Source organism: Leucobacter aridicollis (assembly GCF_013409595.1).
GTDB classification, from domain to species: domain Bacteria; phylum Actinomycetota; class Actinomycetes; order Actinomycetales; family Microbacteriaceae; genus Leucobacter; species Leucobacter aridicollis.
Map to the genome: position 1 here is coordinate 2,672,628 of NZ_JACCBD010000001.1, position 229,935 is coordinate 2,902,562.

205 protein-coding genes, 6 tRNA genes and 1 pseudogene (2 of these 212 running past the window's edge) are annotated in these 229,935 nt (G+C 65.9%); 109 read left to right on the plus strand and 103 right to left on the minus strand.

What is annotated here, in order from left to right; translation table 11 throughout:
* Positions 1–271: the 3' end of an FtsX-like permease family protein gene (locus BJ960_RS12405; protein ID WP_185987510.1), read on the plus strand. 1,073 nt of this gene lie to the left of the window's left edge; only the last 271 of its 1,344 coding nucleotides appear in the window; the start codon falls outside the window, past its left edge; the stop codon is at positions 269–271.
* On the opposite strand, the gene BJ960_RS12410 is transcribed toward BJ960_RS12405, so the two are convergent.
* Positions 234–761, minus strand: coding sequence for a glycosyltransferase (locus BJ960_RS12410; protein ID WP_185987511.1), 528 nt, complete (start codon positions 759–761; stop codon positions 234–236). The genes BJ960_RS12405 and BJ960_RS12410 overlap by 38 nt on opposite strands.
* 392 nt (positions 762–1,153) lie before the next feature.
* The gene (locus BJ960_RS17035) at positions 1,154–1,906 is read right to left on the minus strand and encodes a GNAT family N-acetyltransferase (RefSeq protein WP_185987512.1); all 753 of its coding nucleotides are present in this window, start codon (positions 1,904–1,906) and stop codon (positions 1,154–1,156) included.
* 115 nt (positions 1,907–2,021) lie between these two features.
* Here BJ960_RS17035 and BJ960_RS12420 point away from each other — a divergent pair, with 115 nt between their 5' ends.
* Together BJ960_RS12420 and BJ960_RS12425 are read left to right on the plus strand one after the other, a co-directional pair.
* The gene (locus BJ960_RS12420) at positions 2,022–2,819 is read left to right on the plus strand and encodes a glycosyltransferase family 2 protein (protein ID WP_185987513.1); all 798 of its coding nucleotides are present in this window, start codon (positions 2,022–2,024) and stop codon (positions 2,817–2,819) included.
* Positions 2,816–3,856, plus strand: coding sequence for a lysylphosphatidylglycerol synthase transmembrane domain-containing protein (locus BJ960_RS12425; protein ID WP_185987514.1), 1,041 nt, complete (start codon positions 2,816–2,818; stop codon positions 3,854–3,856). Before BJ960_RS12420 ends, BJ960_RS12425 begins: the two co-directional genes overlap by 4 nt.
* 25 nt (positions 3,857–3,881) lie before the next feature.
* Here BJ960_RS12425 and BJ960_RS12430 read toward each other — a convergent pair whose 3' ends face one another.
* The 10 genes from BJ960_RS12430 to BJ960_RS12475 form a co-directional block, all read right to left on the minus strand.
* Positions 3,882–5,351: a flavin monoamine oxidase family protein gene (locus BJ960_RS12430; RefSeq protein WP_185987515.1), complete on the minus strand. Its 1,470-nt coding sequence runs from the start codon at positions 5,349–5,351 to the stop codon at positions 3,882–3,884.
* Between the two features lie 65 nt (positions 5,352–5,416).
* Positions 5,417–6,655, minus strand: a complete 1,239-nt coding sequence (locus tag BJ960_RS12435) for an MFS transporter (protein ID WP_185987516.1) — start codon at positions 6,653–6,655, stop codon at positions 5,417–5,419.
* 251 nt (positions 6,656–6,906) lie between these two features.
* Positions 6,907–6,983 (minus strand) — tRNA-Asp (locus tag BJ960_RS12440).
* Positions 6,984–7,121: 138 nt separating this feature from the next.
* Positions 7,122–7,194: transfer RNA gene (locus BJ960_RS12445), tRNA-Phe, on the minus strand.
* An 85-nt stretch (positions 7,195–7,279) separates the two neighbouring features.
* A tRNA-Asp gene (locus BJ960_RS12450) sits at positions 7,280–7,353 on the minus strand.
* A 27-nt stretch (positions 7,354–7,380) separates the two neighbouring features.
* A tRNA-Glu gene (locus BJ960_RS12455) sits at positions 7,381–7,453 on the minus strand.
* Between the two features lie 131 nt (positions 7,454–7,584).
* Positions 7,585–7,869 carry a hypothetical protein gene (locus tag BJ960_RS12460; RefSeq protein ID WP_121077899.1) on the minus strand — a complete coding sequence of 95 codons (285 nt, stop codon included), beginning with the start codon at positions 7,867–7,869 and terminating at the stop codon, positions 7,585–7,587.
* Positions 7,870–7,965: 96 nt separating this feature from the next.
* Entirely contained in the window at positions 7,966–9,321 is a 1,356-nt protein-coding gene (locus BJ960_RS12465) for a M18 family aminopeptidase (RefSeq protein ID WP_185987517.1), read from the minus strand.
* Positions 9,322–9,325: 4 nt separating this feature from the next.
* On the minus strand, positions 9,326–10,879 hold the full coding sequence (locus tag BJ960_RS12470; protein WP_185987518.1) for a leucyl aminopeptidase family protein: 1,554 nt from the start codon (positions 10,877–10,879) through the stop codon (positions 9,326–9,328).
* A 10-nt stretch (positions 10,880–10,889) separates the two neighbouring features.
* Positions 10,890–11,816, minus strand: a complete 927-nt coding sequence (locus BJ960_RS12475; RefSeq protein ID WP_183075372.1) for a LysR family transcriptional regulator — start codon at positions 11,814–11,816, stop codon at positions 10,890–10,892.
* Between the two features lie 113 nt (positions 11,817–11,929).
* Between BJ960_RS12475 and BJ960_RS12480 the strand changes: the two genes are divergently transcribed.
* Both BJ960_RS12480 and BJ960_RS12485 read left to right on the plus strand, forming a co-directional pair.
* On the plus strand, positions 11,930–13,249 hold the full coding sequence (locus tag BJ960_RS12480; RefSeq protein WP_185987519.1) for an MFS transporter: 1,320 nt from the start codon (positions 11,930–11,932) through the stop codon (positions 13,247–13,249).
* Positions 13,250–13,377: 128 nt separating this feature from the next.
* Positions 13,378–15,030: an amidohydrolase gene (locus BJ960_RS12485; RefSeq protein ID WP_185987520.1), complete on the plus strand. Its 1,653-nt coding sequence runs from the start codon at positions 13,378–13,380 to the stop codon at positions 15,028–15,030.
* A 131-nt stretch (positions 15,031–15,161) separates the two neighbouring features.
* Here BJ960_RS12485 and BJ960_RS12490 read toward each other — a convergent pair whose 3' ends face one another.
* The 3 genes from BJ960_RS12490 to BJ960_RS12500 all read right to left on the minus strand — a co-directional run bounded on the left by BJ960_RS12490 (position 15,162) and on the right by BJ960_RS12500 (position 18,918).
* Positions 15,162–16,562 (minus strand): ABC transporter permease, encoded by a 1,401-nt coding sequence (locus BJ960_RS12490; protein ID WP_185987521.1) that lies wholly within the window; start codon positions 16,560–16,562, stop codon positions 15,162–15,164.
* On the minus strand, positions 16,559–17,323 hold the full coding sequence (locus BJ960_RS12495) for an ABC transporter ATP-binding protein (protein WP_185987522.1): 765 nt from the start codon (positions 17,321–17,323) through the stop codon (positions 16,559–16,561). The genes BJ960_RS12490 and BJ960_RS12495 overlap by 4 nt, the downstream gene beginning before the upstream one ends.
* Before the next feature lie 134 nt (positions 17,324–17,457).
* Positions 17,458–18,918: a DHA2 family efflux MFS transporter permease subunit gene (locus BJ960_RS12500; protein ID WP_307814576.1), complete on the minus strand. Its 1,461-nt coding sequence runs from the start codon at positions 18,916–18,918 to the stop codon at positions 17,458–17,460.
* Positions 18,919–18,997: 79 nt separating this feature from the next.
* On the opposite strand from BJ960_RS12500, the gene BJ960_RS12505 reads away from it, so the two are divergent.
* Positions 18,998–19,651, plus strand: a complete 654-nt coding sequence (locus tag BJ960_RS12505) for a TetR/AcrR family transcriptional regulator (RefSeq protein ID WP_185987524.1) — start codon at positions 18,998–19,000, stop codon at positions 19,649–19,651.
* Here BJ960_RS12505 and BJ960_RS12510 read toward each other — a convergent pair.
* Entirely contained in the window at positions 19,643–20,467 is an 825-nt protein-coding gene (locus BJ960_RS12510; RefSeq protein WP_185987525.1) for an AraC family transcriptional regulator, read from the minus strand. The two genes, BJ960_RS12505 and BJ960_RS12510, sit on opposite strands and share 9 nt — an antisense overlap.
* Positions 20,468–20,549: 82 nt before the next feature.
* Between BJ960_RS12510 and BJ960_RS12515 the strand changes: the two genes are divergently transcribed.
* From BJ960_RS12515 to BJ960_RS12530, 4 genes are all read left to right on the plus strand, one after another.
* A complete protein-coding gene (locus BJ960_RS12515; RefSeq protein ID WP_202229123.1) occupies positions 20,550–21,368 on the plus strand; it encodes a TSUP family transporter in 819 nt (272 codons plus the stop codon).
* Positions 21,369–21,434: 66 nt separating this feature from the next.
* Positions 21,435–22,496: an LLM class flavin-dependent oxidoreductase gene (locus BJ960_RS12520; protein WP_185987526.1), complete on the plus strand. Its 1,062-nt coding sequence runs from the start codon at positions 21,435–21,437 to the stop codon at positions 22,494–22,496.
* 128 nt (positions 22,497–22,624) lie between these two features.
* Positions 22,625–23,116: a Rossmann-fold NAD(P)-binding domain-containing protein gene (locus BJ960_RS12525; RefSeq protein WP_185987527.1), complete on the plus strand. Its 492-nt coding sequence runs from the start codon at positions 22,625–22,627 to the stop codon at positions 23,114–23,116.
* 157 nt (positions 23,117–23,273) lie between these two features.
* Positions 23,274–23,462, plus strand: a complete 189-nt coding sequence (locus BJ960_RS12530) for a hypothetical protein (protein ID WP_185987528.1) — start codon at positions 23,274–23,276, stop codon at positions 23,460–23,462.
* 4 nt (positions 23,463–23,466) lie between these two features.
* On the opposite strand, the gene BJ960_RS12535 is transcribed toward BJ960_RS12530, so the two are convergent.
* The gene (locus tag BJ960_RS12535) at positions 23,467–23,859 is read right to left on the minus strand and encodes a hypothetical protein (protein ID WP_185987529.1); all 393 of its coding nucleotides are present in this window, start codon (positions 23,857–23,859) and stop codon (positions 23,467–23,469) included.
* A 138-nt stretch (positions 23,860–23,997) separates the two neighbouring features.
* The gene (locus tag BJ960_RS12540; protein WP_185987530.1) at positions 23,998–24,381 is read right to left on the minus strand and encodes a hypothetical protein; all 384 of its coding nucleotides are present in this window, start codon (positions 24,379–24,381) and stop codon (positions 23,998–24,000) included.
* A gap of 224 nt (positions 24,382–24,605) precedes the next feature.
* Here BJ960_RS12540 and BJ960_RS12545 point away from each other — a divergent pair, with 224 nt between their 5' ends.
* From BJ960_RS12545 to BJ960_RS12575, 7 genes are all read left to right on the plus strand, one after another.
* On the plus strand, positions 24,606–25,118 hold the full coding sequence (locus BJ960_RS12545) for a GNAT family N-acetyltransferase (RefSeq protein WP_185987531.1): 513 nt from the start codon (positions 24,606–24,608) through the stop codon (positions 25,116–25,118).
* Positions 25,119–25,127: 9 nt separating this feature from the next.
* Positions 25,128–26,045: an NAD(P)/FAD-dependent oxidoreductase gene (locus BJ960_RS12550; RefSeq protein WP_202229122.1), complete on the plus strand. Its 918-nt coding sequence runs from the start codon at positions 25,128–25,130 to the stop codon at positions 26,043–26,045.
* A 123-nt stretch (positions 26,046–26,168) separates the two neighbouring features.
* Positions 26,169–26,489, plus strand: a complete 321-nt coding sequence (locus BJ960_RS12555; RefSeq protein ID WP_185987532.1) for a hypothetical protein — start codon at positions 26,169–26,171, stop codon at positions 26,487–26,489.
* Positions 26,490–26,546: 57 nt separating this feature from the next.
* Complete coding sequence (locus tag BJ960_RS12560) at positions 26,547–27,050, plus strand: GNAT family N-acetyltransferase (protein ID WP_237463450.1); 504 nt, start codon at positions 26,547–26,549, stop codon at positions 27,048–27,050.
* A 63-nt stretch (positions 27,051–27,113) separates the two neighbouring features.
* Positions 27,114–27,971 carry an alpha/beta fold hydrolase gene (locus BJ960_RS12565; protein ID WP_185987534.1) on the plus strand — a complete coding sequence of 286 codons (858 nt, stop codon included), beginning with the start codon at positions 27,114–27,116 and terminating at the stop codon, positions 27,969–27,971.
* Between the two features lie 83 nt (positions 27,972–28,054).
* Positions 28,055–28,843: an alpha/beta fold hydrolase gene (locus BJ960_RS12570; RefSeq protein ID WP_185987535.1), complete on the plus strand. Its 789-nt coding sequence runs from the start codon at positions 28,055–28,057 to the stop codon at positions 28,841–28,843.
* 132 nt (positions 28,844–28,975) lie between these two features.
* The gene (locus tag BJ960_RS12575) at positions 28,976–30,046 is read left to right on the plus strand and encodes an LppP/LprE family lipoprotein (protein ID WP_185987536.1); all 1,071 of its coding nucleotides are present in this window, start codon (positions 28,976–28,978) and stop codon (positions 30,044–30,046) included.
* 73 nt (positions 30,047–30,119) lie between these two features.
* Here BJ960_RS12575 and BJ960_RS12580 read toward each other — a convergent pair whose 3' ends face one another.
* From BJ960_RS12580 to BJ960_RS12590, 3 genes are read right to left on the minus strand one after another with little or no spacing between them, the layout of a single operon-like run.
* Entirely contained in the window at positions 30,120–30,581 is a 462-nt protein-coding gene (locus BJ960_RS12580) for an ASCH domain-containing protein (protein WP_185987537.1), read from the minus strand.
* Positions 30,582–30,602: 21 nt separating this feature from the next.
* The gene (locus BJ960_RS12585; protein ID WP_185987538.1) at positions 30,603–31,340 is read right to left on the minus strand and encodes a DUF3027 domain-containing protein; all 738 of its coding nucleotides are present in this window, start codon (positions 31,338–31,340) and stop codon (positions 30,603–30,605) included.
* Entirely contained in the window at positions 31,333–31,710 is a 378-nt protein-coding gene (locus BJ960_RS12590; RefSeq protein ID WP_185987539.1) for a cold-shock protein, read from the minus strand. The genes BJ960_RS12585 and BJ960_RS12590 overlap by 8 nt, the downstream gene beginning before the upstream one ends.
* 171 nt (positions 31,711–31,881) lie before the next feature.
* Here BJ960_RS12590 and BJ960_RS12595 point away from each other — a divergent pair, with 171 nt between their 5' ends.
* From BJ960_RS12595 to BJ960_RS12605, 3 genes are all read left to right on the plus strand, one after another.
* On the plus strand, positions 31,882–32,148 hold the full coding sequence (locus tag BJ960_RS12595) for a hypothetical protein (protein WP_121077948.1): 267 nt from the start codon (positions 31,882–31,884) through the stop codon (positions 32,146–32,148).
* Positions 32,149–32,161: 13 nt separating this feature from the next.
* Complete coding sequence (locus tag BJ960_RS12600) at positions 32,162–34,009, plus strand: helicase-associated domain-containing protein (RefSeq protein WP_185987540.1); 1,848 nt, start codon at positions 32,162–32,164, stop codon at positions 34,007–34,009.
* A gap of 94 nt (positions 34,010–34,103) precedes the next feature.
* Entirely contained in the window at positions 34,104–35,819 is a 1,716-nt protein-coding gene (locus BJ960_RS12605; protein WP_185987541.1) for a sunset domain-containing protein, read from the plus strand.
* Between the two features lie 58 nt (positions 35,820–35,877).
* On the opposite strand, the gene BJ960_RS12610 is transcribed toward BJ960_RS12605, so the two are convergent.
* The 8 genes from BJ960_RS12610 to BJ960_RS12645 are packed head-to-tail and all read right to left on the minus strand — an operon-like array spanning position 35,878 to position 46,501.
* Positions 35,878–37,800, minus strand: coding sequence for an SDR family NAD(P)-dependent oxidoreductase (locus tag BJ960_RS12610; protein WP_202229121.1), 1,923 nt, complete (start codon positions 37,798–37,800; stop codon positions 35,878–35,880).
* Positions 37,797–39,287, minus strand: a complete 1,491-nt coding sequence (locus BJ960_RS12615) for an FGGY-family carbohydrate kinase (RefSeq protein WP_185987542.1) — start codon at positions 39,285–39,287, stop codon at positions 37,797–37,799. Before BJ960_RS12615 ends, BJ960_RS12610 begins: the two co-directional genes overlap by 4 nt.
* Positions 39,284–40,933 carry a glycerol-3-phosphate dehydrogenase/oxidase gene (locus tag BJ960_RS12620; RefSeq protein WP_202229120.1) on the minus strand — a complete coding sequence of 550 codons (1,650 nt, stop codon included), beginning with the start codon at positions 40,931–40,933 and terminating at the stop codon, positions 39,284–39,286. Before BJ960_RS12620 ends, BJ960_RS12615 begins: the two co-directional genes overlap by 4 nt.
* Positions 40,934–40,987: 54 nt before the next feature.
* Positions 40,988–41,860 carry a 3-hydroxy-5-phosphonooxypentane-2,4-dione thiolase gene (gene lsrF / locus BJ960_RS12625; RefSeq protein ID WP_185987543.1) on the minus strand — a complete coding sequence of 291 codons (873 nt, stop codon included), beginning with the start codon at positions 41,858–41,860 and terminating at the stop codon, positions 40,988–40,990.
* Positions 41,853–42,917, minus strand: coding sequence for an ABC transporter permease (locus tag BJ960_RS12630; protein ID WP_185987544.1), 1,065 nt, complete (start codon positions 42,915–42,917; stop codon positions 41,853–41,855). The genes lsrF and BJ960_RS12630 overlap by 8 nt, the downstream gene beginning before the upstream one ends.
* Positions 42,914–43,885: an ABC transporter permease gene (locus tag BJ960_RS12635; RefSeq protein WP_185987545.1), complete on the minus strand. Its 972-nt coding sequence runs from the start codon at positions 43,883–43,885 to the stop codon at positions 42,914–42,916. The genes BJ960_RS12630 and BJ960_RS12635 overlap by 4 nt, the downstream gene beginning before the upstream one ends.
* Positions 43,885–45,381, minus strand: coding sequence for a sugar ABC transporter ATP-binding protein (locus BJ960_RS12640; RefSeq protein ID WP_185987546.1), 1,497 nt, complete (start codon positions 45,379–45,381; stop codon positions 43,885–43,887). The genes BJ960_RS12635 and BJ960_RS12640 overlap by 1 nt, the downstream gene beginning before the upstream one ends.
* A 31-nt stretch (positions 45,382–45,412) precedes the next feature.
* On the minus strand, positions 45,413–46,501 hold the full coding sequence (locus BJ960_RS12645) for a substrate-binding domain-containing protein (RefSeq protein ID WP_185987547.1): 1,089 nt from the start codon (positions 46,499–46,501) through the stop codon (positions 45,413–45,415).
* 205 nt (positions 46,502–46,706) lie between these two features.
* On the opposite strand from BJ960_RS12645, the gene BJ960_RS12650 reads away from it, so the two are divergent.
* The 4 genes from BJ960_RS12650 (at position 46,707) to BJ960_RS12665 (ending at position 51,590) form a co-directional block, all read left to right on the plus strand.
* A complete protein-coding gene (locus tag BJ960_RS12650) occupies positions 46,707–47,456 on the plus strand; it encodes a GntR family transcriptional regulator (RefSeq protein ID WP_121077968.1) in 750 nt (249 codons plus the stop codon).
* 50 nt (positions 47,457–47,506) lie between these two features.
* The gene (locus tag BJ960_RS12655; protein ID WP_185987548.1) at positions 47,507–49,153 is read left to right on the plus strand and encodes a DNA repair helicase XPB; all 1,647 of its coding nucleotides are present in this window, start codon (positions 47,507–47,509) and stop codon (positions 49,151–49,153) included.
* A gap of 116 nt (positions 49,154–49,269) precedes the next feature.
* Positions 49,270–49,971: a response regulator transcription factor gene (locus BJ960_RS12660; RefSeq protein ID WP_119284897.1), complete on the plus strand. Its 702-nt coding sequence runs from the start codon at positions 49,270–49,272 to the stop codon at positions 49,969–49,971.
* The gene (locus BJ960_RS12665; protein ID WP_372430575.1) at positions 49,971–51,590 is read left to right on the plus strand and encodes a sensor histidine kinase; all 1,620 of its coding nucleotides are present in this window, start codon (positions 49,971–49,973) and stop codon (positions 51,588–51,590) included. The genes BJ960_RS12660 and BJ960_RS12665 overlap by 1 nt, the downstream gene beginning before the upstream one ends.
* A gap of 60 nt (positions 51,591–51,650) precedes the next feature.
* Here the strand turns inward: BJ960_RS12665 and BJ960_RS12670 are convergent, their stop codons facing one another.
* From BJ960_RS12670 to galU, 3 genes are all read right to left on the minus strand, one after another.
* Entirely contained in the window at positions 51,651–52,676 is a 1,026-nt protein-coding gene (locus BJ960_RS12670; protein WP_185987549.1) for an AAA family ATPase, read from the minus strand.
* A gap of 69 nt (positions 52,677–52,745) precedes the next feature.
* Positions 52,746–53,357 (minus strand): GNAT family N-acetyltransferase, encoded by a 612-nt coding sequence (locus BJ960_RS12675; protein ID WP_121077975.1) that lies wholly within the window; start codon positions 53,355–53,357, stop codon positions 52,746–52,748.
* A 14-nt stretch (positions 53,358–53,371) separates the two neighbouring features.
* Complete coding sequence (gene galU / locus BJ960_RS12680; RefSeq protein ID WP_185987550.1) at positions 53,372–54,277, minus strand: UTP--glucose-1-phosphate uridylyltransferase GalU; 906 nt, start codon at positions 54,275–54,277, stop codon at positions 53,372–53,374.
* A 79-nt stretch (positions 54,278–54,356) separates the two neighbouring features.
* On the opposite strand from galU, the gene BJ960_RS12685 reads away from it, so the two are divergent.
* Together BJ960_RS12685 and BJ960_RS12690 are read left to right on the plus strand one after the other, a co-directional pair.
* Positions 54,357–54,950 carry a 5-formyltetrahydrofolate cyclo-ligase gene (locus BJ960_RS12685; RefSeq protein ID WP_185987551.1) on the plus strand — a complete coding sequence of 198 codons (594 nt, stop codon included), beginning with the start codon at positions 54,357–54,359 and terminating at the stop codon, positions 54,948–54,950.
* Positions 54,951–54,961: 11 nt separating this feature from the next.
* Positions 54,962–55,186 carry an FmdB family zinc ribbon protein gene (locus BJ960_RS12690; protein ID WP_185987552.1) on the plus strand — a complete coding sequence of 75 codons (225 nt, stop codon included), beginning with the start codon at positions 54,962–54,964 and terminating at the stop codon, positions 55,184–55,186.
* Positions 55,187–55,447: 261 nt separating this feature from the next.
* Here the strand turns inward: BJ960_RS12690 and BJ960_RS12695 are convergent, their stop codons facing one another.
* The 3 genes from BJ960_RS12695 to BJ960_RS12705 form a co-directional block, all read right to left on the minus strand.
* A complete protein-coding gene (locus BJ960_RS12695) occupies positions 55,448–59,107 on the minus strand; it encodes an AAA family ATPase (protein WP_237463527.1) in 3,660 nt (1,219 codons plus the stop codon).
* 232 nt (positions 59,108–59,339) lie between these two features.
* Positions 59,340–60,689 carry a uracil-xanthine permease family protein gene (locus tag BJ960_RS12700; protein WP_121077985.1) on the minus strand — a complete coding sequence of 450 codons (1,350 nt, stop codon included), beginning with the start codon at positions 60,687–60,689 and terminating at the stop codon, positions 59,340–59,342.
* Positions 60,690–60,802: 113 nt separating this feature from the next.
* A complete protein-coding gene (locus BJ960_RS12705; protein ID WP_185987553.1) occupies positions 60,803–62,224 on the minus strand; it encodes an NAD(P)/FAD-dependent oxidoreductase in 1,422 nt (473 codons plus the stop codon).
* Between the two features lie 130 nt (positions 62,225–62,354).
* Between BJ960_RS12705 and BJ960_RS12710 the strand changes: the two genes are divergently transcribed.
* Complete coding sequence (locus tag BJ960_RS12710; RefSeq protein WP_185987554.1) at positions 62,355–63,008, plus strand: helix-turn-helix domain-containing protein; 654 nt, start codon at positions 62,355–62,357, stop codon at positions 63,006–63,008.
* 30 nt (positions 63,009–63,038) lie between these two features.
* Here BJ960_RS12710 and BJ960_RS12715 read toward each other — a convergent pair whose 3' ends face one another.
* The 3 genes from BJ960_RS12715 to BJ960_RS12725 form a co-directional block, all read right to left on the minus strand.
* Entirely contained in the window at positions 63,039–64,283 is a 1,245-nt protein-coding gene (locus tag BJ960_RS12715; protein ID WP_307814572.1) for a globin domain-containing protein, read from the minus strand.
* Positions 64,284–64,358: 75 nt separating this feature from the next.
* Entirely contained in the window at positions 64,359–64,571 is a 213-nt protein-coding gene (locus tag BJ960_RS12720) for an HPP family protein (RefSeq protein WP_119284913.1), read from the minus strand.
* Positions 64,568–66,148 carry an EamA family transporter gene (locus BJ960_RS12725; RefSeq protein ID WP_202229119.1) on the minus strand — a complete coding sequence of 527 codons (1,581 nt, stop codon included), beginning with the start codon at positions 66,146–66,148 and terminating at the stop codon, positions 64,568–64,570. The genes BJ960_RS12720 and BJ960_RS12725 overlap by 4 nt, the downstream gene beginning before the upstream one ends.
* 42 nt (positions 66,149–66,190) lie before the next feature.
* Between BJ960_RS12725 and BJ960_RS12730 the strand changes: the two genes are divergently transcribed.
* Positions 66,191–66,730 (plus strand): hypothetical protein, encoded by a 540-nt coding sequence (locus BJ960_RS12730; RefSeq protein WP_185987555.1) that lies wholly within the window; start codon positions 66,191–66,193, stop codon positions 66,728–66,730.
* Between the two features lie 117 nt (positions 66,731–66,847).
* On the opposite strand, the gene BJ960_RS12735 is transcribed toward BJ960_RS12730, so the two are convergent.
* The 5 genes from BJ960_RS12735 to BJ960_RS12755 all read right to left on the minus strand — a co-directional run bounded on the left by BJ960_RS12735 (position 66,848) and on the right by BJ960_RS12755 (position 72,371).
* Positions 66,848–67,351, minus strand: coding sequence for a DUF4259 domain-containing protein (locus tag BJ960_RS12735; RefSeq protein ID WP_342354340.1), 504 nt, complete (start codon positions 67,349–67,351; stop codon positions 66,848–66,850).
* A 97-nt stretch (positions 67,352–67,448) separates the two neighbouring features.
* Positions 67,449–68,519 (minus strand): asparaginase, encoded by a 1,071-nt coding sequence (locus BJ960_RS12740; protein WP_185987557.1) that lies wholly within the window; start codon positions 68,517–68,519, stop codon positions 67,449–67,451.
* On the minus strand, positions 68,519–69,886 hold the full coding sequence (locus BJ960_RS12745) for an MmgE/PrpD family protein (protein ID WP_185987558.1): 1,368 nt from the start codon (positions 69,884–69,886) through the stop codon (positions 68,519–68,521). Before BJ960_RS12745 ends, BJ960_RS12740 begins: the two co-directional genes overlap by 1 nt.
* Positions 69,883–71,085, minus strand: coding sequence for a M20 metallopeptidase family protein (locus BJ960_RS12750; protein WP_185987559.1), 1,203 nt, complete (start codon positions 71,083–71,085; stop codon positions 69,883–69,885). The genes BJ960_RS12745 and BJ960_RS12750 overlap by 4 nt, the downstream gene beginning before the upstream one ends.
* On the minus strand, positions 71,082–72,371 hold the full coding sequence (locus tag BJ960_RS12755; RefSeq protein WP_185987560.1) for an MFS transporter: 1,290 nt from the start codon (positions 72,369–72,371) through the stop codon (positions 71,082–71,084). Before BJ960_RS12755 ends, BJ960_RS12750 begins: the two co-directional genes overlap by 4 nt.
* Before the next feature lie 113 nt (positions 72,372–72,484).
* Between BJ960_RS12755 and BJ960_RS12760 the strand changes: the two genes are divergently transcribed.
* Positions 72,485–73,510, plus strand: coding sequence for an Lrp/AsnC family transcriptional regulator (locus tag BJ960_RS12760; protein ID WP_185987561.1), 1,026 nt, complete (start codon positions 72,485–72,487; stop codon positions 73,508–73,510).
* A 61-nt stretch (positions 73,511–73,571) separates the two neighbouring features.
* Here BJ960_RS12760 and BJ960_RS12765 read toward each other — a convergent pair whose 3' ends face one another.
* Positions 73,572–75,098 carry a hypothetical protein gene (locus BJ960_RS12765; protein WP_185987562.1) on the minus strand — a complete coding sequence of 509 codons (1,527 nt, stop codon included), beginning with the start codon at positions 75,096–75,098 and terminating at the stop codon, positions 73,572–73,574.
* Positions 75,099–75,340: 242 nt separating this feature from the next.
* On the opposite strand from BJ960_RS12765, the gene BJ960_RS12770 reads away from it, so the two are divergent.
* The 11 genes from BJ960_RS12770 to BJ960_RS12820 all read left to right on the plus strand — a co-directional run bounded on the left by BJ960_RS12770 (position 75,341) and on the right by BJ960_RS12820 (position 84,904).
* Complete coding sequence (locus tag BJ960_RS12770) at positions 75,341–75,910, plus strand: helix-turn-helix domain-containing protein (protein ID WP_185987563.1); 570 nt, start codon at positions 75,341–75,343, stop codon at positions 75,908–75,910.
* Positions 75,911–76,039: 129 nt separating this feature from the next.
* Positions 76,040–76,831 (plus strand): ATP-binding cassette domain-containing protein, encoded by a 792-nt coding sequence (locus BJ960_RS12775; protein ID WP_185987564.1) that lies wholly within the window; start codon positions 76,040–76,042, stop codon positions 76,829–76,831.
* Positions 76,828–77,907, plus strand: coding sequence for an ABC transporter permease (locus BJ960_RS12780; protein ID WP_185987565.1), 1,080 nt, complete (start codon positions 76,828–76,830; stop codon positions 77,905–77,907). The genes BJ960_RS12775 and BJ960_RS12780 overlap by 4 nt, the downstream gene beginning before the upstream one ends.
* A gap of 115 nt (positions 77,908–78,022) precedes the next feature.
* Complete coding sequence (locus BJ960_RS12785) at positions 78,023–79,030, plus strand: substrate-binding domain-containing protein (protein ID WP_185987566.1); 1,008 nt, start codon at positions 78,023–78,025, stop codon at positions 79,028–79,030.
* A gap of 70 nt (positions 79,031–79,100) precedes the next feature.
* Complete coding sequence (locus tag BJ960_RS12790) at positions 79,101–80,141, plus strand: Gfo/Idh/MocA family protein (RefSeq protein ID WP_185987567.1); 1,041 nt, start codon at positions 79,101–79,103, stop codon at positions 80,139–80,141.
* On the plus strand, positions 80,141–80,968 hold the full coding sequence (locus BJ960_RS12795) for an amidohydrolase family protein (RefSeq protein ID WP_185987568.1): 828 nt from the start codon (positions 80,141–80,143) through the stop codon (positions 80,966–80,968). Before BJ960_RS12790 ends, BJ960_RS12795 begins: the two co-directional genes overlap by 1 nt.
* Positions 80,965–81,306 (plus strand): L-rhamnose mutarotase, encoded by a 342-nt coding sequence (locus BJ960_RS12800; protein ID WP_185987569.1) that lies wholly within the window; start codon positions 80,965–80,967, stop codon positions 81,304–81,306. The genes BJ960_RS12795 and BJ960_RS12800 overlap by 4 nt, the downstream gene beginning before the upstream one ends.
* Positions 81,307–81,332: 26 nt before the next feature.
* Positions 81,333–82,514 carry an aminotransferase class V-fold PLP-dependent enzyme gene (locus BJ960_RS12805; RefSeq protein WP_185987570.1) on the plus strand — a complete coding sequence of 394 codons (1,182 nt, stop codon included), beginning with the start codon at positions 81,333–81,335 and terminating at the stop codon, positions 82,512–82,514.
* Positions 82,515–82,519: 5 nt separating this feature from the next.
* Positions 82,520–83,794: a M20 family metallopeptidase gene (locus BJ960_RS12810; RefSeq protein ID WP_185987571.1), complete on the plus strand. Its 1,275-nt coding sequence runs from the start codon at positions 82,520–82,522 to the stop codon at positions 83,792–83,794.
* 81 nt (positions 83,795–83,875) lie between these two features.
* Positions 83,876–84,259, plus strand: a complete 384-nt coding sequence (locus tag BJ960_RS12815) for a RidA family protein (protein ID WP_185987572.1) — start codon at positions 83,876–83,878, stop codon at positions 84,257–84,259.
* Positions 84,260–84,403: 144 nt separating this feature from the next.
* A complete protein-coding gene (locus BJ960_RS12820; protein ID WP_185987573.1) occupies positions 84,404–84,904 on the plus strand; it encodes a hypothetical protein in 501 nt (166 codons plus the stop codon).
* Between the two features lie 477 nt (positions 84,905–85,381).
* Here BJ960_RS12820 and BJ960_RS12825 read toward each other — a convergent pair.
* The 4 genes from BJ960_RS12825 to BJ960_RS12840 all read right to left on the minus strand — a co-directional run bounded on the left by BJ960_RS12825 (position 85,382) and on the right by BJ960_RS12840 (position 88,586).
* Positions 85,382–85,454: transfer RNA gene (locus BJ960_RS12825), tRNA-Arg, on the minus strand.
* A 110-nt stretch (positions 85,455–85,564) separates the two neighbouring features.
* A complete protein-coding gene (locus tag BJ960_RS12830; RefSeq protein WP_185987574.1) occupies positions 85,565–86,206 on the minus strand; it encodes an NlpC/P60 family protein in 642 nt (213 codons plus the stop codon).
* Positions 86,207–86,444: 238 nt separating this feature from the next.
* On the minus strand, positions 86,445–87,797 hold the full coding sequence (gene gdhA, locus BJ960_RS12835) for an NADP-specific glutamate dehydrogenase (protein WP_185987575.1): 1,353 nt from the start codon (positions 87,795–87,797) through the stop codon (positions 86,445–86,447).
* Between the two features lie 99 nt (positions 87,798–87,896).
* A complete protein-coding gene (locus tag BJ960_RS12840) occupies positions 87,897–88,586 on the minus strand; it encodes an iron-dependent transcriptional repressor DtxR (RefSeq protein WP_121078012.1) in 690 nt (229 codons plus the stop codon).
* Positions 88,587–88,747: 161 nt separating this feature from the next.
* Between BJ960_RS12840 and serC the strand changes: the two genes are divergently transcribed.
* Entirely contained in the window at positions 88,748–89,872 is a 1,125-nt protein-coding gene (gene serC / locus BJ960_RS12845; protein ID WP_185987576.1) for a phosphoserine transaminase, read from the plus strand.
* Between the two features lie 111 nt (positions 89,873–89,983).
* On the opposite strand, the gene rlmB is transcribed toward serC, so the two are convergent.
* From rlmB to phoU, 3 genes are read right to left on the minus strand one after another with little or no spacing between them, the layout of a single operon-like run.
* Entirely contained in the window at positions 89,984–90,991 is a 1,008-nt protein-coding gene (rlmB, locus tag BJ960_RS12850; RefSeq protein ID WP_185987577.1) for a 23S rRNA (guanosine(2251)-2'-O)-methyltransferase RlmB, read from the minus strand.
* On the minus strand, positions 90,988–92,472 hold the full coding sequence (gene cysS / locus BJ960_RS12855; protein ID WP_185987578.1) for a cysteine--tRNA ligase: 1,485 nt from the start codon (positions 92,470–92,472) through the stop codon (positions 90,988–90,990). Before cysS ends, rlmB begins: the two co-directional genes overlap by 4 nt.
* A gap of 58 nt (positions 92,473–92,530) precedes the next feature.
* Positions 92,531–93,184 carry a phosphate signaling complex protein PhoU gene (gene phoU, locus BJ960_RS12860; protein ID WP_121078020.1) on the minus strand — a complete coding sequence of 218 codons (654 nt, stop codon included), beginning with the start codon at positions 93,182–93,184 and terminating at the stop codon, positions 92,531–92,533.
* Positions 93,185–93,321: 137 nt separating this feature from the next.
* Here phoU and BJ960_RS12865 point away from each other — a divergent pair, with 137 nt between their 5' ends.
* Complete coding sequence (locus BJ960_RS12865) at positions 93,322–94,434, plus strand: sensor histidine kinase (protein WP_185987579.1); 1,113 nt, start codon at positions 93,322–93,324, stop codon at positions 94,432–94,434.
* On the plus strand, positions 94,434–95,126 hold the full coding sequence (locus tag BJ960_RS12870) for a response regulator transcription factor (protein WP_121078024.1): 693 nt from the start codon (positions 94,434–94,436) through the stop codon (positions 95,124–95,126). Before BJ960_RS12865 ends, BJ960_RS12870 begins: the two co-directional genes overlap by 1 nt.
* Before the next feature lie 88 nt (positions 95,127–95,214).
* Here BJ960_RS12870 and BJ960_RS12875 read toward each other — a convergent pair whose 3' ends face one another.
* Complete coding sequence (locus BJ960_RS12875) at positions 95,215–95,850, minus strand: DNA modification methylase (protein ID WP_185987580.1); 636 nt, start codon at positions 95,848–95,850, stop codon at positions 95,215–95,217.
* Between the two features lie 181 nt (positions 95,851–96,031).
* On the opposite strand from BJ960_RS12875, the gene BJ960_RS12880 reads away from it, so the two are divergent.
* Positions 96,032–96,517: a CarD family transcriptional regulator gene (locus BJ960_RS12880; RefSeq protein WP_042544077.1), complete on the plus strand. Its 486-nt coding sequence runs from the start codon at positions 96,032–96,034 to the stop codon at positions 96,515–96,517.
* Between the two features lie 94 nt (positions 96,518–96,611).
* On the opposite strand, the gene BJ960_RS12885 is transcribed toward BJ960_RS12880, so the two are convergent.
* Both BJ960_RS12885 and BJ960_RS12890 read right to left on the minus strand, forming a co-directional pair.
* Positions 96,612–97,523, minus strand: a complete 912-nt coding sequence (locus BJ960_RS12885) for an alpha/beta hydrolase family protein (protein WP_185987581.1) — start codon at positions 97,521–97,523, stop codon at positions 96,612–96,614.
* Between the two features lie 296 nt (positions 97,524–97,819).
* Entirely contained in the window at positions 97,820–99,583 is a 1,764-nt protein-coding gene (locus BJ960_RS12890) for a proline--tRNA ligase (RefSeq protein WP_185987582.1), read from the minus strand.
* Positions 99,584–99,611: 28 nt separating this feature from the next.
* Between BJ960_RS12890 and BJ960_RS12895 the strand changes: the two genes are divergently transcribed.
* Positions 99,612–101,129, plus strand: a complete 1,518-nt coding sequence (locus BJ960_RS12895; RefSeq protein ID WP_221936309.1) for a phospholipid carrier-dependent glycosyltransferase — start codon at positions 99,612–99,614, stop codon at positions 101,127–101,129.
* Positions 101,130–101,133: 4 nt separating this feature from the next.
* On the opposite strand, the gene BJ960_RS12900 is transcribed toward BJ960_RS12895, so the two are convergent.
* Entirely contained in the window at positions 101,134–102,054 is a 921-nt protein-coding gene (locus BJ960_RS12900; protein ID WP_185987583.1) for an NAD(P)-dependent oxidoreductase, read from the minus strand.
* A 117-nt stretch (positions 102,055–102,171) separates the two neighbouring features.
* On the opposite strand from BJ960_RS12900, the gene BJ960_RS12905 reads away from it, so the two are divergent.
* Positions 102,172–103,083, plus strand: coding sequence for a LysR family transcriptional regulator (locus BJ960_RS12905; RefSeq protein ID WP_237463448.1), 912 nt, complete (start codon positions 102,172–102,174; stop codon positions 103,081–103,083).
* Here BJ960_RS12905 and BJ960_RS12910 read toward each other — a convergent pair whose 3' ends face one another.
* Positions 103,084–104,433 carry an MFS transporter gene (locus tag BJ960_RS12910; RefSeq protein ID WP_185987584.1) on the minus strand — a complete coding sequence of 450 codons (1,350 nt, stop codon included), beginning with the start codon at positions 104,431–104,433 and terminating at the stop codon, positions 103,084–103,086.
* Positions 104,434–104,615: 182 nt separating this feature from the next.
* Here BJ960_RS12910 and BJ960_RS12915 point away from each other — a divergent pair, with 182 nt between their 5' ends.
* Positions 104,616–105,209, plus strand: coding sequence for a TetR/AcrR family transcriptional regulator (locus BJ960_RS12915; protein WP_185987585.1), 594 nt, complete (start codon positions 104,616–104,618; stop codon positions 105,207–105,209).
* Between the two features lie 128 nt (positions 105,210–105,337).
* Here the strand turns inward: BJ960_RS12915 and BJ960_RS12920 are convergent, their stop codons facing one another.
* The 5 genes from BJ960_RS12920 to BJ960_RS12940 form a co-directional block, all read right to left on the minus strand.
* Entirely contained in the window at positions 105,338–106,414 is a 1,077-nt protein-coding gene (locus BJ960_RS12920) for a phosphotransferase family protein (RefSeq protein ID WP_185987586.1), read from the minus strand.
* The gene (locus BJ960_RS12925) at positions 106,411–107,661 is read right to left on the minus strand and encodes an acyl-CoA dehydrogenase family protein (RefSeq protein ID WP_185987587.1); all 1,251 of its coding nucleotides are present in this window, start codon (positions 107,659–107,661) and stop codon (positions 106,411–106,413) included. Before BJ960_RS12925 ends, BJ960_RS12920 begins: the two co-directional genes overlap by 4 nt.
* Entirely contained in the window at positions 107,658–108,434 is a 777-nt protein-coding gene (locus BJ960_RS12930) for an SDR family oxidoreductase (RefSeq protein WP_185987588.1), read from the minus strand. The genes BJ960_RS12925 and BJ960_RS12930 overlap by 4 nt, the downstream gene beginning before the upstream one ends.
* Before the next feature lie 154 nt (positions 108,435–108,588).
* On the minus strand, positions 108,589–109,263 hold the full coding sequence (locus tag BJ960_RS12935; protein WP_183075378.1) for a response regulator: 675 nt from the start codon (positions 109,261–109,263) through the stop codon (positions 108,589–108,591).
* Positions 109,260–110,711, minus strand: coding sequence for an ATP-binding protein (locus BJ960_RS12940; protein WP_185987589.1), 1,452 nt, complete (start codon positions 110,709–110,711; stop codon positions 109,260–109,262). Before BJ960_RS12940 ends, BJ960_RS12935 begins: the two co-directional genes overlap by 4 nt.
* Before the next feature lie 114 nt (positions 110,712–110,825).
* Between BJ960_RS12940 and BJ960_RS12945 the strand changes: the two genes are divergently transcribed.
* Both BJ960_RS12945 and BJ960_RS12950 read left to right on the plus strand, forming a co-directional pair.
* Positions 110,826–112,547, plus strand: coding sequence for a PspC domain-containing protein (locus BJ960_RS12945; RefSeq protein WP_185987590.1), 1,722 nt, complete (start codon positions 110,826–110,828; stop codon positions 112,545–112,547).
* Positions 112,544–113,125, plus strand: a complete 582-nt coding sequence (locus BJ960_RS12950; RefSeq protein ID WP_185987591.1) for a hypothetical protein — start codon at positions 112,544–112,546, stop codon at positions 113,123–113,125. The genes BJ960_RS12945 and BJ960_RS12950 overlap by 4 nt, the downstream gene beginning before the upstream one ends.
* 23 nt (positions 113,126–113,148) lie before the next feature.
* Here the strand turns inward: BJ960_RS12950 and BJ960_RS12955 are convergent, their stop codons facing one another.
* Positions 113,149–114,657: a sensor histidine kinase gene (locus BJ960_RS12955; RefSeq protein ID WP_121078049.1), complete on the minus strand. Its 1,509-nt coding sequence runs from the start codon at positions 114,655–114,657 to the stop codon at positions 113,149–113,151.
* 208 nt (positions 114,658–114,865) lie between these two features.
* Here BJ960_RS12955 and BJ960_RS12960 point away from each other — a divergent pair, with 208 nt between their 5' ends.
* From BJ960_RS12960 to BJ960_RS12975, 4 genes are all read left to right on the plus strand, one after another.
* Positions 114,866–115,333, plus strand: a complete 468-nt coding sequence (locus tag BJ960_RS12960; protein WP_185987592.1) for an Rv3235 family protein — start codon at positions 114,866–114,868, stop codon at positions 115,331–115,333.
* A 163-nt stretch (positions 115,334–115,496) separates the two neighbouring features.
* Positions 115,497–116,228: a VIT1/CCC1 transporter family protein gene (locus tag BJ960_RS12965; protein WP_307814568.1), complete on the plus strand. Its 732-nt coding sequence runs from the start codon at positions 115,497–115,499 to the stop codon at positions 116,226–116,228.
* 53 nt (positions 116,229–116,281) lie between these two features.
* Complete coding sequence (locus BJ960_RS17040) at positions 116,282–116,620, plus strand: MGMT family protein (protein ID WP_185987593.1); 339 nt, start codon at positions 116,282–116,284, stop codon at positions 116,618–116,620.
* Positions 116,617–117,486: a substrate-binding domain-containing protein gene (locus BJ960_RS12975; RefSeq protein WP_185987594.1), complete on the plus strand. Its 870-nt coding sequence runs from the start codon at positions 116,617–116,619 to the stop codon at positions 117,484–117,486. Before BJ960_RS17040 ends, BJ960_RS12975 begins: the two co-directional genes overlap by 4 nt.
* Positions 117,487–117,544: 58 nt before the next feature.
* Here the strand turns inward: BJ960_RS12975 and BJ960_RS12980 are convergent, their stop codons facing one another.
* Positions 117,545–118,453, minus strand: a complete 909-nt coding sequence (locus BJ960_RS12980; RefSeq protein ID WP_185987595.1) for a DMT family transporter — start codon at positions 118,451–118,453, stop codon at positions 117,545–117,547.
* Between the two features lie 111 nt (positions 118,454–118,564).
* Between BJ960_RS12980 and BJ960_RS12985 the strand changes: the two genes are divergently transcribed.
* Entirely contained in the window at positions 118,565–119,164 is a 600-nt protein-coding gene (locus BJ960_RS12985) for a TetR/AcrR family transcriptional regulator (RefSeq protein ID WP_185988297.1), read from the plus strand.
* A gap of 175 nt (positions 119,165–119,339) precedes the next feature.
* On the opposite strand, the gene BJ960_RS12990 is transcribed toward BJ960_RS12985, so the two are convergent.
* Both BJ960_RS12990 and tdh read right to left on the minus strand, forming a co-directional pair.
* Positions 119,340–120,524 (minus strand): glycine C-acetyltransferase, encoded by a 1,185-nt coding sequence (locus BJ960_RS12990; protein WP_121078061.1) that lies wholly within the window; start codon positions 120,522–120,524, stop codon positions 119,340–119,342.
* Positions 120,524–121,567 (minus strand): L-threonine 3-dehydrogenase, encoded by a 1,044-nt coding sequence (tdh, locus tag BJ960_RS12995; RefSeq protein WP_185987596.1) that lies wholly within the window; start codon positions 121,565–121,567, stop codon positions 120,524–120,526. Before tdh ends, BJ960_RS12990 begins: the two co-directional genes overlap by 1 nt.
* An 85-nt stretch (positions 121,568–121,652) precedes the next feature.
* On the opposite strand from tdh, the gene BJ960_RS13000 reads away from it, so the two are divergent.
* Positions 121,653–122,576, plus strand: a complete 924-nt coding sequence (locus BJ960_RS13000; RefSeq protein ID WP_185987597.1) for a LysR family transcriptional regulator — start codon at positions 121,653–121,655, stop codon at positions 122,574–122,576.
* On the opposite strand, the gene ypfJ is transcribed toward BJ960_RS13000, so the two are convergent.
* Positions 122,573–123,466, minus strand: a complete 894-nt coding sequence (gene ypfJ, locus BJ960_RS13005) for a KPN_02809 family neutral zinc metallopeptidase (protein ID WP_185987598.1) — start codon at positions 123,464–123,466, stop codon at positions 122,573–122,575. The two genes, BJ960_RS13000 and ypfJ, sit on opposite strands and share 4 nt — an antisense overlap.
* Before the next feature lie 17 nt (positions 123,467–123,483).
* Positions 123,484–125,175, minus strand: a complete 1,692-nt coding sequence (locus tag BJ960_RS13010; RefSeq protein WP_185987599.1) for a DUF885 domain-containing protein — start codon at positions 125,173–125,175, stop codon at positions 123,484–123,486.
* Between the two features lie 64 nt (positions 125,176–125,239).
* On the opposite strand from BJ960_RS13010, the gene BJ960_RS13015 reads away from it, so the two are divergent.
* Entirely contained in the window at positions 125,240–125,833 is a 594-nt protein-coding gene (locus BJ960_RS13015; protein ID WP_185987600.1) for a helix-turn-helix domain-containing protein, read from the plus strand.
* A 14-nt stretch (positions 125,834–125,847) separates the two neighbouring features.
* On the opposite strand, the gene BJ960_RS13020 is transcribed toward BJ960_RS13015, so the two are convergent.
* Positions 125,848–126,579: a DUF1028 domain-containing protein gene (locus BJ960_RS13020; protein WP_185987601.1), complete on the minus strand. Its 732-nt coding sequence runs from the start codon at positions 126,577–126,579 to the stop codon at positions 125,848–125,850.
* 113 nt (positions 126,580–126,692) lie between these two features.
* Here BJ960_RS13020 and BJ960_RS13025 point away from each other — a divergent pair, with 113 nt between their 5' ends.
* The 4 genes from BJ960_RS13025 to BJ960_RS13040 are packed head-to-tail and all read left to right on the plus strand — an operon-like array spanning position 126,693 to position 131,735.
* On the plus strand, positions 126,693–128,231 hold the full coding sequence (locus BJ960_RS13025) for an ABC transporter substrate-binding protein (protein ID WP_185987602.1): 1,539 nt from the start codon (positions 126,693–126,695) through the stop codon (positions 128,229–128,231).
* Positions 128,228–129,211 (plus strand): ABC transporter permease, encoded by a 984-nt coding sequence (locus BJ960_RS13030; RefSeq protein WP_121078076.1) that lies wholly within the window; start codon positions 128,228–128,230, stop codon positions 129,209–129,211. The genes BJ960_RS13025 and BJ960_RS13030 overlap by 4 nt, the downstream gene beginning before the upstream one ends.
* Positions 129,208–130,122 (plus strand): ABC transporter permease, encoded by a 915-nt coding sequence (locus BJ960_RS13035; RefSeq protein ID WP_183075379.1) that lies wholly within the window; start codon positions 129,208–129,210, stop codon positions 130,120–130,122. Before BJ960_RS13030 ends, BJ960_RS13035 begins: the two co-directional genes overlap by 4 nt.
* Entirely contained in the window at positions 130,119–131,735 is a 1,617-nt protein-coding gene (locus BJ960_RS13040; protein WP_185987603.1) for a dipeptide ABC transporter ATP-binding protein, read from the plus strand. The genes BJ960_RS13035 and BJ960_RS13040 overlap by 4 nt, the downstream gene beginning before the upstream one ends.
* Here the strand turns inward: BJ960_RS13040 and BJ960_RS13045 are convergent.
* The gene (locus BJ960_RS13045) at positions 131,732–132,649 is read right to left on the minus strand and encodes a glutaminase (RefSeq protein ID WP_185987604.1); all 918 of its coding nucleotides are present in this window, start codon (positions 132,647–132,649) and stop codon (positions 131,732–131,734) included. The two genes, BJ960_RS13040 and BJ960_RS13045, sit on opposite strands and share 4 nt — an antisense overlap.
* 30 nt (positions 132,650–132,679) lie before the next feature.
* Entirely contained in the window at positions 132,680–133,657 is a 978-nt protein-coding gene (gene pip / locus BJ960_RS13050; protein ID WP_202229118.1) for a prolyl aminopeptidase, read from the minus strand.
* A gap of 115 nt (positions 133,658–133,772) precedes the next feature.
* On the opposite strand from pip, the gene BJ960_RS13055 reads away from it, so the two are divergent.
* The 4 genes from BJ960_RS13055 to BJ960_RS13070 are packed head-to-tail and all read left to right on the plus strand — an operon-like array spanning position 133,773 to position 136,079.
* Entirely contained in the window at positions 133,773–134,099 is a 327-nt protein-coding gene (locus BJ960_RS13055) for a PadR family transcriptional regulator (protein ID WP_185987605.1), read from the plus strand.
* A 47-nt stretch (positions 134,100–134,146) separates the two neighbouring features.
* Positions 134,147–134,527, plus strand: coding sequence for a DUF1048 domain-containing protein (locus BJ960_RS13060; RefSeq protein WP_185987606.1), 381 nt, complete (start codon positions 134,147–134,149; stop codon positions 134,525–134,527).
* A complete protein-coding gene (locus BJ960_RS13065) occupies positions 134,524–135,318 on the plus strand; it encodes an ABC transporter ATP-binding protein (protein WP_185987607.1) in 795 nt (264 codons plus the stop codon). The genes BJ960_RS13060 and BJ960_RS13065 overlap by 4 nt, the downstream gene beginning before the upstream one ends.
* Positions 135,315–136,079: an ABC transporter permease gene (locus BJ960_RS13070; RefSeq protein WP_121078087.1), complete on the plus strand. Its 765-nt coding sequence runs from the start codon at positions 135,315–135,317 to the stop codon at positions 136,077–136,079. The genes BJ960_RS13065 and BJ960_RS13070 overlap by 4 nt, the downstream gene beginning before the upstream one ends.
* 64 nt (positions 136,080–136,143) lie before the next feature.
* Here the strand turns inward: BJ960_RS13070 and BJ960_RS13075 are convergent, their stop codons facing one another.
* The 3 genes from BJ960_RS13075 to BJ960_RS13085 form a co-directional block, all read right to left on the minus strand.
* Positions 136,144–138,222 (minus strand): acyl-CoA dehydrogenase family protein, encoded by a 2,079-nt coding sequence (locus BJ960_RS13075; RefSeq protein ID WP_185987608.1) that lies wholly within the window; start codon positions 138,220–138,222, stop codon positions 136,144–136,146.
* A 216-nt stretch (positions 138,223–138,438) separates the two neighbouring features.
* Entirely contained in the window at positions 138,439–140,076 is a 1,638-nt protein-coding gene (locus tag BJ960_RS13080) for a DEAD/DEAH box helicase (RefSeq protein ID WP_185987609.1), read from the minus strand.
* Positions 140,077–140,079: 3 nt separating this feature from the next.
* Entirely contained in the window at positions 140,080–143,622 is a 3,543-nt protein-coding gene (locus BJ960_RS13085; RefSeq protein ID WP_185987610.1) for an efflux RND transporter permease subunit, read from the minus strand.
* A gap of 74 nt (positions 143,623–143,696) precedes the next feature.
* Between BJ960_RS13085 and BJ960_RS13090 the strand changes: the two genes are divergently transcribed.
* The 6 genes from BJ960_RS13090 (at position 143,697) to BJ960_RS13115 (ending at position 150,556) form a co-directional block, all read left to right on the plus strand.
* A complete protein-coding gene (locus tag BJ960_RS13090; protein WP_307814566.1) occupies positions 143,697–144,983 on the plus strand; it encodes a DUF445 domain-containing protein in 1,287 nt (428 codons plus the stop codon).
* A gap of 112 nt (positions 144,984–145,095) precedes the next feature.
* Entirely contained in the window at positions 145,096–145,428 is a 333-nt protein-coding gene (locus BJ960_RS13095; protein ID WP_185987611.1) for a hypothetical protein, read from the plus strand.
* Complete coding sequence (locus BJ960_RS13100; RefSeq protein WP_202229117.1) at positions 145,421–147,046, plus strand: sensor histidine kinase; 1,626 nt, start codon at positions 145,421–145,423, stop codon at positions 147,044–147,046. Before BJ960_RS13095 ends, BJ960_RS13100 begins: the two co-directional genes overlap by 8 nt.
* A gap of 1 nt (position 147,047) precedes the next feature.
* Complete coding sequence (locus BJ960_RS13105) at positions 147,048–147,707, plus strand: response regulator transcription factor (protein WP_185987612.1); 660 nt, start codon at positions 147,048–147,050, stop codon at positions 147,705–147,707.
* Positions 147,704–149,278, plus strand: a complete 1,575-nt coding sequence (locus BJ960_RS13110; protein WP_185987613.1) for an SLC13 family permease — start codon at positions 147,704–147,706, stop codon at positions 149,276–149,278. The genes BJ960_RS13105 and BJ960_RS13110 overlap by 4 nt, the downstream gene beginning before the upstream one ends.
* A 63-nt stretch (positions 149,279–149,341) precedes the next feature.
* The gene (locus BJ960_RS13115) at positions 149,342–150,556 is read left to right on the plus strand and encodes a glycerate kinase family protein (protein ID WP_185987614.1); all 1,215 of its coding nucleotides are present in this window, start codon (positions 149,342–149,344) and stop codon (positions 150,554–150,556) included.
* A 44-nt stretch (positions 150,557–150,600) separates the two neighbouring features.
* On the opposite strand, the gene BJ960_RS13120 is transcribed toward BJ960_RS13115, so the two are convergent.
* Positions 150,601–151,245 carry a hypothetical protein gene (locus tag BJ960_RS13120; protein ID WP_185987615.1) on the minus strand — a complete coding sequence of 215 codons (645 nt, stop codon included), beginning with the start codon at positions 151,243–151,245 and terminating at the stop codon, positions 150,601–150,603.
* Between the two features lie 128 nt (positions 151,246–151,373).
* Here BJ960_RS13120 and BJ960_RS13125 point away from each other — a divergent pair, with 128 nt between their 5' ends.
* Positions 151,374–151,565, plus strand: coding sequence for a DUF3073 domain-containing protein (locus BJ960_RS13125; protein WP_121078095.1), 192 nt, complete (start codon positions 151,374–151,376; stop codon positions 151,563–151,565).
* A 75-nt stretch (positions 151,566–151,640) separates the two neighbouring features.
* Here BJ960_RS13125 and BJ960_RS13130 read toward each other — a convergent pair whose 3' ends face one another.
* The 3 genes from BJ960_RS13130 to BJ960_RS13140 all read right to left on the minus strand — a co-directional run bounded on the left by BJ960_RS13130 (position 151,641) and on the right by BJ960_RS13140 (position 153,996).
* Positions 151,641–152,381 (minus strand): phosphoglyceromutase, encoded by a 741-nt coding sequence (locus BJ960_RS13130; RefSeq protein ID WP_121078097.1) that lies wholly within the window; start codon positions 152,379–152,381, stop codon positions 151,641–151,643.
* 62 nt (positions 152,382–152,443) lie between these two features.
* On the minus strand, positions 152,444–153,556 hold the full coding sequence (gene ygfZ / locus BJ960_RS13135; RefSeq protein ID WP_185987616.1) for a CAF17-like 4Fe-4S cluster assembly/insertion protein YgfZ: 1,113 nt from the start codon (positions 153,554–153,556) through the stop codon (positions 152,444–152,446).
* Between the two features lie 152 nt (positions 153,557–153,708).
* Positions 153,709–153,996 (minus strand): hypothetical protein, encoded by a 288-nt coding sequence (locus tag BJ960_RS13140; RefSeq protein WP_121078101.1) that lies wholly within the window; start codon positions 153,994–153,996, stop codon positions 153,709–153,711.
* Positions 153,997–154,072: 76 nt separating this feature from the next.
* On the opposite strand from BJ960_RS13140, the gene BJ960_RS13145 reads away from it, so the two are divergent.
* The 9 genes from BJ960_RS13145 (at position 154,073) to pstB (ending at position 164,002) form a co-directional block, all read left to right on the plus strand.
* Positions 154,073–154,816, plus strand: coding sequence for a winged helix-turn-helix domain-containing protein (locus BJ960_RS13145; RefSeq protein WP_185987617.1), 744 nt, complete (start codon positions 154,073–154,075; stop codon positions 154,814–154,816).
* A 19-nt stretch (positions 154,817–154,835) separates the two neighbouring features.
* A complete protein-coding gene (gene mshD, locus BJ960_RS13150; protein WP_185987618.1) occupies positions 154,836–155,795 on the plus strand; it encodes a mycothiol synthase in 960 nt (319 codons plus the stop codon).
* Positions 155,796–155,799: 4 nt separating this feature from the next.
* Entirely contained in the window at positions 155,800–157,923 is a 2,124-nt protein-coding gene (locus BJ960_RS13155) for an RNA degradosome polyphosphate kinase (protein WP_185987619.1), read from the plus strand.
* Positions 157,924–157,927: 4 nt separating this feature from the next.
* Positions 157,928–158,881, plus strand: a complete 954-nt coding sequence (locus BJ960_RS13160; RefSeq protein WP_185987620.1) for an NUDIX hydrolase — start codon at positions 157,928–157,930, stop codon at positions 158,879–158,881.
* 13 nt (positions 158,882–158,894) lie between these two features.
* On the plus strand, positions 158,895–159,791 hold the full coding sequence (locus BJ960_RS13165; RefSeq protein WP_185987621.1) for a diacylglycerol/lipid kinase family protein: 897 nt from the start codon (positions 158,895–158,897) through the stop codon (positions 159,789–159,791).
* 376 nt (positions 159,792–160,167) lie between these two features.
* Complete coding sequence (pstS, locus tag BJ960_RS13170; RefSeq protein ID WP_372430589.1) at positions 160,168–161,271, plus strand: phosphate ABC transporter substrate-binding protein PstS; 1,104 nt, start codon at positions 160,168–160,170, stop codon at positions 161,269–161,271.
* Between the two features lie 99 nt (positions 161,272–161,370).
* Positions 161,371–162,306 (plus strand): phosphate ABC transporter permease subunit PstC, encoded by a 936-nt coding sequence (gene pstC / locus BJ960_RS13175; protein ID WP_119285002.1) that lies wholly within the window; start codon positions 161,371–161,373, stop codon positions 162,304–162,306.
* Positions 162,307–162,308: 2 nt separating this feature from the next.
* Complete coding sequence (gene pstA, locus BJ960_RS13180) at positions 162,309–163,193, plus strand: phosphate ABC transporter permease PstA (protein WP_121078112.1); 885 nt, start codon at positions 162,309–162,311, stop codon at positions 163,191–163,193.
* Positions 163,194–163,222: 29 nt separating this feature from the next.
* Positions 163,223–164,002: a phosphate ABC transporter ATP-binding protein PstB gene (gene pstB / locus BJ960_RS13185; protein ID WP_121078114.1), complete on the plus strand. Its 780-nt coding sequence runs from the start codon at positions 163,223–163,225 to the stop codon at positions 164,000–164,002.
* 441 nt (positions 164,003–164,443) lie between these two features.
* Here pstB and BJ960_RS13190 read toward each other — a convergent pair whose 3' ends face one another.
* Together BJ960_RS13190 and BJ960_RS13195 are read right to left on the minus strand one after the other, a co-directional pair.
* Positions 164,444–165,073 carry a hypothetical protein gene (locus BJ960_RS13190; RefSeq protein WP_121078116.1) on the minus strand — a complete coding sequence of 210 codons (630 nt, stop codon included), beginning with the start codon at positions 165,071–165,073 and terminating at the stop codon, positions 164,444–164,446.
* Between the two features lie 13 nt (positions 165,074–165,086).
* Positions 165,087–165,638, minus strand: a complete 552-nt coding sequence (locus tag BJ960_RS13195; protein ID WP_185987622.1) for a DUF308 domain-containing protein — start codon at positions 165,636–165,638, stop codon at positions 165,087–165,089.
* A gap of 209 nt (positions 165,639–165,847) precedes the next feature.
* Here BJ960_RS13195 and BJ960_RS13200 point away from each other — a divergent pair, with 209 nt between their 5' ends.
* On the plus strand, positions 165,848–166,111 hold the full coding sequence (locus BJ960_RS13200; RefSeq protein ID WP_121078120.1) for a GlsB/YeaQ/YmgE family stress response membrane protein: 264 nt from the start codon (positions 165,848–165,850) through the stop codon (positions 166,109–166,111).
* 67 nt (positions 166,112–166,178) lie between these two features.
* Here the strand turns inward: BJ960_RS13200 and BJ960_RS13205 are convergent.
* Positions 166,179–166,250: transfer RNA gene (locus BJ960_RS13205), tRNA-Lys, on the minus strand.
* A gap of 6 nt (positions 166,251–166,256) precedes the next feature.
* Positions 166,257–166,523 (minus strand): annotated as a pseudogene (locus BJ960_RS17375) (helix-turn-helix domain-containing protein); the annotation flags it as partial.
* Positions 166,524–166,873: 350 nt separating this feature from the next.
* On the opposite strand from BJ960_RS17375, the gene BJ960_RS13215 reads away from it, so the two are divergent.
* From BJ960_RS13215 to BJ960_RS13255, 9 genes are all read left to right on the plus strand, one after another.
* Positions 166,874–167,266, plus strand: a complete 393-nt coding sequence (locus tag BJ960_RS13215; protein ID WP_185987623.1) for a hypothetical protein — start codon at positions 166,874–166,876, stop codon at positions 167,264–167,266.
* Positions 167,267–167,276: 10 nt separating this feature from the next.
* A complete protein-coding gene (locus BJ960_RS13220) occupies positions 167,277–168,287 on the plus strand; it encodes a helix-turn-helix domain-containing protein (RefSeq protein WP_185987624.1) in 1,011 nt (336 codons plus the stop codon).
* A complete protein-coding gene (locus BJ960_RS13225; protein WP_185987625.1) occupies positions 168,287–168,628 on the plus strand; it encodes a hypothetical protein in 342 nt (113 codons plus the stop codon). The genes BJ960_RS13220 and BJ960_RS13225 overlap by 1 nt, the downstream gene beginning before the upstream one ends.
* A complete protein-coding gene (locus BJ960_RS13230) occupies positions 168,625–169,617 on the plus strand; it encodes a ParB N-terminal domain-containing protein (protein WP_185987626.1) in 993 nt (330 codons plus the stop codon). Before BJ960_RS13225 ends, BJ960_RS13230 begins: the two co-directional genes overlap by 4 nt.
* 1 nt (position 169,618) lies before the next feature.
* On the plus strand, positions 169,619–170,389 hold the full coding sequence (locus tag BJ960_RS13235) for a hypothetical protein (protein ID WP_185987627.1): 771 nt from the start codon (positions 169,619–169,621) through the stop codon (positions 170,387–170,389).
* Positions 170,386–171,174 carry a hypothetical protein gene (locus tag BJ960_RS13240; protein WP_185987628.1) on the plus strand — a complete coding sequence of 263 codons (789 nt, stop codon included), beginning with the start codon at positions 170,386–170,388 and terminating at the stop codon, positions 171,172–171,174. Before BJ960_RS13235 ends, BJ960_RS13240 begins: the two co-directional genes overlap by 4 nt.
* A 464-nt stretch (positions 171,175–171,638) precedes the next feature.
* Positions 171,639–171,926: a hypothetical protein gene (locus tag BJ960_RS13245; RefSeq protein WP_185987629.1), complete on the plus strand. Its 288-nt coding sequence runs from the start codon at positions 171,639–171,641 to the stop codon at positions 171,924–171,926.
* Positions 171,927–172,002: 76 nt separating this feature from the next.
* Entirely contained in the window at positions 172,003–173,373 is a 1,371-nt protein-coding gene (locus BJ960_RS13250; RefSeq protein ID WP_221936310.1) for a hypothetical protein, read from the plus strand.
* Positions 173,374–173,566: 193 nt separating this feature from the next.
* Entirely contained in the window at positions 173,567–176,764 is a 3,198-nt protein-coding gene (locus BJ960_RS13255) for a hypothetical protein (protein ID WP_185987631.1), read from the plus strand.
* A 637-nt stretch (positions 176,765–177,401) separates the two neighbouring features.
* Here the strand turns inward: BJ960_RS13255 and BJ960_RS13260 are convergent.
* Positions 177,402–177,668, minus strand: coding sequence for a hypothetical protein (locus tag BJ960_RS13260; protein ID WP_185987632.1), 267 nt, complete (start codon positions 177,666–177,668; stop codon positions 177,402–177,404).
* A 138-nt stretch (positions 177,669–177,806) separates the two neighbouring features.
* Complete coding sequence (locus BJ960_RS13265) at positions 177,807–178,070, minus strand: GlsB/YeaQ/YmgE family stress response membrane protein (RefSeq protein WP_121078140.1); 264 nt, start codon at positions 178,068–178,070, stop codon at positions 177,807–177,809.
* Between the two features lie 376 nt (positions 178,071–178,446).
* Here BJ960_RS13265 and BJ960_RS13270 point away from each other — a divergent pair, with 376 nt between their 5' ends.
* Positions 178,447–178,749 carry an RNA polymerase sigma factor gene (locus BJ960_RS13270; protein ID WP_202229115.1) on the plus strand — a complete coding sequence of 101 codons (303 nt, stop codon included), beginning with the start codon at positions 178,447–178,449 and terminating at the stop codon, positions 178,747–178,749.
* 125 nt (positions 178,750–178,874) lie between these two features.
* Here the strand turns inward: BJ960_RS13270 and BJ960_RS13275 are convergent, their stop codons facing one another.
* Entirely contained in the window at positions 178,875–179,309 is a 435-nt protein-coding gene (locus tag BJ960_RS13275) for an Hsp20/alpha crystallin family protein (protein ID WP_121078145.1), read from the minus strand.
* A 271-nt stretch (positions 179,310–179,580) separates the two neighbouring features.
* Here BJ960_RS13275 and BJ960_RS13280 point away from each other — a divergent pair, with 271 nt between their 5' ends.
* The 10 genes from BJ960_RS13280 (at position 179,581) to BJ960_RS13325 (ending at position 189,654) form a co-directional block, all read left to right on the plus strand.
* Positions 179,581–179,748, plus strand: coding sequence for a hypothetical protein (locus BJ960_RS13280; RefSeq protein WP_185987634.1), 168 nt, complete (start codon positions 179,581–179,583; stop codon positions 179,746–179,748).
* An 881-nt stretch (positions 179,749–180,629) separates the two neighbouring features.
* Complete coding sequence (locus BJ960_RS13285; protein ID WP_185987635.1) at positions 180,630–181,181, plus strand: hypothetical protein; 552 nt, start codon at positions 180,630–180,632, stop codon at positions 181,179–181,181.
* A gap of 2 nt (positions 181,182–181,183) precedes the next feature.
* Complete coding sequence (locus BJ960_RS13290; protein WP_185987636.1) at positions 181,184–182,068, plus strand: hypothetical protein; 885 nt, start codon at positions 181,184–181,186, stop codon at positions 182,066–182,068.
* Positions 182,050–182,655 (plus strand): M23 family metallopeptidase, encoded by a 606-nt coding sequence (locus tag BJ960_RS17045; RefSeq protein ID WP_185987637.1) that lies wholly within the window; start codon positions 182,050–182,052, stop codon positions 182,653–182,655. The genes BJ960_RS13290 and BJ960_RS17045 overlap by 19 nt, the downstream gene beginning before the upstream one ends.
* A gap of 101 nt (positions 182,656–182,756) precedes the next feature.
* Entirely contained in the window at positions 182,757–183,068 is a 312-nt protein-coding gene (locus BJ960_RS13300) for a hypothetical protein (RefSeq protein WP_185987638.1), read from the plus strand.
* A gap of 21 nt (positions 183,069–183,089) precedes the next feature.
* The gene (locus BJ960_RS13305) at positions 183,090–184,313 is read left to right on the plus strand and encodes a hypothetical protein (RefSeq protein ID WP_185987639.1); all 1,224 of its coding nucleotides are present in this window, start codon (positions 183,090–183,092) and stop codon (positions 184,311–184,313) included.
* Positions 184,310–185,800, plus strand: a complete 1,491-nt coding sequence (locus tag BJ960_RS13310; RefSeq protein ID WP_185987640.1) for an SCO6880 family protein — start codon at positions 184,310–184,312, stop codon at positions 185,798–185,800. Before BJ960_RS13305 ends, BJ960_RS13310 begins: the two co-directional genes overlap by 4 nt.
* Positions 185,801–186,129: 329 nt before the next feature.
* Positions 186,130–187,299 carry a hypothetical protein gene (locus BJ960_RS13315; protein WP_185987641.1) on the plus strand — a complete coding sequence of 390 codons (1,170 nt, stop codon included), beginning with the start codon at positions 186,130–186,132 and terminating at the stop codon, positions 187,297–187,299.
* Positions 187,296–187,796 carry a hypothetical protein gene (locus tag BJ960_RS13320; protein ID WP_185987642.1) on the plus strand — a complete coding sequence of 167 codons (501 nt, stop codon included), beginning with the start codon at positions 187,296–187,298 and terminating at the stop codon, positions 187,794–187,796. The genes BJ960_RS13315 and BJ960_RS13320 overlap by 4 nt, the downstream gene beginning before the upstream one ends.
* A gap of 13 nt (positions 187,797–187,809) precedes the next feature.
* Positions 187,810–189,654 (plus strand): type IV secretory system conjugative DNA transfer family protein, encoded by a 1,845-nt coding sequence (locus BJ960_RS13325; protein WP_185987643.1) that lies wholly within the window; start codon positions 187,810–187,812, stop codon positions 189,652–189,654.
* A 1,200-nt stretch (positions 189,655–190,854) separates the two neighbouring features.
* Here the strand turns inward: BJ960_RS13325 and BJ960_RS17380 are convergent.
* The 5 genes from BJ960_RS17380 to BJ960_RS13350 all read right to left on the minus strand — a co-directional run bounded on the left by BJ960_RS17380 (position 190,855) and on the right by BJ960_RS13350 (position 195,919).
* A complete protein-coding gene (locus BJ960_RS17380; RefSeq protein ID WP_185987644.1) occupies positions 190,855–191,844 on the minus strand; it encodes an N-acetylglucosamine kinase in 990 nt (329 codons plus the stop codon).
* Complete coding sequence (locus tag BJ960_RS17240; RefSeq protein WP_255808705.1) at positions 191,841–192,758, minus strand: carbohydrate ABC transporter permease; 918 nt, start codon at positions 192,756–192,758, stop codon at positions 191,841–191,843. The genes BJ960_RS17380 and BJ960_RS17240 overlap by 4 nt, the downstream gene beginning before the upstream one ends.
* On the minus strand, positions 192,755–193,639 hold the full coding sequence (locus BJ960_RS13340) for a carbohydrate ABC transporter permease (protein ID WP_185987645.1): 885 nt from the start codon (positions 193,637–193,639) through the stop codon (positions 192,755–192,757). The genes BJ960_RS17240 and BJ960_RS13340 overlap by 4 nt, the downstream gene beginning before the upstream one ends.
* Before the next feature lie 80 nt (positions 193,640–193,719).
* On the minus strand, positions 193,720–195,129 hold the full coding sequence (gene ngcE, locus BJ960_RS13345) for an N-acetylglucosamine/diacetylchitobiose ABC transporter substrate-binding protein (protein ID WP_237463446.1): 1,410 nt from the start codon (positions 195,127–195,129) through the stop codon (positions 193,720–193,722).
* 37 nt (positions 195,130–195,166) lie between these two features.
* On the minus strand, positions 195,167–195,919 hold the full coding sequence (locus BJ960_RS13350) for a sugar isomerase domain-containing protein (protein WP_185987646.1): 753 nt from the start codon (positions 195,917–195,919) through the stop codon (positions 195,167–195,169).
* Between the two features lie 169 nt (positions 195,920–196,088).
* Here BJ960_RS13350 and BJ960_RS13355 point away from each other — a divergent pair, with 169 nt between their 5' ends.
* Both BJ960_RS13355 and BJ960_RS13360 read left to right on the plus strand, forming a co-directional pair.
* Entirely contained in the window at positions 196,089–197,021 is a 933-nt protein-coding gene (locus BJ960_RS13355; RefSeq protein ID WP_185987647.1) for a MurR/RpiR family transcriptional regulator, read from the plus strand.
* A complete protein-coding gene (locus BJ960_RS13360) occupies positions 197,018–197,764 on the plus strand; it encodes a glycerophosphodiester phosphodiesterase (protein WP_185987648.1) in 747 nt (248 codons plus the stop codon). Before BJ960_RS13355 ends, BJ960_RS13360 begins: the two co-directional genes overlap by 4 nt.
* 796 nt (positions 197,765–198,560) lie before the next feature.
* Here the strand turns inward: BJ960_RS13360 and BJ960_RS13365 are convergent.
* From BJ960_RS13365 to BJ960_RS13380, 4 genes are all read right to left on the minus strand, one after another.
* The gene (locus BJ960_RS13365; RefSeq protein WP_185987649.1) at positions 198,561–200,300 is read right to left on the minus strand and encodes a sigma-70 family RNA polymerase sigma factor; all 1,740 of its coding nucleotides are present in this window, start codon (positions 200,298–200,300) and stop codon (positions 198,561–198,563) included.
* A 383-nt stretch (positions 200,301–200,683) separates the two neighbouring features.
* On the minus strand, positions 200,684–204,079 hold the full coding sequence (locus tag BJ960_RS13370; RefSeq protein WP_185987650.1) for a SpaA isopeptide-forming pilin-related protein: 3,396 nt from the start codon (positions 204,077–204,079) through the stop codon (positions 200,684–200,686).
* Between the two features lie 341 nt (positions 204,080–204,420).
* Entirely contained in the window at positions 204,421–205,938 is a 1,518-nt protein-coding gene (locus BJ960_RS13375) for a SpaH/EbpB family LPXTG-anchored major pilin (protein WP_185987651.1), read from the minus strand.
* Between the two features lie 238 nt (positions 205,939–206,176).
* Positions 206,177–207,067, minus strand: coding sequence for a class C sortase (locus BJ960_RS13380; protein ID WP_307814562.1), 891 nt, complete (start codon positions 207,065–207,067; stop codon positions 206,177–206,179).
* Between the two features lie 475 nt (positions 207,068–207,542).
* Between BJ960_RS13380 and BJ960_RS13385 the strand changes: the two genes are divergently transcribed.
* From BJ960_RS13385 to BJ960_RS17245, 3 genes are all read left to right on the plus strand, one after another.
* Complete coding sequence (locus BJ960_RS13385; protein WP_185987652.1) at positions 207,543–207,929, plus strand: hypothetical protein; 387 nt, start codon at positions 207,543–207,545, stop codon at positions 207,927–207,929.
* A gap of 205 nt (positions 207,930–208,134) precedes the next feature.
* Entirely contained in the window at positions 208,135–208,737 is a 603-nt protein-coding gene (locus tag BJ960_RS13390) for a hypothetical protein (RefSeq protein WP_185987653.1), read from the plus strand.
* Positions 208,677–213,593, plus strand: a complete 4,917-nt coding sequence (locus BJ960_RS17245) for a helicase-related protein (protein WP_185987654.1) — start codon at positions 208,677–208,679, stop codon at positions 213,591–213,593. Before BJ960_RS13390 ends, BJ960_RS17245 begins: the two co-directional genes overlap by 61 nt.
* Before the next feature lie 582 nt (positions 213,594–214,175).
* On the opposite strand, the gene BJ960_RS13400 is transcribed toward BJ960_RS17245, so the two are convergent.
* From BJ960_RS13400 to BJ960_RS13420, 5 genes are all read right to left on the minus strand, one after another.
* The gene (locus BJ960_RS13400; RefSeq protein ID WP_185987655.1) at positions 214,176–214,853 is read right to left on the minus strand and encodes a hypothetical protein; all 678 of its coding nucleotides are present in this window, start codon (positions 214,851–214,853) and stop codon (positions 214,176–214,178) included.
* A 262-nt stretch (positions 214,854–215,115) separates the two neighbouring features.
* Complete coding sequence (mobF, locus tag BJ960_RS13405) at positions 215,116–218,964, minus strand: MobF family relaxase (RefSeq protein WP_185987656.1); 3,849 nt, start codon at positions 218,962–218,964, stop codon at positions 215,116–215,118.
* A gap of 544 nt (positions 218,965–219,508) precedes the next feature.
* Entirely contained in the window at positions 219,509–219,688 is a 180-nt protein-coding gene (locus BJ960_RS13410; RefSeq protein WP_185987657.1) for a hypothetical protein, read from the minus strand.
* Between the two features lie 6 nt (positions 219,689–219,694).
* On the minus strand, positions 219,695–219,976 hold the full coding sequence (locus tag BJ960_RS13415) for a hypothetical protein (protein ID WP_185987658.1): 282 nt from the start codon (positions 219,974–219,976) through the stop codon (positions 219,695–219,697).
* 389 nt (positions 219,977–220,365) lie between these two features.
* Complete coding sequence (locus tag BJ960_RS13420; RefSeq protein WP_185987659.1) at positions 220,366–220,824, minus strand: hypothetical protein; 459 nt, start codon at positions 220,822–220,824, stop codon at positions 220,366–220,368.
* A gap of 500 nt (positions 220,825–221,324) precedes the next feature.
* Between BJ960_RS13420 and BJ960_RS13425 the strand changes: the two genes are divergently transcribed.
* Together BJ960_RS13425 and BJ960_RS13430 are read left to right on the plus strand one after the other, a co-directional pair.
* Positions 221,325–222,854, plus strand: coding sequence for an SEC-C metal-binding domain-containing protein (locus tag BJ960_RS13425; RefSeq protein ID WP_185987660.1), 1,530 nt, complete (start codon positions 221,325–221,327; stop codon positions 222,852–222,854).
* Between the two features lie 817 nt (positions 222,855–223,671).
* The gene (locus BJ960_RS13430; RefSeq protein ID WP_185987661.1) at positions 223,672–224,064 is read left to right on the plus strand and encodes an FHA domain-containing protein; all 393 of its coding nucleotides are present in this window, start codon (positions 223,672–223,674) and stop codon (positions 224,062–224,064) included.
* 351 nt (positions 224,065–224,415) lie between these two features.
* Here BJ960_RS13430 and BJ960_RS13435 read toward each other — a convergent pair whose 3' ends face one another.
* The 5 genes from BJ960_RS13435 to nrdH are packed head-to-tail and all read right to left on the minus strand — an operon-like array spanning position 224,416 to position 226,536.
* On the minus strand, positions 224,416–224,982 hold the full coding sequence (locus BJ960_RS13435) for a thermonuclease family protein (RefSeq protein WP_185988305.1): 567 nt from the start codon (positions 224,980–224,982) through the stop codon (positions 224,416–224,418).
* Between the two features lie 3 nt (positions 224,983–224,985).
* A complete protein-coding gene (locus BJ960_RS13440) occupies positions 224,986–225,675 on the minus strand; it encodes a hypothetical protein (RefSeq protein WP_185987662.1) in 690 nt (229 codons plus the stop codon).
* 8 nt (positions 225,676–225,683) lie between these two features.
* On the minus strand, positions 225,684–226,001 hold the full coding sequence (locus BJ960_RS13445) for a hypothetical protein (protein ID WP_185987663.1): 318 nt from the start codon (positions 225,999–226,001) through the stop codon (positions 225,684–225,686).
* Complete coding sequence (locus BJ960_RS13450) at positions 225,998–226,291, minus strand: hypothetical protein (RefSeq protein WP_185987664.1); 294 nt, start codon at positions 226,289–226,291, stop codon at positions 225,998–226,000. The genes BJ960_RS13445 and BJ960_RS13450 overlap by 4 nt, the downstream gene beginning before the upstream one ends.
* 5 nt (positions 226,292–226,296) lie before the next feature.
* Complete coding sequence (gene nrdH / locus BJ960_RS13455) at positions 226,297–226,536, minus strand: glutaredoxin-like protein NrdH (RefSeq protein ID WP_121078765.1); 240 nt, start codon at positions 226,534–226,536, stop codon at positions 226,297–226,299.
* 1,336 nt (positions 226,537–227,872) lie between these two features.
* On the opposite strand from nrdH, the gene BJ960_RS13460 reads away from it, so the two are divergent.
* On the plus strand, positions 227,873–229,935 hold the 5' portion of the coding sequence (locus BJ960_RS13460) for a helix-turn-helix transcriptional regulator (RefSeq protein WP_185987665.1). It continues 763 nt past the right edge of the window; only the first 2,063 of its 2,826 coding nucleotides appear in the window; it begins with the start codon at positions 227,873–227,875; the stop codon falls past the right edge of the window.

Genomic DNA, 229,935 nt, shown 5'->3' on the forward strand with positions numbered 1-229,935 from the left:
GCTGGATCGACTCGGCATGCCGAGGACGGCGCTCGAACGTGCGCGGCGCGTGCGCGTGTTGCGTCCGGCCCTCATCGCCGTTGGCGGGTCTGCCGCCGTCGCCTCGGTCGTCGCCGCGCCGCTCGTGTTGGTTGCCGCCACCGTCGCGCCGCTCTTTCTTGTCTCGGCTGTCGCGATCCTCGGGCTCGGACTGTTACTCGTGTGGATCGGCGTCGCTGCCACACGTCCCGTCCTTAGCCGGGCGCTGACGGCTCCGTCGCGCGGTGAGTAGGCGGAAGCGCTGCGATGAGTGCTTCCGCGCCCGCGACCGCGCCGTCATATTCACGCAACCGCGCTCCGAGTTCCCGCGCACGTCTCCGGGTCTCAGTGTCGTCGATCAGTTTCGATAACGCCGCGCGCACCGCGGCTACAGAGGCACCACGGCGGAGTGAGATCCCGACTCCTGCCCGCTCAACGGCGCGGCCGATTCCAGGCTGGTCCGAGCTCAGATCGAGCGGTACGACAAGCACGGGGACTCCATGCGCGAGCGCAGCGAGTGTTGTTCCGTGACCGCCGTGGGTAACAACGACGGAGGCATCCGGCATCAGTTCGGCACGATCTGACCACGCCAAGAGCCTGACGTGCGGCGGGGCCCGTAGCGTTTCCGAGTCGAGGGCGTGGCCCGTCGTTGCGGTTACTCGAACAGGAAGGTCGACGACGGCGTCGAGAAGTCGCTGCCACGTCTGCACGAGACGCGGAAACGGAAACGTGCTCAGGCTCATGAGTATGCCTGGTGTCCGCGGGTGAGCTTCCACGGCCCGCACCATCGGTGCCAGTATGGGACACGTCACGACTCACCTGTTCTTCAAGCTCGGGCGCGGACGCCGCGACTATGGCCTCAGCACCACCGAGCAGCCGCCGCACCGGTAGCCCCCGGAGCCACAGGATCTTGCCGAGGCGCTGAAGCCTTCCGCGCATCAGCGAGTCGGTTGTCGGCTCCAACAGCGCGTATGGTTGACCACGTTTGCGGAGCGTCTGCAGCGTGGAGAGCAGCAGGGGGTCACCGACCACGAGGTCGGCTGGCCGGGCATCGAGCTCGACTCCAACGTCGCGTGCTGCCTTTGGGTCGCTCATGAGCGCGACCGGGCGGCCGGTGAGCGCGACTGTGGGCCGCTCAGCGCGCAGCGAGCGCCAGGTGGAGGATCGGGTACGGTCGCCCGTCGCCGTCGAGCTCGCTGCGTCCCACTTCTTCGAAGCCGCGGCTCACGTAGAAGCCGTGAGCGCCCGGGTTCTGCTCGTTGACGTCAACCCTCGTCACGCCGAGCCGCTCGATCGTGTGAGCAAGCAGCGCGCTCCCCACCCCGGTGCCACGTGCGGCGTCGTCGACAAAGAGCATCTCGAGGCCGCCGTTGGCAACCCCCGCGAACCCGAGTGGCTTCCCGTCCCGCTCGGCGACGACGAGCGTCACGGCCGGGAAGTAGGCGTCGGCAAGCTGCCCCTCGATGCGCGCGAAGTCGTCTTCGGCGAGAAAGTCGTGGGTCGCGCGCACCGCGCTCCGCCAGATTGCCACGAGTGCCGGGAACTCATCGGGCCCGTGCGTGGGCCGGATCGTCAGATCCGTCTCGCGCGCGTGTTCGAGACTGCGCTCATGCACGGCGAGCTCGTGCTGAATGAACGCCGAAATGAGGGCGCGGTAGGCGGCCTCGACGACCTCGGGCGATGCCCCGTGGTCGACCGCGAGCCCGCGGACCTTGGCGATCACCTGCTCGACCCGATCCGGCGCACGCACCGCCTGCGTATCGCTCTTCAGCGCTCCCGCGGCCTCGACCCAACGCTGCCGGGTCGCGATCAGCTCGACAATCTGACCGTCGAGCGCGTCGATGGCGGCTCGTACCTCGGGGAGCGTAGCGGTCTGCTGGTTATTCATCGCCCCAGCGTATCGCGTGGGTTCGTCCCTTCCCGGTTCAGGGTAGCGCCAGCGCTACTTCCGCGCTCGCGCCGGGGCCATCGCGCCGCCGCGCCGCTCGCGCGTGAATAGAGAAGTGACGATTCCGCCGCTTCCAGCCGAGCCCACCGACCCGACCCCTGAGGTCAGCCAGGCGAGCCACGCCAGCCGGGCCAGCCCGACCATCTCGGTCGTGATCCCGATGCACAATGAGGCCAGGATCATCGCCCGTTGCCTCCGCGCGCTCGAGGCGCAGACGGAGCCGGCCGACGAGATCGTCGTCGTCGACAACTGCTGCACGGACAGGAGCGCCGCAATCGCGCGGCGATTCCCCGGGGTGCGGGTGGTGGACGAGCCCCGCGCGGGCGTCACGTTCGCGCGCACGACGGGCTTCGACGCGGCCCGCTCCGATGTCATCGCCCGGATCGACGCAGACACCATCGTGCCGCCGGACTGGATCGCACGCCTCCGATCCGACTTTCGCGATCCCACCCTCGACGGTCAGGGCGGGGGCGCCGCGATCGCGGAACTCTCCCCCGGTGAACACTTCTGGTTCGCCTGGTGGTATCGCGGGTTTCGGGCGTGGCACCAGCGCAGCATTGGCGTGCGTCCCATGCTCTACGGCTTCAATAGTGCGTTCCGCAGGCACGCGTGGTTGGAAGCACGGCCCCTTGTCGGGCTCGGTGACGAGCAGGTGAGCGAGGACGTCGACGTGACGATCGCGCTGCTTCGCACCGGGCACCGGCTGCGCTACGCTCCCGACCTCATCGTGCGGGCTCGGCTGTTTCGCTCAATCGACAGGAAGAAACTCAGCCGGTATTACGAGACCGACAGTTTGACGCTCGCCCGACACCGCTACGGCAATCGGAAGCGATGGGCGGGACGCATCACGTGAGCCCCCGCTGGGTGCGCTCTCCCCGGTTCTGGGTGAGCACCGTCACGCTGCTCCTCGTCGCGGGGATCGTCATCGCTGCCTGGCCGACAATGGTCGACGCGGCACGCAGTCTCCCGCTCGCGAATCCGTGGATTATGGCCCTCCTCGTTCCCGTCCAGCTCGCGAGCTTCGCGGTCACCGGCGAGGCGCTGTTCGCCTACCTGCGAGCTCGGGGCGAGCTACGCGGAATGCGGCCGCTCACGGCGATGAGAATGTCGCTCGAGTTCAACTTCGCGAACCATATGCTGCCCTCGGGCGGCGCGGCGGGGATCACGTATGCGAGCTGGAAGCTCGCGGGCATGGGGGTCCCTCCAGCCCGCGGGACGCTCGCGCAGCTCGCCCGGTTCGCGGTGACGTTCGTGTCCTTCAGCATCATGCTGCTTGCCGCGGCAACCTGGCTGCTCGCGAGCGGTCAGGGAACCCCCGCGGTGCTCTGGTCGGCCGCGGGTGTCGGCGCGCTCGCGCTTGGCGCGACTGGCGGCGGCGCGCTGCTGCTGCGTCGCCGGCGCCCACTGCATCGCGTCGCGGGCGTCGTCATTCGGGTCGCGAACTGGGGCGCACACATCATCGGCAGGCCCGCCGTCGTGCGGACGGAGACTGTCGTACGTTTCTTCGACGGGCTGCACGTCGAGCTGCGAGAGATCCTTCGCGACCCGCGCGCGCTGCGTGCCCCGTTCGCGTGGTCGTTCCTCGTACACGTCTGCGACGCCGGCCTGTTCTGGATCGCGCTCGCCGCATTCGGTCTACGCGCGGATCCCGCGCTGGTCTTCGTCGCGTACGGTCTCGCGACCGTCGCGAGCATGGTCGTCACCACGCCAAACGGCGTCGGCGCGTACGAGGTCGTCATGATCGGCCTGCTCGTGGCGGGCGGGCTCCCGAGTGCGCTCACTGTCGCCGCGATCACGCTCGCGCGCGCGATCCTGCTCGTCGGCACGATCGTCTTCGGGTGGGCCTTCTACCAACACAGCGTGGCGCGAGGCGGGCGGCGCGCGCCCTGAGAGGCTGGCCGTGAACGGTCGCGCGCTACAGGTGCTTCAGCAGCTCGTCGGCCTGGTCGACGCCCGACACGTATGACGCCGTCACCGTGCTCGTTCGCATCCCCGCCCAGAACACCACATCATCGGTCGGTGCTGACATGTCTGTCTCGTTGCCGCCGTGCCCGTAGGCTCCCCAGCTGAAGGGCTCGTTCGCCCAGTCTGTCATGAGGGCCTTCTTGTACTGCAGCCCGGGGTCGCCCGCGCTCTTACGCACGACGTCCAAGACCGCCTCGTGCTTCTGCTCGAGCGGCAGCGCGTGAAGTTCGCGCGCGGCTTCTCCCGTCTCCCAGCCGACGATGACCTGCCCGCCGTAGTCGGGTTGCGCGATCGATGCGTTCCACAGCGTTGTCGGGGTGAGGTCCATCGACTCGGCGTAGCCCCAGCTCGAGCTGCCGTCGGGCGTGAACACGTGCCCGTCGAATTCGAGCAGGCACTTGAAGATGTGGCTGTACTGGAACTCGTCGAACGCCACCCACTTGCGGTCGGGCAGCCCGGCGGAGAAGTCGATGTCTCTGCGCTGCATCACCCCGGCGGGAACGGCCATGACCAGACGGCGCGCGGACATGGTGCCCTGCGACGTCAGAAGCTCAACGCCGTTCTTCGAATGCTGCACTGATTCCACGATGGTGTCGAGAAACACCGGAATATCGTCGGCGATGAAGGTCAGCAGCTGGTCGTAGCCGCCGATGATCTTGTAGTCGCCGTCGTTGCGCTCCGGGTCGTCCGGCTCGAGCTGCTCGGGCTCCGGCGCGTCCTCAGGGTGTAGCGAGTAGCGGATGCACGCGGTCAGCGCCTCGCCGACCGCCGCGGCGTCGGTCGCGTACAGCGGTTCGGCGTCGTCGGTCAGCAGGTACCGGAGCCCGCTCGGGATGTTATCGGGTGCAACGCCCAGCCGCGACAGGTAGGCGTCCGCCTTCTCACGCGGCAGCACCTCCGGCAGCGGGCGCCCCTCCCCCGCGGGGTCGAACTTCGCGAGGCCGTCTGGGATGCCCGCGGGGAACGTCCACGACACTGGTGCGTCCGGGGCGTGCCACGCGTGGGAGGGCGAGCTGTCCGCCACGCCGTCCAAGCGAATGTAGTTCTTGGTGAACATCCGCATGTCGAACCCGGCCTCCTTGATCCAGGGATAGGTGTCAGCGTAGGGGCCGCCGTGCACAAGCTCGCATCCCCGCTCGACCGGGATCCCCATCGAGGTGCGATCGGTGAACATGCGCCCGCCGATCCGGTCCCGGGCCTCAACGATCGCGACCCGAAGACTCGGACGTTGATCGACGAGGCGCCGGGCCGCCCCGATTCCGGCGGACCCGGCACCCACAACGATGACGTCCCAGTCGCCGCCGCGCTCGTCACCGCCGGGTCGCCCGTTGATGGCGTTCCCCGCGATGATGCCAGCGGTGGCGAGGCCTGCGACCGCGGCGGCCCCGACCAAGAGGCTGCGACGTGAGACGTGAGCCATGAGCACTCCTTTGTTGTTCACTCTCGGTACTGCGTGGTTCGGCGGCGCTCAGCCGCCGTGCGGTGTTAGCGTGCGAGCGCCTCCGCCGGTTGCGCGCGCCGCACGTCCTTCGCGAGGAAGGGGAAGCAGAGGTTCAAGAGCGCGGTGGCCACCACCATGCCAACAAACCCGAGCACGTAGTCCCCTGTGGAGTCCTTCACGAGGCCCATCACATACGGGTAGACGAACCCGCCAACGATGAAGCCGATGCCGAGCACGAAGCCGTTGACCGCGCCAGCCATGCGCCCGGGCACGGACTCGGTCGCGAGGGCCAGGGCGAGGGGCATGCCGGTGTAGACCCCGAGGCCTACGAGCGGCAGGCAGATCGCGGCAAACACGTAGTTTCCGGAGGCGATGCTCACGGTGAGGGCGCCCATGAAGAGCGTCATCGCGAGACCGGCGAGCAGGATCAGGTTCTTCCGCTTACCCAGGCTGTCGGAGATGAGGCCAAAGATGATCGACGTCGCGACGCCGGCGAGCACGTAGCAGGACGCGAAGAAGCCCGCGGCGGTCGTCGACCATCCGGCGTCCTCGATGAGGATCGTCGGCATCCAGACCGCGACGACCGCGAAGATGCCCCACTCGCCGATGAAGAAGGCTGCGGCGACCAGGACGTTGCGGCTGAACAGCCAGCTGATGGCGGAACGGCCGCTGGTGTCTGACTCCTGCGCGGCCTCATCGGCCTGGGCAGGTGGAACGTCCTTCAGGAAGAGCGCCGCGATGACGAGCACGACGATGAGGAAGACCCCACCGATAGTCGAGCCAGTGCGCCAGCCGAACGCGACGAGCACGATTGCGAACAGGTAGAGCGCGAACACCGAGCCGATGCCGTCGGTCGTGAACATCACGCCGAGCGCGATGCCGCTCTTGCGCTCGCGCTCGAACCAGTTGATCGCCATCGTGTACGGGCCGACGAACAGCAGGCCGACGCCGAGGCCGCTGATGGCGCGGCCGAGCATGAGCATGCCGTAGTCAGGCGCGAGGGCGAAGACGAACTGCCCGATGATCGCGGCGACGAGGCCAACGAGGATGATCTTCTTGATTCCGATCTTGTCGCCGATCACCCCGGCGAAGGGCAGGATGATGCCGCCGACGAGGGCGGTGATCGAGGCGAGCAGGCCGGCCTGGCTCGCGCTGAGCGACAGCTCTTCGGAGATCTCGAGCAGGCTCGGGGTCCATCCGATGTAGGGGATGAAGCAGGCGATGAGAACCAGGTAGGACAGGCTCAGCATCACCCACTTGGTTGTGGGGCTCGTCTTAGTCATGAAGGCGCACTTTCCATCTCGGCATTGAGAACAAATTCAACAACGAATTTGCATAGAGAACAGCAACCAAACCATTGGCTTGCTGCCAGAGCAAAACCATATAGCTAAACTTGCTCATTCACAAGCTCAAGATCGCAAAAACTGGCGCTGGGGCCAAAAGCGGAGCCCAAACTCCGCGCCAGGAGCGGTCACCGCGCGGGTGAACTTGCTCACAACGCAACGAAGCCCCTCCGAGGAGGGGCTTCGAACTGTGGCGACCCTGACGGGACTTGAACCCGCGACCTCCGCCGTGACAGGGCGGCGCGCTAACCAACTGCGCTACAGGGCCAGATGTTGCTCTTCAATTATGCCTTGCTCGACGACGCTTCCAGACCACACAGGGCACCGGGAACGGGTTCTGCAAGAAAAAGAACCCCCACGAGTAGAAGCCTCATGAGGGTTCAGTAACGGTGTAATAGCCGCTACGTGGCTCCGACCGGCATCGATCCGGTGACCTTTCGATTTTCAGTCGAACGCTCTACCAACTGAGCTACAGAGCCAGACGATCGTTCGAACTGGGTGACCAACTCTGGCAATCGCCGTTGGAATGAAGAAACCCTTCCTTAGAAGGGCTCCTCAATCCAGCGACCCTGACGGGACTTGAACCCGCGACCTCCGCCGTGACAGGGCGGCGCGCTAACCAACTGCGCTACAGGGCCATGCATATTTAATTGTGTTCGGTATAGTGACCCCAACGGGATTCGAACCCGTGCTGCCGCCGTGAAAGGGCGGTGTCCTAGGCCGCTAAACGATGGGGCCGGGGCAATTTCTTGCCTTGCTACCGAGATATGAGCTTAGGGCACGAATGCCGCGGGACGCAAATCCCGGTGACCATCCGGTATCCCTGGCGTGTCGCGACGGCGATTCGGCACCGAGCGCGGACGCGCTGCTTATCCCCCGAGGGCGCGCTGCACGCGGTTGAGGGAGATGTTCTCGAGTCGCTGCACGCCGTCGCCGGTGCGCTGCTCGAAGTGATAGCCCATCTTGCCCTGGCTGAGCATGCCGATGAGATACGGCTCGTTCGCATTCCACATGATCCAGGTCGGCTGCCCCTGCATGTTCGGACCCAAGAATGTGAACTCAATCGCCTGCTGTCCGAACCGCTGAATGTGCGGCATCAGCCGATCCGTGGGGAGCGCTAGTACCTTCTCACCCTGCCGTTGCACCTCGCTCATGGCCCGATCCTATCGAACAGACATAAAAATTTCGATGACGAAACGCTCAGCTACGCACCCTTCCGCGCAGCTGAGCGCCATTCCGTCACGTCGGGACTACGCGCCAGCGTAGAACGCGCCGATTGCGCGGGCGAGTCCGTGCAGGTCGTCCACGTGCGCGAGCTCGCGAGCCGAGTGCATCGAGAGCAGCGGAACGCCGACGTCGACGGTGCGGATCCCGATCCTCGTTGCCGTGATCGGGCCGATCGTCGAGCCGCACGGAACCGTGTTGTTCGACACGAACTCCTGCGTCTGGACCCCTGCCGCCTCGCACGCGCGCTGCCAGAGCGCTGCGCCGTGCGCATCGCTCGCGTAGCGCTGGTTCGCGTTGACCTTCAGCATCGGCCCGTTGCCCGCGAGCGGGCGCACGTTCGGGTCGTGCTTCTCCTGATAGTTCGGGTGCACCGAGTGCCCCGCATCCGCCGACAGGCACCACGACGCTGCGAGCGCGCGTGCGGCCTCATCCGGCGTCGCGCCGAGCCCGGCACGCAAGCGCACGAGAACGTCCTCCAGGAACGGCCCTGCCGCACCTGAGCGCGTCTCCGAGCCGAGCTCCTCGTGGTCGAAGGAGGCAAACACGGAGATCGTGCCGGGCGCCGGCTCGGTCTCGATGAGCGCGACCAGGCCCGCGAAGGTCGAGCTCAGGTTGTCGAGCCGCGGCGACGCGAGAAACTCCTCACGCGCGCCGATCCTGCTCGCCGGCTGCGTGTCATACAGCCGCACGTCGGTGCCCGCGATGTCGGCGGCCGCGATCCGCGCCGGATCCAGCTTCAACTCAGCAGTCGGAGCCGCAACGAAGGGCTCGCCCGGTTGCGGCAAGTTCGCCGCGGCCGCGAGCAGCTCAATCACCGACGTCTCGGGCGCCGAGACCGCGAGGATCGGCTGCGTGTGGCGCTGCCGATCGAGCGTGAGGCCCGAGTTCGCCTCGCGGTCGAGGTGGATCGCGAGCTGCGGGATTCGCGCGACGGCCTGCGTGCATACGAGGCGCTCCTCGCCCGAGCGGGTGACGACGCGCCCCGCGAAGCCGAGGTCCCGGTCGAGCCACGAGTTGATGAGCGGCCCGCCGTAGACCTCGACCCCGGCCTGCGACCAGCCAGCTGCCGTGAAGTCGGGCTGCGGCTTCAGGACGAAGCCGGGGGAATCCGTGTGCGCGCCGAGCACGCGCACGGGGCTCGTCGCGGAGACGCCCTCCCCCGCCCGCCATGCGATGACCGCGCCGTCGCGCACGACGACGCCGCGGGCGCCGGATGCGACCGGCCCCCACGCGTCGTCTTCGATGAGCTCGGTGAAGCCCTGGCTCACGAGCATCGCTGCCGAGAATCGCGCCGCGTGGTACGAGCTCGGCGATGATCCTACGAACCCGATGAACTCATTGATGTAGTCGTCGCGACTCTCAAGCAGCGTCTCGGTCATGGCGCTAGTTCATCTCGCTTGACTGGGGTGCGTCGGTCGCGGCGGGAGCCGTGAACGCTGCGGCGAGCTCGGTGAGCAGGCGCGCGCCGAAGCCCGTCGAGCCTGTCGAACGCCAGAGGTCGTCGCTCGCGACCTCCATCGTCGGGGCGATGTCGATGTGGCCCCACGGCACGTCAGCGACGAACTCGTTGAGGAAGAGGGCCGCGAGGATCGCGCCGCCGTAGGGCCCGCCGATGTTCGACAGGTCCGCGACGTTCGACTTCATCTGGTCGGCGTACCGGTGATCGAGCGGCATCTGCCAGACGCGCTCGTCGGTGAGGTCCGCCGCCGCCGCGAGCTGCGCCGCGACCTCGTCGTTGTTCGCGAAGGTCGCTGCCGTGCGGAGCCCGAGCGCCGCCATCGCGTTGCCGGTGAGCGTCGCAATGTCGACGATTGCGTCGGGGCGATCGGCTTCCTCGGTGGCGAGGACGAGGCCGTCGGCCATGACAATGCGCCCCTCGGCGTCGGAGTTCTTCACCTCGACGGTCTTGCCGCCGCGGATCGTGAGCACGTCGCCGATCTTCGTCGCGGTGCCCGAGAGCATGTTGTCGGTGCACATGAGCCAGCCGGTGACCTTGTTCGTCACGCCGAGCTCACGGAGGCCGAGCATCGCCGAGAAGACGGCTCCGGCGCCCATCATGTCCATCTTCATGTCGCCCATCGACGTCGGGGGCTTCAGGCTCACGCCGCCCGAGTCGAACATGATGCCCTTGCCGACGAGGCCGAGGTGCGGGGTGTTCGCGTTCGCGCCCTCGGGCGTGTAGCGCAGCTTGATCATGCGGGGCTCGTCGACGGAACCGGCGTTCACGCCGAGCAGGCCGCCGGTGCCGAGCTCGATGAGCGCGTCACGGTCGAAGATCTCGACCTCGAGGCCGAACTCCGGGCCGAGCTTCGCGGCGATGTCGGCGAACTTCTCGGCCGTGAGGTGCCGTGGCGGGGTGTTGCCGAGGTCGCGCGAGAGCGCGGCGGCGCGTGCGAGCACGAGTCCGCGGGCGACGCCCTCCTTGGCTGCGGCCTGGTCCGCGTCGGCGACGCCGAGCGTCAGCGTCTTCAGCGCGACGTTCTTCGCCTCGCCCTTCAGCGCCTCGAACCGGTAGCGCGCGAGCACGGCGCCCTCGGTTGCGGCGAGCGCGGCGTCGTGCGCGTTCAGCTTGTCGGAGACCACGCCAGTGAGGTCGAGAGCAAGTGCGTCCGACTCGCTCGCGGCGCGGGTGAAGGAGGCCACCGCGTTGCGGAGCTCAGCCGCCGAGGTGATGCCCGTGCCGGTGCCGACGAGTACGCAGAGCGTCTGGCCGGGGAGGCGCAGCGTCTGGCCGGCCTTCCCGGTGAATCCGGCGGCCGCAAGCGACTCGCGGGTCTGGCCGTCGAGGTGATCGCATGCTGGCAGATCCCCCTCGGCGGCGATCAGGCACGCACGGACGGGCGCTGCGGTGACATCGGCGACGGAGCCGATGACAACGTCAGTTGTCTGCGCGAGCGAAGGGACAGGATCGAAGGATGGGTCAATCACTACACTCATGCCCCCAACCCTACTCTCTCGCTTCGTCCCAGAGCCCGACCTCCGGCGGCGCATCGATGCGGGCGACGTCGGGAAGCGTCGGGACCCAGGCGGCGAGCGCGTCGGCCCACGCTCCGATGTGCGCCGCCGCGAAGTGGTCGGCGTACCAGCCCGCATAGAGCTGCATGCGCACCTGGGATCCGTCGAGCATGATCCGGACCGTGCGCACGCCGTAGCTCGCGCGGTCGGTGAGGATCGCGATCCCCCGCCCGGCCGCAGCGTGGGCCTGCGCGAGGCTCGTCGCCCGCATCTCGGTGATGTTCGCCCGGCCCGCCCCGGCGCGCGCCACGGCGGTGTCAAACGAGGTGCGCGCCGTGTGGCTGCGGTCCATGCAGATGAGTGGGTACTCGAGCAGCTCGGCGACCTCGACACTCGGCCGTTCGTAGAGCGGGTGGCCTGGCGGAACGTGCGCGGTGATGCCGACCTGGGTGATGAGCCTCGAGGCCCAGGTCGCGGGCGGCGCGAAGGTGGAGATGCCGAAGTCTGCGCCGGTCGCCTCGACGCGGTCGAACACCTCGGCGGGGCTCGCGGCGATCGCGTCGACGAGCGGGAGCGCGGCGCCGTGGTCCGCGCTGAACGCCGCGATCGTGCGCTCGATGGTGGTGGACTGCGCGACGGCCGTGAGCCTGACGTCTGCCGGGTCCGTGAGGGCGGCGACGAGCCGCGCCTCGTCTGCGCGGCGCAGGAGGTCCCGCGCGATCCCCAGGAAGCGCCTGCCCGCGTGGGTGAGCTGGAGCGCACCGCGGCCGCGTTCGAACAACGCCGCCCCGACCTCGCGTTCGAGCGCGGCGAGCTGCCGCGAGACCGCCGGCTGCGAGACGTGCACGCGTGCGGCCCCACCCGTGACCGAGCCTTCCTCGGCGGCGGCGACGAAGTAGCGGAGTACGCGCAGTTCCACGGTATGCCTCCTATGCATAGAGATCGTGCTTTTTAGATATTAGACGGCATACCTGTTTGGCTCTACCTTCGATGAGGTCGCCTCTGACATCCCTGACTACAACGGAGAAGCACATGTCAACATCTCGCTCGTCTGTCGAGCTCGAAGCCCACGCGAAGAAGGCGAGGTTCGCCGCGTTCCTCGGCACCACCGTCGAGTGGTACGACTTCTTTATCTACTCGACCGCCGCGGCCATCGCCTTCGGCCCGGTGTTCTTCCCGGATCAGACCGCCGGCACCGCGCTGCTGCTCTCCTTCGCGACGTTCTGGGCAGGCTTTCTCGCCCGCCCCATCGGCGGCGTCGTCTTCGGCCACCTCGGCGACAAGTTTGGCCGCAAGAACACGCTCGTCGCGACCCTGCTCATCATGGGCATCGCGACCTTCTGCATCGGCATCCTGCCGGGCGCGAACCAGATCGGGGTGTGGGCACCGATCCTGCTCGTCTCACTGCGCGCGCTCCAGGGCTTCGCGGTCGGTGGCGAGTGGGGCGGCGCTGTGCTCCTCGCCTCCGAGTCCGGCAGCAAGAGCAAGGCAATCCGCGGCGGCATGTTCGTGCAGCAGGGATCCCCGGCCGGCAACATCCTCGCGACCGCGGCGTTCGCGCTCGCCGCGCTCCTGCCCGCCGAGCAGTTCATCGCGTGGGGCTGGCGCCTCCCGTTCCTCTTCTCAGCCGTGCTCGTCATCATCGGCCTCGTCATTCGCGCCCGCCTCGACGAGTCACCCGAGTTCCTCGCGCAACAGGCAAACCGCGAGGAGATCAAGGTGCCCATCGCCGAACTCTTCAAGCACCACTGGAAGCAGGTCATCGCTGGCGTCTTCGCGAGCGCGATCGGCATCGGTATGGCGTACTTCGTGAGCGCGTTCATGCTCGCGTACACGACGACCTCGCTCGGCATCGACCGCGGCATCATGCTCAACGTGTTGCTCATCAACGCCATCGCGCAGTTCATCTGGCAGCCCATCGCGACCCGCATCGCCGAGAAGGTCGGCAGCGCGAAGTTCATGGCGTGGGCCCTCGCCGCGCAGGCGATCCTCGTCATCCCGATGTTCCTGCTCGTGAACACCGGCAACGTTGTCGCGATCGCCGCGGGCATCATCGCCTCGACGATCGCAGGGTCCGGCTACTACGCCGTGCTCGCCGGCTTCCTCGCGCAGGCGTTCCCCGTCGAGGTGCGCTACACGGGCGTCTCGTTCGCCTATCAGGCATCCTCCACGCTCATCGGCGGCACGACGCCGCTGCTCGCACAGTCCTTCCTCGTCTCGATGGGCTGGCAGGGCGTCGCGGGCTTCAACATCGTGCTCGTCGGCCTCACCATCGCGGGCGTGCTCGCGCTCGCGTCGCTCACCGGATTCACCGCCGCCCGCGAACGCGAGCAGCGCGCAGCCGACGCCTGACCCCCGGGTGCGGGGCCGATTCCCCCGGCCCCGCGCTCCCTTCCCCACTGCCGCCCCCAGGCACCCGGGGGCCCGCCACGCTGGATCCATTCAGCACCACCCGTTCGCACTCGCAGCCAAGGAGCATCATGCGCATCGACACCATCATCGAGAACGCACGCATCACTACCGTCGACCCCGACCGCCCACACGCCAGCCGCATCGGCGTCTGGAACGGCCGCATCGTCGGCGTCGACGAGGAACTCGACGGGGTCACCGCCGACACCCGCATCGACCTCGACGGCGCACCGGTGGTGCCCGGGTTCAACGACGCCCACTTCCACTTCTCGATGCTCGGACTCGAGATGACCCAGCTCGACCTGGCCCCGGAGCAGGCACCCACGCTCGACGCACTGTACGCGCGCATCGAAGAGTACGCGGCGACACGGCCGCCGGGCGCGTGGGTCCGCGGGCAGGGCTACGACCAGAACAAGCTCGGCGGCGAGCACCCCGACATCGCGGTGCTCGACAGGATTGCCGGCGGTCGCCCCGTCTACCTGCAACACAACTCGCACCACATGGCCGTCGCGAACACCCAAGCGTTCGCGCTCGCCGGGCACAGTGACGTGACGCGGCTCTCCGCGCCCGTTGGCGGCAGCCTCGGCACCGACGCCACCGGCAGGTTCACCGGCCTGATCCAGGAGCAGGCGATGTCGCTCGTCGCCCACCTGTTCCGCCCGGTGCCGCAGGAGGACCTCGTCGAGGCGCTCGGTGCCGCGTCGCAGTGGGCGCTCAGGCACGGCGTCACGAGCGCGACCGAGCCGGGGATCGGCGGCACGACGATCGGGCACGGCCCGGCAGACATCCGCGCGTTCCAGACCGCGTCCGAGCGCGGCATCCTCCGTACCCGCCTCACCCTCATGCCGTACATCGACGCCCTGCACGGGCTCGGCCCCATCGGCGGCGGCGACGGCTGGGGCATCGACCTCGGTATTCGTAGCGGACTCGGCGACGAGTGGCTGCGCGTCGGGCCCGTAAAGGTGCTCAGCGACGGGTCGCTCATCGGGCGCACCGCCGCAATGTGCTGCGACTACAACGACACCCCTGGCAACGCGGGCTACCTGCAGTGGGAGCAGCAAGATCTGCACGACAAGATCGTCGCCGCGCACGTGAACGGCTGGCAGGTGGCAGCCCACGCGATCGGCGACCGCGCGCTCGACGTCGTCCTCGACGCGTTCGAAGCCGGGCAGCGACAGGTCGCTCGGGCGAACACCAGGCACCGCATCGAGCACGTCGCCGTCGCGTCTGACGCGCAGGTCGCGCGGATCGCGGCCGGTGGCCACGTCCCGGTCCCGCAGGGCAGGTTTATCTCCGAGCTTGGCGACGGCTTCACGGCCGCGCTCGGCGCCGACCGCGTCGAGCTCGCGTACCGGATGCGCAGCTTCCTCGACGCCGGCGTCGAACTCCCGGGGTCCACCGACGCCCCGGTTGTGCCGGGCGAGCCGATCCTCAGCCTGCACGACATGGTGAACCGCCGTTCGGCGTCGGGCGCCCCCATCGGGCTCGGGGAGGCCCTCACCCCCGCCCAGGCCCTCCGCGCCTACACCCACGGCTCGGCGTACGCGGTGCACGAGGAGCAGCGCAAGGGCACCCTCTCGCGGGGCAAGGTCGCCGACCTTGTCGTCCTCTCCGACGATCCGGCCGCGGTCGCTGCCGAGCGGATCCGCGACATCGAGGTGCGCGCGACGATGATCGGCGGCGAGTTCGGTTTCGACGCCACGGGTGAGCTCGCGGCATCCTAGGCGACGGCCACACAGCACAAGGTCGGCCCTCACGAGTGCACCGTGAGGGCCGACCTTGCTGTGTGGCGATAGGGCGCTGCCGGCGCCGTGTCTCCGCGGGGACGCCGAGGGGCTGCCCCGGCTACCGTCGGCTACGCGACGGAGAGCGCGGTGACCGGCGATACCCGCACCGCACGCCGCGCGGGAGCGGCGGCAGCGACGAGGGCGAGCGCGACCCCGAAGAGCACGACGCCGGCGATCACGAGCCACGGCACGCTCGGCGCCGCGAACCCGATCTCGGAACCGAGCAGCGACTGCGCGGCGACCCAGCCGTAGAACACGCCGAGCAGGATCCCGAACCCGAGCGCCGCGAGCGTCATCTGCGCGCTCTCCGCGACGACCATGCGCCGCACCTGCGATCCGGTGAACCCGAGCGCGCGCAGCAGCCCGAGTTCGCGGGTGCGCTGCAGCACGCTGAGCGACAGCGTGTTGACCATGCCGACCGCCGCGATGATCGCCGAGAAGCCGACGAGGCCGGTGAAGATCGCGGTCGTCACGGTGAGCGTCTCGTTCAGGATCGCCGCCATCGCCGGGTCATTGTCGAACGCGGCGAGCGTCATCGCCCGGTAGCTCTCGAGCGCGACCGCAAACATGATGACGAGGGTGACGCCGATCACGAGGCCGATCGTTGAGCGCGCGCTGCGCTCGGGGAACCGCACGGCGTTCGCCGCGGCGAGGGAGCCCGTCGGACCGCGGTCGATGAGCTTGCCGGTGAGCTTCAGCACGGGCGGCATGATGAAGTGGGCGCCGACCGCGATCCCCGTGAACGAGAACAGGCCGCCGAAGAACGACACCATGAGCGCCATCGGGGTGAGCACGCTGAGCGCGATACCACCGGCGAGCAGCGCGGCGCCGATCACGATGAGGATCCACGCCCACACCGTCCTGGCGCGCCTGCCGCGCGACTCCTCCGGCCGCAGCTCCACTGAGGCGCCCGTCGCCGCGATCGGCGACACCGACCCGACGCGACGCGATCCCGCCCATGCCGCGGCCCACGTCGTGAGCGTCACGACCGCAACGGCAACGATCGCGAGCGGGTCGAACAGCGGGTAGTTCGGCCCCTCAGGGAGCCAGCCCCAGCCCGGCCCGAAATGGACGACACCTGCGATGAGGGCCTCGGCGAGCACGAAGCCGATGGCCGCGCCGATCGCCCCCATGAGCAGGCCCTCCCCGGCGACGCGCGACCGGATCCGCGCCGACGTCGACCCGATGAGGCGGTACAGCGCGATCGTGCGTGTGCGCCCAGCGATGATCGTCGCAAACGTGTTCGCGGTGACGATCGCGCCCACGTACAGCGCGATGATGATGAAGATCGCCGACACCATGAGCAGCGTCATGCGGAACGTGCCTGAGCCCTCGATGAGCTCCGGGTCGAGCGCCGCGCCCATCACTCCGGTCGTGAGAATGAGGGCGACGGCGAACAGCGTGCTCAGGCCCGAGACGACGACGGTTGCGGCGTGCTCGCGCAGCGCGGACCCCTGCGCGGCGCTCATGCTGCGTGCCCCTCAAGGTTCAGCATTGTCGCCGAGATCTCCTCCGCCGTCATCGGGCCGCGGTCGGCGACAATGCGGCCGTCGCCGAGGAACACGATGCGGTCCGCGTAGCTCGCCGCGATCGGGTCGTGCGTGACCATGACGATGCTCTGGCCAGAGTTCGTAACCGCCGAGCGCAGCAGCTTCAGCACCTCGCGCCCCGTTCGGGAGTCGAGGGCGCCGGTCGGCTCATCCGCGAAGATGACGTCGGGCTTCGTCGCGAGGGCGCGGGCGATCGCGACGCGCTGCTGCTGGCCACCGGACAGCTCATGTGGGCGATGATCGAGGCGACCCGAGAGGCCGAGCTGGTTCAGCAGGGCGTCGATCCACGCCATCTCCTGCAGGCTCGGCTTCTTGCCGTCGAGCTGGAATGGCAGCATGATGTTGCCGCGCACGTCGAGCGTTGGCACGAGGTTGAAGGCCTGGAAGATGAACCCGATGCGGCGGCGGCGCAGCTTCGTGAGCTCGGCGTCGCCGAGGCCGGAGATCTCGTCGCCGCCGAGCCACACCTTGCCCTCGCTGGGGGTGTCGAGGCCGGCCATGACGTGCATGAGCGTCGACTTGCCCGAGCCCGAGGGGCCCATGATCGCGGTGAACTGGCCGCGACCGACTCCGACGGACACGTCGTGGAGCGCGACGACCCGCTGCTCGCCCGCCCCGTAGTACTTGCCGAGGTTCGCGACCCCCGCGACCGTCTCAATTGCTGCTGCTTGTGCGTTCATACCTCGAAGGTACGTCGGCCGGTGGTACCGGCGGATCGCCCTACGGTGCCGCCCGGATGGTACTCGGGTACCGTCCGGCGCCGCCCGCTCCGCATGGCGAGCGGAGCGGCCCGGGCGCCAGCCCGCTTCAGCGCCTACCCCTCCACGGCAGCGGCCTGCTTCTTTGGCACGAAGAACGACAGCACGATCGCGAGCACCGAGCTCGCGGCGGCGACGACGAACGCCCCGTGGATGCCCTGCGCGGTCGCGGCCGCTGCGTCATGTCCCGCGGCGACCGCGCTCGAGGTGCCGACGGCCATGAGCGTCACGAACATCGCGGTTCCGACCGCGCCCGCGAGCTGCTGCACCGTCGAGAAGATCGCGCTGCCGTGGCTGTAGAGCTCGGGCGCGAGCGATCCGAGCGACGAAGTCATGAGCGGCGTCATCATGAAGGCGATGCCGAGGTTCAGCACGAGCATCGCGACGACCACGAGCCACACGGGGCTCGTCGCCCCGAGCTGCATGAACAGGAGGAGCGCGATCGAGACGACGAACGCGCCGGGGATGACGAGCGGCCGCGCCCCGACCTTGTCGAACAGCGCGCCGACGAACGGGGCGGCGACACCCATGAGGAGTCCGCCGGGGAGCACGGCGAGGCCAGCCGCGAGCGGCGTGAGTCCGAGCACGTTCTGCATGTAGATCGGCAGCAGGATGAGCGACCCGAACATCGACAGCATCACGACGGAGATGAGCACGATGCCGACCCAGAAGGGACGCTCGCGGAACGGACGAAGGTCGAGGAACGCTGCGCCCCGGCGCTGGAGCGCGAGCTGCCGCGCGACGAAGAGCACGAGCCCGATGGCACCCAGCACGATCGGGATCGCGGGCGGCACGGACGCCCCGCCGTCGACGGCCTGGCCGAGGCTGCCCAGCCCGTACACGAGGCCGCCGAACGCGACGACGGACAGCAGTGCCGAAGGGACATCGAACTTCGTCGCGGCGCCCTTGGCTCCCGAGCCGATGAGCAGCGCTCCGACCACGAGCACAAGGATCGCGATCGGCAGCACCGACAGAAATACGGCGCGCCAGCCCAGCGCGGTGATGAGCATGCCCGAGAAGGTCGGCCCGAGCGCCGGCGCCGCCGACATGACGATCGCGATGAGCCCCATCATGCGGCCGCGCCGCTCGGCGGGAATCCGGGTGAGGATCGTGGTGGTGAGCAGCGGCATCATGACCGCCGTGCCCGCTGCCTGCGCGACGCGCGCAACGACGAGCACCGGGAATGCCGGCGCGAAGGCCGCGGCTGCGGTGCCCGCGGTGAAGAGTACGAGTGCGGTGACGAAGATCGTGCGCGGCGTGAAGCGCTGCAGCAGGAAGCCCGACATCGGGATGAGCACGGCCATGACCAGCATGTATGCGGTCGTCAGCCACTGCCCCGCCGACGCGGCCACGCCGAACTCCTGCATGAGCGGGGGCAGGGCGACGCCCATCACGGTCTCGTTGAGCACCATCACGAATGCGCCGGCGAGCAGGATCCAGATGAGCGCGGTGCCGCGTCCCTTCGGCTCTGCTGGCTCGGCCGCGGTGGGTGCGACGACTGGGGAGCTCTGACTCACTTTTCCTCCGAATTGACTATGTGTCATTGACTGACAGGAATGTCAGCCTATGACACATTCGCGCTGTTAACCTGTGAGCATGCCGAAGCCCACCCTCAGAGAGCTGTCGCGACAGGCCTCCCGCCGACGCATCGCCGACGTCGCGCTCGAGCTGTTCGACGAGCACGGCTACGACGCGACGACGGTCGAGGAGATCGCGGCGGCCGCGGGCATCTCCGAGCGCACGTTCTTCCGCTACTTCGCCACGAAGGACGAGGCGTTCTTCTCCACGGCGACGGAGGACACGGCGACGGTCGTCGAGCTCGTGCGGTCCCGGCCCGGCACCGAGGCCCCCTGGAACGCCCTGCAGTACGCGGTCGAGCAGCTGCTCGGCGAGCTCGACCAAGACGCGGAGTACGAGCGGAGCCGGCGCTACCGCGCGATTCTCGCTGGCTCGGCAGACCTCACCGCACACCAGTTCGCGCGGATGTCGGATTCGCAGGACCGGATCGGCGAGGCCCTCTGGGAGCGCTGGTCTGCCGCGCAGCAGCGCGAGATCCTCGATGCCGAAGCGGCCGACATGCGGGTCGTCCTCCGCGCGCTCGTCGGCTCGATGCTCGGCGTCCTCTCTGAGGTCATCATGCACACCGAGGACCGCACGCCCGAGGGGCGCATGACCCTCGTCCGGTCGACGTTCGACGCGATCCGCCCGGGGCGGGCAGACATCGGCGGGGCCGCCAGCCCCTCACGCTGATCCCGCGGCCGCGATCCTGACCTTCTCGCTCGCGCGACCGCGGAGCGTCGATGGCGGCGCCCCGAACGCGCTCGTGAACGCGTACGAGAAGGCGGCCGGCGAGGCGTATCCGAGCGCCCCCGAGACCTCGGCGACGGGCTGGTGCTGCAGCAGCGGGATCGCCGCGAGCAGCCGCGCGCGGGCCCGCCAGGCGCCGGGGCTCATGCCCGTCGCCGCGCGAAAGTCGCGGCTCAGGGTGCGCTCGGCGACGTTCGCAGCGTCCGCCCATTCGGCGTTCGTGACCGCGACGTCCGGGGTCGCGATGTACGCGCGGCAGAGCCCGGCGAACGGCGGCGCGGCGGGGAGCGGGAGGTGCAGCGGCGCCTCCCGCACGCGCTCGAGTTCGATGAGGATCAACGCGAGCAGAGCCTCAGCGCGAACGTCGCCGTCGCCCGTCGTTCCCGGCGGCTCGGCGCCCGTGCGCCCGAGGTCGGCCGCGGCACGGAGGAGCTCGCGAAGCAGCGGCGGCACGTCGACCGCCCGGCACCTGGTGGGCCACCACGGGACCGCCGCCGGCTCAATGTAGAGGCTGCTCGTCTGCACGTCGAGCATGCGGACGCGGTGCTGCGTGCGCGGCGGGATGAGCACGGCACGCTCGCCGGGGACCGTCCATGCGCCGTCCGCCGTCTCCACGAGCATGGTGCCCGTTGCGGCGTAGAGCAGTTGCGCGCGGCGGTGCTCGTGCCAGTCGAGCAGGTGCCCCGGCGGGTAGTCGGTCGCGATCGGCAGCACCGGACGTGCGGAGCTGTCGAGCGTTGCGAGCGAGACGTTGCGCATGCCTCCATGCTAGGCAGGTATTCGAATGATCCGGGCATGCCTTCGATTGTGGGCCGTTGCGTCTGCCACTGGAATGGGATGAGTGAGTATTCCTCTTGTCATTCTTGTCGGCGTCTTCACCGGCGCCACCACCGTCCTCTTCGGCTTTGGGGGCGGGTTCGTCACCGTCCCCGTGATCCTGCTCCTCGACGCCGCGCTCGGCCCCGACGCCGCCGTGACCGCCGTCGCCACGTCGGCCGTGGTGATGGCCGTGAACGCCGCCGTCGCGACGGCGGCGACCCCGGCGCCGATCCTCAGGGAACTGCGCGGCACGCTCCCCCTGCTCGTGCTGCTTGGCGCCGGCGGGGCGCTCGGCGCGCTCGCGGCGTCCGTGGCGCCGCCGGCGCTGATCCTGTGGGGGTTCGTTGCGTACCTGGCCGTGACGGTTCTCGACGCGCTGCTGCGGCCCGGGTTTCTTCGCCCGCGCACGGCAGGCGGCGAGCGCGACGACGACACCGGCGGCGAACGCTTCGCGATCCGGGCCGGCCTCGGCGCCCCCATTGGCGCGCTGGCGTCATTCCTCGGCGTCGGCGGCTCGGTCATGACGGTGCCGCTCCTGCGGCGCTCGGGAAAGCCGATGATAACGGCGGCCGCACTCGCGAATCCGCTCACGCTCTGCGTCTCGATCCCCGCGCTCGCGGCGTTCCTCCTCACCTCGCACGCGTCGCCCGGCGGCGGCGTGCTGTCGGTTGGCGCGGTCGACCTCGGCGCCGCGGCGCTGCTCCTTGTCGGCTCGATCCCGGTCGTTGTGCTCTGGCGCAGGCGGCCGCCGCGCCTTCCAGACCGCCTGCACGCGTGGGGCTATGTCGCGCTGCTCGTGGCCGTTCTCGTCACGGCGCTCGCCCGCACGCTGTGGGTGTAGTGGGGTTCGCGCGATCCCGAACTATATGCGCGGGAATGTAATTCGCTGGAGTGCGTTACACCGAGCATGAGATCATTCGGATTCCTCTCCTTCGGCCACTACGGCCCCGTCCCAGGGTCGCGCGTGCGCACCGCGGGCGACATGCTCAAGCAGACCATCGAGCTTGCCGAGGGCGCCGACGAGATCGGCGTCAACGGCGCCTACGTGCGCGTGCATCACTTCGCGCGCCAGGCGGCATCGCCGATCCCGCTGCTCACCGCGATGGCGGCTCGCACGAGCCGCATCGAGGTCGGCACCGGCGTCATCGACCTGCGCTACGAAAACCCGCTCTACCTTGCCGAAGAGGCCGCGGCGCTCGACCTCATCTCCGACGGCAGGCTCGCGCTCGGCGTGAGCCGGGGGTCACCCGAGACCGCGCTCCGCGGATACGAGGCGTTCGGGTACACCGGTTCGCAGGACCCGCGCGGGGCCGACCTCGCGCGCCCGAAGTTCGACCTGTTCCTCCGCGCGATCGAGGGCGAGGCGCTCGTCGAGGCCGACCCGAAGATGTCGCCTCCCGGACGGCTCGCACTCGAGCCGCACTCGCCCGGCCTGCGCGAGCGGGTCTGGTGGGGCGCAGGCTCGACCGACACCGCGATCAACGCCGGCAAGATGGGCGTGAACCTGATGAGCTCGACCCTCGTCACCGAGGCGACGGGCGAACCGCTCGGCATTCTGCAGCGCAAGCAGATCGATGCGTTCCGTGAGGCCTACCGGGAAGCCGGCCACACTGGAAAGCCGCGCGTCTCTGTGAGCCGCAGCGTGTTCCCGATCGTCACCGAGCAGGACGAACTCTACTTCGGGCTCCGTGGGGGCGGACCCGGGTCGGAGTCGCAGGATCAGATCGGTGTCATCGACGGGTTCCGCTCGACGTTCGGCAAGACCTACGCGGATACGCCCGACCGGCTCATCGAGCAGCTCAAGGCCGACGAGGCGGTGATGGCGGCTGACACGCTCATGCTGACAATCCCGAACCAGCTCGGGCCCGAGTACAACCTGCACATTCTCGACTCGTTCGCGAAGCACGTTGCACCCGCGCTCGGCTGGAAGCCGAACACGGAGGGACCCGCGGAGGGCGACACCGTCTAACGCCTGGAGCCGCGCGAGGGGACGCCCTCGCGCGGCTCTGGCTTTGCGCCCTCGCGCGCTCTGATCCGCACGCCCCGCGGCCAGCGGTAGGCTCGCTGCAGGTCAACGGGAGACACTGAGGGGGCGCAATGAGCGACGAACGCACGGGCGGACTGGGATTTCAGCTCTACGCTGACACGGCCGACATTGCCGGTGCCGCCGAGCGGCTCGGGCGCCCGCTTCGCGTGATCGGACATCTTCACCGACCCGAGGAGTTCCTCGTTGCTGAGGATCCAGCCGACGGCTCAGTCTGGGTGCTCTCCGCCGACCTGTCGGCCGAATGGCCGCTCAACGCATCCCGTTCCGCCCTCGACGCATGCCTCACCGCGTTCGGGCGCTACGTCGAGGACGGCCCCGAGGCGTCCAGCCCCACTGTCTACTCGGCCGATGAGATGCGAGAACGACTGGAGCGGTTCGCAAGAGGCGAGGTTGTCTCCCGCGCTCCGCAAAAGCCGCCGGTGCCCCACCGGACGCGACTCAGGCGCGTCCACAGTGATCTGAAAGCTGCCGACCGGTCCGCGCTCGCCCGCACGTCATGGTGGTCAGGAGTGCTGGAGGACGCGAAGCACGACCTGCTCTGAGGTGCTCTTCATATCTTGAGCACTGCGACCGTCACCCCGCGAACCTCGCACACCGAGAGGTGAGTACGACCGCCGCTAGCGCACAGAGTGTCCGGTATTGCTCCCCTGCGCGAACACTCAATTGTGGGGTTCGTCGGCGCCGAGCACGCTAACCCAGATGAGCTACAAGTGGACGTTAGGCGCGGGAAGTGTGCTGCTTCTCTCGGCAATGCTGCTGATGCGTAGCGACGAAGCATTCCTCAATGGGCTGGGAACAGCATTCGCACTCGGCGCGATTGTCATTCAGCTCCGCTATGGCTTCGCGTACTTTGCCGGCCGCCGGTACCGCACCGCTCGCCGGCGATAGCACTTCAGGTTCGCTTCTCACGCGTTTCGCCTGCGAACTGCTCCACTGCCTTAGCAATGCGCTGACGCGCAGCTTCGGCGTCCGCGACGGACAGGTAGAGCCTGTCGAACGGCTTCCTGCTGCGGACGTGGATGAGGAGCGCCGCTCCGGGTCCAGACACGTTCCAATACGTGCGCTCGCCCGGCGGGTGAAACGTGCCGCTCAGCTTTGTGCCCGCGTCGAGCCCGGGGCCGCGCCACCCCGTTTCGACCCGATGGGGGCGCTGCTCAACCTCGACACCGGCAACCTCCTCGAGCGGTACGACAATCCGCCGCCGAAAGCCCCACACCTTGTCGAGCCCTCTCGGAACGATGACAAGCTCACCACCGATGACGTCGATGTCGTTGCGGTCAGCCATCTCGCCTCCAGCGCGTCAGGTGCGAGCAGGGATCCCCGCTATCTTTTCAGCCCAACGCACGGTGAAGCAAGGTCGAGCTCCCTGAGGCAGCCCGGGCGCTAAAGACCTCATCAAGTTGCGCCCGCAGTTGCGTCGTCGTCACGGCTGTTCCTCTCCCGGATACTCGAAGACTAGATCGCGCGGCGACACCACCGCGCACAGCACGCCGTAGAGCATCGCGCACATCGTCACGAACATTGAGAGCCCTACTTCGGGCTCGCTCCCGCGCAGCAGGGCCTGCGTCATCGCCCAGGACGAGAAGAGCACCGTGCTCAGCGTCGCCGCGATCGACCCCATCAGTCCGCGCTGCCACCTGCGGTTGTACTTCCAACGGTCACGCGTGCCCAGCAGGCCGAGCGCCGCGCACGCGACGGTGGCGGCGAGGGCGAGTACGGCGAGGATCCAGCCCGGGTCGCGACCAACCGTCTCGGCGCCGTCCGAGAAGAACACGGCGAGGTCCGTCGCCCAGACTGCGCTGTTCACGATCAGGAAGGCCACGGACAGCTATGAGCGGCAGCACCATGGGGCCCACGCTCAGCGCCTCGCGCACTCGGGCTGCGCCCAGCTGCCGCCCGGCGGGCACCTCAGGCAAATCAGTCGCTGCCCATCCAGTCACTGCGTACCTCCGTGCGCTCAATCCTCGCAGTACCCACCGCGTGCGTGCTAGCCCCAGAGCCCGGACGCCCCGAGCCTGCGAGACTACCTCTATGACTGCCCGACTGGTTCCGCTCCCTGTGCACGACTTCCCGGCCTGGCTGAGCGCCTCGCAGACCGAGTACGAGGCAGACCTCATCGCCACCGGGTCTACCCCCGATGCCGCGGCGCAGCAGGCCGCGAACAGCCTCGCGTCCGCCTTCCCAGAAGGTGAACCGTCGCCCACCAACGCGGTGTTCAACATCGTTGATGAGGCCGACTTGACCGTCGGCTACCTGTGGGTGGGCCGCGACAGCTCCGACGATCCCACCGCCTGGTGGATCTGGGACATCGTCGTCGACCCGGCTTTCCGCGGCCGCGGGCTCGGCCGCGAGGGCATGCGGTTGGCGGAAGAGTATGCGCGCTCGCAGGGCGCCAAGACGCTCGGGCTTAACGTCTTCGGGTTCAACACGACCGCCAGGGGCCTCTACGAGTCCCTCGGGTACGAAACGACGAGCGTGAAGATGCGCAAGCAACTCTCAAACGGCGGCGAACCCCAGCCGCCGGAGACCGGACCGCAGGGCTAGGCTCCGACTGTGAATACCAGCGAGAGCCGCAACGCAGCACCCGGTCGGAACCGCGTCATCATCGTCGGGGCGGGGATCGTCGGTGCCGTCGCCGCGCACAGCCTCGCACAGGCAGGTCACGAAGTCGTCGTACTCGACGCCGGTCGGCCCGGTCGCGGCACGACGGCGGCGTCGTTTGCGTGGGTCGGTGTCGCCAAGAGCCCCGCAGGCTCACAACGGTCACCGCTCCGCTCCCGGGCGCGCGCCGACTTCGCCGCCCTGCTCGCCGAACTCCCCAGTGCAGCGAACACCGTCGGCCACCGCGCATCCGGGGCGATCTCGTGGGAGGAAACCGACGCGCTCACCCGCGAGTTCGTCGCCGCACACGTGGCCGCGGGGAACCCCATGCGCCTCATCACAGGAGCAGCAGCGCGCGAGCTTGAGCCCACGCTGCGCGAGGCACCGGAGGTCGTCGCGTACGCTCCCGACGACGCGGGGGTGGATCCGGTCGCCCTCACGGAGGCCCTGCTCTCCAGCGCCCGGCGTCACGGTGCAGAGGTACTACCCGACACCGCCGTTACGGCACTCGTCGTGGAGCACGGCAGCGTCACTGGCGTCGCGACTGCTGACGGTCGGATGGCCGGTGCGAGTGTCGTGCTCGCCGCAGGAACCGGTTCCTCCGCGCTCGCCGCAGCGGCTGGCGTCAGCGTCGACCTCGTGCCGGCGCCGTGCGCGCTGCTGAGGTTCTCAACTCCGCGGCCAATCGTCCGGGGGATCGTGTCGACGCCGGAACTCGAGATCCGGCAGCTCGACGACACGACACTCCTCGCGGCGGAAGACGTGCCGGCAGGGTTTAGCGGCGATCCTGCGATGCTTGCACCCCGGCGCTCGCGGCGATCCGCGCGAACTTCCACGGCGCGGGCGACATCCGGCTCGACGGGGCGGTGATCGCGGATCGACCGATGCCCAGCGCCGGCGAGCCGCTCGTCGGCCCAGCCCCGGAGCTGCCCGGCCTGTACCTCGCGGTCGCGCACCCGGGGGTCATACTTTCGGGGGCGATCGGGCGCCGGATTGCAGAGGATCACGCGCGACTGCTTCCGTTCGCATAGCGACGCTGGCCGGTACTCGGGCCGCCCGATTAGCCTGGAAGGATGGCTCACCGCGGAGGAACGGCTCGACGAGCTCGGGATCGGCTATCTCGCCGACCGCTACGCCTACTGGAAGACCTCTGCGGCGTGGGCGCGGGTGAAAATCATCGAGGTATCCCCCGACGGGATCACCGTGCAGGAGGATGACTACGGTGACGCCATCGGAGGAGTCCCGCTCCCCTCGCACCGGCTCGCCTGGCCGATGCCTGTCGAGCTCATGCCGCTCACAGAGGTCTCCGGCTAGCCGCGCTGCGGCGAGCGCAGATCAGGATCGGTCACATGCCCTCCGTAGAATATGCGCATGGCTGAACCTGTTTCCCCGCTCATCCGCGACTACACCGAGGCCGACGCCGCGGCAGCCCTCACGATCTTCACTGACGCGATCATGGAGACTGCGGCAGCGGACTACTCAGCGGAGCAGCTCAGGGCGTGGGCGAGACCTGGTGAGCGCGACCTCACCAGCTGGCACGGCGCCATGTCAGAGCGCAACAGCTTCGTCGCGGTCGCGGCGGGGAGCGTCGTGGGTTTCTCGGACGTGACCGGTGATGGCTTCATCGACATGCTGTTTGTTGCCCCGGCCTGGGGCGGTCGCGGAGTCGCGCGCGCCCTGCTCGCCGAGGCCCTGGTCCGAGCCCGGGTCGCGGGAGCACACGAGCTCACCGCCGACGCGAGCATCACGGCAAGGCCGGTGTTCGAACGCCTCGGCTTCGAAATGTACCGTCGACAGGAGATTGTGCGGGAGGGCGTTGCGCTCGCGAACTTCCACATGCGCAAGGCTGTCCGCGCAGATTCGGGCATCGCCTGAGATTGGACGGCGTCGCGGTGCCGACGCCAGCGGCCTCTCACGCCGCGCAATACACTTTTCAGCATGGAACATCACCCGCAGCAGCACCGCGTCACTCTCTCCGACGGTCGGGTACTCGCGGGAACGAGCTGGGGCCCCATAGATGGGCGGCCCGTGCTGTTCGTCGCGGGCGCCGCGACGGGCAAGTCGATGGCGTTTGGTGAGGAGGCGCTCGGCGAGGCCGGCGTCCGGCTGATCACGATGGACCGGCCCGGCATCGGTGACTCGTCGCCCGCCGACGCGCGCACGATCGAGTCGACCGCGTCAGACTACCGCGCGTACGTGGCCGGGGTGCTCGGCGCCAATGCCGGCCCGATCCCCGTCGTGGCGAACTCGCAGGGCGCGATCTTCGGGCTCGCCCTGGCGCTCGCGGGCGCTGCCGAGCGCCTCGTGCTTGTCTCTCCGGCAGACGAGCTGCAGCACCCAGACGTTCACGCGCTGCTGCCAGCCGAGGCGACCGGGCTCTCGGACCTTGCGGAGGCGAACCCTGGTGAGGCCGCCGCCGTGCTCGCCGGCTTCACGGCGCAGGCGATGGAGGAGATGGTGCTTGGGGGCTCGCACGAGAGCGACCGGGCGTTCTACTCGTCGCCCGACTTCCTGCCGCGGTACCGGGCAGCGCTCGCTGAGGGCTTCGCGAATGGGGGCGTCGGCTACGTTCAGGACACCGTGCTCGCGATGCGCGCGTGGGGCCTCCCGCTCGACCGGATCGCCTGCCCCGTGCAGGTGTGGTTCGGCACGCACGACCTCAGCCACTCCCCCGACCACGGCGAGATCCTGACCGCGCGCGTCCCCGACGCGACGCGTGAGATTCGCGAGGACGCGGGCGGCGCACTGCTCTGGACGCACGCGCGCGAGGTGCTCGCGGCCGCACTCGCTCGGTAGCGGGCCGGCGAAGATCAGGATCGCGACGCCTCCGGTGCCCCGCCCCCGCGAGCACCTCCGCCCGGTGTGGCTAGGCTCGTAGGGTGATTGCAGAGACACGTGGCGACGGAACCCCTCTGATCGCGGTGCACGGGTTCGGGGTGGACCACCGGATCATGCTACCGCTCGAAGAGATGGTGAGCGGCGCCGGCTGGCGGCGCGTCTACATCGACCTGCCGTGGGCGGAGGGCGCAGCCGACACTGGGGCCGCGACTCCACGGGCGGTCGCCGACGCCGTGCTCGCCGAGGTCCGCACGGTCGCGGGCGACGGCCCGTTCGCGATCATCGGCAACTCGTTTGGCGCGATGGTCGCGCGCCATGTCGCGCACGCACTCGCGCCGCAGTGCGTGGGGCTCGCGACGCTCGCGGGCGCGTTCGAGCTCGATCGCACCCGGCGCGAGCTCCCGCCGCGCGAGATCCTGGTTCGTGACGAACGGGTCCTCGAGCTCGCGGGCGAGGCGCGTGGCGAGTTCGAGGAGATGGCCGTGCTCCACACCGAAGCAGCGCTGCGCGCGTTCGAACGCTACGTGTTGCCCGGAGTTCGCGGTTCGAACCTGCGGGTCCTCGCACGGCTCAACGCGACCTACACTGACGCGTACGCGCCCGAGCTGGAGCACCCGGAACCGTTCACCGCTCCCGCGCTCCACGTCTTCGGTAGGCAGGATCACGTCGTCGGGTTCGCGGACGGGCTTGCCGCCTCAGGGCATTACCCGCGCGGCACCTTCGCGGTGCTCGACGGGGCAGGACACAACGTGCACATCGAACAGCCGGACGCCGTCGGCGCGCTGGTGCGCGACTGGCTCGCGCGCGCGGCCGCCCACGGGACGCGCTGAGCGCCCGCGCGCGAGACCCCCGAAAGGAGGTCACCGCACGCGCGAATTTGAGGTTGTCACGCTGTGTTCCCGCGAACATCCCCTACGGTAAAAGGAATGCGCCAGGCACCCGCCGGCGGATGGGGTAGCGATATGAGGCTCACACGCGTGAAGGCAGCGACCGCTGCCGTACTCGCAGCCGTCATGCTTGCGGGCGCGACGGCGCTCACTGCGTGCGTGCCAGCGTCTCCGCCACCGACGCCCACCGCGGAAGCGACGCCGGAGGCGCTCAGCGGCGGCGGATCAGGATCGGCTCCCGCCGTCATTCCCGCGTGCGACGCGGTGAACCCCGCGGCGCAGGCCGAGCAGACCAAGTTTCTCACCTCGTACGGCAGGGAGCGCATCACCGCGCAGTTTGGCGAAACTGACCGTGCGCTCTTCAACGAGTTCGCGAGTCCGAGCGCGCTCACTGCGGTGAAGTCCGTAACCCAGGAGCGCAACTGCAACTGGGTCATCTATCTGGATAGCGTCTACCTCTACCAGCTCACCGCGGAGCTGCCGCAGTCGGCGATGGCGCCGCTCATTGCCGACCTCCGCACCTCCGACTTCACGGAGTCCACGAGGGGGCCCGCCACCGTCTTCACTCAGGCGATTCAGACGGGAGACATGCGCGGCACCATGGGGATCTCGCACTCGTTCGTCGGCGACATGTGGATCGTACTCATCGAGAACTCCGCGTCGTCGTACGAGCAGTCAGCGGTCGACGCGATCCTCGCGGCTAACCCGTCCTTGCAGCGGACCGCGACGACGTCGTGTGTCGAGCACACGGCGCGGCCCGCCGTTACCAGCGCCGTCGCCGAGATCGAAGCCCGTGGAGGCGACGCCGGGCGGTGGGATGTGGAGCGCGCGATCACGCTCGCCGCGGCAACGTTTGACGCCTGCATGCCGCTCTCGTGGGCGCTCCTGCCCACCGTGGGATCGGTAGGTCCGGCCCCCACGCCGATCTTGTTCTTCCACTACGGCGACTTCGTTGGGACGGACGCTGACCGGGGCCTCGGGGTCGACGTGCAGGTCTCGCGGCTGTCGAAGTACTCGCTCAACGCCGAGTACCGCTGGCAGCAGCGCGGTGAGCTGACGGCGTCGGGCCAGGCCACCTCCACCTACACGTGGGACGTGACGACAAAGTCGATCCTGCGGGAGGGAGAACTTCCGCCCGAAACCTAACCCGAACCGGGCGCGATGCGGTGCTGCCTGGACCGGCAGCGGACGCGCTCCGCGTTGAGGTGCGCGCTCCGGCCTACGCGGGGTAGACGAGCCGAAACCGCTCGCACAGCACCGGCATGTCAGGCGCGTAGCCCTTCGGGCTCTCCGAGTGGAGCCGCCAGAAGCGCTCGTGGATCGTGCGCCAGGAGGCCAGCGTACGGTCGTCCTCTCCCTCAGCGTGAGCGTGCTCGTCGGTCACCTCGGTGAAGGGCACAATTTCAACGCTCGTCGTTTCGATGACCGCTCGCGGCTCGCCGGCCCCGTCAAGGATGATGCTGTGCTCGCCAACCTGCGGCAGCGGATCTCCCGAGAACTCGTAGTCCCATACCGACGACGCCGTGCCAGTCTTTGTGCCGTCGAGCACGAGTTGCAGCAGACCGTCGGCATGCTCCGTCGTCGCCCCGAACGCCCAGGCCTCGGGAACGTCGGCGGGCAGCGCGGAGTCACGCGCCCGGCACCGCTCCCAGAACTCGCGAACGGCGGTCGAAGCCGTCATTCGGTGCGCTCCGGGCGCAACTCAGTCATCGTCCTCTTCGTCATCGTCATCGTCATCGTCATCGTCATCTTCGTCGTCATCGTCATCGTCATCTTCGTCGTCGCCGTCGTGATCGTCGTCGTCCGAGTCGTCGTCGTCCGAGTCGGTGTCTTCCGCAGCCTCGTCGTCGTCTTCATGATCGTCGCCCTCACCAAGGTCGACGCCATCGAGATCGTCGTCGTAGTCGGCGTAGTCGTTCTCGAGCGCGTCCTCGTCGGCGTCGTCGAGATCGGCGAGCTCCTCGGCCGCCTGCTCGGCAGCGGCGCGCTCGGCGGCCGATTCCTTCGACTGTCGTGACTGCGCATCGCGGTACTGCGCGAGCCGTTCAGACCACGGGACCCACTCGGGGGCCAGCATCGACCCGTCACCGGGCAGCAGCTCGACCTCGAGCACAGTCACCGGGGCGTCCGCGTCAACCCGCGCGATCGCCGCGGCCCAGCGCCAGCCGGGATATCCGGCGAGCAGGCTCTCGAAGAACAGCGTCACGGTGCGCTCGTCGTTCACCTCGAATCCAGCGTCGCCACCGATCGTCTTGGCATCGGTGATCTCCTCGAGCGCCGCGCGCGCCTGCGCCCGGGACTCGGCGGTGAGCAGCATCGCGTCGGGTTCAGCCGGCGTCGGCGCCTGCTCCGCGGCGTCAGTCGGCGCGGCCGCCCCTGGCGTCGCGTCAGTCTCGACGGTCTCGTCGGCGCTCTGCCGTTCCACGTGCTGCTCAGACATCGAAATCGTCCGCCACTCGCCGCAGCATCGTCGCGACCTGGCGCGAAGCCTGCCGCTCCGGGTACTGGCCGCCCTTGAGCTTGCCACCGACGCCATCGAGCAGCTTCACGAGATCCTCAATGATCACGGCCATCTCGTCAGCCGACTTGCGGCTTCGCTTCGCCAGCAACGGCGTGTCAATCACGCGCACGGAGAGCGCCTGGGGACCGCGACGGCCCTCGCCGACGCTGTACTCGAGCCGGCTTCCCGCTCGCACCTCGACGCCATCCGGGATCACCGAAGCGTGCAGGTACACCTGCTGTCCGTCTTCGCCCTGGATGAATCCAAAGCCCTTGTCCTCGTCGTAGAACCTGACCTTGCCGTTCGGCATGTCTCGCCCTTCCCTTCGCGGCATGCGCCGCAGTGGCCTTTCCGGCCCAACGTTTTCGAGCGCGGCCGTATGGCCACGCGTTGATTAGCAGTCTAGCCGTTCGGCCCTTTAGAACTGTGCGAAATCGCATCGCAGAGGGACCATGCACACGCGCGCGCTAAACTCGGTGGAATGAGCACCGAAGAAACCAGCACCCCGTCGCTGTTCGAGCGGATTCTCGCCTACGCGACAGTCTCGATCATTGTCGTCGCACTCGGTTCGTTCTTTGCGACGCTCATTGTCGGCATGAGCAACCGGCAGGCCGTCGCCGAGGGGTTCTGGCCCGTGGTCTACGGGATCTCGCTGTTCGCGCTCCCAATCGGGTTCGTGATGCTCATCGTCCTGCTGCTCGTGGCGCAGCGTCGCCGCAGCCGGGATGCCCGCCGCGGAACCAACTAGCCAGGCTCGCCCGTTGAGTGGCACGCTCGCGCTCTCGTCCCTGATCGCCTCGCTCGACCGGGCGGGGCTTGAGTCGCTCGTGCGCTCGCGCCGTGTTGCCGTCCCTACGTCGGTGCACGACTCGCTCGATCTCGCGAGCGAGCTGCTCAAGCCTGAATCGATCTCGCAGGCGCTCACGCTCCTCCCGAGGGTGCAGCTTGCCCGGCTCGCACGGGCCCGAGAGGGCGCAGCGTCTCGTGAGCCGTCGCCGATCCTGACCGACGGCGCCGCGGACGCGGCGGCCGGCAACCTTCTTCGCGCGCGTGGCCTGCTCGGTGCGGGCGACGCGGAGCTTCCCGAGGTTACTGCTGCGCTCGATGCGCTGCTCGCCGCTCGTGGTCTCACCGTCGACACGCTCCTTGCGGGCGCTCCCGCCGACGCGCACGGCACGGACGCCGACGCCGCCGACACCTCGTCGTGGTTTGCGGCGGCCCTCGCCGCCACCGGTCAGGCCGCCTGGCTGCTGCGCGAGCTCGAACGCACCCCAGCGAAGCTCAATCGGAACGGCGACGTCGCCTCCGCCTGGCTGCGCACCGCTGAGGATCGGCTCGCCATTCCCCACGCCGGAGAACTCATCGTGCTGTTGCGCGAGGCAGGGCTCGCCCACGCGTCCGACGGACTCTGCTTGTCAGCGGGAGGCGACTGGCTCGCGGCGAGTCACGATGACAGGTGGATCGCCCTGGCGCGGGCCGCCGTTGAGCTGATGCCGGGCGAGCTCCGCGGGCTCCTCGTCGGCGCGACCGCGGGGTCGCCGCTCGCGCCACACGTGGCCGAGTTCCCCGCACAGTTTCCGCTCGCCACCGAACCGACCTTCGCCGCGATCGACCGCGCAGCCGCACTCTGGGAGCGCATCGGGCTCACCGTGGCTGGGCATTTCAGCGACGTCGGGATCGCCGCGCTGCGCGGCGCGCTCGCTGTCCCGGGCCAGGCCCCACTGCTCGGGTTCCCCGACCCGGCACCCGGGATCTACATTCAGCCCGACCTTTCGGTCGTCGTCCCCGGTCCGCTCGGCGCCGCAGATGAGGCCGCGCTCGCCGCGATCGCACTGCCCGAACAGCTCGGCGTCGCGTCGACGCTGCGAATCTCGGAGGGCACCCTCTCGGAAGCGTTCCACCGCGGTCTCGATGGCGCGGCCATCCGGAAGCTGATTGATGGCCTCGCGCTGACGGGTATCCCGCAGCCGGTCGACTATCTCATCACGGCATTGAGCGAGCGGGCCGGAAGCATCGTCGTCAGCCCGTACCTGAACGAACAGTGGCGCACCCGGGTCGAGTTCGCAAGGCCCGAGCTCCGGTCGACTGTGCTCGTCGACCGGAGGCTCGCGCACCTGCAATTGCACGAGCCTGACCCGCAACCGACGGACTCGTTCGAAGCGCTCACCACGGACGCAGCCGTGCTCTATTCGCGGCTTCGCGCCGATCACGTGCTCGCCGCGCTCCTCGATGCCCGCTACCCGGCCCGCGGCGCCGATGGGCTCGTCGCGGCGAGCGAGGGCCGCGAGCGCGCCACCGGTGCCCGCATGCCTGCCCAGGCGACGACGCCCGACGCGTCCGAGCGCCGCGCTTCCGCGACGGAGGCGCTCGTTGAACGCGTGCTCGAATCCGCAAGCGACGGGCCCACCGACACGAGCCGGCTCATCACGCTCGCGATTCGCGACCGCACGCGGCTCGAGGTGAGTGTCGAGATTCGGGGAGAGGCCCGCACCTTCGCCATCGTGCCGGTCTCGCTCGCTGGCGGGCGCATGCGCGCACTCGACGAGACCGCCGGGGTCGAGCGCACGCTACCGCTTGAGGCGATCACCGCCATCACGCAGCTCCCCTAGTGGCACGGCCACCGGGGTTGGAGCGTGCCGCGCCGCCCCGCTCGGGTTACACTTGCAAAGTCTATGTAAGGCTTTGGGGGTTTCAATGTTGAGAATGCTGGGTGCGATCCTCGCTTCCGCGCTTGTATTCGGCGCATCGGTGCCGGCTGACGCGACCGCTGCGTTCGCCGCCCCGCCCGCGGTCGAGCCGGCGTACACGGACCACAAGCGGCCGCTCGACGCCGAGGCGCCTGCACAAGAGGAAGCCCCGGAGACACCCGAGTCTCCTGACGTCGTCGGCGCGCCGACGACGCTCCCAGAGGTCGTTGGCGGCAGAGCCATCGTCGGCACGCCCGCGTCCGCGGCCCTCGGCGTCTGGCCTGACGCCGAGCTCGAGTTCGAGATCATTTGGCAACGCGACGGAGTGGACATCGCTGGGGCCCAGGGCGACAGCTACACGCCGAGCGCTGACGACCTCGGGGCCACCCTCAGCGCCGCGGTCACTGCGACCGCGCCGAGCGGCGCGTCTCTGACAGTCTCCACGCAGCCAGTCATCGTCGAGGCGGGCACGTTCGAACTCGCAGCGGTGAGCCTCACTGGCGCGACCTCCGTTGGCAGCGCCCTGAAGACGGTACTCGCTTCGCAGGCCCCCGCTGACGCCACGCTCAGCTACCGATGGACCCGCAGCGGCGCGACGATCGCGGGAGCGACCGGCGCAAGCTACGCGCTGACCGCTGCAGACCTCGGCAAAGCGGTCACCGTCACCGTTTCAGCGACGCGGCCCGGCTACGAAGTAGCCACCCGGACCTCAGCGCCGACCCGCGCGGTCACAGCCGGCGCCCTTGCCGTTGCAAAGCCGGCCATCTCCGGCACCGCCGCCGTCGGCAAGACGCTGACGGGCAGGCCAGGCACCTGGGGCCCGAAGCCAGTCAAGCTGCAGTACCAGTGGCTGCGAAACGGCAAGGCCATCCCGAAAGCGACAGGCGCCACCTACAAACTCGCGGCCGCCGACGCTGGCAAACGAATCACCTTCCGCGTCACCGGCACGCTTGGTGGATACACGACCGCGACGCAGACCTCCGGGGCGACCGCCGCGGTGCCGCGATCGCTGTCGGCCGCACCTGCTCCAGCCGTCGCCGGCACCGTGAAGGTCGGCCAGACCCTCTCCGCGAAGCCGGGAACCTGGAAGCCCGCTCCAGTCAAGCTCTCGTACCAGTGGCTTCGCAACGGCTCTGCAATCAAGGGCGCGACGAAGAGCACCTACAAGCTCACTTCGGCAGATGGTGGCGCGAAGATCAGCGTCAGGGTGACCGGGAAGAAGTCCGGCTACCTCACGGTCACCAAGACCTCTGCAACGAAGAGCGTGCCCCGTGTGCTCGGCACCTCCAAGCCAAAGATCTCCGGCACAAAACTTGTCGGATCGAGCCTCACCGTGAACCGTGGCAAGTGGACGGCCGGCACCACGCTCAAAGTTCAGTGGCTCCGCAACGGTGCCGCGATCAAGGGCGCGACGAAGACTACCTATAAGCTCTCCGCCGCGGACGCGGGCAAGCGGATCTCCGTTCGCGTCACTGGGAGCAAGTCGGGCTACACCGCCGCGTCGCAGACCTCGGCGGCCACCGGCAGCATCGGGTACCCGTCGCGCACCCGACCGAACAGCGTCGGGTCGTGCCCAAGCTGGGCGCCGGTAAAGGGCAACGTGAACTCGAGTCGCGGCACGAAGATCTACCACGTCCCAGGTAGCACCTACTATTCCCGAACGAATCCCGAGGAGTGTTTCTCGAATGCGAGCGCCGCCCAACGGGCAGGTTACCGAGCGCCGCTGCGATAGGAGAGGTTTCGGGGCGCAGGCGTCGGATCCACCGACCCTGCGCCCCGGACAGGGCCTACTAGATGACTCGGTCGTTCCCGCCGTCGACGCTCAAGTGGGCGCCGGTCGTCGCCGGGAACCGCTCGCAGAAGGCGACGACCGCCTCGGCGACGGTCCGACTGCGCACCTCAGTACGGAGTAGGTTGCGGGTGCGGTATTCCTCGACAGAGAGGCCGTAGTTCGCAGCGCGGGCCGCGAGCAGCTCAGGCGTCCAGATCGCCGTGTCGAACACGGCGTCGGGCTCAACCTGATTCACCCTGATGCCGTCGGCGGCCCACTCGAGCGCCGCAACGCGCGCGAGCTGAGCGGCTGCAGTCTTGCTCGCCGAGTACGCGGCGACACCGGGGCCAGGGGCGGCGACGTTCTTCGTCGACACGAGCACGACGCGACCCCCGTTCGGCGCGAGGGCGAGCACGGGGTGCACCGCACGAAACAGCCGCGCGACCGCGGTTACGTTCACGCGGAATGCGCGATCCCAGACCTCGTCGTCAAGCTCTGCGAGTGCCTGGCTCGGCGGGAAGATACCCGCCGCAACGACAACCATGTCGACGCCGCCGAACTCGCGAACCGCAGTCTCGACCGCCGCTTCGATAGTCTCGGGTGCACTCACGTCACCGGTGACACCGCGCCAGGAATCGCTGTCGCTGAGCGTGGTGACCGCAGCGTTCAGGTCGATCCCGACGACCGCAGCGCCCTGCGCGAGGAGCAGCTCGGCGATGGCCCGGCCGATCCCCGACGCAGCACCAGTGACGACGGCGACCTCTCCCCCGAGCGGCTTCGCCTGCTTTCCTGCGAGCTTCAGCTGTTCGAGCGTCCAGTACTCGATATCGAAGGAGTCCGCCTCCGAGAGTGATCCGTACGTCCCAATCGCGTCGGCCGCGTCGATGACGTCGAGCGTGTGGAGAGCAATATCTCCGGCGATCTTGAGTTCCTTGGTCGTCGCGCCGGTCACCAGCAGCCCGAGCTCTGGGTCGAGCACGACGCGCGGCGCGGGGTGCAACGGCGACACGGCCGGGTTGGCCCGCGCGGCGTGCCGCTCAAAGTAGGCACGATACTCGGCCGCGTATGCCTCAACGTCACGACCGATCATGGGCGTGCGCTTGGTGTGGATGACGTGCTCGGGCGTCGCGGTTCCGCGGCGCGTAAGCTCAGCCAACCCGGGGCGGGCGGCGAACTCGGCGCCGCGCGCGGAGCGCGTCTGACGCACGAGCATGGGGGTGCCCGCGGCCCGAGACACGTCGCGCCGAAGCGTCGCGAGTTCTGTGACAGTTCCGGACGCCGGCGCTGTTCCGCCTGGGTTACCCCACGTGCTGACGCCCAGGTGCGTATCGGCGAGCGAGACAAGCTCGCGGTGTCGCGAGAGCGCCGTATCGGCGGCGTCGGCGAAGGTAAAGAGCCCATGGTTTCGAAGCACCACCGCGTCGACGCCCGACACGTCGCTGTCGGCGATGAGCCGCGCGAGCGGGAACCCGGGCATGACGTATGGCAGCACGAGCACGCGTTCCCCGAGCACGGCAACGATCTCCGCGTCAGAGAGCCCGCTGTTCGTCAGCGCGACAATCGCGTTCGCGTGCGAGTGCAGCACGGCCTTGCCCGGCAGGTAGGCGTGGAGCAGCGCCTCGATCGATGCCGTCGGCGCTGCCGCGTCGAGTGAGGCCTGACGCAGCTCGTTCACCATTGTCACATCGTCGAGTTCGGCGAGCGAGAGGAGTTCTGCGAGCCTGTCGAGGCGCAGCGGGGCGAAGCCCGGCGCCTCGATCGTGCCGAGATCCCACCCGCTGCCCTTGACGAGCACGAGATCAACCGGAGCACCCGTGACGTCGATACCGGTGGTCTTGATCGACGTGTTGCCGCCGCCGTGGAGCACGAGCGACGGGTCACCACCAAGCTCTCGGCTCACGCGGACGATGACGTCGAGGTCGCGCTGCAGTTCGGTTGTCACTTGTATTCCTCCCAGACGGGTCCCATTGCGGTGATGATGCGGTCGAACGTCGCGGCCTGTACGGCGTACTGTTCTCGTTCGGGGCCGGGCTCGACCACGAGCTCGGGGTCGGGTTCGACCCGCCACGCAGCCATGTCGCAGCCGATACCGTTCGCCGCGAGCGAGGCCACCCCGCGCGCCCCGAGTTCGGTGCCCAGCTGCCTGCGCATCGGGTGACCGACAACGTCGGCAAACATCTGCGCCCACTCGGGGTTCTTTGCGCCGCCGCCGGCGAGGGTCCATGGCTCATCGCTGAGCTCGGCATCACTGCTCGTCACCTTCTCAATCTGTACGCGGTGGTACTGCGTGATGCCCTCGGCGACCGCGCGCGCGACGTGCGCGTATCCATGGCTGCCCTTGATGCCAAGCAGCGTGCCCGACGCACCGAGATGCTCGGGTGCGCCGTGGATGAACGGGAGAAAGATCAGCCCGTCGGCGAGCGGCGGTACGTTACCCGCCGCTTCGAGAAGCTCTCGTGGGGTGAGGGGGCAAGCCGCGCGATCACCGAGCACGTTGGCCGCCCACTCGATGCTCGCGGCCGACGTCGGCGCGACCTCCATCGCGAGCATGTAGCGCGGGTCGGGAAGCAGCGCGTTGATGGTCACCCTCGGAGGCTCCGCGTTCGCCGGCACGACAACGCTGTTAATGGCCCACGTCCCGACGATCACCGTGACGTCGCCGCTTTCGGTCGATCCCGCGCCGAGCGGGCTCGCCACGCAGTCCATGCAACCGGCGACAACGGGCACGCCCACCGGCAGTCCCGTCTGCTGGGCCGCCTCAGCGGTCACCGTTCCGACAACGGCATCCGAGGAGTGCAACGCGGGCAGCAATCGCATGAGGTCTTGCGGCACTCCGAGCATGTCGAAGACGGCCGGCTCGTATTCACGGGTGCGGAGATTCACCAGGCCGCACCCCGATGAGTCCGACAGGTCGGCGCTCGGAGCGCCAGTGAGGCAGACCGTAATCCAGTCCTTGCAGGTGAGCGCCCAGGCCGCGGCAGCGAGCGTCTCAGGCTCGTTGTCGTGCAGCCACCGTAGTAGCACCCCCGGCTGTGCTGCCCACGGAATTGAGCCGCTGATCTGGCGCACGGATTCGACTGTTTCGGGATCGAGCCCAGCGACGATCCGCTCGGCTCGGCTATCGGTTGATGCGATCGCAGTGCGCACCGGCGCGAGTTGCTCGTCGACGAGGTAGAGCCCGTTTCCGTGCCCGGTCGCGCCGATGCCGCGCACGACCCAGCCGTCGCGAGCGAGCCCATCCTGGAGTTCGCGCAGCACGCCCGCGACGACGTCCCAGAGGGCGCGCATATCGATTTCCTGGCGCTCGCGCGAGACAGCGACGCGGGGATTCGGAGCCGACACCGTCGCAATCTCATGCCCGACCTCGTCGAAGGCAGCCGCTTTCGCGCTCGTGAGCCCGACATCAATTCCGATGACACAGGTCTTCATCGTTCTCCCCCACCCTGTTCCACACGCAGCGCGCGCGGTGCGAACCGCCGTACGGCGTGCCGGTAGCGCGCAAGCTCCTCAGCTGCGAGGTCTTGCGTCCAACCGACATGCTGCGTGAGCACCGCGGCGGCCCGAGGCGCCACGCTGAGCCCAACATCGCTATTCAACGCGATAGTCGTGCGTCGAAGCAACACGTCCTCGAGCGTGACCGCGCCCTCCTCGCGAACGGCGTAGACAAGCTCGGCCGCGATGGCGCCGGTCTCGTCGTCGATGATCTCCGCGAGCGAAGGATCCTCAGCCGCGAACGCCGCGACCTCCCACGCGAGCTCGCCGTAGACCGCCGCGAGCCGCTCTGCGGTGCGACTTGGGAGTGTACTTGCCGCAACGAACCTCGCGCGGAACTCATCTACGTCCACGGCGGGGGCACCGGGGAATGGCAGCTTGTCGGTCCGTGAACGCCGGTGCGGCAGGCCGAGCGCCTTCTCGATGACTTTCAGCGCCTGCACGCCAAGCGCACGGTGCGTCGTGTACTTCCCGCCGATGAGCGTGAAGAGTCCCCGCGAATCGCCCGTGTGGGCGACGATCTCACTGTCGCGCGTCACCGACGATGGGTCGGTGAGGTCGGCCACATACGGCAACGGGCGAACTCCGGAGTATGACCAGAGCACATCGTCGCTCGTGAGCTTCGCGCCGGGCAGAATCGTGTTGACCGCTCGCAGGAGGTAGTCGGTCTCGTCTCCGTCCGCGATGATCTCGTCGATGGACTCGTCGTATGGCAGGTCGGTCGTGCCGAGCATGTACTTCCCGTTGTGCCACGGCAAGACAAACATTGGCCGGTTGTCATCGGGGGACTCGAAGAAGATGCACTTATCGGGGGCGGTCGGGAACGCGTCGACGACGAGGTGGCTACCCTTCGTCGGCCCGATCTTCCGCTCGTGCTCACCGTCGAGGTCGAGCACCGAATCGACCCAGGGGCCCGCCGCGTTGATCACGATGGGAGCGCGCAACGAACGTTGCTCGCCAGTCTCGCGATCTCGATACACGACCCCGGCGACGTGCCCACCCTCGTGGATGAGCGATAGCACGGGCGTATGGGTCAGGATCGTCGCGCCGTTGCGCGCGGCGTCGATCGCGATCTCTACCGCGAACCGCTCGGTGACTGGCACATGGGCGTCTTGGAAGAGACCGCCCCATTTGACCCCGCCAGCTGCGATACCGGGGAAGTCGCGCTTCAGCCCGCGCGAGAACACGATGCGGTTGAACGGCAGCTTCTTGCCCACCGAGAGCACGTCGTGGAAGATGAGGCCGCACGAGAGCAGCCAGCCGGGCCGCGAGCCGTCCTTCGTGAACGGAATGAGCATCGGGTACGGGCGCACGAGGTGCGGCGCCGTGCGCAACAGAATGTTGCGCTCCCTGATCGACTCGAAGACGAGCGGGATCTCGAACCGTTCAAGGTACTTCAGGCCGCCGTGGATGAGACGCGACGAGATCGCCGAGGTGCGTGCGGCGAGGTCGTCCTGGTCAATCATCACGACGTTCAGGCCGCGCCGAGCCGCCTCGCGGGTGATCGCAAGGCCGTTGATTCCGGCGCCGATGACGACGACGTCGGCTGCGCTCGGTTCGGCGTAGGTACGGAGGGTAGGCAATGCAGGGGTCCCTTCAGACCGATGGGCGCCCGGTAGGCGCCCATCGAGGTGGTATCAGTTCGCGAGTGTCTGGTAGAGGTCGAATGCCTCTTCGGGGGTGAGGCCGTCGTGGACGACGCCGCGCACAGCGGAGAGCATGGCTGCCGGGTGCTCTGACTGGAACACGTTGCGCCCCATGTCAACGCCCGCAGCGCCCTCCTGCATCGCGCGGTACGCAACGCGCAGCGCCTCGGGCTCCGACACCTTCTTGCCGCCGGCGATGACGATCGGAACCGGGCACGCGCTGGTGATGGTCTCGAAGCCCTCCTCGACGTAGTAGGTCTTCACGAACGCGGCGCCGAGCTCTGCACTCATGCGGGTGGCGAGGCGGAAGTAGCGGGCGTCGCGCACCATGTCCTTACCGACGGCGGTGACGGCGAGCACGGGGATCCCGGCTGCCTGGCCCTGGTCGACGAGCGTCGTCATGTTCTTGATCGACTTCGTTTCATTCTCAGCGCCGACGAACACCTGCACCGCGAGTGCCGCAGCGTCGAGGCGGACCGCGTCGTCGATCGAAACGGCGATCTCCTCGTTCGAGAGGTCGGTTAGCACGCTGGGCCCGCCCGAGGCGCGAAGCACGATGCCCTTGCCGTTGTCTGCCGGGATCGTCGTGCGCAGCGCACCGCGAGTGCACATGAGCGCGTCAGCCTGCGGCACGAGCGGAACGATGGAGCGATCGAGACGCTCGAGGCCGGAGGTCGGGCCCTGGAAGTAGCCGTGGTCGAACGCCAGCATCACGGTGTTGCCATCACGGGGGTCGAAGATGCGCGACAGGCGAGCCTTCATCCCCCAGTCCTGGCCGGCCTGGCCCTTGAGGTGGAATCCCTCACGTGCGGCGGCGCCGCCGGTGAAATTGGTACCTTCGCGGAGGTCGTCGAGGTCAGCCATTGGTGTTCTCCTTTTGTTGTGAAACGGAATCGGGGGAATCGGGTGCCACTGCGGCTGGCGCCGGCGAGACCGATGCCTTGAGTCGGGAAAGGCTGGAGCGGCCGGTGCCCGTCGCGAGCGATGCGACGATCACCACGAGCACGACGAGTACGCCCTTGAGCACGTTCTGAGCACCAACGGACCACCCGACAAGGTTCAAGAGGCCCGAGAGCAGCACGAAGAAGAGTGCGCCGGTCCAGGCGCCGATCGGCACGGGGCGGCCACCCGAGATGAGCGTGCCGCCGATGACGACGACCGCGATCGAGTCGAGCATGTATGAGGTGCCGAGCACCGTACTCGGCGAGATGAACGCCGCGAGCAGGGCACCGACGAGCCCGGCAAGGCCGGCGCAGAGAATGTAGGCGGAGGCGGTGACGAGCGTGACGGGGAGGCCCGCACGCTCCGCCGCCTTGGCGCTCTGTCCGACAGCGATCACCGAGTGCCCGAACCGAGTGCGACGCAGCACGAACCAGATCACGACGGTGACGACGAGCACGAAGACGGCAATCAGTGGAATGCCAAGAATCTTCGCGTTCACGAGCTCGCGCAGCGCCTGCGGAGCGCTCCCGCGGGCAGAACCCGCGAGCAGCAGCGTCGCGCTCGTCACGATCAGGCTCGTCGCGAGCGTCGCGATGATGGGAGGCACTCGCAAGTAAAGGATCGCGGCGGTGCTCACGAGCCCGGCTACGAGCCCCGCGGCGACGCCCGCAAGCACGCCGGCGAGCAGGCCCGCCGAGGACGCGACCAGCACGGAGACGTACGAGGACATTGAAATGACCGTGCCAACGGAGACGTCGATGTTGCCGGGGCCAAGCGTGATGACGAGCATCTGTCCGAGCGCGACGAGCACGAGGAACGGTGCGAGCGAGAGTGCCTGCGTGAGCGGGTCGAACGGCGCGCCGGGGCGCACGGAGACAATGATGCCCCAGACGACGAGGACACCGACGAGAGACCAGCCCCAGGCGGGCCAGACGAAGCCCCGGCGCGGGGCGCGGTCAGAGTGTAGCTGCGTGTTCATCGCGCAATCCTCTCCGTGATGATTCGACCCGCGAGCACGGCGAGCACGATGAGGCCCTGGGCCGCGGACTGCAGACTCGAAGGCAGGTTGATGAGGCTCAAGAGCACGGTGATGAGACCGAGCGTGACGGCGCCGATCGTGACGCCGACAGGCAGGGCGCGGCCGCCGGAGAACGTGCCGCCGCCGAGGATCACCGCGGCAATCGTCATGAGTGTGAACTCGCTGGCCGAATTGATGTCACCCGACCAGGTCTGGGAAGCGAGCAACAGGCCAGCAAGCACCAACAGGCCGGCGGCGATCACATAGGCGCTGATGCGCGTGCCGACGAGCGAGACGCCGGCCTTCTCGAGTGTGGGCGCCTGCGACCCCAGAGCGCGAATGCGCATGCCGACCTTCGCTCGACGAGAAATGAACCAGCCGAGCAGCGTTGCCAGTGCGATGAGCACGATCGGGGCAGGGAAGCTGGTCGGCCGCCACTGCGAGATCGCCGAGAGCCAGGCCGGCGTCTCGCCGCCAGGGGTTGGGCTGATCTGCAGGCCGATCCCGAGCCAGACAAACGACATACCGAGCGTGACAATGATCGAGGGCACGCCGTGTCGCTGCACGACGTAGGCGAGCACCGCGTACACCGCGAGAATGCCTGCAACGAGCAGCACAGCAATGAGCGGCGCGTCGGCAAGCAGCCTGGCCGCGATCACCGTGACGAGCCCGACCAGGTAGCCGACGCTCAGATCGATGTCGCCAACGCTCATCATGATCATCTGCGCCTGGGCAGCAAGCACGAGCGGCACCGACGACATGAGCATCAGCGTGAGACCGGGAACGCTGAGGATCCCGGGCTGCAGGGACGCGGTGATCGCGAAGATCACGGCGAGGGCGACGAACGACAGCAGTGCGGGCGAGCCGTTCTGGGCCCCGGCGCGCAAGCGCTCGCGCGGGCCGGGCGCAGACGAAATGGTTGTGCTCATCAGTTCTCCTCCGTCAGCCGGGGGTCTACGCCGAAGGAGTCGGCGATGATCCGTTCCTCGGAAATCTCTTCGTTGGCAAGCTCGCTCACGATCCGGCCGGAGCGGAAGACGTACACGCGGTCGCAGTGCGCCATCTCGCCGTTCTCCGTCGAGTACCAAACGATCGAGCGGCCGCGGGAGGCCTCGATACGCATGAGTGCGTAAAGCTCGTTCTTCGTCTTGACGTCGACGCCGCGAAACGGGTCGTCGAGCAGCACGAGGGGCGCGTCGGTTGCGAACGCGCGCGCGACGAGCACCTTCTGCTGGTTGCCACCAGACAGTGATGTGATCGGGGCCTTCGCGCCGCCCTTTACGTTGAGGCGCTGCACCCAGTCCGCGGCGAGCATGCGCTCGCGCGCGGCGGAGATCACGCCACCGACGGAGAACTGGCGGGCAGCGGACACCGTGAGGTTTTCTGCGACAGACCAGAGCGGGAAGATCCCACTCGTCTGGCGATCGCCGGGCACGTACGCTCTGCGGCCGCGCACGTCGACCCCGCGCGATCCTGACCACAGGCGCTGCAGCAGCTGCTCCTGGCCGTGCCCCGCGAGGCCTGCAAGGCCGATGATCTCGCCGCTGCGCACGGTGAATGAAGTGTCCTCGGTAGCGATCTCTGCGACGGTCTCGCCCGCCGTCGCGACCGGTGCATCGCTGATCGCTTCGACGTTCTGCATCACGGCAGTGTCGGCATGGACGCCCCCGCCCATGATCGACAGCAACTCATCCTCGTCCGTCTCGCTCGCGGGCAGGATCTCAACGACCTTGCCGTCCTTCATCACAGCGATCCGATCGGCATTCGCGAGCACCTCCTGCATGCGATGGGAGATGAGGACCATGCCGACGCCGCGAGCCGCGAGCTCGCCGAGTGCCGCGTACATCTGCTTTGTGGCATCCATGCTTAGCGACTCAGTGGGCTCGTCAAGGATCAGCATGGCGAGCTTCGGGGTGCACATCGCTCTGGCGATCTCGACCATTTGGCGCTGCGGCATCGAGAGCGAGCTCGTGCGCCGCACAATACTGATCCCGTGTCCGGGGAACACCCGGTCGAGAGTCTCGGTGACCTCGCGCTCGGCCCGTTGCTTCCAGTTCCAACCGCGGGCGGAGTCGTTGGACAGCGCAATGTTCTCGGCGACCGTGAGGTCGGGGCACAGGGCGAGTTCCTGGTAAATCATGCGGACGCCGGCGCGAGCGGCGGCGCGCTGATCCCACGCGCCGCCCTCGTACCACTCCACCGATCCGGTATCTGTGGATTCGCGGCCGGCGAGCACCCGCATGAGGGTGCTCTTGCCGGCGCCGTTGTGGCCGACCAGCCCGAGGATCTCCCCCGCTGCGACCGTGATATCGATTCCCGCGAGCGCGAGCGTGTTCCCGTACCGCTTCGACACCGCTGTTGCGCGCAGCAGGTCGTGCCCGGGCTGCGCCCCCGTCACGCGGGTGCTCTCCGTCTGGGTCGTCATCGGGTTCTCCTTGTGAGCTGGTCGGCCGGGGTTACTTCTGAGCCGGAGCCTGGACGTCTTCGCCTGCGAGGAGCGCCTTGATGGCGGCTTCTGTCGAGGACTCATCCCACTGGTTCGCGGCGTACTCGTCCGCGCCGAGGGTCTCGACCCAGTAGTCGAGGCTGTCCTTCGTGACCTGCACGAGGGGCAGCACGACCTGGTCGGGCACCTCTTCACCGCGCTCCTTCGCGAGCGAGACGTACAGCGCGGCGATGACCTGGCCGGGGTCGGTGAGGGCTGCGAACGAGCCGTTGTCGATCCCCTTGTCCTTCCAGAAGCTCAGCGACTTGCCGTCTGTGTCGAACACGACGACGGGTGCTTCGCGGTTCGCCGACTCGAACGCCTGAACGACTCCCATTCCGCCAATGCAGCCGGGAACGGCAGCGATATCAGGCATGGATCCGAGCACTGCGACGATCTCCTTTTGCGCGGTTGCCGCATCGCAGAAGCCGTTGACCTCCGCCGCCACCTTCACGTCGGGGTACTCAGCGAGGATCTCCTGCTGCCGCGCGTTGAACTCTTCCTCCGGCTGCGAGCCGATGACGCCGCGGTTCACGATGACGTTGCCCTTGCCTCCGATGGCCTCAAGCGCAGGCTCGAGCGAGTCAGCGCCCCACTGTCCGTAGTCGTTCCGAACGACCGTGCCACAGCTCGTGTCCATATCGGCGTCGAGGATGACGACGTTGATGCCCGCGGTGCAGGCTTCCTCAACGACGGGCACGAGCGCGGTCGACGACGCGGGGATCACCATGAGCACGTCTGGGTTCTGAAGCATGAGGCTGCGGATCTGCGAGGCCTGCTCGGTCGCGCTGTTCTCGCCCGGTGCATTCACGACCGAGTACTCGGAGACGATTCCCTCGCCCTTGAGCTTTTCGGCTTCCTTCTCGAACTTGTCGATAAGGGTGAGGCGCCAGCCGTTGACGAACCCGTTCGAGAGCGCGACTTTCAGCCCCTTCGGGTCTCCGTCAGTCTTGCCATCCTCGGAGGGAGTCGCCGCGCCGGAGCAGCCGGCAAGCAGCAGCGCAGCCGCGCTTGCGGCAGCGATTCCGCCGATCAGGCGGCGGTTGATCTTGAACTTCATTGTTGTCTCCTGGTCGCTCCATTGCGCGGCGCGAAATTCACTTCCGTGCCACAAGATCTACATCACCTTGTAATAACCAACTGGTAATGACGAGTTGGTCGTGACTAGATTAGGGTGAAGTCATACCGCTGTCAATTCCGAAGCGTGCACCACCCGCAAACCGTTATGCTCGGGCGAGACCATCGCTCAGTCAGGAAGGCCAGCAATGCAGAGTCCAGCCGCACCAGGGTCCCTCGACCGCTTCGCGGACGCCCCCCTGTGGCAACAGCTCTCAAGCGCCCTCAGAGAAGAGATCGATGAGGGGCGCCTGCGACCCGACCAAGCGCTACCCTCCGAGTCTGAGCTCATCAACCGATACGGCGTATCGCGCACCGTTGTCAGGGAAGCGCTCGCAGACCTCGTGCGCGCCGGCCTCATTTACAAGGTGCGCGCCCGTGGCTCATTCGTCTCACCGCGCCGCCCTGAACTGAAGTTCGTCGGCTCGATGATGGGATCCTCGGCCGACCTGGAAGCGACCGGCCGCATCATCACCACCAAGGTGATCAACTTCGAGACCGACGCAGCCGACGCGAAGCTCGCGGAAGAACTCCAGATCGCCGTCGGCGAGCCGGTGATCCGGCTGCGCCGTCTGCGTTTCGTAGACACCGCACCGTGGTTGCTCGTCGACACGGTACTCCCCGAACAGCGCTTCCCGAACCTCGCCCGCGCGAACCTCGAGAATCAGTCGCTCTACGACCACCTGCGGCGGCACTACGGGGTGCATCCGAGCGGGGCCGACCGCTGGATCAGCGCGGTGAACCCGTCTGTCGAGGACGCAGAGCTCCTGCAGTTGCGCCCTGAAGACCCGATCCTCGCCATCGACTCCATCGCCTGGGATGCGCAGGGAGTCCCGTTCGAGCGATACCACGCCCTGCACCGCAGCGACGGCAATAGGTTCTACCTGGGCATTCGGTAGCACCGTCACACACGCCCAATGCGCAGCGAACCGGGGTAGAATGGCCAGTTATGACTCTCGGCCCCCTCATCGTTCAGAGCGACCACACCGTACTGCTCGAGGTAGCGCACCCTGACGCCGAGGATGCGCGACACGAACTCGCCGTCTTCGCCGAGCTTGAGCGCGCCCCCGAGCACATCCACACGTACAGGGTGACGCGTCTCGGGCTGTGGAACGCGCGCGCCGCTGGGCACACCGCCGAGGAAATCCTCGACACCCTCAACCGGCACGCCAAGTTCCCCGTGCCGAGCGGCGTCGCGTCGGAGATCGCCGACACCATGCGCCGCTACGGCAGGCTCACCATCGAGCGCGACGCCGAGGGTGAACTCATCCTCCGCTCGGATGACGCCGCAATCATGCGCGAGGTGTCGTCGGCGAAGAAGATTGCGCCGCTGCTCGGCAACAAGATTGACGACCTCACCGCGCCGGTCGAGGCGTGGGCCCGCGGCGAGCTCAAGCAGCAGCTCGTCGCCCGCGGCTGGCCCGCGGAGGATCTCGCCGGGTACCGACCAGGCGAGCCCTACGACATTTCGCTCGAGGAGGGCGATTGGGAGCTCCGCGATTACCAGGCGAAGGCCGTCGAGGCGTTCCAGCGAGGCGGATCCGGCGTCGTCGTGCTTCCCTGTGGCGCGGGCAAGACCCTCGTCGGCGCGGCATCGATGGCCGCGGTCGGCGCGAAGACGCTGATCCTCGTCACCAACGCGGTCTCGGCGCGGCAGTGGCGCGACGAGCTCCTCAAGCGAACCAACCTCGCCGAGGATGAGATCGGCGAGTACTCGGGTCAGGTCAAAGAGGTCAAGCCCGTCACGATCGCGACCTACCAGATCCTCACCAGCAAGCGAAAGGGCGAGTACGCGCACCTCTCGCTCCTCGACGCCCAGGACTGGGGCGTCATTGTCTACGACGAGGTGCACCTGCTCCCCGCACCCGTGTTCAAGCTCACCGCCGAGCTGCAGGCGCGCCGCCGCCTTGGCCTCACCGCAACGCTCGTGCGCGAGGACGGCCGCGAGGGTGACGTCTTCAGCCTCATCGGGCCGAAGCGCTACGACGCGGCCTGGAAAGACATCGAGGCGCAGGGATTCATCGCCCCGGCGGAGTGCTTCGAGATCCGCATCGATCTCCCGGAGAGCGAGCGGCTCGAGTACGCCATCGCCGAAGATCAGGATCGCTACCGCATCGCTTCCTCCACCGCTCAGAAGGAACGCGTCGCTCGTGAGATCATCGACCGGCACGCCGGTGAGAGCATCCTCGTCATCGGGCAGTACATCGACCAGCTGGAGTCGATGGCCGAGGCCCTCGGTGCTCCGCTCATCACCGGGCAGACGCCGGTGAACGAGCGCGAGGACCTGTTTAACGCGTTCCGCAGCGGGGAAGAGAAGATCCTCGTCGTGTCGAAGGTCGCGAACTTCTCGGTCGATCTCCCCGACGCCTCGGTTGCGATCCAGATTTCGGGCTCGTTTGGATCGCGTCAGGAGGAGGCACAGCGCCTCGGCCGGCTTCTCCGGCCCAAGCAGACCGACGTGAAGGCCTCGTTCTACACGCTCATCGCGCGCGACACCGTCGACCAGGACTTCGCGCAGAACCGCCAGCGTTTCCTCGCCGAGCAGGGCTACGCCTACACGATCCTTGACGCGGAGGACCTGGCGGCGGTCCGCTAGCCCGCGCGCACACGCAGCGCCGGTTCCGGTTCCGGTTCCGGTGGGCAGCCGGCCCGGCGCCACGCCACCCGGCCCACTTCCAGCCAGTTCATAGCAAATCATCAGAGACTGGAATCATGAACATTGAACGAAAAGGCCCCAGGATCCTCATCGTCGATGATGAGCCGAACATTCGTGAGCTTCTCAGCACCAGCCTCCGCTTCGCCGGTTTCGGCGTTCGCTCCGTAGGTAACGGCGCTCAGACAATCTCAGCAGTCCTCGAGGAAGAGCCAGATCTCATTATCCTCGACGTCATGCTCCCCGACATGAACGGCTTCAGCGTGACCAAGCGGCTGCGCTCGGCCGGCTACACGGCTCCGATTATCTTCCTCACGGCAAAGGACGACACCGAGGACAAGGTCGAGGGCCTGAACGTTGGCGGAGACGACTACGTCACTAAGCCCTTCAGCCTTGACGAGATTATCGCCCGGATCAACGCCGTGCTTCGACGCACGATCCAGGAGGACGAGGAGACCATGCTCGAGGTCGGGCCCATCAGCCTCGACCAGGACACGCACGAGGTCACCGTGTCGGGCACGTCCGTCGAGCTGTCGCCGACCGAGTTCAAGCTGCTGCGCTACCTCATGCAGAACGCGAACCGCGTGCTGTCGAAGGCGCAGATCCTCGACCACGTCTGGGAGTACGACTTCAACGGCGACGCAGGCATCGTGGAGTCCTACATCTCCTACCTTCGCCGCAAGCTCGACCCGCTGACGGACGAGTCCCTCATCCAGACCAAGCGTGGCTTCGGGTACATGCTGAAGGCTGACACGATCTAGTGACACAGCTGCGCGACTTCGGGAACCACTGGGCGGACGTTTCACTCCGGACGAAGATCACTATCGTCACGGTGTTCATCCTCTTCCTGGGACTCATTGTCGCCGGGGTGGGCACCTTTTCGGTGCTCCGCCCCATCCTCATCAACCAGCAGAGCGCTGAGCTCGCGCAGATCCGCAACGACCCGTCGGTCGTGCTCGCGCCCGGAGCCGACACGAAACAGCTCACGCAGGACGACGTGATCGCCGCGAACGGGCGGTACTACGTGGCGGTGCTCGATCCAAACGGTGAGGTGAGTTTCGACAACTCGCGCGATCGCCGCCCGGGATCGCTGCCCGACGTCGAGCGGCTCGGGTTCTCCCTCAAGGTCGCCGCCGCGCACGAGGCGTCCGCCGCGCCGCCAGAGGACATTCTCAGCGCCGACGGCACCCGCTGGCGAGCGGTAGTGACGATGCTCTCCGTGGTGGACGCCTCCGGCCAGAAACACGCCTCGGGCGCCCTGCTCATCGCCGATTCAACGACGATCATCAATCAGCTCGTCGCGCAATACGTGATCGTGTTCACCGGGTTCGGGATCGCCGTGATCCTGCTCGGCGCCGCACTCACGCGCATCCTCATCACAACGACCCTGCTCCCGCTCGCCGAGGTCGAGCAGACGGCCCTCGAGATTTCGCGCGGCGACTTCTCAAAGCGCATCCTGGTGGCGAGCCCGCACACCGAGGTCGGTCACCTCGGGGACTCGCTCAACGTCATGCTCGACCGGCTCGATGGCTCCCTGGAGGACCGCGAGCGCACCATCGAGCGCATGCGGCGCTTCGTGGGCGATGCAAGCCATGAGCTGCGCACACCGCTCGTGTCCGTTCGCGGCTACGCCGAGCTCTACCGGATGGGCGCGCTCCAGAGCCCCGAGCAGGTGAGCCAGGCCATGGAGCGCATCGAGAAAGAGGCGATCCGGATGACCTCGCTCGTTGAGGATCTCCTCGCGCTCGCCCGCCTCGACGAACGCCGCCAGCTCGAACTCGCCCCGCTCCCCCTGAACCAGCTCGCGCAGGACGCGGCGCTCGACGCGCGGGCCGGCGCCCCCGACCGCGAGATTAGCGTCGTTGAGGATCCGAACAATCCGCAGGCGCTCGGCGACGAGAACAAGATCAGGCAGCTCATCACGAACCTCATCGGCAACGCCAAACAGCACACGCCCGAGGGCAGCCCGATTGAGATCGTGGTGAGCGCGCTGCCGGCGCCAGAGCCCGTTGTTTCGGAGGCGCCCGCAGACCAGCCGACGTCGAAGCGCGCCGGCTCCTCACCGGCGACAGGTAGCACCGGCGTCATCAAGACCGTTCAGCCGCAGCCGCAGGCGATGACTCGGTTCGAGATCGTGGATCACGGCGAGGGCATCCCCGAGCAGGTACGCGAGAAGATCTTCAGCAGGTTCTGGCGAGCGGACAGCTCGCGCAACCGCGAGACGGGTGGGTCCGGCCTCGGGCTTGCGATCGTGAAGTCGATCGTCGAGGCGCACAAGGGCACAGTTTCCGTGCACGACACCCCTGGGGGCGGCGCGACCTTCCGGGTTGACCTTCCCGCGGCGACGCCCGCGGAGATCCCTGCGGGCCCCGAGGCCTAGCGCGATCCTGGCCGCGCTGGCGTCGGGCACGAGCCCGGCGTCGAACGATCCGGTGTGAAGCTAGCCGGCGTTACGGCGGCGGCGGAGCACCTTGTCGAGGTCGGGCATACCCTCGGTCGTGTCGCCGACGACGCCGAGCTGGCTCAGGCGAGACGGCGCTGCCGCGCGTCCCTGCGCCTGGCCGCCACTGGCTGCGGTCCGTGACGTGCCGGTGGCCCGATCCTGCGCGTCAGGAGTCCCCTGACTCGCTGCGGCTGGCTGCTCAGCGCCCGCATCGATGCGCCGCTGCCTGGCGACCTGCTCCCGCACCTCGCGGAGCAGCATCGAGTCGGGCTGATTCTCCCGCGGCGCGTAGGCGCGGGCCTCGCGGGCGCGAGCCATAGTCCGCGCGCGCTCAATCCGCTCGGCTGCCGCACGCTGGGCCGCAGCGTGGGCGGCCGCCGAGTCGCGGGTCTCGCCGGTTGCTGCAACGTCGTCAAACACGGGCTCGTCTTCGACGGCTGCGACGACGGCCTGCTCCGCGGCGATCGGGGCGAGCTTTGCACGACCAGGGGCAAGCAACACGAGCGTGCCGAGACCGACAGTGAACGCGAGCAGGGACCAGAGCAGCACGGCGGGTCCGATGCCGGCGATGAGCATGCCAAGGCCCACGAGGGAGCCCACGACGCCGAGCAAGCCGGCAAGCGCAGCGAGCGAACGCACCCGTCGCACGATCGGCTTCCGAAGCTTCGCTGCCCGGTTCATCGCTACCTGCTTTCTCTGCATCTGTTGTGCTCGGATCTCCGCACGAACCTGCTCTGCCCGCGCGTTCGCGAGCTCCGCTTCGCGCTCAGCTTCCTGCCGCTTCTGCGCGGTCTTGAGGAGTCGCTCGTGTGCGAGTGCCTCGCGGGCGGTGGCCTCGACACGCACCTCGTGCGGCACCTCGGCTGTCTCGGCGAGCACGCGAAGGGTCCGCTGCAGGCGCAGCGCGTTGCGCTCGGCGGCGTTGAATTCGCGACGCCGAAACCACGCTGGGACGAGGACGACGGCCCAGAGGAGCGCGATGATGAGGAACATCACCCCGCCGCCAAGCCCGCCTGTACCCATGGGGTAACTGTAGCTAGCGCTGCAGCGGGGCGCACTGTCGGCACGCCGCAAACCGCCGGGTTCCCAGTGTCACGCGGGTTCGTCGAGGCGTGAAAGCATCGACCCGCGCACCTCCTCGCGGGTGACGGCGAAACTGTCGTGGTCCCGCCAGGCACCGTCGATGTGAATGTAGCGCAGACGTCGCCCCTCATAGCGGAACCCGAGCTTCTCGGGAATCCGCAGCGAGGCAGCGTTCTCCGGCCGGATGCACATCTCGACGCGATGCAACCCAACCGTCGCGAACAGGTAGTCCACGGCGAGCGCCACAGCCGTCGGCGTGATGTTCCGCCCCGCGTGGCCGCCGTCGATCCAGTATCCGATACTCGCCGACCACAGCGCGCCACGCGAAATGTCGGAGGCCGAAAGCTGGCCGACGACCATCCCGTCGTAGGTGATGACGAACGGAACCCCGCGGCCTTCGCGATGCTGCTCGAGCATTCGCTTGATCGACGGCTTCAGCGACACCGTGCCTGGCACCGGCCCTGCTCCACCGGGGTGCGTCGCCTCCCACGGCGTCAGCCACTCCCTGTTGTCGCGCAGCAGCGCCTCGAGCGCGCGGGCATCGCGGCGACGGATCAGCCGAATGCCGACCCGCCCCGCGCTCAGAGAACTCGGCAGCTCTCCCCCGTCAGCACCAAACATTGCCGAGGGATCGGCTATTCGCCGCGCAGCTTGTCTGCGAAGCCGATCACCCAGTCGCGGATCTCGTCGCCGAGCTCGGCGTGATCGACGCCGAGGAGCACGTTCGCCTTGATCCAGTCCGCACGGTCGCCGGTGTCGTAGCGGCGACCCTTGAAGATCACGCCATACACCGGAGCCTCGCCCTCGCCAGCGGCGAGTACGTTGAGCGCGTCAGTGAGCTGGTACTCGCCACCACGGCCGGGCTCGAGATCATCGATGATGTCGAAGATCTCAGGGCGCAGCACATACCGGCCAATGATCGCGAGGTTCGACGGCGCTTCCTCTCGGCTCGGCTTCTCAACGAGCTCGGTGATGCGCACGACGTCGGCGTCATCGGTGGGCTCGACCTGAGCGCAGCCGTACAGGTGGATCGATTCCATCGGCACTTCCATGAGCGCGACGACGGTCGCCTCGCGGGTGTTGTGCACCTCAACCATGCGGTCGAGCAGCGGGTCGTGGGCGTCGATGAGATCGTCGCCGAGTAGCACGGCGAACGACTCGTCCCCCACGTGCATCCGCGCGCGACCAACGGCATGCCCGAGGCCCAACGGCTGTCCCTGGCGGAGGAAGTGCACCTCGGCGAGCTCGCTCGCTTCGTGGACCTTGCCGAGCTTGTTGTCGTCGCCCTTGTTCTGCAGGGTGTACTCGAGCTCGGGAACCCCGTCGAAGTGGTTCACAAGGTTGTCTTTATTGCGCCCGGTGATAATGAGGACGTCGTTCAGGCCAGCGCTCGCTGCCTCCTCGACGACGTACTGGATCGCCGGCTTGTCAACGATCGGCAGCATTTCCTTTGGCATTGCTTTCGTCGCGGGGAGGAAGCGGGTGCCAAGGCCAGCCGCCGGGATCACCGCTTTCACGACGCTCGCTCGGTTTTCAGTCATGAGGGTAAGCCTATCCCGCAGCCCCAGAAATCGCCGTATCCGCGGGCGCCCCCTCGCCGTACGGAGCTAGGCTGGCGTTGTGTTGGAGAAGCAACAACTGCGCCGGGAGATCCAAGCGCGCCGCGTCGCGCGGGGTGGCGCCGACGAGACCGCCGCTCCAGACGCGCACGCAGGACGCAGCGGCCTCACCGAGAACCTGATCGCGGTTGCGACCGGGATCGGTGCGACCCGCATCGCGTGCTTCGTTGGGGTGCGTGGAGAGCCCGACACCGCAGAATTTCTCGCGTGGGCCCGCACGGCGGGTGTCGACGTGCTGCTCCCACGTTCCCTCGCCGGCGGATCGCTCGAGTGGGCACTGCACGTTCCGGGCGATCTTAAAGCGGGCGCGTTCGGGATCCCGGAGCCGCAAGGACCCGCGATCGTTGGGGGCGCTGCGAGCGCAGAGCTGATCTTCGTGCCCGCCGCCGCGGTCGATACGGCTGGCGGCCGACTCGGCTGGGGCAGGGGCTTCTACGACCGCGAGCTCGCGCGCATCGCCGCACTGGGTGCAGCGTCCCCTGCGGTCTTCGCTGTGGTCTGGGAGTCCGAGGTGCTCGCAGCCGTGCCCCGCGAGCCCCACGACGTTCCCGTTCATGGGGCGGTCACCGAGGAAACCGTGCACCACTTCGGGTAGGCTCGTAGATTGTGCCTACCTATGCTTACCGCTGCGCCGATTGCGGGCACAGCTTTGACATCTACCAGAGTTTCTCCGACGCGACCCTGACGGAGTGCCCAGAGTGCGGCGGCGACCTTCGCAAGGTGTTCGGATCGCTCGGCGTGACCTTCAACGGTTCCGGGTTTTACCGCACGGATTCCCGGGCGAGCGGCGGCTCAGACTCCTCGAGCAACAGCTCAAGCAGCAACTCCTAGCCCCAGTGAGGCGGCTTGTCCGCCTGCAACCGCTGGTCGTTCTCTCCGGCAGTCGCTGCGCGTCGCGCCGTCGCGCCGCCCCACCCCTCAGGCTTGTCTTCGGCCGCCCGAGACGTCAGCGCGTGATCAGATGGCCGCGGGTCGACGCCGTCCGGCGCCGGCCGCTGCGCGCGCCGAGCGCCCCGCACTCTCCGTGCGGGTTGCTGGGCGGCGTCTCGACTCGCGTCTCCAGCCGCTGCGTCGTTCACAACTGGCCCCCGCCTACTTCGCAGTGATCGCCGCAGCGCCCTCGGTGACCCCGAGCACGCGCGCGATCCGCGCTGCCGCTCCCTCGGGATCGGCGAAGAGATCAAAGCTCTGCACCCGGTGGTAGTGCCAGCCAAGCCGACGAAGCACCGCGGGCCGGAGTCGCAGCGCCTCCCGGAGGCTCACGCCGCCGTCGCTCGCTGTTCCGAGGTCGATGTCAATCGCGATCGCGCGATCCCCAAACGACGCGGCAATGGGGATCTCTCCGCGATAGTCGAGCACGACCGTGATCCCGTGGCCCTCGAGTCGGTCTGCGAACTCTCGAATGAGCGGGTCCGTCTCGGCTGGCAGCGACGCCGGCTCGGGCTCAGGATGCTCGAACGCGAGCAGCTCGGCGAGCTCGACGACTCCGTGCTTCAGACGGGACGAATCAAGGTCCTCCGGTTTGAAGCACGACACGATCGTCATCGCACGACGGGCACGGGTCATCGCGACGGCGAGCAGGTGCTCGCCCCCTGGGCGCCCGAGCGCACCGAAGTTTGACAGCACGCGACCGTGCGGCGTCCGACCGTACCCGATCGAGAAGATCACGCGGTCCCGGCTCTGCGCGGTTGCCTGCTCGAGCGTGAGCACGGCGAACGGCTCAGCGCGGTCCCCCAGGAGGAAGTCGCGGTATTGCGGGAACTTCGAGAATGCCTGCAACACCTCGCGGTACACCCGCACCGCGTGCTTCTCGCTGGCGGTGATCACCATGAGCGATTCGTTCGGGCGCTCATCGGCGTGCTGCAACACCATCTGCACGACTCGGTCAACCTCAGCCTCGGTGCTCTCGACGGCGCCGGTCTGCTGGTCAGGCAGCCCCTGCCCAGCCGGCACGAAGTCGTAGGTGAGACTTGAGTGGCCGAGGAAGCTGCCGGCCCACGGCAGCGAGTTAATCTCGCCGTCGTAGAAGCGGTCGTTGACGAGGTTCGTGAGATCCTCACCTCCCGCACGGTAGCTGCGCGTGAGCTTCAGCGTGGGAAGCACCTGGGCGAGCTCGTCGAGTGCCGAACGCAGCTCGACCCCGCCCTCGCCGGGATCGGTCTCAGGGCTGTGCACGCCGATTTCGAACGTGCTGGGGCTCTGCGTCGTGCTGTCGCCGAACACGACCACCTGGTCTGCGCGGCGAATCGCGCCGAGGTTCTCGGCGAGCGTGGTCGCGCCAGCGTCGACAAGCAGTACGGTGTCGAAACGTGCCGTCTCCGGGAGCTGCGAGACCTCGTACGGCGACATCGCGAGCACAGGGGCGAGCGTCGAGAACAGCACGGGCGAGTCCTGTGCGAGTGCGGCAATCGTTGCGTAGCCGCTGCGCAGCAGCCCGCGCAGCGCGAGCGCCTCCTGCTTGTTGTCGAGCACCGCGACGCGCCACGAGTCCGCCAGCTTCGACGCGAGCAACGCGCCGTTCGCGCCGGCGTGCGCATCGTCAACGAGACGGAAGTCAGCCTCGAGCCGCTCGATCACTCCGGTGTTCGCACTCAACAGCGCCGGGTTCGTCTGCAGCATCCGCTCGAGCACCGACTGCCACCAGGCGAGCTCAAGCTCTGCCCCGACCTCTTCGGCCGGCACGTGCCTGGCCGACAGGTCGTCGAGGAGCGGGCCGAGCCGAGCGCTCCGAAGCCGCTCAACGATCGTCGTGCGCTCCTGAATGTTCTGCAGCACCTCGGACTCTTTCGCAAGCTCCGAAATCCGCGCTGCGAGCTCGTGCAAGCCGAGGTTCTTCAGCCGGTCGGGCTCGACGGTCGTGCCGAGGACCGCGTCGAGCTTGTCGAGATCCTGATAGGCCGCTTGGAACGCCACCACGACGTCAGCGATCCCGAGAGGCACCTCCGGTCGCGTACCGACGACGGTCGTGTAGCGCTGCCAGAGCACACGCTGCTGCTGGATCTGCACGAGCCGCGCGTACATGTCGGTGATACTCACGCCGGGCCGGACATACTCCTGTGCAAGCTTCTTCAGGCGTCGCTTGTTTGAAGCCGACATGTCTTCGTCGCTGCCGCGAGGGGCATGCGCCGCGATGACCTCAGCGAGCGACCGGTCGTACACCTCCGGGGTGAACCGATCGAGGGTGTCGCGAATGCCCATGAGCAGCCGCAGGTACACGCCGAGCTCGGAGATTGACTCGAACGGCCGCATCGACGTCTGTTCGACGACCTCGTTCGCCATCGAGATGAGGCGCGGCAGCTGCGATTCAGCGAGATCAACTGCGATGCCGTAGGCGGCGCGGGCCTCTTCGGTCGTCGAGAAGTCGACGCCGTACCACGGCGAATCCTCCGGACCGTACTGGAACTGACCGAGGCGGGCAACCTCGGTGAGGTCGTCCGCGACGGACGATCGATCGATCGTGAGCTGCCCCAGCGCCTGATCATCGAGCCGCACCGTCGTCGACGGCGGGTTCTCGCCGAGCGAGAGCTTCGTGAGCTGACGGAGCGCATCCAGCGGCGTCACGGAGTACCGCTCGTCGGGCGTTGAGAGCGCGTCACGGTAGTCGAGCAACACGCCCCGGAGACGCACGAGCGCCTCATCCACATCGCGCATCTGCTCGGACGCTGCGTTCTCGTTCCGGCTAATCGACTCGACGAGGTTGCGGCGGAGCCTCCGCGGGGTCACGGCGAGACCCGGCAGCCCGGCGCGCGTGAGCCGGTGCGTGATCCCGTCGATCGTGGAGCGGCGAGGGGTGACGACGAGCACGTGCTTGCCGTCGCGCACGAGGTTCCCGATCGCGTTCACCACGGTCTGGGTGCCGCCCGTGCCGGGCAGCTGCCGCACGACGATCGACTGTCCCGCATCGATCTGCGCGAGGACGTCGTCCTGCTCAGGATCGGAGTCGTACAGGCACCTATCAGTCTCAGGGGCCATGTGATCGGGCGAGACCGGGTTCACCGGGTGATAGTTATCGGCGAGGGTCTGCTTGGCGGGCTCGCTGCCACAGATCGCCTGCAAGATGGGGGTGTCGAGCCCGACCGCGTCAGCGGCCATGCCCTGCGACACGTTGTGGAAGGAGGACACGACGAGCCTCGGCTGCACGAGGAACTCTGGGACGCCGGCCACCATCTGTCGGAGCCTGTCGATGACGGGCTGCGGCTTGAACACGCCTTCGGACTGCGACAGCTCAATCAGCGAGCGCGCGTCGATCGTGATGCCAAACTGGTCGCGGAGCGCCCGGATCAGCTCGGAGTTCACCACCGGGAAGTTCTTCAGCTTGAGCTCGAAGTCGCGGCCGTAGCGGCGGATGGCGAGCGGTCGGAGCAGCACCGGCGCCGAGAATTCGTCACCCTCAAATGTCCACTTCGCGAGGCCCACCGCGAGGTTCACCGTCTCGAGGCCGCGCATGGTGCGCATCTCCACGGCCTTGTCGGTGACACGCGCAGCCGCGGCGCGGGCATGGCGCAGGGCGAGGTCGTCGCGGATCAGCGCCGAGAGCAGAATCTTGTTGCCCGAAATGAACTGCGGCAGCCCGCCGGGGTGCGTCGAGGAGAGCTCGATGCGGTTCGCCGGGTGATCGTCAAAATGCAGCAGCGGGTTGCGCCCGCCAACCGCGGCGAGTTCGCGAAGCCACGCGGCGTGCTCCTCGGAGAACGCGTCGACGACGCCCAGCGGGCCGCCGAGATCCTGGCGGTCGGGGTCGTTGGCGGTCATGCTTGCGGGCGCGGCGTTCTGCACCGGCTCCGTCGCCTCAGCGACATCCGGTGCTTCCGCGGCGTTGCCCTTTGATTCGGGTCGCCTGAGTCGATCCACACTCCACACACCGCCACCCTAAGGCGTCCACCTTTGAAATCGCGGCATTATCGCGGTGTTTCTTCTCCCGGTCGGCCCTGTGACTTCGCCCGGCGCTCATGCGCCGGGCGAAGTCACAGTCGTTCGGCGCCGATCAGCGGATGATCGCGGTGTCGGTCGCGGTGCCCCGCGCCCGTGCAACGAGCCGCATCAGGTGGTACACGACGACCGCGGCGATCGTGCCGAGCGCGATGCCGTTGAACATGACGTCGCCGAGCTGCATGCTGAAGTCGGCGATGCCGACGATGAGCGCGATGGCGGCCGTGAACTGGTTGATGGGCTTCGAGAAGTCGACCTTGTTGTCGATCCAGATCTTCACGCCGATGAGGCCGATGAGACCGTAGAGCGCGACGGTCACGCCGCCGAGAACGCCCGCAGGAACGGAGAAGATGAGCGCACCGACCTTGGGCGAGAAGCTCAGCAGCATCGCGATGATGCCTGCAACCCAGTACGCGGCCGTCGAGTAGACGCGCGTCGCTGCCATCACGCCGATGTTCTCGCCGTAGGTGGTCGTCGCGGAGCCGCCGCCGAAGCCGGCGAGAATCGTGGAGAGCCCGTCGGCGAGCAGCGCGCGTCCGGTCACGGGGTCGAGGTCGCGGTTGATCATGAGGCCAACGCTCTTCACGTGGCCGACGTTCTCCGCGATGAGCACGAGGACGACGGGGAGGAAGGCGGGGAGCAGGCCCCACAGTGAAGGATCTGCGAACGGGTTCGCGGGGAGGTGGAACTCGGGAAGGCCGACCCACGCCGCTGACTTCACGGCCTCGAAGTCGACGATGCCCATGAGCGCGGCCGCGATGTAGCCGACGACCATGCCGAGCACGATCGAAAGCCGGCCGATCAGGCCGCGGAACAGCACGGTGATGAGCAGGATCGAGCCGATGGTGATGAGCGCGGCCGTCGAATGCAGGCCCTGGTTGACGTCGGGGTTCGCGGCGGGGTTGCCGAACCAGTTGTTCTTCACTGCGGGTGCGAGGTTGAAACCGATGAGCGCGACGACCGATCCCATCACGACCGGCGGCATGAGTGCGTTCACCCAGCCGATGCCGAAGCGCTGCACGATAACGCCGACGAGGGCAACGAGCACGCCCATTGCGATGATCGCGAACGACGCTCGCGCGAGGCCGGCGACGTCGCCGTACTCGTATCCCGCGGTCGCGACCGCGATCGGCGCGAGGAACGCGAATGAGGATCCGAGGTAGCTCGGCAGGCGGTTGCCCGTGAGCAGCAGGAACAGCATCGTGCCAAGGCCCGAGAAGAAGAGCGTTGCGGTGGGCGGGAAGCCGGTGATGAGCGGCACCAGGAAGGTCGCGCCGAACATCGCGACGACGTGCTGCGCACCGAAGCCGATGGTCCGGGCCCAGCCCAGCCGCTCCTCGGGCAGAACGATCGCGTCTTGCGCAACGGACTTACCGTCGCCGTGCAGCTTCCAGGGCAGCGCCATAGGTGGCTCCTTCGGGGCGATCGGTACTCGCGTGCCGTGCGTCCACCCCTTCAGGCGCTCGACCAAAACTCAAGCATACAGCGAACACTCAGGAATGCGCGCGGGCGGGCAGCCTACGAATCGAAGCCGAGCCCCAGCGCATCAAGGGTCTTCAGCAGCACATTCCGTTTGCCGCCGTTGTGGTCCGCCCGGTCGAGCGACCAGCGCGTGAGATTGATCCCGATCGATGCAGCGGGCTCGGGCGGGAACGGCAGCGGCACACTCTTCACCATCTCGAGCTCGGTCCGCTCGGTGGTACGCCCCTCGAGCCTGTCGACGATGACGTCCGCGGCAAAGTGCGTGGCGCCAACGCCGAGTCCGGTGAACCCAGCCACGTACTGGACCCGCCCGCCGTGGGCCTGCCCGAAGAACGCGCAGAACCGTGTCGAGGTGTCGATCACGCCCGCCCAGCGGTGCGTGAACTTCAGCCCGGCGAGCTGCGGGAACGTCGTGAAGAAGTGACTCGCGAGCCTACGGTGGCTCTCCATCCGATCCTCATACTCCCGCTTGATGCGCCCGCCGACATGGTAGACCGCGTCGTAGCCGCCCCAGAGAATCCGGTTGTCTGCCGTCAACCGCGAGTAGTGGAACTGATTCGCCATGTCGGCGAGCCCCTCGCGCCCGTCCCAGCCAATGGCGGCGAGCTGCGCGTCGCTCAGCGGCTCGGTCATGAGGACGTAGTCGTATACGGGAACTGTGTGGAACCGGTAGCGCTTCAGCAGCGACGGGAACACGTTCGTGCAGAGCGCGACTCGGCCGGCCGCGACCGTGCCCCGCTTCGTCTCGAGCTCGATCGGCTCGTCGTCGCGGCCGCTCAGCCTGTCCACGGGCGTTCCCTCGTAGATCTCCACGCCGATGCTCGTCGCGAACTTCGCGAGCTCCTGGGCGAGCTTCGCCGGATGCAGATTGGCATTCTCGTGCGGCGAGAACTCCCCCGCGAGAAACGTCGGCGAGTTGATGCGGGCGCGCACTTCCTGCGCGTTCAGCGTCACGACGTGCGGGTCCGGGCTCTCCCCGACCCAATCGACCTGGTACGGGTTGTTCGCGACGGAAAGCTGACCGGTGCGCTCCCAGTCGACCTCGAGCTTGTGCTCGGTGATGAAGCGCTCCATCGCGTCGAGGTTCTCGTATCCGAGCCGCCGCAGCGTCCCGGTCTCGTCCGGCCACCGGGACTCGGCGTTCGGCTCGCCGTGCGTGATGCTCGCCTCACAGAAGCCGCCGTTGCGCCCGGACGCTGCCCACCCGACGCTGACGGCCTCGAGCAGCACGACCCGGCGCTCCGGATGCTCCTGCTTGAGTTTGATCGCGGTCCACAGTCCGGCGTAGCCTCCGCCGACGACCGCGTCGTCCGCCGAAATATCGCCGGCGAGCCGCGGGTAGGTGACGGCGCGCTCCGCGACGTCGTCGATCCAGAACACCCCGAGGCGAGTCTCTGCGAGCGCCTCGTCAACGATCCGCGCCGCGGGGCGATGCGTCTCAAATACAGTCTGTTCCATGGTCGTTATCAGTCCTCGTCGTTGGGGGCGTACCGCGAGTGTAGCGCGGTCGAACGAGCCCTGAACAGGGGCGGCTCCGTGCGGCTGTCGTCACCGGCACTCCCCCACGTTGCCTTGCTAGGGTGGGGCCATGCCGCGCCGAGTCGAAGATTTCCGGGGGCTCACCCGGATCAGCCGCCTGCGGATCCTTCACGCCGTCCATCGGCTGCCCGGCAGACGACTCGCTGAGATCGCCGCCGAGGTGGATCTCCACGTCAACACGACCAGGGAACACCTCGCGGTTCTCGAGGCCGAGGGGCTCGTGCACAGTTTGCGGCTCGTCACCGGGGTGCGTGGCCGCCCGCCCGTGGTGTTTCATCCGGTCACCGATGCGCACGACAATGACGCAGCCCGCCAGCGCGCCGACGCCGCCACGGCGCGCGGGGACCTACTCCGGCGCCTGGCACCGGAACTCGACCGGAGCGCCGAGCTCGGAGCGGAGGCGATGGCGCAGCTCGACGCGCTGTACGAGCATCTCGAAGACATCGGCCTGGAGCCGCAGCCAGACGACTCGCAGCTCAGGATCGATGTCGCCCCCTGCCGTTACGCGTTCGCGATCACGACCGAGCGCGCGCTCGTCTGCTCCGTGCACATTCAGCTCCTCAAACAGCAGCTCCAGCAGCTGCCCGGGCCAGTCCGGTTGCGGAGCGTCACGCCGTTCGTGACGCCGACGCGCTGCGAGATTGCGCTTGCGGTGGATAGCGGTACTCAGCCAACGGCGCAGGGCGCGACGGTCACGGCGTAGCCGCCGCGCCGCCGCGCCCCGTCCGCGAAATCAGGAGGGGTTCTGCGCCCACATGTCCGGGCCAAACACCTCGTACTGGATGCGCGCAGCTGGCACGCCGCCCGCTAGCAACGTGCGCCGGGCCGCCTGCATGAACGGCAGCGGTCCGCACATGAAGACGCGTGCGCCCGCCGGAATGTCGGCCCCGGTCAGGTCCATGTAGCCGCTCCGCGCCGGCACGAGCGTCGGCGCAGTCTCGGCACCCTCCTCATACCAGTTCTGCGCGCGAGCGTCGCTCATCGCCAGCACCTGACGCCGCAGGCTTCCGTAGAGTGCGTGGGTCGCGTGGGAGCGGTCCGCGTGGAACAGCCGCACTTGGCGCTCGGGCTGCCGTCGCGATACGTCCTCGAGGATCGCCGCCACGGGCGTGATCCCGATTCCGGCGGATACCAGCACCAACGGTGAGTCCTCGGTGTCGAGCACGACGTCGCCTGCCGGCTGCGACACATCGAGCACAGCGCCAGGCAGCGCGTGCTCATGGAGCCACCCGGAGACCCTGCCGTCGGGCGCCCCGCCCTCACCGCGCACACGCTTGATCGTGACCCGCAGCGAATCCCCGCGCGGGCCGGACGAGATCGTGTACTGGCGCGGCTGGCGTTCGCCGTCGGGCAAATCGACCGCAATCGCAACGTACTGACCGGTGCGGTGCTCCGGCACCTCGCCCGTGACCGGGGCAAGCAGCAGGGAGAACACATCGTCGCTCTCCTCGAACCGCTCGACGACCCGATACTGGCGCCAGGGCGTCTCGGGATCTGTGCCCCCGAGGGCGTACAGCTTCGCTTCCTCCGCGATAAGCGCGGTCGCGAACAGCCAATACACCTCGTCCCATGCGGCGGCGATCTCCGGCGTCACCGCATCCCCGAGCACCGTACCGACAGCCGCGAGCAGGTGGTGCCCGACGATCGTGTACTCGCGAGCCTTGATCCCGAGCGAGACGTGCTTGTGGGCAATGCGTTGCATGACGGGGGTGAAGTCCGGCGCGTCAGGGTCGATCAACTGCACCGCAAATGCAACAACCGATGCGGCGAGCGCCTTTGGCTGCTCGCCGATCGCCTGATTCGCGGCGTTGAATACGTTCTTGAGTTCGGGATGCGCCGCAAACATCGCCGGATAGAACGTGCGGGTGATTTCATCCGCATGCGCGGCGACGACCGCTGCCGTCGCCGCGACCGTAGCCTCAGAACTGGGGGACAATTTCATCGACATCTCTGCCTCCTGGTTGGGTGGAACGTCCACTCACCAGATCCTCCCGCCGCGCGCGGATTCTCGCCTCCGGTTTCGCCGTGATTATTCACGGCACGGCGAGACGGCCTAGTTTGCCGGGGGTTTCATGATTGCGCCGGTCGCCAGCCCGACAGCGAGACCCGCAGGCAGCCAGAGCCAGAACTGGGTAAAGAATCCGAGCACGAGCCCCATGACCGCTCCGACGGCGAGGCCGAGAAAGATCTGCTTGCGACGCTGCTCTGGCGTCGGTTCTTCCCCTTTGCCCTTTGGCCGGTTCCCTGGTCGCGATGACTTACTCATGCGCCCAGCCTACGCGCGGTCGCGCGGTCCAGCCTGTCCATCTCCTGCAACTGCGCGACGACGTCGGCCGACGCGCCACGGGAGATGGCGACCTCAACGAGGGCGCCCATCGCTCGCGCGATCTTCGCGGTGCTCAGCGACGGCGCCGCGCCTGCTGCCTCGAGCACCTGCCCGACGGCGTCGAGCCAGCGCTCCTCGGCGCCGGGGAGCAGCTCGGCCTCCCACTCGCGCCAGGCGCGCTCCACCCGCTCCTCCCCCTGGAGTTCCGTCGCTCGCACCCTGTCGTCGGCAAGCTCGACGACCTCCACGCCTGCGGCGTCGGTGAGTCGGATCGTGCGCCGTTCGGTCCGCAGCTCCGCGATCGGGCGGACCCGCTCGGCGGCCTCGCCGATGCGGTCGACGAGTTCGGCCGTGAGCCCAGCCGGCATCGCGTCGGCGAGCGGCCAGTGCAGCTCGCGTGTCCCGCCAGGAGTCTTCGCTTTGAGGTGCCACCCCTCGTCGCCACCGCCCTCGCGCACCCGCATCGCGAGCCCCTGCGCGGCGAGCGCACCGTCTTCGGTATCGAAGTAGCGTGCGTGTAGCTGGTGCACTTCGGCGGCGCCCAGGCCAAGCCCCACGGCCGCAAACGCGGCCGCTCCCGGCACCTCCGTCGCCGCGGGCACCTCGTACTTCCGCTCGATTTCCAGCGACTCGGTCGCGGCGAGCGCGGCAGGCTCCTCCTCGGGTGCCCGCCGCTGGCCGGCGGACCAGACGATGCCGGCGCCCGCCAGCACCACGAGCAGGATGCCCGCGAACGCGGCCGGAGTGAGCACGTCTCCAAGGAAGAGCACACCCACGAGGGTGCCTATCACCGGGTCGAACGCAAAGAACACGCCGAGAATGCGCGCCGAGGTGAGGCGCCCGGCGATCGTGTCGACCGAGAACGCGAGCGCCGTGCCGACAAGCGCCGACAGCGCAAGCAGCCCCCACTGCGCAGGCTGCACCAGGGTCACAACGGGCATGGAGAACGGCAGGGTCAGGATCGCCGCGACAGAAATCGACAGCGCGACCGACTGCAGTCCACCGTCTGATTTCCCGACGCGCGGCGCGAGCAGCGTGTAGCCGGCGAAGCTGACGCCCGCGAGCGCGCCCCACAGCAGGCCGACGGTGTCGAACGGGCCGCCGAACCCGGCGAGGAGCACGACGCCGGCAAACGCAGCGATGGCGAGCAGCCCCTCGCGAAGCCGTCGGGAGGCAAGGAACGCGACCATGCACGGCCCGAGGAAGTCAAGCGTCGTCGCGACGCCGAGGGGAATCCGCTCGATGGCCTGGTACAGGAACATGTTCATCGCTGCCATCGCGACGCCGTACAGCACGATCCCGAGCCACTCCTCGCGCGTCCGGCCCCGCAGCCTCGGCCGGAAGATGACGAGCATGATCGCGGCCGCAAGCAGCATCCGCAGGCCGCTCGTGCCTGCGGCTCCGAGGTCGGCAAACAGGGACAGCGAAATTGCGGCGCCAATCTGCATGCCGATCGATCCCGTGAGAACGAGGAACATGGCACGAATCGTCGCTGACCTGTTGGGCTGTGTGTGCATCCTCCCAAGCCTAAACCCAGCGGGGTGCCTACACTTAGCTTCGTGAGTGAGCTCGTCGAAACCGTGTCGGAAGCCGTCCGCGAGGCGGAGGCGAAACTCCGCGAGTCCGGGGTCGCGCCCGAGGCCCTCGCCGCGTTTGTTCCTGAGCGACGAAAGCTGCTCATCAGGCGGAAGCCAACGATGCAGCCGCTCGGCCATGTGTGGCGGCTCGGCACGCTCATGATCGGCGCCGACGCCGGCAGCCCACCTGCGCTATACGTCGTGGGAAAGGCGACACGGTCGGCCGCGCGACTTCACCCTGGCAACCAGTCGGTGTCGCGGGAGGAACGCCGAGACGTCGCGGCCGCGGCGCTGCACGGTGGCTACGCGGAGGGCACGCCCGTGAACTACGACGCGGTGCAGATCGCGCTCGACGAGGCGACGCTCACGTCGCTCGCCCCCGAGCTGCCGCTCGGGCTCGTCGACGGTGAGATTCGAGTCCGGTGGCGGGCAGGCGCCCCACTCGACGGCGCCCAGACGCTCAGGGCATACCTGCGGGAGCGATCGGAGCTGCTGGCGCACCCGCCGCAGGGCGCGAGCTAGGCGCGGCGCGCTCGGCCGATAACCCTTGGATCGGCACGTCGTCTGCCGGATCCGGCCCCGTCCGGCATACATACCGCCGATCGCATATGGGCCGAGCGTCACTCCGACCGGAGCCAGCTATTCCTCTTCGTCGTCACCGTCTTCTTCATCGTCGTCAGACTCGCTGTCTTCGTCCCCGGACTCGTCGTCTTGGTCGTCGTCGTCTTCGTCTTCGTCTTCAGGGTCGTCCTCCCCCGCAAGCCTGGCCTCGAGCTCGGCAAGCTCGGCGCGGACCGCCTCGAGCACGTCGGGCTCGTCTTCCCACAGCTCAAGGAACTCCGATTCGGGGTCGGCCATCTCGGAGAGCAGCTCGATGGCGCGCTCGAGGTGGTCGTCAAGCCGCTCGAGGTCTCCCGGCCACACGGTGCTGTGCCCGAGCACGGCAAGCAGGTAGCCCGCGGCGCGGATGCGATCGTAGTCATCGTCATACTTCAACGCCTCGTCGATGTGGCCGTCGATGTCAATTCCCTGAAACACTTCAGCAAACCAATCGGCCGCTCCGTCGTTGTCCCATGGCTGGTTTCCCCAGGCTCCCATGCGATTCCGCCCTCCTGTGCCCAGACTCTCCGGGTGTCGCACCATTGTCGCGCACCGGGCCCGGCCGCCGCGACCTCCCGACGGTGAATTTCCCGCAAAACTTGCGTCTGCCGGGCGCCGCGATCCTGATCGCTGGAGGCGCCTACCCCTGACTGCCCGGGACGCCGGGCATCGCGAGCCGGCTCATCGTCTGCGCGACCTGCGCCGATGATTGCCCGCCAAGGAGCGCAAGAATCAGCAGCAGGCGCGCCTTCGTCGGGGCGAGGTCGCCGACGACGATCTCCCAGCCCAGCTTCGCGACCGCGCTCCCAGCGCCCGAGCGGGACACGCACACCACCGGCAGCCCATTCTCGGCCGCTCGGCCCGCCGCCGCGGCGAGATCTTGCGAGATCGCGCCAAGCCCCATGCCCGCGATAACGAGCCCGCGCACTCCGGCGGCGACGTACGCGTCGACCGCTTCGCCACCGCCGCCCGGATAGGAGACGAGAATCTCGACCCTGGGCAGCTCCGCCGCCGTGGCGCATCCTGCGAGGTTGACGAGGGGCTCGGCCGGATCGCCTGGCGGACGGACCACGTGACGGTGCAGCACGACGGAGCCACCAAACAGGTAGCCGATGGGACCCGAAGCGGGGCTCTCAAACGGATCGGGAAGGGTGGAATGGCGTTTCACCACATCCCGCGCGGCGTGCAGCAGGTCTCCGAACACCACGACAACGCCCTGACCCGCCGTCACTCCACTCGCCGCGACCCTGATCGCCGCCAACAGATTGGCGGGACCGTCAGCACCGTGCACGAGGCGCGTTGGCGGTGACGGTCGTTCGGGGTCGCGCACGGCAAACGGCCGCATGGACCCCGTGACGATGACCGGGCGGTTTGCGGGGACGGTGAGGTCGAGCCAGTAGGCGATCTCCTCGAGTGCATCGCTGCCGCTCGTCACCACGACTGCGTCAGCGGTCGAGAGAGCGTCGTTGACGGCCTCCGACACCCTGACGAGGTCTGCGATGCTGAGCGTGCTTGACCCACTCGCGAGCACCTGTTCACCGTCGAGCTCGGCGACGCTCAGCAGCTCTGGCCGGAGATACTCGAGCAGCTCGTCGACGTGAAACCCTGGGGCTCCGTAGGTGAGGAGATCGTCCGGGGCGAGCGTCGAACTCGCGATGGTCCCGCCTAGGCCGACGACGGCAACGTGCGGCAAGGGTGGGTCCTGCGTCATCAGCCTGCTCCATTCCTCGGGTCGGATGCCGCCCGCAGCAACCGTTCAATTGCATCGATGTTAGGCGACTCGGCGAGCCGCAGGACCGCGTCGTAGTGCGAGTCCGCAAGGTTCGACAGCGACGTGAACTTGCGGCGCTTCTCCCATGGCGCGAACGGCTCGCTCACCGCCCCGCGGGCGACCTCGCGCTGCCGGTCGAGCCTCCGGCCGTCTGTGAGGGTGAGTTCGACCCGGTGCGGGGTGCGGCCTTGGTCAAGCATGATCCGCTCAGCCTCCTCGGACCAGGTCCGAACCGAGATCCTGTCGAAGAGTGGATGGCTGCGCCGCTCGCGCACCCTCGCGGGTTCGAAGTCCGACATCGAGACCGTCCCACCCTCGAGCGCCGCCGTGAGGGCGTACTGCATCGAGAACCTCGCCTGGGTCGGATTCTCGGGGTGGGTGTACGGCAGGTTCGCGGCGTTCGGACGGAGCACTGTCACCACGATCTCTGCGACGTCGGCTGCGGCGAAGCTGTGCTCGCGGAGCAGATCGACTACCGCGTCGATCGCGAGGTGGGTCGATCCGCAGCACGGGTACAGCTTCGGGAACAGGCCGGGCTGTTCGATCGCGTGCACGGCGGAGGTGTCGATCGGTTCCGCCGGCCAGTCTGCACTCGGAGCGCCGTAGAGCGCCGCGAAGCCGCGCTCCCCCTCGAGGATGTCCGCACGCCCGGTAACCCCGGCCTCAGCGAACAGGGCCGCCTCGACTGAGCTGCGCGCTGCGAACCCGGCGTGAACGGGCTTCACTGGGGTGCCGAACTGCCGTTTCAGGCCGCTCGCGCTGCTCACGGCGACGCTCATTGCTGCGGTGGTTCGGCCGGCGTCGAGCCCGAGCAGGTGCGCCACCGCCGCCGCGCCCCCGATCGGTCCGATCGTTGAGGTCGCGTGCCATCCTGCCGTGTAGTGCTTCGCGGCAACCTCGCGCCCGATCTCACGCTGCACCTGAAGGCCGACAAGATAGGCGTCGAGCAGCGCCGGGCCGTCCGCGTCCGCCAGGCGCGCGGTGGCGAGCAGGGCGGGCACGAGCACGGCACTGGCGTGCGTCGCTGCTCCGATGAAGTTGTCGTCGAGGTCCAGCGCGTGTGCGGCGGTGCCGTTGACGAGGGCCGCCGAGCCCGGGGCGCGCATCCCGCCATCGACGCATATCGCGGACTCCCGCGGGTCTGCCTGCGCCGCGACCGCGAGCGCGCCGAGTGTCGACACATCCGAGGCGCCGGCGATCATGCATGCGAGCGTGTCGGCGAAGGCGTCAGCCGCCGCCGCGCGACGCGGCGCGCTGACTGGCGCACCAGACGTGATCCAGTCGGCGATGCGTTCCAGCGCTGTCACGCGTCTACCCTCGTCCGATCACCGAGCGCGCGCCATCCCCTGGCAAGCCAGCCCTCCGCTAGCGCCGCGAGCGCGACCGCCTGATCGTCGAGGACCGCGTCGTCGAACACGACCCGAGGCGAGTGGTTCGGCGCCGCTGTGCTCGGCTCGACCCCGTCGGGAGACGCGCCGAGCATGAAGATCGTGCTGGGTACGCGCTCCGCCACGTACGCGAAGTCTTCCGACCCCATAATCGGCTGCGGGAGCTCGGCGACCCGCTCGGCACCAAGGAGCTCTGCGAGTTCGGCGACGGCCCACTCGGTCGCGGCCCCGTCGTTAACGGTGACCGGGTAGTCGATATTCAGGGACACCTCGGCGGTCATCCCATGTGCGCGAGCCAGTCCCTCAAGTTCTTCGACGAGATCGGATCCTACCCGCGCAAGCGTCGCCGCCGAGAAGTTACGGACCGTCGCCGCCAGCTCGACGCTCTCCGGAATCACATTGATCGCGTCGCCCGCCCGGATCACTGTTGGCGTGATGATCGCGGGGTCGAAGGGGTCGAGCCGTCGCGCCGTGAATGACTGCATCACGCCGACGGCCTCTGCGGCAACCGGAATCGGGTTTCGGGCGGTGTGCGGCTGGGAGCCATGTCCGCCCTGGCCGACGATCCTCACCCGGAGTTCGTTGCTGCCCGCGAGCGTGGGGCCAGAGCGCGTGAGGAACGTTCCACGCACCCCCGGGCTCACGTGCACAGCGAACGCCGCCCCCACCCTGGGACCGGCCGCGTCGAGGACACCCTCGGCGAGCATGATCCGCGCGCCGCCAAGCCGTTCCTCGCCAGGCTGAAACATGAACACGACATCTCCCTCGAGGTCGTCACGGCGCGCAGCGAGCATTCGTGCGGCCCCTACGAGGCCCGCCATGTGCAGGTCGTGGCCGCACGCGTGCATCGCGCCAGGGCGTTCTGAAGCGTACTCAAGCCCGGCTGGTTCGGCGACGGGGAGAGCGTCCATGTCGGCCCGAAGCAGGACGGCGCGCCCCGTCGGGTTGCCGCGAAGCACTCCGACGATGGAGCTCAGCTGCTCAGAAAAGCTGAGCTCGATGTCGAGCGGTGCGAGTTCGCGCTCGATGCGCTCGCGGGTGTCGGGCAGATGCAGCCCGACTTCCGGGTGCCTGTGCAGCTCTCTTCTGAGTTGCTGCAGGGGTGTGGGGAGTGTCACTGCTGCGCCTCCTGGGCCACGAGCTTCGTACGCTGGGCGAATGCGTCGACGGACTGGGGCGCGATGATCGCCATCACGATGGCGAGCACCGCTCCGACACCCAGGAAGAGGAAGGCCGAGGTGTAGCCGTAGCTGTCGAGCAGGATCCCCATGGCGAGCGGCGCGACGATGCCCGCGAGCTGGCCGCCGAAGTTCACGATGGAGAACGCGCTTCCCGAGAGCTGCGTCGACAGTGCCTTCAGCGGCACGGACACGACCGGGACGTTGCAGAGCCCGCAGCCGAAGATCGCGATGCACTCGAAGATGATGAACATCGTCAGCGACTCCGAGGTGGCCATGAGGATGATCGCGACGAGGCTCACGGCCATTGCCGGGGCGACGATCTTCGCGCTCGCGCCGCCGAGCCTGTCGGTGAGGCGGCCGCCAACGTAGATGCCGACCGCGATGCAGAGCGCGGGCAGCGCGAGGAGCAGGCTTGAGCTGCCCACGTCAATGCCACGGACCTGCTGCAGGTACGACGGCATCCAGGTCACGACGCCCCAGGTGATGAGGTTGCTGCTGAAGAACATCGCGGCGAAGATCATCATGGTCGGGTTGCGAACGAGGGCACGGACCTGGCGCCACTGCTCTGCGCGGGCCGCCGCGCTCTCCGCGGACGGCTTGGGCACCTCCACCCTCAGTTTGGGGAGCAGGAAGAGCAGGAAGAAGCTGAGCACCCCGAGTCCCGCCATCGCGATAAACGTGCCCCGCCACCCGAGCAGCACAACGACGGGCGGAATCACGAGGTAGCCGACGAGCGACCCGATGCCGTTCGAGGCCGAGACGATCCCCTGCGCCGTCATCCGCTGATTCGGCGTCGTACGCTCTGCGAGGATCTTCGCCGCGGCGCTCGGGAACGGGGCCTGCGCGGCACCGAACAGCACGCGAATGGTGAACAGCACGCCGAAGCTGCTGACGAGGCCCGACAGCGCGGTGAACGCCGACCACGTGAGCATTGCGACGCCAGCGATCGGGCGGCCGCCGAACCGATCCGTGAGCATCCCTCCCGGGACCTGTGCGAAGGCGTAGGCGAAAAAGAACCCGGAGGCGAGCAGGCCGAGCTGGGTGTTATTGAGTTCGAGGTCTGCGCCGATGAGGGGCAGCACGATCGTGATCACGAGACGGTCGATGTAGTCCACGATCCACGCGGCGAACAGGATCGCGACGGTGAACTTCACGGAACGCGGCAGCGGCGCACGCTTCTCCTTGACCACCGCGTCGGTGCGTTGGGCTGTGTCCTCTGACATGTTTTCTCCTTCGAAAATGTTGCGTTGCCGCACGAGGGTGTTGAGCAGAACACAGCATAGAAACCGTCCGAGAGCATGGAGCGCTTCGCAAGATTTATGCATATTATGGTCCAATGTCGCCAGAAAACTCCCTAGACAACCTGGATCTGCGACTTATCCACGCCGTCAAGCTTGCGCCGCGCGCCGCATGGAGCGCACTCGCCCCCGTCATCGGCGTCGACGCCGCAACGCTCGCGAGGCGCTGGGCGAAGCTCACCGAGCGCGGGCAGGTCTACGTGACCGGCTACGGCACTCTCGGGACACCCTTCACCGTGGCCGTCGCCGAGGTGCAGTGCAAACCGGGGCGCGCGCACGAGGTCGCACGACAGCTCGCACTGGATAGCGAGGCCCTGACGATCAACCTCACCGCCGGCGCCCGCGACATCCTCGTCACCGTAGCGGTCCCCGATCTGGAAGCGCTCTCGACCTACGTATTGCGCGACATGGGTGGGCTCGGAGACGCGACGTCGGTTCGCACTACCGTCGTGACGTCAATGATGACCGATGCACGGCCCTGGACCCCACGTGCCCTCTCCCCCGGCGAGCAGGCCAAAGTTGCTGCGCTCCAGCCGGCCGGGCCTGCAAACGCGCGGCGCCAACCGATCGACGTCGAACGTGCCGTCATCGCGGAACTCAACCACGACGGCCGGGCCGCAGTCGCCTCGATCGCGCGGCGCACCGGGCTCACCCAGAAGCGAGTGCACGACGCGATCGCAGGGCTGCAGAGCGCCGGCCTGCTGTCGGTGAGGGTCGACGTCGCGCGCACCCTGACAGCGTGGCCGCACTACGTCTGGTACTCGTTCCGTGTCCCGGCAGAGCGGGCGACCGCGATTGCAGAAGCGCTCACCAAGGTCGAGGAGGTGAGATCCGTACTGCTCACGCTCGGCGAGAGCAACATCATGATCTCGGCATGGCTGCGCACCCTCGCAGACTCCCAGCGCTTCGAGGTGATGGTATCGACCCGCATCCCGGATCTCGTGGTGCTCGACCGCTCACTCGTCATCGGGTCCGTGAAGCACTACGGGCACATCCTCACGGGCGCGGGCTTCGCGACGGGACAGACGATCCCCCACCGCCTCCCGGAGCCACTGGCGGGCTGAGACCGACCAAAGGGGACGGGGCGGGGTTGAGCGGGGCCCGGGCGCCGGGCCCCGCGTGCGGCTACTGCCCCATGTAGAGACGCTGGTTCGCTCGATCAGCCAGCCAGCTCCAGCGTCGGATCGCCTCACCGGTAACGCCTCGCGCCGCGTCGAGGGCATCATCGCGAATTGCCCGCAAACGTTCGACGGGAAGTACTTGGTTGGCGTCGAGTTCAGTCATCCTCGCGACAAACACCTCGGCCTCGGCCTCGCCTCCCAAACGTGGAGCTACGTCTCCGCGCATAAACTCTGCCCACGACAGTGTCGGGTCGAAGCCAAATCGACCGAATGCCAGGTAGCTCAGTTCCGCGGAGACATGGTAGGGCGACGGCTCACCCCAGACGGTGAGGCCCCGCATCCCAACGTCGGCCGACGTCTTAGCAAGGTCTGCAAACACCGGGGCGTTGAAGGCGTAGCGCTCAGTACGCTCATCGCCATTCCACTGGCAAGCAAACTGGCTACGGATAACGTTTGCCTGCGTCGGGAGGTCATGCACATGCTGTGCAGTCAGTTCGTCCTTCGCACGCTCCCAATACGCACGATTGAAAGTGTGCTGATAGATCCCGCCCTTAGGCAGCGCCTCCAACGGGGCGTGCGCGGCAGGGTCGAGCAAATTGTCCCACTGCAACTCGCAGTACACCCAAAGATCGTCTCCGCCCGACCGTGCCGCATCGAACAGCTTGGGGAAGTTGTCTGCCATGTCTGCGTGCGACCAAAACTCTGCGTCGTTATCCCGCCGGCTCGCCGCTTCGCGTTCGCCCCGCCGAGTGACACATCGGGGGCAACCGCAGACGCCATAGTCTCCACCCTCAATATTGACGCCTCCCGGCTCGACAGTCTCAACAAGCCACTCGAGAGCGTCGGCCATCCACTGAATGTTCGCCGGCTCGGACGGGCACGCTGTTCGCGTGTAGTCGCTCTGCGGAAAGTTCAGCGGAAAACTCAGATCTGCGAGTTGGAAACCTACCCCGCGCTCCATGTCGGCTGCCATCTCAGGGTTGTCCCGAAGATAGGTCGCGAGGTTGTAGCGGTGGTCACCCTCCCAATACACGCCGCCGTAGGCCCCTATCGCGACTCCAGGCAAGATCCGCACGCCACGCTCGCGGGCATAGCGAGTGAGTTCCTTCGCCGCCTCGACACCGCCGTGGGAGTCCCGGAAGAAGCCGTAAATCACAATCGCTGCGATCTGGTGGCGACTGCAAAAGTCAACCATTCGCTTGTAGTCCTTGAGAAAACCTCCCGGCGGCTTCCCGTACGGGTTGAAGACTCCAATCTCCTGATGCCCAACCTGGCTGAGCTCCCAGTTCGTGGAATGATCCCAGGTCCAGAACGTGCGGTAGGCAAGCTTCGGAGTGCGCTCGACCGCGACCACTGGAACGGAGACACCCGCTGGGCCAACGCTGGCGACGCGCTGCACGAGTTCCTCGACGCCGTAGATCACGCCAGAGTACGGACCTCCGGCCACCCGAATGATGGGGGCGCCTCCCGCAAGCTGCACATCGATGCGCAGTGCCCCTTCGGGCATGTCCGCCCGCTCTAGTAGTTCCACGAGGGGCATCGTTTCTGGAACGAGTGCGGGGTCTGGCGCGGGTTGCCACTCCAAGTCCGGCCATTCCTCGGCGAGGCGCCGCGCTGCGTGGGGGTGTGCATCACCTCCGTATATTGCGATTCTTCCGCTAAGCGTGGCATGACCGTGCTGTGACATCGTTCAGTTTCTCCTCGTGCTATGTGTGCGTCATTGCATCGATCGGTAGAGCGAACGATTGATGGTTATGTACCATAATGCACATTATGAAAGAAAGCCAGCAATCCTCCCCCCTCGCCGCAAACCTTCGGAAATGGCGGGAGCGCCGCGGAATGAGCGCGTCCGCGCTTGCGCGCGAGGCGGGGATCTCAAAGTCGACCGTCTCAGAGCTTGAACGGGGAAACGGGAACCCGTCGCTCGACACGCTTTGGTCGATCGCAAAAACCCTGAATGTATCGCTCGGGAGCTTGCTCGCCGACCCTGGGTCGATCGGGGACTCAGAAATACGCCGACTGACAGACGCGCCGGTTATCGCCCGCGATGGCGACGATTTCGTAGCCCAGCTCATGGCGGGTTGGCACGGAGATGGCGAGGTTGAACTCTCTGTCGTCTCGCTCGCCCCAAACGCCTTGCGCAGTTCACGCGGCAACGCCGCCGGAGTGATTGAGCGGGTACTCTGCGCCAGCGGGCTCGTGGAGGTTGGGCCCGACGGGGCAGGTCACCTCCTCGAACCAGGGGACATGCTCACTTTCAGGGCGGACCAACCACACTTCTACCGCGCCAGGGAGGGCGGAGGGCAGCTGTTTGTTGTCCAGCAGTACCCCTCCGGAAACTAGCCAAGCTCGGCTCGGAGAAATTCTTTGTGAGGGCTTGCGCGCCAAAACTGTGTCCAATATAGTGATAAACGTTCGGTAGAGCGAACGATTGAACTCTCACTAAACTTCCTGCTGTCATTGGAGACACAAATGGATGCGGAACCCACCCCAACGACGAGGCAGCCGCAGGCGCCGGTCATCGAAACCCGCGGGATCACGAAAAGCTTCGGCCACGTCCGAGCGCTTCAAGGTGCCTCGCTCCAGGCCTATGCGGGAGAAGTTCTCGCACTGATTGGCGATAACGGAGCGGGCAAGTCAACGTTGTCGAACGTCATCGCGGGCGTACACGCGCCCGACGAAGGCGAGATTATCCTCAACGGCAAGGAGATCTCTGTCGCCTCAGTTCGCGCCGCCCGCGAAGTCGGGATCGAGATCGTCTACCAGGATCTCGCACAGGCACCCGACCTCACCGTGGTGCAGAACTTCTTCTTCGGCCGCGAACTCCTCAAGCCTGGCCTTGGCCGGCTGATCGGACATGTCGACGAATCAGCAATGCGCGACCGTACCAAGGAGGCCATGAGCCTTCTCGGGGCCAGGGTCCCCTCTCTGACTGCTCCGGTGAGCGCCCTGTCCGGAGGACAGCGGCAGGCCATCGCCGTCGCACGCGCGGTCATGTGGGCTAAGGCAGCGATTCTGATGGACGAGCCCACAGCAGCGCTCGGGCCCAAGCAAACAGCCATGGTGTACGACGCAGTTCGTGCAGCGGCCGACCGCGACCTCGCAGTCATTCTTGTCTCGCACGACATTCCAAAGATGCTTGAGTTCGCAGACAGGATCGCGATCATGCGGCATGGCCGTGTGGTCGCGCAAATGCCGACTGCCGGCCTCGAACTCGTCGACGTTCTCACGACCATGCTGTCTGCCAAGGAGGAAGCCGCGTGAACCAGTCAACTGCCGTACGTACCCCGAGCACCGAATCGGTCACGACACCGCCATCGTTTGACAGCAGCGAGCCCAGCGCCGCGCGGCGACTGCTGACCTCGACAGCCTTCCTCATCGCGGTCGTCGTCGTCGCACTGATCCTGCTGTTCGGCCTACTCTCACCGAATGGTGTCTTTCTCGGGCCCGCAAACTTCCGCAACCTCGCCCTCGACTCTGCCCAGTTGATCCTGCTGGCCGTAGGAATGACGTTCCTCGTGGGCGCTGGCGAACTCGATCTCTCAATCGGCGCGAACGTTATCCTCTCCTCAGTGGTCGCGGCGAAGGTGATCACCTGGCTTGGTGGCTCACCCGAGGCGGTGCTCGCGGGCGAGTACACAAACGCGCTCCTGGCGGTCCTTGCGGGTGTTGCCGCGGCGATTGGCACCGGGTTGCTCTTCGGGTTCATCAATGCCCTGCTCGTGAACACCCTTCGCGTGAACTCATTTATCGTCACGCTCGCCATGATGAGCGTCGGCAGCGGACTTGCGTACATCGTTACGAACGGCGTTAACGTAAGCTCGCTGCCGCGCGAGATGCAGAAGGGCTTCGGCTCCGCCGACTTCATCGGCATTATCCCTATCCCCGCGCTCCTCGCACTCGTCGTTGGCGCGATCGCGTGGTACACAATGACGAAGCTGCGATTCGGCGCCCACACGCTCGGAATGGGTTCGTCGCTGCGCGCCGCGGAACGCGCGGGCGTGAACGTGCGCCGGCAGCGGATCAAGCTGTTTCTCATCATGGGCGGGATCTGTGGCCTCGTCGGTTTTATCGACATCGCGAGGTTCCTCACCACCAACATTCAAGGCCATCAGGGCGACGCTCTCGCCGCTATCGCTGCGGTCGTCATCGGCGGCACAAGCCTCTTCGGTGGTCGCGCGTCAGTCCCCGGCTCGATGATCGCCGCGATCATCCCCGCCGTGCTCATTAACGGCCTCGTGATCCTGCGGGTCGGTTCGTTCTACCAGCTCGTCGTCACTGGCGCGATCCTCCTCATCGCCGTTGGTATCGACCAGCGCCGTCGCGCCCAACAGAAGTAGACATGTCCCGAGGTACCGGGTCGGCGCACTGCCGTCCGGCCGCATCGGCGCACCCAAACGCAGTACCCGCAGGAACCCTGCACCCCACACATCACACACATCCAATGGAGGAACCGTGTCTAGATTCATCAGCCGCCTTGGCAAGAGCGGAGCCGTCGCCGGCGCCGCAACACTCGCTCTCATCCTGAGTTCCTGCGCGACGACGCCCTCGGAGGGCGGCGCTGACTCTCCCAGTGAAGAACCCACGATCGCCTTCGTCGCCGCCCAAATGACAGCGACCTACTTCCAGGTGATGCAGTGCGGCGCAAAAGCCGCAGCCGAAGAGAACGGCGTTCGCCTCGACTGGCAAGGCGACCCGAACTGGGACTTGAAGACCCAAACCCCGCTAATCAATGCCGCAGTTCAGACCAAGCCCGCCGGCCTCGTACTCGTGCCGACAGATCCCGTGGGCCTCATCGAAACAGTGGAGAACATCTCGGCCGACGGGGTGCCCGTACTGACCGTCGACGGAAGTCTCGACGAACCAGCGGAGTTGCAGAATATCCGCACCGACAATCTGAGCGCCGGCGCACTCGCAGCAGACGCGCTCGCCAAGGCAGTTGGAGAGCAGGGGACGGTGCTCGTCATCGCTTCCTTCCCGGGAGTGGCTGCGAATGCCGAACGTGTCGACGGCTTCACCGAACGGATGGCAGAGGCCTACCCCGACATCACGGTGCTTCCCACAGAGTACTCAGACGCAGACCAGAGCAAGGCTGCACAGAAAGCAGCCGCGGCAATCGCCAACCCGGATTTGAAGGGTATCTACACAACGCTGGCACCCGCATCAGCCGGCGCTTCAGCCGCGATCCAGGCCGCAAACAAGACAGGAGAAGTCAAGCTTGTGGCGTATGACGCTGATCCCGCACAGGTCGCAGACCTCAAGGCAGGCGTCTACGACGCCCTGGTCGCGCAAGACCCATATGGGCTCGGATACGACTCGGTTGACCGACTCGCGAAGATCGCTCAGGGCGAGCTTGATCCGGAATCACTTGAGTATCAAGAGTATGTCAGCGCGTTCATTATCGACCGCGACAATGCCGACACCGAAGAGGCACAGCGCTTCATCTATAAGCCGAGCTGCTAACTGAGCTGTCCGGCGCCGCGCGTCGGCGCCGGACAGTGCCTCGTCACACCTCACGAACGGATATCTCTCTATGACGCCCAGCCTACGATCGCAGAAGGATGACTCAGTCGTCAGTGGGGCGCGGAAAGATCGCGTGCGCATTGCCGTCGTAGGGTCCGGCCCGTTTGGGGCGCTTCACGCGGAGACGCTCATGCGCAACTCCGACGTCGAACTCGTCGCAATCGTCAATCACGACGTGCTTCGAGCTCGGACTCTCGCCGACAAGCTCGGTGTCAAAGCCGCGTACGAGTCGGTTGAGAAACTTCTTGACGCCACGAACGTCGACGGGATCACGGTCGCCACCGCGAATGCCCACCACGTCGCGCCAAGCATCGCTGCCCTCCAGGCAGGCGTAAGTGTGCTGCTCGAGAAACCAGTTGCCCCGACAACAGCAGCAGCGGAGCAGTTACTCGCGGCTGAGCGGGCGAGCACCGGCTTTGTGTTCCCAGCACATCTTCTTCGCTTCGCCGCCCCCTATCAAGAGCTCAAGCACCGCATCGAGCTCGGCGACGTTGGTACTCCACGAGCGTTCTCGTTTCGGCGGCATCGCAACGTTGACCACGACACGAGATTCTCTGATACGCACCCGGTCCTCATGACGATGATCCACGACATCGACCTCGCACTCTGGTGCGATGGAGCGCAGCCTGTCAACGTGACCGCGCGCGAAGTACATGTGGCCGGCCGCTCGCAGCCGACCGTGGTGTGGGCGGAAGTGGAGACCAGTTCCGGATCGCTCTGGTCGTTCCAGGTCTCGTGGTCTTTGGGAGGTGCACAAGACACAACCTCGCTTCCGGATGCGCTCGAGATTGTTGGGGAAGATGGCACGCTGTCACTCAGGCTGGATCCCCGCGTCTACGCGCACTCCGCGACCAGCACCACCGTCGACGACGTACTCACCCCCTCCGCCGCCCATGGAGCAATGGAACAAGAACTGCGCGACTTTGCCGACGCTGTTCGCCACGGACGGCCGCCAACTGCGGTGACTCTCGAGGAGGCTGTGGCAGGGCTCCATCTCGCGGACCGAATCATCATGGCCGCAGCTACTGGCGAAGCGACCGAGGCCCGATAGTGTCCGAGACGCGTGCCACCCGGGCGGACAGTCACATCCACCTATTTCAACACGGGTTCTCCACCGCCGAGGATCCGGGCGCTGAGCTCGCAACGTACCTCTCGCTTCGCGAGCGCTACGGGATCGACGAGGCGCTCGTCGTCGGGTACGAGGGGCACCCACAGTTCGCAGGGAACAACGAGTACATACTCGCTCTTGCTATGACGCACTCGTGGATACACCCAACGCTCTTCCTCGACCCGCAGCGTCCCCCCACGCCGAGCGAGATTGAATCCGACCGCGCCAGAGGCGCTGTCGGATACTCGCTCTACCTCGGCGCGGATCCGGAACTCACTGCAGCAATTCCGCGGGAGACTTGGGACGCTCTCTCCCACACCCGCTCCATCCTGAGCGTGAACGCTACGCCCGAAGCAGTCTCCGGCGCCGAGCCACGATTCCGCGATGCAGACGGAGCGTGTGTACTCCTGAGCCACCTCGGGCTTCCCGGTGACCTCGCCCAAGCCTCCGCATCGGAAATCCAGCAGCGGATCGCCCCGATCTCGCGGCTCGCTGATGCCCCAAACGTCTCGGTCAAGCTGTCCGGCCTGTATGCCACCGATCCGGACTTCCCGCACGCCGCTGGGACGCACATCGCGCGCGAGCTCATAGCGGCCTTTGGCCCGCGGCGAACCCTCTGGGGGTCCGACTATGCCCCAGGTCTCAGCGTTCTCTCTGAGCCAGAGCTATTCGCTCTGCCCGGCCCAATTCGTGATGACCTCACCGAGGATGAGCTTGAATCCGTTCTCGGCGGCGCACTCAGGGCAGTCCTCGCGGGGGCACGCACATGAACCGTTTCTGCTATCTCTTCGACATAATCCCTGGCAGCGAACAGCGCTACGCAGACGAGCACGCGACGCTCTGGGACGGCGTCGCAGAAGCCATGCGCGACGCCGGAGTCACCGAATACACGCTGTTCCGTCGCGGCACACTCGTCATCGCGACCGGCAGCTGCAACGGCCCTGTCTCAGAGACGTTCGCACGGCTGGAGCGCGACCCGGTGAACGCGGCCTGGAGCGCTCACATCCGCAGCCTCATGATCGATCCGACCGACGATGATGGGCGCCTCCTCTTCGCCGCCGAAGTCTGGCAGCTGCCAGGCACCGCGCAAGCCTCAACTAGCTCATAAACCTCCCGACCGAAAGCAGGACTCCTATGCATGTTCCTGGAGAACAGCCACTCCTTGAGAAAGAGGCCTTTGTCAATCTAACGGCAGATTCCTACCTCTACACGGGTGCGCACTCCCCCGCGCTACGACGTGTCGAAGAGGCAATTGTCAGTTCGTACAGGGCCAAGAGCCTCGGTGAGGACGGAAGAAGGGTCCTCTACGAGGCGGAGGCGGCTACCCGTGCAAGTATTGCACGCCTCACAGATCGACCGGTCGAAGAGATCGGTCTGCTGGGTGATGCTTCGAGCGCGTGGAGTGCCATCGCAAACGGATGGAAGTGGTCTCCGGGCGACAACGTCGTTGTGAACGAGTACGAGCATCCGGCGGTGTTCGCACCCTGGCTCCGGTTGCGCGAGGCGGGCTTGGAGGTACGGGTTGTGCCCCGGCGAGCCGACTGGTCACTCCCCATCGAAGACTTGATGGATGCGTGCGATGAACGCACCGTGGCCCTGTGTGTGAGCCACGTCGGGTACATCACCGGGCTGCGGTACGATCTGGACGCACTCGGCCGCGCGGCGGAGATCGCCGACGTGCCCTTGCTACTTGATATCTCGCATTCCCTCGGCGTCGTGCGCACTGATCTCAGACGGGCCGCCCTCACCGTTAGCGCCTCGTACAAGTGGACGCTCGGCCCCTACGGCGTCGGCATCGTATGCTGGAACCGCGACACCCTTCCAGACTTCAAACCCGGCGCGGTGGGCTGGCGTTCCCTCACCAATATCTTCACGGACGACCGGTTCGAGAACCTCAACTGGAACGCGGGCGCGTCGCGGTTCCAAGTCGGCGCCCCTGCACTCGCCGAGATTGCAGGTCTCGGCGCAGCGGTCGACGAGATCCTCGAACTCGGGATCGAACGCGTTGAAGCGCACGCCGTCAGCCTCGCTGCTGCGGCGGCCGCTGGCCTGCGGGAGCAGGGTTTCACAGTCATCACCCCCCAAGACCCATCGGCGCACGCCGGCAACGTCTCCTTCTTGTGGCCCGACGGGGAACGACTGGCAGCCACTCTCGCCGAACATGGCGTCTACGTCTGGGGTGGTGACGGGCGAGTTCGCGCCTCGTTCCATGTGATGAACGATGCGCGAGACGTCACGCGCCTCCTCGATGCTGTCCGATCGGCGACGGCGACGGCAGCGGGCGCGCACCGCGAAACCACACCTGGGAAAGGATAACTCCAATGGCACCATCTCACCCGGACCACGGGTCTCACCCGCTCACAAACGATCAATCGGCCGCCATAGACGCATTTCTTGCCGAGCGCGAAGATGAACTTCTTGCGCTCGTCTCCGACCTTATCGCCATCGACTCGCAGATCCCCCCGCACGCCGACGAGCGGCAGATCGTGAGCTTCCTTGTGTCTGTACTGGAGGAAGCAAACCTCGCGGAGGACGTCTCGGTGGTCGGCCAGACACCCGAGCGGCCAAGTTTGATCGCCCGAGTGAAGGGGACCGGTGGCGGACAGTCGCTGATGCTCAACGGTCATACCGACACCAAACCTGTCGGTGAGGCTGCACACCTCTGGCGCACTGACCCGCACACCGCCACAGTCGTCGACGGAAACCTCTTCGGGCTCGGCGCGACCGATATGAAGGCTGCCGTCGCCTGCATGATCCTCGCGGCGCGCGCAGTGCGGGAAACCGGCGTCCAGCTCCGAGGAGATATCGTGTTTGGCTTTGTCGCAGACGAAGAAGCCGGCGCTCAGCTCGGTTCCAAGTTCGTGGCTCCGCTGATCGACAACGTCGACGCGGTGCTCATCGGCGAGCCCAGCGGCTGGGAGCACGATTGGCAGGGTATCCACCTAGTGTCCCGAGGAGTGTGCGGTTTCCGGATCAAGGTGACTGGCACCCAGATGCACTCGAGCCTCTCCGACCGCATGCCGTCAGTCAACGCCTCGCTAAAGCTCGCAGACCTCATGGTGCGCATCGGGTCGGAACTCGATCTCCCGTTCACACCGCATCCACTTGGAGGGGTCGGTCCGACGCTCAACACCGGCGTGATGATCGCCGGGGGCACATTCTTCGGCGTCGTGCCTGGCCAGGCCGAGTTCGCCTGCGACCTCCGCACAGTCCCGGGACAGACTCGCGAACAGGTGGCACAAGGCATCGAAACCTGGCTTGACGCATGTCGCGTCGCGGACCCAGATTTGCAGGTTGATTACGCATTTGAGCCTGGCCTTGATTGGATCCCATGGAGCGAGCTCGAAGCGGGTCACCCGCTCGTGGCTGTAGTGACCGATGCTGCCAGTGACGTCTTGGGCGAGGCACCCCCACTCGGTGTGTTCCCAGGCGGCACCGACGCGCCATGGTTCTCGCAACAGGGGATCCCAACACTGCCCTCCTTCGGCCCGGGAACTCTCACGTGTGCCCATGGCCCCAATGAGTTTGTGAGTGTACGGAGCATCCATGAAGCCGCGCGCATCTACGCAAGAATCATTGCGAACTTCTGCTCGTAGGACGGCTTTTGGGGCCCCATCCTCGATCCACCGGAACCGATTACTCAGCACAATGCGGGACCCCGCAGAAACGGAGACATCATGTCGCTTTCATTCATCAGCACCCCACATGCACCGGCGCCAGGCGGTCACTATTCCCAGGCCGCTGTCACCGACGGACTCGTGTTCACCGCGGGCCAGGTTGGCCTCGATCCGGTGACGGGAGTGACGCCCACGGACTTCAGGGCCGAAACTCGCCAGGCGCTGACAAACCTGCAATCGGTACTGGAGGCCGACGGGCTTGGCCTTGATGATGTCGTTCGAACGATGTGTTTGCTCACGAATATCAGCGACTTTGCAGCGTTCAACGAGGAGTACGCAGCGGCTTTCGGGGACCACCGGCCAGCGCGCAGCACGTTTGGAATCGCGCTCGCAGGTGGCTTCCGAGTCGAGGTCGAGGCAATTGCGGTGAGGCGCGACGGATAGTCACCACGGCTCCCTACCCACGGCGTTTGTCGTGTGCTGACCGTCCTGCAGTAGGTGGCGGATCTCAGTGACCGGCCACCGTGACTGGCGCGCGAGGAAGTCGGGTATCCTGTAGACCCAGTGGGGGAACCGGAGGCGGCGCACATGCCAGAGGGAAACTTCCTATTCGAATTGGCTCTCGCAGAATCGGCAGTCAGGGCAGAGGCAGTCGTTGTCTCGCGAATCGAGTTCGGCAGCGACGACGCTCAACTGTATAGCGTCGACCCCTCGGCAGAGCCGATCGTCTGCCCCTTGGATGCGGCCGCGCCCATAATTGCGCAACAGTTCAGTGAACGCTGGAACGTGGCCATAGACGTAAACGTCTTCGCCGAAGACGAAGTTGCCCCCAGTGACGTGAATCTGCCAATCCGGTGGCGAGAGATTCACCGAGACCTGAGCCTGACCGGACTCCTGAGAAACACAGACCCGGACGCGCGGCTTGTCTCTGTCCAGCTCGACGCCGAGGCTTCGCAGGCAATCGTCGTCGGTGCTTTCCGCGGACAAGAAGTCACCGTGCGGCTCCCCCTCCTCGACGACAGTTATTCCATGTGGGAAGCGATGTACACCTTCATCGAGCGCGCCGAAGCGGCTATCCGAGACAGATAGTGCGTGCTGCCCTTGCGGGTCCGCCCAAGCTACGGGTCATGCGGCAGGCCCCGCAACGAGGACCGTGGCGCGGGGGCCTTCGTAGGCAGCGTGATCGTGCAGTGGCCTCCAGCGGTTCCGCTGGGTCACCAGCTATGCGCAGAACCGGCGCTAACGTCTCGAGAGCCGGGTTGCGTCACCTGGCTGCGCTCAGGCGCAGTAAGCGCCAGCCAGGGGCGAAGCCGGAGTTCTCCTGCCAGCACGGGGCTGGCGACGCGCGCACGGGCCGCCTGCCGGGCCCCGCGCGCGGCTACTGCCAGTCCCGGCAGCGCTGGCATCCCAGCCGGTAGCGCTGGTACCTCGGCGACTGTACACGCTCTCTGCAAAAGCACACGATATTCCGCTGCCTAATTCGTGTGCACTTGCGGGAATCGTGTACACCGGGCAACTGTGGCTGGCCAAGGGCTGGTGTGGCTGACGGCACAGAGGCCAAGGGAGTGCCCTGGAGAGGAATCGAACCTCCGACACCTTCTTTAGGAGAGAAGTGCTCTATCCACTGAGCTACCAAGGCGGGCGGTGCGCTGCGGCACCAAGTATCGATTCTAGCGCACGGAGCGCGCCAGCCGGAAAACAGAAACGGGGCGCAGCCCGAAAGCTACGCCCCGTTTGAGTGATGAGCAATTAGCTCATGCGAACAACCTGGGTCGGCAGACCTGCGTAGGTGCTGAGGCCAGCGACGACGGTCGTGCCGCCGGTCCAGCCGCCGTGCACTGCCTGGCCGCCACCGATGTAGACGGCGACGTGCGGAGCGCCCGGCCACATGAGGAGATCGCCCGGAGCGAGTGCGGTCGAACCGTGAACGTAATCGACCGACGCGCCGTAGCGGAAGAAGTCGTTAACGCCGTGGTCGTAGCCACCCTGGTCGCGGCGCTCGGTCAGACCGATTGCAGCGAGTGCGTTCTGCGCGAGATCGGTGCAGTCCTGCGAGACGCCGACCTGAGCGAGTGCGGCAGCAACGAGGCCACTCGCGCCCGAACCGGCGGGAATCTCTGCGGCCTTCGGAGCCTCGGCTGCGGTCGCAGCGGCGCCCGGCTTCGTCTCCTTCGCGGCCTCAAGCTCGGCGGCGCGCTTCTCGGCCTCCGCGACGAGCTTCTCGCGCTGCTCCTGCTCGGCAACGGTCGTGTCGACCTCGAGCGGGATGTCGTCGATCTTGGTGAGCGCGGGGCCTGCAGTGACCTTAATCGTCTGCGATTCGGCGACAGCTGCCACCGGCTCTTCCTTGTCGTTGAACGCGTATGCGGGCAGCGCAAGCGTGCCAAACATAGCGAAAGTGAAAACGGCGGCGCCGCCCACTCGTGCGATCTTCTTGACCTTCGCCTTGGACGAAGCTGCGGGTTCGGTCGCAGCTACGACCTCAGTGCTGGGCTGTGAATTCACGAAATATCTACCTTACGTTGGTGCTTTATGGCGGTCAGCATGTGACCGTTGAAGCCAAGACTTGACCAAGCCTAACCGAACATCACGAAATTGTCACGCTTAGATTACGGCTCGAAATCAGGGTCTAAATGACACCCTGTTCGAGCATTGCCTGGGCCACCGTCACGAAGCCAGCCGAGTTGGCTCCGAGGACGTAATCGCCGGGCTTGCCGTAGCGCTCCGAGGCCGAGTAGCAGAGCTCGTGAACGTCGCGCATGATCTCGTGCAGGCGGTTCTCGCTCTTGTCGAAGTCCCAGCGCGAACGCGCGGCATTCTGGCTCATCTCAAGCGCAGACGTGGCAACGCCACCAGCGTTGGCGGCCTTGCCGGGGGCGAAGAGCACGCCCGCTCCTTGGAGGAGCTCGATCGCTTCGGGAGTGGTCGGCATGTTCGCGCCCTCCGCGACGGCGCGAACGCCGTTCTTCAGAAGGGCGCGCGCAGCCCTCTCGCCGAGTTCGTTCTGAGTCGCGCAGGGGAAGGCGAGCTCACCGCGCACATCCCAGACGCTGCCACCCTCGACGTAGTGCGAGCCGGGGCGACGTTCAGCGTATTCGGAGATTCGGGCGCGCTCGGTTTCCTTGATCTGCTTGAGCAGCTCCACGTCGATTCCGGCCTCGTCGACGATGTAGCCGCTCGAGTCCGATGCGGTCACGGCGCGACCGCCAAGCTGCTGGACTTTTTCGATGACGTAGATCGCGACGTTGCCCGATCCTGACACGATGGCGCGGCGACCGGCCACGCCGTCGCCTGAGCGCGCGAGCATCTCTTCTGCAAAGAACACCGCGCCGTAGCCCGTGGCTTCGGTGCGCACCTCAGCGCCGCCCCAGCCCTTGCCCTTGCCGGTGAGCACCCCCGACTCGTAGCGGTGCGTCAGGCGGCGGTACTGGCCAAAGAGGTAGCCGATCTCCCGGGCGCCGACACCGATGTCGCCGGCGGGGACGTCGGTGTGTTCGCCGATGTAGTGCACGAGTTCAGTCATGTAGGCCTGGCAGAAGCGCATGACCTCAGCGTCGCTCTTGCCGGCTGGGTCGAAGTCCGACCCGCCTTTGCCGCCGCCGATGCGCTGCGATGTCAGCGCGTTCTTGAAGACCTGCTCGAAGCCGAGGAATTTCACGACTGAGAGGTTCACGCTCGGGTGAAAGCGCAGGCCTCCCTTATAGGGGCCGAGTGCGGCGTTGAACTGGACGCGGTAGCCGCGGTTGACCTGCACCTTGCCTGCGTCGTCGACCCACGGCACCCGGAAGGCGAGCTGCCGCTCGGGTTCGACCAGGCGCTCAAGGATGCCGGTCTCAATGTATTCAGGATGCTCGTTGAGCACCGGAGCCAGTGTTTCGAGCACTTCGCGAACGGCCTGGAGAAACTCTGGCTCTCCGTGGTTCCGACCTTCAACAGCTTCTAGAACAGCGCTAAGGTGCGCCTCCGACGTTGGAAGTGACAATGCTGTCTCCTCGGGGTATCAGCTCCATTGTTCATGGGCTCGCCAAATAAGGCGATATCGAACGTCTACGAAACTCCATGTAGGTAGACGCCGCCTCATCTATGAGACGAAAATGTGTGCCGCCACCTCCACAGGAATGTCGATGGCATCACTGTTTCCTTCCACCTGAACGCGCACGAGATCGCCGGTGCGGGTGAAAGAAGCTTTACTTCCGGGAAGCACGCCAGCGGCAGCGAGCTGGGACAGCAGCTCGGGCTCATACTGTGCGGGCTCAGCGAGGCGGCGGATCGTCGCCTCTGCCGGATTATGGGGCTCGGCGAGCCAATCAAGCATGCCGAGCTCACTCGGGCTCGCGGCCGGCGCGGGGCGCGCGCCAAGCTCTTCGAGGCCAGGGATGCGGTTGCCGTACGGTGAGACCGTGGGGCGGTCCAGGATGCTCAGCAGCTTCCGCTCGACCTGCTCGCTCATGACGTGCTCCCACCGGCAGGCCTCTTCGTGCACGAACTCCCACTCGAGCCCGATCACGTCGGCGAGCAGTCGCTCGGCGAGGCGATGCTTCCGCATGACGCGGATCGCGCGGGCGTGCCCTTCCTCGGTGAACGCGAGCTGTCGATCGTCCGTGACGACGACGAGTCCGAGGCGTTCCATACGTGCAACGGTCTGCGAAACGGTCGGACCGGAGTGGCCGAGTCGCTCGGAAATCCGCGCGCGCAGCGGGACGATACCTTCTTCTTCGAGTTCGAGAATCGTTCGAAGGTACATCTCGGTAGTGTCAATCAGATCCGTCAATGTATATACCCCACCAGCCGTCTGCGTAGCCCCAGCTTACGACATGTTCGGGGCGGGCTCACGCAAGAGTTCAGCCACAGGGCCGCAGGATTCGGCCAGCGGAACCGAATCGCGACCCCGTAGATGCCGAGCAAACGCGCATTAGTCCATACAATTAGGGCATGCCCGCGATTGAACTCCCATCCTCACTCATTCCCGCAGACGGACGTTTCGGTTGCGGCCCTTCGAAGATTCGGGACGAACAGCTGTCGTTCCTCGCAAGCCTGCAGCCAACGGTGCTCGGCACCTCGCATCGCCAGGCTCCCGTGAAGAACCTCGTCGGCTCGATTCGTGAGGGACTGTCGTCACTCTTCCGTGCGCCCGAGGGCTACGAGATCCTTCTCGCGAACGGTGGCGCAACGACGTTCTGGGACTCCGCGGTGCACTCGCTCATCTCCCGCCGGAGCCAACACCTCACCTTCGGCGAGTTCGGCGCGAAGTTCGGCGCCGCCGCTGCAGCCGCGCCGTTCCTCGAGGAGCCGGTGATTCGCAAGGCCGACGCAGGCTCGCGCTCCGAGCTCGCGCCACAGGCTGGCGTCGATGTCTACGCGTACCCGCACAACGAAACCTCGACGGGCGTCATGGCAGAGGTTCGCCGCGCTGCGGGCCCCGACGTGGATCCCGGCGCGCTCACCGTGGTTGACGCGACGAGCGCGGCGGGCGGCATCGATTTTGACGCCGCCGAGACCGACGTCTACTACTTCTCGCCCCAGAAGAACTTCGCCTCGGACGGCGGCCTGTGGTTTGCGCTCGTCTCCCCCGCAGCGATCGAGCGGATCGAGCAGCAGACGAACGGCGACCGCTACATCCCGGAGTCGCTCAACCTGGCGGGCGCCCTGTCGAACTCTCGCTTGAACCAGACGCTCAACACTCCGGCGCTGGCGACGCTCGCACTCATGGACGAGCAGGTCAGGTGGATCAACGAGAACGGCGGCCTCACCTGGGCGTCGGCGCGGACCGCGGAATCCTCGGGTGTGCTCTACGAGTGGGCCGAGCAGTCCGAGGTTGCGACGCCGTTCGTCACCGATCCCGCGCACCGCTCGCAGGTCGTCGCGACAATCGATTTCGACGACTCGATCGACGCCTCGGCAATCTCGAAGGCGCTCCGCGAGAACGGGATCGTTGACACCGAGCCGTACCGCAAGCTCGGCCGCAACCAGCTGCGCATTGCGACGTTCACGGCGATCGAGCCCGACGACGTGCGCACCCTCACCGGCGCCATCGACTACATCCTCGAGCGCCTCTAGCCCGCGCCGCGGCGCCGGAGCGCAGAGCACGCTCCAGTACTACGAGAAAGCCCCCGCCTCTTCGGCGGGGGCTTTCTCGTTCGGCCCGGGGCACCCGGGCGCGAAACCGACTTACTCGGCGGCAGCCTCGGCCGCGCGCAGCTTCGATACCTCGTAGAGCGCCACAGACGCGGCGATGCCCGCGTTGAGCGACTCAGTGACCGCGGAGATCGGGATCGACACGATCGCATCGCACGTCTCAGTGACGAGGCGGGACAGGCCCTTGCCCTCGCTGCCGACAACGATCACGAGCGGGCGGCCCGCGAGGTCGAGATTGGGGAGGCTCACGTCACCGTCGCCGTCGAGTCCGACGACGAAGAGCCCCTGCTTCTTCAGCTCTTTCAGCGTCTGCGTGAGGTTCGACGCGCGCGCGACGGGGATGCGCGCTGCGGCGCCTGCCGAGGTCTTCCAGGATGCCGAGTTCAGGCTCGCCGTGCGGCGCTGCGGCACGATGACGCCCTGCCCGCCGAACGCGCCGACGGAGCGGATGATCGCGCCGAGGTTGCGGGGGTCGGTCACGCCGTCGAGCGCGACGAAGAGCGGGGTCTCGTCGCGATCGAGCACCTCCTCGAGGAGGTCCATCGGGTGTGCGTACTCCATCGGCGGGACCTTGAGCACGACGCCCTGGTGGACGGTGTCGCGGTCGGTCATCCGGTCGAGCTCTTGGCGCATCACTTCGAGCACGGCCACGCCGCGGTTGGTCGCGATGCGCATGATCTCGCGCATGCGGTCGTCCATCTCGACGCGAGCGGCGATGTAGAGCGTGGTCGCCGGGATCTTTGTGCGCAGCGCTTCGAGCACCGCGTTGCGGCCGGTGACGAGCTCGGACTCGTCGGTCTTGCGCTTGCTCTGCCCCTGGCCGCCGCCTGCTCCGGCTCCGCCGCGCTGGTGGCGCGCCTTCGCAGCTTCGTAGCGCTCGCGGGCGGCCTTGGCCTTTGCCGCGGGGTGGTACTCGCGGTCGACGGCCTTCGGCGTCGGGCCGCGGCCCTCGAGCGCCTGGCGGCCCTGGCCACCAGATCCGACGCCCTTACCGAGCCCCTTCTTGCGTACGGCGCCTGAGCGCCCCTTCTTATTGGTCATGCGTGGCTCCAGCGGGTTCCGGTCGGACTGTCTTCAAGGATGATTCCGGCCCCGGCAAGACGATCCCTGATCGCGTCACTGGTGGCGAAGTCTTTGTTCGCGCGCGCTTCGGCACGCTGTTCGATGAGGCCGACTACGAGCGCGTCGAGCGCAGAATCGGCAGCGGCGTTCCCAGAAGCCGCGCCCCACAGACTATCGCGTGGATCGAGTCCAAGCACATCGAGCATCGCGACGACCTCAATCGCGCGGTGCAGCAGGATGTCGCCGTCGCCCGCGTCGATCGCAGAATTGCCGGCGCGGACCGCGTCGTGCAGCACCGCGAGCGCCTGCGGGATCGCGAAGTCATCGAGCATCGCCGCGGTGAATTCGGCGGGGAGCGATTCGGTCGTCGCGGCGCCCCCGAGCGGGGCAAGGTAGAGCTGCGCGGCGGCCTCGCCTGCGGCGTGATCCTCCGCGGCGCCGACGATGTACTCCTCGGCGCGCTCGAGGAAGCCCTCGATGCGGTCGAAGGCAGCCGCGGCCTCGGCGAGCGAGCCGTCCGAGTACTCGAGCGTCGACCGGTAGTGCGCAGCGCCAAGGAAGTAGCGGAGCACGACCGGGCGGGCCTGCGCGAGGAGGTCGACCGCGAACAGCGAGTTGCCGAGCGACTTCGACATCTTCTGGCCGCCAGTGTTCACGAGGCCGTTGTGCACCCAGTGCTTCGCGAAGCCCTGTCCGGCCGCGCGCGACTGCGCGAGCTCGTTCTCGTGGTGCGGGAAGCGCAGGTCGAGGCCACCGCCGTGGATGTCGAATGCGTCGCCGAGGTAGCGTGCGGCCATCGCCGAGCACTCGATGTGCCAGCCGGGCCGGCCGTCACCCCAGGGGGACGGCCACGACGCGGTCGCGGGCTCCGTATCGCGGTGCGCTTTCCACAGCGCGAAGTCCCGCGGGTCGCGCTTGCCGACGGGCTCGGAATCGGCGGCGTCTTCCATCTGGTCGCGCCGCTGCCGCGTGAGGGAGCCGTAGTCCGCCCAGCTGGCGGTGTCGAAGTAGACGCTCGCCGAGCCGTCGTTCGCCTGGTAGGCGTGCCCGCGCTCGATGAGCTCCCCGATGAGGGCGACCATCTCGCGAATGTTCGCGGTGGCCCGCGGCTCGTATGTGGGGGCGAGCACGCCGAGGGCGTCATAGGCCGCCGTGAACTCGCGCTCGACGCGGTAAGCGAGCGCCCACCATTCCTCGGTGCCACCCGCCTCCTGCGCCGCGCGGGCGTTGTCGAGGATCTTGTCGTCGATGTCGGTGACGTTCCGGATCAGGGTGACGTCGTGCCCCGTCGCGCGGAACCACCTGCGCATCTGGTCGTACACGAGCACGCTGCGCAGGTGGCCGATGTGCGGCGCTGACTGCACGGTCGGCCCGCAGACGTAGATGCCAACCTTGCCCGCGTGGCGCGGAACGAAGTCAACAATTGCCTGCTGGTGCGTGTCGTAGATGCGTTGTGTCACGCGACAAGCCTACCGTTCGCAGGTTCACAGGCCGCCGAATGTTTCGGCGGCCTGTGAGTTAGTCGAAGTCGTTCGAGATCTCGCCCGAGAAGAAGAACTGCATCTGCTTCGCGACACCGACAGCGTGGTCGCCGAAGCGCTCGTGGTAGCGGCTCGCGAGGGTCGCATCGACGAGCCCGAGGGCGTCCGCGTTCACCTTGTCGCTGAGCATCTTCGTGAAGACCTTCGCGTGCAGCTTGTCGAGGTCGTCTTCGAGGTCGCGGATCTCGAGCAGGATCGCCGGATCCTGCTCGCGGAGCAGCCGTACGACGGCCTCGGCCATCTCGACGTCGAGTGCTCCCATGCGTGTGAACACCTTGCGGAGCCCCTTCGGGATCGCGCTGTCCGGGTAGCGGTAGCGGGCGAGCTCGGCGATGTGTTCTGCGAGGTCAGACATGCGCTCAAGTTCGGAGCTCATGCGCAGCGACGCGACGACGAGGCGCAGGTCTGACGCGACCGGCTGCTGCCGGAGCAGGATGTCGAAGGCGAGCTCGTCGAGCGCGAGTGCGAGCGCGTTGACCTCTTCCGAGCGTTCGATAACGTTCTCGGCGAGCTCCGCATCCGAGTCGCCGAAGGCAGTCGTCGCCTCGCCGATCGATGCTTCAACGAGCTCTGCCATCAGTGCGAGTCGCTCTTGCAACTCGCTCAGCGACTGCTGAAATACTGCGCGCATGATGTCCTTTCGTGGCCAACCTCTTGCGTTCTTACTTTCCCTGCTGACGGTGAACTGTCCGTCACTACAAGGTAAACAGTGAGCGAACTCTTCACTACCCGGTGCGCGGATGGTTCGCTCCCGTTTACGATGAAGACATGCTCCAGCTTGCCGAGCTCCCGCAGAGCCATGGCCTCCCCGAGACTGCAACCGCAATCCTCGATGGGCTCGACGTGTTCGCTGTCATTCTCGACCGCTCGCTCACCGCGGTGTACGCGAATGATGTTGCGCGTCGGAGCGAGAGCCCGACCGAGCTCGGGCTGCTGCGCACGCTCGAGTTTCGCAAGCGGGCGAAGAGCGTCTTCGAGACCGGGATCGCGTCGCATCGTGACCCGAAGCCGGCGGACCCCGGCGCTCCCGTGCGCACCCACGTTGTCCGCATCGAGGAAGACTTTCTCGTTGTCATCGCGGAGGACCTCGCGGAGGAACAGCGCCTCACCGCCATGCGTCGCGACTTCATCGCGAACGTCTCCCACGAGCTCAAGACCCCCATCGCCGCGGTCGGCCTCCTCGCCGAGGCGGTGAAGGAGGCGGCCGACGATCCTGAGCTGGTGCGCGAGTTCGCGGCGAGCCTCGTGAAGGAATCCAAGCGGCTCGCTGATCTCTCGCGCGACATCATCCAGTTGTCTGAGGCGCAGTCGACGCTGCGCCCCGAGCTTCTCGAGCCCGTTGACCTGCGCTCGGCGGTGGACAGCGAGATCGATGCCCACGAGAGCTTCGCGGAGCGGCGCGGCGTCGACCTGTTCTTTATCGACAGTTCGAACCCGAAGCGAACGTCGGTGATCCAGGGCCGCGCGAGCGCGATCGAAAGCGCGATCGCGAACATTCTCAGTAACGCGATCAGGCACTCGCCTCCCGGCGCGTCGGTCAGGATCAGGATCGCCCACAAGAAGCGTCACTTCACCGTCACGATCACCGACTCGGGCCCCGGGATCGCCGAGGAACACCTCGAGCGCATCTTCGAGCGGTTTTACCGCGTCGATGGCGCGCGCAGTCGCGAGGATGGCGGGACCGGCCTTGGCCTGAGCATCGCCCGGCACTCGCTTCGCGCGCACGGGGGCGACGTCACGGTGCGCTCCACGCCGGGCGAAGGGGCCCGGTTTACGCTTTCATTCCCACTCAACGACATTCCGAAGAAGAAGCGCGCAAAGCGTGTGAAGCGCACGCGCAAAGCCCTCAAGCAGCTCACAGACACGAAAGGACGCGTCTAGTGTCCCCAAGCATCCTCCTCGTCGAAGACGAAGAGTCAATCTCGAAGCCGCTCGCGTTCCTGCTCGAACGCGAGGGATACAGCGTCACGGTCGTTGCCGACGGCAACGACGCGGTGCGCACCTTCGCCTCAGACGGGGCCGACCTCGTGCTGCTCGACCTCATGCTGCCGGGCCTGCCTGGCACCGAGGTCTGCCGCGAGATCCGGCTCCGGTCGCAAGTGCCAATCATCATGCTCACCGCCAAGGACAGCGAGATCGATATCGTGGTTGGGCTTGAGCTCGGCGCCGACGACTACGTCACGAAGCCTTACTCCACCCGCGAGCTCCTCGCCCGCGTCCGCGCCGCACTTCGACGCGCAGTGCCCGCGGAGGAGGCGGAGGACGACGACGGCGAGGGCGCACTCGATTCACACGGCATCAGGCTCGACACCGACCGCCACACGGTGACCGTGCGTGGCAATGAGGTTGCGATGCCGCTGCGAGAGTTCGAGCTCCTTGAGCTCCTCATGCGTCATAGCGGGCGCGTGCTCACGCGCGGCCAGCTCATCGACCGGGTCTGGGGCAGCGACTACTACGGCGACACGAAGACGCTCGACGTCCACGTGAAGCGCGTGCGTTCGCGCATCGAGGAGGAGCCGGCGCAGCCCAAGCTCATCTCGACGGTTCGCGGCGTCGGCTACCGCTTCGGATAGCCGCTCCCCCGCAGCTACGACAACGGGCGCCCCGCGAGTATCTCGCGGGGCGCCCGTTGCGTCTGCGGCGCACGCGCCGCGAACCGTGTTAGCCGGCCTGGTTGGTGAGCGCCTCGGCTGCCTCAGCTGCAACGCGGGTGGTGAACTCCTCGACGGTCTCCCCAGCTTCCTTCGCTGCGGCGGCAATCTCTTCCTCGGTCATCTTCGCGAGATCCGCGATGCTGGCCTCGGATACGGCGCCTGCGCCCTCGGGCAGCACGTACGCCTGGTACTCCTTGAGCGTGCCGTCAAGCAGCGGCACGTACTCGACGAGATCGCCGGTGCCGTTGATCGTGAAGTAGCTCTTCACGGTCTGGCCGGCCTGCAGGCCTTCGAGCGGGGTGACGAGCAGCTCGTCGTCAGTGTTCGGGTTACCGAACGAGGTCGTGCCCTCGGGCGCGACGAAATCGATGGTGGCGTCGGCCGACTCGCTCTTCATGCTCACCGAGACGTTGGCGGGCGCGCCGGTCTCGTTGACGGCGGTGAAGACGAGGTTGAAGTTCTCGCCCGCCTCGTCAGCGACGAGCATGATGTTGCGCAGCGCAACGCCTTCTGAGGTGACCTGCACACCATCGCTCGGGGCGTACTCGACGCCGGTAGCGTTGTGCGCGATCAGGCTGCACCCGCTCATGCCGAGCGTGAGCGCTGCTGCAAGTGCGAGTGAAGCGGCGATCCGATTCTTCAAGAGGGCCTCCGAGCCGTGTATGAACTGAAACGTGCGCGCCCGAAGCACGCAGACCTGGTTCAATACTATCCCTCGCGCGGACCGCTTGCGACCTGCTGCGCGACGAGTCGCAAGATACACCAGCTTCCGGAGGGCGAGCTGTGGTATTCTAGTGGTTGGATTTACACCAAGGAGCAACTCGATGCAATTTGAGGTCGGAGAGACCGTCGTCTACCCCCACCACGGCGCAGCCAAGATCATCGAGGTGAAGAAGCGCAAACTCGGTGGCGAGGAGAAGCTCTTCCTGAAGCTTCAGGTCGACCAGGGCGACCTGACCATCGAGGTTCCCGCAGAGAACTGCGATCTCGTCGGCGTACGCGACGTGATTGACCAGGAGGGCCTCAAGGAGGTCTTCGAGGTGCTGCGCACGCCCTTCACCGAGGAGCCCACGAACTGGTCGCGCCGGTTCAAGGCGAACACCGAGAAGCTTGCTTCCGGCGACGTCATCAAGGTGTCCGAGGTCGTCCGCGACCTGTGGCGCCGCGACCAGGAAGTTCGCTCGCTGTCGGCTGGCGAGAAGCGCATGCTCGCGAAGGCTCGTCAGATCCTCGTGTCCGAGCTCGCGCTGGCGGAGAAGACCGACGAGGAGAAGGCTGGCCTGATTCTCGACGAGGTTCTCGCCTCCTAGCAAGATTTCGCGCTGCGCGCGTGAACTGGCCCCGGCTGTGCTGTGCACGCCGGGGCCAGTTGCGTCTGTGCAACCGATGCCTCGCGTCGCGACGTCAGCGCTGCGCGAGCCAGTCGGCCGAACGGCCCCAGAGCGGCTCCCTGAAGCGCTCGTGGAACACCCCGAGATGCCCGATCTCAGACACGCCAAGATCGGCTGGCACGAGCTCGCGCCGCGACACTCGAGCGCTCGACAGATAGCTGAGGAACCGCTCGGTCGCAGGCTCCGTCGCGAACGGGTCGTCAGTCGCGGCCACCGCGAGCACGTCGAACTTGAGGGCAGCAACGCGCTCCATCACGGCGGCCCCACCGGGCCCAATCGTGTCGGCGAAGTCTGATCGACCGCGGGCCCAATCGAAGGCGACTCCCCTCGGGATGTCTTCGAGCCAGCCGAGTCGCTTGCCGGGAAAGTAGCCTGCGACGCTGGCGATCGCGGGCATCGCGACGTGCCAGCGGAGCAGCGTCCGCGGGTGTCCGGCCGCGTAATCGCGCCAGTGCGCGTGCTGGGCCCCAACCGTGAGGAGTCGCGTCACGGAGGCCGCCCGAGGTGCGACACAGATGCCGAGGCCGCCGAAGCTATGCCCGACACCGACGATCGTGCGATCTGGCCCGTCCCGCTGCGCCCAGTCGATGACGGCGTCAATGTCGAGGGTGCCCCACTCGTGCCAGCGGGTGCGCATCCGACGCAGCGCCCGTGTGCCACCAGCGGGCGCAGATCTGCCCACGCCCCGATAGTCGGCGACGATTGCCCGGAAGCCGCGGCCAGCGAGGAAGGCGCCATAGCGCCAGTAGTACGAGGCCTTCGCGCCAGTCGCGGTCGTGATGACCGCCGTCATCCCGAGGTCAGTCTCGGGGGCCGGGGCGAATGCGCGGGCCGATAGGACAAAGCCGTCAGCGCAGGTGATGGTGACGTCGTCTCCGGGCGCACCGCCAGCGGCCTGCCGTGATGCGGGCGCGCTGCCAGTCACTCAGTCCCTCCGTCGGTCTGCACCCATCGTATCCGAGCCGGCCCACCGCCGTCAGGCCCTGTTCGGATGGGCCCGACAAGCCCTCTTCGCCCCACCGCTCACCGTCCGGCCCCGGAGACTCAGCCAAAAGCACTGAGATCTGCAGTTTGAATGCCGTTCCTTCGCTGGAAGGGCATTCAAACTGCAGATCTCAAGTGGTGCGGCCGAGGCTGGAGCCGAAGGCCAGAGCCGAGGGCCAGCGCCGAAGGCCAGGGCTGAGGCTGGAGCCCGGCAGCGTTGGGCTCGCGCCCCGGGGGCTACGCGAACAGGCCGGGGACCTCCGCGAGGGCGACCTTCTCCTTGGTTCCAGCCGCGCGGTCCCAAACCTCGGCGAAGCCCTCCGCTGCGTCGCGGCCCACGACGACCACGCGCGGCACTCCGAGCAGCTCGGCGTCGCCGAACTTCACGCCGGGCGAGACCTTCGGACGGTCGTCGAACAGGACGTCGACGCGTGCGTCGGCGAGCTGAGCGACGAGCTTCTCGGCGACCTCGAGCACCTCAGGGTCCTTGCCGGTCGCGACGACGTGCACGTCGAACGGTGCGATCGCGCGCGGCCAGACGAGTCCGCGCTCGTCGTTGTTGAGCTCGGCGAGCGCCGCCATGATGCGGGTGACGCCGATGCCGTACGAGCCCATCGTGACGGTGACAAGCTTGCCGTTCTCGTCGAGCACCTTCAGGCCAAGCGCCTCCGCGTACTTGCGTCCCAGCTGGAAGACGTGTCCGATCTCCATGCCGCGAGCGGTCTCGATCGGGCCCGAGCCGTCGGGTGCAGGATCGCCCTCGCGCACCGACGCAATCTCGACGACGCCGTCGGCGGTGAAGTCGCGGCCGGCGACGAGGTGCGCGACGTGCTTCTCGTCTTCGTTCGCGCCGGTCACCCACGAGGTGCCGGGAACGATACGCGGATCGAGCAGGTACTTCACGCCGCTCGTGCCTTCGAGGCCGAGCACGGGGGCGTCGGCGAAGCCGGGGCCAATGTATCCCTTCACGAGTCCCGGGTGCTTTGCGAAGTCCGCGGGCGTCGCGGGCTCAACCTCGCAGTTCGGGAAGGCGACCTCGACGCGCTTCATGTCCGCGTCGCGGTCACCGGGGATGCCGACGACAACGAGCGAACGCTCGCCCTCGAGGTCGGTCACGGCGAGCACGACGTTCTTGAGCGTATCCGCAGCGGTCCACTCGCGGCCATCCTCGCGCGGCATCGTCGCGTTGACGTGCGTGACGAGGGTGTCGATGGTCGGAGTGTTGGGCGAATCGAAGACGACCGCGGCGGGCTGGCCCTCGATCGGCAGGGACTCGGGAACCGGGGTCTCATACGCCTCGACGTTGGCCGCGTAGCCGCCCGCTGAGCGCACGAACGTGTCCTCGCCGATCGCGATGGGAAGCAGGAACTCCTCCGATCGCGAGCCACCCATGGCACCGGCGTCCGCCGAAACGATGACGTACTCGAGGCCGAGCCTAGTGAAGATGCGCTCGTAGGCGTCGCGCTGCTTCTGGTAGCTCGCGTCGAGTCCCTCGTCCGAGATGTCGAACGAGTACGCGTCCTTCATGGTGAACTCGCGGCCGCGGAGCAGGCCGGCCCGGGGACGCGCCTCGTCGCGGTACTTGTCCTGGATCTGGAAGAGCTGCAGCGGCAGCTCCTTGTATGAGGAAACGATGTCTTTCACGAGCAGCGTGAAGGCTTCCTCGTGGGTGGGGGCGAGCAGGTGGTCGGCGCCGTGCCTGTCCTTCAGGCGGAACATGTTGTCGCCGTACTCTTCCCACCGGCCGGTCAGCTCGTAGGGCTCCCTCGGCAGCATCGCCGGGAAGTGCACTTCGTGCGCGCCAGCGGCCGCCATCTCCTCGCGAACGATCTGCTCGATCTTCGCCTTCACCCGGAGGCCGAGTGGCAGCCACGCAAACACGCCCGGTGACTGTCGGCGGATGTACCCCGCGCGGAGCAGCAGTTTGTGGCTCCGCGCTTCCTCGTCAGAGGGGTCTTCGCGCAGAGTCTTGAGAAAGTATGAGCTGAGCCGTGTGATCACTCTCCCATGCTAGCCCTAGGCTGAGCGTATGCCCGTCAGATTGCGCAGGCGTCCACGCGTATTCGCCGCCGTCGGCGTCTTCGCCGTGCTCGCGGTTGCCGCCGTCTTCCGGTTCTGGGCGTTGGGCCGGCCCGGCACACTTGTCTTCGACGAGCTGTACTACGTCCGCGACGCGATCACCCAGCTCGCGCACGGGTTTCCGACCGCATGGCCTGATGACGATCCTGGGATGGCGACCGGGTTTACCGACGAGCCCTCGTTCGCCGTCCACCCACCGCTCGGCAAGTGGATTATCGCGCTCGGCCTCGCAGTCCTCGGCGACGCGACGGGGTGGGGGTGGCGCTCCGCCGTCGCGCTGACCGGCGTCGCAACGGTCGCCGTCACGATGCGACTCGGGTGGCGCATCAGCAGAAGCGCCGGGGTCGCCATGTTCGCGGGGCTGTTCCTCGCGGTCGATGGCGTGCACGTTGTGCTCACCCGCGTCGGATTGCTCGACGGGATCCTCACCTTCTTCGTCGTGCTCGGCGCGCTGTTCATGTGGCGCGATCACGAGTGGGTGACCGAGCGAACCCGGGTCGCCCGCGGCGGGCTCCCCGTGCTTTGGGCGCGCCCGTGGCTCGTCGCGGCGGCCGCGGCGTTCGGCTGCGCGGCCGCCGTGAAGTGGTCTGGGCTCTATCCGCTCGCCGCGCTCCTGCTGCTGACGGCTGCGCGCGACACCATCGTCCGTTTCTCGGTTGCTCACGAAGCGCGGCGACCGCTCGGCCTGACGTCGGACCTCGACGCGCAGCGGCACGCGAGCTACGCCAGAGCGACCGGGACCGCGCTGCTACAGGCGGCCGCTACCGGACTCCTCGCGATCCCGATCGCGGTCGCCGTCTACGTCGCGAACTGGTTCGGCTGGATCTTCACTGCCGGGGGCTGGGGCCGGAGCGCCGGCTGGGTGGCGGGGCTGTGGCAGTACCACGTCGACATGTTCGCGTGGCACTCCACGCTCTCGGCGCCGCACCCGTATCAGGCGCACCCGCTCACGTGGCCATTCGGTCTCCGTCCGACCGCGATGTACTTTGAGGCCCTCGATAGCGGTCTCGTGCAGGTGATCTCGCCGATCCCGAACGTGCTCATCACGTGGGGCGGAGTCGCGGCGCTCCTGGTCCTCGCGTGGTGGGCGATCCGCGCGCTCCGTAGGCCAGCGACGCTTATCCGCTCCCGCTCGCTCGCCGCCCACGGCGCATACGCGGCCGCGTTCGTCGTCGTCTGCTACCTCTCAGGTTGGCTGCCCTGGGTGCTCACCGTGTCGCGATCCGCGGTCTTCCAGTTTTACGCCGTCGTCCTCACCCCGTTCTCCGCGCTCGCGCTCGCGCTCGTCGTCGGCGTGATCTGCAAGCGCCGCGGCTCGCTGGAGGAGACGTCCGGGCGCCGGATGGCGGTCGCGGTGTTTGTCACCGCGGCCGTGATCCTCTCGCTGGCGTTCTTCCCTGTGTGGTCTGGCGCGCCGATCCCGGAAGGATTCTGGCGGTGGCACCTGTGGCTCCCGAGTTGGGGGTAGGTCGCTATTCGCTCTCGGGCGCGTACCCCGCCACCGTGCCATCTGGCGACGAATACTTCACCACCAGGCTCGAGTCCTTGTGTCCGAGCCCCTCGTCAATCAGGCGATCCAACTGGGCCATCGCAGCGTGAGCGCCGGGGAGCGACACCCCCGTGTCGGCTCCCGCCCGAACCGCGAGGCCGATGTCTTTTCGAGCGAGATCAGCGCTGAACGTCGCATCGAAGTTCTGGTTTGCGGCCGCGCGCTCGACGATGCCCGGCACCGGATACCACGTCTGTTGGGCCCAGGATCTGCCGGAGGACGCGGATACAACGTCCCAGAACACCTGCGGATCGAGGCCGAGCTGGAGCGCGAGCTGCGAGCCCTCGGCTGACGCCTGCTGCGCGATGAAGAGCATCATATTGTTCACGATCTTCGCCGCGATGCCAGTGGTCGGCCCGCCGGTCGCGAAGACGTTGCCCGCCATCGGGCCGATGAGCTCCCGTACGCGCTCAACATGTTGCGGGGCGCCGCCGAGCATGAACGCCAGCGTGCCGTCGGACGCGCCAGCCGTGCCGCCCGAAACTGGCGCATCGACGAATGCGAACCCGCGCTCTGCGGAGCCGGTGTGACACCACTGCGACGTCTCAATGTCGACGGTCGACGAGTCGAAGAGCACCGCCCCCTGCTGGGCGTGCTCCCACACGCCGTCTGGCCCCTCGTAGACCCGTCTGACGTGTTCGCCCTTCGGCAGCATCGTGATCACGGCGTCCGCCGCGGCGACGGCCTCCGCAACGCTTGCGGCTGGGGTGACGCCCGCCGCGACGGCCTGCTCCAGCGCTGCTGCGCTCGGGTCGACCCCGAGCACGGTGTGGCCCGCAGCGATGAGGTGTGCGCTCATCCGCGACCCCATGTTTCCTAACCCGATCCACGCAATCGTTGCCATCGTGTCCTCCTTGACCTCTCTGGTGTAGCTTCAGCCTGCCGAACGACCGACTAGGAATCAATACACAGCGCAGGCCCTTTCTTGCAATCGCTCCGTGCGCTGACGCACAATGGCGGCATGCGACATCTCCGACCCGACCTCCAGCCCGAGGCGCTCATGACATTCCTCGCGGTCGCCCGGCTCGGCCGCTACACAGCGGCCGCAGACTCGCTCGGTATCAACCATTCCACGGTCTCCCGCCGCCTCGCGGCGCTCGAGGAAAGCCTCGGCGACCGCGTCCTCGTGCGCACGCCGAACGGCTGGGAACTCACCGACCTCGGCCACAAGGCGATGCTCGCAGCCGAGGAGATGGAGGCGGCGATCGGCAGGCTCGCGGCGCACGACAGTCCGAGCACGATCTCGGGCCTCGTCCGGATCGCCACCCCCGACGCCTTCGGCTCTGCCTGCGCGATTCCGGCCCTCGCGCGGGTGCAGGAGAGCCATCCTGACGTCGCGTTCGAAGTGATCGCGGCCACGCAGCGCGTGCGCCAGCACCGGTCGGGCGTCGACATCGAGATCGTCGTCGGCAAGCCGGAGGTGTACAAGGCGTCGGCGCTGCGGCTCTCGGGCTATCGACTCGCCCTGTACGCGACCGACGAGTACCTGCGGGTCTACGGTGAACCGCTCACCCTCGACGATCTCTCGGAGCATCGCCTGATCTACTACGTCGAATCTGCGCTCCAGGTCGATGAGCTCGACGCCGCGCACCAGCGGTTGCCGCTCGGCAAGCCAAGCATCAGTTCGACGAGCGTCTTCGCGCACGTCTCGGCCACACTCGAGTCCGCCGGGATCGGGATCCTCCCCGACTACCTCGCAGAGCAGCATGGCACGCTCCGGCGCGTGTTGCCCGCGGCCTACGAGCACCCCGTGGAGTACTGGGCCGTCGTGCGCGAGGAGGGCTTCCGCAAGCCGGCCGTCGCGCTCACCATCCAAGCACTCGTGGATCACGCCGGCCAGGGGAGGCCAGCGGCCTCCCCGGCGACCACATAGTTAGGCGAACCGCGCGCGGTCTGCCCGGTCGAGGTCCTGCAGATCGATGCCCTTGGTCTCCCGCAGCGAGAGCACCGCGACGAGCGTCACCAGGCACGCGGCCGCGAGGTACACCGCGATTGGCACGCTCGACCCCGTCCGCTTCAGCAGCTCAGCCGCGATGATCGGCGCGATCGAACCCGCCACGATTGACGTCACCTGGTAGCCGAGCGAGACCCCCGAGTAGCGCATGCGCGTCGGGAACATCTCGGCCATAATCGCCGGCTGTCCCGCGTACATCATGCCGTGGCACAGGAGGCCGATGACGATAGCGGTCACGATGACCACGGTGTTCTGCGTGTCAAACATCGGAAAGGCGATGAACCCCCATCCCGCGGAAAGCACGGCCCCGACGCCGTAGACCACGCGCCGACCAAGAGCATCTGCGAGTCGCCCGATCAGGGGAATCGCGATGAACTGGACGACGTGCGCGATGAGCAGGAATCCGAGGATCGGCGTCGTCTCCATCCCGACATGAATCGAAAGGTACGTGATCGAGAATGTCACGACGAGGTAATACATGATGTTCTCGGCGAACCGAAGGCCCATCGCGGTGAACACCTGGCGCGGGTAGTAACGGAACACCTCGACGAGTCCGTTCGTGCGCTTCTCAGCGACGACCTCAATCTTCTGCGATTCGGTGAAGATCGGCGCATCCGTGACCTTCGTTCGCACGTAGTACCCGACGGCGACGATGACGACCGAGAGCCAGAACCCGATCCGCCAGCCCCAGGACAGGAACTGATCGGGAGTCAGCACGCCCGACAGCACCCAGAGCACAATCGTCGCGAGCAGGTTCCCGAGCGGCAGTGCGGCCTGCGGCCAGCTTGCCCAGAACCCGCGATGGTCCTTCGGCGCGTGCTCGGCGACGAGCAGCACCGCGCCGCCCCACTCCCCACCGACCGCGAAGCCCTGCAGGAAGCGTAGGGTCACAAGCAGCGCCGGCGCCCAGTAGCCGATCGTCTGGAACGTTGGCAGGCACCCCATCAGGAATGTGCTGAGCCCCACCAGAATGATCGCGACCTGCAACAGTTTCTTGCGTCCGTATTTGTCACCGAAGTACCCGAACACGACGCCGCCGAGCGGCCGCGCGACGAATCCGACGGCGTAGGTTACGAACGCCGCAATCACGCCATCGAGCGGCTCATCCGTCTGCGGGAAGAAGATGAGGTTGAACACGAGCGTCGCGGCTGACGTGTAGAGGAAGAACTCGTACCACTCGACGACCGTCCCCGCCATCGACGCGACGACGACCTTGCGCAGTGCCCCGAGTTTCCCTGTGGGTTCGGTGCGTGAAGAATCCACTGACATTGCTACCTCCTTGTAGCTCCGACTATTGCTGACGTACATGCCCCGGGATTCCCATGCTGCTCGGTCTCCTCAGCACCCGCAACGGCCCTTCCCGCACCGCTCATGCGCAAATTTGCACACTCGCGGGCGGGGTTCCGTGTGTGCAGTTGCACCATTGCAGCCGGCGTGGAAGTCTGACACCCATGACCGAGTCCCACTTTCCAGAGGCCATCGTCTTCGACGCGTGCTGCACTGCAGCGCTGTCGTGCTTCGAGCAGAATGGCTTCCACGGCACGTCGATCCGTCAGATCGCGAGCGCCGCCGGGCTCTCGGTCCCGGGCCTGTACCACCACTACCCGTCGAAGGCCGCGCTACTCGAGAAGCTCTGCGAGGTCTCCATGTCCGAGTTGCACGCCGCCCTCACGAATGCGCGCGACGGCGCGACCTCCACGCTTGACCGCTTCGATCGCCTCGTCGCGTGCCTTCTCGAGTTCCACGCTGAGTTTGGGGCGGTCGCGTTCGTGACGTACAGCGAGATCCGGTCGCTCCAGCCCGGCCCGCGCGAAGCACACATCGACTCGCGACGCCGCGTGGAGCAGTACATCACCGACGCGGTGACAGCCGGTGTCGCCGAGGGCATCTTCGCGACCGACGAACCCCGCCACGTCGCCCGAGCGATCACGCACGTCTGTCTCGGCGTCGCCCAGTGGTATCGGCCCGGCGGCGCGAACACCGTCGCGGAGATCATCGATATCTACACGGGGATCTGCCGCGACGCAGCGCGCTACGTGCGATAGACGTCCAGCGATCATCCGGAGCCGCGCCGCCGCCGGAGCCGGAGCCGGGTGGCCACCAGAGCCGCGCGGCCGCGCGTCCGCGCGGCCGCGTCGTCGTAGACCGGCGCGTACTCGCCTCCTCCCGCCAGCTAGCGTGTCAGCTCCTGGGCGCGCTCCAAGATCTCTGGCACCGCGACCTCGAGCGTGTGCGCGAACGTGTCGCCCGGTCTCTCGCCGGCCCGCCAGCGCGTGTAGATTGCCTCGAGAAAGACGGAGGCCTTCCAGAGGGCGAGCGCCTGGTACCACCCGAGGTCACTGATGTCGAGGCCGGTCCCCGCCGCGTACCGCTCGGCGAGCTGATCCCGCGTGAGGTAGCCGGGCTCTCTCGTCGCGCTCGTAAGCTCCATGACGGTACGAGGTGAAGCGGGGTCGCTGTAGGTCGCCGTGAGATAGCCGAGGTCCGCGAGCGGATCCCCGAGTGTCGCCATCTCCCAGTCGAGCACCGCGAGCACGCTCGGCGGCCCCTCGGGCCGAAACATCACGTTGCCGAACCGGTAGTCGCCGTGCACGAGGGCCGCCCGCTGCGAGGCCGGACGGCGCCGCTCGAGCCACGCACCCACCTCGGCAACGAGCGGAAGCTCGCGCCGGGAGACTTGCGTCGCGAGCCCGGTGAAGGTCTTCACCTGTCGCTCCAGGTACCCGTCTGGCCTGCCGAACTCGGTGAGGCCAGCGCGGTCGAGGTCGAGCGAGTGAAACTCAACGAGCGTGTCGACGAGCGCTTCTGAGGCGCCGCGCTTGGCGCGTGTCGTGTCGAACGCGGCGGGCGTCTCATCGAGCAGGATCACCCCGTCGAGGTACTCCATCACGTAGAACGGCACGCCGAGCACGTCGGGGTCGGCGCAGACCGCGAGGATCCTCGGAACCGGCGCGCCCACGCGCGCGAGCCCTTGCTGCACGGTCGCCTCCCGGACCATGTCGTGCGTCGACTTGGGCAGGGGCGGCCGCGGGCCGCGGCGCAGCACGACCCGCGTCTGTCCCCGTTCGATGAGGTAGGTCACATTCGACTGTCCGTCGCCGATGCGCCGCCAGGAGATGTCGCCCTCGCCGATGCCGTGCTCGTCGAGAAAGGCCACGACGCGGTCGAGGATGAGCAGCGGCGGCATCGTGAAGCCAGCCGCCTCAGCGATGGTCGCGACGACCTCGGCGTTGGTCTCTGGGCCCGTCATCGCGCGCCCCAGGTGTCTGCACCGTGCTCGTCGACGGCGTCGAGGCGGGGCGCTCCGGCCTCAACCTCGCGCCGGCGGCGCGACGACGCGCGCTTCGCGATCGCCCACTTGTGCGTCTCGTTCGAGCCGTCGTAGATGCGGAACGGACGCACCTCGTTCGCGTAGGAGGCGAGCGGCAGCGCATCGGTCACCCCGTCGCCACCGCAGATCTGGATCGCGCGGTCGATGATCCGGCCGATCGCATCCGAGCAGTGCACCTTGGCGACCCCGGAGAGAGCCGCCCCGGCGTCGGGATCGCGGTCGAGGAGTTCGGCGGTGCGGTCGATGATCGCTTCCGAGGTCGCGATGTCGATCTCGGACTGCGCGAGCATGTCCTGAGCGACGCCGAGGTCCCTGAGCGGGGACCCAAACAACTCGCGGTTCGCCGCACGGTCGAGCGCGACGTCTTGCGCGCGCTTCGCGAGGCCGAGCCACCGCATGCAGTGGGTGAGCCGCGCCGGCCCGAGCCTGACCTGTGCGTAGGCGAAGCCCTCGCCCGGCGCACCGAGCACGGCATCGTCGCCGACGACGCAGTCCTCGAAGTAGACGTGCGGGTGCCCGCCGGCGATCGCCGTGTCGATCGCGTTGATCGGGTTGCCGACGCGCACACCGGGGTGATCCATGTCGACGAGGAGCATGGTGGCCCCCTCCGGGAATCCCTCGTCCGGGACCGCAGGGGTGCGCACCATGAGAATGCAGTACGCCGCACCCTCGGCGCCGCTGATGAAACGCTTGTGGGCGTTGATCCGCCAGCCGCCGGCGACGCGCTCCGCCGATGAGCGGAGCGCGCGCGGGTCGGATCCCGCACCGGGGTGCGGCTCCGTCATGCCGAAGCACGACCGGACGGCGCCTTCCCCGAGCGGGCGGAGGTAGCGTTCCTTCTGCGCGTCGGTCGCGATGAGCTCGAGCATGTGCATATTGCCCTCGTCGGGCGCCATGCAGTTGAGCACAGCGGGCCCGATCGGCGAGTAGCCCGCCTCGGTGAAGATCGCTGGCCAGTGTTCGAGCGGCACGCCCTGCCCGCCGTATTCGGGGGCGAGGTGGGGTGCGAATACTCCGGCGTCCTTGGCCCGCTGCATGAGGGCGAGCCGTGTCGAGTCTGGCAGCGTGGTGCCGGGTTTTGGTTCGGCGGGGATGACCACGTCGCGAATGAAGGCGCGCGTGCGCAGGCGGAGGGCCTCGTAGGGTTCAGGGAGTGCGCCGGTCATGCTGCACCCCCGACCGCGAGCAGCCCGCCGTCGAGCACGAGCGTCTGCCCGGACACCCACGACGCGTCGGGCGAGACGAGGTAGGCGACGGCGCCAGCGATGTCGGCAGGCGTGCCGAGACGCTTGAGCGGGTAGGCGGCCGCGACGTCTTGCTCGCGGCCCTCGTAGAGCGCCTTCGCGAAGTCGGTCTTCACGACGGCTGGCGCGACGGCGTTCACGCGTACCTCGGGGCCGAGCTCCGCGGCGAGGGTCGTCGTTAGGTGGCAGACCGCGGCCTTCGTGACGCCGTACATTCCAATGCCTGGCGACGGGATGTAGCCGGTCACCGATGAGAGATTGACGATCGACCCGCCATGCTGCCTGAAGCCGAGTTCCGCGTGATGGTAGGCGGCCTGCGACCAGGCCAGCGTGGAGACGATGTTCACCTCCATGATCTTGCGGGCAGCGGCGAGGTCGACCTCGATGAGTTTGCCGTAGATCGGGTTGATGCCCGCGTTGTTCACGAGAATGTCGAGCCTGCCCCACTCGGCGGCGACGCGGTCCATGACCGCCGCGCGATGCTCCGGGTCGTCGGCCTTGCCCGCCACCGCCATGACCTGTCCCTCGGGAAGCGTCGCGGCGGCCTCCTGCAGCGCGTCCTCGGTCCGCGCGGTGATGCACACCTTCGCGCCGTCGGCGGCAAGCCTGGCGGCAATCGCGAGGCCGATACCTCGGCTCGCGCCGGTGACGATTGCGGTCTTCCCAGCGAGTGGGAGGGTCTTCGTTTCAGTCATCTCAAACTCCATCGTTCTGTGCGTGCGCCTGACCGACACCGAGTGCCGACCGATCAGTCGCTCGGTATCGACTGTAGCCTGAGTGCGATTTGCGCCACAACTCCTCCGGCAGGGCCGCTCCGCCGGCGCCGGGAGCCCCGGCAGCTCCGACGTGCTAGAGCAGCCGCTTCGACAGCGCCCACGCGGTGAGCTCGTGTCTGTTCGAGAGCTGCAGCTTCCGCAGCACGCTCGACACGTGCGTCTCGACAGTCTTCACGGAGAGAAACAGCTCCGCGGCGACCTCCTTGTAGGCATAGCCGCGCGCGATCATGCGCATGACCTCCTGCTCGCGAGCGGTGAGCCTGTCGAGCTCGTCGTCAGCGGCCGCCGTCTCGCCGAGGCCGGTGCCGAATGCGTCGAGCACGAAGCCCGCGAGGCGTGGCGAGAAGACCGCGTCGCCGCCTCGCACGCGAAGCGCGGCGGCCGTCACCTCGGCCCCTGAGGCCGTCTTCGTGAGGTAGCCGCGCGCGCCAGCCCTGATGACGCTCACCACGTCGTCTGCGGCGTCCGAGACGCTCAGCGCGAGGAATCTGGTGTTTGCGCTGACCCCTGCGAGACGCTGCAGCACCTCCGCCCCGCCCCCGCCCGCACCGCCGGGAAGGTGCACATCGAGCAACACCACGTCCGGCGCGAGGTCAGGGATGAGGGCGACGGCCTCGTCGACCGTCGCGGCCTCGCCCACCACCTCGATCTCGGGGCCAAGCTCGGCCCGGAGCCCGGTGCGGAAGATCTGGTGGTCATCCACGATCACGACCGTGATCGCGTTCGCACCGTTCGTCGTCTCACTCACGAGGCAACTCCTGTCCCTGCGTCGCCCGCAGCATCCGTTTTCTGTTCGCGCGGCATCTCAAGGCGCACCGACGTGCCGCTGCCGCCCGGCCCGGGAACAATCTTCGCAGTCCCGCCAGCGCGCGCCATTCGCCCAACGATGGAATCGCGCACTCCCATGCGCCCCTCGGGCAGGCGATCAGGATCAAGCCCGGGTCCTCGGTCAGTGACGTCGATCGAGATTCGCATGGGGCTCACCTCGGCGTAGACTGTCACGTCACCGCCCGCATGCTGCGCGGCATTCAGCATCGCCTCGCGCGCCGCGGCGACGATCGGCTCCGGCACTACGACCTCCGCGCCGACGCCGACGATCTCGAATCGCACCGCATGCGCGTCCTCGAGCGCCGCCGCGTGGGCGCGGAGCTCCTCGAGCGCGGTTTCCTTGGGTGCCGTCATCCCGCCGTCCGCTGCCCGGAACAGCCACTCACGCAGCTCGCGCTCCTGCCCGCGGGCGATGCGCGCGACTTCGCTGCCCGGCGCCGATCGTTGCTGGATGAGCGCGAGCGTCTGCAGCACCGAGTCGTGCAGGTGCGCGGCGATCTCCGATCGCTCCGCCTCCCGCTCGCGCCCCGCCCGCTCGGCGATGAGTTCCCGGTTCAAACGCAACAGCCACGGGGCGATCGCAAGCGCGACACCGGCAAGTGCGGCGAGCGCGGCGGCGATCACCGTCCACACGCTCGGGTTCTCGGCCGTCACGAAGAACATGAGCACCCCAACCGCGACGAGCGAGAGCGCGCCGAGCACCCGCGGCACCGCGTTCGTCTCCGGCCGGTTGCGGTCCGCGATCTGCCACCAGGTGAGACCGACGCCAACCAGCACGGCGAGTCCCGGCAGGATGATCGACAACCGCAGTTCGATCCCGAACTGCTGGACGACGAGCAGCACGCCAACGACGAGCAGGCAGGCGCCGAACAGCAGCTCCGCGACCGGCCAGCGTGTGCGCTGCCGCGCAGGGGCGGGCCCGGCAGCGGCTGGCGGCCGCGGCTCCGTCTGGCGCGCGTCCGGTGCGGCACCCTGGGGCACCGTGGCGGCTCCATCCTGCGGCGCAACGTCAGACTGGATGGGTGTCGGCACGGACCGTGCCCGCTCCCCGTGGTGCTTCGGCTGCGGCTGCGACCTCGTCGAGGTCTCGTGCGCGAACCCAGCCCCACCCGTCCACGGCGTCCCGCGGGTGAGTGCGCTGCGCATGGGGGCGACCCTAGCGTCAGGCTCCGCAAGCGGGACGGTGGCCCACAGCCAGAGGTACAGAATCCCACCGGCGCCGCCGGCGAGCACGGCCAGCAACATCCCGATGCGCACGGCGACCACGGGCACCTTCAAATGCTCAGCAAGGCCGCCACAGACGCCCGCGAGCAGCCGCTCCGACGGCGAGCGCGTCAGCAGCCGCGGGGGTGGGTTCGTACTTGCCATGCACCTATCAAAGCACTCAGGGCCGCCGGATGACTCCCTCAGGGGCACAAACCAGGGTGGGCTCAGGGTGAACCCCCATAGCCGCAGTGCGACTGGCCGAGGGAAACTCGAAGTATGAACCAGACACCCCCTCCCAACGGCGCCGCCCCGGGCGGCTCACCCCAGAACGCGCCATTCGGCGCCGGCTTCTTCGCATGGATCCGCGGGCTCGGCATTGGCCGGGGCGGCGACCGGTGGTTTGCCGGCGTCGCGGGCGGCATCGCGATGCGCGCTGGGATCGATCCCATCATCGTCCGCGGCATCTTCATCGTGCTGGCCGTGCTCGGCGGCCCCGGCATCGTGCTCTACCTCGCGGGCTGGCTGTTGCTCCCCGACCAGGGCGGCAAGATTCACCTTGAGGAGGTCTTCCGGGGGCGAGCGGGGACCGCGGCAGTCGTAGCAACCGTCGCGGTCGGTGTATTCGTCGTTCTCCCCGTCTTCTTTAGGGTTCTCGGGTTCACCACCATCGGTGGCTGGAATCTGTGGAACGCGTTCGGGCTCCCCCACTGGCTGGTAACCACGGTCTCGGTCCTCGTATGGATCGCGGTCATCGCAGCCGCGGCGTTCCTCGTCAGCAGGCTGTTCCTCGAGCGTGGCCGGCGAGTTCGCGACGAGGCGCAGCCCCAGCCCCCGCACGGCCCCCAGCCGCCGGCCGGCACGCCCACTGGGGCAGCGACCAGCGCACCGGCGATGCCGGCATCGGGCGCACCCGCTCCCATCGCGTTCGCCGCCCCGGCGGCCGGAGCGCCGGCAGACGGGACCTTCGCTAGCGCGGCGCCCCAGCAGGACGCGACGCAGACGACGCAGCTCCCCCAGCCCGAGCCGTCGCCAGATTGGACGCAGCGCATCACCGACGGGGCCGAGCGCGCGAGCGAGAAGGCCGTCAAGTGGAGCGAGGATGTTGGCCGTCAGGCCGACGAGTGGAGCGCACGCTACGCGGAGCAGCACGATCTCATGAAGCTGGGGGCTGCCCATGTCGTCATCACGCTCGCCCTCGCGCTGCTCGCAGCGGGCGGCGCCGCGTTCATCGCGTTCGACATGCAGCTGGGCTCGAACCTGATCCTGACCGCCGCGCTCCTTGGCGCCACCGGCGTCCTCGCGATCTCGCTCATCGTTGCGGGCATTCGCGGCCGCCACACCGGGTGGGTCGGCTTCCTTGCCGCCTGCGGGGTCATCGCGCTGCTCTTCACGTCGATTATCCCCGACGGTTCGCGTTTCCAGCCGTTCGGCACCGCCCTGGTGACGGCAGACACGCCGGGCTCCGTACTCATCGCCGGAACCACTGACGTCGATCTCACCACGCTCGACGGCGCCGGCGGTGTCGGCGACATGGAGGTCTGGCAGCTCGCCGGCCGCTCGGTGATCACGCTGCCCGAGCACGAGCCGGTGCGCCTCACCGTCAGGCTGCTCGCGGGCTCGCTCGACGCGTCGGAGCTCAGCACCGGCTCCTCGTCCGCCGCTGGACCGTTCCTCTCGCGCACGATCGACACCAGCGTGGACGGCGATGACGAAGCGACACGGGTGACCGTCTACCTGCTCGCCGGCAGCGCGCGCGTCGAGGAGGCCCCCGCCTCGAATCGCCGTTCCGACCGCGTCGCCGTCGGGGACGCCGACAGCTCAGCGGCCAACCGTGCGGACCTGCGCGAGGAACTCACCGATCTCCGCGAGGAGGAGAGCGAGCTGCGCGCCGAGCTCGATGATCCCCGGCTGAGCGAGGTGCGCCAGGAGCGGCTGGAGAATACGCTTGACTTCACCCGCGACGAGATCGCAAAGCTAGAGAAGGAGCTCGCACGATGAGCACCGAGACACATCCAGTGCCCGAGCCCACGTCGGGCGACGCGAGCCTCACCGGCGACGTGAGCCTCACCGGCGACGCGAGCCTCACCGGCGGCACCGCGTCCGCTGCGGAGCAGCCACCAGCGCCCACGTCCGCTGCGGAGCAGCCGCCCGCGACCCCGGGAGCGGAGCAGCCACCCACGACCACGGCGTCGCCAGCGCCGTCACCGGCATCGTCGCTTCCCCCGGTGCCGCCAGTTCCTCCAACGCCGCCGGTCTCGGCGACGGGCCAGTTTACGCCGGGCGCCGGGTACGTCCCGCCGCACCTCTCCGGGCAGCCCACGTCACCCGTGCCGCCGCAGCCTGCGGCCGCACCGGCGACGGCGCCTCCCGCATCGCAACGGAAGCCACGACCGCGCACGAGCCCCATCGTGTGGGGTGCGCTCATCCTCGTATTCTGCGCCTACGTCGCGGTGCGAGCTGCCGGCGGATCGATCGATCTGACGGCCTGGCTCATCACCACGATCCTGGGGCTTGGAGCCCTGCTGCTCGTTGTCGGCGTCGCGGTGCTTGTGCGCACGTCACGCGACAAGAGCTAACGCGTGGCCCGCGCGCTGGCTCGTTAGCGCTCGACCTTCGGAATCGGTCGGGTCTGCGCTGCGAGCCAGTGCAGCGGGATGTCGATGGCCACTCGCGTCCCGCCGGCGACATCGGCGCCCCACTGGATCGTGCCGCCCAGTTCGCCCTCGATGAGCGTGCGCACGATCTGCGTGCCAAGCCCATCGCCGACGGTGCCGCCTGGCAGCCCGGTTCCCGTGTCGATGACCTCGACGGCGAGCCGCTCCGGGGTCCGCTCGGCGCGGATGAACACCTCGCCCTCGCGGCCAGCGAGCCCGTGCTCGACGGCGTTCGTCACGATCTCCGTCAGCGCGAGCGCGAGCGGGGTCGCGTACTCAGACGGAAGCTCGCCGAACTCGCCTTCCTTGCGCGGATGCACCGTCGTGCCGTGCAAACTCGCGACCTCGGCCGCGAGTCCAAGCACACGCTCGAACACCACGTCGAAGTCGACGATCTGCGCGAGCCCCGTCGAGAGGGTGTCGTGCACCACGGCGATCGCAGCGACGCGCCGCATCGCCTGGCCCAGCACCTGCTTCGCTTCCTCGCTTCGCGCGCGCCGCGCCTGCACCCGGAGCAGCGACGCCACGGTCTGCAGGTTGTTCTTCACGCGGTGGTGAATCTCGCGGATCGTCGCGTCCTTGGTGATGAGTTCCTGAGCCTGCTGCCTGAGCTCGCTCACGTCGCGGGTGAGCACGACGCCGCCGATCCGCTCGCCGTCGCGGAACACCGGGATCGACCGCATCGCGACCGACAGGCCGCGCGCGAAGATCTCCGTACGCTTCGCGACCTTGCCCTGGCTGATGAGCGGCAGCGACTCGTTCGTGTCGAACTGTCCTTTGAGTACCTCGGACAGCACCTCGGAGAAGTTCTGATCCTCGATCTCGTCGCGGTACCCAAGCATCGTGAACGTCGTTTGCGTGTTCGGGCTCACAAACGTCGCGATGCCCTCAAGGTTGACACGCACGAGCCCGTCGGTCGCGCGCGGCGCGCCCTGCTGGCCGCCAACGCCGCCGGGGTTCGGGAATGCGCCGGTCTGGATCATCCCAAGGAGGTCATTCGCCACCTCCCTGAACGCGGCCGCGATACGTGACGCGTGCTGCGTGTCGTGGGCGCTCGTGTGCACGGTCGCGACGGCAAACGGCCCGAAGACCTTGCCCTGGCTGTCGCGGCGGCTGATCGAGTACGCGGTCAGCTTCATCGGGTTCTCTTCGTACCACGCGGGCGACGTCGATGCCGCGGGCTTGCCGGTCTCGAGCGCCTGTTCGACGACCTCACGCCACTCGGGCCGCAGGAAGTCGCCGATGACGTCGCGGTAGAACAGCGTGATGTATCCGGCAGGTCGGCTATGCGCGACGGCCAAGTAGTCGCCATTTTCGGATGGGACCCACAGCACGATGTCGCTGAGCGCGACATCCGCGAGCAGTGGGAGATCGAGCGCGAGCAGCTCAAGCCACTCGAGCTCCTCTTCCGTGAGATCCGAGTACTTCGTTGCAAGGTTTCGAAGGGTTGCCACGGTCTAAGCCTAGGGCACTCGACCCTGTTTCCCACCGTCGCGCTCGCCTCACTTCGAGCGTCACCCGGCAGGCGATCGTCGAGAACTAAAGCACCGCATCACAGCTTGCCCTTGACCGCCGCGTACGCGCCGCCCGTACCGTAAGGTTCCAAAGTTCAGCCGCGGTGGGGGCTGCGGGTCGTTTCGCCCGAGTCAGGGAGTCCTCACCATGAGCATGCCGCTGTCCCGTCAGCCGCCCGAGCACGCCGCCCGCATGTTCCCTCAACGCGGACGCCGAGCGCTCGACGATGACTCCCCCACCGCGGCGTCGCCGGCTGACCTCCCCCAGATCGGCAAGCTGCCCCGCCTTGAGGCGCGGGTCATCGGCGCGATCGCAGTCTTCGCGTTCGAGGCGGTGGAGGGGTCGCGCCAGGTCGCCCAGCTCGGCAGATGGATCACTGCCGACGTCAGCGACGAACTCCGTGAGATTCGTCGGCTGAATGTCGAGCGTAGGTCGCTGTACCGCGACAGTCGCCGGATCGTGCCGGTCGTGGGGCGTGTCCGAATCACGAGCCCCGCAAGGTGGGTTACCGAGGCCGCGGTCGTACTCCTCACGCCGAGCAGGGCGCGCGCCGTCGCCATGCGCTTTGAGGTGATCCGAGGCAGGTGGCAGGCGACCTCGATCTCGGTGCTGTAGCGAGCCGCCATGCCGCGCTCAGAAGTTCGTTCCACCGAACTCACAGTCACCGGGTCGCCGAGGTCGAGAACGGGCTATTCCCTCACGCAAAATCCCTGTTAACGTTGCACTTTGCGCCGCGGGCCACCGTCACGCGGCGGCTGTTTTATTCAGAGAGGTCAGCGTGAATTTTCCCGCCGAATCGAACGACATCTCCCGCCCGCACGACTACGACCATCGCCACGCCGATGTTTCCTCGGGCTGGCTGCGCGCCACCGTCTTTGGCGCGATGGACGGGCTCGTCTCCAACATCGGTCTCATCGCGGGCATCGCCGCGGCCGGCGCCTCGAACACCATCGTCGCCATCACCGGCATCTCGGGCCTCATTGCCGGCGCGATCTCGATGGCACTCGGCGAGTACACCTCAGTCCGCACCGCCAACGAGCAGCTCGACGCGGAGGTCATAACCGAACGCGAAGCGCACACGCGCAACCCTGTCGGCGAGCAGGCGGAGCTCTCCGTCCTGTTCTCGAAACTCGGCATGGAGCGGGAGACCGCTGAGATCGCCGCGTCGCAGGTGCACGCCAACAGCGAGAGCGCAGTGCGCGTCCACCTCGCCCACGAGCTCGGACTCAGCCTCGACGACCGCCCCTCGCCGTGGGTCGCCGCGTTCTCGTCGCTCCTGTCGTTCGGCGTGGGCGCGTTCATCCCGATCATCCCGTTCGTCTTCGGCTTCGGGAACCTCTGGGTCGGGCTCGCATTCGGTGGCGCCGGCCTGCTACTCGCCGGCGCGCTCGCGGCGACGACAACGAAGCGCAACTGGCTTGCCGGCGCCGCCCGCCAGCTCCTCTTCGGCGGCATCGCGGTCACCGCGACCTACACGATCGGCATGCTCCTCGGGGTCTCGAACATCTAGCGGTCCCACACTGCCGGGAGCTACGACCGCCCGGCGGGCGTAGGCTTGTCTCCGTGCCAGACGCCGAATTCACCGAAGCCTTGCTCGCGGTCGTTGGGGAGATCCCAGCGGGCCGCGTCATGACGTACGGCGACGTCGCGCTCGCCGTGGGGTCGAACGCGCCCCGCGCGGTCGGTCGCGTGATGGCGCTGTTCGGCCATGCGGTCACCTGGTGGCGTGTCGTCCCGGCGAGCGGGCTGCCACCCCAGGGGCACGCGCGCGATGCACTCCCGCGCTACCGCGAGGAGGGCACTCCACTTCGGTCGGTCGTGTCACCCGACGACTACCGCATCGCGCTTTCAGCCGCCCGGCTGCCCTACACCCACGAAATCTACGCGGAGGTACAGCTGTGAACGAGTCACCAGCAGACGACCAGACCACGGGCCCGGCGAAGATCCTGCTCGGGTTCACCCGCGGCGTGGCCCCCTCGAAGTGGGAGCGGCGGTGGAACGCGATCTCGCCCGAGCGCCCGCTCACGATCGTGCCGTTCCCGGAACCCTACGGTCGCCCCGAGGGCGCCGACGAGTTCGACATGACGCTCGAGCGGACCGCACCGGGCAGCGCGCCCGTGGGCTCCGCGAGCGAGGGACCCCGGACCCACCACGCGCTCCGGCTGTACGACGAGGCGCTCGCGCTCGTCCTCCCCAAGGGCCACGAGCTGAAGGGGATCGAGAGCGTGTCTCTCGCGGACCTCGCCGACGTGCGGATCCTCGACCATCCCGACCACGCCCCCGACTGGCCGGCCGCTGAGCCCTGGGCGGACCCCGCCTGGATGCCCTCGGACATTCACGCCGCGCTCGCGATCGTGGCGACCGGCCTCGGCGGGATCCTCATGCCGGCCCCGCTCGCACGCCACATCATCGACAAGCATTCGCACATCGCAATCCGCCTCGCGGAACCGATCGCAGGCGGCACCGTCTGGGCGAGCTGGCGGGTCGAGCGCGACGCTCCCGATATGCAGCACCTCGCGGGCGTCATGCGCGGCCGCACCGCCCGGTCGTCGCGGGCCTCGGCCGATGACGCGTCGGGCGGGTCTGCGAGTGGGCGCCCCTCCAAGGCTGAGAAGGCGGCGAAGGCTGGGAAGACCGGGAATCGGCAGGCGCAGCCCGCGAAGGCCAAGGCAAAGCTCAAGCCAAACTCCCGCGGCGCCCAGCTGCAGGCCGCGACCGAGAAGCGTGAGCGCGAAAAGGCCGCCCGTCGCAAGGCCAAGCGAAAGTAGCGCGGCTCGTCGCGCTGCCGCGGCTGGGTCTGGCGCTGTTGCGTCTGCCGCCGGCGCTCTAGGGCTTCGCCCTCCCCGACGGCAGGGCGAACAGGACGAGGCTTGCCCCAATGAGGCAGACGCCAACGATCCCACCGCCAGCGAGGCGCTCCCCGACGATCAGTGCCGCGAACCCGGCGGCGATGACGGGCTCCGATAGCGTCAGCACGGTCGCCGTGGTCGCGTCGACGTGGCGCAGCGCGAGCCCGAATAGCACGTAGCCGAGGAACATCGGCACGAGCGCCATGTACGCGCCGACACCGAACGTCCGCCACGAGCTCAGCAGCGGGCCGCCCGTAGCGATGAGCACGGGCATGAGCAGGAGTCCGCCGAGGCCGAACACGGCCCCCATCGCGACGCGCGAATCCACGCCGGGCCCGATGAGCCGGTGGGCCGCCCAGGCATACCCGGCGTAGCTGACGCCCGCGACGAGACCAAGGCCGACACCGAGGCCGACCTGCCCGGTGCCGCCCGTCGCCGCGTGCCCGCCAAAGAGGCTGAGCACCGCCATTCCGGCGAGCCCCAGGGCGGCCGCAAGAAGCCACCTTCGGGAGGGACGCTTGCGGTCGATCGCCCAGTCGAGCAGCGCTGCGAACACCGGGGCAGACCCGAGTGAGACGACCGTTCCGATCGTGACCCCCGCGGTGTGCATGCTGCTATAGAACGCGAGCGGGTAAGCGAATACGCCAAGGCCGCCGAATAGCACGAGACCCCACCTCGCCCGCAGGTTCGGCAGCGCCCGCACGAGCCCGCGTCCAGCGACCACGGCCTGCAGCAGCCCGCCGATGCCGAGCGCCACCGCACCGATCGCGAGCGGGCCGACCTCGGGCGCGAACGTCGCGGCAGTGCCCGTTGTACCCCACAGGAGGGACGCGAGGAGGACGAGGAGGACGCCGAACCCAGGGCGCACAGGTGAAGCGGATGACATCACCCCAGCATAGTAGACAGATCGGTCTACCTTGCTACACTTGGGGTAGCGTCTCACCCTAGGGAGGGCCCCGTGAACACCGCATCCGCGCCTGCGGCATCCGCCGCCTCCGTGGCTTCCGCAGCCTCTGCGGCTTCCGCAGCCTCCGCCGTCACGAAGCGCAAGCCTGCCCGCGATCGGCTGCTGCAAGCGGCGGCTGAAGAGTTCTACGCCCAGGGCGTGACGGGAACGGGCATCGACACGATCATTGCGACCGCGGGCGTCGCGAAGAAGAGCCTGTACAACAACTTCGATTCGAAGGACGCGCTGGTCGCCGCCTACCTCGAGGAGCGCCACCGCGAGTGGCTCGCCCTCTTCGAGGACCGCCTCGCAAATGCGGAGACCCCGACCGCACGCGTGCTCGCCGTGTTTGACGCCTACGCCGACCACGCAAATGCAGAGTACCGCGATGGTTGGCGGGGCTGCGGCCTGCTCAACGCGGCCGCCGAGCTCCCCGTCGGGCACCCTGGACGGGCGGCGGTGCGGGCGCACAAGGACGAGGTGGAGGGGCTGCTCAGAGCGCAGCTCGCCGAGATCGTCGAGGCCCCCGAGGCGCTCGCGGCCCACCTGTCGCTGCTGCTCGAGGGTTCGATGGCGAAGTCGGGGCTCGAAGGTACCGACGCATGGGTGCTGCGGGCGCGAGGACTCGCGGAGGCACTCCTGCACCCCTGAGACCCGCCAGCACCGCCAGCCCGGGCCAGCCCCAGCCCCGCCAGCCCCGCCCCGCCCGCACCGCCGCCCGCCCCGAAAACTTTCTCTACGTTTTGACGTAGTTCCGGGGCCCGAACTACGTCAAAACGTAGACAAAGCTGGATGTCCCGGCCGGGTTCAGGGGGCGGGCAGACCCCTACGCCGGCTGCACCTCGCGGGTTGCCTCAACGAACGCCGTCACGCAGGCGCGAATCTGCTCCTCGGTGTGGGCCGCAGACAGCTGCACGCGAATTCGCGCCTCGCCGCGCGGGACGACGGGAAAGCTGAACGCCGTCACGAACACGCCGCGGCGCTGCAGCTCGGCCGCGACCTGGGCGGTCACGGCGGCATCGCCGAACATCACCGGCACGATCGGGTGGTTGCCTGGGAGCAGCTCGAAGCCCGCCTCCGTCATCAGCGACCGGAACAGTTCAGCGTTCTGCTGCAGCCGCACCCGCGCGTCGCCGGCACCCTCGACGAGGTCGAGCGCGGCGAGCGAGCCCGCGACGATCGCCGGGGCGAGAGTGTTCGAGAAGAGGTACGGGCGCGCGCGCTGGCGGAGCAGCTGCACGATCTCGCCGTGACCCGACACGTAGCCGCCGGAGGCCCCGCCGAGAGCCTTGCCCAGCGTGCCCGTGAGGATGTCGACGCGGTCCGCGACACCGCAGAGCTCGGGGGTGCCGGCGCCGGTCTCCCCCATGAAGCCGACCGCGTGCGAGTCGTCGACGAGCACGAGCGCATCGTACTTGTCCGCCAGGTCGCAGATCGCCTCGAGCGGGGCGACGAAGCCGTCCATCGAGAACACGCCATCGGTCACGATCACCCGGAACCGGGCATCTGCGGCCTCCTGCAGGCGGGCCTCAAGCTCTTCCATGTCGCAGTTCGCGTACCGGTAGCGGCGGGCCTTCGACAGCCTGATGCCGTCGATGAGCGACGCGTGGTTGAGCGCGTCCGAGATGATCGCGTCCTCCGCCCCAAAGAGCGTCTCGAAGACGCCGCCGTTCGCGTCGAAGCACGAGGCAAAGAGGATCGTCTCCTCCGTCCCGAGGAAGCTCGAGAGCCGCGACTCGAGTTCGAGGTGCTGATCCTGCGTGCCACAGATGAACCGCACGCTCGCGAGGCCGTACCCCCACTCGTCGAGCGCGGTGTGCGCCGCGGCGACGATCGCCGGGTGGTCGGCGAGGCCAAGGTAGTTGTTCGCGCAGAAGTTCAGCACCTGCGCGTCGCCGACGGTGATCTCGGGGCCCTGCGGGCCCGCGATACCGCGCTCGCGCTTGAACAGTCCGGCGCCCTCGATCTCCGCGAGCTCCGTGGTCAGGTGTGCTTTGAATGCTCCGTACATTACAGTTCCGTCCAGTCGAGGATGATTTTTCCGGTCGTCGCCGAGCGCGCGGCAGCGAAGCCACGTTCCCAGTCGCGCGCGGGGATGGTGTCGGCGATCACCGACGTGATGCGCTCGCGCAGCTGCTCGCTCGTCTCGAGCATGGCCGCCATCGCGTTCCAGGTCTCGAACATCTCGCGCCCGTAGATGCCCTTCAGCGTGATCATGTGGGTCACGACCTTGGCCCAGTCAACCGCGAACTCCGCTGTCGGCAGTCCGAGCATCGCGATCCTGCCGCCGTGGTTCATGTTCTCGAGCATGCCCGGCAGCGCGGGGCTCGCGCCGCTCATCTCGAATCCGATGTCGAAGCCCTCGCGCATGCCCAGCTGCGTCTGCGCGTCTTGGATCGATTCACTCGCCACGTTGACCGTCGCGTGAGCGCCCAGGCCGCGTGCGAGTTCGAGTCGGGCGTCGCTAATGTCGGTCGCGACGACGTAGCGCGCGCCGACGTGACGGGCGACCGCGACGGACATGAGGCCGATCGGGCCGCAGCCGCTCACGAGCACGTCTTCGCCGACGAGCGGGAAGGCGAGCGCCGTGTGCACCGCGTTCCCGAGCGGGTCAAAGATCGCACCGAGTTCGGGCGAGATCGTGTCGGAGTGCACCCAGACGTTGCTCGCGGGCAGCGACAGGTATTCGGCGAACGCGCCGTCGCGGTGGAGCCCGAGCCCCTTCGTGCGGATGCACATCTGGCGGCGGCCCGCCCGGCAGTTGCGGCAGGTGCCGCAGACGATGTGGCCCTCCCCCGAGACGCGGTCGCCGACGCGCACGTCGCACACGCCCGAGCCGATCTCGACGACCTCGCCGTAGAACTCGTGGCCGGGGATCAGCGGGGCGTCGATGTTATTCGCCGCCCACGCGTCCCATTCCAGGATGTGTAGATCGGTGCCGCAGATCCCCGTGCGGAGGACGCGGATGACGACGTCATCGGGGCCGCATTCGGGATCGGGGACGTCGGTGAGGACGAGGCCCGGCCCCGCCTCAGGTTTCGTGAGTGCTCGCATAGAGCCATTTCGCCACGGATCACACTTCAGAACAAGATGATCTTTCTTTAGTTTTCATTAAGCTAGAGCTAAAGAAAGGGGCCGCATGGAGATCTACCAGCTCGAGATTCTGCGCGAGCTCGGCACGCTTGGCAGCGTGACCGCAGTCGCCGACAGTTTGCGCGTGACGCCCTCCGCGGTCTCGCAGCAGCTGACCGCGCTGCAACGCGGCTTCCGTGCGCCGCTCACCCGTAGAGCCGGGCGCACGCTCGTGCTCACCGAAGCTGGCCACGCGCTCGCCCGGGCCGGCACCGGCGTCATCGAGGCGATGGCGGCGGCAGCGGGCGCGGTCGAGGCATTCGAACAGGAGCCCGCGGGCATCGTCACTGTCAGTGGGTTCCACAGCGCCTCGCAGGCCATCTTCGGCGGGCTACTCGGCGAGTTGCGGAGCGTCGAAGCGGCACCGGATCTCCGGCTGTCCGACGAGGACGTCGCGCAGGAGGAGTTTCCGCTCCTCACCGCGAGCTACGATCTCGTCATCGCTCACAGGCTCGAGCACAGCCCACCGTGGCCCGAGGCGGGGCTGCGCGTCATCCCGCTCGCGCAGGAGCCGCTCGACGTCGCTCTCCCTGCTGGCCACCCGCTCACGGACAAGGATCACCTCACCCCGTCCGACGTCGCCGGTGAGGCGTGGGTGACGAGCCGGGCCGGGTACTCCCCCGACGACCTGCTCGGCGCCATCGCTGCGGTCGCCGATCGCTCGGTCAAGGTGGTCCATCGGATCAACGACTACGGCTCTGTTGCGTCGATCGTCGCGACCGGGGACGCGATCGGGATGGTGCCACGCTACACCGTCGGTTCGGCCCTCGCCGGGCTCGAACTCCGCCCGTTGCGGGGCGTCAACGCGACCCGCGCGATCGACCTGCTCACGCGCCCGGAGACCCTCCACCGCCGCTCCGTCCAGGTGACGGTGACGGCGCTGCGCACGGCGATGAGCCGGCTCGTGCTGGCCGGAGAGGCGCGGCGCTAGAGCTGGCTCGCGGGCACCTCGAACGTGCCGCACGAGGTCGGTCCCTGCTCGTAGCCGGTCATGAACCAGCGCTGGCGCTGCTCGGACGTGCCGTGGGTGAAGCGCTCGGGGTCGACGCGCATGCCCGAGGACTGCATGATGTGGTCGTCACCGACTGCGGCCGCGGCGCTCAGCGCATCGTTGATCTCAGACTGCGTGACAGGCTTCAGGAACGGCACGCCGCTGTCGTCGGTCACGGTCTGGGCGGCGCCGACCCACGCGCCAGCGAAGCAGTCGGCCTGGAGCTCGAGCCGCACCGAGCCCGAGGTCGCACCCGACTCACGCCCAGCCTGGTTCAGCGAGCCGGTGATGTTCGAGATGTGGTGGCCCCACTCGTGCGCGAGCACGTACATCTCGGCGAGCGGACCGCCCGACGCACCGTAGTCCGAGCGCAGCGTGTTGAAGAACGCGGTGTCGACGTAAATCCGCTCCTCCGGCGGGCAGTAGAACGGGCCGGTCGCTGCCGACGCGGTGCCGCACTGCGACTGGGTCTGGCCGCTGAAGAGGGCGACGGGCTGCGGGCCGCGGTAGTTGCCGACCTGGGTGTTCCAGTAGCGGTTGAGCGAGTCGCTCGTCGCAGTCATGCGGCACTCGACATTCGCGTTCGCGTCGGCGCCCGTCTTGCAGTTCTCGACCGCGACGATTTCCTCGCTCGATGAGGCGCTGCCACCGCCGGAGCTCAGCGCCGGCGCGAAGCCCGTGAGATCGACACCGAGGAGCTGCGAGCCGAGAAACAGCACGAGCATCAGCCCGATGCCGCCGCCGCCAACGGCCAAGCCTGTTCGGCGCCCACCGCCGCTGCGCTTCTGCACCTGACTCGTGTCGATGCGAACGTTCTCGTTGAATGTCATGCTCGAATAGTATCCCGTCAGCGGCCCATCGCCCACCGCAGGGTGTCGAGCCCGAGCGTGCCGAGCGCGAGCGCACGATCGTGGAACGATGCGAGCGTGAATCCGGGCTCCCGTTCCGCTGCCGACCGAAGCTCAAGCCACTGCCGCTCGCCCACCTTGTAGGAGCTCGCCTGGCCCGGCCAGCCGAGGTACCGCAGCACCTCGAATTGGAGCGCTTCGGGGCGCATCGTCACGTTGCGCGCCATGAAGTCAGAGACCCGCTCCGCCGTCCACACGCCGCCGTCGGGGGCGCGCTTGCCGAGGTGCAGGCCGATGTCGACGACCACGCGTGCTGCTCGCATCCGCTGCGCGTCGAGCATGCCAAGGCGGGCTCCGGGATCCTCGAGGAATCCGAGCTCGACCATGAGGCGCTCGGCGTAGAGTGCCCAACCTTCGAGGTGTCCGGACGATCCCGCCCGGGTGCGCCGCCAGGCGTTCAATGTGCCGCGGCGAGCGACCGCCCCGCCGAGCTGCAGGTGATGGCCGGGCACTCCCTCGTGGTACACCGTGGTGAGCTCTCGCCAGGTTCGAAACTCGGTCACGCCGGAAGGAACGGTCCACCACATGCTGCCGGGCCTGGCGAAGTCGTCGCTGGGCGCCGTGTAGTAGATCCCACCCTCCCTTGTCGGTGCGATGCGGCAGTCGAGCCTGCGGAGTTCTCCCGGGATCGCGAACACCGTCCCGTCGAGCGCGTCAATGGCCTCGTCGCTCCGCTCCTGCAGCCACCGCTGGAGGGCGTCCTCCCCGTGGATGATGTTTCGGGGATCCCGGTCGAGCAGGGCGATCGCCTCCGCGGGCGACGCTCCCGGCGCGATTGCTTCGGCCACCGACCGCTGCTCGGCGGCAATGCTGTCGATCTCGGCGAGCGCCCACTCGTAAGTCTCGTCGGCGTCGATGTCGGTGCCGAGGAAGTCACGGGCGGCAAGTGCGTAGTGGTCTCGACCAACTGCGTCGGCAGCGTTGGCCGTCGGCGCGAGCTGCTCACGCAGGTAACGGGCGAACGATGCGTAGGCGTCTGCAGCGCCAGCGGCTCCCTCGCCCAGCTCGGCCACCAGCGCGCGGCCGGGCGAAGGCCAGGTCTGGGCCGCGTCGCTGGCGGCCTCACCGAGTCGCGGGAAGTACTCGGCCGCGAACCGATCTGCCTGCGCGGCGACCGCGAGCACCTGCCGCCGGGCGGGCCCGTTGCCGCGCGCGGCGCCACGTTCCAGGGACTGCACATACCCCGACAGCGCCGCGGGAACCGCCGCGAGGCGCCTGGCAATCGCTTCCCAGTCATCCTCAGTCTCTCGCGGCATCAGATCGAACGCCTGGCGTATGAGTTGCGCGGGCGTTTCAAGCACCGTCAGGTCCCGCAGCGCGAGGCCCGCCTCGACGCGGGTAACGTGAATGTCGAGACGATCGCGCAGTTCGCGCACCGTGACCTCGTCGGTCTCGTCCGCGGGGGCCGCGCACTCCAGGTCCGCACGCACCGCACGAGCTTCAGCGGCCGCCTGGGCCGCGCCGTCCGGCGAGTAGTCGCCGAAAGTCGTCGCCGATGCGGCTCGCCCAAGCTTGGTGCCGAGCACCGGGTCGAGCGTGACCTCGGTGTCGAGCCACCGCTCGGCGAGAGCGTCAATGGCCGTGGGCTGCCGAGCGTCTGAGATCGCTCCGAGTCGCTGCTGGGGGCTCATGGTCCGGTCGCCTTTCTGCGGCCCCGGTGTGGGCGCCGCTGGGCTGGGAGATTAGTCTGTGGGGGTGAGCAAGGAACGAGACGCCCCGAACGCCGAGGTCGCTGCGCTGGGTCGCGAGCTGCGCGACGAGCGCCAGCGACAGGGATTGAGCCTGAATGCGTTGAGCCAGCGCTCGGGTGTCAGCTTCGGGCTGATCAGCCAGCTTGAACGCGGGCTTGGCAATCCGTCGTTCCTCGCGCTGAAGCGGCTCGCCGAGGCGCTCGGGATCCCGATCTCGCGGTTCCTGGAGGGCGGCGCCGACCGCGACGACCTTGTCGTGCGCGCCGACGAGCGCACGCTGCTTCCGGTCCTTGAGAGCGAGCCCGAAAGCCAGCTCGTCGTGCGTGAGCTGCTCACGCCCGGCCGGAGGTCGTCGCTGCAGGTGATTCGCAGCACGCTGCCGCCTGGCTTCACGAACGAGGGCAAGGCGTTCCGGCATCTGGGGACCGAGTGCGTCGTCGTCGAGTCCGGCACGCTCACCGTCGTGCACGGCGAGCGCCGAGTTGTGCTTGAGCCGGGCGACGCCATGACCTATCCGTGCTCGGTCCCGCACTGGTGGGCGAACACGACGACGGAGCCGTGCGTCGTGCTCGGGGCAGTGACCCCGTTCGAGCAGTAACCCTGACGGGCGGCTCATCGCTCAGCCGCCCGCCGTTCGTCAAGGGCAAGATCGAGCAGCCTCGCGAGTTCGTCGATCGGTCGCGCGTGGTCGTCGGCGCGCAGATCGATCGCGAGAGGCGCGTCCCCGGCCGCCGTCACGCCCAGCGGCGTGGTTGGGTCGCTCGGAAGCGGGTCGACATCCGCCGGATCGACCGCGGTGGGGGCGACCCCGACGAGCAGCGCAGCCGACTGCCTGCCGCGAAGGTCTCCGCCTGCAGCGTCGCCTGCGGCGAGCGCCGCGAGCACGCGGCGCGAGAAGCCAGCGAGGGCCCGTTCGCCAGCCACGCCGTCATCGTCGGGTGCGCCCTCGAATGCAGCGACCATGGCGGCGAGCACCCCCCGGCCGGGCAGGAGATTGCCGAGCACGACGAACCCCTCACCAGTCTCGCTTCCCGCCCACGCGGTGCAGGCATCGCCAGTGTGCGCTGAGACGGCGCCGTCCGCCGTCACGACCGCGGCCTGCCGCCACGCTGCGCCGGAATCCCAGTCGGGGATGCGCGCGATAGCAGTTGCCGGCGACGCCCCCGAGGCGACAGCGTCGAGCAGCAGCCCGCGCAGGGATCGGTTCGTGTAGGCCTGACTTGCTGCGGCCCCGACGCCGACCCGCAGGGCCGGCACGCCCGCGCCGACGGCGAGCGAGCGGCTCGCCGTAGCCGCGGCGAGTAGACCCCTCGTTGGGTCGCTCGCCAGGATGGTAAATGTCATGTCGCTGCTTCCTCGGGTTGACGCGAGCCCGTTTTCGATGTTGACTATCGCAATAATGATGATTCCATCATAAAAATGATAATTCCGCCCACTCACGCAGAGGATCAGTGCCGATGAAGTCACGCACACTACTCCCAGGAGTCGCCCTGCTGGGCGCCCTCGTTCTCGCCGGCTGTTCGACCGGCACCGCCGTCGACCTCGATGGCGGCGGCACCGGCGGCGCCTCCGGCGCCGTGCTGACGGCGGCAATCGCTGGCGAGCCGGATCAGCTCGACCCGCACAAGACCACCGCCTACTTCTCATTTGAGGTGCTCGAGAACGTCTTTGACACGCTCGTGCAGCCCGACGAGAACCTCGAAATGCAGCCGGCACTCGCGGAGAGCTGGGATCTGAGCGACGACCAGCTCACCTGGACATTCCATCTGCGCGAAGGCGTGACGTTCCACGACGGCTCGCCGTTTACCTCCGCGGACGTCGCATACTCGCTGAACCGGATCATCGACGACGAGCTTGCCAACGCCTGGCGGCTCAGCGCGATCACCGGGATCGAGACGCCAGACGACACGACCGTCGTCATCTCGGTCGCGCAGCCCACCCCGAACCTACTGTCGAGCCTCGGCGGGTTCAAGGGCATGGCGATTGTGCAGCGCGAGAACGTCGAGAGCGGCGACATCACCACCAAGCCAATCGGCACGGGCCCCTTCTCCCTCACGAGCTACACCCAGGGCGACAGCATCAAGCTTGCCGCGAACCCGGACTACTGGGCTGGCGCGCCCAAGGTCGGCGGCGTGAACTTTTCCTTCCTGTCCGAAGGCAACACTGCGATCGCCGCGCTGAAGAGCGGGGAGATCGACTGGACCGACTCGATTCCCGCCCAGCAGATCGAGCAGCTGAGCGGCGACTCCGCCCTCGAGATCGGCGTCGAACCGAGCACGGACTACTGGTACCTCGCGCTGAACGAAGGGCACGAGCCATACGGTGACGTTCGCGTGCGCCAGGCCATCGCCTACGCCATCGACCGGGAGGCGATCGCCCAGGTCACGAGCTACGGGACCGCCACGACGAACCAGCTCGCGATCCCCGAGCAGAGCGCCTGGTACACCGAGTTCGACGAGTTCAGCACCGATATCGACGAGTCCAAGAAGCTGCTCGCTGAGGCAGGAGTCGATGGTTCGACGCTCACGCTGGATCTGCTCGCCTCCTCGGACTACCCGGAGACCGTCACCGCCGCGCAGGTGATCGCCGACAACCTCGCGCCGCTCGGGATCGATGTCTCGATCCGGCAGCCCGATTTCGCCACCTGGCTCGACGAGCAGAACAGCGGCAACTTCGACATGCTCATGATGGCCTGGCTCGGCAACATCGATCCTGACGACTTCTACTACGCGCAGCACCATTCGAAGGGCGCAAGCAATGCGCAGGGGTACAGCAACCCCAAGGTCGACGAGCTGCTCGACGCCGGACGGACCGAGACCGACGTCGACGCCCGCAAGAAGCTCTACGACGAGGCCGCGGCCCTCATCGCCCAGGAGGCAAGCTACATCTACCTCTACAACCCCTCGGTCGTGCAGGCCTGGCTGCCCGCCGTTGAGGGGTACGAGGTGCGCAGCGACCGCGCCGTCCGCTTCAAGGATGTGAGCCTCGCCGAATGACGTCCACGCTGACGAGCCGCGTCACCGGCTCGGCAACCCTGCGCTTCCTCGGGAAGCGACTCCTTCACACCGTCGTCGTGCTTCTCGGCGTCCTTGTGCTGGTGTTCACGCTGATCCACCTGGTGCCGGGCGACCCTGTCCGGATCGCGCTCGGCACCCGGTACACCCAGGAATCGTACGATGCGCTGCGGGCCGCCTCAGGGCTCGACCGCCCGCTCATCGAGCAGTTCTTCGCATACGTCGGCCACGCGCTCACGGGTGATCTCGGCGTCAGCTTCCGAAACGGCCAGCCTGTCACCGAGATCCTGCTCGAGCGGCTCCCCGCGACATTGTCGCTCGCCGGCGTCGGCATGCTCATTGCGCTGCTCATCTCGATCCCAGCCGGAACGTTCTCGGCGCTGAAGGAGGGCACCGTCGGCGACGGCATCGTCCGAGTGTTCAGCCAGTTTGGCGTCTCGATCCCTGATTTCTGGATGGGCATGCTGCTCATCACGCTGTTCTCGACGATCCTGGGCTGGCTGCCGCCGTCAGGGTACGTCGCGTTCGGCGAGGATCCGGGCGAGTGGCTCAGGCGCGTGTTCACCCCCGCGCTGACCGTCGGCCTCGTCGCCGGCTCGATCATGACGCGCTACGTCCGCGGTGCGGTGCTTGAGGTCGCCGAGGCAGCGTACGTCCGCACGGCACGCTCGAAGGGGCTGCGGCCCGCGGTCGTGACGGGCGTGCACATCGCTCGCAACGCGTTCATCCCGATCCTCACGATCACCGGCATTCAGCTTGCAACGATGCTCGGCGGCGTACTCGTCGTCGAGGTCGTGTTCGCGTGGCCGGGACTCGGCCGGCTCGTCTACGACTCGGTCGCCTCGCGCGATTACCCGGTCGTGCAAGGGGCGGTGCTGCTCATCGCCATCGCGTTCCTCGTCGTCAACCTCGTTGTCGACGCACTGTATGCCCTCATCGACCCGAGGATCCGACTGTCATGACCGCTCCAGACACCGTCGCACTCGCGACCGCGCCCACACGCGCTGATGGCAGCCGCCCATCGGCGTTCCAACTGTTCCTCCGAAGCCCGGTGAGCGTCGTAGGCAGCATCGTGCTCCTCGTGATGATCGCCGCTGCGCTGCTCGGGCCGGCGCTCGCGCCCTACGGCGTGAACGAGACCGACATCGCCGGCGCGCTCAAGGCGCCGAGCGCCGAGCACTGGTTCGGGACCGATGACCTCGGGCGAGACGTGTTCTCGCGCGTCGTGATCGCCGCGCAGGTATCGCTGCGCGTTGCCGTCATCAGCGTCGCCATCGCGCTCGTGCTGGGGGTGCTCCTCGGCATCGTGTCAGGCTACGCGGGCGGCTGGGCCGACGGCGTGCTCATGCGAATCGTTGACGTGATGTTCGCGTTCCCGATGCTCATCCTCGCGCTCGCGATCGTCGCGGTGCTCGGTCCCGGCGCGAACACGGCGACAATCGCTATCGGTGTCGTCTACGTCCCGATCTTCGCCCGCGTCGCCAGAGCCAGCACGCTCAGCGTGCGCTCGGAGCCCTTCGTCCGCGCGTCGCAGACGATGGGGACGGGCGCCGGCAGGATTCTCGTGAAGCACATCCTCCCGAACATCTCGGGGCCGATCATCGTGCAAACCTCGCTCTCCCTTGCGTTCGCGATCCTCTCCGAGGCCGCGCTCTCGTTCCTCGGGCTCGGCGTGCAGCCGCCGCAGCCCTCGTGGGGTCGCATGCTCTTCGAAGCGCAATCGTTTCTGGGTACAGCCTGGTGGCTCGCGGTGTTCCCGGGCCTCGCGATCTTTCTCACCGTGCTGTCCTGCAACCTCGTCGGCGACGGCCTCCGCGACGTCCTCGACCCCAAGCAGCGCAGCGTCATCGAATCAAGGAGCGCTCGCCGATGAGCCACACAGACACCCCCGTCCTCTCCGTGCAGGACCTGCGCGTCACCATCGGAGGAACCGAGCTCGTGCACGGCGTCTCATTCGACGTCCACGACGGGCAGACCGTCGGCATCGTCGGTGAATCCGGCTCCGGCAAGTCGCTGAGCGTGCTCAGCGCGACCCGCCTGCTCGATCTCCCGCACCAGCGGGTGACCGGGCGGTCGCTGCTCCGCGGCGACGACCTCGTCACCGCCCCCAAAGCGCGGCTCAGGCGCGTGCACGGCCCGGAGATCGGGTTCGTCTTCCAGGACCCGAGCACGTCACTGAATCCGCTCCTCACGCTCGAACGGCAGCTCACGGAGGGCCCCGAGACGCACCTCAGGCTCAGCCATCGCGCGGCACGCACGCGGGCGATCGAGCTGCTGGAGGCCGTCGGGCTTCCCGATCCTGAACGCCAGCTGCAGTCCTACCCGCATCAGCTCTCCGGCGGTCAGCGCCAGCGCGTGATGATCGCGATCGCGCTCGCCTGCGACCCGTCGCTACTCATTGCGGATGAGCCGACGACGGCGCTTGACGTCACGACGCAGGCGCAGATCATCGACCTCGTCCGGGAGATGCAGCGCGAACGCGGCATGGCGGTCGTCTGGATCAGCCACGACCTCGGCGTGATCGGGCAGGTCGCGACCGACGTCACCGTGCTCTTCCGCGGCGACGCGGTCGAACAGCGGCCGGTGCTCGACCTCTTCGACCGGCCCGAGCACGATTACACGAAGCGGCTCCTCGCGAGCCGGCCGTCACTGTCGAGTCCGCCGCCCGAGCCCGCACCAGCCGACGCTGCACCCGTGCTCGAGGTCTCCGACCTCAACATCAGGTTCCCGGTGAAGTCAAAGACTGGCACCACCTGGGTGCACGCGGTGCGAGACGTGAGCTTCACCATCGCCCGCGGGACGACGCTCGGGCTCGTTGGCGAGTCAGGGTCCGGCAAGTCGACGATCGCCGGTGCGCTCACCGGCCAGGTGTCGCCCGAGAGCGGCTCCGTCTCCCTCGCGGGCTCCGACGTGCTCGCCGCCCGCGGGGGCGAGCTGCGCGGGATCCGCCGACGGCTGGCGATGGTCTTCCAGGACCCCTTCTCTGCGCTGAACCCGCGCACGACAGTATCCGAGGCGATCTCTGAGCCGCTCATCGTGCACGGCCTGCGCGACGGCAAGCGCGCCCGCGCTGCACGCGTCGCGGAGCTCCTCGAACAGGTCCATCTGCCGGCATCGTTCGCGTCGCGCTACCCGCACGAGATGTCTGGCGGCCAGCGGCAGCGGGTCTGCATTGCGCGCGCGCTCGCCTGCGAGCCGGAACTCCTGATCCTCGACGAGTCGACCGCGTCGCTCGACGTTTCGATCCAGGCCGATGTCATGGCGCTGCTCAAGCATCTCCAGCGCGAGCTCGGCTTGGCCTACCTCTTCATCGCGCACGACCTCGCCGTCGTGCACGAGATGAGCCACGAGGTCATGGTGATGCGCCGTGGCGAGATCGTTGAGGCGGGCCCGAGCGAGGCCCTCTACGGAGCGCCCCAGCACGAGTACACGCGGTCGCTACTCGCCGCGATCCCGCCGACCCGGCCCGCGGCTGCCCTGAGTTAGAAGATCGACCAGTCGGTGCGTGCCGTGAGCTCGGCGAGCGCCGTCATGCCCGTCAGCGAGTTCCCCGAGCCGTCGAGGCCGGGCCCCCAGACGCAGATCGAGCACACGTCGGGGACGATCGCAAGGATCCCGCCGCCAACGCCAGACTTCCCGGGCAGGCCAACCCGGTAGGCGAACTCGCCGGCCGCGTCGTAGAACCCCGAGGTCAGCATCACCGCGTTCACGCGGCGGGCCTGGTTTGAGCTCAACAGCCGGCTGCCGTCCGCGCGCACCCCGCGCCGGGCGAGGAACGCTCCGGCCGCGGCGAGATCCTCGCAGGTCATCGCGATCGCGCACTGCTCGACGTAGCGCGCGAGCACAGCATCGACGTTGTTGGTGAGGTTCCCGAAGCTGCGCAGCAGGTGCGCGATCGACGAGTTTCTGTCCGAGTGGCTGAGCTCGGACGCCGCGGTCAGCGCGTCAACGGAGATCTCTGGGTTGCCCGACTCGGCGCGGACGAACTCGAGCACGGGCGACTGCTCGCCAGGCGTCAGACTCAATAGGTGATCGGCGACGACCAGGGCGCCCGCGTTCATGAACGGGTTGCGCGGGATACCGCGCTTGTACTCGAGCTGGGCGAGCGAGTTGAATGCGGCGCCGGACGGCTCCCGATTCACGCGCTGCCAGATCTCGTCGCCGTCGCCGGCCATGACGAGCGCGAGTGAGAACACCTTCGAGATACTCTGGATCGAGAAGTCGACCGCGGCGTCGCCGGCGGCGAACCGCTCGCCGTCTGTCGTCATGACGGCGATGCCGAACTGGTCGGGGTCCACTGCCGCGAGACGGGGGATGTAGTCGGCGACGCTGCCGCCACCCATGACCGGCCGAACGGCCTCGTACACTTCGTCAAGCACGCCCTGCAGATCACTCGTCATAGTGCGACAAGTTTATCGAAAATTCCCTGCTCACTCCAGGTTTTTCGCAAAGCGATCCGTCGCACGGACGAGCGCGTCGACGATGCCAGGCTCGCTCGCAGCGTGCCCCGCATCGGCCACCATGTCGATCGAGGCCTCGGGCCACGCGCGGTGCAGATCCCACGCGGTGCGCGCCGGCGTACAGACGTCGTAACGCCCCTGCACGATCGCGCCGGGGATACCTGCGAGCTTGCCCGCGTTCGCGATGAGCTGCCCGTCCTCAAACCACCCTCCGTTCGAGAAGAAGTGGTTCTCGATGCGCGCGAACGCGACCGCGCCGGCGACGTCCGCGCGTGCCTCCGCGATGACGTCGGCGTCGGGGATCAGGCGCACGGTCGCGTTCTCCCAGACCGTCCAGGCGACGCCCGCAGGCACGTGGACCGCCGGGTCAGGATCGGTGAGCCGCCGGCGGTAGGCCGCGACGAGGTCGCCGCGCTCGCCTTCGGGGATCGCCGCGAGGTACTCCTCCCAGACGTCGGGGAAGAGGTGCGAGGCGCCGTCTTGATAGAACCAGTCGATCTCACTTTTGCGCAGCGTGAAGATGCCGCGCACGACGAGCTCCGTGACCCGCTCCGGGTGCGTCTGCGCGTATGCGAGCGAGAGCGTCGACCCCCAGGAGCCGCCAAACACGAGCCACTTGTCGATGCCGAGGTGCTCGCGGAGGCGCTCGATGTCGGCGACGAAGTGCCAGGTGGTGATCGCCGACATGTCGGCGTCTGGCGCGCTCACGTGCGGCGTGGAGCGCCCGCTGCCGCGCTGCTGCAGCAGCACGATGCGGTAGCGCTCAGGGTCGAAGTAGCGGCGGTAGTCGGCGGACAGCACGCCGCCGGGGCCGCCGTGCAGAAAGATGGCAGGCTTCCCGTCGGGATTTCCGCAGACTTCCCAGTAGACCTCGTGGCCGTCGCCGACCGGGAGCATTCCCTGATCGTACGGCTCGATGGGCGGGTAGAGCGTGCGCAGTTCAGTCATTCCCCCACTCTAGAACGCCGAGCGTCCACACGTTCAGTACTTGGCCTTGCTAGGTAGCGGTACTTAGTGTTACTTTATAGCGGTAGTCACTCACGCTAAGTAGAGGAGGTTGAGGTTGGCAAACCAACTCACCGAAATGCTCAAGGGCACCCTCGAGGGGATCGTCCTCGCGTTTCTCGCCACAGACCCGGCGTACGGGTACGAGATCACCACTCGCCTGCGGGACGAGGGATTCGAGGACATTGCCGAGGGCACGGTGTACGCGCTCCTCGTGCGCATCGAACAGCGGGGGCTCGTCGATGTCGCGAAGGTCCCGTCTGAGAAGGGGCCGCCCCGCAAGGTCTACTCCATCAACGAGGCCGGGCACGCTCAGCTCGCAGAGTTCTGGCAGACGTGGAGCTTCCTCGCCGGCCGCATCGAACAGCTCCGCCCCACCGCGTAGCCAGACACCACACACGAACAGACACACACGTATTCAAGGAGAACATCATGGCCGCAAAGTGGATTGAAATGCTCACCGGTTCACTCGAGCAGAAGAAGCAGTACCGGGAGCACATGGCTCGCCTCGACGCCCTCCCCGCGCCATACGGCGAGGCGGCGAAGGCCGTTCAGCGCTACCTCACCTACGCGGGCGCCGCGGAGGACGGCGACACCCTCGTCACGATGATCGGCGACCACGTCGATCTCTGGGAGCGCGCGGCGGTGGACGGCACCCCCGTCCGAGCGATCGTCGGCGACAACCCGGTCGAGTTCGCCGAGGAGTTCGCGAGGGCCTACGCGGGCAAGCAGTGGATCGACCGCGAGCGGAACCGCCTCACGCAGGCGATCGCCGCCGCCGAGGCGAAACAGCAGGGCGGGCAGGAGTCATGACCGGCCCGCACCAGCCCGAACCCGCCATCCAGGTCGCGGGAATCACGAAGGCGTTCGGTGAGCTCGCCGTGCTTCGCGGTGTTGACTTCGAAGTGCGGCCGGGAAGCATCTTCGCACTGCTCGGCTCGAACGGCGCCGGAAAGACCACGCTCGTTCGCATCCTCTCGACGCTCACCGCCGCCGACGCGGGCAGCGCCACGGTCGCGGGCCACAGCGTCACTGAGGCACCGGCTGCGGTGCGCCAGGCGATCAGCCTGACCGGCCAGTTCGCCGCGGTCGACGAGATCCTCACCGGCCGCGAGAACCTCGCGCTCGTCGCGCGGCTGCGCCACCTCGACCACCCCGCCGAGATCGCCGACGCGATGCTCGACAGGCTCTCGCTCACCGAGGCTGGCGACCGCAGGGCGGGAACCTACTCTGGCGGGATGCGCCGCAGGCTCGACATCGCGATGAGCCTCATCGGTAACCCGCAGGTGATCTTTCTCGACGAACCAACGACGGGCCTCGACCCGCAGTCCCGCATCGAGGTCTGGCAGACGATCCGGCAGCTCGCCCGCGGCGGCACGACGGTGATGCTCACCACCCAATACCTCGACGAGGCCGAGCAGCTCGCCGACCAGATCGCGATCCTGCACGAGGGCAGGATCATCCAAAACGGCACCCTCGCCGAACTCAAGGCGCTGCTCCCCGCCGCGCAGGTCGAGTACGTCGAGAAGCAGCCCTCGCTCGAGGACGTGTTCCTCACGCTGGTGGGGGAACGCCCAGCCGACACCGGGAAGGACGAACGATGAGCTCACACGCGCTCTCAGACACCGGCGCGCTCACCGCGCGCTCCCTCACGCACATCCTGCGCAGCCCCGACACGATCATCACGACGGCGGTCACCCCGGTGGCGCTGATGCTGCTCTTCGTGTTCGTACTCGGCGGCGCGATCAATACGGGCTCCAGCGACTCGTACATTAACTACATGCTGCCCGGCATCCTGCTCATCACGATCGCGTCGGGGATCGCGTACACCGCCTACCGGCTGTTCCTCGACATGCAGGGTGGCATCTTTGAGCGGTTCCAGTCGATGCCGATCGCCCGGTCGAGCGTGCTCTGGGCGCACGTGCTCACGTCGCTCGCGGCGAACCTCGTGTCGATCGGGCTCGTCATCGGCGTCGCGCTGCTCCTCGGCTTCCGCACGAGCGCGTCGCCTGCCGCGTGGCTCGCGGTCATCGGGATCCTCGCCCTGTTCACGCTCGCCCTCACCTGGGTCGCCGTCATCGCCGGACTCTCGGCGAAGACCGTCGACGGCGCGAGCGCGTTCAGCTACCCGCTGATCTTCCTGCCGTTCATCAGCTCGGCGTTCGTCCCGACGGCGAGCATGCCCGGCCCCGTCGCCTGGTTCGCCGAGCACCAGCCAGTCACGGCGATCGTGGACTCGATCCGCAACCTGTTCGCAGGCGCCCCAGTCGGGAGCGAGCTGTGGGTCGCCCTCGCCTGGCTCGTCGGGATTCTCGCCGTCGCGTATGGCGCCGCGATCCTGATCTACCGCCGAAAGATCAGGTAGCCCCCCTCACACCAGCGCGCCCCGCAGCCTCACCGGCTGCGGGGCGCGCTGCGCGCTGCGGGTCTCAGCTCGCGGTGGCGGCGGCCTTCTCTGCGGCCTTCGCCGCAGCCTTCGCCTGTGCGCGAAGCTCCTTCTCGTGCACTGGCCAGAGGCCGGCGGCGCGCTGCTCATCGACGTAGTTCTGCGCCTCCTGCTGGCGCTCCTCCTCGATGCCCGTCGCGATCTCCGCGCGCAGCAGGGCGTCGTCGAGCCCGAACGCGTCGACGAGGTCGAGCGCGTGCTCGCGGACGCGGCCGAGCAGCCTGTCGATGTACGCGGTGACCGACTCGGCGCGCTTGCCCGACATGCGGCCGTGCACGAGGTACCAGGTCATGTTGCGCTCGATCACGGTGAGGCCGAACAGGTCGCGCAGCCACGTCATCACCTGCTTCGTGCCCGGATCCGTGAGCTTCTCGAGCTCCTCGGTGAACGCCTCCCACTGCAGCAGCTCGGCGTGGGCGCGCGCCGCTTCAATGAGCTTGTGCTGCTGGGCGTTGAACGCGTCCTCGCTGCGCGCGGCACGCTCGGCCTTCGGCACATCCTTCGTTGCGTCGCGCAGCGCGCCCGCGACCTCGGCGACCATGGTCTCGACGCGGTCGGTGAGCAGCTCGCGCTGCGCCTCCGGACTGCGGAAGCTCTCGACCGAGCGTGCGGTCTGCCCGAAGTCGGCGATGCTCTGGCCAAGCTGACGGAGCCCGAAGCGGCTCACCCGGTCGCCGATCTGGCTCGCCGCCGCGCGTGCGAGGGCAGCCTTGTCGCCGTCTTTGAACTGCGCGGCGTAGTCGGTGAGCAGGCGCTTGCCGACAAGCTGGAGCAGCACCGTGTTGTCGCCCTCGAACGTGACATAGATGTCGAGATCGGCGCGCAGGCCCGTCAGGCGGTTCTTCGCGATGAAGCCCGCGCCACCGCAGGCCTCGCGCGCCTCCTGCAGGGTGTCGAGCGCCGCCCACGTCGAGAGCGACTTCAGGCCGGCGGCGAGGGTCTCGAGATCCTCGCGGTTCTCGTCGGTGTCCTTCACGCCCGAGAACACCTCGTCAAACACCGTGAGCAGCCGCTCGTGCGCGAACGCCATTGCGTAGGTCTCCGCGAGCCGGGGCAGCAGGCGCCGCTGGTGCTGGCCGTAGTCCATGAGCACGGTCTCACGGCCCGATGCGCCCGGGAACTGGCGGCGCTGCGTGCCGTACCGGATCGCGATGGTGAGCGCCGCCTGCATCGCGCGCACGGCCGAGCCGTCGAGCGAGACGCGGCCCTGCACGAGCGTGCCGATCATCGTGAAGAAGCGGCGGCCGGGGCTCTCGATGTGCGACGAATAGGTGCCGTCAGCCGCGACGTCGCCGTAGCGGTTGAGGAGGTTCTCGCGCGGGATCCTGACGTTCGTGAAGTGCAGCCGGCCGTTGTCGATTCCGTTCAGGCCGCCCTTGACGCCGTCGTCCTCGCTGCCGACGCCAGGCAGCAGCTTGCCCTCGGGGGTGCGGATCGGCACGAAGAACGCGTGCACGCCGTGGTTCACCCCGCGCGTGATGAGCTGGGCGAAGACCACCGCGGCCTGGCCGTGCAGCGCGGCGTTGCCGAGGAACTCCTTCCACGCACCCTTGAACGGGGTGTGGATCTCAAACTCCTCGGTGTCGGGATCGTAGGTCGCGGTCGTGCCGATCGACGCGACGTCGGAACCGTGCCCGATCTCGGTCATCGCGAACGCGCCGGGGAGCTTCAGGCTCATCACGTCAGGCAGCCACTTCTCGTGGTGCGCCTTGTTGCCAAGGTGCAGGATCGCGGAGCCAAACAGCCCCCACTGCACGCCGCCCTTGATCTGCATCGAGGGGTCTGCGAGCACGAGCTCCTGAAACGCCGCGACGTTGCCACCGTGGTTGTCGCCGCCACCGAGGTACTTCGGGTACGCGCGCTGGATCGCGCCCGCCTCAACGAGCTCGTGCAGCTGGCTGAGCACCCGGATACGGTGCTCGTCCATCGGCTGCCCGGGGATCGTGTGCAGGCTCGGCCTCGAGCGCACGAGCTCCCTGGCTTCGAGGCGCTCGGTCTTCCACTTGCCGAGGAGCGCGTCGCTCACCTGCTGGACGTTGATGCGAGGGGCGTTGTCGGCCATCGATATCTCCAATTCGACCTGACGGCAGAGCCAGCCGGGTTCGAACGGCCGCTGGGGTCGCCCGAGGGCCCGTCTGCCCTGATTATGGAGACAGGTTATGTCGACGTCGAGAAACCCTCAACCGTTCGCGGGGCAGTCGACAAGGCTGCTCGATCACTCGAACGCGAGACTTGTACCAAGCCTACAAAGTGAGGATGCGTTCCCTGTGAGGTATCTCTACTTGCGTCCGCTCGATTTCGGGCGCCGTTTCGGCTCGTACGCCTCGAACACGAGCGGCTCGATGCCGGCCTCGTCGAGCATCTCCCGCGTGCGCTTCTGCCACGTGCGAGGGATGAGCGTGACGACCTGGCCGCCTCGGCCGGCCCGGCCGGTGCGGCCCGAGCGGTGCACGAAAGTCTTCGCCTCCTGCGGCGGATCGAGCTGCACGACGGCGTCGACATCGTCGATGTGGATGCCTCGCGCCGCCACGTCGGTCGCAACGAGCACGCGCGCCTTGCCCGTCGCGAACTGCTTGAGGTTGATCTCGCGTCGCGCCTGGCTGAGGTTACCGTGCAGCGACGTCGCGGACACCCCCGCGTCGAGCAGCTCTTCCGTAATGCGCTCGGCCGCCGCGCGGGTGCGCGAGAACAGCATGACGCGTCCGGGAATCTTCGCGAACTCGAGCACCGCCGCGTCCTTGTCCTCGCGCATCACCATGTATACGCGGTGCGGCACCGTCGATACGGTTCGCTCGATCTCGTGCGCCGCGGGGTCAACGAGGAACTCCCCGACGAGCTCCTCGACGTCGCGGTCCAGCGTCGCCGAGAAGAGCAAGCGTTGGCCGCCCCGCTCCGTCTGCCGGAGCGTCCACTGCGTCTCCTCGAGGAACCCGAGTTCGCACAAGTGATCGGCTTCGTCGACGATTGAGACCTGCACCTCGCGCAGATCGAGCTTGCGCCGCTCGACGAGGTCGCGGATGCGTCCCGGGGTGCCGATAACGATGTCGACACCGCGCTCAAGGGCGTGCACCTGAGACTCGCTAGGGACGCCGCCCACAAGCTGCGCGGTGTAAAACCCGACCGAGCGCGCGAGCGGCTGCACCGTGCGGTCGATCTGCAGCGCGAGCTCGCGGGTGGGGGCGAGGATCAGCGCCTTCGGTTTCCGGGTCGCGCCCGCCGAACCACGCGAGACGCGCTCGCCGCGCTTCGCCTGCTTGGCCTTCTTCGGCGCGGGCTCACCGAACTTCCCCTCGGCCTTGAGCACAAGCAGCCGCTCGACAAGCGCCGCGCCAAACGCGATCGTCTTGCCCGAGCCCGTCTCTGCCCGGCCGAGCACATCGCGACCCGCAATCGTGTCGGGAATCGTCGCGACCTGGATCGGGAACGGCGAGTCGGCGCCGAGCTCCCCGAGCGTCCGCACGAGGTTCTGCCCGAGGCCGAGGTCGCCGAAGCTCCGCCCGGAGGCGTCCGCAGTCGTCCACACCTTCGGCGTAAAGTTCTGCAGGGTCTCCCCCGCTGGCCGCAGGCGCCTCGCGCCCCGCTCAGCCCCGCCCGGCCGCTGGCTCCGCTCGCTGCCCTGGCCGCCGCCGCTGCCTAGGTCGCCTCGGCCGCGCTGGCCGCCCCGGCCGGCCTGGCCGCCCCTGCCACCGGCACTAGGCCTGCGATCTGCACCACCAATGCCAGAACCCCTGGAGTTCGACATATCTTCTGCAGATCCCAGATCTTGCTGCCCACGGCGAGCCCGGCCGGAGCCACCAGCGCCCTCAGAGCCGCCCTGCCCGGTGGCGGCCCCGCCGTACTTGCGCTTCGGGGCCCGGGTGCGGTTCGGGTCATAGTTCGCCGGGGCTTTGAACCCGCGCCGCTTCTTCTGCGCCATGAGTTAGCTGTTCCGTTCTTCGGTGTCGGCAGAGGGCCCGCCGTCAAATGTGGTGTCGGGCGCGGGCTCAGGCTCAGGCGCGGGCGCGGGCTCGGGCGCGGCCTCAGGCTCAGGCCCGGCCCCTGGCAAGGTGGTCTCGCCGGGGGCAACGGCTTCCGGCGCGGGCTCGGCCTCAGCCTCAGCCTCAGCCTCGGGCGCGGCGTGCTCCGGCACCGCGGCCGCACCAGGAGCGTCAGCCGGCTCGGCGTCGACGGCGCCCCCGTGAGCACCAGCACCAGCACCAGCAAGGGCAGCCCCGGCGCCAGCCGCCTTGGCGGCACGCTTGGCGGTCCGGCGGTCACGCGACTCTTCGCGTTTGCGCTCGACGAGGTAGTAGAGCGTCGGCAACACGACGAGGGTCAGCACGGTCGACGACAGCAGACCACCGATCACGACGACGGCGAGCGGCTGCGAGATGAACCCGCCCTTACCAGTGATTCCGAGCGCCATCGGGGTGAGCGCGAGGATGGTCGCGAGCGCGGTCATGACGATCGGCCTGAGACGCTGCAGCGAGCCGTGCAGCACCGCGTCGCGCAGGCTGTCGCCACGTTCTCGGTACTGGTTCACAAGGTCGATGAGCACGATCGCGTTCGTCACTACGATGCCAACGAGCATAAGCACGCCGATGAGCGATGCGACGCCGAGCGGAATGCCAGTCGCGATGAGTAGCAGCATCGCGCCCGTTGCAGCGAACGGCACGGAGACGAGCAGTAGCAGCGGCTGCAGCAGGCTGCGGAACGTCGCGACCATCACGACGTAGACGATGAGGATCGCCGCGAGCAGCGCAATCCCCAGCTGCTGGAACGCTTCTTCCTGCTGCGACATGACGCCGCCGATACTGGCGGACGCACCGGCTGGCAGGTCGACGCTGTCGAGCGCTGCGGTGACCTGCGTGCCAGCCGCACCGAGGTCGTCGCCCACCGGCAGCGCCGATACCGTGACCATTCGCACGTTGTTCTCGGTGCGCACCGTCACCGGGCCGTCCGCGATTTCGACGGTCGCAAGCTCGTCGAGTCGCTTCTCGCCGGCGCCGGTCTGCAGCTTGAGCGCCTTCACGCCGTCGACGTCGGTCGGGGCCGTGCCGAGGTCGAGGTAGACGTTTACCGTCGAGTCGTCGATCGTTATGCGCCCGACCTGGCTCGGCTGCATGCTCTTCGCTGCCATGCCGCCCACCGCGGCCTCGCTGAGCCCGGCCTCGGCGGCCTTCTCGCGATCCACGGCGACGCGCACGTAGGGCCGCGACATCGCCAGGTCGCTCTCGACCTGCTGCAGCCCGTCCTGCTTCTTCAGCGCGGCGACGATGTCGTCGCTCGCCTCGGCAAGGGTTTCCTGGTCTGGCGCGGTCACGTTCACCTGGATCGCGCTCGACATCGACATGCCGCCGCCCGACTGTCCGATGGAGAACTCTCCGGCGTCGGAGATCTTGTCGACCGCGGCGCGAATGTCGTCCTTGGCCTGCGCCTGGTCGGCGTCCGGATCGAGCGTGAGCGAGTAGTTGATCGCGCCGTCGCTACCGCCGCCGAACATCGCCATCATGCCGCCAGCGGAGCCGATGGTGACCTGGACGGTCTCGACCTCGTCGAGCCCCGAGAGCGCGTCTTCGACCCGTTCGGCCTGCGCGAGCTGCTCGTCGAGGCTCGCGCCGGGCGCGAGGGTCTGGGTGAGCCCGACGGAGTTCTGTTCGTCCTCGCTCATGAACGTCGTCTTCATGAGCGGGGTCGCGAGCACGGTGCCCGCGAGCACGAGCACGGACAGGATCAGGGTGATGCCCGGCTTTCCAAGCGTCCACTCAATGATCGGCCGGTAGCCGCGGGCCAGCCAGTTGCCTCGGTGATCGTGCTCCGACGCATTCTCGACGGCTGCGCCGTCAACCGCGGCGGGCCGTGACTCGGGCTTCAGGAACCAGTACGCGAGCACCGGCACGATCGTCAGCGAGACCAGCAGCGATGCGGCGAGCGCGATCGTCACCGTGAACGCGAACGGCCGGAACAGTTCGCCGACCATGCCGCTGACAAACGCCATCGGCAGGAACACCGCGACCGTCGTGATTGTCGCGGCCGTAATCGCTCCGGCAACCTCGCGGACGGCGCGAAGGATCGCTGTCGCCCGGTCCTCGCCTTCGACGAGGTGGCGTTTGATGTTCTCAATGACGACGATCGAGTCGTCGACGACTCGGCCGATCGAGATCGTGAGCGCGCCGAGCGTCAGCATGTTTAGCGTGTAGTCCGCGAAGTTCAATCCGACGAATGCGAGCAGCACCGACGTGGGGATGGAGATCGCGGTCACGAGCGTCGCGCGCACGGACATGAGGAAGACGAGGATCACGAGCACGGCAAACACGAGCCCGAGCAGGCCCTCCGTGGTGAGCGACTCGATGGACTGTTCCACGTAGGGCGCCTGGTCGAAGATCACATTGAGCTTCACGTCGCCGAGCTGCGTCGAGAGTTCGTCGAGCTTCTCCTGCACAACGTGCGAGACCTCGACGGTGTTCGCCTGTGACATCTTGGTCACGGCGATGGTGAGCGCGGGCTCCCCGTTGATTCGCGAGATGCTCGTGACGGGGTTCGCCTCAAGCGAGACGTCGGCGACGTCTCCGATGGTGACGACGTCGGGCAGCTTCGGCGCGGTCACGGCTTGGTCAGCGTCGGGGGCCGCGGTCTGCGGGAGCTGTGCGCCTGGCTGAGCTTGCGCCTGTGCGGTCTGCTCAGCGAGCTGTTGCTGCGCTTGAAGGGCCTGCTGGTAGGCCATGAAGTCCTCGGTGCTGCGCGGCACCGGGATCGATGCGATATCTTCCGCCGAGTTGAGTTCGGAACCGAGCTGCACGGCGAGCGTGTTCGTTGTGTCGTCGACCGTGCCGCCGGCGATGAGCACGCCGCTCTGCTGCAGGGCGTCGGTGATGCGCTGCTGGCTCATGCCAGCTGAGGCGAGCTTGTCGGCGTTCGGCACGATGGTCACGCGGTCGCCGCGTGCGCCCGAGAGCTGTGCCTCGCGCACCCCGTCGAGGTCGCCGATCTCGGGGACGACGACGCGCTCGATGAGCTTCGCGGTCTCCTCGGGGTCCTCGCCGTTCGGGGGCGTGACGGCGATCTGGATCACCGGGAGGTCGTCGACGCTGCCGGCAACGACCTGGGTGTCCGCGGTCTCCGGCAGCGTCTGCGAGATCCGGCTGACGGCGCGTTCGACCTTTTGTTCGGTCGCAGCGACGTCGACGCCGTAGGTGAACTGGGCGAGCACGACGGACATGCCTGTGCTCGACGTCGCGGTCGTGCTCTCGAGTTTCGGAACGCCGCGCAGCGCGGTCTCGACCGGCCCCGAGACGTCGTTGTTCACGACGTCAGGAGAGGCCCCCGGGTAGGTCGTGATCACGGCGATCGCCGGGAACTCGACTGACGGCATGAGCTCCTGCTTGAGGGAGGACATCCCGAGGAAGCCGAAGACTGCGGCCACGATGGTCACGAGCGCAATGAGTGCCCGGTTTTTGAGGCTGAGCACTGTAAGAAACTGCATGAGTGAAATTATCCCATGGCCCACTGATAGCGTCGCGGGGGGTGAAGAGGTCGCATAATGGAGGGGTGCCACTGTTGAACCGACGTACGCTCGGAGCCGTCACCCCAGCCGACTTCGACCGTTTGCACGCGCTCAGACGGATGCAGGGCATCGCGGTCGGCCTGCTGATCTTCATGGCCGTCGTCTTCGTCTTCGCCTTCGCGCTCCAGGAGCGGATCCCCTGGCTCGCGTACGTCAGGGCCGCGAGCGAGGGCGGCATGGTCGGCGCGCTCGCCGACTGGTTCGCGGTGACGGCACTGTTCAGGCACCCGCTCGGCGTGCCGATCCCGCACACGAACCTCATCGCGAATAAGAAGGACGAGATCGGCGAGGGACTCGGTTCCTTCATCGAGGAGAACTTCCTCGCGGACGAGGTTGTGCACGACAAGCTCTCCCAGATCAGCGGCGCGCGGATGGCCGGTGCCTGGCTGCGCGAGACTGGGAACGCGAGGCGGGTGAGCGACATGGCGGCGAGTGTCGGACTCGGCGCGCTCACCGTGCTCGACGACCGCGACGTTCAGGATCTGGTCGAGTCGCTCGTGCGGCGCCACATCGTCGATCCCGAGTGGGGCCCGCTGCTCGGCCGCGCGACCGAGTCGTTCGTCACCGGCGGCCACCACGAATCGCTCGTGGACCTCGCCGCGAACCGGCTCGAGCTGTGGCTCGTGCAGCACCCGCAGGCGTTCGACAAGGTCATCTCTTCAAGGCTCCCCCAGTGGGTGCCGAGCATCGTCGACAAGTTCGTCGACCAGCGGCTGCACGCCGAGGCCGTGAAGTTTCTGCAGAACGTCGCGGCCGACGGGAACCACCCCGCCCGCGCGGCAATCACAAAGTTCTTGCACGATCTCTCGCGCGACCTGCAGGAGCAGGAGTCGCTCCAGGCACAACTCGAGTCGTTCAAGCGAGAGGTGTTCGACAGCCCGCGGATCCGCGACCTCGCCGCGAGCACGTGGCGCACGGCACGCGCCGCCATCGTCGACATGCTCGAGGATCCCGACAGCGAGCTGCGCAGCCGCATCACCGCCGCGATCTGCGACTTCGGGCGCAAGCTTGAGGACGACGCGACGCTGCAGTACAAGATCGACGTGTGGGTGATGAACGTTGTCGAGTACCTCGTGCGCACTTACCGCCACGACCTCGCGCAGGTCGTCGCCGATACCGTGCAGCGGTGGGATGCGAAGGAAGCCGCCGAGAAGATCGAGCTGCAGGTCGGCAAGGATCTGCAGTTCATTCGCATCAACGGCACCGTCATCGGTTCACTCGCGGGCCTCGGCATCTTCACGATCGCCGAGCTCGTCATCGCCCCGCTCGCGGGTCACTAAACCGCGTGCCGGGCTCACGGGCCCGCCAGCCCGAAACGCAGGGCCCGGAAAGATGAAGACTTTCTCATCGTGACCTCATCTGCGCTTCACATTGTTCCGCCACGATGAGAGCATGACATTCGCACGCCGCTTCCTGCTCCCGGGCGCGCTCATCGTCGTTCCTGCGGCGATCGCTGTCGGGAGTCTGGCGCTCATTCAAGCCCCGGGCGCCCCCGAGGTTCCGCGGGGACCCATCGTGGCGCCCGCGCCGCCGGCAGAGCCCACCCCCGCCCCCAAGCCGGCTCCGGCGCCGGCCCCCACACCAGCACCGGCACCGGCACCGGCACCGGCCCCGGCACCCGCACCCGCGCCCGCCCCGGCACCGGCACCGGCACCCGCCCCGGCCCCTGCACCGCTCGACGACGACTGGGACGACGACGCGGACGACTGGGGCGACGATGACTGATCACAGCGCGCCGACCGCGATCCTCCCCACCACCCCGCTGCCGACGGCTCCGCCCGCCGCAGGTGCTGCCGGGGCGCCAGAACTCGGCCCCCAGGCCTCGACGGACATGCCCCCGGCGGGAGGCCGCCCGGACCGGCGCCGCTCCGCAGCGCCCCGGCCGCTCCAGACCCGCGCGCTGCCTGCGCGATGGCGAATCACGGTGTGGATCGTGCTGAGCACGCTCTTCACGCTGTGCGCGATCGCCCTCATCGGGCGCAGCCTCACCCTCGCGAGCGTCGAGGTCGAGGCGAACGCGCAGATCACGCAGGAGGCCGAGGAATTCACGAGGTTCGTCGCAGAGGGCGTCGACCCTGAGACGACGAAGCCGTTCGCGACACCCGCGCGGCTCCTCGAGGTCTACCTCTCGCGGCAGTCTGTGAGCGACAGCGAGCTCATCATTGGGCTCGCCGACAGAGCTCCCGTCGGCTCTCTCTCAGGGGTCGACGGCTGGGCGCCTGATCGCTCACCGGCGCCGCAGCTGCTCGAAACACTCACCGCGCCGGCGAAGAACTCGGGGGCGCTGACGACCGCCGACGGCGAGCCCGTCCGGTGGGGGCGTGTCGACTTCGTCGTCGGCGAGCAGTCGGGATCGCTGCTCGTCGCCCAGTTCACCGCCGCCGACCGCGCCGCCGTCGATCGCGCAGTCGGCACGCTCGCCTGGGTCGCGGCGGCGGGCCTGCTGCTCTGCTCGGGTGTGGCCTGGCTCGTCGCCGGTCAGATTCTCGCCCCCGTACGCGAGGTGTACCGAGTCGCCAGGGATATCACCGAGCACGATCTCACCGCAAGGGTGCCTGTCGATGGCAACGACGACATCGCACAGGTCGCGGCGACGTTTAACGAGATGCTCGACCGCTTGGAGGAGGCGCACCGCGCGCAGCAGCAGTTCGTCGACGACGCCGGCCACGAGCTGCGCACACCGATCACCGTGGTGCGCGGTCACCTCGAGCTCCTGAGCGAAGATCCAGACGAACGCCGCGCCACGCTCAGGCTCGTCACCGACGAGCTCGCCCGGATGAGCCGGATCGTGTCGGATCTCCTCGTGCTCGCTCGCGCGCAGCAGCACGACTTCGTGCGCTTCGCACCGTGCGACGTCGCGGCGTTGACGCTCGACATCGAGGCGAAGGCGCAGGCGCTTGGCGAGCGCAGGTGGCAGCTCATGGAGGTGGCCGAGGGCGACGCCATCATCGACGCGCAACGCGTCACGCAGGCCGTGCTGCAGCTTGCCGCCAACGCGGTACAGGTGACCGATGCGGGCGACAGGATCAGGATCGGCTCGCGGTTCGAGGGCGACGGCGCCGAGCGGCGGCTGCGCGTCTGGGTCGCCGACGAGGGGCCCGGAGTCTCTGACGAGGCGGCGACGCGCATCTTCGACAGGTTCGTCCACGGCGGCCACGTCGCGGTTCGCAGCGACACGGCGGGCTCCTCCCCCCGGCACGGTTCGGGCCTCGGGCTCGCCATCGTCCGAGCGATCACTGACGGTCACGGCGGCTCGGCGTGGCTCGAGAGCACCCTCGGCGAGGGCGCGACGTTCGGGCTCGACCTGCCCGCCCCACAGTACGCAGAGACGAAGGAGTCGTGACATGCGGCACATCCTGATCGCCGAAGACGATCCCCACATCACCTCGTTCGTCGCGCGCGGCCTGCGCGCCGCCGGCTACGACACGACCGCTGCAGCTGACGGCGATACCGCGCTGATCCTCGCCCGCTCGGGATCCTTCGATCTCGTACTCCTCGACATCGGCCTGCCCGGCATCGACGGGTTCACCGTGCTCAGTCAGCTCCGCGGCGAGGGAGTGACGGTGCCGGTCATCGTGCTCACCGCTCGCGACTCCGTCATCGACACCGTGCGCGGCCTCGAGGGTGGCGCCAACGACTACGTGACGAAGCCGTTTCAGTTCGCCGAGCTGCTCGCTCGCGTGCGGATCCGGATCGGCGACGGCGAGCAGCGCCAGTCCGGCCAGCTCATGAGCCACGCCGACCTGCAGCTTGATGTGCGCGCCCGGCGCGTCACCGTCGGCGAGGACGCCGTCGACCTCACCGCCAGGGAGTTCGACCTCCTCGAGGTGCTCATGCAGCACCCTGGCCAGGTGCTCTCGCGCGACCAGCTCATCGGACACGTGTGGGGGATGGACTTCGACCCGGCGTCGAATGTGGTCGACGTCTACGTGCGCGCGCTCCGCGGCAAGATCGGAGCGGACCGCATCGAGACCGTTCGCGGATCCGGATACAGGCTGCGATGAGTACCGTGCGCTTCGCAACGACCCCGCCGCCCGGTCGCGGCGTCCCGCCGCGACCTCCGGAGCTGCCCCCGAGAGCGTCCCGCGATGCGGCGCCCGGGACGAGGATCCAGTGGCGAGGCCAGGCCAGGCGCGTGTTCGCGGCGATCCTTGTCGTCGCGATCGCCACCTGGCTCGTCGCCCCGGCGGCGGTGCGCGAGCTCTCGCGCACCGGCAGTGCCGGAGATCTCGAACTGCAGGCGGCCGTGACGCTGGCGGTCTTCCTCGCCGCGATCTGGGGGTGGATCTTCACCTCGCTCGACGACACGCTCGTCGCGTTCCTCGCGGCGACGGCCCTCATCGTGTCAGGCGTGCTGCCCGCCGAGCGGTTCTTCGCCGCGCTCGGCGACGAGACGATCTGGCTCCTCATTCTCGCCTGCGTCCTCGCCGCTGGCGTGGGGGCGAGCGGCCTGGCGCTGCGCGGTGCGGCTGCGCTGGTGACCCGCGCACGCACGCCACGCGCCCTCGCCCACGCGAGCACGGCGGCGCTCACGCTCTCGGCTTTCGCGATTCCCGCGACGAGCGGCCGGGCCGCGCTTGCGCTGCCGGTGTACCGGGCGCTCGCGACTGCGCTCCCCGGGAGGCCGGCGCTCGTCCGGGCCCTCGGGCTTCTCTTCCCCACCGTGATCCTGCTCTCCGCGGTCGGGTCGCTGCTCGGGGCGGGGGCGCACCTCGTCACGAGCCAGATCCTCGAGCAGACGACCGGCGAGGGGATCGGGTTTCTTCGCTGGCTGGTCCTCGGCCTTCCGCTCGCTGTCGTCTCGTCGCACCTCACCTGCGAGCTCGTGCTGGTGCGCTTCACCACTCGGGCAGAACGACGTGGCCGTGTCGCCGTGAGCATCGACGACCTCGCGCGCGACACGGCGACGCCCCTCGTCGGGCCGCTCACCGGCGCGGAGCGCCGCGCGCTCGCGATCCTCGCTAGCGTCGTTGCGCTCTGGTGCACCGAGCCGCTCCACGGGGCCTCCCCGGCGGTCGTCGCCCTGCTCGGCGCGATCGCGATGACACTCCCGGCGGTCGGGTGTCTCTCGCTGGGCGCCGCGGTGAAGCAGGTTCCGTGGCACCTCATGCTGTTCCTCGCGGCAACGCTCGCCCTCGGCACTGCGCTCGCGACGACTGGCGCGGCCGACTGGCTCGGAGCGACCCTGCTCGGCCCCGTACACGGGTTGGGGGCAGGCGCCGGCTTTGCCTTCCTCCTGCTTGTCGTCGCGCTGTCGCTCGCCGCGCACCTCGTCATCCAGTCTCGGTCTGCGCGCTCGGCCGCGGTCATCCCCGTGGTCGTCGCGCTTGCCCCCGGGCTCGGCGTGGACCCGGCGGCGGCAGCGTTCGCGTCGACAGCGGCTGCGGGGTTCTGCCACACGCTGCCAAGCTCGGCGAAGCCCGTCGCGATGTTCGCCGCCGACGATGCGGGCGGCGGGATCGACCCGGCGGACCTGCTGCGGCTCTCCGCCTGGCTCGCACCGCTGCTCTTCACCCTCATCGTCGCCTTCTCCCTCTGGGTGTGGCCGGTCCTCGGCCTCCCTTTCTTCACCTAGCCCTCGTTTTCACCGCACCGGGACCCTCCCGGTGTCTCGTCGACCCTTCACGGAGGTCCCATCATGTCCATGCACATCCCGCAACGCGTCCTCGTCGCCCCGAGCGGTTTCAAGGAGAGCCTCGGCGCCGACGCCGTGGCCGCCGCGATCGCCGCGGGCATCCGCCGAGTGATCCCCGGCGTCCAGGTCGACGAGTACCCAGTCCCCGACGGCGGCGAGGGCACTGCAGAGCTCCTCGCCGCGACGACTGGCGGCGACCTCGTGCCCGAAACCGTCACCGGCCCGGTCGGCGACCCCGTGCTGGCGCACTGGGCCAGGCTTGGCGGCGCCGCGGCAGGTACCGCGGTCATCGAGATGGCCGCCGCAGCCGGCCTCCGGCTCGTCCCGCACGGCATGCGCGACCCGGGCGCGACCACGACCCGCGGGGTCGGCGAGCTCATCGCGGCCGCGCTCGACGACGGGGCCACCCGCGTCATCGTCGGCTGCGGCGACTCCGGCACGAGCGACGGTGGCGCCGGCGCGCTCACCGCACTCGGGGTGAGGATCCTGGATTCGCACGGGGACGAGCTCCCCGACGGTGGGACGCACCTTGGCCGCGCAGCGAGCATCGACCTCGCCGGGCTCCACCCCCGTGCTCGTGACGTCGAAATCGTCCTCGCGTGCAACGTCCACAACGTGCTCTGCGGCCCGCGCGGCGTGGCGCGCGTGTTCGGCCCGCAGAAGGGCGCGACTCCCGAACAGGTCGAGCAGCTGTCATCCGCGCTCGAGCACTGGGCCGAGCTGCTCGCCCGCACGCAGCCCGTCACCGGCCTCGACCTGCGCACCGGACCGGGAACAGGCGCGTCTGGAGGCCTCGGTGCCGGACTCGCGGCTGTACTCGGCGCGCGGCTCGCGCCTCGCTTCGATGTGCTGCTCGACCCCGCCGTTGCCCCGTGCGATCTGGACGCGCTCATTGACGCCGCGGATCTCGTCGTCACCGCCGAGGGCGCGATCGACTTCCAAACCCCGCGCGGCAAGGTTCCCGCGGAGATCGCCGCGCGGGCGCGGGCCGCCGGTGTGCCCGTGCTCGGCATCGCAGGGTCGCTCGGCTCTGGCGCACCGGACGTGCACGACATCGGAATCGACGCGATCGCCTCGATCCTCACCGTGCCGATGGAGCTCGCGCAGGCCGTCGAGCACGGCGACGCGCTGCTGCGAGACGCCGCCGAGCGGTGCATGCGCATGATCCTGCTCGGATCTGCGCTGTCCGCGCGCGGGGCGCTTCCACTCGCGGCGTAGCCACCGGCGCCCTGCGCTGGGCCCCGGCGCCGTCGCTTGGGGTCCTACTGCCGGTACGCGAAGGGCAGCAGCATGTCCTGCACACGTTCCTTCATCGCGGTGTGATCGCTGCGTGTCGAGATCGCGCATCGCGAGACGGTGCACTCAAGTCCCTCGACTGTTGGCTCCGGCACCGTGAGCAGCACCTCGAACGAGCCCTGTGTCGCGTCGTCGTAGCCCTGCGTTGCGAACGCCCGCCAGGCCCAATCGTCCGTGATCCACGCGCTCGAGAGCGCCTCCTTCGCGGCCGCCTCGCCCTGTTCGGCGCCCTCGGGAATCCCGCCGAGGCACGGCCCGGGCTTCACGTCAGGTGACGGCGGGATCGCGCAGAATCCGACGTATATGCCGAGTCCGGCATCGAAGCCCGTGCCGGAGACGACGACCTGGTCCCCCGGCGCCAACTCCTCAAGATCGGCAGGCTTGCCATCAGTCGTCGCGACCGAAATCGCCCGGGTTCGTCCGTCGGCGCCAGTCGCGGTCGATTCGGATTCGAACGATGTGGGGATCGTCTGCCCCGAGCTGCCCGTGTTCGAATGCGTGAGAATCGGGATGAGAATCGCCGCAACGACGCCAAGAATCACGAGAAACAGCGCGAGAATCGTGACGAGAACGATGCGCTTTACCGAGCGACGAGGTGCGGGCGAAGTCATGCCCTCATGTTAGCGCCGCTGAGGCCGCTTCCCAACGTGCTAAGATCATGCCCATACGTCCATGATTGATTGAGTACTGCCTCGCGGGAGAAATCCTGTGGGGCCCGAAATGTGTAAGGGGGTCACGCATGGGGCGCGGCCGTCAGAAGGCAAAACACACTAAGGTAGCTCGGGAGCTGAAGTACTTCAGCCCAGCCACCAACTACTCGGAGCTTGAGCGCGAGCTCGCTTCGGGGCACCTCTCAGAAGAGGACCGTTGGGCTGATCTTGCCGACAAGTACAACGTCGACGACGAAGACTCAGAGGACGACGACAAGTAGGAGTCGGCGCCTCACGCTGCGTGCTGGTTCTGGCCGCCCCACCTCGGTGAGGCGGCCAGAACCTTTCGCTTTGAACTACTTGCCCTGGGCGGCGACGGCTGCTGCGCCGGCTGCTGCCGCCTCGGGATCGAGGTAGCGGCCTGCGCCGGTCGGGGTGCCGTCTTCGTTGATCTCGTAGACGAGCGGCATGCCCGTCGGAATGTTCAGCGCGGCGATGTCTTCGTCGGAGATCCCCTCGAGGTGCTTCACGAGCGCGCGCAGCGAGTTGCCGTGCGCCGTGACGAGCACGGTCTTGCCCGAGTTCAGCTCGGGGAGGATGGCGCTCTCCCAGTAGGGCACGAGGCGGGTGACGACGTCGGACAGGCACTCGGTGCGCGGAGCGTCGCCATCAATACCCGCGTAACGCGGGTCGTTCGCCTGCGACCACTCGTTCGAGTCGTCGAGCGCGGGCGGCGGCGTGTTGTAGGAGCGACGCCACTCCATGAACTGCTCCTCGCCGTACTTCTGCAGCGTCTCGGCCTTGTCGAGGCCCTGCAGTGCGCCGTAGTGGCGCTCGTTCAGGCGCCACGAGCGCTCCACGGGGATCCACATGCGGTCGGCGGCCTCGAGCGCGAGGTTCGAGGTCTGGATCGCGCGGCTCAGGAGCGACGTGAACAGCACGTCCGGGAGCATTCCCGACTCGGCGAGCAGCGTGCCTGCCGCAGCCGCCTCACCTCGCCCACGCTCGGTGAGTCGCACATCGACCCATCCGGTGAACAGGTTCTTTTCGTTCCATTCGCTCTGGCCGTGACGGAGCAGGATCAACGTGTTGGTCATGCCCCCAGCTTAGCGAGGTTCATCCACGCCGCGTGGGTGAAGTGGGATCCGGTGGCGGCGAGTTACAGCCGCTTTAGCTTCGGAATCGTTCGGGTTGCCCCGGCGTCGGTCGGCACGATCATTTCCTGAGCGGCGGCAATGACGCCCTCGACGGGCGCCGCCGGGTCCGCAGCGTCGGCCCCCGCGCGCACAGCAAGCGTGACGTCGCCAGGCACCGACCGCTTCAGTAGCGCGAACGCAATCCCGCCCCACTCGTAGTGGAGCGCGGCGCGTGTGATCCGGCCGACCGGCCTGGCGTCCGGGTCACTCGCCTCGCCCTCGCGAAACACGAGCGCGCCTGCGACGGGCAGCTCGCCCTCAGAGCCGTCGAGGTGCAGCATGACCAGCCGGCGCGGTGGGTGCCCCAGGTTGTGGACCTTTGCGACGGTTTCCTGGCCGCGGTAGCAGCCCTTCGTGAGATGGACGGCGCTGCGGAGCCAGTCGAACTCGTGCGGGATCGCACGCTCGTCGACGTCCGCGGCGCGTGACGGGCGCCAGGCGCGAATCTCCAGTGCGTCGAGCGCCATCAAGCCAGCCGGCGACACCGCCCGCGAGACCTCAGCGAGCCTGTCGCTCGGGAAGACGAACTGGATCGCGCTCCAGGACGCGCCAGCGTGCGCTCCATGCGCGTACTGGGCGCCGCCCCGGGCAACCTCGGCCCAGGGGTCCGCCCACTCGACAGTCGGCTGCAGTTCGCGCAGGGCCTCGACCGCGGTGCCACCCGCAAACGCGAGCACGGCCGCGAAGTCCTGTGACACGTCGGCGACCTCAACTCGCAGCGCAAACCGCATCCGGTTCAGAAACGCGGCGAGCGATTCAGCAGAGCCCTCGTCGACGAGGAGCCAGGTCGTCTCGCCGTCGTCGACGACGCGCATCGCATGCTCGATTCGACCGTTCGGGTCGAGCAACAGCGTTTCGGTGCTTTCGCCCGGCGCAAGGTTCAGGAGGTGCTGGCTCGTCATCGAGTTCAGCCAGCTCAGACGATCGGCCCCGCCGACAGTCACGATGCCGCGGTGCGAGAGATCGACCGCTGCGTTGCCCTCGTCGAGGGCACGCTGCTCTTGCACGGGAGCGCCGTAGTGCAGCGCGACGGCCTCACCGACCGCTCCTGGAAGTGAAAGGAACGGGCTCGCCATCAGGGGATGCGCCTAGCGCTGGCCCTTGAAGAGGTTGTAGATAACCGTGCCGGAGACCCAAGCGATCGCGACACCTGCGAGACCCAGCAGGCCGAGGAAGAAGAGTTCAAGAGCCAAAAGCATGGCACCAGTCTAGCAAGGTATTGCGTGGGCTACGCGATGAGGGTGCTCACGATGTCGATCACGGCGATGATCACGACCGAACCGGCGATGCTGAACGACAGCCGGCTGATGAATCCCTCGCGCTGCGCGGTCCCGAGCTGCAGCGCGAACGTGACGAGCGTGGACACGCCAACGGCGAGCGCAAGCCATTGGAAGCGCGCCTCCTCGATGAAGACGGTGACGAGCACGCCGAACACGGCTGCGACGGCCCAGGCAATGATGAGTCTCGGCAGGTGCCACGACACCTGGGTCGGCTGCTCGGCATCGCTCGAAGTCATGCCCACATCTTCCCACACCGGTGCACGAACTGTCCGAGATAGGATGTTTCCCTAGTCACACTCGGGGAGGTCAGTCATGGAACTGCTCCTCCTCACCGCGGGCGATTCGGCGCCGGAACAGGGAGGCCGACACCCAGGCGGGCGGCTCGGCTCCCCCGCGAACGATGCCGGCGCACCCCTGCCAGCGCTCGAGCTCCTCGCTCACCAGGTCGCGACCGCGAGCCTCGCGGCCCCGCTCCAGGCCGCGCTCGCCTACGAGAACGCGCCGCACCGCATCGGCGCGATCCTGATCGATGGCACCGCCGACCCGCGCGCCGCACGCGCGGCCGCCGTCGCGCTCAGCGGGCGCACACGCCTGCCGCGGGTGGCGATCGTGCGCGACGCGGCGCTCGCGGCCCTGTCGCCGGAGTGGGATCTCGCGGACTTCATCACGCCCGAGGCGAGCCCGGCCGAGCTTGAGGCGCGACTCAGATTGCTTGCGTCCGCGGGCGACGGCCCAGACGAGGCCGGAAGCGGGTCGGCGGTCGAGGTGTCCGGGGTCGAGATCGACGAGTCAAACTTCGTGGCCACGGTGCACGGCCGCAAGCTCGACCTCACCTACAAGGAGTTCGAACTCCTTCACTTCCTCGCGCTGCACCCGGCGCGCGTCTTCACGCGCGAGCAGCTGCTCTCCGAGGTGTGGGGCACCGATTACTTTGGGGGCGCTCGCACCGTCGACGTTCACGTACGCCGCCTCCGCGCGAAGCTCGGCGAGCACGAGTGGCTCATCAGCACCGTCAGAGGAGTCGGGTATGGTTTCGCGCGAGGGCGCCAAGGCTAGAACGCAGAAGGAGCACGTGATGGACGCAAGGAGTCTCACAGCCAGCGAAGGATCGGTGCAGGCCGCGCAGCCACTGCTCGAACGGGCGGAACGTGCCGACGGGAACTCCCCCGTCTCAGACCAGGCGCTCATCGCTGCGGGGCAGGGGCAGCGCGAGCTCGTCATCTTCACCGCACCAGACGATGCGGAGCCGGTAGCGGTCGGAATCGTCGGCCAGGGCGAGCTCGACTTGGTCGTCGATCCACCCAAGCGCGGCGCGGGCATCGGCGCCGCGGCGCTCCGGCTACTCCTCGACTCGCCCGCCGCGCGCGCGGCCGCCCCCGGCGGCTCGACGGGCCCGCTCGCGTGGGCGCACGGCGAGAACCCGGCCGCGACGGCGCTGCTGCGCGGCGCGGGGTTCGAGCCCGTCCGCTCGCTGTTCCGCATGGCGCTCGATCCTGCGCGCCTGCCCGCTGGCGACGCCGACCCGTTCGCGGTCGAGCTGCCAGCCGGCTTCGCGCTCCGCACGTTCGACGCCGCGTCCGAGGCCGCCGGAGACGCGCATCCCGCCGACGCCCACGCCTGGGTGCAGGTGAACTCGCGGGCCTTTGCCTCGCACCCCGAGCAGGGCAGGGTGACCCTCGAGGACTTCGCGCTCATGCGCGCGGAGCCCTGGTTCAACCCGGACGACCTGTTTCTCGTCGCGACGGCGGACACGAACCACACTGCGGGCTTCACCTGGGTGAAGACGCTGCGCGGCGAGGACGGGATCGTCGAGACCGAGCTGTACGTGATCGGCGTCGACCCAGACTTCGCCGGCACTGGGCTCGGCAAGGCGCTGCTCCGGGTCACGCTCGCGCGCATGGCGCAACACGCCCCGCAACGCGTCACCCTGTACGTCGACGGCGACAACACGCGCGCGGTTGGCATGTACGAGAGTGCAGGGTTCACCATTGATTCACGAAGCACGCAATGGCGCGGGCCACAGGTGTCAGAATAGAGCCATGAGCGAAGAGACCCGCGAGATCCCACTCATCGATGACGGGGCGCTGCCCGCAGATCGCTACATCGATCGCGAGCTGAGCTGGCTCGCCTTCAACCAGCGCGTGCTCGAGCTCGCAGAGGACGAGACGGTGCCGCTGCTCGAACGGGCGAACTTCCTCGCGATCTTCGCGGCGAACCTCGACGAGTTCTTCATGGTGCGCGTCGCGGGCCTGAAACGCCGAATCCTCACCGGGCTCGCGGTGCCCACGAACGTTGGCACCGCGCCGACCGACGTGCTCGCCGAGATCAACCGGCGGGCATACGAGCTGCAACGGCGGCACGCCCGCTGCTTCGCCGAGCAGGTGAAGCCGCAGCTCGCGGAGGCCGGCGTGCACATCGTCGAGTGGGAGGCGCTTGACGATGCCGACCGCGAGATCCTCACCGAGTATTACGAGCAGCGCATCTACCCGGTGCTCATGCCCCTCGCCGTGGATCCCGCGCACCCGTTCCCGTACATCTCCGGCCGCGCGCTGAATCTGTCCATCCGGGTGCACAACCCGAACACTGACAAGGTCGAGTTCGCTCGCCTCAAGGTGCCGCAGATGATCCCGCGGTACGTTCGAGTCGACCGCCGCGAGAGCGACGACAACGTGCGCTTCATCCCGCTTGAGGAGCTCATCGCGAACCAGCTCGACGGACTGTTCCCCGGTATGAAGGTCATCGACGACCACGTCTTCCGCGTCACCCGCAACGAGGACGTCGAGATCGAGGAAGACGAGACTGAGAACCTCATCCAGGCGCTTGAGAAGGAGCTGCTTCGGCGGCGCTTCGGCCCGCCGATTCGCCTCGAGATCTCCGACGACCTCGACGAGGCGACGCTTGAGCTGCTCGTGCGCGAGTTCGATATCGACGAGGAGCAGGTCTACACGCTGCCCGCGCCGCTCGACCTGTCTGGGCTGTTCGCGCTGAGCGGGCTGCGCAGGCCTGATCTGAAGTTCAAGCCGCACATCCCGGTCACCCACCCGGCGTTCCGCACGAGCTCCACGAGCGACAAGCCCGACATGTTCGCCGCGATTGCGCGCCGCGAGGTGCTCGTGCATCACCCGTACGAATCGTTCGCGACGAGCGTGCAGGCCTTCATCGAGCAGGCGGCAACCGACCCCGACGTGCTCGCCATCAAGCAGACGCTCTACCGCACCTCGGGCGACAGCCCGATCGTCGCCGCGCTCATCAAGGCAGCAGAGGCCGGCAAACAGGTGCTCGCCCTCGTCGAGGTGAAGGCGCGCTTCGACGAGGAGGCCAACATCACGTGGGCCCGCAAGCTCGAGCAGGCAGGCGTCCACGTCGTGTACGGCATTGTCGGGCTGAAGACGCACTGCAAGCTTGTCCAGGTGATCCGCGAGGAGAGCGGTAGGCTCACACACTACTCCCACATCGGCACCGGCAACTACAACCCGAAGACGAGCCGAATCTACGAAGACTTCGGCCTCTTCACCACGTCGCCCGACATTGGCCGCGACGCGACGAAGCTGTTCAACGTGCTCTCGGGCTACGCGATCGAGACGGACTACGACAGGCTGCTCGTGGCCCCGCTGCAGCTCCGCACCGGGCTGCTCGAGCGGATCGAGCGCGAGGCCGAGCACGCGCGGGCCGGGCGCCCGAGTGGCATCAGGCTCAAGGCGAACTCGATGGTCGATGAAGCGATCATCGACGCGCTCTACCGGGCGAGCCAGGCCGGCGTTCCGGTCGACGTGTGGGTGCGCGGCATCTGCTCGATCCGCGCGGGCGTGCCCGGGCTCTCCGAGAACATTCGGGTGCGCTCCGTGCTCGGGCGATACCTCGAGCACTCCCGGATCTACTGGTTCGAGAACGCCGGCGAGCGCGACGTGTTCATCGGCAGCGCAGACCTCATGCATCGCAACCTCGATCGCCGCATCGAGGTGCTCGTGAGTATCGTCGAGCGCGACCACCTCGCGCGTATCGACCGCTTCTTCGGCTTCGCGTTTAGCGACGAGGTGTCGTCATGGCGGATGCTTCCCGACGGCACGTGGCAGCGCCGCGTTGTCAGCGAGGAGGGCGAGCCGCTCCCGGACCTGCAGGATCTCGTAATGATCGATCGCACCCAGGCGAGGAGAGCGCGGTAACAGCGTGGCGAAACAGGTTTTTGCGGCGGGCACGATCCCGTGGCGGCGCGTCCGAACCCCGTCGGGCAAAGACGAGCTGATGGTGCTGCTCATCCACCGCCGCAAGCAGCGCGACGTCTCGTTCCCGAAGGGCAAACTCGACCCGGGCGAGAGCATGCCGCAGGCGGCGGTGCGCGAGACTCGCGAGGAGACAGGGCTGCGGATCTCGCTCGGGGCGACGCTCGGCACCATCCACTACGAGCTGCCAGGCGGGGGCACGAAGATCGTGCAGTACTGGTCGGCCGAGGTGAGCCCGAAGACCGCACTCGCTTCGACGTTCAAACCGAACTCGGAGGTCCAAGCGCTCGAGTGGGTTGCGGCGAGCGCAGCCCGCGACCTCCTGAGCTACGACGCGGACCGCGAGCTTTTCGACGTGTTCATGCGTCTCGCCGCTCCTGGCCTGCTCGACACGTTCTCGGTCACGCTCGTGCGGCATGCGAAAGCACAGGCCCGCAGCGAGGACCAGCCGGTGGATCACCTCCGCCCGCTCACCGAGGGCGGCGACAGGCAGGCGCACACGCTCGCCCCGATCCTCCGCTCGTTCGCGCCGAAGCGCATCTACTCGTCGACCGCGACCCGCTGCCTCGAGACCGTCGCGCCGCTCGCCGAGCTCATCAAGAAGGATGTGCGCGAGCAGGAGTGCCTAAGCCAGGACTTCTGGGACGAGGGCGATCTCACCCTCACCCGCAGGCTCATCGGCAAGGTCGTCACCCGTGGCCGATCCGCCGTGATCTGCAGCCATCTGCCCGTATTGCCCGATCTGGCCCGTGAGCTCATGCTTGCCAGTGGTAGCCTGCCGGGCGAGTACGTCGAAGACGCAGCGCGGCTCCCACCCGCGGGATTCTCGGTCTTCCACTTCTCGCGGTCCCGGCCGGGCGCTGGCATCCTCGGGGTGGAAACGTATCCGCTGAAACACTAGTCAGGGGTGAACAATGCGCGATGATGCGCCATTCGGAGTCGTGGTGAACCCGCGGTCCGCGTTCGGCCGCGGCGCCCGCGTCGCCGGCCGGGTGCTCGCCGAATTCGCAGCTGCAGGCGTTCCGGCGATCGAGATCTCGGGTGCGGACGCCGCCGACTGCCAGGCCAAAGTGCGCGCCGCCTGCCGCAATGGGCTACGCGGCCTCGTCCTCGTCGGCGGCGACGGCCTCATCGGGCTCGTGCTGCAGGTTGCCGAGGCCCGCGCGCTCCCGATCGGAGTGGTGCCCGCGGGTAGCGGTAACGACTTCGCCAGGCAGTTCGCCCTCGCGCACTCACCGGAGGCGGCCGTCCTCCGGGTGCTCGCAGCAGAGGCCGCGCCGCTCGCAGTCGACCTCGGCGTCGTCGAGCGCCCGGGCGCGGCCGAGCACTGGTTCGCGGGTGGGCTCTCGATCGGGCTCGACGCCGCAATCAACCGGCGGGCGAACGCCATCCGGCTGCCCCTCGGGCCGTTCCGCTACCACCTCGCACTCATCGTCGAGATCCTGACGCTGAAGCACCGGCGGTTCTCCGTGCGCATCGGCTCCTCCGACCGCTCGTTCACCGGCGTCCTCGCGACTGTCATGAACACCCGCGCGATCGGCGGCGGCATCAGGCTCGCACCCGGCGCCTCCGTGCACGACGGCAAGCTCGACCTCGTTGAGGTCACCTACGGCACGAAGCTCAGGCTGTTGAGCGTGCTCGGGCTGCTCGCACGCGCCCGCCACGAGCACCTCCCGGAGGTCACGATCACCCGTGCCGAGCGGATACGTATCGACGCGGGCGACGAGGTCGCGTATTCAGACGGCGAGCGCGTCGGCACCGGCCCCTTCGAAGTGCGGGTCGCACCCGGCGCCCTGCGCTTCCTCGCGTAAGGCAGCCGGCCCGGACGCCCCGGGCCCGGGCTACTCCGATCCAGACCTTCCCGGCCCCTCTCCGGCCCTTCCCCCTCTCTTCCCCTGCCCCTGCCCCTGCCCCTGGGGCACATCACCCCCGGCGGGTTGGCAGTTGTTGTCGCTCTGAGCGCGGCGTACCGACAACAACTGCCAACTCCTCCACAGGGGCAGGGCGCGGCTGTCGGCGCGCCCGACGGAGAGGTGCCATGGTGGGCGGTTTCCGCGGCATCACTTCGAGTTCACCTCATGTTTACCTTCCTGTCGGTCGCCGGTCACACCCGATCCTTAGCGTTGACAGCGTCAGGCACTCGCCCGGCATTCAGGATCACACCACATCAGAATGGACACGACACTCGTGAAGTTCTCATCCACGATGAAGGCAGCCGCTGTCGGCGGCGCCGCCCTGCTTATCCTCACCGGTTGCGCTGCAAATGAAGCCGCACCCGATACCGGCGAAGAGACCACCCCTTCGTCGCTCTCCGGCACGCTCTCGGGCGCTGGCGCTTCCTCGCAGGATGCCGCACAGCAGCAGGGCTGGATCGCCGGCTTCCAGACTGCGAACGCCGACGTCACGATCAACTACGATCCCTCGGGTTCGGGTGCCGGCCGCGAGTCGTTCCAGAAGGGCGCAGTCGCGTTCGCTGGCTCCGACCGCGCATTCAAGGCAGAGGAGATCACGGCTGGTCCGTTCGACGCTTGCACGACGAGCGACATCGTCGAGATCCCCGCGTACATCTCCCCGATCGCACTCGTGTTCAACGTCGACGGTGTCGACAACCTGAACCTCGACGCAGACACCATCGCGAAGATCTTCACCGGCGAGATCACCAAGTGGAACGACCCGGCTATCGCTGCGGCCAACGCTGACGCTACGCTGCCGGACCAGGCAATCGTGCCCGTGCACCGCTCCGACAAGTCGGGCACCACCGGCAACTTCACCGATTACCTCGCAGCAGCCGCGCCGTCCGCGTGGACCGCTGGCTCGGTCGAGGAGTGGCCGGCAGAGATCACCGGTGGCGAGGCAGCCCAGGGCACCTCGGGCGTCGTTGAGGCAGTCAAGGGCGGCGTGGGCACCATCGGCTACGCCGACGCTTCGAAGGCCGGCGACCTCGGCACCGTCTCGGTGAAGGTCGGCGACGAGTACGTTGCGTTCACCCCCGAGGCCGCTGCAGCGATCGTCGACGCGTCGCCGCTCGAGGAGGGTCGCACCGACCACGATCTCGCGATCGCCCTCGACCGCACCAGCACCGAGGAGGGCGTCTACCCGCTCGTCCTCGTGAGCTACCTCGTCGGCTGCGAGAAGTACGAGGATCCGGCAGACGCCGAGCTCGTGAAGTCCTACTTCGAGTACATCGTGAGCGCTGAGGGCCAGGACGTCGCGGCCGAGGCCGCCGGTTCGGCTCCCATCTCGGACACGCTCCGTGAGAAGGCCAGCGCAGCGGTCGCTTCGATCAGCTAACCCCCTGCTGGTGGATCCGGCGCCCGCTCACACGCGCCGGATCCACCAGGCTTCACCCGCTCTCCGCCTCACCCACTTCCACCGGAAGGCACTCCTCAAGTGACTGCATCCACGGCCACGCCGCGTCAAGTTCTTAGCCGCGGCGACCGAGTGTTCTCGCGCACGGCCATCGCCTCCGGCAGCATGATCCTCATCATCCTCGCCGCCGTCGCGATCTTCCTCATCGTGCAGAGCCTGCCCGCGTTCGTCGCTACGAGCGAGACCGCGTCGGTGCTCACCACAGACTTCTGGGGCTACGTCGGCCCCCTCGTGTTCGGCACCGTCTGGGCGGCGGTCCTTGCACTCATCATCGCGCTCCCGCTCTCGATCGGCATCGCGCTCTTCATCTCGCACTACGCCCCTCGGAAGCTGTCCCAGTTCCTCGGCTACCTCATCGACCTGCTCTCGGCCGTGCCCAGTGTCGTGTACGGCCTCTGGGGCATCCTGGTGCTCGCACCGGCTGTGCGGCCCGTCTACGTCTGGCTCAATGAGCACATGGGCTGGTTCCCACTGTTCGGCGGCACCGCGAGCGGCACCGGTCGCACGATCCTCACCGCGGCCATCGTGCTCGCCGTGATGATCCTCCCGGTCATGACCGCGATCTCGCGCGAGGTCTTCCTGCAGGCGCCGAAGCTCAATGAGGAGGCCGCGCTCGCCCTCGGCGCGACGCGCTGGGAGATGATCCGCCTCTCGGTCCTCCCGTTTGCGAAGCCGGGCATCATCTCGGGCGCCATGCTCGGCCTCGGCCGCGCGCTCGGCGAGACCATGGCCGTCGCGATGGTGCTCTCCGCGAGCGGCATCGTCTCCTTCAAGCTGCTCACCTCCGACAACCCGTCCACGATCGCCGCAAACATCGCGCTCACCTTCCCCGAGGCATACGGCGAAAACGTGAACGTGCTTATTGCGACGGGCCTCATCCTGTTCATCGTCACCTTCCTCGTGAACGCGCTCGCGCGGTGGATCGTGAGCCGTCAGACCGCGAAGACCGGAGCGTAATCATGTCCCTGACTGCAGCAGCAACGGCGGCCACCAAGCGCCGCAAGCTCACCGACAGGTTCGTCACCGTCCTCGTCACGGCCGCGTTCCTCGTGGCGCTCATCCCCCTCATCTCGCTCGCGATCACCGTCGTCTCGAACGGCATCGCGCGCTTCGACCCCGAGTTCTTCTCGTCGTCGATGCGCAACGTCACCGGCGAGGGCGGCGGCGCGCTCCACGCGATGATCGGCACGCTCCTCATTACCCTCGCGGCCACCGTCATCTCGGTCCCGCTCGGGCTCATGACCTCGATCTACCTCGTCGAGTACGGCCGCGGCCGCCTCGCGAAGACAATCACCTTCCTCGTGGATGTTATGACGGGCATCCCCTCGATCGTCGCCGGCCTCTTCGCCTACGCGGCCTTCGTGCTCATCTTCGGGCCCGGCGTGCGCATGGGCATCATCGGCGCCGTAGCCCTGTCCGTGCTCATGATCCCGGTCGTCGTCCGTTCGAGCGAAGAGATGCTCAGGCTCGTGCCCGGCGAGCTCCGCGAGGCGTCGTACGCGCTGGGCGTGCCGAAGTGGCGCACGATCCTGAAGGTGGTGCTCCCCACCTCGATGGCAGGCATCATGACCGGCGTCATGCTCGCAATCGCCCGCGTCATCGGCGAGACCGCTCCCCTACTCATCACCGCGGGCTTCACGGCAAGCATGAACTACAACCTGTTCAGCGACCGGATGCAGTCGCTCCCGGTGTACGTGTACACGCAGTTCGCGAACCAGGGCAACCCGGCCTCCGCGTTCATCGAACGTGCCTGGGCCGCCGCGCTCCTCCTCATCCTCATCGTGATGGCGCTCAACCTGTTTGCCCGCCTCATCGCTCGACGGTTCTCGGCCGTCGCACGCTGATCACAGACCACACCCACAGAAAGCAGCACATGTCGAAGCGCATCGAAGTTGAAGACCTCAACGTCTACTACTCGAAGTTCCTTGCAGTTGAAGACGTCTCGCTCACGATCGAGCCGCGCTCGGTCACCGCGTTCATCGGCCCCTCGGGCTGCGGCAAGTCGACCTTCCTCAGGACGCTGAACCGGATGCACGAGACGATCCCCGGCGCTCGAGTCGAGGGCAAGGTCATGCTGAACGACGAGGATCTCTACGCGCCAGGCGTCGACCCCGTGCTCGTGCGCCGCCAGGTTGGCATGGTGTTCCAGCGGCCGAACCCGTTCCCGACGATGTCGATCCGCGACAACGTGCTCGCGGGTGTAAAGCTCAACAACAAGCGCATCTCGAAGAGCGACGCTGACGAGCTTGTCGAGAAGTCGCTGCGCGGCGCGAACCTGTGGAACGAGGTGAAGGATCGCCTGGAGAAGCCCGGCGCGGGCCTGTCCGGCGGCCAGCAGCAGCGACTCTGCATCGCCCGCGCGATTGCGGTCTCCCCCGAGGTGCTGCTGATGGACGAGCCCTGCTCGGCGCTTGACCCGATCTCGACGCTCGCCATCGAGGACCTCATCGCGGAGCTCAAGCAGGAGTACACGATCGTCATCGTGACCCACAACATGCAGCAGGCCTCGCGCGTCTCCGACCGCACCGCGTTCTTCAACATTGCTGGCACGGGCAAGCCCGGCAAGCTCATCGAATACAACGACACAGCAACCATCTTCGGCGCCCCGACTGTCCAGGCCACCGAGGACTACGTCTCGGGCCGCTTCGGATAAGGATTGGCTGGCCCCGGGGCCAGTCCTACTAGGGCCGGTCTTGGCTGGGCCAGTCCTGACGGGGGCTAGCCCAACCAGGGGCCTGTCCCCGTCCGGGGCTAGGCCTACCCAGGGCCAGTCCCGCCCGGCAGTGGGGCCCGACGCGCCCCACCCCGGCCGCGCGGCCGCTACGTCTGGGATCTGCAATGTACATGCCGGCTTCGTAGCCGTGGGGCATATCTCCTGCAGATCACATACGCACGGACCGCGCGGCACAGTGGGCAGGCGCTTGCTTGCCAGCTCCAGAACTACCCCCAGCCCCGGAGCTACCCAAAGGCACAAAAAGACCGAGCCGCAGAACGCCTCTCGGCGGAAGGCCGCTCGAAGCGGCGAATTTTGGAGCCCGGGGAACTGCGGCCCGGCACCGTCAATTGTACCCGGACTCGAGTGTGAGCCAAGTCCTTAGCCCAGAGTGCCGTCCCGCCAGCGCCGTGCGGCCCCATCGAGCTCGCGGGCGATGGTCGCGTACCGCAGCGCCCTGGTCGTGAGCTCGGTCCCGTGAGCCTCGTCGTGAAGGTCCCGGTCATCAGCGAGTTCGGCGGCGCCCGCCGCCATCACCCTCGCGTATGCCCCGGCGCGGTCGAGCGTCACCCCGAGATCGCCGACGAATGCGCCGCGGAGGATCCGGTCGCACAGTTCGGCAATGGTGTCGGGCGTGGCGGGTTCCACCGCGCCGACGACGATGGGGTCGATCGTCCCGATCCTGCGCGACCCGCGGGAGAACAGGTCGGCTGTGCCCTCGGGATCCGCGACGGTGATGCGGCGAAGCAGGTAGAGCCGCCAGAGCACCCCGGCGAGCGAGTGTGGGCTCTCGCGGGCCCAGAGCTCCGCGATGTCGTTGATGCCGTCGCCCGCGGCGACGTCGACCACGCGGCGCACGATCTCGGGATCGGCGACCTGGCGCACTCGGTGGAGGAGGGCCCACGACGTTTCCTGGGCGAGCCGGTGGGCCGCCTCCGGATCGTCGGAACCGATAATGCCGTCAAAGGCTGCGGAAGGCTGGAGGATCGGGCGCTGGTGTTCTCGTGTCATACGGGGAGCTAGGTTACGCGTTTCCACGTCGGAGCGCGAGCGCCGCCCAGATCAATGAGCCGCCGATGAGCGTCGTCAGCAGGCCGGCGGCGAACGCCGCAAGGATGAGCGCGAGCGACGGCCAGATGAGTGCGGCGATACCGAGGGCGACCAGCACCGCGGGGATAGCGATGAATACCCAGTGCAGTGCCTGTCGCATCCGGATCGCGATCGCAAGCCAGATCGTTCCGACGAAGAGCATCATCGCCGCGACAAACCCAACGAGCATGCTCACGGTGAGCTCCGGGAATGCGAGCGCGACGACGCCGAGCACGATGAACAGGATCGCGGCCGGCGTGCCGAACCCGCGTGCTCGGGAACCGACTAGCGTGGCAATGCCGTTGCCGATGAGGGCGGCCCCGATGAGGAACGCAAGAATCCGGCTCGCCGCGAAGAACGGCCAGATGAGCAGGCTCATGCCGATGAGTACGGTCACGATCCCGACGGCGAGCGGCACGCCCCACGGGAAGTTGCGGGATGGCCGTCGGCCGGGCTGTGACCCCTCGGGGATAAGCTCCCAACTCATGCGGTGTCCCTTCGCTCATGTGTCGCCGCTGGCGTCGCGATCACGACGCCCGGTGCTGCTTCCACTGTAAACGCCCGCAGCTGTGTGGTGTGCTGCGTGCGCTTTCGGCGCAATCCAGGGGATTTTGGGGTGACTGTGAAAATCACAAAAGCCCTTGACTGACATTGGGAACCGACAATAATTGAGAACCAAAGAGAGAGGGGAAACTCATGGGATTCTTAGCTTTCATCGTACTCGGGCTCATCGCCGGGGCCATTGCAAAGGCGATCATGCCTGGCAAGGGCGGCGGCGGCTGGTTCGCGACGCTCATACTCGGTGTCGTCGGCGCCGTCGTCGGCGGCTGGCTCGGCTCACTACTCTTCGACGCCCCGCTCGAGGAGTTCTGGTCGCTCCAGACCTGGGCCCTCGCGATCGGCGGCGCGCTCGTCGTGTTGCTCGTCTGGGGAATGATCACCGGGCGCCGCAAGGAATAGCCCACAGGAACACGAAGCCGGCCTGGTCGAGAGAACTCTCTCGACCAGGCCGGCTTCGTTTGCGTTGTGCCCCCAGTAGGGATCGAACCTACGACCTGCGGATTAAAAGTCCGTAGCTCTGCCGCTGAGCTATAGGGGCGTCAGCTTCCAATGCTACACGTCCCATGAGCCAATCGGCGGACACCTCGAACGTGTCGGCGATTGCACTGATCTCTTCGAGACTCCACCGAGACACACGCTTCATCTTCTGGTTGAACTTAGATGCGCTCATTCCAAGCATCATCGCCAGCTCGCGCTGTGAGAGTGGACGATTCAGGAACATCAGATAGTTCACACGCTGGCAGACGACCTCATTCAGGTCCAGCTCTTCAGAAATAGCAATTTTTGCTCCCATACGCCAATAGTAGAACATTTTCTATGTTGTTTAAAGCGTAATCATTCGAATTCCGCACTGCTTATTCCAACATCGCAGATTCTTTGATTTTCTGTTACGTTGTGTCCATGACGAAAACACAAGTGGCCGAACTCGCCGCTCTAAACGAGTCTGTGGGTCGCGCTGACCGCGATGCTGCATGGATCGCTAGGCGGCTCGGCAAGAACTACCAGTGGGTTCGCCGTCGCCTCCGCGGGATCACTCCGCTGAGCCCAGGCGATCGCGAGTTGATTGAGTCTGCACTCCGGACCAATTAACCCAGCAAAAAAGATGAGCCCCCGGAGCGGCAACTCCGGAGGCTCAGTGACATCCCGGAAAGGAATATCGAAGTGTCTCACTACTATGACACATCCTCGCGCGCAGATGAACAGCTTCCCAGCAAATTCACTAGCAACGAGGAAGCCCATTCTCTCACTGAACCCCGTGAACCGCGTGGGTTTCTCATCAAGGTCTATAGCCTCATGTACGGCACCGGCCTGGTATGGATCGCAGCCGTGGTTGCCGCGGTGTTCACCTTCGGCTGGGGAGCAACGATCGTGTTCCTCAGTCTCGCGTGGGCGTCAGTGACGGCAATCGGTTCTAACCCCGAAGCCCCCGCACTCCCACTCGCCCAGGGCGGCACCGCGCTAGCCGCGGCTATCGCACTCACCATCCTTGCCGTGCTGATGACCAGGGCATTCCGTCGAATGATCAACCACGGCCCACGCCAAAGTCAGGGTTGAGGCGGCCACAATGAGCAACGAAGCAATTCACTGGGCCTGGAAACAGGAGACTGGGTCACCCGTCACAAAGCTCATCCTCCACGTGCTCGCAGACCTCGCAGATGAGAACCACTCATGCTTCCCTTCGATCGAGCACATTGTCGCGAAGGTCGAAGCTAGCGAGAAGACTGTTCGACGCAAGCTTGAGGATCTGGAGGCTGCTCATCTGATCCGCAAGGAACGGCGGTATGTCCAGTTCGGGCAACGGCTCACGGACCGCTACTACTTGGATGTTGAGGGTCAGGTCTCGGCGATCGCTGCATTAGCGGTCAAATTGACCGGTAATGGTGACATCGAGGAGAAACCCCAGGTCAGCGCAGTAGAGGTCAATTTGACCGGTAATGGTTCTACTGCCGCTTCATTAGCGGTCAACTGTGACCGCTACACAAGGACCCCTCATGAGATAAGAGATAAATCTCTTATCATCGAGGATCCTGCGGATCCCGAGGCTGCGCCGCGACAAATTCAAAATGATCTGGAGTCCAGGAGTGGTGATCTGGAGTCCGCCAAGGACTCCAGTCCCGCCCACGGAGGCTCCGAGATTGAACAGGAACTGCGGGAGATTCATCCGACGCTCACTGTCGCGGCCGTCACGGCTCGGCTCAAGGTCGCGAAGGCCGAGGACGTCGACCTACTCAACGCGGCAAGAGTGATCCTTGGACGTGCGACCCGAACGGTCTCGGCACCTGCCGCGTTCGTTGCTGCGGCGATCGACAGGACACCTGACGCGTGGCGGCCGCAGCTTCCAGGGTTTGAACCTGGTGATCTCGATGGGCCGCTAACCTCGCAATTTGACGAGCTGCGAGCACGCGAACGCACCGAGACTGTCTCGTGCAGCCTTGGCGAGCACGACTGGGGGGATGAGTGGCTTGCCGAGACCGACCGCGGCTACTGCGTCCGTCCCCGCTGCAACACGGCCCGCCGCTCAGTCGACCCGGCATATGCGGAGCTCGAAGCGCGCCTGTTCGAAGGGAGTCTCTGATGGGCAGGATCATCAAACGCGAAATTGTCGGATTCACGTGTGAACTCCGCAGCTGCGGCCAGACCGTCCGCACTCACCTCGGCTATCCAGCGAACGGCACCTGGCACGACCAGCTCGAAGAACTCGAGCGACTGATTTCGCTCGGTTGGGGAATGGTGCTCCACTCCCAGCTCCGGACGTACTGCCCAGAACATATCGAGCGAGTCTGGGACTGCACCTGCCGGACACACCCAACCAGGGCAAGCCTCTGCACTTCCCACAACACCGAGTCCGCCAGCCTCGTCTGGACGGCACACGACACCCCTCAGCAGGTAAAAGAATTCAGGAAGGTTCTCTCATGAACGACGGCATCATCCAGACCCCGATCCAGCAAGATTGGAAGCTCGTTCGCGTCGAGGACGTGATCGTCAAGGAGCGACTTCGCGACTACGACGAGGACCACATCAACCGCATTCGTCGTTCCTTCAGGGAGCTCGGTGGCCAGCTTCAACTGCAGCCGATCGTGCTCGATGAGCGAATGATCCTCATCGACGGTGCACATCGTCTCGAGGCCGCTTCACGCGAGGGTTGGGAGTTCATCTCCGCACTCATTTGGACCGGCGTCACTGAGGAAGACCGCCCCATCCTCGAAGCCGAAGCAAACATCGTCCGCAAGGACTTCAGCCCGGTCGAGCTCGAACGCATCTGGAAAGAGCACTACGAACCCGCAACACGAGCGAAGGCGCGGAAAACTCAAGTCAAAAATCTCCGCCGAGGTGACGATTTCCCCGTTACCGGTAATACCGGTAACGGGGAAATCGTGGCAGTTTCGAAGGTGGCGCGTGAGACTGTAGGCCGGGATATCGACTGGTTGAACAAGGTCACCGATGTGCGTGCCCTGGCTGAATCGACCACTGCGCCGGTCGAGCTGAGGGCTGCGGCTGAGCGCGGCATCGAGAAGCTCTCGAAGCCTGGCGCGAAGGTCGACCCGGTACACAAGGAGCTCCTAAGACTCCAGGACGCCTTCAGCAAGAAAGGCCAGGCCCCAACGGAGCGGCGCGCGGAGGCGCTGGAGAAGACGCTCGACAAGCAAGTCACCGAATCGACCCTCCTCGCAGAGAAGTACAGCGGCGAACTCGGATCCGACCTCGTGGAAGCAGCTGGTGTCGTGCCCGCCGGCGGTGAGAGTGTACGCGCAATCCGCGTCGCCCTCACCCACGCACTCGCAGGCGCGATCATCGTGGAGTGCCGGACGTCGGAGAACCCGGCGGCAGCGCTGCGACCCATTGGGCAGGAAGTCGTTGACCTCCTCAACATGCTCACAACGAAGCAACTCGGGTTGGAGGCGTGAAATGGGATCCAAGATTGAGCACTTCGACGTGTGGCGTCAGCGCATGGCGTTCACCGCTCTCGCCGACAGCCCCGATTTTCTGAATACGGCTGAGGGCGCGGCACTCATCGAACAGATCCGGCACCGCAGCGCGAAAATGATCGTGTGGGAAGCCCGCGAGATGGACTTTGTTCTCGAAGCAGACGACGTGGTGAACGGTGCGATCCTCCTCCTCACCGAGCAGGACGGACGCATCTCCCGCTACATCGCGTCCGCCGACGGAGAGCCGTGGGGGTATTTCTACACCTGCCTCAAGGGTTGGGCGCGCCAGCAGTGGGGACACCGGGGAAGCTCCCTCGAGGCTCTCGAAGACGTCGTTCCAACGGGGGGCAAGCCGGAGGACGATCTGACACCGCTTGAAGAGGTCGTGCGTCTCACGTTTGAGACGCTGTCACCCCATACTCCTGAGCGGCTGCACCCGGAGCTTCTGGAGCTGTTGCGGTGGCTCGCGGCGAACCCGCCGCAGCGGCTCTCTTACGAGACCGGTGACAAGGTTGCGGCGCACAGGTTCGCGCCAGCGTTCTCGATCATGCAGGTCACGGCCGTGATGAATATCGCGTGGGGTGGCAGGCCCCGCCAGGCGGACACGAGCCTGTTTGGGCAGTACTTGCTCGATGATTTCTTCCGCCCTTCAGAATCGCCCACGCATGCTCGGGCGCTCACATATTTCAAGAAGCAGATGCGTGCGGGCGATGGCGGCTCGCGCATGCTCACAGATTGGCCAGCACGATGAAGAACAAACCCACCCGCAATTGGCATCTCGTCCTCACGCTCGGGATCCCGCTCACCATCGTCGGAGCTTCCGCAATGGCGATCTCCTACGCCACACTTATCGATGTCGCCCGCGTGAACGGGCTCCCACTCCCGGAACTCTTCCCCGTCCTCATCGACGTCGGCACGGTCGCGACCATGATCGCCGCCGCACAGTTCCGCCTCCGTGGCATCGACGGGCGCTGGCTCGCCTACGTCGCGTTCATCGCCCTGTCCGCGGTATCGATCGTCGCGAACGCGTCGCATGCGTGGCGTGCAGCAGACATGACGGTAACAACGCCGTGGGCGGCAGCGATCCTCGCAGCAACACCGCCGGCGGCGCTCCTCGCGATCACGCACCTGGTGATGATGCTCATCCCGGACGAGAAAGAGCGCGCGAAGCTACAGGCGGTCCGCGAGAAGCAGGCCGAGGCTGAGGCCCGTCACCGCCAGTCGATCCAGCAGCCGGCCTCAGTTCCAGCAGCGGCCCCGGTTACGCCTGCGGCTGCAGTCGCTGCGGTCTCCGCTCCTGCGGCCCCGTTGCGGCTTGTAGAGCAGGACAAGCCTGCCGCAGCCGATCAGGCTGAGGTACGCGAGAAAGTCCTCGCCCACATCGCAGAGCACGGCGAAAGACCCACGGGTGCGATCGTTGGCGACTGGCTCGGCAAGAGCTACAAGACCGGTCAACGCTTCCTCCAGAAACTCGAGGAATCAGGCGAGCTGAACGCGGCACCCGTGTCCGCCGGTGTCTCGGGGATCATGGCTTGAACGCGTCAGCGCCCAAGCCTCGGGAGATCTGCCCGGCGGAGCACCGGCATGAGGCGAGCAGCACCTGCTACATCACGCACCGATGCGGCTGTCTCAAATGTCGGGCCGCGCACAAGGAGCGCACGGATCGTCGCATCAAGCTCCAGGCGTATGGCCGGTTTGATTCTGGTCTGGTCGACGCCGTCCCGGTCCGGTATCACCTGCACATGCTGAGAGATTCCGGCCTCGGCTACGCACGGATCGCTGAACTCGCAGGCGTTGGGCAGACCGCTGTCCGGAACCTGCTCTATGGCCGGAGCGCGTCAGGCCCGAGAAATCGGGAATGGTTGAATCGTGTGAAGCGGGAAACCGCAGAGCGCATCATGGCAGTCTGGCCGGCCCCAGAGCTCCTTGCCGACGCACAACTCGTTCCAGCGTTGGGAACTCACCGCCGGATTCAAGCCCTTGTCGCCCACGGATGGTCGATGTCGAAGCTTGCTCAGAAGATGGGCTGGGAGGTGCAGAACGTGTCGGCAATGCTGCGCCGTAGCCAGGTGGAAGCACGCACAATGCGAAAGGTGTCAGCCATGTTCGACGAGCTCTGGAACGTCGCCCCTCCCAGCGCGACTCGGGCAGACCGCGGCGCGATCACCCGCGCCCGAGGCCATGCGAAGGCTCACGGATGGGCCCCAGCTCTCGCATGGGACGACATTGACACCGACACAGAGCCCGAAGGGCTCACCGATTCAACCGACGTCAAGAACGTCGCCTAATTCCCGAATGTCTGACCTCAGCCCTACAGTGACTTGTAGGGGGAAAATTTGTTACTGGTGTAAAGAAATGACTGACATGCATACGAACGAAGAACCCACCCAAGTGGACGAGCCTGTCACCGTGGCAGAAGACGCAGCGCCTGCGAAGAACACCCGCCGACGGAACATCGTCATCGGGGCGAGTGCCGCAGCGGTCCTCGTGCTCGGCGGTGCCGCCGCACTCGTAATCCCGAAACTCGTCCACGATCACCGTGTGGACAGCTATCACGAGCTCCAGGCCGAGACGACTGCACTCCTAGAACAGATTGGCGAAAACACTGCACGACAAGACGCAGCGGACGGCCTCTTCGAACTGTCAACCAGGGAAGCAGGCGTGCTCGCGACAGCGCTTGCCGAAACTGGGAAGACCAGTGAGCCGGTCGTCCTCAAGGCAGACGCCGCCGCTGTCACCGAAGCTGGAACCAAGCTAGACGAAGCCGTAGCGGGCATCGATGTGGACGAGGAGCTCAGCGAGAACGCGACCACGCTTGAGCACGCTGTGAAGGAAGCGCGTGAGGGTGATGCTGAGGCTGCGAAGCAAGCCGAAGCCGACAAGAAGGAACCGCCCGCCCCCTCTGTCGCAGCGACCTGGCACGAGATCTCCATTGATGAAGCGGCAGCGCTCGCGTTCCCCAAGGACACGACACCGACAGTCGGACTCGTAGCGGACGCCTCAGTGACCTCTGAGACGGTGACGAACGCCCAAACGTTCCTTGAAGAAGTCACGAAGAACGCCGACACGGTGAAGAAGCAGCTCGCCAAGAAGACCGCAGCTCTTGACAGCCTTGCTTCCGAGGTCGACGCTGCACTTTCCTCGCTCGAGAGTGCAGCCCAGCACGCGCCCGGGCAGGCGCCGAAGGTGACTGAGGCGGCGAGCAAGGCCGGCGACACGAAGAAGCTCACGGAGGCTGCAGCCGCAGCCGCAAAGCCTGAGCTTTCGGGGTTCGCGCTCAAGAACGCCGTCGACGCATATATTGCCCAGGCGAAGGCTGTGCAGAAGGCGCACGCTGACCAGGAAGCCAAGGAAGCTGCTGAAGCTGCCGCCGCAGCGGCAGCAGCAGAGGGCGCTGCCGGATACACAGACCCCGGTACCGGCGCGTACGTGCCAGTAGAGCAGGGCTGGGGCGGCGGAGGCTGGGCCGACCCCGGAACCACCGGTGGCGGCTGGACCGGAGGCGGAAGCACCGGTGGAGGAAGCGCAAACACCGGCGGCGGAAGCGGGTCTACCGGCGGCGGGAACACCGGTGGAGGCGGCGGCACTGGTGGTGGCAACACCGGTGGCGGTGGATACACACCGCCCCCGCACCAGTGCCCTGCAGCGCCTCCCGGCTGGTACGACAGCGGGTCCACGTTCAACGGCTGCCCAATCTATGCACCTCCTGGGTCGGGTGGAGCTGACGAGTGGTAATCCGTCTCTAACCCGAAAAGTGGCCTCCACTGTGAAAGTGAGGGCCACTTTTTTGTGACTGCGCGGGGTTTTTCATCGAATGTTGTGGCTCAGGGAACGCGATACCTGAGGCGGGGGGCCACGTCACTCTAGAGAAAGAACAGGCAAAGCATTGCAACCACAACCAGCACTTAACCGGCGCCAGCGCCGCAGATTGGGGAAACCAGTCGCGGTGCTCCTCGCGGGCCTCGTGCTCGCGAGCAGCGTCGGAACGATCGACGTGTTCCAGCAGCCGACCGCAGCGCACGCTATCTCCGAAGGCGCCGGCATCAACACGATGGGCGGCTTCATCGGCGGCTTCCAGCACTCCAACGGCCAGATCGTGTTCTGCGTCGAGATGGGAATGCCCCCGCAGCTGGGCATCAACCCAGCACTCGGCGCAACAGCAACGTTGCCGGCCTACACGGCAACCGAGTTCCACTCCGGCGTCGGGAACTGGACCAACATTCAGGCACCAGCTCTTTCCGGGAACGGGCTGAAGACGATGAACAAGGTCATGTCGAAGTACGGGCAGACCGCGAACGCGAACCAGGCCGCCGCGGTCCAGATCGCGATCTGGGAGATCCGGGCCGCAGGAGCCAACGCTTCGTATCAGAGCATGCTCTCTGCGATGAAGGGCGCAGTTGATCCATCGATCGTCTCGAACGCGATGGCGATGATCAAGGAGGCCCAGGCAAGCGACGCAGCAGAGAACGCCCCAGGCGACCCCCGCATCTTCGGCACTGGCTCGTACAAGGGCCATGTCGTCGTCGACCCAGGGACCACCGAGCTGACGATCACGAACGGCATCTTTGATGCGACGGGGTCAAACAAGATCACCTTCCCCGGCGGCACGAAAGGCGTTCAAACTGTCGCCTGGACCGGGCAAGCACCGTATGACGACAAGTCATGGGGCCGCTACTACCGGGTCACCGTCAACGGCAAATACCAGTACCAGTCCAGCCCCGCAGAAGTGTCCTTCGGACACCCCGGAGGATACGGGCAGGGCATCGCAGCAGGCACCGCGAGCAAGCCCGTCACTGGCAACTACAAGGCCGTCGGTGTTGACCCCGACACGCTCTGGTCGCCCGTCTTGACGACCGAGACCCCGTCCAAGTTCGTCAAGCGAGGAGAATCGTTCAGCGACACCATCACCTTCGGCATCGCTGAAGGGTCAAACCCGTGGCGTCAATCGTTGACTTCAGCTGGCGAGTCACGGTTTGCGCCGATCAAGGCTGAGGGCACTCTCTATGGTCCCTTCCTTCAGGATCCGGCTCTCAACCCGTCTGCGACACCGCCGAAGGGTGCACCCGTGGCGGCGACTGCATCAGTCACTACTGATTCGAAGAAGGGCCCCGGCACCTACACCGTCGAGAAGATCGGGAAATCTGAAGAGGCCGGCTACTACTCCTGGGTCTGGAAGATCCAGGGTAGCGACCAGCTTGCTTCCGTAGTTTCGCCTCCGAACGGCATCGACGGTTCCCTACCGAAGAACTATTTCTTCACGGATGGTTTCGGACAGGCCACTGAGGGCCAGCTGACTCCGACAGAGCTGCGCTGGTCGACGAAGGTCGCAAAGAAGCAGGTCTCGATCGGCGGGAAGGTCACCGACGATGTAGACGTGACGCTGCAGAACGGCGGCTGGCTCCAGAACGCTGAGGGCAACCGCACTCCGTTCACCCTCCGTGGAACGGTCTACCTTGCCGACAAGAAGCCCGTGCAGCAGCCCGTCGCGCCTGAAGGCGCTCAGGTGCTCACCACGACGAAGCAGACCGTTGACAGTGTCGCGAAGTTCACGTCGAAGGACATTAAGGTTCCGCTGAGCACGAAGGCGAAGTACGCCACCGTCCAGTGGTGCCTGGTAGATGAAGACCAGACCGACGATGCCAAGGGCAAGGCTGAGGAGTGGTGCGACGACTACGGCGTGCCCTCTGAGACGTTCAAGATCGTCGGCCCCGAGGTCGAAACTCAGGCCATCGAGAAGGGCTCCGTCGCGGGCACCATCCACGACGTCGCAACCGTCACCGGTGGACTCCCTGAGAACGCGAAGACCGAGATCGAGTTCGAACTGTTCCTGAAGCCCGAGGCCGGCCAGCCCAAGTACGACGAGAACTGGAAGCCGATCCTTGACGAGAACGGCGAGACCGTGCTCTGGGCAGAGGACGAGGTCCAGGATCCCGCCGCAGTGTGTGAGGCGCAGCCGGTCGCGAAGACCGATCGCGTCGAGGTCACGAAGCTCGGCGAAGTGAAGTCCCCTGACGTGTTCACCCACTCAACCGGTACCGGTTACTGGGTCGAGCGTACGATCATCACGCCTGAGGATCCGAAGGACGGTGAAGAGTTTGAGTACTCGCGCGGCCGCTGCGGCATCCCGAACGAGACGACCGTGATCGAGGGGCCTGAGGTAGAGACGCAGGCGATCGAGAAGGGCGAAGTCGCGGGCACCATCCACGACGTCGCAACCGTCACCGGCACCCTCCCGAACGCGTCAAAGACTGAAGTCGAGTTCGAACTGTTCCTGAAGCCAGAAGCCGGCCAGCCCAAGTACGACGAGAACTGGGAAGCAATCGTCGACGACAACGGGAAGGTTGTGCTGTGGACTGAGGAAGAGATCCAGGACCCAGAAGCGGTGTGCGAAGCGCAGCCGGTCGCGAAGACCGACCGCGTCGAGGTCACCGAGCTTGGTGAAGTGAAGTCACCGGACGTACTCACGCACTCTGCAGGCATAAGCTACTGGGTCGAGTCCACGATCATCACCCCGAACGATCCTGAGGACGGCGAAGAGTACGAGTACTCGCGCGGCCGCTGCGGCATCCCGAACGAGACCACAGTGATCGAGGAGCCCAAGGTACGCACCGAGGGCAAGACCGTCACCGTTGGCGACGAGATCTGGGACACCGCGTTCACGAGCGAGCACGGCGACCTGTCGGAGCTCACGGGTGTCGAGTACAAGGTCACGTTCAAGGCCTACACGCGCGAGGACAGCAAGGACATGGTCTGCTCCCCGGAGAACGAGATCAAGGACTTCGAGGACAAGACCGGTGTTGTCGTGTCCGAGCCTGGCAAGTACGAGTCGAACAAGGTGAAGACAACCGAGAAGCACATCGGTCTCGGCGGCTACCAGGAGACCTTGATCCGTGTGGAGAAGGGTACTGAGATTGAGGTCGCTGTCGGCAAGTGTGGTGAACCGTCAGAGAACCTCGAGGTGCGTGAGAAGCCTGTCGTCCCTGGTCCACTCGCTACGACCGGCGGTAACGTCGCTCTCCTCGCCGGCCTCGGCGGCGGTGTGCTCCTCCTGGGCGCAGCGGCAGTACTCGCGGCGAAGCGGCGCGGCCGCGCTGCAGGCGCAGAGGAGGTGATCGCTACAAACTAACCTCGAACTCCCCTAAGCATCCCCTGATTTTCCGGTGGAAGTTGTGCCCCTATCCATTGACCAGGCTTGGGAACAACGTCTGTCATGCAACACCCTCCGTGGGGTACATGCGGGGAGATACGGCAGGCGCGTCTGATCGCTCCTCGCCTACCTGATCGAACCGCATTATGAATGCGCAACACGCAGCATCTGCCTCCGCTCCATGCGCACAACTGCCCCGCACTCGCTCCACATAGAGCAAGTGCGGGGCAGTTGTGTCGTCACCTCCCCACACCGGAACCGGGTACCAGAGGCGCCGCGACCTGGCGTAGGAGTAAATCAACGATGTATCGAGTCCCGCTCTCCCAAACCCCCTTGTTCGAGTCGGGAACCCGGCCACCATACTAATCGAAGAAACCGCTCGGTAGAGTGGCCAGCATGGGGAAGACTGATGGGATTGTTACTCGTTGCATCGATGAAGCTCGGGATGAGCTATCGGAATTCACGAATGGGAGGGCGTTCACTCCGGGGAACTTTGGCGTCTTTCATGACCGTGTTCAACGCATCTTAGAGTCACTTACTGAAGCAGTTGAAGCGCTCGCTGAAGACCGGATAAACCGACGTGATGATGCGGAGCCCGCTAGATAGCTACACGTGGCTAGTTGCTTCCGAGGAGCGTCTCCCGGAGCGCTTCAGTTCGAGAGATCGCGTCGTCGAGCTGCCGCGCCCGGTCCGCGAAGGTCTGGCTGTCAGCGGATAGGTTCTCGCGTTCGCGTCGCGCCTGCGCGATTTCCTTGTCTAGGAAGTCGAGGGTGTGGGTTCTGATGTGTTCAGGGAGCCTCCGGAAGCCCGCCTCCGGCGGAGGAACCAGCTCGGGTGGCGTGGCGTGCACCAGGACCTCGGTGCTAGACGCTTCGTTACTCATTGACTTGGGCTCCCTCGCTCAGGCCTGATCTGAAAAGATCTTCGACGCTAGTTGCTGTATTGCTCCGACAGGCTGGGAATAGATTATCCCCGAGCCGGGGGTAGGGCGCGGCAGGCGCGCCCCATCCCCCTGCCGCGGCTAGGACTTCTTTCGTCCGGTGATCAGGCCCCAGATGAGCAAGACGACGATAGAACCGCCGATCGCTAGTGCCCAGGACTGTATCGACCAGAAGTTCTGTAGCGACGCGTCGAACAAGATCGATCCCAGCCACCCTCCGACCATCGCCCCAATGACACCTAGGACGAGTGTTGCGAACCATCCGCCACCGTGCTCACCGGGGAGGATGGCCTTGGCGATAGCGCCCGCGATCAGCCCGAGAAGTGCAAAAGCTAGAAAACCCATGAGTCGTCCTTTCGTTGGATGCTTAGTCAAACGGCCACAGGTGCATACGTCAAGAGCAACCAACTCCGCTTTCGGGCATGTGGCCGACTCGCCATTCCATTCGTGAAGGCATAGCGGACGAAAAAGCGCATCACCGCGCCATCCAAAGGGCGTCTTCGCACTTTCGGCAACCGCCTCAGTGATGATCAGGTTACCTAGAGTTCATCCAATGGAAAGATAACTTTTCGGCCAACGCATCGACTTTCTGGGCCAAACAAATGAGGATGGGCCCAAAGGACTCACCGGCGCTGCAGCACTCGGCAGCTGTGCCGTGAGCGCTCCGAGAGGGGTTCGAATGGCGTTTCATCACTCACTTTCTCTGCGAGTAGCAAGCGACATGGTGCTGGTGCCTCGAGCAGCTGACGGCGACGAGGACGCGCTTCGTGCGTTGATCGTGCAGCACGCGCCCACCATGCGGGCGCTAGCTAGGCGCCTCATGGCGACTGACTGCGAGGTCGACCGAGTCGTTCGCCAGGCCTTCATGATCGTTCTCACCAGTCTCGACGGCGGGGAAGACGACGCTCGAGGATTGAAGATGAAACTTCTGCAGCACACGTGCCGGGAGTCGCTCGCGCGCAACTCTTACCTTGACGTGCTCAAGAGACGTGAAGACGGATACCGCTACAACGAGTGCAGCTAACGCCGGATAGACATAGGCGCGAGGGTGAAATGAGAAACGGCCTCGTTCCAAGGGATGGGGATCGCTTGGAACGCGGCCGCACCTCGTTTATATCAGTCTCAGGTTGTACGTGCAGGACCAGCTTGTTAGGCGGTGATCGACTTCCCCTCAGCTGCTTCAGTCGACGGCATTGCTACCTCGATCTTCCGCGGCTTTGCCTTTGCGTTCAGCGGAAGGATGACGCTGAGGACACCGTCCTTGTAGGTGGCGCTGATGTTCTCAGTGTCGATGCCCTCTCCGATGCTGAACTGTCGCAGGTAGGCGCCTTCTGCGCGTTCCTGTGTCAGCCACTTCACACCTTCGGAGTTCGCGCCTGAACGGTACGCGCGGATCGTGAGTAGCTGGCCGTCGACGTCGATATCGAGGCTGCCTGGGTCGATTCCTGGCATGTCAGCTGTCAGGAAGTAGCGGTCCTGGTCTCGGTAGAGATCGACGGGCATTGCGCGTGGCGCGGTGCGCGCCTGCAGCATGCCCGTAGCGACTCGTTCGAGTTCAGTGAAAGGGTCAAATGTCAGTGCCATTGAGATCAGTCTCCTTTCGACAGAAACCTGAGTCGGTTTCGCTCAGGTGTGATTTAGATTAGCACTCTGACCCTGAGAGTGCTAATAAAGAATGCTCAAAAATTGCTCAAAAGACCAGCGCTCCAGAGCTCACCTTCGGACTACTCGAGCCGCCACTCAGGGATCTCAAGCAGCCCCGCTGCCGTTCCCGAGAGTAGCGACGGGCTCAAGAGGTAGGAACTTCCAGCCGTGGGGCGTATGGTGGTGTCCCACCCAAAAGAGGGAGATCGACATGAACGAGAAGAAGCAGCCCACCGAGGACACTGTTGACGAACCCGTAATGGACGGCGCTGACGAGGAATTCGATGGGGACGCAAACCCCCGCAAAGGGCAATCAGACCCAGGGCTGATCCGTCATCCCGATAAGAACGACAAGACGACCGCACCCTACAACCTGTAGTCCAGCCAACTGCATGTCGAATATCAGCCGGAATACCGGTAACGTCGGCAGCCCAACCGCAATGATCTCCCCAGCAGAGTCCTCCAAGCCTTCGCGTCACCAGACTGCGCTTACCTCACGGGACCAAAGCCTTGCTTCCTTGGCCTTGGTCGTTGGAACTGCAGCGTTCCTGCTGGGGTGGATGCCTGTAATTGGATTTCTGGCAGGCGTTGCCGGCATTGGAATCGCAGCCACCGCGCTCCTCGTTGCACGACCAAAATCATGGCCGCTCGCCGGCATGGCATTGTCTGGGATTGCGACTGCGACCTCTATCGCTGCCACGCTGTGGCTACTTCAACCATTTCCGTTTTAGTTCCGCCTCACTTTAGGCCGTTTCAAGAAGGGCTGCATGTCGGCTGGGGGCACGCTTCTCAAACGCTGTGTTCACTCGGCGGGCGTAGTGGTATGCCTTCGCGAAACCAGGCTCCACAGACCACTCCAAGCGATTGGGACTCTCCTACACGGTGGTAGGACTAGGGCACTACCTTCAGTGTTTGCTCCGTCGCCCGTTCTAGGCCCGCACAGTCAGCGAGCGCGGCCAGGCAAGATGTAGAGTCCTTCAGCGGGCGTGCCTCAGGGAGAAATGCGGCCCCACGACGCAATGGTTCGGTCGCTTGCCCGCGGGGGCGAGCGGAGCTTGCGAAGTTCAGCGATCTCAGGGCGCTTCCGCTGAGTTCTGGCGCCGTCCGACGCGGAGAGCTTGCAATGCAAGTCGATGTGCGGCGACGGGGCCCCGGTCGCTCGCATTCCGCATTGGGAGCACAGGGTATTTTCCCGATCCTCTCTTCTCTGCCTGCGCAGTGGGTTTCGTCGAGCAGAGAGACTCGATGAAAGGATCCCTGGTGACGAAGACGCATGAAGTCGACGGCGAGGCGGTGGAGGCGTCGGTGACGACCGGCCGCACTCGAGGTAGCCGTCCGAACGCTACGCCCCCTCCCCCACCCCCTCCCCAGGTACGACAACCGTTGCCGTCGCCGATCAACTGGTGGAAGCTCGATGACGAGGAAAGCGCAGAAACTCTGGAAGTCCTCGGCGAATGGGTGCCCGAGCTCGTCCGCAGGTACGGGCTGCGCGACTCGGTAGTGCCTCCCTGCTGGTTCTTACACGAAGCCCTCGTGCAAGAACTCCTTGCACTGTTTCAGTACCGCAACCAGCAGCAAGTAGAACCCACTGCTCCGCCGTCAGCGATGCTCGATTTCCATTACCAGTTCGATCTCGCGATCCGCAGGCTCACGAGTTGGACGACGTCGACGGGATGCAACTCGGCCGAGCATCACGACACGACGCCCGCAGTGTGGGTGATGCCAGGTAGCGTGCGGAACAGTAACTGGGTCGTTGATTTCGAAGACTACGTGAAGACAGTCCGCGCGGGTAACGCGGGCGTGAAGGAGTGATTGTGAAGAAGCAGTGGAACCGTAACACGGTCATCGGTGTCGTCTCGGGTGCAGTGGTCCTGCTCACCGCGATCGGCATCACGATTTTCCTACTCCTGCCGGGAGGCAGCAAGGATCCGGCCGCTCCTGAGCCGAAGCCCGCGCCTGGCACGAGCGCTGGAGCTGAAAGCCCGGAACTGGGTGAGCAAGAGACGAAGGTGTCGGAGTCGTTGTGGGAGCCGGCCCCGTTTGATGATTCGGGAATGGTCGAGATGGTCGTCACCACGAACCCGGAAGAGGCAGCTCTGTCTGCTGCCCGGGTGCTGTGGTCCGCAGACGCAGGCAAGCAGCCCTTCCACGAAGACTTTGTTCGGGAATCACTCACAAGAGTAATGAAGCCGTCACCAGACTATGTGGGGCCCGAAGGTGTGATCCGTTCGACCATTGACCGGTCGAAATCGAACCTTGGGCACACCGAATGGGTCGCAGGAGATATTGTGCAGGCCGGGATTGACGCGGCAGATAGCGAAGGCTGGAACCCTGATGGCGGTTGGTGGTGGGAGCTCGGAAACGAGAAGCGCTACAACGCACTCACCGGCCATGGCATCACCTACACCTCCCACCCCATTGAGGCGTTCAACGATGCCCAAGCAGCCGCCGAAGGTTACGACGTGAACACAACCATCGAGGAGACCTGGGAAGCAGATGCGCTCCCCGGAACCTACTCGAAGTATTGGGTGCGAGTTGAAAGCGCGGTCAACTCCGGTGGGGAGTCCGGCGCTGGCGTGCACCTGGTGAGGAATGCGACGTCCCTGCTCATCTATTGTGATGCCCCTGAGGATGGCGGTATTTGTGGGGTTGCAGCGTTGACGAAGAGCTATCCGGAGCAATGGCAGCGCCAGCAGTAGCGGTCAAGGTCGCAGTCCATGCTGCGCAAAGCAAGACCGGCCGCAACATCATCCTTGGCGTGCTGGCGGTCGTCCTCACGATCATCATGCTGCCGTTTATCCTCATCGGTGCCACTGTCGCTGGAGCGATCGCGGAGGCCGACACTGGCACTGAGGAGATCACTCCCCCGGGTGTGGTTGGTGAGGTGCCTGTCGTTGGGGACTGGGCGTCACCGGTGGCGTCTTACGTCATCACGACCGAGTGGTGGGGGTACTACGGGCATACCGGCATGGATCTTGCTGCCCCGCAGGAGACACCGATCTATGCGGCTTCTTCTGGGACCGTGACGGCGACGCATTGGGCTGGGCAAGATAGTTACGGCTGGCACATCGTGATCTCACACGCCGGCGGGCTCTCAACTCTGTACGGTCACATGGTGAGGCCAACCACGTTGCAGGTCGGGCAGAAAGTGAAGGCCGGCCAACACATCGGCTACGTGGGTAGTACGGGAAACTCCACTGGCCCGCATCTTCATTTTGAGACGCTCGTGAATGGGGTCCCGACCGACCCGCGGCCGGTCATGTTCGCTCGAGGTATCAATTTGTAGACGACTCCTCTTGGTTGCGGGGCTGTCAGCGCGTAGTGCGCCGACGGCCCCGTCGTTTTCGTAGCGCCACATCGGGTGGCGATACGGAAACGGAGAACCAAATGGATTTCATCCCCATGCTCGTCGACGTCGTAAGTGTCCTTCCGGCAATTGAGGTGCCGGATCTCGAACCAGATTTCAACGCCCCGTTCGTGAAACCTTCATTGCATGTCGTGAATTCAGCTGCTGCAATCGCCACCATCGCTTGTCTTCTTGGCGTAGTGCTCTCAGTTATTCTGCTCGCTGTCGGAAAGCTGAGCCAGCGCAATCAGAACATCGCCTGGATCGTTCTTGCTTGTGCCCTCGTTGGCACGATGCTCCTTGGCTCTGCAACCGCGTTGATGACGTACGTAGGAGGTATTCCGCTGTTCTAGCGGGAGTCCAGTATGCGTCACATGGAAGACACCCTGGAGATCGACTTCGATTGCACGCCAATCGATTTGGCCTGCCACGTCTTTGAAACCCAGACGAAGGGGATGAGCGAGTTCCTTGCCTGGGTCGCGGACATCACCATAGGAAACCACTCGATTGCTCCCGGATCGAAGCTGTGGGACAGCGCAATCGGTGAATCGGGGTACTGGTTCAGGATCGCGATCATCGTGTCCCTTGGGATCCTCTCCGTGGGAATCGTGCGGGGTGTCTTCCAAGCAGACATGAAGTGGCCAATCATCGGTGTCCTCGCAGGCATCCCATCAACCTACTTCGCACTCACCCTCGGCGGCGCACTTCTGGAAATATCCGAGTTGATCAGCAAAGACCTTCTCGACCGGCTCGGTGGGGGTGAAGGGTTCGCGGCCGCGATTCGAACGACCATGCAAGTCGGCACTGGCTCAGACACCGGAGGCGCGTTGCTGCAAGTTGCTGGGGTCGGGTTCCTCCCGATGATGATCTTGATGCTTGTCCTCATCCTCGGCATGATCATGCTCAATTTCGCGCTCGCGTTCAGAAACTTCGCAATCATGATCCTCATCGCGTTCGCCCCACTCGCATTCATGGGCGTCACCACGAAGGGCGGGTGGGGGCTCGCGAAGAAATGGTTCAGCGTTGGACTCGCGCTCCTGATCGCGGAGCCACTTATGTTCGGGCTCCTCGCGATGATCCTCCGGGCGACGAAGGGGGCGACCCTGTTTGACGGCGGAAGTCTGACACTTGCGATCGGAATGTTCATGACGGCGTTTATGCCGCTCATGGTGGTGAAGTTCTTTGACTTCCTCGGCGCCGATGCTGTGTCTGCTGACCAGGCAGGCTCACAGCTGGGCCGAAGCGCCAGCCAAGGGTCACGGAATGTGGTTCGAACGGTCTCCGCCGGAAAATCAGGGGCTGCCGGTGCGCGCGGCGGCGGCGCGGCCGCACGAGGTGGCGGTACCGCCGGCAGCAATCGGGCTCCCGGCTCACCCGGCGGAGGCAGCGGAAAGCCTGGTGCGACTGGTGGCCAGGGTGCCGGAAAGCCCGGCAAGAGCGGGGCGAACGGCGGAAGTGGGAAGCCTGGGAGTAACGGCTCTCCCGGTTCGCAGCGGCGCGGTGGCGGTGCGCCGAAGGCCGGCGGGAACCGGTCTCCTGAGACTCCGAAACCAAAGACGAAACCTGCAGCCCCGAAACCGACAAGGGGTGTGCGATGAGCGCAGTAGACCCGCGCGAGCTTGCGAAGGTTCAGTACGCACGCCGCCCCACTCAGGGCGTGATCCTTGGGATCGATAAGTACGGGGTGTGGTCGATCGGGATCGCGGTCATTCCCGTGCTCGTGTGCGTCGTTGCGAGAAACCTCGTCGGTGCACTCGTCGCGGCCGCAATCATGGCGCCACTTGCAGCAGGCGGATTCTTCAAAACCGAAGCAGGGATCCCATGGACGATGCACGTCCTCAAGGTGCTGCAGTTCAAACGCAGAAAGGCAACTGGAATGACGAAGTACCGGCGCAAGACTGGCCCGATCATGAAGGGCCACCTCGAGCTGCCCGGGCACCCCAACCGGTTCGAAATCTGGGAGACCGAAAAGGGCTCCGTCGTGATCTGGGACAAACGCTCACAGATGGCGTCCATCACCTGCGTGGTCGCCTCCCCCGGTATGGCGCAGCACAGCGTCTCAGTGTCGACCCCTGAAGAACGAGAAGGCCTGATCACGGGATGGATGACAGTCTGTGGCGCATGGACCAGGCGACAACAGATAGCCAGAGTGACCGTACAGGAACGCACGCGGCCCGGGTCCGTGGTCGTCGAGCAGCAACAGTTCGACGCGCTAAAGAAGACCGGCCCTCTGGCCGAGTCGTATCAGGACGCACTGAATCTGCTTGCTGATGAGGTCGTGTGGCGCCCGTCGACGATCACCCTCACAATCGACACCGGATCCGGTGCTGGTCGTTCTCTCGTGAAGAGCCACGGAGGCGGCAAGGCCGGCGTTCTTGCGGTGTGTGAGCAGGAGATGGGGTCGACCACTGAGGCGCTCATGCAGGCCGGGTTCACGCGTGTGGCGTGGTGTACGCCTCGCGAATGGGCGGCTACCGGCCGTGGCACCGTCGACCCAGTTGGGGAGACCGCGATCGACGCACGCATCGGGTCCGCGTTTGAAGGTGTCGCCCCCGAGCTCGCCGGCCCAATGTCGCTCGATGAGGACAAAGACTACGCAGAAACCGATTCCGCGTTCCACCGCACCTACTGGGTCGCGGAATGGCCAAGAATCCAGACACTTCCCGGGTTCATGGGAAATGTCGCGTTCGCAGAATCCCACCACGGATACGCAGTCAGGCACACGTTCTCCCTCGTCGGGAAACCCGTCCCGATGAAGGTCGCACTGAAACGGATCTCGAAAGACCGAAAGACGTGGAAACAGAACGCCCAATTCAAACAGGACCGCGCCGGCACCACGATTGCAGACAACGCGGACTGGTTAAACCTCGACGCACGTGAGCAGGACCTCATCGACGGGCAAGGACAACTCGAATTCACCGGCTATCTCGTTGTCACGGCGGTCACTCGTGACGAGCTTGAAGAATCGTGCGCGGCGATGGAGATCTCGGCCGCGAACGCAGGAGTGGAACTTCTGGTCATGAGCTACCAACAACAGGCCGGCCTCATTGCTGTGGCGTATCCGGTCGGGATGGGAATGAAGTAATGGGCCGCAGTCAGGTCATGTTCGATCCGGGAACTCTCACCCGGAAAGAGCGCAAAATCCTTCGTCAAGTTCGGGACGAGCACACTCTTGGTGAGCCGGCGTCTGCCCCAGAAATTGAGGAGCTCCCATTTCTTGGGATGGATGATCGCTTCCGCTCGATCCCACGCCTCAGTCCTCCCCCGCACGTTGGGACGGGGTGGGATTTCGCGGCCGCGAACCCGTTCGCCGCCGCAGACCTCCCCCAAGTCCAGGGCCCCGTTGTCGGAGTTGAACGGCTTTCCGGGGGCCGTGGTTTCATTCTTCACCCCTGGCACATGTACTTGCTCGGCATGGTGTCTTCCCCGAACATTCTTGTGAAGGGCAGCCTTCGCCGCGGCAAGTCGTTCATCGTGAAGCGGCTCGTGACGCTCCTCGCGCTGTTTAACGTGTACTCGATCAACACGAGTGACGTGAAGGGCGAGCACGGTGTGGTCGCGGAAGCGCTCGGCGGACAGGTGTTCAAGGTCGGGTCGTTCGGCACCGATATCCGTGTGAACCCTCTCCAGGCAGGCGAGCGCCACTTCGGTGAATCTGAAGCAGAGCACACGCAGCGCATGCTCGCATCCCGGCAGCAGGTGCTCCAGCTCATCGGAGCGCTCCTTGCCCCCGGATCCAGGAACCTGTTTCCGGCCGAGATTGCGATCTTGAACTGGGCACTCAGTGAGGTGATTCGTGAGACGAACGACCATCCGACGATCCGGAAGGTCATCCAGAAGATCGACTCACCGGAGCTCACCACGGCCCGCGGCGGCATGTTTGAGAAAAGCATGGCGCGCGACCTGGTGCTCATGTTCGATCTCCTCCTCCAGGGAAACCTGTCGGGCATGTTCGAAGACGAGGGAACCATCCAACTCAACCCAGAGTCCCCATACACGGTGTTTGACACGTATGCGATGGAGAAACGTGGAGATCTCGCGCTCGCAATCACGCAGACCATCACGAACTCGTGGGTGCAGAACATGGTGTCGAACAAAGCATCAGGACGTAGGCATCTCGTCATCCGTGAGGAAGGGTGGCGTGACATGAAGACGAAAGCCGCGCTTGAGGCGCACGAGCTGCAGTTGAAACTGTCTGGCGAATACGGCATCACGATGATGATGATCGTTCACGAGGACGGGGACTTTGATACCGGCGGGGAAGAAGAGCGAAACCTCGCCCAGAAACTCCTCCGAGGGTACGCGAACACGATCACGTTCTATCAAAACGAGTCGACACTCAAGCGCGCTGTCCAGGCCGGGACGCTCCGTCAGGGTGAGGCGAACCTCATCAGGGGGTTCGGTCGTGGCGAGTTTATGTTCCGTGCCGGTGAGCGCAGCTACGTCATCGACGGCAACCCGACGTCGACACCGTGGGAGCGACAGCTCTTTGACACTGATGCGGCGATGCGGCATCTCGGCCGAGACACCGACAAGCAGGGCAGCCAAGAAGACAACACACATGTGCAGGGGGAATCCGAATGACGAAAGACAGCGTGACATCGCTCACAGGCGAAGCACGAAAGGCACTCGGGGAACTCTCCCCCACCAGCGACGATCCGCTGCTCAGTGAGGTGTGGGAGCTGTGCGTGTCCGTCACCAACGAAGCAGGCTCCCGGTTCCTCGAACAAGCTCACGGGCCGCTGCTCTCAGCGGCCGCGGAAGTGCGGCTCTACGTCGCGCACCTCGAGCGGGTAGAAAACGTGATCGAGGGATCCCCGCTCAGGGTGCCAGGCCTGGCAGCGAGGCCGCTGCGCGCTGCGGGCCGCTACATCGCAGACACGAGCGACAGCACCGAGCTCGTCGCATTCCTCCGGGAAGTACCAGCGATCGCGTCAGCCTTCGGGGAATACCTCATCCGGGCAGAAGGCCGACAATCCCGCCCGGTCGTCGACGTCTTAGACCTTGCCGTGCGGGCCGGCGCCGTATTCACCGACTGCCTCGTGCGGGCCGTCCCACCTGTGGCGATCGCCAACGACTAGAACGGAAACTCCTATGTCTGACTACCAAGACCGCGTCGCCCCAGCGACGGGCTTTGAGAAACGTCTAAGAACCTTCGGGTTCGCAGAACAACTTGCCCTCGTGATCGGGCTCCCGGCCGCAGCACTTGTGGGGCTACAGTTCTTCGTCCAGAGGCTCGTGACACTCATCACCGGAACGAAATCCTTCACTCCTCTTCCCGTGTTCCATTACATCGGCTTGTGGGGCGCAGCGGACCCTGCAGCCCGCTACGGGGCCGACGGCGCCGGCGCGCTGCACTGGGCGCTCATAGTGTTCATCTCCGTAGCGATCGTGGCCGTCGTGTTCCTGTTTGTACGCGCAGCGTCGAAGCGCCGGAAAGACCCGCAGCGCCGGCCCGGACTCGCAACACGTGAGCAAGTCCTCGAGGAGCTCGGCGAGGAACAACTGCTGACTGAACGCGCGCCGGTACTTCGTCCAGCAGTGCCAGCGTCGAAACTGCGGGCTATGGATGTCGGCTACCGGGTCGGAATGTTCCGGGGCATCGAGTGCTTCCTGAGGGTGGAAGACCCCATGATCGTGATCGGTCCCTCCCGCGCGGGCAAGGGCTGGAATCTGGTGCTTCCGTGGATCATGGACGCACCAGGGGCCGTCGTTACGACGACCTCAAAACTCGACAACGCACAGATGACGATGCAGGCACGTGAACGGGCAGGGTCGAAGGTGTGGATCTTCGCCCCAGGGATCCCGAGCGGGAAAGACTTCGGCCATGTCCTGAAGTGGGACCCCGTCGCCGGCTGCGTGCATGAAGAGACGCTGATCCGTCGGATAAACGGGCTCATCCCCGCTGACGCGTTCTCCGGGTCGACCACGAACGGCGGACACTGGGACACCCTCGGCAAGCAGCTCGCGACCGCGCTGTTCCACGCTGCAGCGTGTGGCGGCCGCACCGTCGACGACATCTGGGGCTGGGTCGCCTCCCCGCGGGCAGCTGAAGAAGCCGTGCGCCTCATCCGGGAACACCCGGAAGGGCTCACCGAGCACGCAACACGGCTTGAGACGGTCATCAACATGCCTCCCGAGCAGCGTGCCCCACAGTGGGGCGTGCTGCCCACTGTGCTCGCATTCCTTGACTCCAGAAGCGCCCGAGACTGGATGAAAATCGGGCAGGACGATGCCGAATTCAACTTCGCGGAGTTCATCCTCCACAAGGGCACCGTCTACCTCATCGGAGACAAGAAAACCTCAGCTAACTATCTCAGGATCCTCGACGGGTTTCTCTCAGAAGTCGACTACGCCTCAAAGGCGATCGCGGCAGGCTCCCCCGGTGGCCGCCTTGACCCGCCGCTCACGTATCTGCTTGATGAGGCAGGGAACTTTGAGTACCAGGGCATGTATGAGCTCATCACCGCCGGCGGCGGCGTCGGCCGTATCGGCGTCGCTGTATTCCAGTCCAAATCGCAGCTGCAGCAGTATGGCGGACAAGAAGGCGCAGACACTCTCTGGGACGCTGCGACGGCTAAGATTGTGCTCCCCGGAGGCGGTGATCCTCGCGCGCTCGAAGACATGTCAAAGCTCATCGGCGAGACGTGGGTCGAACGTGAGTCGTATTCGATGGCGCTGAACGGTCCTGCCCACATGCAGCTCTCTGAAGAGAAACGGGCGATCTTTGAGGGCAGCGAGATCCGGACGCTTGAGAAGGGCATGGCGTTCGTGTTCTATCGAAACTTGCCGCCGTTCCTCCCGAGGACCAGGCCTTTTCATGAGCATCCCCGGTTCGCGGAGTGTCAGAAGGATGCGAAGGATTTCGAGCAGCATCTGCGGGACACGTCCGAGTATGGGGAGGCGATCGCAAAAATGCAGGCCGGGTACCGTGCGTGAACTGAACCCGTGGGCGGTGCGCTCCAACGGACGGGAAGCGCACCGCAGGCGGTACTCCGGCTACATGCGGTCACCAGCTTGGTACCGGAGACGGTATCAGTGGGCGGAAGAAGAAGCCGGCCTCCTGCCTGCCGGAGGCGCAATCGTATGTCTGGGCTGTGGGAAGCCGTGGAAGCTCAAGCAGGACGACCTCCACCACATCACCTATGACCGGCTCGGCATTGAAGAACACGATGACCTCTGGCCCCTCTGCCGAGGCTGCCACACACTGATCCACAACCTTCTGGCATCGACGAAGACGTGGCGGAAGCTCCCTCGTGTGCAAGCAAACCATGTAGCGCTCGAATACGTCCGAGATGAGCGAGAAGGAAAGCTATCGGTTCGGTTTCCTCGAGGCGCTTCATTTTTGCCCGATTACCTCTGATCCAGGAGCGCGCGTGAGGCGTTGTCGAGTCGCGCGGCGCGCACCGAGAGTTACTTGGAGCCGACGTCGTAGGCTGACTCGGCCAAGGCACGACTTGCACAAAGTAATTAGCGAGCCGAAGGCAACGTGGCAGCAACAGGATCTCGACTTTCGGGCGTTACTAACACAGGCAAACGAAATGCCGTTGCTTCACCGTCCAAAAGGCATCAGCAACAGGGGGCAATCTCAGTTAGCGCTTAGAAGGCAAACGCCGATAAGTTCAGAATGCCTTGCCGCCACATGGTATGTGGACGTCGGACGTTCCTTTAGGTGGAAAGTTCCTGAGCCGTCGGGCGTGTGGAGAGGTCTTTTACACATGAAACTGAACGTTCAGCGTCGGCGAGCCCGGGCGCCTCAAGGTTCGGTGGCACCAACCGAGCTCGTGGATGTTGTCCGCGCCGGCGACGTCGGTGAATCTCCGAATACAGCTTCGTTGCACGTAGTTCGATTCGTCATCGTTGACTTCTACCCCCGCACCTGGTGATGCGGCATTAGCTAGAGGACCAAGTCAAGAGCTTTGATGAGATCGAGTAGGCAGGTCTAGGAGCGCACTCGCCTCCGTCTGACAGAGCCCACATGACGATTGCTGCCGGTCAGTTCTAAGGTCTAGCGTATGTCGCGACCTCTCCGAAGACCCCCGGGAGATGACGCATCAAGCTCACAACGACTCGGAATCGAAGTCACTCGTGCAGTCGGCTGGTTACCAGAACGCAGGCCCACTTCAACCCGGGCGGCGCTCATCTTCTCGCCTTCACCTGCGAAAACACAGCTCCAAGCGTTTCGCGAAGCTCTTTAGAACGCGATACTCCTGCTTCGTGCAGTGCCAGCACTGCGGCTCCAACAATTCCATCCTCACATCGCCGAAAATCGGCGTTAGAAAGCTCGACTGCGAGCGAGTTCGAAGGAGCTTTGACGCCAAGGTAGCCGTGAATGAGGACGGACCCACTGCAGGCAATAGGGAGGCCAGCGCCCGATGCGCGGGCGGCCCGAAGCGTCGCTGCCACGTGTTTCGCGCCGACGTCGACAATTTTTGCTGCCACCGAATCGGTACGCGAGTGCAAGAAAGCTAACTTGGCGAGGCGTGCGAGACGCACAGGGGATTCTGAATAGCTGTGCCGTAGGAGCTGCAGCAGGTCCGGATGTCTACCCGAACCCCAGTGCGAGCTGTCTGTTCGGTCGATCCGTTTGAGGACATCCTGCGTGAGCGAGGTTTTTGGGCCGCGTCCATCGATATCTGCCGCAACGGCCTGTGCGACGGCCTGGCCGAGCCAGAATCCACTACCCAGGTCGCCAAGCAGCCATCCTGCTCCGTCAAATACTTCCGTGATTACTGTGCCTTCGACTCGGATAGCGACGCTCCCTGTGCCGACAACGAGGGCGAGGCCGGTCGGTTCGTCGGCGACTGCGAGATAGGCACCCACTGCATCGCCCACTAGCACCACTGGGGTCTCCGTGCGGATCCCCGCGCCAGTCAAGATCGACCGAACTCGGTCAGCGTCGTGTTGTCCGGCCGAGCACACGGCACCCCCTAGGATGCGTTCCCCCGGTGTTCCCGCGGCGTCGAGAGCCGCCGTCAGTGCTGCGACTACCGCCCCATCGGCGGCCTCCCTACCAACGGCTGTCGGGTTACCAGAGCCAGCGATGCCGAAACCGTGAAGTTTTCCTGTGTCATCTACGACTGCAGCGCGAGTGCGGGTGCCACCGGCGTCGACGGCAATGAGCATCATTTGAGCGCTCCTTGTGAGACCGAGGCGAGAAGCCGCTTCTGGAAGATGACGTACACGATGAGCACAGGCAGGATAGTCATCACCGCGGCGGCGAACAGTGCCCCAAAGTCTACGTTGAACCCTGCTTGCACCGCGAAGACCTGTATGCCCTGTGTGAGCACTGACTTGCTGGGGTCGGTGATGAGGATCACGGGAAGCAAGTACTGGTTCCACAGGCCTACAAAATTCAGGAGGGCGATCGCCGACATACCTGGCCCTGCCATCGGCAGCATTACTGAGAAGAATGTTCGCCACTGTGAGGCGCCGTCAATCGCAGCTGCCTCGGCGATCTCGTGCGGAAGACGTTCAAAGAACGCGGTGAGAAACAACACTGTGAATGGGAGCGCGTAGGCCGTATAGGTGACGATGAGCCCCGCGAGCGAGTTCATCAGCCCAAACTGCTGCACGACGAAAAACAGCGGCACGACCGCGAGGAACACGGGGAACGTGAGCCCGGCGAGAATCAGGTTGCGGATCGCGGTGCGCCCAGGGAACTCGAAGCGGGCGAGCGCGTATGCGCACATTGCGCCGAGCAACATCGTGAGCGCGAGCGCCCCGCCGACGACAACAAGCGTGTTCATGAAAAACTCGCCGATGCGTGCGTCAGCCCAAGCGGTCGCATAGTTGGTGAATGACCACGAGCTCGGTAAGGCAAACGGGGAGGCAAGAATCTCCCGGCTCGACTTGAACGAGCTCATGACTGTCCAGAGAAGCGGAACGGCGATCACCACCGTCCAAATGACGAGCACAGCCTGCGAGCCAATTCCGACGAGCCGCTCTGACGGTGCCGATGCGCGCTTCCTGCGCGCGCGGGGGCCGGCCGCGCGAGTCGGTGTGAGCGCCGCCCTGTTCGGTGTAGAAATGGATGAGGTCACCGTGCAGCCTTCTTTCGTGGCCTGTGTGTGAGTCCGACAAAAGCGAATGTGAGCAGAGTGAGTAGGATACCCATGGCGCACGCAAGCCCGAACCGGCCCTCCTGAAACGCTGTCGAGTAGATCTCCTGGGTGATGCCAAGGGTCGACCGTTTGGGCCCCCCGCTCGGGTTGAACGCCTGGAGAAAGACGAATGAGTCGAGGGCAGCGATGCCCGCGTACACGTACGAGGTTTTCACGTTCGCGGCAATGCCAGGGAGCACGATCGACAGGGTGATGCGCATGCGGCCGGCACCATCGAGCCGCGCTGCCTCAAACAGCTCGGTGTCGATGCCGCGAATCGCTGCGATGAATAGCACCATGTAGAAACCCGACGTGGCCCACACCATGGCGGCGATTGTCGCTGCCATCGCGGTCGATGCCTCCCCAAGCCACGCGAAGGATTGAAACTGTTCGAGCCCAATCCCGGTCAGGGCGCCGTTGAGGATGCCGTTGTTCGGGTCGTAGACCTGCGCAAAGATAATGCCGATGATGATCGACGGGATCACGGCAGGAAAAAAGGCGACCACCCGGTAGAACGCTGAGCCGCGCACGCCCCGCACACCGCCGCGGGAGGGACCGGCGATAGTGACCATGACCGCGAGCAGCAGACCAATCGCGAGCGACAGCACTGGAAGCGCCGCGAGAATAATGAGGCTGTTGCGGATCGCGATGAGAAACGACTCGTCGCGAAAGAGTTCGAGGTAGTTGTTCAGCCCAACGAAGCCGAAACTGCCGCTGAAGCCACTCCAATCGGTCAACGAGTAGACGGCCGCCTGCAGCATCGGCCAGATCACGAAGACGAGGTAGAGCGCGAGGGGCACTCCGACGAATACGGCGAGCATAGAGACCCGGTCAAAGCCCCCGCGGGGCCCCCGGGCGCGAGCGCGACCGGGGGCCCCTGGTAGTGCGGTGACGGTCTCGGTCACTTGCCCACCTTGATCTTCACGATCGAGTCGTCTTCGCGAATCTTGTCCGAGAGCTTCTGCATCTCACTTGTGAGCGTGTCGACGTCGATACTGCCCGAGAGGAAGTCGTTCCAGATGCGGGTCTTGTCGTCGCCGAAGGGGTATGCGTCGGTGAAATCCCACGCGAACGCATTTTCGCCTGCGTTGTCGAGCAGGTCTCGGGCCGACACCAGCGATGTGGAGCCGAATCCGTCAGCTGGCACGGTGTCTTTCACGATAGTGAGCGACTTATTGATGCGCGAGAATTCTGCGGCCGCATCAGGAGAGAGCATGACGCGGAGCGTCTCTTTTGCGCCCGCGGCATTCGCGGCATCAGACGGCACTACGAAGCGGTTGCCGCCCGCGAAACGCATCGCCTCATATGGCAGAGCTGATTGTGTGGTGATCGTCGGCGCCGGGGCTCCGACCATCTCGAAGCCATCGGCGATCTCGTCGCCCATCTCGCCCTCGATCCACGACCCGGTCGGGTACATCAGGGCCTCCTGTTTGAGGCTCCACTGCGCCTGAGCCGCCTTGAACTGCGTGCCCGCGCCGCCGGGAATGAAGTAGCCAGCATCGACGATCTCCTTGAGGGCGGTGAACGACTGCTGCACCTCTGGCTGGCTCCAGGAGTCGGCCTCGAGGTTTGCAAGGGAAGCGAGCACATCGCGGCCGCCCTCCTTCACTGCGCTGTCGATGGCGAGCGAGAGATAGTAGGCCGAACCCTCCTTGCCCCAGGTGAAGAGGTACTTCCCCTCTTTCTTTGCGGCGGCGCCAAGTTCCATGGCCTCATCCCAGGTCTTTGGCGCTTCCCAACCGTACTTGTCGAACATCGACTTCGAGTACCACATTGCATGAACGTTGAGCGAGTAGTTGACCGCCGCAAGCTTGCCATCGTACTTTGCGAGGTCGAGCACGCCGGGGTACAGCGTGTCGGCGATGGGCTCGCCATCCAGGTTCATCGCGTTCGTGACCGAGGTGAGGTCTTCGATGTCTGGGAGCATCGACGCGACGGGGATGGAACCTGAGCCGGCGGAGTGCAGCAGGTCTGGTGGTGTGCCAGCGACGAATCGGGGCTGCACTTGCTGGGCGATCTGCGTCGACGGGGTGACCTTCAGGTCAACCTCATGGAGCTCTTGCATGGTCGGGGTGACGGTGTCGAAGAACGCGACGTTGTTCGCGTTATCAAAGATCACCGCGTCGACGGTGCTGCCTGCCGCGACGCCGAACGGGTTCTTCGCATCGCCCGTGGTGTCGCTGCCCTGGCTCGGGCGCTCGGCTGGCCCTCCGGGCGTTGCCGCGCACGCGCCGAGGGAAAGCGCGAGCACGGTTGCTCCCGCTGCTGCCGTGAGCACGCGACGGGACATGGTGAAACGTGGTGTATACATGGTGATCCTTCAAGTCCGTTGAAATTAGGGCAGAGCGTTAGGCGATGCGACGGATGCGCTCGCCATAGTGGGTTTCGTGGCGGCGGTTGTGCTCGTCGCCTCCAGGGATGTTTGCGGAGAGGAACACGGGGGGTGCTTGCCCCGCCCGCCCGAGTCGTTCCGAGATGCCAACGGTGAGCAGCTGCGCGATAAACGCCGAAGTGATCGAGGAGACAGCTCCGACCGGCGTGGATCCGGAGAGCACGGCGTCGCCATAGGGGGCGAGGTTGTCGATAACAATGTCGGCGATTTCGCTCAGGCGCTTTCCGCTCGGGTGGGTTGGGGTGACCCGTGAGGTGTGCTGGAGACTCGTGACCGCAATGACAGGGTGGCCTGCAGCCTTTGCGCGCAGCGCCATACCTACGATGGAACCGTTAACCCCGGAGTTCGAGGCGATAATGAAAGCATCTTGCGGCTCGCGAAGGATCGTGGAGAAGAGCTCATCGCCTATTTCGGGATCACGCTCCAGCGGCGGGAATCCAGTGAGAGCGCTGACGTCACGATTACCGCGGATTACGACGTCTCGAAGCGCGACCTTGTTCGTCGGGATCAGGCCACCGGCGCGACCTGCAATCTCCATCGCGAAAGCCTCGGAATGGCCGGTGCCAAATGCGTGGATCACCCCGTCAGCCGCGACGGTTTCACTGAGAAGTGCGATGGCGGCGTCAAAGCCGCCTTCCTCGGCGGTGCATGTCAGCTGAGCGAGTCGGCGCGCGACTTCATCGTGAAACTCCACGATGCGTTCTGTCATCAGGTTCTCCTTTGATGCGTCTGATCCACGACTAGTGAATCTCTAATACACTTAACCGGGTGAGTGTGAATGATTATTACACGTTGCGTGAACTCTGGGTGAATTGAATGTCAAAGCCGCCTACTTCGCCGCACGAAATCTCGCATTCGCGTCTACGATCGGAGCCAAGATGAACACACACCCCACCCCAGCAGCAGGGGCCGAAGCCACGCGCGGTGCGCTCATCACCGATCGCATTCAGCTCGCGCTGCCGCGCCTCTCGCAGGCGCATCAGCACATCGCGCACTACATTCTCGGCAACATCGAGCAGGTGACCCACCTGTCGGCCGCGCAACTCGCCACAGCTGCGGGCGTCTCGCAGCCCTCCGTGACGAGGTTCTGCCAGGCGCTCGGGCTCGCGAGCTACCAGGCGCTGCTGCTCGGCCTCGCAGAAGAGGTCGGGCACGGCAACGCGACCCTCAATCGTCCGCTTGTCGGCGGGCTCAGCCCAGACGACAGCCTGGAGCAGGTCGCGAACACCCTCACCAGGCTCGACATTGACGCGATGGAACTCGTCGCCCGCCAGCTCGACTTCGCGGCAATTGAGGCCGCGGCCCAGATGATCGCCGGCGCCAGACACACCGACGTCTACGGCGTCGGTGCGAGCGGCCTCATCGCGCAGGAGCTCGAGCTGCGGCTCTTCCGCCTCGGCGTGCCCATCCGGGCCTGGGTCGAAACACACGCCGCAGCCACGTCGGCTGCCCTGCGCAGCTCCTCCGACGCGATCGTCGCGATCTCGGCCTCGGGGCGCACGCGCGAAACCTACGAGGCGCTGCTCACCGGCAAAGAGCGCGGGGCGAAGACCATCGCCCTGACGAGCGACCCGGCCTCACCAGTGGCGCTTGTCGCAGACGTGCACCTCACCACGATGGGCACCGGAACAACGTACCGCACCGCCTCGTTCGCCGCGCGGCACGGGCAACTTCTGCTCGTCGATATTCTCTACACCCGCATCGCCCAGCTCGACCACGATCGGGCCCTAGAAGCCGTTGCAGCGACCGCGCACATTGTCACCAACCACCGGGTGCGCGACGCTCGCCCCGCACAGAAAGACGCAGAATGACAGAGATCTGGGCCCACGCACGAGGCGAGGGCGCCCCAATTGCAAACCTCCTCTCCTCCTACGAACAGGCGGTGCTCGAAGCCCCCGACGGCCTCGAACTCGACGTGCACCGCACCCGCGACGGCCACCTCGTCTGCGCGCATGACCCCGTGCTCTACGACGAGGCCGGCAAGGCCTGGGATATCGGGGCGCTCGACTATGCCGAGCTGAGTCACTACGTCGATCCGCGAACCACAGGCCCTGAGGGGCGTGTCAGCAGGCTCGACGAGGTCTACGAGCTTCTCCGGCCAACGGGCATGCGGCTGAACATCGAGGCAAAGAACCTCGAACGACGCTACCCGATGATGGCCGAGACAATCGCAGCCTCTGTCGCGGCCTCCGGCATGGCAGACCGCATCGTGGTGAGCGCATTTCACCACAGGTTGCTCCTCGACCTGCGCAACCACGCACCGGGCCTCGCGCTCGCGGCGCTCTATGCAGACGGCCTCATTCGTCCGTGGGACTATCTCGCGGGCATCGATATCCAGGAGGCGCATCCGCACTTCACTTCTCTCCGCGACAAGCAAACCGTTGTCGGACTACTGGAAGCAGGAATTACCATCCGTGCCTGGACTGTCAACGATTCATCCCTCTGGTACGAACTTGCGAAATTCGGAGTCCACGCGATTATCACAGACTTCCCGGTGTCTGCACGAGCTGCCATCGGGCGACAAAGAGAATTGCTCTCCGCCCAACGCTCGTAGCGTGTCGCCCGGAGCGCCCTAAGCGCGATAGCATTTAACCCCGAATCCGCCTTAAAGGATTGAAGCGCGATTTGAAGGGTTGCGCAATGCGCATAGGGAGCCCTATACCTGCTGTCATGTCTACTGACCTAGATGTGAGTACTTGAACCAGACCGGTGACAGGTGCCGCGATCTAGAAACGCACTTGGGAGTCAGCGTAATGTTCGGGCACTACAGATCTCGCGAGAGCACCCTCCACTACACACCTGGACGCGGCAGCTAACCGAGGCGGACATCATCTGAACCTGTTTGGTCCATGCGACGTTGCTCCATTTGATGACGCCACCACCACTGCCGCCCCAGCCGCACCCGCGGGAACCATCGTACTTACCCCACATGTTGCCGCGGCCAGGTAGGTAACGGGCTTTGTACCCTTTTCCACTATAGGCAGCCCGCGCCCCGGGAGTTGAGGACGACAGCCCAGTCGTACCTGACTCTCGTATCTGAGGAGATGCCGATCACCTAAGAACCCGCTCTGAGGTCTACCAAGTGCCCGCTCCTGGCACCACCCAGCGTTCCAGCAACTTGAAAGTGCTGCTCTACTCGTGCCGAGAACGACCACAAGCTGGTGCGTCTCTCCTTCTTCGCTGGCAAAGGAGATCTCGCCGAGAATTGCCGGCTGGCTATTTCCATCGAGTACTACTGCAGGCACGGCCGGGCCAAAAGCCCGGCATAACCGCAATGTCGCTGGCTTCCGCACCGATGATAACTTCGCCAGCTAGACGTGCGTCAGAACCAACTCATCGCGCGGGCCCGGTTAGGTCGCCATTCGCCACCAGACGCGCTGAGGCCCCACCGAGGAGTTCCCTTGCCAGTATCGAAGATCTCCGAGCTCAGACCGCGCGTAGGGGACTGTCAGCACGTACTCGCCGGGGCCCGTTGCAGGCTGGTGAGTGGCAAGCGCTCCCAGTGCGGTCGATTGAATGTTTACCACCTGGTTGAGGGTCGGGGTATCAAGCCCCGTGACCCGAATCGTGGTTTGTTGCGGTGCTGTCTGTTCAACACTTATCGCAAGACCCCTACCAACCTGATAGGTCCCGATGTTGGCGATAGCATCTGCGACCTCGGAGCCTTTGTGCAAGTAGGTCTGGACGCCGGTGACGGTGATTGTTCCCATCAATTTCGTAGGTGTGAAGACCCAACGTCCTTGCCCGTCAGCCACGATACTCTGGCTAAACGCCTCACCTCTTTCATTGGTAACCGTGAGATCGATACGAGCATGGGGGGCTCCGGATCCAACGAGCCTGGGGTAGACGCCCACCTCGATGCCATCTGCTGGTATCGCGCTTAAAGGTGACGGGGCCACAGCCGCCGGCTGAGGAGGCGTGAGAGCATCAGTGGCACCTACGTCTGAAGGCGTTGCATTGTCGTTTAGAATCGGGTCTTGGCTTGCAGCTTCTGTTTCGCTTGAAACCTCCCACTCACTATCCGCAGCAGCGTCTTCCTGATCGTTGGCCGCGTTGTCATTCTGATCCTCAGCGGTTTGTTCGGATCGTTTTGCATCGATGGACGTTGGAGTTCCCGGTAGACGACTAATCGGAGCGGTTGTGGGTGCTGCTGCCGTCGCAGAGAGAGCAAGGGTCGCAGCAAGGGCTCCCGCCGAGATCAGCGCCATGGGCGTCGTAAATGACTTGATCGCGCCTGCTTTAGCGAGGCTGCCCTCGGGGGACAATAGTGAAGGCTGCGACGCAAGTGCGGCCGCGAAGCTTTCAGCTGCAGCAGGTGATGAAGCTCCCGATTGAAGCCATGCTACAAACTGTTGAGCACCCACTCCACCGAGAATTCCTGGCAGCAATACAAGCGCGAGGCGCGAATGGACTTCCTCGGATTGCCCCGCAAGGATTGAGCACCTTCTGCAGTCTACGAGGTGGGCGTCCAGCTTCCTCTTTGCGGCGGCGCTAGCTTTTCCACGCGCGAGCTGCGGGAGTTTCTCAACAACCCGCCTGCACCCCTCGGGGAGATCTGATTGAGGTTCAAGATTCGCTGCAATCCATGCTTGCTTGAACCCTTCTCGCGCGCGAAGCAGCAGTGCTGAGGTGCTGTTCTCGCTCATCCCGAGGAAGACGCAGAAGTCTTTTACAGGGAGGTCTTCCACCTCTCGGTACCAAAGAACTTCCTGCCAGCGCGTGGGGAGTGTATTGAACACTTGGTAAGTGAATGATTTCTCAAGGATGGTGTCGCCAATATCTGGCGATCCAGCTGAGGAAAGTTCAAACACGTCGTCGTTGTTGCCTGTGATCTCTGATTCGGCGTTACTCCGGGACATGTTTGTAGCAATATTTCGCGCAGTCATCATCGCGTACGCCCGGAATGCTGTTTGCGGGCCTTTCCCGGCCTGGATCTGCTGGAGGATGCGCATGAACGTCTCTTGGGCAATATCGTCCGCGTCGAACCCAGTGAAGCATCGAATCGCGACGGTGAGATTCGATGAGTGCCGTTTCCACAACTCTGCATATGCGTCATTGATGCCGCTTCGCGTGAGCTCGACAAGAGCCATGTCGGATGCGTTTGAGATGTCAATTTTAGGCATTGTTGTCTCTGTGGGTTTGGTCCAGCATAAACCCATGCTGGATGGTTGTTTGGACTAGTGCTTGAAGTATTTTCAGAGTCGCGTCAGATTCTGTGCGTCATATGCGTCTATGTATCTGGTCGGGTGATGAATCTATCTGGTTGGTTCAGCGCCTTGCCTGTTGTGTGAGCGAGATGTCCGCGCCCCCCAGTGGAAGTTTCGCATAACCACGCCGCATGCCCGCTTGCCGGGGACCCCCCGTCCCGGCAAGCGGGCACTTTCGTTTTAGCGGGTTTCACGGGTAGCGATCTGCAGGTGAAAAGAAAGCCGGATCCGCTCCGTGAGGAGACAGACCCGGCTTTCATAGCAGGCTAGTTCCGGACTGCCTGACCTCGACGGCGTTGCAGCCACAAGCCAAGAAGCACGAGTACTCCAACTCCACCAGCTCCGAGGAAGATGGCGAAGGTGCCCATGCCACCCGTCAGGGGGAGCACAGGGCCCGTTGACTGCTCGTTCTCGATAGGCTGCTCGATCACTGTCGCGCCGAGCACATCGATGTAGCGAGGTGTCGGGTCAAGTTGATATCCCGCTGGTGCGCGAGTTTCAACGAGCCGGTAGCGGCCGTCATCGAGCGGCTTCACCAGGAACTTGCCTGGCTCTGGATCGGTATCCACGCCACCACAGTCAGCAGCTGACGTAACGACACAGTCCTTGACTGCGATCGTATCCCCAGCGGGCTGACCCTTGGAGTCGACTGGCGTAAGTTCCCACTCGGAACCTACGAGACGCTCGACGTCAGTCGTACCGGCAGCGATTTTCTCCCAAGCAAGCGAGGAGGGCAGCACCGTTATACCCGCAGGGTCGCAGTCCTCTTCGAGCGTACCTTCAGCTTCTGAGCCAGGGACAACGCAGGCGTTGTTCACGAGATTTCCCTCGCCGGTGCCAGCGGCAAGGGTGACCTCATACTCGATCACCACTCGGTTATCCTCTCCCTGGAGCAGTTCCGCAATCACCGCCTTGCCGTCAAGCAGCGTGAGACCAGCTGGGAGCGGGTCGCGCCTCGCGAGATCTACCTTATCGTCCTCGATCACAAGGTTCTTCAGGGTTTCGTCACCAGTGTTCGTCACTACGAGCCGGTACGGCACTGTGTCGCCAGACCGGTGCTCCGGGTAGTCATCAATGTCGTTCGCATCATGCCAATTACCCTGACTGTCCTGCACGTACTTCTTGAGAGTCACGGATCGCTTCGCGCCGATCTCAAACTTGCTTGACGTGCGCATAATTAGCTTTGTTCTATCCGCCCGCGCTTCGGCCGTGTTGACAAAGACATCTTGATACGAAGCGCCTTCAGTGACCACTGGAATCGCGAATTCGTAACTGGCTCCTGGCACCAGCTTTGGACCTACCACCCGAATCGCCGTAGCGTCCGCCATAAAACTTGTCGACCAGATACTTGAACCGCTTGGGTTCCCGGCTTCACCGTTGCTTGGGTGGGCAGGATCAGCATCGATTGAGGCGGGATCCTTCGACGTGTAGTACACCGTTGCCCCAGCGGCGACCACGGGTCCACTCAGCTTGTATGTACCGTGGAAATCAGTTCCCCGATGATCTCCGTTGTAAGGGAGAATATCGATGGTGTCAGTGAACGCTTGGACGCGCGAGTCGGTTGAACTAAGTCGCACTGTCCACAAACCATTGGCGACACCATTTTTCTGAGGCACAATCGATTCGGCTGCGGTCTTGGTAATCATCGTGATACCGCCATCAACAATTCTGGTCGACGCACTGTCTTTCGCAGTCATGCATTTGTCTTGGTTTCGTAAATCCTTGACCGTACAAGTCGCGGCAGCTAGCGCCTGATTGGTAAACACGTCCCCGGGTTCGGCCGTACCAGAGATACGCGCTTTGAACGTCACAAAATAGTCAGTGTTCGTTCGCGCGTCTGGCAACGTCCAACTAATCACGCCAGTTCCGGTGTCTACAGCAGTGGGCTCAAGGGAGGCGCTGCCCTGCAAATATTCAACACCGTTCGGCAGAACATCCTGCAGTTGAATATTCGCTATCACCTGGTCCGAAAGGGATTCAGCGCGGACTCGAAGCGTGTAGTCAACGGTTGCCCCGGGCAAAACCTCTCCCTGAGCCACGGACTTCTCAACGACAGGCTTTGCGGATACGACTCGAAGCACATCTCGGCCGGGCCCGGCGAAAGGGTAGCGCAACCCTGGGGTAAGAACACCATACCCAGGGTGCTGGTCCGCTCGTGTCTCACGCGTACCCGTAAACCATTCGTCCCAATGGTAACCAGAATCATCCGTTATTTTGAACGACGTCCACGACCAGATATCTTGTCCAACCCGGACATCATCTTTAACCTTCGAGTCAACGTATAAGTCCGCCCCATGGGAACTGCGCTGTTGAACAGACGCAAGAATGCCGTGAGGGACATTCACTCGGACGGCCTTTACAAGACTCAAGTCCGAAGGAAGTGTCTGAGTCCACCCTGTGGTTCCTCCGCAGTCAACAAAGGTATTGGGGTTATAGTTCGGGTGATTGGGGTTGAGGTTGTTGTTAATCCCATTACCGATGTAATACCAATAGCGCACGTTTTGACTGCCAGCGTATGGCTGCGTGCGACCTTCCTCGTCAACCCAACCGAGCGTTGCGGACTGAAACTTCACATACTTTGTATCAAGAACCTGGCAGAGCTGCGCGTCGGTGTAGCCTGAGCGGATAGGCACAGCTACCCCAGATACAGCACGCACTGTATCCTGTGCCATGGCAAGAGACGTATTCTGCCAAGCAGTTCCCGGAAGCGGCTCGGGCAAGGTGCCCAGGACCCAGCCTCCCGTCCAGCTTCCGCGAAGTGCGGAAGCGCTGGCCGAGTTGTTCGCAGCATCATCGGCTACAACAGCACCGCTTCCTGGCGCAACGTAGTTAATTTGCGGAACGGTAAGGGAGATATCTCCAGGACGTTGATACGTGAATGAGAACTTGATCAGCCCCGACGCCACCACATCCCATTTGGACGGGAGGTCGACGCCCGCTCCGTCTTTTGTGGGTACCTGTTGTTTCGAATAATCAATACCAGCGAGAGTCAAACGAAATTGATTGGTTCCGGTGCGAGTAAGTGAACAAGTTCCCGGAAATGAGGCCTTCCGATCTGCTGGGGCATCGGAGCTAGAGTATGGGTGTCCTGATGACCCGTAATTAAGCGGTTCACACCCCACGGCCTGAAGCTGTGTTCCGGCAGTGTTGGTTAAGTTGATTGTGTAAGTCAGAGAGCTGGGTCCGCGCTCCCCGCCTGGAGAATGCCGCAAAGACCACGGAAACATTACTGTGTCATCAGGCGAGCCAGGAGTAGCGATCGGGTTTCCGCCATCGAATTTGATGTCCATTCCAAACGGGTTCACAATATTCAGCGCAGGCGTCGTGGCGCTCACTCCCCCCACACTTCCCCGAACCAACACTTTGTCGCCGCTGGAGCCCGTGACCTCTATGCCACTCACCATCAGTTCCGCCGTGCCCTGATCTCGAGTACCGAAATTACAGATCAGCCTCGAGCCGTCTGTTGAGATTTCGGAAACAGGGTCTAGAGGCACCGAGGGATTCAGGGTGTCAGTAAGGCAAGAAGCAGGCAGCTTGGTAAACGCCCCGTTTTCAACTGAGAGCATAAGCGTGACGTTGTCGACAGGATCGTTCGAAGGCGCAGGAGAATCATCATTGACGTTGTACCTCCAAACGGACTCCACTGTGTCTTTCGTCGACACTTCGTTTGGGGTACTCGCTTGCCACTCACCCTCGAGCTCGTAAACCGTGGCAGCCTGAGCAGGCTGCGACTCCACAATCCCTGCTGAGCAAACGAGTGCTGCACTTACGCTGAGAGCAACGACAGTCTTCCTCGACGCTCTCAGTTTTCGCTTGAGATATCTCGGTCGTTCCGTTCTCCGCTTTTGCATTCTTTCCCTCCGCACACTTGTCATGCTGTCTGCTTGTTCCGTTTTAAAGTGGGGTGTCAGGGGAGAGGGAGGAAATAGGCCTCCGCTCCCCCCCTTGACAACGCTCGGCGCTCCTACCGGAGCTCAGTGCTGTCACCCACCACAGCCATGAACTACTCCTGGATGGAGGTCTTACGACGGTTCATCAGCACCAAGCCGGCAGCAACTGCGACTGCAGCAACACCACCTGCGATGATCAGGAACTGACCCGACCCACCGGTGAGCGGAAGCTCAGGGACTTCCTGCTGCGTGTTCAGGATCTCGACGTTATCCGATACGGTCGTCTCGCCCTTCTTGACGGTCACTGCAGTGAACGGGTTGTCCGGGAGGACGTAACCGGCGGGAGCAGCGATCTCCTTGAGGACGTAGCAGCGCTGCTGCGCGTCGATAACGGGGTTCTCGCTGTCGCTCACGAAGAGGCCAGGGATCGAGATGACACCGGTACCTGCCGAGGTGAATGAAGTCTCACCTGCAACGGCGATTGCATCACCGGTTGCTTCAGCAGCCGAGCAGTCGTCTGCGTACGGGTCAACTGCGTTGTACACCTCGAACGTTGCGCCGTTCAGGCGACCCTCGGTACCAGTGGTGCCGGCGGCACGCTTCTGAACTTCGAGGCTGCCCCAGTTGCTCTTGACCTCGTTCGAAGGTACCGGCGGGTTGGTGTTCGGATCGAAGCCGGGGTTGTTCGGCCACAGCTCAGCCTGGTTAGTGATCGTACCGTTGCCGAGTTCGGTGACGGTACCTGCGAACACGACCTGGATCTTCTTGCCGGCCTGGGCGTTCGGGCCCTCGTTCAGCCATGCAAGACCTGCGGCGGTGAAGTTCATCGTAACCTGCTGGCCATCAACAGTGAGCGTGTAGTACGACGCATCAAGTGCCGCACCATCGACGGTCACAGCCATGTCAGCGGGGTCAACCGGGGTGAGGCGTGAATCAAGGGTGTCTCGGATAGCGAACCCAGTCCAGTCCTCGCCCGTGGTGGGGATCGGAGCGGTAACCGGGAACTTCACGACTGAGCCAAGGCCCATGTCCTGCTGCGGGTCGATCGTCTTCTCGATCGATGCTTCGCCGTTCTTCGGGTATGCGTGTACGTCGTATACCCAACCGTTTTCGTGCGGCATTGGGACCGTCACGATGAACGGCGCTGCCGAGTCAATGATCTGTGCCGGAGCATCAGTCTCACAGACCTGGTACGCGCCAATCGGGAGTGCTACGTTTGCTGCACCCTTAGCGTCAGTACCGGGCAGAGTGATTGCGCTACCGAGCTCGTAGCCTGCGGGTGCCGTGCAGTTATCGCCAGGGGTGAGGCTTGCGAGAGCGTCCCAGTTCGATGCCACGGAGAGATCAACTGCTACGCCGTCCTTCAGCAGGGGGTAAGCGGTGAAGATCACACCTTCGACTGGATCGGTGAAATCACCGTCAGCAGGAGCCTCGCTGATGTCACCTTCCTTCGGGGTGACCTGGTGCAGGTACTTGTGTACCGTGAGCGACCCTGTGCGGTCGAAGTCGATATCCCCGAAGCTCTGCGGTGCAGCAACTGCTGCGCTGCTGGTTCCGAAGAGAGCGGTCAGCCCGATGGCGGCTGCGCCAATCGTTGCGGCGATCCGCCGCGGTGTGTTTCGTTCAGTCAACTGAACGTCTCCTTCCTAATAGAGAGTGCCCCTCTGGCTCTCGGGAAATTGACGCAGCTGCATTCAACAGCGTCCCCCATTGAGACCATACAGGCAGCCGTAATCTGACGCGCACTTCCGAGTTTTTATTTTTTTATAGATGCACGCAGTTTGGTTCGTGTGTTTTGGTCAATTACATGTGCGGTTCAGACAATATCTATATTGTTTCCCTTGCCTGAACTGTGGCTTTTCAATGTATTCATCCGTCGCGGCGGGTGCCGCGACGGTCGATGAATCCTCGATGAACGACATATGCCGCAATCACCAGTGTTCCTCCCGCGCCAATGACGGCCCACCAGGGGGTGCCCGGGATAACCGGCGGCTTACCTGCAGCGGCTAGGTCTTGAGGTGGCGTGGGGGTGATTCGTTTGCCGGTCACCACAATTCGGTGACTATTGACCCCCAAAGGGGTACAGGTGATCAGTGTGACAAGGTCCTCGCCCTCTCGAGCACGAAGTGAGCTCGTTTCGGTGGGCTCGATGACCTCGACCTCGAAAACTTGGTAGGTGAGTACTTCACCCATTACCTCAACGGAGAAAGTGTCACCCTTGCGCACTTCGTTGAGGTTCGTGAACATAGTGGAATTTGCGAGCCCGCGGTGAGCGGTAATCACTGACCTGGTACTGGGCCCACCTACGGGCAGGTGGGATCCTTCAAGGTGCCCCGCGCCTCGGAGGAGTGTCTCGTCCGATGTCCCGTGGTACACGGGGAGATCCACGTCAATTGCGGGGATGCGGATTCGGGCCATCAGCCCGTCTTCGCTTGCTCGGAGCAGTTCGTTGTATTTGAGATCAGTGCCGGCAAGATTGCCGGTACCAACCGGGACATTACCGCCCGCTTCAAGCTTCACTCCGGCAGCCAGAGCATCGTTGTATACCCGTGCGAGCTCAAGCTGCTCTGTCTTTCCAGGGTTGAGGTTCTCAAGGTCAAACGAGGCATTTTCAATAACCTGCGACTGGTTGTACGAAGACAGCCATGATGCAGTCATAGGGTAAAGAGCTGTCACCATGCCGCCGATAGCCAGAACGGCGATACTCCAGGACAGGAAGCTCGGGCGCCAACGCGCCGATTTGCTTGCTGTTTTCTTCACACAGTCCCCCTAGACCTTGAGCGATGGTTACTTCTCTTGGATATCAGACATTTTTCTGCCCAGTAATCTGACGTGAGTTCGCTGCGGGGTGACCTAATCAAAGAGACAAAGGTGTTCTCGGGGCACCCTGGCTCGATTCACGCATTTTGGGATCGGGGAAAGGCACAAACCGACGACGTGGAACATCCGATCAGCGACCCGCCACGGATCCCCTAACCAGTCTGCCAAGGCTGTCACACACTCATCCACGACCTTCTGACGTCGACGAAGACGTGGCGGAAGCTCCCTCGTGTGCAAGCGAACCATGTCGCCCTCGAGTACGTCCGTGACGAGCACGAAAGAAAGCTGGCCTCCCCGTTCCCTCGGGGTGCCTCAGCCTTGCGCGACTACCTCTGAACCGGGAGTGCGCGACGGCTTGCGTCGATTCGGGAGGCACACACCAGGTGTGCTGAGACCGAGCGAAACGAGGCATCACATGGCATCCATGACTCCCACCACGTTCACTTCCGAAGCGGGCATCGCCGCCCGCCGAGAGTTCGAGAAACGCATCACGCAGCTGCGCGAAGTAAACCGGCTTTCCGTAGAACATGCTGCGGCACTCACGCAGGCGACAACTGACTCTGGCAGTTTGGAAGCATGGTCAGAACGGATTGAAGTCGAATGCGAACGGCTCAACATCACGGGTGCAGAACGTGCCTACCTCCATTCTGTTCCTGACGGCGCCGCAGGCGGTATGGAGCCGATGACGTGGGCTGAGGCGACCAGGCGCGGAATGTACGAGGCACTCCACGAGTCCCACGCAGCAGCACAGCGCTACGAGCACGATTCTCGGGCACTTTCGGCGCAGTCACCTACCTGGTAATCCCGCTTCACAGTGTGGGCTGCACCTTTCGGTGCAGCCCACACGTGTTTCTGCCACTGCGCGCGCTCCCCCTTCGTATTCCGATAGCGAATTTCGGATGTGTCGGAGGTTGGACCGAGAATGGCCAGAAAGCAGCGTGTTGCTGATACCCAGTTAGCGTTCGACCTCTGGGGCGAATTCGACAGCGTAGACCAGGAGGAAACACATGTACGACCAAGAGATGCTCGCGAAGCTGCAGGCGACGTGGCCGGAGACGACCGACTACCTGACGAAGCTCGGACAGTTGAACAACGACCTGATGGTACTCAGGGAGATGAAAGCAGCGGACGAGCACACTCCGTCGTGGCTGGAACTCCTAGGGTACAGCGAGGACGACTTCTTGAAGACCCCGACAGCGGTGGAAGTTCTCCGGTTCTTGAATCAGCAGGGAATCGTGGTTCAGTCGAGGCTGACGGTTCCGAAGTTTCTGGAGTTCCATACGGACCAGGAGGAACTGTACAAAGCGGGCGAGGAGTCCACCCCGGAGGTTCTCGAAGTATCGCCCCCTCTGGAGCTCCGCGACGAGTACGACGCGATGCTGTGGGCTCTGCCGGAGTTGCAGAAGAAGCTCGTCGAGTGGGCGAAGCAGACCGCGTCCCGTCACGGCTCCCCGGCACCACTCATGACGCTCACCCAGGCGACAATCTTGATGCTCGTAGTAGAGGCGTTGGACCACGATTTGAACAAGTCTCCCGGGTGGCAGGCGGAGTGTCTGCAGTCCGCACTCTCCAGCGAGTTCTATCAGAAGGCCGCACACCCACTCCCCTAGAGGCGGCAGAGCTCCAGCGCTTCCCGGGCTGGGGCGCAACCCCGGAACTGTTCGACCCGGGGCACTCGAAGTACCAGGATGAGCGTGATGCGCTTACGGATCTGTGGGGCGAGGAAGAATGGGCTGCCGCGCGCCGAACCGTCCTGAACGCGCACTACACGAACGATGCCTACGTCGACGCGATGTGGGACGCGCTCGACGCGCTCGGCGTTCCTGAGACCGGGCACGTGCTTGAGCCTGGGTGTGGGACGGGCAACTTCATCAAGGCAGCCGGCACGCACCAGGTCACGGGCGTTGAGCTCGACCCGACGTCGGCAGCGATCGCGCAGGTCCTGAACCCGCAGGCGGTGATTCGGGCGGAGTCATTCGGGGACACGTTCCTCACCCACGACGGCTACGACGCTGTCATTGGGAACGTGCCGTTCGGGCAGACCCGGCTCTACGATCCCGCATACAACCGGGCGAACCTGTCGCTCCACAACCACTTCATCGTGAAAGCACTCCGACAGACCAAGCCCGGCGGCATCGTCATGGTGATGACGTCCAGGTGGACGATGGACGCGAAGGCCGAACAAGCACGCCGCGAGATCTCCACCTACGGGGAGCTCCTTGGCGCGGTGAGGATGCCTGCAGGCGCGCACGGGGAGACAGCGGGGACAGACGCAGTCGTCGATGTCCTTGTCCTCCGCAGGCACCTCGGAGACACACCTGAAAGCGAGCCGACATGGCTTCGGACAGTGGACATCGACGGGGACGCGGGGACAGCCCGCGTCAACAGCTACTTCCACGAACAGCCAGGACACGTGCTTGGCCGGCTTGGGACACGGAGTGGACAGTTCGGGCCAGAAGTGTCCGTATCCGCTGTCGACGTCTCCCCCACCGTTGTCGCGCCGCTCCTTGCGGACAGGCTCCGGGACATTGTCCAGGACGCCCAAGTCACCGGGCGGACATGGGCGGCAGACGGGCAGGTCGTGTCCGAACGTCCTGTCGCAGGAATTGTCCAGGACTCGAAACTGTCCATCGGACATATCAGCGTCCAGGACGGTGTCCTCATGCAGCAGGGCGTCACCGAGCTTGAACCGGTGAATGTCCCGAAGAATGCGATGCGTGAGCTCTCACATTTGGTGTCCCTCAGATCCGCTGCGGTGCTCCTCCTCGAAGCAGAAGCATCGTCTGCGGAAGACACCGAGCACATTGCTGTCCTGCGTGAGGATCTCAACCGGATCTATGACTCGTACCTCGAGGCGTACGGCCCGATAGGCCGGTCGACCACGACCGTTCGCGAACGACCCGGGAAAGACCCGGTGATCACCAGGCGGTTCCCGGCAGCGATTCGTGCGCTCCGTATCGACCCGCACTACGCCACCGTCGCAGCACTCGAGCACTACAACGAGGACACCCATACGTCCAGAAAGGCGACGATATTCCGTGAACGTGTCGTGGGAGCGGTCACCCTGGTCGACCGCGTCGATACCCCGGAAGACGCAATCCGGGTGTCGCTCGAGCGCACCGGTTACGTCGACGTCCCGCTTGTCGCTTCGCTCCTTGACGTCGACGAGGCTGCCGCGGTCGACCAGGTCGCAGATCTCGTGTTTCTCGACCCGGATGATGACACCCGGTATCTGCCGGCGGCCGAGTACCTCTCCGGGAACGTGCGGAAGAAGCTCAAGGAAGTGCGCGAGCTCGCCGTCGTCGACGCGACGTTCCAGCGCCACGTCGACGCCCTCACCGAGGTCATTCCTGCAGAGGTGGGGCCGGCCGAGATCGACGTCCGGTTCGGTGCCGGCTGGGTGCCCGTGAGTGACGTGTCTGCGTTCCTTGAGCACGAGCTCAAGCGGGGCGTGAAGACGATCGAACGCATCGACGGGGAATGGAAGTTCCAGCTCGCGGGGAAGTCTCCCGAGACTGTTGAAGCGAAGTGGGGCGTCTCCGGTGACCATGTGAAGCTGGGCGCAGCGCAGGTCATGAAGAAGGTGATGAACGGTGAGAAGCTGGAGCTTCGGTACCGGCCGGATAAGGACGGCCCGTCCGTGTTGGACCAGGTCGCTACCGAAGCGTTGCAGGAACGCGCAACCGAGCTGCACGACGTTTTCCAGGACTGGTTGTGGCGGGACGGGGAACGTGTGATTCGGCTGCAGGAGCGCTACAACGACATGTATAACGGGATCGCGCTCCGCTCCTACGATGGCACCGAACTCGTGTTCCCGGGCAAGGCGAAGTCGTTCAACCCGCGGCCGCACCAGCACGCGGCCGTCGCGCGCATGCTGGCAGAGCCGGCAGTCGGACTGTTCCACGAAGTCGGGGCCGGGAAGACGGCTGAGATGGTGCTCGGAGTGATGGAGCTGAAACGGCTTGGCATGGCCGAGAAGCCTGCGATCATCGTCCCGAATCAGATGCTTGAACAGTTCACGCGAGAGTTCAAACAGATCTACCCCCGAGCACGTGTCCTCTCGGCCGGCAGCGAGGATATTGCCAACGCTGCAGGTAAAGACGGCCGCAAGCTGTTCGTGGCGCGTGCCCGCAGCGGGAACTGGGATGCCGTCATCATGACGCATGGCGCATTCGGGAAGATCGGGCTCGGCGCCGCGCGAGCCGACTACGCGCAGCAGCGGCTCGATGAGCTGCGCGACGTGCTCGAGCAGAAGCTAACGTCCGAGCTGTCAGACAAGTCAGTGAAACGGCTCGAGGAGAGCTTGTCCAAGCAAGAACAGAAGCTCAAGCAGATGCTCGATCTCGACCACGACGAGGGCGTGACCTGGGACGAGACCGGCATCGACTATCTCTGCATTGACGAAGCCCACCTGTACAAGAACATCACGGTTCAGTCGTCCGTTGAAGATCTCGCAAAGCAGGGCAACGACAAGACGACAGACCTCGATATGAAGCTCTGGTACCACCGTGAGCACCTGGGCCAGTCACGTGTCGCGACGCTGGCGACTGCGACACCGCTACCGAACTCGATCATCGAAATGTACGTCATGATGCGGTACATGCGGCCCGACCTTCTGAAGGACGCACAGGTCTATTCGGCAGACGACTGGGCGCAACAGTTCACCGAACAAGTCACCGCCGTGGAAGCAAAACCCGATGGTGGCGGATTCCAGGTCAAGACCCGCACGACAAAGTTCAGGAACGTTCCCGAACTGCTTCGCATGTGGCACGTGCCCGGAGACGTGAAGACGCAGGCAGACCTCGCGCTACCCGTGCCGGCGATCGCGAGAAACGTCGACGGAGATCGAGCACCCGAGATGGTGATTGTCCCGGCGAATGAGGAACAGGCCGCGGGTATGGCTGACCTCGTGGAGCGCGGCGACGCAGTCCGCCGAGGGCTGGTTGACCCCAAAGCCGACAACATGTTGAAGATCACGTCGAACGGGCGCGCACTCGCCCTCGACGCCCGCCTCTACGGCGGGAGCGAGCCTGCTGAATGGGAAACCACGAAAGTGAACGTCGTCGCGGACAACGTGTACGACATCTGGGCCGAAAACCAGGACCGCGAGTACCTCGACGAATGGGACGAGATCTCCGCAAACCGAGGCGCATTGCAGATCGTGTTCGCTGACCTTGGCACGCCGTCGACGGACGGTCGTTGGGACGCCTACACGGAGATCCGTGAGCAGCTCCTCCAGAAGGGGATCCCTGCGTCGCAGATCCGGTTCATTCACGAAGCCGGCAACGACAAGGCGAAGGCTGAACTGTTCCAGCAGGCGCGTGACGGCCGCGTCCAGGTGCTTTTCGGGTCGACCGAGAAGATGGGCGTCGGGACGAACGTGCAAGCCCGCGCGGTCGCACTGCACCACGTCGACGCACCGTGGAGACCGACAGACGTCACACAGCGTGAAGGGCGCGCGATTCGGCAGGGCAACCAGAACGACGAACTGCGCATTCTCCGCTACGCGACCGAGGGATCATTCGACTCGTACATGTGGGGCACCCTCGCAAGGAAGGCGACGTTCATCGAGCAAGTCCTCACGGGAAGGCTCGATGTCAGAGAGGTCGAGAACTCGACCGAGATGGCGCTGCAGTTCTCCGAGATGCAGGCGATCGCCGCCGGCGACATGCGCATCCTCGAAGCCGCGAACCTCAAGAACGAGGTGCAGAAGCTGTCCCGGCAGGAGCGCGCACACTCGAGGAAGATCTCGTCGGTGCAGGCACGCCGGCTTGCACTCGGGCAGGGCATGGAAGTTGCAAAGCATGACCTTGAAGTCATGCGGAACCTCGCGCCGAACGTCGTGGATACCCGTGGCGACAACTTCACGGGCCGCGTCAGGCCAAAGAGCTGGGCGGAAGCACCGAACTATCGTGAGCGCAAACAGTTCGGGCAAGCCCTCAAAGTCGCAGTCGGGCGTGCACGTGAGGCACTGGGACCGTACGGGTTTACATCGAACAACGCCGCGTACCCGAGACCGCTGGGCATCCAGGTATCCGTTGCTGGGCTTAAGTGGGAGACGCAGCTGAGGTGGAACGCGCACAAGCAGTCGGACCCGATTGTCGAATTCTCCGCAGGCCGCACACACAAGGCGATGCAGCTCCGCATGGCCTGGTCACGCATCCAAGAGGGCGACGAGTCGTGCCTCGCACAGTCGTTCGAGCTTCAGGCCCGCGACCTCCCCAGGCTGATCGAGGAACATGAGGAGACCGTGGTGGCTGCGTCTGAGGAAGTCACAGAATTGCTCCGCCTGGAACAAGAGGAATGGCCGAAACAGGTTGAGCTTGCCGCGGCGCAATCGCAACTGACCGACATCCTCAGGCAGTTAGAGCAAGAAGCTAGAGAACTCACTGGCCAGGCCTCAGCCGTGTACGGGGTTGAACAGGAACCTACGACTCTGGAGAAACTGCAATCGGTTCAAATGTAGAGCGGAGGATGCTCGTGGGCGTTGAACTTCCCCAACGCCTCTTTCGAGTATGGGGGTGCCTCTTGTTCGGCTTTTGATTGCGGTTCCCGGCATCTATTCGATTGAAATGGTGACTGACCCCGGGGCGACTGGTGGGCTCTTGGCCTCGTTGCGGCACCTGGTTGCCGAATCAGAGTGCGGTGATATCGTGCAAAACATGAAGTCAGCACTGATGCGTCAACGAATCGTTCGGGTAACAACTTGGACTATCCTCGGGGTTGCCTTTATCGGGTGGGTCGTATCACTCGCGATCAAAGCACCTTGGACACCGTGGTTCACGATCATTTTTTGGACGGTTCTGGCAGTCGGTGTGTTAGTTCGGGTACTTACTCGTTCCCGTGGAAAACGGTCTTCCCTTGATGCGTTCCAAGACCTGAACCAGATCTATCAAGGCCGAACTCAAACGCCGGCACCAGGTCACGTGCCCGCACAGAGCGTGGAGATCGGTGAACCATTCCGGAACTCGCCCCCAAGGGCACCTGACCCAAACGAAGTGAGCGGAGAGGAGGAACCTCCTCTCCGCTCACAGTAGTCTCCTGCGAACTACTGGAACATGCCTGCCGCCCCTACGGGAGTGGAGGCGGACATCATCTGAACCTGTTTGGTCGATGCGACGTTGCCCCATTTGATGACGCCACCACCACTGCTGCCTCCGCCGCCGCAGCCGAGCGAACCATAGTACTCATCCCACACGTTCCCTCCGCCAGGTAGGTGACGGGCTTTGTACCCTTTCCCCTGTAGGCAGCCTGTGCCCAGAGAGTTGAAGTCGACAGTCCAGTCGTATCCGACTGTCGTATCTGCAGAGATGCCGATCACCGAGCAACCAGGCACTGAGGTGTACCAAGTGCCTGTTCCTGGCGCAACCCAGCCTTTCCAGCAACTTGCAAGTGCTGCTCTATTCGTGCTGGGGACGGCCGCAAGCTGGTGCGTCTCTCCTTCTTCGCTAACAACGGAGATCTCACCCACGGTTACCGGCTGGCCATTTTCATCGAGTACAACTGCAGGAGCGGCCGGGTCGAAGCCCGGCATAACAGCAATGTCTGTGACTTCCCCATCGATGACAACTTTGTCGCTAGTCGGCTCGATGCCTTCGGCACTCATTTCAGTGCCGATCGGCAATGACTCTACCGGCGGGGATAATTCCGCCGCAGAAGCAGGGGCCCCAACAGCCACCAACGCCCCAACAACCGCCACGATTGAAAGAGTTGTTTTGATCTTCATTTCATCCCTCCAGTGTTTACCGGCAGCATTACCGGTACACCCAGGTTGGAAATACCCAGATGATTCGAATTGATCGTGCGGGACACTCATTCCATAGAGAGCCGAGTGAACCCACCACGATCCAGACGCTCAATACGACTGGGACGGGACGAGTGTTCCTCGCTTAGCTCATAGTCTGGAACAAGATCTCGCACATCCCACACTATGTGACCTCACTCCTTTTGTCACCAGGTCGCGTCGGAACAGCACTTTTGCTATTTGATCAGGGCAAATGAGCCGCCCAGTGTTGAGTGGAAGGTGAGAGCCCTGCTGTTGGGCGCACGGCATCAAGTGAGCGGGCCAGGTGATCCGATTCGTGGAGAGAGCGCCCGGTAGGCCGCAAAGCTTCACCGGCCACTGCCCGATCTCGTTCACGGTTCTGAGCGACACGGATCTCAGGACCGAGCGCGTCCTCACTGTCAATGCCGTACAGTTCGCGATAGCAGGCCACAGTCGCTGCCCGGCGCCGCCACTCTTCCGATGCTCCGGGCGTTGCTTCCCCCAGTTCCGAGAGCCAAGGCTCTTTGGTAGCGATCGCTCGGTCAACTAGCTGCTCGGCGCGCAGCAGAATCGCTTGTTCACGGTCTTCCAACTCTGCCTGGAACTGGGGATCGGGATGCACTGGTGCGCGTTCGATGAGGCCTGCCACGAGCCTGCCTCTCCCACGGTGCCTGGCGGCTGTCGCTCCGGCGTCGACAGTGAGGTTATAGCGCGCCTGCATTAGCCCTGCGAGGCGCGCCGACAGGTTCTTCGTCTTCTGCCGGTCGATCGATTCCAGCGATTCGCGCACAGCGCCTTCGACGGGGACTTCGCCTCGTTCTTGGAGGGCTGCGATGGTGCGTGCAAGCTTGAGACTGCTGCGATGCTTGTCGGGCTCGTCCCCCACGAGATCGATGCCGAAGCTGTTCAGCATTGGAGCGTGTTCCGCTGCAAGGTAGTCGAGCTCTGTGTAGTCGTCGACGAGCTTCCCGAGCCGAAAGTGCAGGACGGCGAGTGCGGTCCTTGCGGTCCCAAGTTCGCGGCTCGCGAGGGCTTCTTCGATGGTGTCTCGCGGGTCATGCCCGAGCTGTTCGACACGTCGGACATTCGCGAGCACCGGGCCGAGGTAAGGCGATTCGTGGGATTCCTCGTCGACAAGTCCCAGCTGGGTGAGGAGCGGCAAATACTCGTCCTCGAGCTGAGACGCGATCAGCGTCTGGTACTCGGCTGCGAGCTGCCGGATCGAAGACACCCGTTCGAGTTCATCGGCGGCAGCTTGGTGAGCGGAGGGCGCGCTCTGCTTGCGAAGGACTGTCTCGAGTGTGTCCTTCCAGTCGCGTTCCATCCCGAGCGCCGCGGTGTCCCCGAGGACGTTGTCCTCATCGTCGACGACATATGCCCGGTTGGAGTATTTGCCACGAGTCATTGCGACATAGAACGTCTCTCTGGAAGCCGACGAGTCGATGATCGCGTGAGCGGTGTCCACCGTCCGTCCTTGCGAGCGGTGTGCGGTTGTCGCGTATGCGAGCTGGACATGGTCACGGCAGTACTTCGCGGGAAGGACAACTTTTTCGTCCCCGGACACTGCCGTGATGTCCCCGGTGTCCGGGTCGATGTCCTGGACAACCCATTCGTCGTTGTTCTTCACCCATCGGTCGTGGTCTGTCCTGAGTGTCCGCTCGTTTCGGCGGGTGACGATCCTGTCCCCTGGGGACGCGACACCTGACTGGACACGTGTCTCTTGTGTCCCGTCGACGTGTCCGGTCTCGATGCGCCAGTCGCGGGCGATCTGGTTGAGTCGTTCGACCATGTCGTTCGTAGGTGCGATGAGGAGGGACACGAGTGTCCCGTCCTCGCCGGGTGTCTGTTCGTCGGCTTTCCACGCGTCCACGGCGTCTTGCACGATGGTCTCGTCGAGGCCGTGCGTGATCCTGCCTTGATCGATGTATTGGGCGAGGCCGGCTGTTTTCCCGAGGCGGAGGAGTTTTGATGCGTCGGCTTCCCACTCGGTTTTGAAGCGGTGGAGCTCTGTGAGTTCAGCGACGTCGTCGCGGTCTGTTGCGAGGAGCCCGAACGTGCCGCCGGCGTCGACGGCGGCAAGCTGCGCCCAGTCGCCAACGAGCAGGAGCTTTGCCCCTGCTGCTTCGGCCTGAGCACGGAGGGTGTCGAGTGCGATCGTTCCGGCGATGGATGCCTCGTCGATGATGATGAGGTCGCCTGCGTTGAGCTCATATGAGAAGCCGTCTGCTTCGACAGTGCCCTGCCCGGTCTCGTGCAGCCATTTCGCGGTGTTCTCGGTCTGGATCCCAAGAGAGTCGGCAAGCACCTCGGCTGCGCGGGCGGTCGGGGCGAGGCCGCGCACGCTCCCGTCACCGTATTGTGTTTCCCAGATCTCGCGGAGCTTCTCAAGCGACGTCGTCTTCCCTGATCCCGCAGGCCCGACGAACACGTCGACGAGCCTCCCGGAGCAGGCAATGTTCTGGACTGCAGCAGCTTGGTCCGCACCGAGAATGAGGTCGCCGCCGGCGACCTTCGTGTGGACAAGTTCATTCGCGAGCTCTGCGTCGACGGCGGCCACGCTCATGGTGCGGCCGGCTTCGAGCATGCGTTCTTCTGCGTCCCATACTTCGCGAGTGGTGTACAGATCCCGTGCGGCAGGGTGGAACGTGGATTCGCCGGATTCCGTGCGGAACCGTGTTGGGGCTCGGAGTGTGTTTCTCGGGGTGAGGGTGATCGCTTCAGCGAGCACCTGGTCGAGGATCCTGGCAACGACTTGGTCGCGGTCCGCGGGTGACCTAAACCGCCAGCCCGCGATCGCGCGCAACGTTTCTGTCTCGGCGTTGCGCCTGCCCCACGTAGACTTCCCGATCGAGAGCGCCGTCAGCGCGCACGCGGCCGCGTCTTGCACCGCGTTAGTGTCGACGTCATCGTGCCTGAATGACCACAGAGGGAGGTCATCAAGCCGCGCTTTGCCGGCGTCGTGGACTCGATCTGCGAATAGGAAGGATTCGCCCACGTGACGTGTCGCGCGTTCCCTCCAGAGTGATGTGAGGGCTTTGAGCGACCGGTTCTGTTTTGCCTTGCGTGTGGCGAGTGTCGCTTGCTGCCTGAACTTGATGATCTGCTTCGCGGTCGGTTGCCGGCCATGCTTCTTCACGTAGTTTGCGATCTGTTGGTCCTTCGCGGCCGCGATGTCTCGTGAGCGGGTCGAGTACTCTCGATTGAGATCCTGCGGCACATCGGCGATCTGCCACGCGACAGAGCCCGGTGCTTCGCCTTGCTCGAGCGCAAACTGGTGCCGCGCCGACGCGGTGTCCGGTCGCGCTGTGTCAGCGAGCCACCCTTGGTATTCCGTGGGATGCTCTTGGACAGCCTGCGTCGTCCAATTCACACCGAACCGCATCGCGAGCTCGTCCATCAAAACCGTGTCGTAGTAGACGCCGGCCGTTGCGACAGCGGGGAACAGTGACCAGCGCGAGTCGATCGTGCGCCACCGCCCGTCCGCGCCTTGGACGCGGTTCGAGACGAGCATGTGCGTGTGGAGTTGCGGATCTCCGTCGCGTGAATCCCATTGGTCAAACAGCGCCGCAGTGATGCCCTGCACATGTTGCTGGGCGACACCGTCGACGCCGGTGCGCGTGCGGATGATGTCTGACTCGAGCTTGTGGATCGTCGCGTCGATCGCGGCCTGGTGGCAGGCACGGATCTTGTCCTTCAAGTCCGGGTCCGCGAGCGCCCACCATGAGCTCACGGACTTGGGCGGTGAGAACACGAACTCGAACCCCGCAACTGACTGCCGTTTCTTGCCGTTTTCCTCGACGTCGCTTTTGGTGATGAACCGCTTCCCCAAGGCTGCACCCGTGAGTGGGTGCGTGCCCTCCCCGAACAGTGCTTCGAGGTCTTCTTTCCGGACGTCGCCGGTGACGGTGGTGAGGCCGAGTGCGGCCGCGCCTGTGCCTGCCCAAGCACCTGGCGGAGTGCCGTTCGCCATGTAGTAGGCGGCGCGGCTGTCTGCCCGGTCGAGCGTGTGCTCGGTAGAGACGGTTCCCATGAGGTACCCCCATGCGTTCCGATCAGCACCGATAGTCGTCATCGTCAGCATGGTGTCGCGCGCCGTTCATCGTTGTAGGTCATGGTTTCTCCGGTTCGATCTGTTCGTGTTGGTACGAGTTACGGTTTCTGGCGGGTGTACGCGTCGGCGCGTTCTGCGCGCTTTCTGCATCGTGCGCCGCAGTACTTTCGGCGTCGCGTAGCTGCATCCGGGAACGGTGTGCCGCACCACGCGCATGAAGTCGCGCCGAGGTTTGAGCTTGCGCGGTGTGCACGCTTACGACACTTCGAGGAGCAGTACTGATGTTCCGGCGAGACAGGCACGAAGACTTCTCGGCAACGCGGTGCAGCACAGCTCATGAGCAGAAGACCTTCGACAAAGGACATCCGGTGCTGGCGGGCCTTCTCCACCATGCGCCGGCAGGGTTCGCTGCAGTATTTGCGTTGCCTGGTGGGACTCACAAACGTTTTGTTACAGCCGGTGCGTTCACAAGTGATGCTCCACCCGCTGTTCTCTGCCGGCACCGCGGGATGCGCGATCGCGTTTCGGCGGAGGGACGCTTCATAGCGACGTTGTGAGGCGGTCTTCATCGCGCACGGGTCGACTCGGCCAGGAACGGCGTCAGGAGTTCCGCGATCAGTCGCTCGTCGAGAAAATGAGTACGTGCATGCACGCTCGCTATCTGAGCGATCAGTCCTGTTTCCTCGGCCACAATTTCGCGGGCTTTGGAAGCCGCGGCCTCGATCAGGCCCCCTATCTCGAACACACCTTCTTAGCCGCTCGGACGCTCACCCGCTGCGATGAGCTCCGTCGCGAGAGAAACCGCATGGACTGCATCGCGGCTCTGTGCCAGGGTGATTGGTTCGCCCTCAGTGAGCCCTGCGAGGTGGAGGGTGATGCCTGCGAAGCGAGCATCTGCGCCAGTGCTGTTGGACGCGTTGAAGGACCAACCGTAGAGGCAGCTGGTGCCACGGATGTCTGACGAAGTGATGATGAACCCGAGCCGCCAGCCGACAACAATATGGAGGGCCGCGTGGCGCGCCTCACGATGCATGACGCCTGAACCCTCTGCACGCAGACGGGCGGCACCGAGAGGTGCTGCAGCCGATCTCGTGACGGTACTGTGGGTACCTAGCAGCCCGAGAGCTCTCTGGAAGAGTAGGGCGAGAGCCAACACCCAAAATCCCCCTGCGATCAGGGCTCCCTCGATCCGAATGTCGCCGCCTGCAGCAGCCCAGGCTCTGCCTGCCACATAGCCGATTGCCAACAGGCCACCAACTCCGATAGCGGTCCCGGCTGCATGACGCAGCCCCCAAAATATGTCGTCGTGGCTGGCACTCCACCAAGCCCGAAGTCGTTGCTTCACGGTTGCCTTTGAAGCGGTGTTTGGCTGTCCTGCGCTTTGTGTCGCCATTGTCGTTTCTCGCTCCTGGTCGGTTGACTTCACTGGTCTGTGTTCTGGTCGTCGAGGATGGGAGCTATCGCGTTGAGGTCAGCCCGAATCTTGTCAGCCCGATCTGCCCTGTGCTTCTTCCGTTCGGCTTTGCTGCGTTCGATGATGCGATCAAAGATTTCGTGCTGGCTGAACCCTGAACTGAAGAAGTAGTCCCGTTCCTCGTGGGTTATGCCTTCAGCTGCGATTTCTGCGTCAACGTGTTCGGTGTTGATGGCGCGGACCGCCCCTGGAAGATCCGTTACGTGAAACCGCATCCCGAAGAATGCTCGAAGCCCTGTCTGGGCTCGCAGGTTAAGGGACTTCGCGATCTCTCTCGCGTCACCCGATACGACATATGCAGCGTGCTCTTCGGTAAATCGTGTTCGGCCGTTGCTCCGCTCTTCACGACGTCCTCGGACAGTGAGGACAGTGCCGGCCGTGTTGGAACTTGCGGACCTGAAGTTCATCGTTTCTCCTTTGTTGTGAGGCGACAGAGTGCCGCCTTCACTCCACCGACTGTCTGGGGCGCGCAGTGGATGTCACGGAACGCGGGACGCGTTCCCCCTCAAATGCCAGTCGTGTAAGGAGAAACTCCGATCAGAGCAGAGTACGCAGATGGAGGGTCACGTGCTGGGGCCAAGGAGAGCGCGACAAGGAAACTGAATGAAGACTAGGGCACAGCGCGGAACAACTGCGTGTTCGAGACCGGCCCTATTCGAGCGCCGGCCACTCTTCCGTTGCGCCTCACGCCCGCTTGAATACAAGCCGCTGCTATAGGCAGCGCCGTATTTAAAATGAATGCAGTCATCCGCGCCGACCCGTTGTCGTGGCAGCCATGAGTAGCAGCTAGGACCCGGTCGCAATCTGGTCGCTTCTGGTCAAACCGGATTTCGGACAGAACTCACAGGTGGGGACGTAAGAAGCTGCAGGGGTCCAATCGGAATTACGGTCAAGTACGATGCTGAGCATGGACCCTCTCGCACCCTTCGACCGCCAGGAGCACTGCTGGTGTGGATCAGGTAAGACCTACCGTTTGTGTCATAAGCAGCTCTCGAAGGCCCAATCGGTCCCGGGGGAGCCGGTGCCGGCTGACAATGAAGGAAAGCTGTTCCTGAGCCCTAAAGTGTCCATGGATAGGGCGCTCATACCGAAGTTGTTTCCCGCGGGCACACCGCTGCGACTCCCTCCAGAGAACCTCTCACCCACTCCAACCAGATATTCGGCGTTGGACGAGGGCCTCTCGACGTTCAAGAGCGATGAGGCCCCTTTGTCTCCTCAAGATGCTGGAGGCCATCGGGTGTTCCTCCTGGAGCGGCTTGCGGAACTCCCAGAGACAGATGAGGCTGTTCACCCCGAAATCGCCGAGTCAATTGTTCACACCTCTTTACTGGCCTGGCAAACGGCGCAATCATTGGCCAAATTGGAACCGAAGCCAACTGTCTTGTGGAATGAAGATCTAGACCCGCTAGTTTTCATCTCCAGGACAATTCTACTTTCGGACCATGTTCTAACTCCGGATAGGCTCATCACACTCGTAGCGAACGCCGCTACAAGCCGTGAAATCGCGAAGACAGCACGGGCGGAGCTGCAGTATCGCCACCTATCTGAGTCTGGCCGCATTCTTATGGTCCCTTCAGGATTGGGACGCTTTCTGAACGATGAGATGCTACAGGAATCGACGCGCAGGGATCTTAGCAACGCAAGACTGGTCGACTTTGTTGCAAGTCAGCTTGTTGTCGAGGGCCCAACAGCCCGCGATGCTCTCTTCATTAGGGCTATCGATGACGTTGCAAAAAATCCCTTTATGTGGTTTCACGGCCGTATTCAGAAACCGGAGGATGACGCAGAGGACGGCCGTTTCAGTACTCGCTTCCTTGGCGACTACGACGCGCAGTATGACTACAGTGCGTGGATTGCCCAGTGCACTCGAGAAGCTGTTTCGAGGTATGTTCAGCGCACTACCGAACGGCTTGGAGTATCAGAACTGATCGGAGCCGAGTATGTTGCCACTACACCGTTCGAGGCGCGTCTGCTACGTCATCGGAGCCCTGATGCCAATGCTGGTATTGGGTCGGCTTCAGTCTGGGCAGAGATACCTACACTTACCGATCTTCATTCGCGGGATCTTGCCAAGTTACTTGATAATGACGAGGCTGTAGAGGACTTCAGAGAGCGCATCCGTCTCGCGATGGCCACGTCTTCAGAGTTCTTGGGCCAAATACAGGCGGTACAGTCCGCCGCTGCGGGGATTGAAAGTGCCGCAAAGAAGTTGGAACGAAATATGAAGACGAACCGAGTCTATTCCGGGATTCTCCCTGCCCTAGCCGGAGGCCTCGGAGTGGTCATCGGGTCGACTGCAGGGCCGCTAGGTACGGCAGGAGCACTGCTAGCTGGAGCCGCCGGGCTCACTCCCTACTTTGGGACTCGAAAAACCCAGATGCGTGAAGCCCCATACCTTTTCCTTACTGCCCAACGGAGGAAGCGTAAACGCAGATGACCGCTCCTTCGAACTGTCTTCCTTGGAGGCTTTTCCAGCGGTCACTAACACCACCAGTGCACAAGGATCACTGAGGCGTTTTCCAGTGGTGGGGCCTTCCATCACCCCCGGGGCGAGATAGGGGCCAACGAGCTGAACACGGCACCAACCTTTAGCATTTGGCATACGATCCACGAAGTCAATAAACCGGGGTGGCTTCAGCGGCTGGTGGAAAGCCGCGATAGGAAGGACCAAGAGCTCGAATCCGTAGCGGCCTCAACTGAGCCCCGGCGTGGGGTCTTGAGGAAGTCGCACGTTACCAAACCCTTCGCTCTATGACCTGCGCGTGTCACCTGGTCGGATAGGTATGACGGACACAACGGTTTCGAATGCCCAAACCTCATACATTCCTTCACCCGCAGCGGCGAACAGGCTGGCACGGTGTCGGTTCTGCAGCACCTTGAACGAGTACGTTGGCGGTGAAATCGCACCTATGTGCTCGAACTGCGGACTAGATCTGAGTGTCCCAGCGCATCTGCGGCCGCTCGACGTTGGAGTGCTGCTCGCGCAGCTTGGACACGAGCCCACACAGGACGCCCTGTCGGTTGGGGCTCCTGCCGAAGAGTCCGCGCCGTCCCTGCTCGAGCAGCTACTCGAGGAGGCGGACACGCCGGCGAGCGGCACGGGACACCTCGAACCCGCGCCCGGGACAGCTGGACTGGTCGCTCCCGCGCCGGCGGTCGTGTCTCTGGCTCCGCTCGCACCGGCCAAAGTGGCGCCAGTAGCGCCGCCCCCGGCAACCCCAGTGTCCATCGATCCTGAGGTGGACATTGCTGCAATGACGGTCGCGGTACGGAACGAGCCGGAGGACTTCGACAGCACGGTGATGGTGTCCAGGAGCTCGGCGACGAACTGTGTCCTTGTCCTTCCCGACGGCAGCGAGTACCCGCTGTCCACGGACACAATCTTGGGACGCCGCCCGGACGCGTCCCCGCATGTCCAGACACTCGCGCTCCCCGACGCGACGAAGACGCTGTCCAGGACACACGCACGTATCTGGTACGACGGGACACACTGGTGTCTGGAAGACCTTGGCTCCGTCAACGGGGTGTCTGTCCTCGCCGAGGACAACACCGAGCGTGTCCTCGATGCTGGTGTCGCGACACCGCTCATGTCCCCCCGGTTCAAACTCGGGACACTCGAAGTAACACTCGCTGTCCCCTCGGCCTGACCACAGACAATGTCCTTTGCCCGAGACACCCACACCGGGCGACTTGGACATGACCCCCCCTATACCCTTCCCCTGCTACGCGGCGCTGGACAGCAGCAGATGGACAAACGGACGTATCTCTGACCAACACCGCAACCAGACGGACGACAAGTGCCAGGGCGTCCATCAGTCGGCAACGGCCCGTGTCCGCGATACCAGGACACTGCCCTCATGTCGTGTCCAGCGTGCAGTCTCGCATAGCGGTGTGCGCGAACGAGAACCCGTACTAGGGTTCGGGCTCAGAACGCAGAATCCCCGCTACTGGAATTTCCAATAGCGGGGATTCTTTGTTCCGGGGGCGCCGAGGTTGGGCTACCTGCAGGCGCCCCAGTAGCCGGCGGCCTGCGACCTCGCGGCTGCCTCAACAGTCCGGTAGTCGGCTTGACCTTGGTACGGCTTGTCGTAGGTGTACTCGAGGCCTGCTCCAGCGCCGAGAACTTCGAGAACGACGTTCGTGTTGGTCTCCGGGATCTGAATGTGCCGGAGAAGTCTCCCGTACTTGTCGACTTGGAGTTGAGTGGGATCCGGCCGGAGCCCTACCTCCGTTCCTTCAGGAAGCAGGGAGGAAAGAAGCGCCCTGGCTTCGTTTCCGTAGCACTCATCAGGGCCGTTCCCGTGGCCGAGCTCAGGGGTGTCAATTCCGATGAGCCTGACTCGGTCTGTGCCGGTGGTGCCGTTGCGGTGAACAATGATCGTGTCGCCGTCGACGACGCGCTGAACGGTCGCGGACTCCCCTGCAACCGATTGCGGGGAACCGTCGCCGGTTCTCGCGTCCGGATTGTCTGGGAGGGCGAGTAGGTAGGCGCCGAGGAACAAAACGCCGGCGGCTGCAAGCGCGACCGCGATTCGGGTACCGCCGTCGCGAAGTGCTTTCATCATCACTCAGCTTAGGCTGGGGCCTGACACGCGAACCTCGACATGCTGTTGAGGGGCTGCGGCGTGGAGGTTCTGGTTGTGCTTCGCTGCGATCTCTGCTGCCCATTGTTTGGCTGCAGCCACTACGGTCTCGGCCTCACTGACCGGTACGGCGTAGCGGGGCGAGCTAAGTTGCTGGTAGGAGCCGTGGCTGTCGTATTCGCGGTAGAGGGTGTGCCAGGTGAGGCCAGTAGGGACTGCGTTTTCGTCGTCGTAGGGGTTGGTGCCGGTGTAGATGAGGTTGACGCAGAACTCGTCACCTTCTGGGTCGATTGAGGTGAGGATGTAGTGGCCCGGGGCGAAGAGTACGGGTTCTCCTTCGCCGTTCCACGAGATGGAGTCGGGCGCTTCGATGCTGACTGCTTCGAGCTGGTCGTAGAGCTTGGTGACCTGTGCTTCGCGGGCGAGGCGGTCGGTTTCGGTCTCCATCGTGATTGGTGCCTCATTCATGGAGTCGACGCGGATCATGATGCCGTCTTCTGTGGGGATTGCCCAGACGGTGCGCTCGGTTATGCCGGCGTCGTTGTCGAAGTCGACACGGCCGTAGTCGTCGGCCGATGCTGGCCGGGGTTCATCGTTTCCTGCGATGCCGTCTTTCACCCAGGGCTTGGGTTCCAGCCTTGTGCCGTGGTCGTAGGGCGATGGGCTCTGGTTCATGGGTGGTCCTAGCTTTCTGTGGTTGGGCGGGTGGTGAGTTGGTCGATCTGGTCGCCGGTGAGGCCGATGTGCCAGTCAGGGATCTCCATCGCTGCGACGCTGTGGCCGCCGGGGAGAACCCCGTTCATGTGGCTCGAGAGGTCTTCTTGGGCGCCGGATCGTGTCGCGCGGAACGGGAACTCTGTGTCTGGGTGGTCGCGACAGCTGCCTCGGTACGCTGGCACGCCGATGGTGAGGGGCTTGGCTTTCTCTGCTTCGATTGCGTCGAGCAGGGATCGCGCGGTGGTGATGAAAGCATCTATTTGGTGAGGGGTGGGAGGTTTCATGCGGGGTCCTGTTCGTAGGTGGAGAGTGTTTGGTGGATGAAGGATTTGCCGGTGCCGGCGTCTGGGACGGTGCGGTCCTGGATGTAGACCGGTGACTCTTGCGAGCCAGAACGGGAGACCACGATCCACTGACGGTTGTGGAGCACGAGGTGCATCTCGTTGCGGACAGCTGCGCCGAGTCGGGAGCTCGACCGTTTCACTACGGCCACGTATTGGCTGACGGTCGACGCGACAGTGGTGTTGCCGTTTCGGTCGAACAGGATGGTGTCGAGCTTCTCTGTGGTGTGCATGGCGGTTACCGGATCTGTGCGATCTTGTCGGGCCGGAAGCCGGACCAGTGGTCACTGCCGGTGACTACTACGGGGGCTTGGAGGTAGCCGAGTGCTTTTACGGCGTCGACCGCATCGTCGTCTTCGCTAAGGTCGACAATCTTGTAGTCGATGCCTTTGGAATCGAGCGCACGGTAGGTTGCGGTGCACTGCACGCATGAAGGCTTGGAGTAGACGGTGACCTGGTTGTCGGTGTTCTCGTTCAATGGGTGCCTCCGTGTGTCTCTTGCTCAGTGATGCTGTGTGTCGCGCAGTGTGTTTCACCTCCCTCTGATTTCTTTTTGCCGGGGAGGCGAGAATCGCCGACAGCGACGCGAAGCCGAAGCGCCAAGTGGAGGAGCCGGCCCGCACGGCTGCAGCGAAGCGGAAGACGGGCGAGACGGTGACGCCCGGACGATCGGTGGAGTAAAGCGCAACCGGCTGGCCGGCCGCCTGGTGTGGAGGCGCAGCGGCGCTATCCTGTCGCTTGCTTCCCGGCACATAGATTGCAGGCGGGGCCTGTTTGAGCCGCGCGCGGAGCGCGTGTCCTCCTGGCAGGAGTGAAGCGAGTGCTTCCCGCGAAGCGGTAAGAGAGGTGCGCGGGGGGTGTACCCCTCGCGTGGAGCAGAGCCACACTGATGGCCTCTATATGTGGACCCCAACATGGCACAAAGCCGCCGATGGAGTACTAGCTTCAGACAACGTCTACGGAACTATTACCATCACAGAACAGTGGTTCGTCGAGGGTGGGGAGCTGGTCGCGAGAACTGCAGCTGAAGTTTGGGATTACGGAGACGTCATTCCGTCTTTCTTGAATTACCTCAAAAGACAGCCTCTCGAGTTGCGGCGATCTATCGTGACTTCCGAGCGGGGGGGCCGCTGCAAGTGCCGCGCGCATGGCGGAAGGACGCCAGGGCCTTGCCGGACGGGATCAGTCATTTCATGACGTTCCTCCGGTACTTGAGAACGGTCGCCATGGATTGTTCAGCTAGCGTAGAGAATAATCGATTTCAGCGAAATCCCCGAGGATTGGCGGCCCATCATGACCACGCGCTCGGACGCAGCATGGCTGCTAGATTCTGGTGGAGATCCCTTCTATGAACGGTATGACAGGCCGTTGGCATTGACGAACTCCGTTATGCCCCGAAGGTGCCGCTCAAGCGCATCTATGCGCAGTACTTGGGTAAAGGCTCGACGACGGTCGCGAGGCTTGATCGGCCTGACGAGCGCTGGCACGCCTCGCTTGCGGAGAGGGTGACCGAGAGTTGGCGCCGGCCGAGCATGTGCTCGCGATCTCCGATTAGCTGCGGGGGGGGGTAGCGGCGGTGCATGTGTCATCGCCTTCGGAGAGCTCGGCGCGATCTCCCCGCGTGCCGCGGAGGCGGCTCGCACCCACAAACGCCGGATGCACGGCTAAGGGAGCGTGTGTGTGTGAGTTTCACACCCGGTTCGGAGCCACGGGCCGCGCGACAGCGGTACTGTGTTTCGTGAGGACTTTTGGGTCGGGCCACTCTGTGCTGCTGCCGAGTCGGTCCGCCGCTACGCAGGAGGACGGAAGCGCGCATGGAGACAGAGAAGAACGTGCATCGTGCCAGGCGCACGTCTCCTCGTGTGAAGCGACGAGCATTCGTCGGAAACACGCTGGAGCGGGCGAAACAGCAGAATGGTATGCTGCTCGTTGTCGATGGCGACGCGGGCATGGGCAAGACCGTATTGCTCCGGGAGATCGTGAGCGCTGCGGTGGCGGACGGCGGCTGGCAGGCGACCTTCGCAAGAACCGACGAGATTGAGCGCAACGAGCCATACAGCTTCATGGAGCGCTTTATTGCAAGCGGGCCGGTATCCGACTGGCATTTTATGCCAGATTCCCACACCAACCCTGTCGAACTCGCCCGTGAGTGTGTGCAGCGCCTCCTCGCCGAGGGCGATGGGCACAGCGGCGGTCGTGTGCTCGTGATTGATGACGCTCAGTGGGTCGATGCGGAGTCCGAGAGGGTTCTGCGCTACATGATCCCCCGCCTCATTCGCAGAGGCACGCTGCTCGTGTTCGGCGTGCGGAGCCCGAACCTTCCTGGCTCCTTCGGGGAGTTTCTTACGGGCCTCGCGATCGACAGCCCTCTCGACGTGTCGCACCACCTAGACCCGCTCACGGCCCCCGAGATCTCCGCGCTCACGCTGGAACTTCACGGTGTCGGCATTTCCGACCGGTCCGCCAGACGCATCCTCGAAGCCACCGGCGGCACATTTCTTGGTGTCGACAGCGTGCTCTCATCGATCTCGGAACGCGAGATCGCGCGCCAGCACCTCACCTGGGATACGACGATTCACGTCACCATGGCGAGCGACAGCCCGCTGCTCCACCGGTTCGCGCAGCTAAGCCCCGAAGCGCAGGTCACCAGTGAGCTCGTCTGCCTCGCGGGGCACGAGCTGCCGCGGGCGAGCCTGCGCAAAGCTTCCGAGATGCTCGGATCGGAGTTGTCACTCGAAGAGGCCCTCACCGCCCAAGTGCTCGTCGAATCGGGGTACGGGGACACAATTATGCCCCGCCACGCTCTGCTCGCGGAGGCGATCGCTGACACGGTGACGACCGCGCGGGCGAAACCGATGCACCTGGCGCTCGCCGCGGTGACGAGCGGGCACCGTTCGCTGCTCCACCTCATCCGCGGAGCGGACCGCTGGGACGCCGCGCTGCACGCGGCAGTGGACACCTATGTTGACGCCGCAGTCGATCAGGGCCGCCTCGCGAACGCTGCTGAAATCCTGCGCGAGGCCCTCGCGCTCGCCACCACCTCGGACGCACGCACCCGGCTCATCGAAGACCTGCTTCTCGTGCACATGCAGGCGAAGACGAGCTACTTCGCCCTCGACCTGCTCGCCGAGGTTGAGGGGCTCCCGCTGAGCATTTTGCACGAAGTGCTCGGTATCGTGCTCGCTGCGCACGAGGTCGGGCGAGAACTCCCCGCTGCCCGGGTTCAGCAGCTACTCGCGATGGAACCGAGCACGGCCGACGAGCGGGTAGCGCTTGCCTACTTCGCATTCATGGTTGTGATTCTGACGATGCGCACCTCAGAACATGACGAGCTGCCGCAATTCATTGCACTCGCACAGATGCTGGTCGCGCGCATGCCAGACGACCCTGCCGAGCTCTCGAACCCGCGTATCGGCTGGATGCTTGACAAGACCGGCCAACTGCTGCTCCTCGATTGCTATCAGATGGTGCACAACCAGGCACACGCCGACTCCGCCGCGGTGCGGAAGGCACTGCCCGGTCTCATCGAGCGGGCCGAGGGGCTCGCGGACAGCGCCTCAAAGGTCGATGCGTTCGTCGCCATCGCTGGGGCCGAAGTCTCGATCGGTGCGCTCGACACCGCGCGTGATCGCGCGCAGCGGTCCGTCGACATGCTCGAACACGTCAGTCTGCCCTGGGCCGCGGGTACGGCTCGCATCATTCTCCTTAACTGCATGATGCTGCAGGGCGACTATGACGCTGCCATCGAGTTCATGGATCTCACCGAGGAGCTCGCATACATCACGATGGATGTCGAGGCTCGGCTGAGCATGTCCGCACTGCGCGTGTGGGTATCCGCGATCACCAACGAGAATGATGCGAGCGCGCACGTTGGGCA

Excerpts from the sequence above, each read along its gene's own strand:
- BJ960_RS12410 (WP_185987511.1), bottom strand. The coding sequence starts at position 761 with ATGAGCCTGAGCACGTTTCCGTTTCCGCGTCTCGTGCAGACGTGGCAG.
- BJ960_RS17035 (WP_185987512.1), bottom strand. The coding sequence starts at position 1,906 with ATGAATAACCAGCAGACCGCTACGCTCCCCGAGGTACGAGCCGCCATC.
- BJ960_RS12430 (WP_185987515.1), bottom strand. The coding sequence starts at position 5,351 with ATGGCTCACGTCTCACGTCGCAGCCTCTTGGTCGGGGCCGCCGCGGTC.
- BJ960_RS12435 (WP_185987516.1), bottom strand. The coding sequence starts at position 6,655 with ATGACTAAGACGAGCCCCACAACCAAGTGGGTGATGCTGAGCCTGTCC.
- BJ960_RS12460 (WP_121077899.1), bottom strand. The coding sequence starts at position 7,869 with ATGAGCGAGGTGCAACGGCAGGGTGAGAAGGTACTAGCGCTCCCCACG.
- BJ960_RS12465 (WP_185987517.1), bottom strand. The coding sequence starts at position 9,321 with ATGACCGAGACGCTGCTTGAGAGTCGCGACGACTACATCAATGAGTTC.
- BJ960_RS12470 (WP_185987518.1), bottom strand. The coding sequence starts at position 10,879 with ATGAGTGTAGTGATTGACCCATCCTTCGATCCTGTCCCTTCGCTCGCG.
- BJ960_RS12480 (WP_185987519.1), top strand. The coding sequence starts at position 11,930 with ATGTCAACATCTCGCTCGTCTGTCGAGCTCGAAGCCCACGCGAAGAAG.
- BJ960_RS12485 (WP_185987520.1), top strand. The coding sequence starts at position 13,378 with ATGCGCATCGACACCATCATCGAGAACGCACGCATCACTACCGTCGAC.
- BJ960_RS12490 (WP_185987521.1), bottom strand. The coding sequence starts at position 16,562 with ATGAGCGCCGCGCAGGGGTCCGCGCTGCGCGAGCACGCCGCAACCGTC.
- BJ960_RS12495 (WP_185987522.1), bottom strand. The coding sequence starts at position 17,323 with ATGAACGCACAAGCAGCAGCAATTGAGACGGTCGCGGGGGTCGCGAAC.
- BJ960_RS12505 (WP_185987524.1), top strand. The coding sequence starts at position 18,998 with ATGCCGAAGCCCACCCTCAGAGAGCTGTCGCGACAGGCCTCCCGCCGA.
- BJ960_RS12510 (WP_185987525.1), bottom strand. The coding sequence starts at position 20,467 with ATGCGCAACGTCTCGCTCGCAACGCTCGACAGCTCCGCACGTCCGGTG.
- BJ960_RS12520 (WP_185987526.1), top strand. The coding sequence starts at position 21,435 with ATGAGATCATTCGGATTCCTCTCCTTCGGCCACTACGGCCCCGTCCCA.
- BJ960_RS12525 (WP_185987527.1), top strand. The coding sequence starts at position 22,625 with ATGAGCGACGAACGCACGGGCGGACTGGGATTTCAGCTCTACGCTGAC.
- BJ960_RS12530 (WP_185987528.1), top strand. The coding sequence starts at position 23,274 with ATGAGCTACAAGTGGACGTTAGGCGCGGGAAGTGTGCTGCTTCTCTCG.
- BJ960_RS12535 (WP_185987529.1), bottom strand. The coding sequence starts at position 23,859 with ATGGCTGACCGCAACGACATCGACGTCATCGGTGGTGAGCTTGTCATC.
- BJ960_RS12545 (WP_185987531.1), top strand. The coding sequence starts at position 24,606 with ATGACTGCCCGACTGGTTCCGCTCCCTGTGCACGACTTCCCGGCCTGG.
- BJ960_RS12560 (WP_237463450.1), top strand. The coding sequence starts at position 26,547 with ATGGCTGAACCTGTTTCCCCGCTCATCCGCGACTACACCGAGGCCGAC.
- BJ960_RS12565 (WP_185987534.1), top strand. The coding sequence starts at position 27,114 with ATGGAACATCACCCGCAGCAGCACCGCGTCACTCTCTCCGACGGTCGG.
- BJ960_RS12575 (WP_185987536.1), top strand. The coding sequence starts at position 28,976 with ATGAGGCTCACACGCGTGAAGGCAGCGACCGCTGCCGTACTCGCAGCC.
- BJ960_RS12580 (WP_185987537.1), bottom strand. The coding sequence starts at position 30,581 with ATGACGGCTTCGACCGCCGTTCGCGAGTTCTGGGAGCGGTGCCGGGCG.
- BJ960_RS12585 (WP_185987538.1), bottom strand. The coding sequence starts at position 31,340 with ATGTCTGAGCAGCACGTGGAACGGCAGAGCGCCGACGAGACCGTCGAG.
- BJ960_RS12590 (WP_185987539.1), bottom strand. The coding sequence starts at position 31,710 with ATGCCGAACGGCAAGGTCAGGTTCTACGACGAGGACAAGGGCTTTGGA.
- BJ960_RS12595 (WP_121077948.1), top strand. The coding sequence starts at position 31,882 with ATGAGCACCGAAGAAACCAGCACCCCGTCGCTGTTCGAGCGGATTCTC.
- BJ960_RS12605 (WP_185987541.1), top strand. The coding sequence starts at position 34,104 with ATGCTGGGTGCGATCCTCGCTTCCGCGCTTGTATTCGGCGCATCGGTG.
- BJ960_RS12615 (WP_185987542.1), bottom strand. The coding sequence starts at position 39,287 with ATGAAGACCTGTGTCATCGGAATTGATGTCGGGCTCACGAGCGCGAAA.
- lsrF (WP_185987543.1), bottom strand. The coding sequence starts at position 41,860 with ATGGCTGACCTCGACGACCTCCGCGAAGGTACCAATTTCACCGGCGGC.
- BJ960_RS12630 (WP_185987544.1), bottom strand. The coding sequence starts at position 42,917 with ATGAACACGCAGCTACACTCTGACCGCGCCCCGCGCCGGGGCTTCGTC.
- BJ960_RS12635 (WP_185987545.1), bottom strand. The coding sequence starts at position 43,885 with ATGAGCACAACCATTTCGTCTGCGCCCGGCCCGCGCGAGCGCTTGCGC.
- BJ960_RS12640 (WP_185987546.1), bottom strand. The coding sequence starts at position 45,381 with ATGACGACCCAGACGGAGAGCACCCGCGTGACGGGGGCGCAGCCCGGG.
- BJ960_RS12645 (WP_185987547.1), bottom strand. The coding sequence starts at position 46,501 with ATGAAGTTCAAGATCAACCGCCGCCTGATCGGCGGAATCGCTGCCGCA.
- BJ960_RS12650 (WP_121077968.1), top strand. The coding sequence starts at position 46,707 with ATGCAGAGTCCAGCCGCACCAGGGTCCCTCGACCGCTTCGCGGACGCC.
- BJ960_RS12655 (WP_185987548.1), top strand. The coding sequence starts at position 47,507 with ATGACTCTCGGCCCCCTCATCGTTCAGAGCGACCACACCGTACTGCTC.
- BJ960_RS12660 (WP_119284897.1), top strand. The coding sequence starts at position 49,270 with ATGAACATTGAACGAAAAGGCCCCAGGATCCTCATCGTCGATGATGAG.
- BJ960_RS12670 (WP_185987549.1), bottom strand. The coding sequence starts at position 52,676 with ATGGGTACAGGCGGGCTTGGCGGCGGGGTGATGTTCCTCATCATCGCG.
- BJ960_RS12675 (WP_121077975.1), bottom strand. The coding sequence starts at position 53,357 with ATGTTTGGTGCTGACGGGGGAGAGCTGCCGAGTTCTCTGAGCGCGGGG.
- galU (WP_185987550.1), bottom strand. The coding sequence starts at position 54,277 with ATGACTGAAAACCGAGCGAGCGTCGTGAAAGCGGTGATCCCGGCGGCT.
- BJ960_RS12695 (WP_237463527.1), bottom strand. The coding sequence starts at position 59,107 with ATGACCGCCAACGACCCCGACCGCCAGGATCTCGGCGGCCCGCTGGGC.
- BJ960_RS12700 (WP_121077985.1), bottom strand. The coding sequence starts at position 60,689 with ATGGCGCTGCCCTGGAAGCTGCACGGCGACGGTAAGTCCGTTGCGCAA.
- BJ960_RS12705 (WP_185987553.1), bottom strand. The coding sequence starts at position 62,224 with ATGGAACAGACTGTATTTGAGACGCATCGCCCCGCGGCGCGGATCGTT.
- BJ960_RS12710 (WP_185987554.1), top strand. The coding sequence starts at position 62,355 with ATGCCGCGCCGAGTCGAAGATTTCCGGGGGCTCACCCGGATCAGCCGC.
- BJ960_RS12720 (WP_119284913.1), bottom strand. The coding sequence starts at position 64,571 with ATGAGTAAGTCATCGCGACCAGGGAACCGGCCAAAGGGCAAAGGGGAA.
- BJ960_RS12725 (WP_202229119.1), bottom strand. The coding sequence starts at position 66,148 with ATGCACACACAGCCCAACAGGTCAGCGACGATTCGTGCCATGTTCCTC.
- BJ960_RS12735 (WP_342354340.1), bottom strand. The coding sequence starts at position 67,351 with ATGGTGCGACACCCGGAGAGTCTGGGCACAGGAGGGCGGAATCGCATG.
- BJ960_RS12740 (WP_185987557.1), bottom strand. The coding sequence starts at position 68,519 with ATGACGCAGGACCCACCCTTGCCGCACGTTGCCGTCGTCGGCCTAGGC.
- BJ960_RS12755 (WP_185987560.1), bottom strand. The coding sequence starts at position 72,371 with ATGTCAGAGGACACAGCCCAACGCACCGACGCGGTGGTCAAGGAGAAG.
- BJ960_RS12760 (WP_185987561.1), top strand. The coding sequence starts at position 72,485 with ATGTCGCCAGAAAACTCCCTAGACAACCTGGATCTGCGACTTATCCAC.
- BJ960_RS12770 (WP_185987563.1), top strand. The coding sequence starts at position 75,341 with ATGAAAGAAAGCCAGCAATCCTCCCCCCTCGCCGCAAACCTTCGGAAA.
- BJ960_RS12775 (WP_185987564.1), top strand. The coding sequence starts at position 76,040 with ATGGATGCGGAACCCACCCCAACGACGAGGCAGCCGCAGGCGCCGGTC.
- BJ960_RS12790 (WP_185987567.1), top strand. The coding sequence starts at position 79,101 with ATGACGCCCAGCCTACGATCGCAGAAGGATGACTCAGTCGTCAGTGGG.
- BJ960_RS12800 (WP_185987569.1), top strand. The coding sequence starts at position 80,965 with ATGAACCGTTTCTGCTATCTCTTCGACATAATCCCTGGCAGCGAACAG.
- BJ960_RS12805 (WP_185987570.1), top strand. The coding sequence starts at position 81,333 with ATGCATGTTCCTGGAGAACAGCCACTCCTTGAGAAAGAGGCCTTTGTC.
- BJ960_RS12810 (WP_185987571.1), top strand. The coding sequence starts at position 82,520 with ATGGCACCATCTCACCCGGACCACGGGTCTCACCCGCTCACAAACGAT.
- BJ960_RS12815 (WP_185987572.1), top strand. The coding sequence starts at position 83,876 with ATGTCGCTTTCATTCATCAGCACCCCACATGCACCGGCGCCAGGCGGT.
- BJ960_RS12820 (WP_185987573.1), top strand. The coding sequence starts at position 84,404 with ATGCCAGAGGGAAACTTCCTATTCGAATTGGCTCTCGCAGAATCGGCA.
- BJ960_RS12830 (WP_185987574.1), bottom strand. The coding sequence starts at position 86,206 with ATGTTTGGCACGCTTGCGCTGCCCGCATACGCGTTCAACGACAAGGAA.
- serC (WP_185987576.1), top strand. The coding sequence starts at position 88,748 with ATGCCCGCGATTGAACTCCCATCCTCACTCATTCCCGCAGACGGACGT.
- rlmB (WP_185987577.1), bottom strand. The coding sequence starts at position 90,991 with ATGACCAATAAGAAGGGGCGCTCAGGCGCCGTACGCAAGAAGGGGCTC.
- phoU (WP_121078020.1), bottom strand. The coding sequence starts at position 93,184 with ATGCGCGCAGTATTTCAGCAGTCGCTGAGCGAGTTGCAAGAGCGACTC.
- BJ960_RS12865 (WP_185987579.1), top strand. The coding sequence starts at position 93,322 with ATGCTCCAGCTTGCCGAGCTCCCGCAGAGCCATGGCCTCCCCGAGACT.
- BJ960_RS12880 (WP_042544077.1), top strand. The coding sequence starts at position 96,032 with ATGCAATTTGAGGTCGGAGAGACCGTCGTCTACCCCCACCACGGCGCA.
- BJ960_RS12895 (WP_221936309.1), top strand. The coding sequence starts at position 99,612 with ATGCCCGTCAGATTGCGCAGGCGTCCACGCGTATTCGCCGCCGTCGGC.
- BJ960_RS12900 (WP_185987583.1), bottom strand. The coding sequence starts at position 102,054 with ATGGCAACGATTGCGTGGATCGGGTTAGGAAACATGGGGTCGCGGATG.
- BJ960_RS12905 (WP_237463448.1), top strand. The coding sequence starts at position 102,172 with ATGCGACATCTCCGACCCGACCTCCAGCCCGAGGCGCTCATGACATTC.
- BJ960_RS12910 (WP_185987584.1), bottom strand. The coding sequence starts at position 104,433 with ATGTCAGTGGATTCTTCACGCACCGAACCCACAGGGAAACTCGGGGCA.
- BJ960_RS12915 (WP_185987585.1), top strand. The coding sequence starts at position 104,616 with ATGACCGAGTCCCACTTTCCAGAGGCCATCGTCTTCGACGCGTGCTGC.
- BJ960_RS12920 (WP_185987586.1), bottom strand. The coding sequence starts at position 106,414 with ATGACGGGCCCAGAGACCAACGCCGAGGTCGTCGCGACCATCGCTGAG.
- BJ960_RS12925 (WP_185987587.1), bottom strand. The coding sequence starts at position 107,661 with ATGACCGGCGCACTCCCTGAACCCTACGAGGCCCTCCGCCTGCGCACG.
- BJ960_RS12930 (WP_185987588.1), bottom strand. The coding sequence starts at position 108,434 with ATGACTGAAACGAAGACCCTCCCACTCGCTGGGAAGACCGCAATCGTC.
- BJ960_RS12940 (WP_185987589.1), bottom strand. The coding sequence starts at position 110,711 with ATGGCAAGTACGAACCCACCCCCGCGGCTGCTGACGCGCTCGCCGTCG.
- BJ960_RS12945 (WP_185987590.1), top strand. The coding sequence starts at position 110,826 with ATGAACCAGACACCCCCTCCCAACGGCGCCGCCCCGGGCGGCTCACCC.
- BJ960_RS12950 (WP_185987591.1), top strand. The coding sequence starts at position 112,544 with ATGAGCACCGAGACACATCCAGTGCCCGAGCCCACGTCGGGCGACGCG.
- BJ960_RS12960 (WP_185987592.1), top strand. The coding sequence starts at position 114,866 with ATGAGCATGCCGCTGTCCCGTCAGCCGCCCGAGCACGCCGCCCGCATG.
- BJ960_RS12980 (WP_185987595.1), bottom strand. The coding sequence starts at position 118,453 with ATGTCATCCGCTTCACCTGTGCGCCCTGGGTTCGGCGTCCTCCTCGTC.
- BJ960_RS12990 (WP_121078061.1), bottom strand. The coding sequence starts at position 120,524 with ATGTACGGAGCATTCAAAGCACACCTGACCACGGAGCTCGCGGAGATC.
- tdh (WP_185987596.1), bottom strand. The coding sequence starts at position 121,567 with ATGCGAGCACTCACGAAACCTGAGGCGGGGCCGGGCCTCGTCCTCACC.
- BJ960_RS13000 (WP_185987597.1), top strand. The coding sequence starts at position 121,653 with ATGGAGATCTACCAGCTCGAGATTCTGCGCGAGCTCGGCACGCTTGGC.
- ypfJ (WP_185987598.1), bottom strand. The coding sequence starts at position 123,466 with ATGACATTCAACGAGAACGTTCGCATCGACACGAGTCAGGTGCAGAAG.
- BJ960_RS13010 (WP_185987599.1), bottom strand. The coding sequence starts at position 125,175 with ATGAGCCCCCAGCAGCGACTCGGAGCGATCTCAGACGCTCGGCAGCCC.
- BJ960_RS13020 (WP_185987601.1), bottom strand. The coding sequence starts at position 126,579 with ATGACATTTACCATCCTGGCGAGCGACCCAACGAGGGGTCTACTCGCC.
- BJ960_RS13025 (WP_185987602.1), top strand. The coding sequence starts at position 126,693 with ATGAAGTCACGCACACTACTCCCAGGAGTCGCCCTGCTGGGCGCCCTC.
- BJ960_RS13030 (WP_121078076.1), top strand. The coding sequence starts at position 128,228 with ATGACGTCCACGCTGACGAGCCGCGTCACCGGCTCGGCAACCCTGCGC.
- BJ960_RS13035 (WP_183075379.1), top strand. The coding sequence starts at position 129,208 with ATGACCGCTCCAGACACCGTCGCACTCGCGACCGCGCCCACACGCGCT.
- BJ960_RS13040 (WP_185987603.1), top strand. The coding sequence starts at position 130,119 with ATGAGCCACACAGACACCCCCGTCCTCTCCGTGCAGGACCTGCGCGTC.
- BJ960_RS13045 (WP_185987604.1), bottom strand. The coding sequence starts at position 132,649 with ATGACGAGTGATCTGCAGGGCGTGCTTGACGAAGTGTACGAGGCCGTT.
- pip (WP_202229118.1), bottom strand. The coding sequence starts at position 133,657 with ATGACTGAACTGCGCACGCTCTACCCGCCCATCGAGCCGTACGATCAG.
- BJ960_RS13060 (WP_185987606.1), top strand. The coding sequence starts at position 134,147 with ATGGCCGCAAAGTGGATTGAAATGCTCACCGGTTCACTCGAGCAGAAG.
- BJ960_RS13065 (WP_185987607.1), top strand. The coding sequence starts at position 134,524 with ATGACCGGCCCGCACCAGCCCGAACCCGCCATCCAGGTCGCGGGAATC.
- BJ960_RS13070 (WP_121078087.1), top strand. The coding sequence starts at position 135,315 with ATGAGCTCACACGCGCTCTCAGACACCGGCGCGCTCACCGCGCGCTCC.
- BJ960_RS13075 (WP_185987608.1), bottom strand. The coding sequence starts at position 138,222 with ATGGCCGACAACGCCCCTCGCATCAACGTCCAGCAGGTGAGCGACGCG.
- BJ960_RS13080 (WP_185987609.1), bottom strand. The coding sequence starts at position 140,076 with ATGGCGCAGAAGAAGCGGCGCGGGTTCAAAGCCCCGGCGAACTATGAC.
- BJ960_RS13085 (WP_185987610.1), bottom strand. The coding sequence starts at position 143,622 with ATGCAGTTTCTTACAGTGCTCAGCCTCAAAAACCGGGCACTCATTGCG.
- BJ960_RS13095 (WP_185987611.1), top strand. The coding sequence starts at position 145,096 with ATGACATTCGCACGCCGCTTCCTGCTCCCGGGCGCGCTCATCGTCGTT.
- BJ960_RS13100 (WP_202229117.1), top strand. The coding sequence starts at position 145,421 with ATGACTGATCACAGCGCGCCGACCGCGATCCTCCCCACCACCCCGCTG.
- BJ960_RS13105 (WP_185987612.1), top strand. The coding sequence starts at position 147,048 with ATGCGGCACATCCTGATCGCCGAAGACGATCCCCACATCACCTCGTTC.
- BJ960_RS13110 (WP_185987613.1), top strand. The coding sequence starts at position 147,704 with ATGAGTACCGTGCGCTTCGCAACGACCCCGCCGCCCGGTCGCGGCGTC.
- BJ960_RS13115 (WP_185987614.1), top strand. The coding sequence starts at position 149,342 with ATGTCCATGCACATCCCGCAACGCGTCCTCGTCGCCCCGAGCGGTTTC.
- BJ960_RS13120 (WP_185987615.1), bottom strand. The coding sequence starts at position 151,245 with ATGACTTCGCCCGCACCTCGTCGCTCGGTAAAGCGCATCGTTCTCGTC.
- BJ960_RS13125 (WP_121078095.1), top strand. The coding sequence starts at position 151,374 with ATGGGGCGCGGCCGTCAGAAGGCAAAACACACTAAGGTAGCTCGGGAG.
- BJ960_RS13130 (WP_121078097.1), bottom strand. The coding sequence starts at position 152,381 with ATGACCAACACGTTGATCCTGCTCCGTCACGGCCAGAGCGAATGGAAC.
- ygfZ (WP_185987616.1), bottom strand. The coding sequence starts at position 153,556 with ATGGCGAGCCCGTTCCTTTCACTTCCAGGAGCGGTCGGTGAGGCCGTC.
- BJ960_RS13140 (WP_121078101.1), bottom strand. The coding sequence starts at position 153,996 with ATGACTTCGAGCGATGCCGAGCAGCCGACCCAGGTGTCGTGGCACCTG.
- BJ960_RS13145 (WP_185987617.1), top strand. The coding sequence starts at position 154,073 with ATGGAACTGCTCCTCCTCACCGCGGGCGATTCGGCGCCGGAACAGGGA.
- mshD (WP_185987618.1), top strand. The coding sequence starts at position 154,836 with ATGGACGCAAGGAGTCTCACAGCCAGCGAAGGATCGGTGCAGGCCGCG.
- BJ960_RS13155 (WP_185987619.1), top strand. The coding sequence starts at position 155,800 with ATGAGCGAAGAGACCCGCGAGATCCCACTCATCGATGACGGGGCGCTG.
- BJ960_RS13165 (WP_185987621.1), top strand. The coding sequence starts at position 158,895 with ATGCGCGATGATGCGCCATTCGGAGTCGTGGTGAACCCGCGGTCCGCG.
- pstA (WP_121078112.1), top strand. The coding sequence starts at position 162,309 with ATGTCCCTGACTGCAGCAGCAACGGCGGCCACCAAGCGCCGCAAGCTC.
- pstB (WP_121078114.1), top strand. The coding sequence starts at position 163,223 with ATGTCGAAGCGCATCGAAGTTGAAGACCTCAACGTCTACTACTCGAAG.
- BJ960_RS13190 (WP_121078116.1), bottom strand. The coding sequence starts at position 165,073 with ATGACACGAGAACACCAGCGCCCGATCCTCCAGCCTTCCGCAGCCTTT.
- BJ960_RS13195 (WP_185987622.1), bottom strand. The coding sequence starts at position 165,638 with ATGAGTTGGGAGCTTATCCCCGAGGGGTCACAGCCCGGCCGACGGCCA.
- BJ960_RS13200 (WP_121078120.1), top strand. The coding sequence starts at position 165,848 with ATGGGATTCTTAGCTTTCATCGTACTCGGGCTCATCGCCGGGGCCATT.
- BJ960_RS13220 (WP_185987624.1), top strand. The coding sequence starts at position 167,277 with ATGAGCAACGAAGCAATTCACTGGGCCTGGAAACAGGAGACTGGGTCA.
- BJ960_RS13225 (WP_185987625.1), top strand. The coding sequence starts at position 168,287 with ATGGGCAGGATCATCAAACGCGAAATTGTCGGATTCACGTGTGAACTC.
- BJ960_RS13230 (WP_185987626.1), top strand. The coding sequence starts at position 168,625 with ATGAACGACGGCATCATCCAGACCCCGATCCAGCAAGATTGGAAGCTC.
- BJ960_RS13235 (WP_185987627.1), top strand. The coding sequence starts at position 169,619 with ATGGGATCCAAGATTGAGCACTTCGACGTGTGGCGTCAGCGCATGGCG.
- BJ960_RS13240 (WP_185987628.1), top strand. The coding sequence starts at position 170,386 with ATGAAGAACAAACCCACCCGCAATTGGCATCTCGTCCTCACGCTCGGG.
- BJ960_RS13245 (WP_185987629.1), top strand. The coding sequence starts at position 171,639 with ATGTCGAAGCTTGCTCAGAAGATGGGCTGGGAGGTGCAGAACGTGTCG.
- BJ960_RS13250 (WP_221936310.1), top strand. The coding sequence starts at position 172,003 with ATGCATACGAACGAAGAACCCACCCAAGTGGACGAGCCTGTCACCGTG.
- BJ960_RS13260 (WP_185987632.1), bottom strand. The coding sequence starts at position 177,668 with ATGAGTAACGAAGCGTCTAGCACCGAGGTCCTGGTGCACGCCACGCCA.
- BJ960_RS13265 (WP_121078140.1), bottom strand. The coding sequence starts at position 178,070 with ATGGGTTTTCTAGCTTTTGCACTTCTCGGGCTGATCGCGGGCGCTATC.
- BJ960_RS13270 (WP_202229115.1), top strand. The coding sequence starts at position 178,447 with ATGGTGCTGGTGCCTCGAGCAGCTGACGGCGACGAGGACGCGCTTCGT.
- BJ960_RS13275 (WP_121078145.1), bottom strand. The coding sequence starts at position 179,309 with ATGGCACTGACATTTGACCCTTTCACTGAACTCGAACGAGTCGCTACG.
- BJ960_RS13280 (WP_185987634.1), top strand. The coding sequence starts at position 179,581 with ATGAACGAGAAGAAGCAGCCCACCGAGGACACTGTTGACGAACCCGTA.
- BJ960_RS17045 (WP_185987637.1), top strand. The coding sequence starts at position 182,050 with ATGGCAGCGCCAGCAGTAGCGGTCAAGGTCGCAGTCCATGCTGCGCAA.
- BJ960_RS13300 (WP_185987638.1), top strand. The coding sequence starts at position 182,757 with ATGGATTTCATCCCCATGCTCGTCGACGTCGTAAGTGTCCTTCCGGCA.
- BJ960_RS13305 (WP_185987639.1), top strand. The coding sequence starts at position 183,090 with ATGGAAGACACCCTGGAGATCGACTTCGATTGCACGCCAATCGATTTG.
- BJ960_RS13310 (WP_185987640.1), top strand. The coding sequence starts at position 184,310 with ATGAGCGCAGTAGACCCGCGCGAGCTTGCGAAGGTTCAGTACGCACGC.
- BJ960_RS13315 (WP_185987641.1), top strand. The coding sequence starts at position 186,130 with ATGGTGTCTTCCCCGAACATTCTTGTGAAGGGCAGCCTTCGCCGCGGC.
- BJ960_RS13320 (WP_185987642.1), top strand. The coding sequence starts at position 187,296 with ATGACGAAAGACAGCGTGACATCGCTCACAGGCGAAGCACGAAAGGCA.
- BJ960_RS13325 (WP_185987643.1), top strand. The coding sequence starts at position 187,810 with ATGTCTGACTACCAAGACCGCGTCGCCCCAGCGACGGGCTTTGAGAAA.
- BJ960_RS17380 (WP_185987644.1), bottom strand. The coding sequence starts at position 191,844 with ATGATGCTCATTGCCGTCGACGCCGGTGGCACCCGCACTCGCGCTGCA.
- BJ960_RS13340 (WP_185987645.1), bottom strand. The coding sequence starts at position 193,639 with ATGCTCGCCGTATTCGTCGGAGTGCCCCTCGCGCTCTACCTCGTCTTC.
- ngcE (WP_237463446.1), bottom strand. The coding sequence starts at position 195,129 with ATGTATACACCACGTTTCACCATGTCCCGTCGCGTGCTCACGGCAGCA.
- BJ960_RS13350 (WP_185987646.1), bottom strand. The coding sequence starts at position 195,919 with ATGACAGAACGCATCGTGGAGTTTCACGATGAAGTCGCGCGCCGACTC.
- BJ960_RS13355 (WP_185987647.1), top strand. The coding sequence starts at position 196,089 with ATGAACACACACCCCACCCCAGCAGCAGGGGCCGAAGCCACGCGCGGT.
- BJ960_RS13360 (WP_185987648.1), top strand. The coding sequence starts at position 197,018 with ATGACAGAGATCTGGGCCCACGCACGAGGCGAGGGCGCCCCAATTGCA.
- BJ960_RS13365 (WP_185987649.1), bottom strand. The coding sequence starts at position 200,300 with ATGGCTCTTGTCGAGCTCACGCGAAGCGGCATCAATGACGCATATGCA.
- BJ960_RS13385 (WP_185987652.1), top strand. The coding sequence starts at position 207,543 with ATGGCATCCATGACTCCCACCACGTTCACTTCCGAAGCGGGCATCGCC.
- BJ960_RS13390 (WP_185987653.1), top strand. The coding sequence starts at position 208,135 with ATGTACGACCAAGAGATGCTCGCGAAGCTGCAGGCGACGTGGCCGGAG.
- BJ960_RS13400 (WP_185987655.1), bottom strand. The coding sequence starts at position 214,853 with ATGAAGATCAAAACAACTCTTTCAATCGTGGCGGTTGTTGGGGCGTTG.
- mobF (WP_185987656.1), bottom strand. The coding sequence starts at position 218,964 with ATGACGACTATCGGTGCTGATCGGAACGCATGGGGGTACCTCATGGGA.
- BJ960_RS13415 (WP_185987658.1), bottom strand. The coding sequence starts at position 219,976 with ATGCATCGTGAGGCGCGCCACGCGGCCCTCCATATTGTTGTCGGCTGG.
- BJ960_RS13420 (WP_185987659.1), bottom strand. The coding sequence starts at position 220,824 with ATGAACTTCAGGTCCGCAAGTTCCAACACGGCCGGCACTGTCCTCACT.
- BJ960_RS13425 (WP_185987660.1), top strand. The coding sequence starts at position 221,325 with ATGGACCCTCTCGCACCCTTCGACCGCCAGGAGCACTGCTGGTGTGGA.
- BJ960_RS13430 (WP_185987661.1), top strand. The coding sequence starts at position 223,672 with ATGACGGTCGCGGTACGGAACGAGCCGGAGGACTTCGACAGCACGGTG.
- BJ960_RS13435 (WP_185988305.1), bottom strand. The coding sequence starts at position 224,982 with ATGATGAAAGCACTTCGCGACGGCGGTACCCGAATCGCGGTCGCGCTT.
- BJ960_RS13440 (WP_185987662.1), bottom strand. The coding sequence starts at position 225,675 with ATGAACCAGAGCCCATCGCCCTACGACCACGGCACAAGGCTGGAACCC.
- BJ960_RS13445 (WP_185987663.1), bottom strand. The coding sequence starts at position 226,001 with ATGAAACCTCCCACCCCTCACCAAATAGATGCTTTCATCACCACCGCG.
- BJ960_RS13450 (WP_185987664.1), bottom strand. The coding sequence starts at position 226,291 with ATGCACACCACAGAGAAGCTCGACACCATCCTGTTCGACCGAAACGGC.